We start from the raw sequence: 206,818 nt of genomic DNA, 5'->3' as shown, positions 1-206,818 counted from the left end.
AGCTCTTCTTCCGCGACAACACCATGATGCTGTTCGCTGACGCCAAGAAGATGGTCGAGGGGATCGTGAAGGGGCTGTAGGGACCATGGCCAGCACGCCCAAGACCCGCCCGACCGACGCGTCGGTCGAGGACTTTATCGCCGCCGTCGAGGATCCACGACGACGGGCCGACGCGGAGTCTGTGTGCGCCCTGATGGTCGAGGTGACGGGCCAGCCGGCGGTCATGTGGGGATCGTCCATCGTCGGCTTTGGAAATACCGTCGGACCGATGGGCGACTGGCCGCTGATCGGCTTTTCGCCGCGCAAGGCGAAACTGGTGCTCTATATCGCCGGCGACTTCCCGGAGCGGGAGGGGCTGGTGGCGACCTTGGGCAAGGTGAAGACCGGCGTTGGCTGCATCTATGTCAACCGGCTGGATCAATTGGACCGCGGGGTTCTGCGCGACCTGTGCGACCGATGCGTGCGGGCGTTACGAGACATACCCGCTTAAGTCTGAGCGCTGATCCGCTGACCGACCGCCTAAACCCCTATCGCGCAACCTTGACCGGCGCTATCACGCGTCCGTGAACACCCTGTCCAAACCCGCCCCCGTCGCCCACCGCCGTTTCGAGGCCCTGGATTCTCTGCGTGGGGTGTGCGCCATCCTTGTGGTGATGTTCCATATGCCGGTGGCAAGCCACTGGCGCGACTGGGGTTTCATTCAGCACTCCTATCTGTTCGTCGACTATTTCTTCGTGCTGTCGGGCTTCGTCATCGCCCACGCCTATGCGAACCGGCTGACGTCGGGGCAGGACGCCGGGCGGTTCATGGTGCGGCGGTTCGGGCGGATCTGGCCGTTGCATCTGCTGATGCTGGCGGCCTTCGTCGGGCTGGAGCTGGCGCGGCTGATGTTTCATTTCGACAGCGCGCCGCCATTCACGCGGGACCGGTCGATCGAGGCGATCTTCACCAACCTGGCGCTGATCCAGGCCTGGCATGTGCATCCCTATCTGACGTGGAACGGCCCGGCCTGGACGCTCAGCGCGGAATGGGCTTGCTATCTGATCTTTGCCGGCCTGGTGCTGGTCGCGCCGAAGCGTTTCCGCTGGATCGGCCTGGTCCTGGCCATCATCGGGGGCGTGCTGGTGGTCAGCTACGCCCGGCGCTGGATGAACACGACCTATGACTTCGCCGTGCCGCGCGCGGTCTATGGCTTCTTCCTGGGCTGCCTGTTGCAGGGCCTGTGGACGCGCATTCCTCGCCTCAAGGGCGGCGCCGCGACGGCGCTGGAGGTCGTGGCGATCGTCGCGGCCTGCATCTTCATCGGCTATGCCCAGGGACCGATCACCGTGGCCGTCACCCTGGTCTTCGTGATTCTGATCTGGGTCTTCGCGGGCGAGGACGGCGCCCTGTCACGCGTGCTGGATCATCCGGCGCTGGTCACCCTGGGGCGGTGGTCGTTCGCCATCTACATGGTCCATATGTTCATCCTAACCGTGATGATGATCGTGGCCAGGAAGCTGGACTGGGTGCCGGTGCGACGGATCGATTTCGGCTCGGTCTGGCTGAACGACCTGTTCGCCGTCGCCATGTTCGGCTTCATCGTGGCGGTCGCGGTCGTCGCGCACCGACTGGTCGAACAGCCGGCGCAGCGGATGATCGATCGCTGGACGAAGCCGAAAGCGGCCTGAGCCTTTAGGCCGCCATCCGCCATTCCGACGCCATATCGGTCGCGCGGCCCTCGTCCCACAGCATGTCCTCGTCCGAGTAGCGGCTGCTGGCGGCGGCCGAGATGACGTCGACCACCTGTTCCTCCAGGCGATCCCAGATCACGGCGAGGTCGGACGATCCGTCGGCCTCGCAGGGCACGATGATGTAGCGGCTGGCGTTGATCGTCTGGGTGGGTTGGAAACGAGCCATGATGTGATCTCCTGAAGCGACGGCCTCTTGTCGATGATTGGGTTATGAAGCACTGTTGCGTCAGAAACGGACGTATGGATCGGCGGCGACGGTGAGACACGACAAGGCGGCGATGGTGATCGAACTGGCGCGGCGCATGGCCGCCAGCGCCGAAGGCCTGTCCATCGACGAAATGGCCCGCGACATGCGGGTGGGGCGCCGCACCGCCGAGCGGATGCGCGACGCGGTGATGATGCTGTTCCCCCAGGTGGACGAGGTGTCGGACCCGCCGTCGAAACGCTGGCGTATCCGGGGCGGTCTGTCGGCGTTCGAACAGGCGCCGACGGCGACCGAGATGCTGGAACTGTCCAAGGCGGCGTCCGCCCTGCGGGCCGCAGGCGAACCAGCGCGGGCGACGGCGCTGGAGGGGCTGGAACGCAAGCTGAAGGCGGCGATGCGGTCCACCACCCTGAACCGGATGGCGCCGGATCTGGAGGCCCTGGTCCGGGCCGAGACCATCGCGGTCCAGGCCGGGCCGCGTCCTTCGGCGGATGAGGCGATGCTGACCGCCATTCGCGGGGCGGTGCTGGCGCAGCAGCCGCTGGGCTTTACTTATTCCCGGCCGGGCGCCGAACCGCGTCGGCGCAGCGTCGCGCCGTGCGGCGTGATGTTCGGGCGCGCCAACTATCTGGTCGCCGCCGACCGCGAAACCGGCCGCATTCAGACCTTCCGCCTGGACCGGATGAGCCATGTCGCCCCGCAGGAGGGGCTGGCCGTCCCGCCCGCCGATTTCGACCTGGGCGTCTTCGCCAGCCAGTCCTTCGGCATCTATCAGGACGAGATCGAGGACGTCGTGCTGCGGATCACGCCCCAGGGCGCAGCCGAGGCGAAGAGCTGGCGCTGGCATCCGACCCAGAGTTTTGAGGATCAGGCGGACGGCGCGGTCGTCGTGCGGTTCCGCGCCTCGGGCATGCGCGAACTGGCCTGGCATTTATTCACCTGGGGCGAGCAGGCTCAGATCCTGGCGCCCGAACGGCTGAAGGCCGTCATGGCCGGGGAACTGGCGGCGGCGGGGCGCGCCCTGGAACGGGCTTCAGCCTGACGAAACCGTAAGCTGACGCGGCGCGTTCAGCACCGCTAGGCTTCGCGCCGACCATCCTTGAGGAGATCGCCCTTGCGCGTCCACGCCTTCGCTTCGTCCGCCATCGCCGCTGTCGTTCTAATGGGCGGCGCCTGTGCGGCCGGCCCGATGGTTTCGCGGCAAGCCGTTCTGGATGAAAGCGCACCCCAGGTGACCGTGACCCGTGACGGCGACCATCTGAACATCGACTATCAATTCGGTCGCGACGTTCCGGTCTGGGCCTTCATGGATTCGGCGCTGGAAACGGACTCGCGCCAGCCCTGGCGGCCTCGCCAATGGACGGTGCAGACGCCGGGCGTGGTGATGGAGCGGCGCGGGCATTACGACATCATCCGCAGCACGGACGGCGGCCCGGTGCCGCGCGACGTGCGGTTCCGGGTCAGACCCCAGGCGGTGGATCTGGAGGCGGAATATCCGACCCTGCTGTTCTCCAACGGCGCGGTCGCCCTGCCGACGCGCCAACTGGATGTCTTCGCCCTGCCGTCGGCCCAGGCGGCGGAGGCGGTGCCGGACGACCTGAACCGGGTGACGCTGGATGGCGGATCGTCTCGGGTGACCTGGCGCGACGACAATGGGCCGGTGCTGTTCAATGGGCGTCGGCATGACCAACTGACCACGATGGACGAGCGCAGCTACGTCCTGTTGGGCGAGGCGACGGTCACGCCGGGCGAGGGGCTGTCGACCGTGATCGACCCCAACCTGCCGCCCTGGATCGGCGAGGAGATTCGAGGGTTCGCCCCGCGCGTCGGCCAATATTATCGCGACCGGCTGGGCGCGCCCGGCTCCGGCGGCGACACCCCGATTGTCATGGTGGCCTGGAACGGTCCGACCGAACAGATGACCAGCATGGGCGGCAGCGTCCTGCCCGGTCTGATCGTCATGTCGTTCGAGGGGCGGGGCGTGACCACGGCCCAGCCCGACATCATGGAACGATCGCGCTGGTTCATCGGCCATGAGGCGGCGCATTTCTGGCTGGGCCAGACCGTCCGCTATCAGTTCGCCGACGAGGCCTGGATCACCGAGGGCGGGGCCGACCTGATGGCGGTGCGGGCGCTGAAGCGTCTGGACCCCGCTTATGACGACCGCGGCGAGCTTCAGTCCGAGGTGGACGACTGCGTAAACCTGGCCAGGAAGCCTGTGGCCCAGGCGGGCGCGCGGGGCGAACACCGCGCCTATTATGCATGCGGCGCCGTCTTCGCCATGGCGGCCGAGGGCGCGCAGAAACAGCGGACGGGCGGCGACTGGCTCGACTTCCTGAAACCCCTGCTGCGCCAGCCGGACGGGGTGCTGAGCCGTGAGGAATGGCTGACGGCCCTGACGCGGACATCGCGCGATCCATCGCTGCGCGGGGACGTGGAACGGCTGCTGGATCAGGGCGCGGCTGATCCGTCGGCTGTGATCGCGCGCCTGTTCCAACGCACCGGCGTGGCCTTCCGCTTAGACAATGGCCGCATCGTCCTGAGCTGAAACGAAAACGGCGACCGGACAGGCCGGCCGCCGTCTCACGATCAGCGCTGGAGGATAGTCAGCGCGGCGTCGTGGCCTCGGTGATCAGGACGCGCGCCTTGGCGACGGCCTCGGCCTCGGTCGTTTCGCCGTCCGCGATCTGTTGGGCCAGATCCATCAGCGGCGTGCCGGTGACGGAGCCGGTTTCGCCGATCTCCTGCAGATGGATGCCGTTGTGGGCGGCGATGGCGGCGTCCCAGGCGTCGCGCACGGCGGACCAGAAGCCCTGCGTCTTGGTCCAGTAGGCGTCACCGGCCTGGGGCGAATAACTGGTGGACCGGTCATAGGTGTTGATGACGTCTTCCTGGACGATGGCGACGGGTTCGCCGCCGGCCCTGCCCCACATCTTCATATTGTCCTGGATATGGACCCAGCCGTCCGGCGTCAGGATGTGGCGGTTGGTCCCCAGATAGCGGTCATAGACCGGGTTGCGCACCGCATCGCGACGCGCCAGCGGCCGCCACGTGGCGTTCGAGGTCCAGGCCGACAGGCCGTTATCATAGGTCCATCGGCCGACGCCGCCGTAGCGGGGCGAATCGTCGGTCTGCCACACCGTCTGGGACCAGGCGCCGGTGCGCTCGGCTTCCGGCACCGCCGTCAACGTCCACTGGTTCGGCCCGGCATAGGTCAGGACCGTCTGGGGCTGATAAACCCAGTCGTGACGCCAGTGTTTGATGACCATCACTTGGCCCTCATGCTCCATCACCAGGATGTGCTGCAGGCTGATGCGGTCGCCCTTGTCATAGACCACGCGGACGATCTCGCTGCCGCCAGACAGCTTTTCCTCCAACGGGTCGTAGTCGGCGCGGAAGCTGACGTTCTCGCGCATGTCGAAGTGGACGCGGTACTGGCCGGCCTGGGCCAGGATCGACTGGCGATCCCGTTCGAAAGCGCTGGCGGGCGCAGAGGCCGGAGTGGTCTGGGCGGCGTCGTCTGACGCCTGTGCGGTCGGGGCGACGGCCGTCAGCAGGGCGGCGGCGATCAATATGGCGCGCATCGGGCGGCTCCTTGAGATGTGGGAAGATTGCATGGTCGCTTACAGACGCAGGGTCAGTGAGACGCCGAAGTTGCGGCCCGGCTGGGTGTAGGCGTCCTTGACGGTCGAGGCGGCGGACAGGCCGCGCACGTCGCTCCACCAGCCATAGGTCTCGTCCAGGACGTTGAAGGCGCCGGCCCGCAGCGTCGCCCGCTCCGTCACGTTCCAATAGGCCGTCAGGTCCAGCAGGGTGAAGCTGTCGCCCAGATAGCAGGCCGATCCACACGACAGGCCGCCATAGGTCGCGTCGTCCTTCTTGCCCGACCACGTCACCGTCGCCGAACCGCCCCAGACGCCGGATTGAGCGGCATAGTTCAGGCCGGCGACCACCTTGGCCGGATCGATGCTGCCCAGCTCGGTGCGACGCCCGTCGGTCGTCTGTTCGCCCTCGGCGTATGCGGCCGAGCCGATCAGGCTGAAGCCGTTGTCCCAAGAGATGTCGGCGCGCGCTTCCAAACCCCTGATGTCCACCTCGGTCAGGTTGACGTACTGATAGACCAGCGGATCGACGCCGGGGACGCCCGTGCCGCTGACCACCACTTGATCAATGAAGTCGTTATAGTGGGTGGCGAAGGCGGTGGTGTTCAGCCGCATCTTGCCGCCCGCCACATTGATGTCGCGCAGACGGAAGCCGGCCTCGAAGCTCTCGCTGGTCTCGGGCGACAGGTTGGGGTTCGGGATCGAGCGATAGCCGAAGACGGGGTTCTCGAAGAAGTTGTTCACCTGCATCGGCGACGGCGCGCGGAAGCCCAGGCTGTAGTTGGCGAAGACGCCCAGGTGCGCCCCGGTCCAATAGACCACGCCCAGCTTTGGCGAGATGTGATCGTCGCTCTGGCCCGAAGCCGCCGCCGGAAACTGGGCGTCGACCTGGGGCGACAGGTCATACCAGTCATAGCGCACGGCCGGGATGATGCCGAGCGCGCCGTCCAGCAGTTCGATCTCGTCCTGCACGAACAGGCCGGCCAGCTGGAACTCGGTCTTGGGGAAGGCGCGTATGGGGAAGGTCTCGCCTACCGGCGGGGTCACGCCGTCGCGGATGCCTTCCTGCGTGGTCATCGACCAGTCGCCGCCGACGGTGACGCGGTGCTGAATGGCGCTGCCCTCGCCGAAGACGCGGGCGCCCTGGGCGGCGAAGCCATAAACCGTGTTGTCGAAGGTGGTGTCGCGGACGCGATCCACCGCAGGGGTGCGGTCCTCAAACGTATACTGACGCGTGGTGGCGTCCTGCCAATAGAACGACACCGAGCCGTCGCTGAGGCCGGCGAAGTCCTGGAAGCGCCAGTCCACGCTGACGCGGTCGCGCTGGGTTTCGTCCTTGGCCGTGACGGCCAGAACGGTCGCCGATCGGCTGCTCAGCGCATCGCCGTCCATTTCCGAATCGAGATGGTCATAGGTCAGGCGCAGCGTGTGGTTCGGGTTCACCTCCCACGCCAGCTTGCCCAGGATGGCGTTGGAGCTGAAGTCTTGGGGGTTCGGTTCGGTGCGGGCGGCGCCGACGCCGCCGACCGAGCCCTTGTTCTCGGTCTCTTGCGCATCGCGGCGCGTATAGGCCAACAGGCCCGACAGCGATCCCGACCGACCGGCGAAGGCCACGCCCTCGGTCCAGCCTTCATCGGCGGAGTTGTAGGCCACGCGACCGCGTGCGCCGAAGGTCTGGTCGCCGATCAGGAAGTCGGACGGATCCTTGGTCGTGAAGGCCACAGCGCCGGCGACGCCGTCAGACCCGTAAAGCGCCGAGGCCGGGCCGCGCAGGATCTCGACCGACTTCACCAGATCCAGGTCGTTGTAACCGCCGCGACCGACCGCCTGGGCGCCGAAGGAGAAGCCGGCGGGCAGGCGCACGCCGTCATTGATGATCAACACCCGGTCGCCGCCCATGCCGCGAATGGTGAAGCCGGAGTTGGCGTCGCGGCCCGCGCCGGACAAAGCCAGGCTGAAACGCGCAGGGGAGGTGGGAACGCTGACGCCCGGCTCGAACCGGATCAGATCCTTGATGTCGGTCGCCAGCATCGTTTCGATCTGGGCGGCGTCGATGACGCTGACCGTCGCCGGCGTATTGGAGGCCAGCCGTTGCGAGCGGGTTCCGATGACCACGACGGGATCGACTTCGGCCGCCGGCGTTGCGGCAGGCGCTTCGGCGTGCGCGGGCTTGACGATCAGGGCCGAACCGACGGCCGCTGCGGCGGTGGTGAGGAGGAGAAGGTTACGCATGAATGGCCCCGCTTGATGACAGGCAGGCGTATTAGTGCGAACGATTATCAGAATCAACCGCAATGGCAGTGAGGATTTGAACCCAACCTTGGCAGTGACGTTGTGGCGTGATGAAAACAGCCCTGTTCCCGATGGCGGCCGCCATCGCCGCCTTGGCCGCCTGCGGCGATCAGCAGGTCAATCCACCCAACGAGCCGGCCGCGCCGCTGCGCACGCCGGACGCCATGCAGCAGGTCGAGCCGCCGGGTCCGTCTTCGTTGGCTATGCGTGGGCCGCGCAGTTTCGTGGGGGTGTGGGCGGCCAATCCGCAATGGTGCGCCCGGCCTCAAGGCGAGCGCAGCCCGATCACCCTGACGCCGCTGCGGTTCGACGCCTATGGGCACAACTGCGACATCGCCAGCATCGACGAGACGGGCTCGGGCTATGTCGCGGCCTTGCGGTGCGCGACCCAGGACCAGACCAAGACCGAGCGCGTGCATATGAGCACGACCGGCGACGTGATGAACCTGACCTACATCGACCGGGACATGACGACGGTGAAACTGGCGCGCTGCCCCGGCTCGCCGCGTGCGCCCGATCCCGCCAATCCGCTGGAAAAGATGATGAAGAAGGACGGGGCCGAGACCCCGCCCGCCGCGCCGCCTAGTTGAACAGGAAGTTCATCACGTCGCCGTCCTTGACGACATAGGTCTTGCCTTCGGCGCGCAGCTTGCCGGCCTCGCGGGCCTTGGCCTCGCCGCGCAGGGCGACGAAATCGTCATAGGCGATGGTTTCAGCGCGGATGAAGCCCTTCTCGAAGTCGGTGTGGATCACGCCGGCCGCCTGGGGGCCGGTGGCGCCGACGGGGATGGTCCAGGCGCGGGCTTCCTTGGGGCCGACCGTGAAATAGGTCTGCAGGCCCAGCAGCTTGTAGGCCTCGCGGATCAGGCGGTTCAGGCCGGGTTCTTCGAGGCCCAGGGTTTCCAGGAACTCCTTCTGCTCCTCGTCGTCCAGCACGGCGATCTCGGATTCGATCTGGGCCGAGATGACGACCGAATTGGCGTTGTCCTGGGCGGCGCGCGCCGCGACCTTGTCGGACAGGTCGTTGCCCTTGTCGGCCGAACCTTCCTCGACGTTGGAGACATAGAGGGCGGGCAGAGCGGTCAGCAGCTGCAGCATGTGCCAGGCCTTGGCGTCCTCCTTGGACACCTCGGCGGTGCGGGCAGGCTTGCCGGCGTTCAACTGGGCCAGGGCCAGGTCGACCAGTTTCAGGGTCAGGCCGGATTCCTTGTCGCCGCCCTTGGCGCGTTTTTCTAGCTGAGGCCGACGGCGTTCCAGGCTCTCCATGTCGGCCAGCATCAGTTCGGTCTCGATGATCTCCAGATCGGCGATCGGATCGATGCGGTCCTCGACGTGGGTGATGTCGTCATCGACGAAGCAACGGGCCACGAAGGCCACGGCGTCGCAGTCGCGGATATTGGCCAGGAACTGGTTGCCCAGGCCCTCGCCCTTGGACGCGCCGCGCACCAGGCCGGCGATGTCCACGAAAGTAATGCGCGAAGGGATGATCTCTTTGGACCCGGCGATCTCGGCCAGGGCTTCCAGACGCGGCTCCGGCACCGCCACGTCGCCGGTGTTCGGCTCGATGGTGCAGAACGGGTAGTTGGCCGCCTGGGCCGCCGCCGTCTTGGTCAGGGCGTTGAACAGGGTGGACTTGCCGACGTTGGGCAGGCCGACGATCGCGACTTTAAGAGCCATGGTATTCCTCGTGAGGCGCGAGCCTTTAGCGGGTTCCGACCCGTTTGTCAGGCTCGCGCTTCAACTGAGGTCAATGTGCGCCGTGATCCATGCCCGCCATGGCCGGCTGACGCACTTGCGCCTGCACCGTGATCGACGGAGCCGAGGCGAACTGGAAGGTCAGAGGCACGGTTTCGCCTGCGACCAGCGGGGCGGTCAATTCGATCAGCATCAGGTGGTTTCCGCCGGGCGCCAAGGCTACGGCCTGACCGGCTGGCAAAGGCAGACCCGCCGTCAGTTTGGCCATCTTCATCATGCCGTTCTCGGTCTTCATCTCATGCACTTGAAGCGACCCGGCGCGGGTCGTCGAGCCGCCGGTCAGCCGATCGTCCGTCGCTGCGGTCAGGGTGACATAGCAGCCCCCGGCCTTGGCCCCGTTCGGCGAGGGGCGGCACCAGGCGTCGGTCGCGGTCACGGCGGCGGCCGTCGTCGGGCCGGATGTCTCGGCCGCCGGAGCCTTGGTCGGCTCGGATGGATTGCAGGCCGCCAGCGATAGGGCGACGGCGGCGAGAGCGATTTTGATTTTCATGACGTCGGGTCTTTCACGAGGCGGCGGAACGGAGTCGGATCATCGGTCGTACGGCTCGATCGAGCAACACGGCCGCGACCAGGCTCAGTCCCGTCAGAGGATAGAGGATGGCGAGGGGAAGGACGATGCCCAGGACAGCGGCGCGAACGCGCGGTCCTGGCGGGGCAGGCGGCGCACCCAGGCGGCGGCGCGACAGGTTCGGCGGACGGCGCTTCCACCACATGACCAGGCCGCTGATCGCCAGCAGCCAGACGCCGATACAGCCCAGCAGCATGACGATCCGGTTGGCCTGTCCGAACTGCGTGCCCTGGTGGGTGTAGATGCCCAGTTCGATGGCTTTCGCGCCCGCGCCGAACTGATCGTAGCCGATGTCGCCGAGCAGCCGCCCGGACGCGGCGTCGATATAGAGCGAGCGGCTGTCCTGCACGCGGCGGGCCTGGGTCGTGACCGTATAGGCCGTGCCCTCAACCGCAGGGATGTTGACGGCATAGGGGCGCGCCAGACCGGCCTGATCCGCCATGTGCAGCACCTGCGCCAGACCGCCATGGCCGGCGTGGTCGTGCGTCATCACCATGCCCTCCATGGTCCAGCCGGCGCCGATCGGTGCGTCATGGTGCTGGGCGCGTTGCCAGGCGCCGGCGACGGGGGCGGGCGGTCGTCCCAGCCCCGTCTCCTTGATCAGGCCCATGACCCGGTCGCCCCAGACCGCCGACCAGGGCATGCCCGTGACCGCCAGGAACAGGACGACACCCCCCACATAGACTCCGGTCAGCGCATGCAGATCGCGCCAGAACGGCCGACGACGGCTGTCGGCCGTCTTGGGCGTGAAGGTCGCGACGGCTCGCCCGCGCGGCCACCACAGATAAAGACCCGTGGCGAACAGGATGATGGTCCAGCCGGCGACGATTTCGACCAGAATGTTGAACGGCCGACCCAACAGCGTCAGGCTGTGGGTCTTCTTGACCAGTTCCATGACGCCCCCGGCGGGTATGACGCCCGTCGCGCGCCCGGTGTAGGGATCGACGAAAACGGTCTTCTGCACCCCATCTGGGCGATCCACGCGAAGCCTGACGGCCTGATCGGCGCCGACAGGCAGGACCAGATTGGCGACCCGTCCGCCGCCGGCGGCTGCGGACGCATTGGCCAGCCAGCTTTCGGGCGCGGCCTGAGATTGGGTCGCCGGCACACGGATCATGTCGCGATACAGAAACCCATCGATTTCGTCCTTGAACAGATACAGCCCGCCGGTCAGCGCCAGCAGCATCAGCACCGGCATGACGAACACGCCTGCGTAGAAGTGCCAGCGCCAGACGGCGCGGTAGGGACCGGACAGGTCGCCCGTTGGCTCAGAACGCATAGCGAACTCCCACATAGGCCGAGCGTCCCTCGCCGGGCACGAACACAGCCGTCGGGGCGACCCGCGCATCCGTCACGGCGTTGACGGAGGAGATGTAGTTTTCGCCTGTCAGATTTCGTGCATCCAGGAACAGGGACACGCCATTGTCGAACCCCCAGCCCGCATTCAACGACACGATGGCGTAGTCCGGGGCCGTCAGGGTGTTGGCATAGTCCACCAGGCCATCCGACGGCGACCACTCCACGCTGGGCGCGACGAACCATCCGGCAGGATGGGCGTATTTCAGTTCGGCCCGGTACAGATGTTCGGGCACGACCGGCAGGCGATTGTCGCCGTAAGTCCGATCACCGTCGAAGACGAAGTCGGACCAGGCGTAGGTCTGTCGCAGCGTCAACCGGCCGTGCGGGCCGGCCATGATCCGCCAGTCCAATCCGGCTTCGATTCCCTGGTGAACCGTGTCGCCCGCATTGAATGTGGAGGCGGGAATGTCCGGGCTGACGATGAAGTTCAACAGTTCGCCGGTGATCTCGGCGCGATAGGCTGACAGATCGAAGGTGAAGGGACCGCGACGTCCTCGGGCGCCGATTTCGGCGGTCCAGGCATCCTGAATATCGACATCGACGAAGCGCGGTATCGCGCCTTGAACCAGCGCGTTATAGCCGGGCGCCTCCACCGAACGCGTCAGGTTGGCATAGACCTGCGTTCCCGTCTCGTCTTCCCAAAGCAGACCGATGCGCGGCGAGAACCAGTCGAAGGTCACGTCCGCATTGTTGCTCGGGGCCAGATTGTTGGTGAAATCCCGCTCTGCACGGCCATAGCTGCCGCCCGCGACCAGGGCCAGTCGGTCGGTCACGAACAGGCGGCCCTCCGCGAAGACATCCAGGCCGACGGCGTCCTGAACCGAATCGCCGATCCTGGCGCCGGGTCGTGCTCCGCCCGCCGCCACGAAGGTGAAGGCGTCCGTCGCGCCGCCGCGATAGCTGACGCCGGCATAGGCGTCGGCGCGCAGCCCCATCACCTGTCCGTTCCAGTCCACGCGGCCATAGCCGCCCCATTGCAGGCTGTTCTGGTCGATGACGATGGAGATCGGGTGGTACAGATCCTTGTCCACGACATAGGCCGCGCCCTCGAACATCAGACTGTCGTCGATCCTCCAGCGGCCCAAAACGGTGGTGCGCAGGGACTTCACGTCTCTGGCAAAGGCCAGGGTGCGATTGTTGGCGGGCACGTCTCGCGGGTTGGTCAGGGCCTGTTGCCGCGTCACGGCGGATGACACCGACTGGTCCAGATCATTGCCCTGGACGATCAGGCGCAGCTCGCGGTCCGTGCCGAACGTACGACCCAGGTTCAGGGTCAGGCGTTTGGAGTCCGAGTTTTGATTGTCTCGGAAGCCATCGGAACGGGCGACCGTGGCGGCGGCGTAGACGTCCCACTCGCCCAGATCGCGGGCGATGGCGACGTGGCCGCGTTGCGTGTCGAACGATCCGCCTTCGATGCGGATCAAGTTGCGACTGGCGGCTGTCCGACCGGTGGGGGTCACCACATTGATCGCGCCGCCCAAGGCTGCGCCGCCAAAACGAAGGGCGTTCCCGCCCTTGTACACATCGATATGGCGCGCGATCAGGGGATCGATCTCCTGAAACTCGCCGAACCCGTCGGGCGCGTTGAAGGGCACGCCGTCCTGGGCCAGCAGGACGCCGCGCAGATGGGCGCCGTTGCCGATGCCGGAACCCCGAATCGAAAGCCGGACCTCCTCGCCCCAACGGCGCTTGGCGAAGACGCCGGGCACGCCGCGCAGCGTATCGGCGAAGCTGAGCGCATATCGGTCCTGATAGGTTTCCGACGCCACCACGGCCACGGCGCCGGGGGTGCGCGACAGCAGGGCGCGGGCGTCTGCGACGACGGCGGGGTCTTCGGCGTTGCGACGGCCGGTGACGATGACACTGTCGAGCACGGTGGGCTCAGGGGTTTGCTGGGCGAAGGCGGGACTGGCCCATCCAGCGCTCGTCAGGGCGGCGAGCAGCAGCGCGCACGGCGCTGCGGTGGTCTTGAAAGACATGATGATCCTGAAATCAGAACAAGAAAGACGCGCGGGCGTGAAGGCCGGCGCGGGCTTGAGGTCTGGTTCAGGCCTGGGGTGGTGCGGTGGATGGCGGGCGCGGCGGGGCACGCGCTGGGGGCGGCGGGCTGACGCTGGCGACGACATAGACGACGCGTTCGGCGATACGAACGACCGGGGCCGGTTGCGGCGCGGGTGGACAGGGCAGGGCGGCGGCCAGAGGCATGACGCATGCCGCGCACTTGGCCCCGACGTGTTTGTTGACCGGGCCGTCCATCCCGCCGGACTGGATCGTCTGCGGCCCTTCAGCCGAACAGATGATCAGGGGCTGACCCGGCTTGACTGCCGCGAGGGCCGCGAAGGGCAGCAGGCTTCCAAGCACGAGCGCGAAGACCGCCGCCAAGAAGGCGAGCGATTTCGAGCTCGACCAATTATCGGCCTGGGAACGTATCACGCCTCGCCTCTACGGCGTTTCGCGACGACGGGATAGGCGGCGGTTTGTTCTAAAGCTCGCCGCGCGCCGCCTGACGCGGGCTGAATTTGGGCGCTGGGGCCAGGCGCATGACCTCGCCCTGATAACGCTCGTCGTCGCCGGCCGCCGCGAACGGCAGGGCGTCCGCGCAGGCCTGGAGCATGGCGTCCAGCCACGGCTGTTCGGCCTTGTGGAAGTCGCCCAGGACGTGGGGCATGACCAATTCCTTCTCGCCTGGATGGCCGATGCCCATACGTGCGCGGCGGAAGTCGGCGCCCAGGTGGCTGATCAGCGAACGGACGCCATTCTGGCCCGCTGCGCCGCCGCCAGTCTTCATGCGGAAACGGCCGGGCGCCAGGTCGATCTCGTCGTGGAAGACGATGATCTCGCTGGGTTTGATCTTGTAGAAGCGCGCCGCCTCGCCGACAGCACGGCCGCTTTCGTTCATATAGGTCTGAGGCTTCATCAGCAGCACCTTGACCGGGCCGTCGGCCGTCTCGACCTGGCCTTCGCTGACGATCGACTGGAACTTGGCCCGCTCGGGACCGAACCGCCATCGGCGCGCGATCTCGTCGGCGGCCATGAAGCCGATGTTGTGGCGGTTCTTCTCGTATTTGCCGCCCGGATTGCCGAGCCCAGCGATGATGATCATAGCGTCCTCATGCCGTGTGCGTCGGGCAAAGAAAAGCCCCGCCGCGGCGAACCGGGCGGGGCGCAATCTTCTCGAAGAGCCGAAAGATCAGTCTTCGGTCTTCTCGACCGGAGCGGTTTCGGCAACGGCTGCGTCGGCGGCTTCGTCAGCGGCTTCAGACAGGGCGGCGGACGAGATCTTGATCGTGGCGATCACGAAGTCACGGTCGGTGATGGTGGCTTCCGCGCCCTTGGGCAGCTTGATGTCCGAGATGCGGATGGTGTCACCGATTTCGGCCTTGGTCAGATCGACCACCAGCTCTTCCGGGATCTGGTCGGCGCGGACCAGGATTTCGACGGCGTGACGCACGACTTCCAGCGAACCGCCCTGACGCGAGAAGGGCGCTTCGTCAGCGTTCAGGAAGTGAACCGGCACTTCGATCTTGAGCGGGGCCTTCGCATCGACGCGCATCAAGTCGAAGTGCAGGGGACGGTCCGACACGGGGTCGAACTGGATGTCCTTGGCGATGACCGGCTGGGTCTCTTCACCGTACTTCAGGGTCACCAGGTGGCCCAGCAGCTTGCCGGTGTAGAGGGACTTGCGGAAGTCCTTCTCGTTCACGGAGATGGCGACGGGGGCTTGTTCGCCGCCGTACAGGACGCCCGGCACGAAACCGGCGCGACGCGCGGCGCGAGCGCCGCCGGTGCCGACGCCATCGCGGACGTCCACGTTCAGAATGATCTCGGCCATGTGGCTCGCCTCAACAACAACGGAAACGCCGCGCCAACCCTGGGCTCTCGCGGCGGGGGTGATGAACCCTCGAATTCAAGAGCGCGGGCTATTACACGCATCACGCCCAGGGCGCAACCGTCAAAGGTTCCGCTTAAGCCGCCTGCGCCCGGTCCTTCAGCAGCGAAGCGGGCGTTGCGACGATGCCCAGCAGTTCGGCGGCGTTGAACGGCTTGGCCAGGTGGTGGTCGGCCCCGGCCGCGCGTCCGGCCGCCACATGTTCGGGCATGGCGTTGGCGGTCAGCATGACGATGGGCGTGCGATCCATCCCCATCGTGGCCTCGTGCAGGCGAATCTCTTGCGTGGCCGTCAGCCCGTCCATGACCGGCATCTGCATGTCCATCAGAACAAGGTCGAACGTGTCGGCCCGGAAGGCCTCCAGCGCCTGGACGCCGTTCTCGGCGATCACGATCTGGGCGGAGGTCTGGGCGAGAATCAGTTCGATGACGCGGCGATTGGTCGGATGATCGTCCGCCACCAGCACCCGCACCACGCGCTGATCCTCGTCGGCATAGGTCTCTGCGGCCAGAGGCTCCCGGCTCTTGGGAGCTTCGCATTGCCTCAACGGCAAGGTCAGGATGAAGGCGGCGCCCCCACCCGGCTCGCTTTCGCATCCCAGGTCGCCGCCCATCATTTCCGCCAACTGACGGCAGATGGACAGACCCAGGCCGGAGCCCCCGAACTTGCGCGTGATGCCGCCGTCAGCCTGTTCGAATCGGCTGAACAACCGGCTGCGGGTCGCGGCGTCGAAACCGATGCCGCTGTCCTCGACCGTGAAGCGCAGCACCGGGCGTCTGTCCTGATCCAGGCCGCGCTGGACGATCAGCCCCACGAAGCCCTGGCTGGTGAACTTCACCGCATTGGAAATCAGATTGGTCAGCACCTGTTTCAGGCGCACCGCGTCGCCCAAAACCCAAACGCCGTCTTCCAGATCGATGTCGACGTGGAAGTCCAGGTGCTTCTCGCGGGCGTTCTCGGCATACAGCTGAGCCGCCTCGCGCACCACGGTCGCCAGTTCGAAGGCGTCTTCGGTCAACTCCAGCTTGCCCGATTCGACGCGCGCCAGATCCAGGATGTCGCTGAGCAGGGTCTGCAGCGTCTTGCCCGAGGCCTGCATCAGATCCAGCATCTCGCGCTGCTCCGGCGTCAGTTCGGTCTTGGACAGGGCCTGCGACAGGCCGATCACGCCGTTTAATGGCGTACGAATCTCGTGGCTCATATTGGCCAGGAACTGGCTCTTGGCGACGTTGGCGGCCTCTGCGGCGTCACGGGCCTCGGCCAAGGCCTGGGCGTCGCGTTTCAGGTCGGTGATGTCATTGCAGACGGTCACCGTGCCGCCTTCCGAGGTGCGCCGATCCTGGATGCGTAGCCAGCGACCGCCGGCGATCTGCTGTTCGCCGTTGGACGACAGCTGACGTCGCGCCGCGATACGCTCGTTCAGCCATTCTTCTTCGCGCCCCAGCGCCTCGGCGTAGCGGCCTTCGTCGATCCCGATCCGCAAGGCCTCACGGAAGGGCAGGCCGACGACCAAATGGGGTTCAAGCTCGGGGTTCACCTCGGCATAGCGGGCGTTCCACAGGACCAGCCGATCCTTCGAATCATAGAAGCCCAACCCGTCGGGCATCGCATCGACGGCCTCTCTAATGCGGCGCAGCGCCGTTGCGCGCGACATATAGGCCATGACGCCCAGGGCGGAGGCGACGCCGCAGATCAGCAGCAGGATGGCGCCCAGCAGCACGCGCATGGCTTCAGTGGAAATGCCCTGATCCGTCGAAACGCTGGGGCTAGGCGTGACGGTGATCGCCGCCATGCCGACGAAATGAAGCACGATCACCGTCATCGCGAGGCCGAAAGCAGTAACGACCAGCCTGACAATCCCGCCGCGACGATAGAAGAAGGCGGTCGTGCATCCGACAGCCATGGCGCCGATGATGGAGGCCGCCACCATGCCGGGATCCCAGCCGATATGCGCCGGCGCCCTGATCGCAGCCATGCCGAGATAGTGCATGGCGCCGACGCCCGCGACGGCGATCACGGCGGCCAGGACGCGCCAGATCCGACCCTTGCCCATCATCGTGGAGCCGATCGTCAGGCCGATCATGGCGAGGGCGACGCCCAGCGAAGCCAGTGTCAGAAACAGGTCGTAGCGCACCGGCACGCCGGCGACGAACCCCTGCATGGCCACGAAATGGGTAGCCCATATCGACAGGGCGCCGATCAGCGTCGCCATGAGGACCGCACGTCGGCGTCGAAGAGGGTCGCGCACGCTCATCCGCTGCATGACACGGGTCGAAACGCCCATACCGACCAGGCAAATCAGGGCGGCGAACAGAGTGATCCGCCAGTCGTGATCGCGCGTGATGCAAAAGATGATGCGGTCCACGAGGCTTCTCCTTGAGGATACGCTCGCAGAAAATCCTAAAGAAACCGTGCGGCGAAGCTTGCTCAATCAGCAGGCTGTCGGCGCGCCGTCACAGAATCCGTGCAAGGATCGCAAAACGCGTTCCAGAACGAGGTCGCTCCCACTCCATGCCTTACGAAGTCTCGCCATCGCCCGTCGCGCCGGTTTCCACCTCGCGCCTGTGGACGGTGGGCGCCAGCATCGGCATCGCCATCGTGATCCTGCTGGTCCTGGCGATCCTGCATCCCGAGCTGGCGAACTGGCTGGTCGGCGGGGCCGTGGTCGTGGCGGCTTCGGCCTGGCTTTTGAACGTGTCGGAAACGGCGGCGACGGCTCCGACCGCGAATGACGCCGCCGCGGTGGAGTCTTCCACGGATGTGGTGACGGGCGACCTGCTGGATCGGGTGTTCGAGGCGCTGGACGACCCGGTGCTGGTCGTCAGCGGGGGCGAGCCGGACGATATCGCCGGCCGGCGCATCGTCATGGCCAATGGCGCGGCGCGCGACCTGTTGCGGATTCAGCGTCAGGGCGCCTTGCTGGTTCAGGTCATTCGTGAGCCCGGCGTGCTGGAGGCGGTCGATGAGGCCCTGTTCGGCGGCACGGCCCGCACCACCGACTATGCGACGGGCGGTCAGAGAGATCGGCGCTGGCGGGCCTGGACCCGGCCTCTGTCGGTCGAGACAAGCACGGCGCCGGGGGCGGAACTGGCCCTGCTGATCCTGCGTGACGAGACCGACGCGCGGCGCACCGAGATGATGCGCGTCGATTTCCTGGCCAACGCCAGCCACGAACTGCGCACGCCGCTGGCCTCGCTGAGCGGCTTCATCGAGACGCTGAAGGGTCATGCCCGCGACGACGTCGCCGCGCGCGACCGATTCCTCGACATCATGTCGGCCCAGGCGGATCGGATGGGGCGTCTGGTCGCCGACCTGCTGTCGCTCAGCCGCATCGAACTGAACGAGCATATCCCGCCCTCGGGCCGGGTCGATCTGGACCGCGCCGCCTCCGACGTGGTGGACGCCATCAGCGTGCTGACGCGCGAAAAGGAGATCGTCATCGTCCTGGATCAGGGGGAGGCGAGGGCGTCGATCAGCGGGGATCGCGACGAGATTCTGCAGGTCGTGCAGAACCTGCTCGATAACGCTGTCAAATATTCGTCACGGAGCGGGACGGTCGAGATTTCGGTCCGTTCGGACCTGTCCTTCGACGAGGCCTGGGCCTCGCGCATGCCCGGCGCGACCCGACTGCCGCTGGTCACGCCGGATCGTGCCTCCGGCATCTCCTATGCCGCCGTGACGGTGCGGGATCATGGACCCGGCATGGCGCGAGAACACCTGCCACGCCTGACCGAGCGGTTTTATCGGGTGGAAGGCCAGAAGAGCGGCGAGCGGCAGGGGACCGGCCTGGGGCTCGCGATCGTCAAGCACATCATCAATCGGCACCAGGGCGGCCTGGTCGTCGAAAGCGCGCCGGGCATGGGCGCGGCCTTCACCGCCTGGTTCCCCCAGCCGGTCGAGCGGCGCTAGAGCCGCAGGGACCGTCGCTGTCACCCAACTGTCATCGACCCGTCGTAATCCGCTGAACATTCGCAGGCAGTAGTCGCGCCGCGTTGGTCCCGATGTTCAGGACCCTCGCCGATTCGCGCACGGCGCCTCGGACTTCTGAATGATCTGGATTTATCTGCTGATCCTCATCGCGCTGAGCGCGGCCGCCTTCGTCGGCGGACGCGAGCTTGCGCGTCGTCGCGCGATCGGCGCCAAACCCCATTCCCGCCCCGGCCAGCACGGCGCCTACGCCCTGATCTGGGTCGCTGCGCCCGCCCTGCTGGTTCTGATCCTGGCCTCGGTCTTCTCTGCGCCGTTGCAGCGCCAGCTGACCGCCGTCGGCACGCCTGATGCCGTCGCCGCTCTGGAACACTTCCGCCGCGACGCCTTCTTCGCCGATGCCCACCGCGTCGGTCGTGGCGAGCCTGCCCTGCAGATCTGGGAGCGCCCGCTGGCCGAACATCTGCCGGTCGAGGCGCGCCGAATGGTCCGCATCGAGCGCACCCTGTCCTGGGGCGGCGGGATCGCCGCCATCCTGGCCGCCATCCTGGGCGGCCTGTTCGCCCTGACCCAGATCAAGCCCCAGACCCGCGCCCGCAACCGGGTCGAGGGCTGGATCTACGGCGCCCTGTTCGTTTGCTCGGCCATCGCCGTCCTGACGACCCTGGGCATCATTGCCTCCCTGGCCTTCGACAGCTTCCGCTTCTTCCAGACGGTGCCGATCCTCGACTTCCTGTTCGGCACGCAATGGAGCCCCCAGATCGCCATCCGCGCCGACCAGGTCGGTTCGACCGGCGCCTTCGGGGCCGTGCCCCTGTTCGCGGGCACCCTGCTGATCATGCTGATCGCCATGTGCGTCGCCGCGCCCATCGGCCTGTTTTCGGCCATCTATCTGTCCGAATACGCCAACCGCACGACCCGCGCGGTGATCAAGCCGCTGCTTGAGATTCTCGCCGGCGTGCCGACCGTCGTCTACGGCTTCTTCGCCGCCCTGACCGTGGGGCCGCTGCTGAGGGTCTTCTTCAACGAGATCGGCCTGTTCCTGATCGGCGGACCGCTGGACGGACTGGGCCAGTATCTCGCGCTGGTTCAGAATCAGATGGCCCTGACGGCCGGCGCGGTGATGGGCATCATGCTTATCCCGTTCGTGTCGTCGCTGTCCGACGACATCTTGAACGCCGTGCCTCAGTCTCTGCGCGACGGCTCGTTCGCCATGGGCGCCACCAAGTCCGAGACGGTGAAGCGGGTTCTGCTGCCCGCCGCCTTGCCGGGCATCGCCGGCGCCCTGCTGCTGGCCGTGTCGCGGGCCATTGGCGAGACCATGATCGTGACCATGGCCGCAGGCCTGGCCGCCAACCTGACCTTCAATCCTCTCGACACCGTGACGACCGTCACCGTGCAGATCGTGACACTTCTGACCGGCGACCAGGAGTTCAACAGCGCCAAGACCCTGTCGGCCTTCGGCTTGGGCCTGACCCTGTTCCTGGTGACCCTGGTGCTGAACATCATCGCTCACCGGATCGTCCAGACCTATCGGGAACAATATGACTGACGCGACCCCCGATCGGATCGACGGCGTGGCCGCCAAGGGGCGGCTGGATCGTCTGCGTGCGGGCCTGAAGCGTCGCCACGCCAAGGAAACCCGCTTCAAATGGTATGGCCGTCTGGCCATCGCCGCCGCCATGCTGTTCCTGGCGGTCCTCCTGGTCCGCATCGTCGAACAGGGCCACACCGCCTTCTATACCCATACCGTGACGGTGCCGGTCTATATGGACCCGGCGCGCGTCGATCGCGCCTATCCCCAGGGCTCCAACTTCGAACAGTTGGCCGCCGAGCAGCAACTGGTCCGCATGGGCATCCAGGACGATGCGGCTGGCACCAGGGCTGCACAGATGAAGCGGCTGTTTTCGTCGGAACTGAAGTTCGTGGCCGCCGATCTGGTCTCCAAGCGCAGCGAGGTCATCGGCGAGACCGTGCCCCTGGCCGTGCCCCTGTCCGACGACGCCGACCTGTATCTGAAGGGCGAAATCTCCAGAGATACGCCCGAGGATCAACGCCGCCTGACTGACCAGCAGATCGCCTGGCTGGACCGGATGCAGACCGAGGGTGTCATCGGCTCGCACTTCAATACCGCCCTGTTCACAAACGGAGACTCGACCCAGCCGGAGCTGGCGGGCGTGCTGGGCGCCGTGGTTGGCTCGGCGCTGATGCTGATGGTCACGGCCTTGATCGCCATTCCGCTGGGCGTCGGCGCCGCCATCTGGCTGGAAGAGTTCGCGCCCAAGAACAAGTTGACCGACATCATCGAGGTCAACATCAACAACCTCGCGGCCGTGCCGTCGATCGTCTACGGCCTCTTGGGTCTGGCCCTGTTCATCAACTGGATGCACCTGCCGCGCGCCAGTCCGATCGTCGGCGGTCTGGTCCTGGCCCTGATGGCGCTGCCGACCCTGGTCATCGCCACACGCTCGGCCCTGAAGGCGGTGCCGCCGTCGATCCGCGAGGCCGCCCTGGCCATGGGCGCGTCCAAGACGCAGACGGTGTTCAGCCATGTCCTGCCGCTGGCCATGCCCGGCGTCATGACCGGCGCCATCATCTCCATGGCCCACGCCCTGGGTGAGACCGCACCGCTGCTGCTGATCGGCATGGTCAGCTTCGTGCCCGGCGTGCCGGCGGCCATAGACCAGCCGGTCGGGGCGCTGCCTTCGCTGATCTACATCTGGGAGAACGCCTCGGAGCGGGCGTTCCACGAACGCACCGCCGCGGCGATCATCGTCCTGCTGGTCTTCATGATCATCATGAACGCGGCGGCCATCATCCTGAGGCGGCGCTTCGAGCGCCGGTGGTAAGAGAATGAAATTCCGTATTTTCCGCTCCGCCGAAGACCAGTCCGGCGCCGGCCCGGTCGATCCGACCGAGACCCCGCGCATGGGCGGCCAAGTCCTGCCCGAAGTCACGCCGTCCAAAGCCCGCGCTGCCGCCGAGCCGCGTCTCGAAGACGCAACGCCCGTGTCGAACGCCACCGTCGTGGACAGCCCGCCGGTCGGCCCGATCAAGATCGCCGCGCGCGACGTGTCTGTCTTCTATGAAGGCAAGCAGGCGCTGTACGACGTTTCGCTGGATATCCCGGACAAGACCGTCACGGCCTTGATCGGGCCGTCGGGTTGCGGCAAGTCGACCTTCCTGCGGACGATGAACCGCATGAACGACACCATCGCCGGAGCCAAGGTCACCGGTCGGATCGCGATGGACGACGAGGACATCAACGACCGCTCCATCGACCCTGTGCTGCTGCGCGCCCGCGTCGGCATGGTGTTCCAGCGTCCAAACCCTTTCCCCAAGTCGATCTACGAGAACGTCGCCTACGGACCCAAGATCCACGGCCTGGTCTCGTCCAAGGCCGAGATGGACGACGTGGTCGAAAAGGCCCTGAAGCGCGCCGGTCTGTGGGAAGAGGTCGCCGACCGCCTGCAGTCGTCGGCTATGGGTCTGTCAGGCGGTCAGCAACAGCGTCTGGTCATCGCCCGCGCCATCGCCGTGAACCCCGAAGTGATCCTGATGGACGAGCCTTGCTCGGCCCTGGATCCCATCGCCACGGCGCGGATCGAGGAACTGATCGACGAACTGCGCGAGCGGTTCTGCATCGTCATCGTCACTCACTCGATGGCTCAGGCCGCGCGGGTGTCGCAACGCACCGCCTTCTTCCACATGGGCCGTCTGGTCGAGACCGGGGATACGGAAGACATCTTCCAGAATCCCCGCGAACGGCGCACGCTCGACTACATCACGGGACGCTTCGGCTAATCCGATGAACCAGCACACGGTCAAGGCCTACGGCGACGAGTTGAACCAGATCACGGCGGAGGTCGCCCGCATGGGCGGGCTCGCCGAGGCCCAGGTGGCTGACGCCATCGATTCCGTCGCCCGGCGCGACATCGCCCTGGCGCGCGCTGTCGTGGAACGCGACCTGAAGCTCGACGCCCTGCATCGCGACATCGAGAAGAAGGCCATTCGCCTGATCGCCCTGCGCCAGCCGGTGGCCAGCGACCTTCGTCGCACCTTGGGCGCCATGAAGATCGCCACCGATCTGGAGCGCACCGGCGACCTGGCCAAGAACATCGCCAAGCGCGCGCTGATCCTGGCCGAGGGCGAACCGATGCAGCCCCTGACCCGCTCGATCGAGCGGATGGGCCGGTTGGTCTCGACCCGTTTGCGCGACGTGCTGGACGCCTACACCGCGTCGGAACTGGATCGCGCTGTCGCCGTCTGGCAGACCGACGACGAGGTGGACGAGCACTACAACGCCCTTTTCCGCGAACTGCTGACCTACATGATGGGCGATCCGCGCACGATCGGCGCCTGCACCCATCTGCTGTTCATGGCCAAGAACCTGGAACGGATCGGCGACCACGCGACAAATATCGCCGAGACCGTCCACTACGAGATCACGGGCGAAGACATCGTTGGCGAACGCCCGCGCGCTCAGCCCACGGCCGAGGACTCCGATCCGACGCCGAACCTTTCGACGCACTGAGCCGAGACCGGAGACACGACGTGCAGCCTTATATCCTTGTGATGGAAGACGAGGACGCGCTGGCGACCCTTCTTCAGTACAACCTCGAAAAGGAAGGCTACGACGTCGCCGTCGCCGCCGACGGCGAGGAAGGCATGCTCCAGATCGACGAGCGCCTGCCCGACCTGGTCCTGCTGGACTGGATGCTGCCCAAACTGTCGGGCATCGAGGTCTGCCGCCGCATCCGCGGCAAGGCCGAGACCCGCAACCTGCCGATCATCATGCTGACGGCGCGCGGCGAGGAGAGCGACCGGGTTCGGGGCCTGGACACCGGCGCCGACGACTATCTGACCAAGCCCTTCTCGATGGTCGAGTTGATCGCTCGCATCCGCGCCGTCCTGCGTCGCATCCGTCCCGGTCTGGCCGACGACCGTCTGAACCACGGCGACATCATCATCGACCGCGTCTCGCACCGGGTGAAGCGTTCGGGCCAGGAAGTGCACCTCGGCCCGACCGAGTTCCGGCTGCTTGACCACTTCATGCAGCATCCCGGCCGGGTGTTCAGTCGCGAACAGCTTCTGGACGCCGTCTGGGGCTCGGACGTCTATGTCGAAGCCCGCACCGTCGACGTCCACGTCGGCCGCCTGAGGAAGGCCTTGGCCATCGCGGACGAAAGCGCCAACCCGATCCGCACGGTCCGCTCGGCGGGCTATTCGCTGGATCTGGAAGGCTGAGACAAAAAGGGCGGCTCTCGGAGCCGCCCTTTCCAATTCAAATCTGCTCGGCGACTACTTCGTCGGGGTCCAGCGCATAGACCGTGGCGCAGTATTCGCAGGTGACGTGAATCTTGCCGTCATCCTCCAGCATGTCCGTGCGCTCGGCCGGGTCGAAGGAGGCCAAGACCGAGGCGATGCGGCCGCGAGAACAACGACAAACGGCCGTCAGTTCGCGCGCGCCTTCCAGCCGCACGCCGTCCTCGTGGAACAGGCGGAACAGCAGGGTCTCGGGCGAGATGGTCGGGTCGACCAGTTCATCATCGCCCAGGGTGCCGAACAGAGCGCGGGTGCGATCCCAGACTTCTTCCGTGGAGCCGCGTGCGTCGTCGCCGGCGATGATCTGGATCATCGCCCCGCCGGCCCGCCATTGCGAGCCCGTCTCGCTCTGCACCTGACCGACGGCCAGCCGCACCTTGGTCGGCACCTGTTCTGACTGCTGGAAGTAATGCTCGGCCGCCAGCGACAGGCTCTCGCCCTCGATCGGCGTGATCCCCTGGGTGCGTTCGAAGTCGGGGCCGCGGTCCAGCGTCATGATGAAGACGCCCTGGCCCAGCAGCGATCGGGCGCCGGGACGCGCGAACCCGCTGGATGCCTCGGCGACCTCGGCCTCGTCGTAGCGGCAATAGCCGCGCAAGCTGCCGTCGGTGCCATAGTCGGCGACGACATAGCGCACCGGCCCGTCGCCCTGGGCCTGAACCAGCAGCCGACCTTCGAACTTCAGGCTGGAGCCGATCAGGGCCGCCAAGGCGCAGGCTTCGCCCAGCAGGGCGGCGACCGGCTCGGGATAGGCGTGGGCGGCCAGGATTTTGTCGATGGTCGCGCCCAGACGGACCAGACGTCCGCGCACGGGCCAGCCCTCGATCTGGAACGCGGCGGCCAGATCGTCGGAAACGGAGGTGTGAGGCGCGTGATCGGTCACGGCGAGGTCCTTTGGCGACGTCATTTCGGGATCGCGGCTATTTAGGCGCCCGAAGGCCCGATGATAAGGGCCCGATGATAAGGGGTTGTCTGTTCCGGCGCGGGGAGGCGTTCTGCGCGATGATTTGTTCTGCCTAGCCAACACGACGGAACCGTTTCCAGTGCGGTTCGCTCTTTGGGCTCAAGCGGAGCCGTCGCTCTGCCCATCACCACGCCAATCACTGAAGAGGTTCCGCCGATGATCCGCGATATCGATCCGATCGAAGAGATTCGCAAACATCCCGGCATCACCGCCGGCAGCCTTGCCGCCGTCGTTCTGGGCGCGGTCGCGGTCGTCTATCTGACGCAACGTAGCGGGCCGACCCGCTATCAGCGCATCAAGACCCGCATCGACCCGCGCGGATGGGTGGATACGTCGGAACTGCGCGATCGCTTCCATGACGCCGTCGACGCCTTCCGCCACCGGGCCGAAGATGCGGGCGAACGCGCCAGCGAACTGTCGCGCGACGCACGCCATCGCGCCGCCGACGTCGCCTACGATGCGCGCGACCGCGCTGATGAATGGTTCCGTTCCGCCCGCAAGGGCTCGAAGAAGGTATTGAAGAAGCAGGGCAAGACCGCCCGTCGTTATGCCGACGACGCCGGCGCCTATGCTCGCGATCATGCGCGTGAAGGCGGGGCGATTCTGGCCGTCGCCACCATAGCCGCCGCCATCGGCGCAGCCGTGTTGGAAAGCCGTCGTCCTGACAGCCGCGTGCGCCGTATCGTCCGCTTCTGATATTTTCTTGCCGCCCGCCGTGTGAAAATCGCGACGGGCGGCAAGGTTTAAGCGCAACTGAGCCCAATCATCAGCACGGCTTGGCTTTGCCGCAAGCGCGAAGGCCGCTAAGACGCCGCCCATGAGCGCGCGCCCCACACTGATCTTCGACTTCGATTCGACCCTGGTCGATTTCGAGACCCTTGAGGCCTTGGCCGACATCGCCTTGGCCGATGCGCCGGGCGCGGACGAAACACGGGCGCAGATCGCGGCCCTGACCGATCAGGCCATGGCCGGAGAGCTGGAGTTCGGCGAGGCATTGCGCCGCCGCCTGGCTTTGCTTCCTTTGACGCGCGCCCATGTCGCGGCTCTGGCGCAGACGGCATCGGATCATCTGACGGCGTCCGTTCGCCGCAACCTGAATTTCTTCCAGCAGAACAAGGGCAAGGTCGTCATCCTATCTGGCGGCTTCCGCGAGGTGATCGCGCCGGTCGCCGAGGAACTGGGCGTCTCGCCCGACCGCATCCTGTGCAACGATCTGCTCTATGACGCGGACGACCGCGTGATCGGCGTGGACGACACCAATCCCCTGTCGCACGCCAACGGCAAGCCGGCCGCCATTCACGCCCTGAACCTGTCGGGCCGGGTCGTCATGATCGGCGACGGGTGGAATGACGCCGAGGTCAAGATCGCCGGCGCCGCCGACGCCTTCTACGCCTTCACCGAGGTGGTCCGCCGCGCGCCGGTGGTTCAGGTCGCCGACGCCGAGGCCGCATCCCTGGACGAGGTGCTACACGCCGAGGGTCTGGTCGGCCGCTGGTCCTTCCCGCGCAGCCGCATGAAGATGTTGCTGCTGGAAAACATCCACCCCGCCGCCGTCGAACGACTGGAGGAGGCGGGCTATTCGGTAGAGACGCAAAAGGGCGCGCTGGACGAGGATGACCTGATCGCTGCGATCAAGGGCGTCCACGTGCTGGGCATCCGCTCCAAGACCACGGTCAGCCGCCGCGTGTTGGAAGAGGCCGATCGACTGATGGCCGTCGCCGCCTTCTGCATCGGCACCAACCAGATCGATCTGGACGCGGCGTCCGACCACGGGGTGGCGGTGTTCAATGCCCCCTATTCGAACACCCGCTCGGTCGTCGAACTGGCCATCGGTTTGATGATCGTGCTGATGCGCGACGTGGCGGACAAGTCGGCGGCCATGCATGTCGGCAAATGGAACAAGTCCGCGACCGGCTCCAAGGAGCTGCGCGGCAAGACATTAGGCATCGTCGGTTACGGCGCCATCGGCAGCCAGTTGTCGGTGCTGGCCGAGAACCTGGGCATGCGGGTGCTTTTCTATGACCTGTCGGAACGGCTGGCCCTGGGCAATGCGCGCCGGATGCGTTCGCTGGACGCCCTGCTAGGCGAAAGCGACGTGGTCACCCTGCATGTCGATGGTCGCAAGGAGAACGCCAACATCTTCGGCGCGGCTCAGTTCGCCAGGATGAAGGAAGGCGCGCTGTTCCTGAACCTGTCGCGCGGCCATGTGGTCGATGTCGGCGCCCTGTCCCAGGCCATGGGCTCGGGCCGTGTCGCCGGGGCCGCCGTGGACGTCTTCCCGGAAGAACCCCGCACCAACGCCGATCCGTTCGAAAGCCCGTTGCAGGGCCTGCCCAACATGATCCTGACGCCCCACATCGGCGGCTCGACCGAAGAGGCGCAGGAAGCCATCGCCGAGTTCGCGGCCGAGCGGCTGCTGGGCTATCTCAATCGCGGCGACACCACCTTCAGCGTGAACCTGCCGAACGTGCAGTTGGCCGAGGTGTCCGGCACGCACCGCATCCTGCACATCCACAGGAACCAGCCGGGCGTCCTGGCCGAGCTGAACCGCGCGTTGGCGTCGGCGGGTCTGAATATTCTGGGACAACACCTGAAGACGGACGAGCGCACCGGCTATGTCATCACCGACGTGGATCGCGACTACGATCCCGAAGCCTTGCGCGAACTCAAGACCGTGCCGGGCACGTTGAAGTTCCGCACTTTGCAGTAGGCGTTCGATTTTCCTCCGAAGGCTGACGTTGCGGCATCTTGCGCTCTGCGCCAACTGGCGCATCCTGTCCTCCAACGGCCGCGAACCATGACGGCTGCGGGAGGATTCATATGTCACGCTATCTCACCGGCGGCGCCGTCGCCGCCCCATGCGCTGCGATTTTGGCGCTCGCCGCCTGCGCCTTTGCAGGCTCGGCCTCGGCCCAGACCTACAACCGTCTCGTCGTCTTCGGCGACAGCCTCAGCGACAACGGCAACCTGTTCCTGATCTCAGGCGGGACCCAGCCGCCGTCGCCGCCTTATGCCCGTCGGTTCTCGAATGGACCGACGTTTGTGGAGCTGCTGGGCTTCAACGCCGCAAACTTCAACGGCTCGGTGACGGGCAGCATCAACTACGCCTTCGGCGGGTCTCGCACGGACGCCACGGCCGGCGTGCCGTTCGGCATGCTGAACCAGCTGTCGCGTTACACCGCAGCGGGGGGCCTGTTCAGCTCGACGGACCTGGTCAGCGTCCTGGGCGGCGCAAACGACATCTTCCAGGGGCTGCCGGCCGCCGGCGCCTCGGCCAGCCCAGTCGCCGCCATCACGCCTGTGGCGACCACGGCCGCCGCCAACATCAACAGCCTTGTGAACACCGTGGCGGGCGCGGGCGCGGGGACGGTCCTGGTCACCAACCTGCCCAAGCTCAGCCTGACGCCTCAGTTCCGCGGCACGACCGCGGCGCCTTTGGCCGACTATGCGGTGACCACTTTCAATACGGCGCTTCAGACCAACCTGACGGCCACGGCCGCCGCGCGCCCGGGCAGCAACATCATCATGATGGACCTGTTCAAGGTTAGCGATACCCTGGCCGCCAATCCGGGCCAGTTCGGCATCACCAACATCACCCAGCCCTGCTTCAACGGGGTCACGGTGTGCTCGAATCCGGACAGCTATTTCTACTTCGACGGCGTCCACCCGACCGCGGCGGGGCATAGGATCATCGCCCAACTGGCGACCGACTATCTCTACTACGGCGATATCGGCGCCCAATCGACCTTGCAGGGCGAGACGACCTATCGTCACCGCGAGGATGCGCTGGACGCCGCCAGCGAAGCTCTGTCGGGCCGCGAGGCTTGGGAGGCTGGGGTGTCGATCACCACGGCGGCCCTAATCGACAGCGTCGATACCGATGCGCGCGGCTCTGTCACCGAATCGTCCAGCGATGGCTGGGGCGGGCGGATAGCGCTGGAGGCCGGACCTTCGGCCAACTGGCGTTTCGGCCTGGCCGGCACGGCTCGCAATACCGACGTCGAGAGCCAGGCGCTGAACTTCAACGTCGAAAGCTTTGGTCTGGACGTTTATGGCGGGTGGCGCTCGGGCGATGTCTTCGTCAACGCCGCCGTTGGCGTGGCGCGCGACAATATCGACCACATCGAACGCCTGACCAGCCTGGCGCCCATCGTCCATACGGCCGAGACACGAGCGCTCAGCACCGGCGCGCGCTTGCAGGGCGGCATGTGGTTCGACATGGGCGGCATCGCCCTGTCGCCCCGTGCGGCCCTGGCCTACGTCGCCAGCGACGTGGACGGCTATTACGAGCAGGGCGTCGCGGCCCAGTATCAGTATGGCGACCGCACGGTGAAGGCCCTGACCGGCGAGGTCGCCCTGCGCGCCGAAGGCGAAATGGGCCGGTTCGGCGTGTTCGCCGAGGGCGGCTATCGTGACGCCGTGGACGACAGTTCCGATCCGGTCCGCGTCGGCATCTTCAACAACCCGGCCCAGGTGTTGTCGCGCGAGATCGACGATCCGTTCGGCGGTCAGTTCCTGGCGTCTGCGGGCGTCGAGGGCGCGATCGGGCCGGTCAAGGTGACGGTGGCCTATCGCGGCCGCTTCGGCGACCATGCCGACAGTCACATGGGCGGCATTCAACTGAGGTTGCCACTTTAAGCGGCGGGGGCGGGGAGGGGCCTCAGCGCCCCTTCTTGCGCACCCACATGGCGGCGTCGGCCTCGGTCAGCCAGGCCTCGGCGTCGGTATGGCCGTCCCAGGCGCGCACGCCGAACGAACCGCCCAGTTCGGTCTTTTGCCCGTCCCAGATGAAGCCCTCGGTCTTCAAGGCCTCGGACAGCTGCCGCGCCTTGGCCCGGCCCTCTTCGTAGCCCGCGTGCAGCATCAGCAGCGCGAACTCGTCGCCGCCCAACCGGCCCACGGCGTCGGACTCGCGCAGATTGGCCAGAAACAGCTCCGCCACCGCCACCAGGGCCGCATCGCCGGCGGCATGGCCCAGGCGATCGTTGACGCTCTTGAACCCGTCCATGTCCAGATACAGCAGCACCGCTGGCACCCCGTGCCGCTGGCAATAGGCCATTGTCCGTTGAAGCGCCGTGACGAAACCGCGCCGGTTCAGGGCAGGGGTCAATACATCATGGTCGGCGGCGGCCTCTGCGGCGGCGGCGCGCGTTTTCCACGCTTCCAGCTCGACGCGCAAGCGCTCGATCTCGGCGGTCAGGTCGTGTTCGGCCACGTCGGTCACGGCGCAGGGATGGCTCCGATGGCGCGACTCAGTCTGCGTCGCGCGGTCGAACGATGGTAGAGCGTGATCCGCCCACATTGAAGGCCGACAATAAGGGGCTGTGAGGCGTGAAACCGCCCGCGTGCGGTTGCGGGCGTCACCCGCGTGCTGTAACGGGCGCCTTTCCGCGAGGGGCCTTACAGACATGGCGACTTCCGCACCGCCGGTGGCGATCATCATGGGCAGCCGGTCCGACTGGCCGACCATGAAGCTGGCCGCCGACCGCCTGGACCAGCTGGGCGTCGCCTGGCAGGCCAAGGTCGTCAGCGCGCACCGCACGCCCCAACGCCTGGTCGAGTTCGCCACGGGCGCCAAGGCCGCAGGATACAAGATCATCATCGCCGGGGCCGGGGGCGCCGCCCACCTGCCGGGCATGGCCGCCTCCATGACCGAACTGCCGGTGCTGGGCGTGCCGGTCCAGTCAAAGGCGCTGAAGGGGATGGATAGCCTGTTGTCCATCGTCCAGATGCCGGCCGGCGTGCCCGTAGCGACCTTGGCCATCGGCGAGGCGGGCGCCGCCAACGCCGGCATCCTGGCCGCCCAGATCCTGGCCTTGTCGGACGAAGGGCTGGCGCAACGCCTTGTCGCCTTCCGCGCCGCCCAGACCGAATCCGTCGCAGAAACCGTCGAGGACTGAGTGCCTGATCTTCCGCTTCCCCCCGGTTCGACCCTCGGCATCATCGGCGGAGGCCAGCTGGGCCGGATGCTGAGCCAGGCCGCCTCGCGCCTAGGCTTCGACGTCGTCATTCTGGACCCCGAGGCCGACAGCCCGGCGGGCCGCGTCTCGGCGCATCAGATCGTCGCCGCCTATGACGATCCCGACGCACTGACCGCCCTGGGCCGCGCCGCTGACGTCGTCACCTTCGAGTTCGAGAACGTCCCCGCCGATTCCATCGAACGCCTGGCCGAGGCCGGCGCCCTGGTTGCGCCGGGGCCGACCGCCTTGCGCGTGTCGCAGGACCGCGTGGACGAGAAGACCTTTCTCAACGCCGTCGGCGCCCCGACGGTCGCCTTCGCCGTCGTCGATACGCTGGACGATCTGGTCGTCGGCCTGACGACCCTGGGTGTGCCGGCTCTGCTGAAGACCCGCCGTGAAGGCTATGACGGCAAGGGCCAGGTCTGGATCCACGCCATCGAGGACGCGCCCGCCGCCCTGGAAAGCCTGGGCGGCCGCCCGGCCATTCTGGAAGCCAAGGCGACCTTCGTGCGCGAGCTGTCGGTCATCGCCGCCCGCGACTGGGACGGCCATATGGCGGTCTATCCGCTGGGCGAGAACCGGCACGAGGGCGGCGTCCTGCGCACCACCCTGGCCCCCGCCGCCGTGGACGAAAAGACTCAGGTCCGCGCGCGCGCCATTGCCGAGGCGATCTTGGACGGGCTGGACTATGTCGGCGTGGTGGGCGTCGAACTGTTCGATCTCGGCGAGGACGTGCTGCTGGTCAACGAGATCGCCCCGCGTGTCCACAACACCGGCCACTGGACCCAGGACGGCTGCGTCTGCGACCAGTTCGAACAGCACATCCGCGCCGTCGCCGGCTGGCCGCTAGGCCCGACGACCGCCTACGCCCGCATCGAAATGACCAACCTGCTGGGCGACGAGGTCGAGGACTGGCGCAAGCTGTCGGCTAAGTCCGACGAACGCCTGCACCTCTACGGCAAGGCCGAAGCGCGGCCGGGCCGCAAGATGGCTCACGTGAATAGGGTGTTGGGCGCGGTCTAGCCTCCCCACTTTCGTCATCCTCCGGCAAGCCGCGTCTTCGCGGCGCAGACCGGGGGACCCAGCGGCGCCGCAGGCGATGCGTCCGCCTCTTCCTGTTTGCCCACCCTGTCCGCGACAGGTTCGCGCTCACGCGCGCCGCTGGGTCCCCCGATCTCGCTACGCTCGTCGGAGGATGACGAAAGAAGAGAGAACTAAATCCGCGCCCCGTATCGCATCCGGCTCAGCGCATCGCTCACCTTGCGGAACGGCGCGTCGAAGTCCTTGCCGGCCTTCCACTTCTCGAACGCCATGACGTTTTCGATCCGCCGCGCGACGAAGGCTTCGGCTGCCTCGCGGCCGTCGAACCAGCGCATGGTCAGGGCGGGGATCAGGATGCCCGACAGAATCGTCCGCTTCGAATAGTGGTTCCAGTCGGTCGCCTCGTCCCCGGCCCAGCGCCACAGGTGGTCTGCACTCTCCCAGGCCAGTTTCAGCCCCAGGTCGGCGTTGGTCGGCAGCGCCAGGAAGGCGGCGCAGCGGCGCGTGGCCTCCAGATCGGCGGCGCCGGCCTCCATTCGTTCGGACACGGCGCGAGCGATTCGCTCGCGAATCTTCAGGGACTTGGCGTCGATCTGGCCCAGGGCCGCCAGAGCTCGCGCGTCGTGGCGGCGTGACAGCAGGGCGGCGAGATCGCGCGCACCGTTGGGCAGCAGCAGTTCCTCGTCGCCGCGCGACAGGCCGCACGCCTCGCAGGCCTCGCGCACCAGACGCGCGTTCCAACCCAGCGCCGGCGCGCGGGCGATGGCGGCGTCCAGCACGCTCTGTTCGGTCCGGTCGGCCCAGTCTGTCGTGTCGATCATGGCCTGATCATACGCCTGTCGCGCCGGGGTTTCGAGCCTTGAAGAATGGTCGCGACGATCTGGACAGGTGCGGGCGGCTGGTGTATCAGCGCGCCTTCATCCGAGGGCCCGACTTTCGGAAGACGATTTTATTTTGTTCGCCCGTCTCCCTTACAGGACGCGGCGGGCGGCCAAAGGAGAGTTTAACCTGGTACAGATTTTCGTTCGCGATAATAACGTCGATCAAGCGCTCAAAGCCCTAAAGAAGAAGATGCAACGCGAAGGCAGCTTCCGTGAAATGAAGCGCCACGTGCATTACGAAAAGCCGTCGGAAAAGCGCGCCCGTCAAAAGGCCGAGGCGATCCGTCGCGCTCGCAAGCTGGCCCGCAAGCGCATGCAGCGCGAGGGCCTGCTGCCCGCGCCGAAGCCGCGCGTTCCCGGTGCTGGCGCCGGTGGCGGCAGCCGGTAATATCCTGGCGTAAGCCAAAAGATTTGAGGCCGCCTCCTTCGGGAAGCGGCCTTTTTCTTTGTCTCCTCCCCGCAAGCGGGAAGGAGACAAGCTTCTAGGTCCGCCCGGTGATCGCCCGGCCGAAGCTCTTCCAGCTCAGCTTCACGTCCGACAACGCCCCTGCGCGGAAAGCCCGTCCCGCGATCCAGACCATCAGGGCGGCGGTGGCGAACATGCCCACCAGCGTCAGAATCACCTCCACCAGCGGCGGATCGCTGGGCGCTCGGGCGCTCATCAGGAAGGGGGTGAAGAAGGGGATCCACGACAGCACCTTCACCACCGGCGCGTCCGGGCTGGTCAGGGCCATCTGCATGACCAGGATCGGCACGACCAGGATCATCATGATCGGCCCCATCAGCGTCTGGGCGTCGCGCGGCGTCTCGCAGAAGGCCCCTATGGCCGCGAACAGCACCGCATACATCAGGTATCCGCCGACCATATAGGCGATGAAATAGAAGATCAGGCCGTCGTGCATCAGCACCTGGCCGATCGTCGCCGCCGTCTCGGGCGAGGCCGACAGCAGGCTGAACGTCCCGATTCCACCCCACACGCCCATGACCGTCAGGGTCAGCAGCGCCACGCCCAACACCTTGCCCGTCAGGATCTCGGTCGCCGAGGCCGAGGACAGCAGCACCTCAAGGATCTTGTTCGACTTCTCCTCCATCACGCTGTTCAGCAGGATCGAGGCGCCGGTGATGACCAGCGACCACAGCAGGAAGCCCACACCCAGGCCGATGAACGACGGGATTCGGTCGCGCATCGACACCTCGCCCCCGCTGGCTGCGTTAGGCGAAAAGGCCTTCACCTCGGGCCGGAAGGTCTGGACCTCCTGCGCCACGGCCGGCGCGACGCCGGCAGCGGTCAGCAGTTCGGTGCGTCGCGCGTCGCGCAAGGCGGTGCGAACGAAGCTGGACACGTCGTTATCGGTGGCCCGGGCGGTCCAGACCTGGGCCGCGGGCTTGCCGTCCACGCGGTTCAGGAAGACCACGGCGTCCAGGCGGCGGTCCTTGGGCGCCGCCTTGTCCAACGCCGCCTTGATGGCGGCGTCGCGCGCCGGCCCCGTCGCATCGGCGATGGCGGGCGGGGCGGCGACCAGGCGGATCTTGGGGCCGCTGATGGAGGCCACGGCGCGCCCGGCGCCGGCCTGACCCTTTTCGGCGGCCTCGCGCAGGCGTTCGTTCTGGCGATCCAGATCGGATTGCAGCGACGCGCGGACGGCGGCGGCCAGGCCCGTCGCGGCCGGACCTTCCTCGATCACCGCCACCGCCTTGATCGGCTCGGCCGAGCGGATCAGCAGGGGAATGCCCCCGCCCAGAACGGCGAACAGGGGAAACGCCAGCAGCGACAGCCAGAAGCCGACGGTCTTGGCATAGGCGACATATTCGCGTCGCGCGATCAGCAGGGTGCGGTTCATCGGGCGGCCTCCGCAGGTGCAGCGGGTTGATCGGGATGGTCGCCGGTCAGGCCGATGAAGGCGTCGTGCAGCGTCGTTTCCTTCAGCGCGAAGCCGCGCACGTCCAGACCGTTCAGGAAGGCCGTCTTCAAAGTCTCCTGACCGCCCGCGCCCGGCGACAGGGCGATCTTCAACCGCCGCACGCCGTCCACATCCGACAGGGTCTCGACGCCGGCCACGCCGGGCAGGGCGGCGGCGGCCTGCGCGCTGATCGCGCCTTCCAGATCGAGAAAGCGGGGCGAGGTGGCCCGGGCCTGATCCACCGTGCCCTCGAACGCCTTGCGACCGCGCGCCAGCAGCACAACCTTATCGCACAGCCGTTCGGCGTGCTGCATCACATGGGTCGAGAACAGGACCGTGGCGCCGTTGGCGGCCAGATCGCGGATCATGGCCTCCAGACCCTGCTGGTTCATCGGGTCCAAACCCGAGAAAGGCTCGTCCAGGATCACGAACTCGGGTTGATGCACGACCGAGGCGATCAACTGCACCTTCTGCGCCATCCCCTTGGACAGCTCCTTCATCTTCTTTTTCTGCGCTGCGCCCAGACCCTGCTGCTCCAGCATGGCCTTCGCGCGCTTCTTGCCCTCGGCGACCGGCAGGCCCTTCAGGGCGCCGAAGAAGCTGATGGCCTCGACGGGGGTCATCTTCTTGTAGAGGCCGCGCTCCTCGGGAAGGAAACCGATCCGGTCACGCACCTTGCGCCCGTCGTCGGCGCCCAGGATCTCGATCCGCCCCGACGTCGCCGGCTGCAGGCCCAGGATCATCCGCAGGGTCGAGGTCTTGCCCGCCCCGTTCGGCCCCAGAAAGCCGCAGATCGAACCCTTCTCGACCTGAAAGCTAAGATCCCGCACGGCGTCGAAATCGCCATACCGCTTGCTTACCCCGTCCAGCGTCAACGCCGCCATGCCGCCCCCCGTAACTTGAATGGCGAGCCTAGCAAGGGTTCGGGAAGTGACGCCAGCGGGAAGCTGAATCAATCCCCGGAGGTAAGGCGTTGAGCGTCTTTCACGGTAAAGGCGATCGTCTGGCCGTGTGAAAGCTCAAGGGTGTTGCCGTCAGGATCGGCGATATAGGTCCAGTAGCCGACCGGCGGGCCGCTGTCGGTCGGCGCCTTGCGAAGAATGCCTTCCTGTTGCGCCTGCTTGGCGAGGCGATCGACCTCGCTTCGGCTGGCACAGGCGACGCCGAGATGGCCAAAGGGACCAAGCGGGGTGTCTTCCAAAACAGCGGACTCGACCAGCACCAGGGCGAAGTCACGGGTGAAATCGCTCAGCCAGGCGACCGCGCGAACGGGACCGCCTGCCTCGCGACGATGGATCACCGTCATTGCAGCATAGCATCGATAGAAACTGACGCTTGCGTCGAGGTCTTTGACCACGAGGGCGATGTGCGAAAAACCGTTGTCCGACATGGGCTTGTCCTTGGTCTGATGTCCAGGGACGGTTTGCGCCATAATCAATGTCATTGATAATCGCAATCCAGAACGACATATATTCGTTTGATGAATAATCTGTCCGCGCTCGATCTGAACCTGTTGGTGGTGATGGAGGCGTTGTTCGCCGAACGCCACGTCTCGCGCGCAGCACTAAGATTAAACAAGAGTCAGCCCGCCGTCAGTCAGGCGCTAGGGCGATTGCGCCTTGCGTTCGATGACCCCTTGCTGGTCCGTGGAAGGCAAGGATTGGAACTGACTGCGCGCGCTAGGGCGATGCAGCCCGCGTTGGATCAGGCCTTGGCCGCTGTACGTGGACTAGTGATCGCCGAGCTCTTCGATCCGGCGCAGGCGTCGCGCACCTTTCGCCTGTCCATGTCGGACTATGCGTCTGGCGCCCTGCTTCCGCATCTCATGCCAGACCTGCGTGAATCGGCGCCCGGCGTTCGCTTGTCTATTCAGACGCGCAGTCGGGAAGCGGCGATGGCGGCCTTGGTCGATGGAGATATCGACCTGGCGCTGGGAGTGTTTCCCGATCGTCCCGCCGCCGTGTCCGAAAGCCTGCTCTTTGAGGAAAACTTCGTCTGCGTCGTGGACCGCGACACGCTTGGCCCAAGTTTCAATCTGACTGACTATCTGGCGCGTTCGCATGTCTCGGTCGGGGTCATGGAGGGGCATGCGGATGAAGTGGATGTTGCGGTATCCTTGCTCGGTCATACGCGCGACGTGGTCTTGACCTTACCGCACTGGAGCGTGGCGCCGGATTTGATCGGGGGGACCGATCTGGTGCTGACGATCGCCAGCCGAAGCCTGACCGACATGCGGGACGATCGGCTGGCTGTCCTGCCTGCGCCCTTCACCTTGCCGGCTTTTCGCTTCGTTCAGGCCTGGCACAGCCGGCGAGACGGAGACGCCGGACTGCGCTGGCTGAGGGATCGCTTGTCCCTCAACCTGTAGGCGGACGGCAGGGGAGGTCGGCGGCGTTCCTACTTCAGGACCGGCAAGTCGATGTAGGAGGCGTCGTCTCCGGCGTGGTGGATGGCGTTGTCGGCGATCACACCCTGGCTTTCCGTCTCGTTCGGTCCGCCCGTGTTCAGGTTGCGAACGAACTTGGGGAAGTTCGAACTGGTGACTTCGATCCGAATGCGGTGCCCCGGCTGGAAGGTGTTGCTGATCGTCATCGGCGTCGGTTGGACCGTCGCCACCTGGCCGGGCGTCAGCGGCGTGGGGCGGTCGTATCCATCCCGGTACCGGGCGCGCATGATGGTGTCGCCGAGGATATAGGCTGTGCCGTCCGGTGCCACGTCCACCAGCTTGACCGCGAAATCAGTATCGGCCGCCGAGGACGACACTTTCAGCACCGTGTCGATAAAGCCCGTGACCTGCATCGGTTCAGTCAGCGGTTCGGACGTATAGACCAGCACGTCGTTTCGCGCCTCGATCTGACGTTGGTCGAACGCTCCGGCGGTGACGAGGCCGCCGTTGCAGCAGTCGCCCCCTCCGATGGTCTGGACCGGGTTCATCGGATCATAGCGATAGCGGTCGGCCTGTTCGCCTGCCGGCGGTGCCTCCAGGCTGAGCATGCCGTCACCGTTGAGGCTGTTGGCCGCTCCGCCAGAGCGCAGATACATCCGCACGGTCTTGACCTCGGCGGGCGGCCATTGCGCGGCGGTGCGCCATTCGTTTTCGCCCATGTTGAAGTATTGGACGTGGGGCGTGCTCTCGGGGAAGGCGCGGCGTTCGCCCTTCAGCCAGCGGTCGAACCAGGCGTGGACCAGGGCGTCGCTGTCGAAGCTGGCGTCGCCCAATGGCCGCTCGCCCGACTTGTAGTTTGGGCCCAGGCCACCGAAGGCGCAGTGGTTGTTCGGCCCCACCACCACATACTGGTTCTCGGCCGCCTCGCGATCCTGCGTCGTCGAACGGGCATGGTTGAACAGTTCCATGTTCGGGCCGATCGACACGTCGTACCAGCTGTTGAACCACAGCGACGGCACGCCCCAGCCCATGTCGTCGTGATAGAGGCCGCCTTGACGCCAGGCTGGGTCGGCCGGTGTGCGGGCGATCAGTTCCTCGAACGTGCCGGCCGGCTCTCCGAGGTCTTTCAACATTTCATTGACGGGCAGGTGGCGGATCTGGCTGGGCCAGTTCACGTCAGGCTTCTTGGCGTCCAGGTCGTTGTAGCGCACGAGCCTGGCGCGCGTTTCCTGGTCCATGTCGCCGGGGATCTGCGCGCGCTGCGGATTGTCGACGCCGTACAGCCAGACGAAGAACAGGTTGCGGGGAACGCCGCCGGTGTACCAGTTGCCCTGTTCCTGGAACCGACCGACCTTGCCGATCCCGGCCCCCGATGCCTGGGGCACCATAGCGGCGTGGGCGGGGTGATTCTGCGCCGCCAGCGCCAGCTGCCATTCCGCTGAGGAGGAGCATCCCAGCGTGCCGACCTTGCCGTTCGACCACGGCTGAGCCGCGATCCAGGTCAGGGCGTCATAGCCGTCAGTCTGGGGATAGCCGAGGATCTGATAATCGCCGCCCGAGAAATACCGCCCCCGCTCGTTCTGGACGACGAAGGCGTAGCCCTTGCTGACCCAGCTTAGGGCGGATCGCGTCGTGCGGGCGTTATAGGCCAACTCGTTGTAGGGCGTTCTGACGAAGACGGTTGGAAGAGGCCCCGAAACGTTCTTGGGTCGATAGACATTGGTCGCCAGACCCACGCCGTCCCGCATGGGCGCCATGACCGCCATCTGCACATCGGCGATGCGCGACAGCTCGGTCTGGGCGGCGGCGTCGCTGTAGCGGCCGTAATCCTGGGCCGTTACGGCGATCGGCGTGGCGGCCAGCATACCGGCAACGACAGCGGCGACGATCTTGTGCATTTCCATCCCTCCCAGAACGTGGGGGAGACTAGGACGGTTGGGACGATCCCCGCAACATCGTTAGGCCTTGGGCTTCACCGTCACTTCGAAATGGCGATCGACGACCTTGGTCGGATTGACCTGTGCGCCGTTGCGGCGGACTTCGAAATGCAGGTGGGGGCCGGTGGAATAGCCGGTCGAGCCGACCAGGCCGATGCGCTGGCCCGAGGCCACGGCGTCGCCGTTCGCGACGTCGATGCGGCTGAGGTGGCCATACAGGGTGCTCATGCCGTTGGGGTGGCGCACCTCGATGAAGTTACCGTAGCCCTCGGCGTCATAGCCCGTGCGGACGACCTCGCCCTCGGCGGCGGTGAAGACGGTCGTGCCTTTCGGAGCGGCGATATCGACGCCCTTGTGGGCGCGGGCCTTGGCCTCGATGGCCAGTTTGCGCAGTCCAAATGCGGAGTTGATCGCATAGCCGCGCACGGGGGCGGTGAAGGCGATCTGGCGTGTGATCGGACCGGCTTTCTCGACCTCGGCCTTGACCGGCGGGGCGACGGGGATGGCGATCTGGGCGGGCGGCGGCGTCGCGGCTTCACGTGCCGCGTTGGGCGCGGCGGCGGCGGCGAAGACGGCCACGACGGCGAAGGCGGCCGTCTGACCAGAGTGGATCAAGAGGGTCTTGCACCGCGCCAATGGCGCGTTGGTAAGCAGGCGTCGCATTCGGCGGCGTCTCCAGCGTTTTACGCTCTGGAATGAAGGCCCGCGGCGTCCGACGACGCACGGCGTTCCGTGGAAGCGCCGGCTTATGCCCTCGGGCTGGGGCGACTTTGGGGCTGAGGCGGGGCGGCGGATGGTCGCACGGGGGAACCGGCCGCTCGCCGTCGTCCGATCAGGCGATGATGTCGGGTAGTATCTCGTCTTCGATCTTCACGATCTCGTCCTTCAGCGCCAGCTTCTTGCGCTTCAGCCGGGCCAGCATCAGTTGGTCGGGAATGACAGCCAGGCTCAACGCGTCGATGGAGGCGGCCAGGTCGGAGTGTTCCTGACGCAGCAGCTTCACCCGTGCATGGAGCTCGGCCATCTCTGCGGTGGTTTCAGGTGTGTCATCGTTCATCGTGTCGTCCCCAAGCCGCTTATAGCCACGCCGGCCTCAGGTCGGAAGGGCGTCTGCGAGCCGGATCAGCGCCGGTCGCGGTGTGATGTTGGCCCACACACGCGCCGTCGCGACGAGAGCGTCGATGGCAGGACGCGGCGGGCCGGCTGGCGCGGGCGCCAAGGCCTCCAACGCCTCCAGCAAATGTCTTTCCGCCTCAAGTTCTAACGCCTTGATGCGGTTGCGCACCGCCTCGCGCGGGCCGTCGTCGATGTCGGGAACGGGAGCCTTTAAGGTGCGGCGGATCGAGCGCAGCGGCGCGACCACGACGCTGTCCCAGGCGCGAGCGGTGTCGCAGGCCGCTTCGACCGTCTCTTCGTCCGGCTTGCGGCCAGTCGCGGCGACCCAGGCAGACCAGAGCAACACAGGCACGTTCTGCTCATGGCTGTCCTGCAGCGCCAGACACGCCTCGCCGACCCCCGGCGCGGCATAGGCGACGACCGCCCAGTCCCACAGCCGCATTATTTCAGGCCTTCCCAGCGGCGCACTGCGCCCCAGTCCAGGCCGAACAGATCTAGCGTCCGTCCGACCGACTGATCCACCATCTCCAAAATCGACGCGGGCTTGGCGTAGAAGGCGGGCAGGGGCGGGGCGATGATCGCGCCCATCTCGGTCAGGGCCGTCATGGTGCGCAGGTGGCCCAGGTGGAACGGCGTCTCGCGCACCATCAGCACCAGCGGTCGCCGCTCCTTCAGCGTCACGTCCGCGGCGCGCGTCAACAGGGTCGAGGTCACGCCCGTCGCGATTTCGCTCATCGTCTTGACCGAGCACGGCGCCACAATCATGCCCAGTGTGCGGAACGAGCCGGAGGCGATGGTCGCGCCCACATCGGCCAGTTTGTGAATGACGGACGCCTTGGTCGTCAGGTCGTCGGGCGACAGATCGGTTTCCTGTGACAAGGTGAGCAGGGCGGCCTTGGTCACGACCAGATGGCTCTCGACCCCCAGGTCGTTCAGCGCATCCAGCATGCGCGCGCCGTAGATCGCTCCGGACGCCCCTGAAATTCCGACCACGATCCTGGCGGGCGGGTTCCGTATGGCTCCGTTCACATCATCGACCATTTTTGGGGTCAGCCTCCGTGGGGTCCGGCGAGACGGGCTGTCACTGGAAAGTGATTACACAGCTCGCCAAACCGGGCGCTCACTCTACTGGTCCCTAACCTAAGGAGGCGCAAGCCATGACCATCGAGGCTCGTATTCGCGAACTGGGTAATCGTCACCGTAGTCTGGATGAGACCATTCAGAAGGAACTTACCCGGCCGTCCACGGATCCGTTGCAGGTCAGGGCGCTGAAGCAGAAGAAGCTTCGGCTGAAGGAAGAAATCACCAGTCTGGAGGCGCGCGCCAACTAGCGGCGTCCGCCATCCCCTGAAAACGACGACGGCCCCGGAGATCGCTCTCCGGGGCCGTTTTCGTTTCGTGAAGCGAAGATCAGTCCTTGGTGCCGAACACCGAGGCTGCGGTCGGCTCTGCCGTCGGACGCTGACGGGCTTCCGGCACGAACTCTGGCTCGGCCTCGACTTGCTCGACCGGCTGGATGGTGCCGCCGCCCTTCTTGAGGTCGTCCTTGGTCTTCTTGTCGGCGGCCTTCTTGACGATCTCGTCCAGAGCCAGTTGGCCGACCAGGCCCAGGGTCACGGGATCGACCGGCTTGATGTTCGCGCTGTTCCAGTGGGTGCGGTTGCGCACGCTTTCGATGGTGGACTTGGTCGTGCCCAGCATCTTGGCGATCTGGGCGTCGGTCACTTCCGGGTGATTGCGCACGAACCAGGCGATGGCGTCCGGGCGGTCCTGACGACGCGAGACCGGCGTATATTTCGGCGCCGGCTTGGCCGACTTCATCAGTTCGGCGTGACGGCTGACGATGGCCTTCATCCGGTAGTTCTCGTCGCCCTGGGCCTTGTCCAGCTCTTCGCGCGTCAGTTGGCCGCCCGTGACGGGATCGACGCCGCGGATGTCGCGCGCCACGTCGCCGTCGGCGATGCCGCGGACTTCCAGCGGGTGCAGGCCGCAGAAGTCGGCGATCTGCTCGAAGCTGAGGGAGGTGTTGTCGACCAGCCAGACCGCAGTGGCCTTCGGCATCAGAATGTCGCTCATGGGGCGTTCGTCCCGGTGTTGTTAAGCCGCCGAATGAGGCTTCGGCTGGCGTTGGATACGACGGCGCCCGGCCTTTCGACCGGGCGCGTAGTGTTTCGATATAGGCCTATTCGCCCGAAAAGAAAACGCCGACCGACAATCCTATACAGCAACGGTTCATCCGCTCCGGCGCAACCTTCGCGGTAGTGAAGACTTACAGCCTTGGGAGAGGAGAACCATCATGTCACTGCTATTCGCTGCGGCCCTTGCGGCCGCCATGTCGTCCCCGGTCGAGCCGCAACAGCAACGCGTCGCGCCGCGAGGCGGCTACGCTCAAAGTTGCACCGAAGCCTATGTGAACAGAGGCCGGCTTTATGCCGATTGCCGAGACACGCGCGGCCAGATGCGCGGCACCTCGATCGAGCTGGCGCGCTGCGGCAACGAAGAGATCAACAACGACAACGGCCTGCTGGTCTGCGGTCGCTTCCGTGGCGATTACGAGGGCGCCCAGCCCGGTCGTCCCGGCCCCGGCAACGGCGGTCCGGGTTGGGGCGGCGGAAACGGCGGCGGCTGGGGCCGTTCGTCCATCACCGTCTATGAAAATTCCAACTTCCGCGGCGCCTCGCGCGAGTTCACCAGCGAGGATCGCAATCTGGGTCGCACCCCCTTCAACGACCGCATCAGTTCGGTTCGTGTTCAGGGCCGTTGGGAAGTCTGCACCGACGCCGAGTTCCGGGGCCGTTGCCGCGTCGTCGAAGGCGACGTCCGCAATCTGAGCAGCGGCTTCAATGACAGCATCTCGTCCATGCGCCCCGTGCGCGGCGGCGGGCGCTACTAGGCCTCAGACGGCCAAGACGATCTTGCCGATGTGCCCGCCCGCCTCCAGTTCGGCGTGCGCATCGGCAGCCTGCGCCAACGGGAAGACCGCCTGAACCGGCGGTCTGACCGCGCCGGACGCCACCCAAGGCCAGACCGTCGTCTCGACGGCGGCGGTTAGTCGGGCCTTTTCGTCTGCGGGACGGCTACGTAGCGTCGATCCCGTCAGCGTCAATCGCTTCAGCATGATCCGCTGCAGATCCATTTCGACCTTGGCGCCGGTCAGGGACGCGATGACGACCCACCGCCCGCCGGCGTTCAAGCTGTTCAGGTTCAGGGCGGCGTAATCGCGCCCCACCATGTCCAGAACCACATCGGCCCCGCCCGCCGCCTTGATCTGCGCTTCCAGATCGTCGGCCGAGGCGTCCAGGCTGATATCGGCGCTCAACGCTTTCGCCGCCTTGGCCTTGTCCGCCCCGCGCGACGTGGCGATCACCTTTGCGGCCGCCGCCTTGGCCATCTGAATCGCCGTCACCCCGATGCCGCTGGTCGCGCCGTGGATCAGCAAGGTCTCGCCGGCCTTCAGCCCGCCGCCCTCGAACACATTGGCGAAGACGGTGAAGACGGTCTCGGGCAGCACGGCCGCCTGGACGAAATCGAGACCCTCGGGGATCGGCAAGACATGACGCGCATCCACCACCGCCTGCTCGGCATAGCCGCCGCCGCCCAGCAGGGCGCAGACCCGGTCGCCGACCTGCCAGCGGGTCACACCCTCGCCGACGCCCGCAATCTCGCCCGCGACCTCAAGGCCCAGGATGTCGGATGCGCCAGGGGGAGGGGGATATCCACCGCTTCGCTGCAGCAAGTCCGGCCGGTTGACGCCCGCCGCCCGCACCCGGATCAGCACCTGTCCTGGGCCCGCAACGGGGTCGGGGCGTTCGGCGATCTTCAGCGCCTCGGCCGGGCCTGAACCGCCTTCGATCTCGACTGCGCGCATCGCACTTCCCTTGCATTCGTCCGTATCCGGGCGTTCAGATAAGGGTCCTGGGCCGCCTTGGCCATGACAGCGCGGAAGGCGACGACGATGTTCGAAGATATTGAACCCCGCCCGCAACGCGGCGAACCCCTTCGCGCCCTGTCGCGCGAAGACCTGGATGTCTATTCCATCGAGGATTTGCAGGAGCGGATCGCCGCTCTGGAGGACGAGATCAAAAGGTCGGGCAACGCCATCGAGGCCAAACGCTCCAAGAAAAACGCCGCCGACGCCCTTTTCAACTTCGGTTCCTGATCGCGAATGGCACGTCTGCATGGCATGAGCGTTGCATCTTTCCTGCAAACGGTTCCGTCAGGCGCCGATTGCAGGACGGACTCGAATTTTCCTCATGATCAAAGCTCAAATGACCTCCGCTCCGTCCTTCGCTGACCGCAGCCGCACCGTGCGCGATTTCGCCCGTTCGGAACTGTTCGACCGCACCTTCCGCGAAGGTATGGAACTGGTCGAGGAGACCGCCGCCTATCTGGACGGCGAGGGGCGTCGCGATTCCAAGATGCTGTCGCGCGCCGCCGCCCTGGCCTATGCGGCCGAGAGCATGAAGCTGACGACGCGCCTGATGCAGATCGCCTCGTGGCTGTTGGTCCAACGGGCTGTGCGCGAGGACGACATGACGCCGGAAACGGCCTGCGAGCCGCGCTATCGCCTGAACGAGCGCCGCATTGATGCCGAGCCCAGCCACGCCGAACTGCCCATCGCCCTGATCGAATATCTGGTGCGGTCGGAAAAGCTGTTCGACCGCACCCTGTATCTGGATCGCCGCATGTATATGGACGATCAGGACCAGGCCCCCGAGAACCCGGTCCTGAGCCAGATGGGTCTGCTGGAAGCCGCCTTCAGGGGCTAAACGCCCCTGTTACGGCCCGACGTCGTTGGCGTCGGTACGGCCGTCATCGACCGGCTTGGGCAGGTTGACGCCGATGCCCAGCGCCTCAGCCAGCTTGTCGTCGCGGCCATAGACGTCCTCGCGGAACGCCACCCTACCCTGACCGTCCACGAAGGCGGTCCAGTACAGCAGTCGCACCGAGATTTCGCGCCCGGTGGTGACGCGCGTCGTCTCGCGCGTGTCCTGGGCCGTGTCGAACTGGGCCAGCTTGGTCGGGTCGGGCGCCAGCAGCAGGCGTGCGAACTCCACCGCATTCTGCACCCGCACGCAGCCGTGGCTGCGCTGGCGCGTGGACAGGTTGAAAGCGGCCTTCGACGGGGTATCGTGCAGGAAGATGGCGTAGCTGTCGCGCAGTTCGAACTTCACATAGCCCAGGGCCGAACGCGGACCGGCGCGCTGGATGACCGTGCCGTCCTTCACATACATGTCGTTGGCGGCCAGATAGCCAGGGCCCTTGGGCAGGATTTCGCGACGCGCGATGCCGGCCGGCACATACCAGGGCGGATTGGCGACGACCGAGGCGAAGGGCTTCTCCAGGCTGGGTGTCTGGTTCTCGGCCGAACCGACGACGACGCGGTTGGAGTGGACCGGCTTGCCGTCCTTCCAATAGACCATTATGGCGGCGGCGGTATTGACCTCGATCCGCTCGGGCGCGACGTCGCGCTTCAGCCAGCGACGACGTTCCAGGTTCAGGGCGATCTGACGGGCGCGGTCCTCGGCCGACGCGCCCAGCGAGCGCTGGGTGCCCGTGCCGATGCGTCCGTCGGCGCCCAGGCCGTGGCGGTTCTGGAAGCCCTGCACCGCGCGCTGCAATTCGGCGTTGTAGGTCAGGCCCTGGGCCTTCAGCCGCGCGCCGTCGGCGGCCGACAGGTCGCCCTCGGCCGTCAGCCGGTCGATCAGGGCGGGGATGCGGCGATCACTGTTGCCCGGCTCGATGGTGCCGCCCGGCGCGAATGCGGGCCAGCCGCCCTGCGCCGCCAGCCGGCGATAGCGCACATAGCCGGCCGACAGGTTCTGATAGCCGATGTCGGTGGGCGCCAGACCGTCGTACCAATTGGCCAGCACATTGCGGCTCAGGGCGTCGCTGAGGCCGCGTGGAAGGTCGACGCGGTTCTTCTGCATCTCCCACAGGTCTTCGACCGTCTCGGGCCGCACCTTGCCCTCGGCCAGGACGCGCGCATAGGCCAGGGCGGCCGTGGTGGTGCGCAGGTCGGCGCTGGCCGGATCGGCCGCCAGTCCCACGAAGTCGAAATAGTCCGCAGCCGACAAGCCGTGGCGGTCGGCGCGGGCGGCGGCGGCGTTCAGGGCGCGCATCCGATCTGCATTCCAGACCGGCCGCCAGCCGTTCAGCTCATAGAAGGCGCGCACGTCCGCCTGCTGGGTGGCGGGCAGGCGCGAAATCTGGTCGTTGAAGCTGTTGTAGAAGGCGGTCGCCTCCGGGCCACGCTGCACGAAGACCTGCTGCGCGCGCGCCGTGGAGCCGAGGGCCATGGCCGCCGTCGCGACGCCCAGACCCAGTTGCCGTCTATTCATATCCAGTCCGCTTCTTCGAATGCTTCGGCCAGCGTGGCCAACGCCCCTGGTACCCGAACGCCGCCACATTATCGGTGTTCCGGCCAAACAAAAAGCGCCGGCCTTGCGACCGACGCCCTTGTTAGGCTGTTTGCTGCGACATGTCGCAGCCAAGACGCGCTTACTTCTTGATGAAGCCGGCGAACTTGTTGTTGAAGCGCGAGACGCGGCCGCCACGGTCCAGCAGGTGGGCGTTGCCGCCGGTCCAGGCCGGGTGGGTGGACGGATCGATGTCCAGGTTCAGCGTGTCGCCTTCCTTACCGTAGGTCGAACGGGTCTGGTAGGAAGTGCCGTCGGTCATCACAACATTGATGAAGTGATAGTCGGGGTGCGTGTCCGCTTTCATGGTCGTCGTCCGGTCTCTGCGCGATGACGATGCCGACCGTCTGTGCGCGTGAAATGAGAAACCCGTCAGAAATCCGGCGGGAATGAGGGGCGGCGTTTACACCGGGGGGCGTTCCGGGGCAAGAGGCGGGCGCAATGACCGACCAATCCAACGCCGCCGCCCCTTCCGCAAACCGCGCTTCAGGCGTGGCCTCGATGGAGGGCCGGCCCAGCGCCGGGGCCCTGCTGGCCGATCAGATGTCCGAGGCGGGCGCCAAGCGCGCCAAGCGCCGCGACATCCGCCCGTTGGCGCGGCTGATTCCCTTTGCGATGCGGCACAAGGGCCATGCCCTGATGGCGGTCTTCTGGCTGTTGCTGTCCACCGCCGCCTCCCTGGGTCTGACGGCCCTGGCGCGCGGGGCCATCGACCATGGGTTCGAGGCCGGCGGCGCCAATCTGAACATCTGGTTCCTGCTACTGGGCGCCAACGCTCTGTTCCTGGGTCTGGCGACGGCCGCCCGCTACTATTTCGTCACCCGCACAGGCGAGCGCGTCATCGCCGATGTGAGGAAAGGCCTGTTCGGCCGCATCCTGACGCTGGACCCATCCTTCTACGCCCATATGCGCACGGGCGAGGTCCTGTCGCGCCTGACCACGGACATCGCCCTGGTCGAGACGCTGATGACGACGTCCATTTCCTATGCGCTGCGCAACTTCCTGACCCTGATCGGCGGCGTGGCCTTGCTGTTCTTCGTCAGTCCCAAGCTGACCGGCTTCGTCCTGCTGATCGTGCCCTTCCTGCTGGGGCCGATCTTCATCTTCGGTCGCAAGGTCAGGAAGCTGACCGTTACGTCCCAGGATCGGTTCGCCAACGCCGTCGGCTTCGCCGGCGAGAGCGTGGACGCCATCGAGACGGTTCAGGCCTTCGGGCGTGAAAAGAGCGCCATCGCCCGCTTCGGCGCGGCGGTCGAGGACGCCTTCTCCGCTTCGCTCACCCGGATGCGAGCGCGCGCCTGGATGACCGCCCTGATCATCGTCGTCATGTTCGGCGGCGTGACCCTGGTGCTGTGGCTGGGCGCCCAGGACGTGGTCGCCGGCGTCATGTCGCCCGGCGCCCTGCTTCAGTTCGTGCTGCTGTCGGTCTTCGCGGCCGGGGCCGTGGGCGCCTTGGGCGAAAGCTGGGGCGACGTTCAAAAGGCCGCCGGCGCCATGGAGCGGATCGAGGAGCTGATGCGGGCCGTGCCCGACATCGCTCCGCCCGCCCATGCCACGGCCCTGCCGTCGCCCCCGCGCGGCGAGGTGTCGATGTCGGCCGTCGGCTTCTCCTACCCCGGCCGACCGGATCTACCGGCCCTGAAGGGCTTCAGCCTGACCGTGCGTCCGGGCGAGACCGTGGCCCTGGTCGGCCCATCCGGCGCGGGCAAGTCCACCGTCTTCCGGCTGCTGCTGCGCTTCTATGATCCGCAAACCGGCATGGTGTCGGTCGACGGCATCGACGTGCGTCAGGCCGATCCCGTCGATGTGCGCGAACGCTTCGCCTGGGTGTCGCAGGAAACGCCGCTGTTCTCGGGCTCGGCGCTGGAGAACATCCGCTTCGGCCGCGAGACCGCCACCCTGGAAGAGGCGCGCGCCGTCGCCGAAAAGGCCCAGGCCCTGGGCTTCATCGACGCCCTGCCTGAAGGCTTCGACACCCCGCTGGGCGAGCGCGGCAAGAGCCTTTCGGGCGGCCAGCGCCAACGCCTGGCCATCGCCCGCGCCCTGGTTCGCGACGCCCCCATTCTGCTGCTGGATGAGGCCACCAGCGCCCTGGACGCCGAAAGCGAACGCCTGGTCCAGGTCGCCCTCGATCAGGCCATGGAAGAACGCACCACCATCGTCATCGCCCACCGCCTGGCGACCGTGCTCCGTGCGGACCGCATCGTCGTCATGGACGACGGCCGTGTGGTGGAGGAGGGGACGCACGACCAACTGGTGGCCAAGGGCGGCCTCTATGCGCGTCTGGCCGAACTGCAGTTCCGGGCGAGCTAAGCCTGCGCTTGGATCTAAAGGCCTGCGCGCGCCAGCGCCGGGAAGTCGCTGAAGATCGCGTCCACTTCCGCCTCGGCGAAGGCGGCGGCATAGCCTGCCATGTCGCCGTGCTCGGCCAGGCCTTCGCCGCGCCGCCGTTCGGCCGGCAGGAAGGCGTTCTCGGCTCGCAGCGTCCAGACCACCACTTTAAGCCCCGCCGTATGGGCGTCCGTGACCAGCGCGCTGGGCGCAGTCGTGCGGCCCTCGGCGTCCCGTGGCAGGACCAGGGTCATCTCCGGCGCGACCCAGGCGGCATAGGCGGCCATGGCCTGCAAGCCTGCGGGCGTAATCATCTGGGCATAGGTCATGTCCGGTCGGTCCGCCGGCCCACCCGCGCCGGCGACCAGTTGGGCCAGAGGCGCGTCGATGCGCGCCGCCAGCCGCTCCAGCGGCCCGACCTCGAAACACTGGATGATTACGGGTGCATCCGCGCCCGTCAGGCCCAGCCGTTCTAGCTCGGCGACGAAGGCGTCCTCCATCGGCAGGCCGATTCCGGCGAAATAGGTCGGGTGCTTCAGCTCCGGCGCCACGGCGATGGTCCGTCCCGTGCGGGTTGAAGCGGCGCGGGCGATAGCGACCACCTCGTCGAAGGTCAGGATCGGCTCTCGCCTGTCATAGGCGGCGCTGCCCGGTCTAAATGCCGGCAAACGCTCCCTGGCCCGCAGCGTCTTCAGCTCGACCAGGGTGAAATCTTCTGTGAACCAGCCGGTAGTCGGGACGCCGTCGATGGTCTTGGTCATCTTGCGGTCTGTGAACTCGGGCCGGTCGCCGACGTCGGTCGTGCCGCTGATCTCGTTCTCGTGCCGATCCACGAAGACGCCGTCCTTGGTCAGCACTAGATCGGGCTCGATCACGTCCGCGCCCTGTTCGACCGCCAGCTCATAGGCCGCGCGCGTATGCTCCGGCCGCTCGCCGGACGCGCCGCGGTGGGCGATAATCAGGGGCTGGGCCAAGGCGGGGGTTCCGACAAGGAGGGCGAAGGCGATGACGATGGCGTGGATCATGCCCTCTGGATAGGGTCGCCGCGCGACAAGCGAATGACGACGGCGTTTCTTCCTCCCCCTGCGGGGGAGGGGGGCGAAGCGCAGCGGAGCCGGGTGGGCCGGGCCGGGCGACGTCCCACAGACTTGATCGCCTCAGTCCGTGCGCCCTGGCCTTGCCGCCCCCGCCCCGTCGCTTCGTGACGCCCCTCCCCGGTCGGGGAGGGAGAGGCGGCTATGCTGTTTCAGGACGCCTGCAGCACCTTGCGCAGCTGCGGATGCAGTTCGCTGTTGCTGGCCAGGACGGACACGCCCGTCTTGGGATCGCCGTCGTTCTCGATGGTCGTCACCTTGCCGCCAGCCTCGGTGACGAACAGGATGCCCGCCGCCACGTCCCAGGGCTTCAAGTTGCGCTCATAGAAGGCGTCATAGCGACCCGCCGCGACCCAGGCGAAGTCCAGCGCAGCCGAGCCCAGACGGCGCATGCCGGCCACGCGCTGGCCCACGGCGTGGATGTCCTTGATGGCCTGGGCGTGGCCCGACTTGCCGATGAAGGGCAGGCCGGTGGCGACCAGGCTTTCCGACAGGTCACGACGACCGGCTACGCGAATGCGGTGGTCGTTCAGATAGCAGCCCTTGCCTTTTTCGGCCCAGAACAGCTCGTTCATGACGGGGTTGTAGGTCACGCCGGCGACGATCTCGGACGAGCCGTCCGGCGCGCGGCGCTCCAGGCCCACCGTGATGGCGAAGTGGGGCATGGCGTGCATGAAGTTGGTGGTGCCGTCGATCGGATCGACGATCCAGGTGTGGGACTTGTCCGTCCCCTCCATCATACCGCGCTCCTCGCCCAGGAAGCCGTATCCGGGGCGGGCCTTCATCAGCAGTTCGTAGAGGGTGTCCTCGGCCTTCAGGTCGGCGGCCGTGACGAAGTCGCCGGGACCCTTGCGCGAGACCTGCAACTGCGAGACCTCGCCGAAGTCGCGGAGCATGGGGCGCGCGGTCTTGCGCACCGCATCGAGCATGACTTGGAGCAGGGCGGAAGCGAGGGCCATCGGCGGATCTCCTGGTCCGCATGTCCTGAAAAGGCGCTGGTTGGCCCGGAGATGCGGAGAAGTTCAAGAAAGGGGCGGCCCCGAATGAGGCCGGTCGTCGGTATCAGTCCGCGCGGCGGACGTATTCGCCGGTCGCGGTGTCCACGACGATGCGCTCTCCGGCCGACATATAGGGCGGGATCATGATGCGCACGCCGTTCGACGCCATGGCGGGCTTGTAGGAGGAGGAAGCGGTCTGGCCCTTCACGGTCGGCTCAGTCTCGGCGACTTCCAGCACGACCTGATCGGGCAACGACAGGCCGATCGGACGCTCTTCGTGCATTTCGATGACGACCTTCATGCCCTCTTGCAGATAGGGAATGCGGTCCTCGCCGACCCAGTCCTTTTGCAGTTCGATCTGCTCGTAGGTGCCGTCATCCATGAAGACCAGGCTGTCGCCGTTGTCGAACAGATAGGAGAAGTCCTTCTGCTCCAGGGTCACGCGCTCGACCTTGTCTTCCGACCGGAAGCGCTCGTTCAGCTTGTTGCCGGTCTCGAGGTTCTTGGCCTCGACGTTGGCGAAGGCGCCGCCCTTGCCGGGTTTGACGTGGCTGGCCTTGGTGACGACCCACAGGCCGCCATTGTGCTGCAGGACCATGCCGGGCTTGATGGTGTTGCCGTTGATCTTCATGGGGTCACATCGGAAATGGAGTTGCGCTCACGCGCCCGGATGGGGCGTGGCGAATAGGGCGCGATCCCTAGAGTAAGCCCTTACAAAGGGCAAGGCGGGCCTAATGCAGGGTGCGCTCTCGCGAAGCCTCGTCCGCCTTGCGATGCAGGAAGTTGCCGAGCCGCACCCCTGATCCAGTCGGAGAGGCCATCTTGCCTGCGCCCTCGTTCAGCTTACGGGCCTCGTGCGCGAAGGCGGCAGCCAGACCGGTGGACGACATGGCCGCGATCACCTGACGCCACATCGAAGACGGGCGAAGGCCCAGCCAGACGGCGTTGACCGTCTGAGCGGCTAGCCACAGGCCCATGGCGCGCGTCCGCTCGGGCCGCGACGGCGCGTTCCAGACTCGAACGGCCGACAGGGTCGTCGCCGAGAACATTGCGGGCAGGATCAGGCTGAAGGCGCCCCGAGGCTTTTCGGTGATCGGCAGATCCCTGTTGCTCACCTGTTTCAGATTGCGCTTGGGTCGAAACGCGCCGGACGCGATACCGTGCGCCAACAGGGCGAAACCGACGGTTAGGGCGATGCCGGCGACCACATGGCCGGCGCTGCGGCCTTCGCTGTTCAACAAATCCATCGCGGCGTCGCGCACGTCGTCGATCGCTTCGTCGATATCGGTCATGGTCCGCTCCAGCTTGGCCTTTTAGGCTAATGGCCAGAGCGGACCGGAGTTCCGTCAGAGGTCTGAGCTTAGTTGCCGGTCGCCGCGCTATCGGTGACGATCTCTTTCATGGCCGACTGCAGATAGTTCTGCGCGCCCATCAGTTCGATCAGCTTGTGCTGGTTTTCCAGGAAGTCGATGTGCTCTTCGGTATCGGCCAGGATTTTCATCAGCAGGTCACGGCTGACGTAGTCGCGGGTCTCCTCGCACTGGGTCACGGCGGCGGCGGTCGTGGCGCGGCTGTCCAGCTCCAGCTGCAGGTCTGCGCCCAGGCATTCAATGGGATCTTCGCCGACCTTCAGCTTGTGCAGGTCCTGCAGATTCGGCAGCCCGTCGAGGAAAAGGATGCGTTTGATCAGCATGTCGGCGTGCTTCATCTCGCCGATCGATTCTTCGTAGATCACGTTCCCGAGGTGCGACAGGCCCCAGCTTTCGAACATGCGCGCATGCAGGAAATACTGGTTCACGGCCGTCAGTTCGTTGGTGAGCACTGCGTTCAGCGTGCGCAGGATTGCGGGGTCGCCCTTCATGGCCATGGTCCTTGGTCTCGCTACGGCGCGTTCGCCGTCTGTCGAGCGAGGCAATACCACAGTAAAGCGCGCCTTGTTTATTTGCGAGTTTTTATCACTACATTGATAGTGCGAGTGATTTTCGGCCGCGATGCGCGGTGAGGACTATTCGGCTGCGAGTGCGAACGCTTCGCGGCTGTCCTGAATCATCTGGCGCATTTCGCAGACGCATTTGGCGCACTGGGCCTGGCACTGGTTGCGCGCGAAAATGTCGCGTGGACGGCAGGCCCCGGCCTCGATGGCCTGGGCGACATCACGCTGGCGAAGACCGTTACAGTTGCAGACGTACACGAGGCGCTACACGTTCCATCGACTGAGAATGGTTCGCTATAGCACGCGTTAAGGCGATTGCAAGTCGTTCTCATAGCTCGAACATTGACGGATCGTCTCGGGGGAGGGAAGGACGAGCATGGCCCGAACACCCACCGTCCCCTCCCGCCCGCCTTGCCGGCTGTATCTGATCACGCCGCCCGCGATTGAGGACCTTAGCGCCTTCGCCGAGACGCTGGACCAGGCCTTGGCTGCCGGTGATGTCGCCGCCCTGCAGATCCGGCTGAAGCCTGCGGACGACGCCACGATCCGCGCGGCGGTCGCGGCGCTGGCCCCCGTCGCTCGTCGTCATGACGTGGCCGTGCTGCTGAACGACCGGCCCGACTTGGCAAGGGAGACAGGGTGTGACGGCGTCCATATCGGTCAGGAGGACGGCACGCTGGCCGAGGCGCGCCGCATTCTGGGGCCGGACGCCATGATCGGCGTCACCTGCCACGACGACCGCGACCTGGCCTGGGACGCGGCCGAGGGTGGGGCGGACTATGTCGCCTTCGGCGCCTTCTATCCCACGGACACGAAAGAGACCGTTCATCGTCCGGGGCTGGAGATTTTGACGGTCTGGCAGGAAACGGTCGAGACCCCCTGCGTCGCCATCGGCGGAGTCACCATCGACAATGCCGCCGACCTGGCCCGTGCGGGTGCAGACTTCGTCGCCGTCAGCAACGGCGTCTGGGGTTACAGCGAAGGTGCAGCTGAGGCGGTCAAGATGTTCAACCAAAGGTTGAAGTTCTGACTTCAGGGGATATTAGGAACCACGTGGTTTTTTAGCCGGCCTGTAGTTGGTCGGAATATTTCCATGATCCTGAGCCGCGCGCTCAACATCGACGACCAGCCCGCCTCGCCTTCGACGAGAGGAATTGAGGCTGGCCATCGCCCTGGCCCCCGTCCCAGCCAGGGCGGCGACGGCATGGAAACCTCGCACCCGCTGACGCCCGTGCTGACCGGCGTCGCGGTCGCGGTTCTGGTTGCAATGGCAATCACCTACGGACGCTCGTCAGGGCTGGTCGCAGGCCTTTGGGGTGCAAGCGGCGTCGCCGTCGCCGTCTGGCTGCGCACCAGTCGAGGCCGCAACAGCGACATGACATTCGCAGGCGTCATGGCCATCAGCATTCTGATCGGCGAAATCATAGCGGGCAACAAACCGCCGCTGGCGCTGGCCTTTACCTTCGTCAGCATGATTGAAATCGTGGGTGCGGTCCTTCTGGCGCGCCGGTTTTCGCCCACGCTGAACCTGTCCAGCCTGAACGGCGCCATCAGCTTCCTGTTCTTCGCTGCCGTGCTTGCGCCGATCCCGGCGGCGCTGGCCAGCCTGATTGTCCTGATGCAGATGGGACAGACGGATCTCTGGCAGGGGTTTCAGACCTGGTGGTTTGGACATGCACTGGGCATCGCCGTCCTCGGCTCCATGGGGCTGTCGCTGACGCGCACCACGCTCGCGCGATTGCTCAAGCCCAGAAAAATGGTCGAGGCCGTTATCCTGTTGGGGCTCGTTCCCGTCTTTTACTACGTCTCCTTCGCCGGAGAGGTTCCGATGCGATTTGTGCTGCTGCCCTTGCTGCTGGCCATTGCGGTGCGGCTGGGCGTGGCGGGCATAGCCTTCACGCTTGTGATCGTCACCTTCCTGTTGGTCGGCGGCGCGATGATCGGCCATGGCCCCTATAATCAGGGAACGCTCGCCGAACAGGTGTTGATGGCCCAGATGCTGGTGTTGATCGGCTATATGCCGGTCCTACTTGTGGCCTCTCTTCTGGAAGAACGTGATCTTTTGGCCGAACGTGCGCGACTGGGTCGAGAGCGCGCGGAAAAGGCGTCCGAAGCCAAGTCTCGCTTGCTCGCGAATGTCGCACATGAAATCAAGAGCCCCGTCGCCGGCATCATCGGCATCGGCGATCTGTGGCGTCAGGGTCATCTGGGACCGATCACGGCTCAGCAGACCGAAATGTCGGAGATGCTGGTCACCACGGCCCGTCAGGTCGAGACACTGGCTCACGACCTGCTGGACGTCGCCCGCGCCGAGTCCGGGGCGGTCAGGGTCGATCTGCGCCCGACTGACATTCCTGGTCTGTTGGAGGATGTGCGTCGCATCTGCTTGTTACGACCGGACGCTGAAAAGATCGCCATGGAGGTCGTGTGTGAAGGCGATGGTTTGATTGCTGTCGCGGATTCCCAGCGCTTTGCGCAGGTGGTGACCAATCTGACGGTCAACGCCCTGAAATACGGCGGCTCTGGCGGTCGGGTCATTCTGCGGGCCCTGCGAGAAGACGACTGCGTGCGTGTCGAGGTCAGCGACTTCGGGCCCGGCCTGTCCGTCCAGAAACAGGCGCAGTTGTTCGAGCCCTTCAACCGCCTTGGTCTGGAACGTTCGACGGTCGAGGGGCACGGCGTCGGCCTGGCCCTGGCCAAGCGGCTGGTCGAGTTGCAGGGGGGATCGATCGGCGTGATTTCTGCGCCAGGCGAGGGCGCCACCTTCTGGATCTTGTTGCCCAAGGCATAGGTCGCGCTTGCGGTCGAAGCCTCGCCGCGCGATTGTCCGATCATGTCCATGATCGCCCTCGCCGCCGCCCTCGTGATTTCAGGACAGGCGACGACGCCGCCTGCACAACGGCCTGCATCCGATCTGACGCGCGACCTGAACAGCGCTCCGCCATCGGCTGCGCCGCCTGCATCATCCACAACCCGTCCGACATCGACGCAGGCCCCCGCTCGCACCACCACGCAAACCCTGCCGCCGATTGGTCAAAGTCCAGCCGCGACGCCTCGCCCGGCGCCGACGACATCCCCCGCGCAAACGCCAGGCCAGACGCCCAGCAGGGCGACCACGCAAGCTCTGCCTCCCATTGGTCAAAGCCCGGCTGCGACGCCTCGTTCGTCCCCGACGACATCGTCCCAACGACCGGATCAGACACCCGACCGAGCGACTACGCCTCCCGCTACGGCGCCGCGTCCAGCGCCGACCACCAGTGCGCCTCAGGCCGCGACGCCTGCTCCCGCCACGACGACCCCGCCGCCCGCAGCGCCCGCGCCGACCGCGCTTAACGCCGCGGCCATCGCGGCCCTGCCTTTCAGGATCGAGCTGGCTACGGGTCTGACCATCACACCCGCGCGGGCGGGAGCAGACGCCAACATCTACCGTGTCCAGCGCGGCGATCAGACCTTGCTGATGATCTACGCCGGGCCGTCGTCGCAGTTTCCGATCTATGACGGCGAGATGGTGCGCGCCGGCGGCCGCGCCTCGGTGGTGGTGACGGAAGGCGGACGGCGCCTGGCGATGGAGCATCTGTTCCAGCGACCGACCGCCCCCAAGGAAATCCACGTCTGGATCACCAGCGTCACCGGCGCCGACCGTGATCTGGCCGAACGGATCGGCCAATCCATCGACGTCCGCTGAGCCTTCAGCCCTCGGACCAGACCGCCATTTCGGTCCCGGCGGGATCGGCGAAGTGGAACCGGCGACCGCCGGGGAAGGCGTAGATCGGCTTCAGGATACGACCGCCGGCAGCCTCGACCTTGGCCAGCATGGCCTCCAGGTCATGAGCGTATAGAACGGGCAGGGGCGTATTAGTCCGTTCGGCCTGATCGGCGTCGAACCCACCGTCCAGACCCTGATCGAAGGCCGCATAGGTCGGGCCGTAGTCCACGAAGGTCCAGCCGAACGCTTGGCTGTAGAATTCCTTGGTCGCGGGCAGGTCTGCGGCGGGCAGTTCGAGATAGTCCAGCTTTCCGTCTTCACGCACGGTTGATCTCCTCAGTTCGACGCCACCGACCGATCCCTCTTGCACGACGCCCGAACATGCGCAAACCTGCAAACGGTTCGCAGTTGCAGGAGTCGGCGATGATCGTGATGACGACGGGATTGTCGGGCCTCGTCGCCCTGATGCGGCAGGAGGAGCGCGCGGTCGAACCGCCGCCCAGACCGCAAGCCGGTCACCCGCAAAGCCATCAATCCATCCTTTCGGCGCGCAGACCGAGGCGATAAGCCGTCAGCCGATCTGGGCGCGGTGTCTCAGGAAGGCGTCGGCCAGGACGCAGGCGGCCATGGCTTCCACCACCGGCACGGCCCGCAGCGCGACGCAGGGGTCATGGCGACCCTTGGTGCGCAGGTCCGTTTCCTCGCCGTCGCGCGTAACCGTCTGGCGCAGGGTCAGGATCGAGGATGTCGGCTTGAACGCCACCCGCGCCGTCAACGGTTGCCCCGTTGAAATCCCGCCCAGCACGCCGCCAGCCTTGTTCGACAGGAAGACCGGCTGTTTGTTCAGGTCCAGCCGCATCTCGTCGGCGTTCTCTTCGCCCGTCAGTTCGGCGGCCTCGAAGCCGGCGCCGATCTCGACCCCCTTGGCGGCATTGATCGACATCAGGGCCGCCGCCAGTTCGGAATCCAGCTTGCCATAGATCGGCGCGCCCCACCCGGCCGGAACGCGCGTGACCTCCAGAGCGACCACGGCGCCGACCGACGACCCGGCCTTGCGGATGCCGTCCAGATAGGCCTCCCACGCAGGCACGACCTCGGCCGAGGCGGCGAACAGCGGATTTCCGGATACGGCGTCGAAATCGACCTGATCGGGTGCGATCCGGTGGGCCCCGATCTGCACCACGCCTGCACGAATCCTGACGCCGTCGCCCAGCACCTTGCGGGCCACGGCGCCGGCTGCGACGCGACTGGCGGTCTCGCGCGCCGAGGATCGGCCGCCGCCCCGGTGGTCACGCACGCCGTATTTGGCCTGATAGGCGTAGTCGGCGTGCCCCGGCCGATAGGCGCGAGCGATCTCGCCATAGTCCTTGGATCGCTGGTCCTCGTTCTCGATCATGATCGAGATCGGCGTGCCGGTGGTCACCGGGCCCTCGCCATCGTCGAAGACGCCCGACAGGATGCGCGCCGTGTCGCTTTCCTTGCGTTGGGTCACGAAGCGGCTGCCGCCGGGCTTGCGCTGATCCAGCCACGGCTGGATGTCCGCCTCGGTCAGCGGGATCATCGGCGGGCATCCGTCCACGACGCAGCCGATGGCCGGCCCGTGGCTCTCGCCCCAGGTGGTCACGCGAAACAGATGGCCGAAGGTATTGTGCGACATGCGGTGACTTATGCCGCCAGACGCTCCTGCGTCCAGACCCGCGTGAACCGCAAAAGCAGGTCTTCCGCCGCAGAGGGCACATCCGACGACGGCGTCAGCGTCACGAACAGATGCCCGGCCTCGCGCGATCCGCGCGCCGGCAGGCCCAGACCTTTCAGGCGAACCCGCACCGGCGCAGCCATGTCCGCCGTGATCCAGGCCGAGCGCGTGCCCGCATGGGTCTCGATCTCGACCCGGCCGCCGTCCGCCATCAGGCGCTGTTCCGTGGGCCATGTCATGAAGATGTCGTCACCGAGCACTGACAGCCCGTCCTCGGGTCGGATCAGAACCGATAGATAGAGGTCGCCGCCGTCCGCCGCGCCGCACCGTAGCCGCAGATGATCGCCGCTCCGCAGGCCAGCCGGCGCCGTGACCCGCACCACCCGCGCGCCCAGCCGCAGTTCGACACGCGCGCCGGCGATGGCCTGCATCGGGCTGAGCACCAGCACGGGCGCCGGCGCGGGACGCTGCTTGGGCGGGGACAGGGCAGGGCGTGCGGGCTGATGCGCCTGGATCAGGCGATAGGCGGCGATCACGCGGCGGAACCGCTCGGCGTCGCCTCCGGTCTGATCGGGACGCGCCGCCTTGACCGCCGCGCGGAAGGCGGTCTTCAGCGCGGCGGTATCGACATCGCCGCTGAGACCCAGCGTCGACAGGGCCTCGCGGACGCCGGAAACATCGTAGGGGTGACCATGCGCGCTCATGCCGTCACCGTTCGCCCATCAGGGTCAATGGGCGGTTAACCGTGCTGAGCAAACGACCGTTTTGACCTCGATCATTTCCAGAACGGCTCACAGGGATTAGATCACCCACATGACCGCATCCGTGATCCCCCCCAGCCCGTCGCGTGAGGAATATGCCCGCGACTATGCCGCCGCCCTTGCCGCCAATGGCGACGAGACCATCTTCGCGCGCGCCGAACCCATCGGGCTTTTTGTCGAGTGGTTGGCCGACGCACGGGCGCATGAGCCGAACGATCCCAACGCCATGACCCTGTCCACCGTCGATGCGGATGGCCTGCCGGATGCGCGGATCGTGCTGTTGAAAGACGTCGATGCGCGCGGCTTCACCTTCTATTCCAACAGCGAGAGCGCCAAGGGCGTTGAACTGGCGGCCTGCGCCGCCGCCGCCCTGACTTTCCACTGGAAATCGCTGCGGCGTCAGGTGCGGGTGCGCGGCGCGGTCGAGCCGGTGTCGGCGGCAGAGGCCGACGCCTATTTCGCCAGCCGCGCCCGCGAAAGCCGGATCGGCGCCTGGGCCTCGGACCAGTCCCGCCCGCTGTCGGACCGCACGGCGCTGGAAGAGGCCGTCGGTCGCGAAACCACGCGGTTCGATGGCCAGGACGTGCCCCGTCCCGCGCATTGGACCGGCTGGCGGGTCGTGCCGCAATCGGTAGAGTTCTGGCGCGATCGCCCCTTCCGCCTGCACGACCGGCTTCGGTTCGAGCGCGACGGCGAGGCCTGGCGGTCGGGCCGACTGTGGCCCTGACGCTAGTGCAGTTCAGAACAAGGTTCGTCACAAAGGTCACGACGAGGTCACAGCGAACACGACGGAGCTGTGCCCGGTTCGGAACGTCTTGATGGCCTGCGGCGGCGAAGCCGCAGATCGATCTACGGCCTGGACATGGAGTTGAGACGGGCCGACGCGCGCGTTCGGTCTCGTCGTGTTCACTGTGACCTCGTTGTGCCCGTTGTGATGAACGCCTTGCAGGCCCGCATCAACTCAAGCGTCGATGGCTCTAGGCGCGGAACAGCAGCGATCCGTCGCCGTAGGAATAGAACCGATAGCCATCGGCGATCGCGTGGGCATAGGCCGCCTTCATCGTCGCGCTGCCCGCAAAGGCGCTGACCAGCATGAACAGCGTCGATTTCGGCAGGTGGAAGTTGGTCATCAGCACATCGACCGCCCGGAACCGATAGCCGGGCGTGATGAAGATGGCCGTGTCGCCGTGGAAGGGCTTGATCTCGCCGTCCTCGGCCGTGGCGCTTTCCAGCAGACGCAAGCTGGTGGTGCCGACGCAGACGATGCGGCCGCCGTTCGCGTGGAGGGCGTTCAGGGCGGCGGCGGTCTCAGGTGAAACCTCGCCCCATTCGCTGTGCATCTTGTGGTCCGCCAGATCGTCGGCCTTGACCGGCAGGAAGGTGCCGGCGCCGACGTGCAGGGTCACGGCATGGGTCGAGACGCCCTTGGCGCGGATGGCGTCGAGCAGGGCAGGGGTGAAATGCAGGCCGGCGGTCGGAGCGGCGACAGACCCGTCATGCTCGGCGAAGACCGTCTGATAGTCCGAACGGTCGCGGTCGTCCTCGGGCCTTTTGGCGGCGATATAGGGCGGCAGGGGCATGACGCCCACGTCGCGGATGGCGTCGTCCAGCGCCGGGCCGGACAGATCGAACGTCAGGGTGATCAGGCCGTCGTCGCCCTTGGCCGTCACCGTCGCATCGAGGCGGCCCAGATCGCAGGCGGCATCTGAGGCGAGGCCGAACCTTATCCGGTCCCCCGGCTTGATGCGCTTGCCCGGCTTCATAAAGGCGGTCCAGACGTCGGGCGCGTCGCGGTGATGCAGCGTCGCCTCCACCTCGACCGTCAGGGTCTCGCCGTCGGGCCCAACCCGCTGCCGCACGCCCGACAGACGCGCCGGGATCACCCGGGTGTCGTTGAACACCAGGGCGTCGCCGGGTCGCAGGAATTCCGGCAGGTCGCGGATGACCCGATCCTCCAGCGCGCCGCCCTTCACGACCAGCAGTCGCGCAGAGTCTCGCGGATCGGCCGGACGCAGCGCAATCCGGTCTTCAGGCAGGTCGAAATCGAAATCGGCGGTTTTCATCGCGCGCTCTATAGGGCTGTCGGGCGACCCACGCCACGCCGGGACGCGCTGCCAGCGCATTTCGGTCGCACGGGTTCTTGATTGCGAAAGGGATTTGTCGCCCGAACGGCTTTTACCCTAACGCGCCCTATCCGCGTGTTAGGATGGCTGCCGATCTTTGACAGCGTGAGTTCAGACGATTCAGACACTTCAGACGGTGAATTCTCGCTCGCGTCTCAGGTTGCTGACATCGGTAGTTCAGACGAATTAGACACTTTAGACGGTAAAAATCGCCGGTCAGCGTCTGATGTCAGTTGTAGGCGGGCGCAAACGCCCCCGCCCAGGCGCCGTAGCGGTTCAGAGACAGGTCGCGCGTCTCGATCTCGGGCGACCGGCCGTCGATCATGTCGGCCAGCACGCGGGCCGAGCCGCACGACATGGTCCAACCCAAGGTGCCGTGGCCGGTGTTCAGATAGAGGCCTGGGATCTTCGTCGCGCCGATGACGGGCGTGCCGTCCGGCGTCATCGGGCGCAGGCCGGACCAGTAGCTGGCGCCCGCCAGGTCGCCGCCGCCGGGGAACAGGCTGCCGACCGAATGGGCCAGGGTTTCGCGGCGCAGGGCCGGCAGGGTGTTGTTGTAGCCTGACAGTTCCGCCATGCCGCCGACGCGAATGCGGTCGCCCAGGCGAGTGATCGCCACCTTGTAGCTTTCGTCCATGACTGTGGAGACCGGCGCGCGGTCTTCGTCCAGGATCCGGGCCGTGATCGAATAGCCCTTCACCGGATAGACCGGCAAATCCAGGCCCAGGGGCTTGGCCATCATCGGCGAATAGGAGCCCAGCGCCAGGACGACCAGATCGGCAGACATCGCCCCCTTGCTGGTCAGGGCGCCGGTCGCGCGGCCGTCCGTGGTCGTGATGGCGTGGATTTCGGTCTCGTGATGGAAGACCACGCCCCGCTCCGCCGCCAGCTTCGCCAGGGCGTTGGTGAACAGGAAACAGTCGCCGGTCTCGTCATGCGGCAGTCGCAGCCCCCCGACGAAATCGACATCGGAGGCGGCCAGACCCGGTTCGGCGGCGATGCATCCGGCGCGGTCCAGCACCTCGCACGGGACGCCTGCGGCCTTCAGCACGTCCACGTCCTTGTGAACGTCGGCCAGCTGCTTTTCGGTGCGGAACAGCTGCAGCGTGCCCTGCTGGCGGCCGTCATAGGCGATGCCGGTGTCCCGCCGCAGCAGGTCCAGCTGGTCGCGGCTGTATTCCGCCAGACGCACCATGCGGCTCTTGTTCAGCGCATAACGGTCGTGGGTGCAGTTGCGCAGCATGGCCAGCGTCCAGCGCACCATGGCCATGTCCAGACGGGGGCGCACGATCAACGGGGCGTGGCGCATCAGCAGCCACTTCATCGCCTTGACCGGGATCGATGGCGCGGCCCAGGGCGCGGAATATCCGGGGGAAATCTGGGCCGCGTTGGCGAAGCTGGTTTCCAGCGCCGGACCCGCCTGGCGATCCACCACCGTCACCTCATGCCCCGCCTGGCTGAGATACCAGGCGGTGGTGACGCCGATGACGCCGGAACCCAGAACCAGAACCTGCATGTGACGCTTCCGAACCGTGTTGATTGTGGGCGAAGTTACCCTCGCATCGTTCGATGATCCTGCCTGTTTGCGCAATGATCTGCGGCTGGTAGATATGAAACGCAATAATCTGCGGCTGAATGGCGGAAACTTGTGACCCTGCTTGATCCCATCGACCAGCGCATTCTTCAGCGGCTTCGCGCTGATGGCCGCGTGAGCAATGCAGACCTGGCCTCTGGGGTCGGTCTGTCGCCGTCGGCGTGCCTGCGCCGGGTGCGACGGCTTGAGGAACGCGGCGTGATCCGGGGGTATGCGGCCGTCCTCGCCAATGACGCCGACGACGGCGTGGTGGCCTACGTCGAGATCACGCTGGAGAAACAGACCGACGACCATATGCGCCGGTTCGAGGCGGCGGTGCGCAACCATCCCGAAATCCGCGACTGCTATCTGATGGCGGGTGAGGCGGACTATATCGTGCGGGCCGTGGCGCCCGACATCGCGGCCTATGAGGTGATCCACAAGGACGTGCTGTCGCGCCTGCCGGGCGTGTCGCGCATCCACTCCAGCCTGGCGATCCGAAACGTTCTGGCGGCGCGCGGCTGAACCCTCGCCGTCGTGCGGTGTTCAGACGGGATGAAGATTACCGAACTCTTGCCCTCCGCTCTCATCGGCGCTGTCGCCAGCGCCCGATCCATGACCCCGATGGCGGCCATTGCGGCGGCCGAGTTGGCGCACAGGCCGACGCCGGGCCGGGTCTTCCTGTTGAACCAGCCGCTGTTCAAGTTCGGCGCCCTGGCCATGGGTGTAGGCGAGCTGCTGGGCGACAAGATGAAGTCGGCGCCCGACCGCACGGTCTTTCTGGGCCTGTTGGCGCGGGTGATGAGCGCGGGGATCGCGGGATCGGCCCTGGCGCCGCGCGGCAAGGAAAAGCTGGGCGCCGGCGTCGCCGTCGCGACCGCCGTGCCGCTGGCCTATCTGACCCTGGCCAGTCGCAAGAAGGCCATGGCCCGCATCGGCCAGACGCGCAGCGGTCTGATCGAGGACGCCCTGATCGTCGGGGCGGGCGCTTTGGTCGTCGGCCTGACGGTCGCCCGTTTCAGCCGCCGCTAAGCGCTCGACAGGCGAGGGGCGGGCGGCGATAGGTGCGACAGCATCTCCAAAGGAACCCGTCATGATCACCCGCATCCAGCCCGGCGCCCGCATGAGCGAAGCCGTCATCCACGGCGACACCATCTATCTGGCCGGCCAGGTTGGAGAGCCCGGTGACGACGTCATCGCCCAGACGAAGACGGCTTTGGCCGAGGTCGAAGCGTTGCTGGCAGAGGCCGGCAGCGACAAGTCGAAGATCTTGATGGCCCAGATCTGGCTGGCTGATATCGGCGATTTCGACGCGATGAACAGCGTCTGGGACGCCTGGGTCGATACCGCCAATCCGCCTGCTCGTGCGACGGGTGAAAGCCGGCTGGCGTCGCCGGAGTATCTGGTCGAGGTCATCGTCATCGCTGCAACTGGGGCCGCCAAGGGCTGATCCCTGCGGCTAAGCGGTTGACCGGGCGGTATGCAGACTGCAAACCGCCGACATGTTGCAGAACCTCGAAACCCTCGCCCGCGAGGCCAAGTCCTGGCCGTTCGAACAAGCCCGCAATCTGCTGGCCCATGTGCTGAAGAAGCGTCTGACCGACGCCGAGCGGGACACGGCCAAACTGCTGATCGACGCGGGCAAGGCGGACGAGGCGCTGGCGACCTTCCCGGCGCTGCAACGGCCGGTGATCCTTGAGACCGGTTATGGCCCCTCGGGCCTGCCCCACATGGGCACCTTCGGCGAGGTGGCGCGCACGACCATGGTGCGCAACGCCTTCCGCGCCCTGACCGGGGACCACTGGCCGACGCGCCTGATCGCCTTCAGCGACGATATGGACGGGCTGCGCAAGGTGCCCGAGGGCATCCCGAACCCGGAAATGCTGCGCGAAGACCTGCACCTGTCGCTGACGCGCGTGCGCGACCCGTTCGGCACGCACGACAGTTTTGGCGCGCACAACAATGCGCGGCTGCAGGCCTTCCTGGATTCGTTCGGCTTCGACTACGAGTTCATGAGCTCGACCGAGACCTATAAGTCCGGCCGGTTCGACGCGACGCTGCTGACCCTGCTTGAGCGGTTCGACGCCGTCATGGCCATTATGCTGCCGACCCTGGGCGAGGAACGGCGCGCCACCTATTCGCCCTTCCTGCCGGTCAGCCCGATCACCGGCCATGTGCTGCAGGTGCCGACCCTGGCGCGTAACGTCGAGAAGGGAACCATCACCTTCGAGGATCCGGCCGGCGAACCGGGCAACCGCACCGAGGTTCCGGTCACCGGCGGTCATGTGAAGCTGCAATGGAAGCCTGACTGGGCCATGCGCTGGGTCGCGCTGGACGTCGATTACGAAATGTCAGGCAAGGACCTGATCGAGAGCGTGCGCGAGTCGTCGAAACTGTGTCGCGCCCTGGGCGGCACCCCGCCGGAAGGCTTCAACTACGAACTCTTCCTCGACATCGAAGGCAAGAAGATCTCCAAGTCCAAGGGCAACGGCCTCACGATGGACGAATGGCTGCGCTACGGCACGCCGGAGAGCCTGAGCTGGTACATGTTCCAGTCGCCGAAGTCGGCCAAGAGCCTGCACTTCAACGTCATTCCGCGCGCGATCGACGACTATCTGGCCTTCATCGAAAGCTACAAAACCCAGGAGCCGGCCAAGCGGATCGACAACGCCGTCTGGTCGATCCATGCCGGCGATCCGCCGACCCATACGTCGCCGGTGTCCTTCGCCCTGCTGCTGAACCTGGTCGGCGTGGCCAACGCCTCGACCAAGGAGCAGCTGTGGGCCTATTTCGCCAAATATCTGCCGGAGGCGACGCCGCAGAACGAGCCGCTGCTGGACCAGCTGATGGACCGGGCGCTGAATTATTACGAGGGCTTCGTGAAGCCCTCGAAGGCGTATCGCCTGCCCGACGACAAGGAGAAGGCGGCCCTGCTGGACCTGGCGGAAAGGCTGAAGGCCCTGCCGGCGGACACGACCGACGGCGAACTGATCCAGAGCGAAGTCTATGCGGTCGGCAAGGCGCACGCGTTTGAGCCGCTGCGGGCCTGGTTCGGCGCGTTGTATGAGGTGCTGCTGGGCGCCAGCCAGGGCCCGCGCTTCGGCTCGTTCGCGGCCATCTACGGGCTGCCTCAGACCATCGAACTGATCGAGGCGGGGGCGAACGGGAAACTTGCGTAACCCTGATTTTGGTCAGGATTGTTAACCCGGACGTTTTTGGATGGGCGCGTAGCCGGGGAGGCGACGTTGCGTTACGAAATCGACGAGGCCGCGCGGATATTGTGGCTGGACCTGGTCTCTGCCGGGTCAGCGGACAAGGTGTTGACGGCGACGGTCAATCTGGTCACCGGTCGGCCCGAGCTTTGTAGCTGGGATTGGATCGTTGAATGCGAGCCGATGCCAGATGATGCAACAATCCAGCATCTGGGCAAGCTCGCAGAGGCGTGGGGGCCGCCGCCAAGCGACGAGGCTGTGACGGTCTTCGTCACTCATGACAGTCTGCTTTATCTGTGGGCGCGTGTGCTGGATTTTCAGTTCGTGCGTCGCAAGCATTTGATTGAGCGGGACGTCGAGGCGGCGCGACGGCTGGTCGAGCGTCGGCGAACGGCGCGGGCAACCAAGATGAACGGAAAATAACGGCGAAGCTCCGGGAGCCTTCAGGTTTGTCCAGGCATTCTCCCCTCATCGGCAAACGCGCTGACAGGAGAAGAGTTATGTCGAACAAGATTTTCAAGACCGGTCTGGCCACGGCTGCCGCTCTCGCCGCCATGGTGACGGCCGCCCCGATGGCCGCCCAGGCTCAAGCCAATGGCGTGACCAACTGCGACGCCCCCGGCGGTCGCCAGCGTGCAGGCGCCCTGATCGGCGCCGTCGTCGGCGGCGTGGTGGGTTCCAACTTGGCGCGTAACGAGCGCACAGCCGGCACCATCGTCGGCGCCGGCGCTGGCGCAGCGGCGGGTTCGTACATCGGCTGCAACCAGCAGCGCGCGCGTGCGGCCTCGGTGTCTAACGGCTCGCAATATCGCGCCTCGTCCAACCTGCGTATCCGCAGCGGTCCGGGCACCAACTATCGCCAGGCCGGCACCTTGTCGGCCGGCCAGCCCTTCACCGCAGTCGGTTCGCAGGGTGAGTGGGTCCAAATCGCCGGCGGCGGATGGGTGAACGCCCACTACGTCACGGCCAACTAGGTCTGAACGGACCACCATCGAAAGCCCCGTCCGGTTCGCCGGGCGGGGCTTTTGCCTTGGTCAACTACTGACTGACCCAAAGAATACGGGCCATCCACTCGATTTCGCGGCGCGGGACGACGCGGGGTGGATAGTCGGGATTGATGGAGGACAGGGTGACCGTGCGGCTGGTCAGGCTGGTCACCTCCTTGGCCACGGTCTCGCCGGTCGTCAGGCGGGCGACCACCCGGTCCCCACGCCGTACGCGCGTCGCTTCCTGATCGACAATGACCCGGTCGCCCTCGCGATAGAGCGGAGACATGGAATCGCCGGTGATCTTCAGGCTGAACAAGGTGTCGTTGGCGCGGGGCAGGTCAGTCTGGTCCCAGCCCTCTCCGGTCGGCAGGCCCGCATCGTCGAAAAACCCGTCCTGTCCCGCCTTCGCCAAACCGAGAAGCGGCACGGTCGTCGCTCTATCCGGGGCATCGTCGGCCAACACCGCGAAGTCGGAAAGCGACACGCCGGTCGCCTGAAGCACCAAGGTCATGCTCTCGGTCGATGGCCAGCGCGGACGTGGCGGATCGCCGGGACCAAAGCGTTTGGACGGATTGAAGCTGGTGGCGTCCAACCCCGCACGCCGCGCCAGACCAGACGGCGTCAGCCCCTCACGCCGCGCCAAGGCATCGACGGCTTTCCAAAGTTTGGCATGCGATAGCGGCATGGCATCTCAACGAACGATTCGTCCGCATGCTAAGCCCGCAGCGTAGGAATTTCTACCTATTCAACTCAGCAGCGCGACGTTCCTGCCACGCGTAGAACGTGCCTGCTATGATGCAGGCGATGATGAGATAACCGGTGAAATTCATGATCGTGTAAAGCGATGAGATGGACACGGGCTGTCCGCTCAAAGCCATGATGTGAGCCATCACCACGATCAGTTGAAGGCCGCTGACCCACACAGGCCAAGATTGACGATATCGCCAAGCGATCGCGACAAAGACGCCCAATAACAATAGGTCGATCAGAAACATTCCCAGCGGAACGCCGCGGAAGCCGCTGTTTTCCTGCATCACAATGGTGCCAAACCAAGCGAACAGATAGGCGCCTGCGCCTAACCGCTCTGGGCGGCCGCCCTTAAGAAAAGCGAACAGGGCCATGCCGACCATGAAGACTGCGCCGATGATCGCGTAGACGATATTCAGCATGACAAATCGCCCCCGCGCCAAAGTGCGCGGGGGCGATAATGACCCAAGTCCGTTCTAACTGAAATCGCGATAAGCCAAGCTTACCAAGAATTCACGCTACGCGAAGATGTCCTTGGGTGGTCGATTCTTGAACGCCCCACCAATCATCCGGCTTCGCCACCGGACCGGCGGCATAGGTGCCATAACCGAGGCGGCGGTGATCTTTTTGCAGTTCGGCGTGGCAGGCCACGATGGACTCGCGCGCTGCCGACAGGGCGGCGATGGTTTCCATGGCCTTGGCTTGCGAAACCGTGCCGCTGACCGGCGACAGCGAAAGGGCGGCACGGGCGCCGATGAAGGATTGAACCAGCGTCGTCGCCTGGGTGATCGCCGCGTCAATCGCGAGTTCGGTAGCATGCAGATCGCCAGCAACGCTGGTGACGACTTCAGTGCGGTCCATGAAAGCCCCTCAGATAAGGTTACGAGAAGCTTATGGTTATCACGTCTTAACCATGCTTGGTAGGGGTATCTTCATAAGTGCAGCAATCGCGCGTTGAAGCGCCGCCATAAGGATGGCGTTGAAGTTCAGCGTCCGTGGGGATCCAGGCCGAATCGGCGCCAAGGCCAGCGGTGACTAGCCCTGGTTGTCCAAGAGGAAGTGTGCGGTCAGAGACGCGATTGGCTGTGCACGCTCTTCCTGCCAGGCCTCGGCCTGAACATGGGCGACGCGGCGGCCGGCGCGGCTGATGCGGGCGCGGGCGAAGACGTCGATGGGCCGTCCCGTGCGCAGATAGGCCACCGTCACATTGATCGGGCGCGGCAGGCGCGAGCTGGGAAAGGTGATCGCAACCTGGGCCATGGCGGTCATTTCCAGCAGGGCGGCCGTCGATCCGCCGTGCAGAGCGGGCAGCATGGGATTGCCGATCAGCCTGTCGGCGAACGGCATGATCACTGTAATCTCGTCGCCGCTGACCAGGGTTTGGAGGCCCAGGAAACGGGCATAGGGCATCCGATTCAGGATATCGGTCATGCGGCGGCTCGCGTCGGACGCTCACGGGTCTGGTTGAGGATGTAGGCGGACTGGGCGGCCGCCACGGGATCGGAGGGATCGTCCTCGAACGCCCAGGCGCGCACGAAGGCGATGGTCGGCGTCAAGCGGTAGCAGAGCCCTTGGGCCAGCAAATCCTCACGCGGCCGCGCCGCGCGCATGTAATCGACGCGCAAGTCCAGGGTGGCGATGGGCTGGAAGGTATCGAGCGCCGTCCAGACCGCCAGACCGCCGATGTGATCGAGCAGGGTGGTGACCAGGCCGCCGGCGAAGACGCCGCTGTCGGGATCGCCCACCAGATCTTCACGCCACGGCACGCGAATGCGCGGCTCACCGTCGTGCAGTCCATCGAAAGCGAAGCCCAGCGCGCCGGTATGGGCCGCGCCGGCCGCCAGTTGCGGCAGGATGGTGGTGAGGAAGCTCTCTTGCATCGTGCGGGCTGAACCTTTTGAGCCGATTTTCCGATCATCTTGTATGAGGCGGCGACCTGACGGCGTCGAGAGCGTTACCGCAACATGATCCGCCCCGAAGACCTGCTGCATCCGACGCCTGCCGGCCTCTATTGTCCGCCGGGAGACTTCTACGTGGATCCGGTTCGGCCGGTGGATCGGGCCGTCATCACCCACGGCCACGCGGACCATGCCCGCGCCGGACACGGTGCGGTTCTCGCCACTCGCCAGACCCTCGCGATCATGGCCGAGCGTTACGGCGCCGATTTCACAGGTCAGCCGCAGTCGGTGGAATATGGCGAGGCCACCGCGATCAACGGCGTGGACTTGCGGCTGGTCCCGGCCGGCCATGTCCTGGGGTCTGCCCAGGTTGAGGTGCGGTGGAAGGGGCTGACCATGGTGGTCTCGGGCGACTACAAGCGCCGCCGCGACCCGACCTGTGCGCCTTTCGAGCCCGTGCCGTGTCACGTCTTCATCTCCGAGGCGACGTTCGGCCTGCCCGTCTTCAGCCATCCGCCGGCCGAGGAGGAGGTCGGGCGGTTGGTGCGGTCTCTGGGTCAGTTTCCCGAGCGGGCGCATCTGGTCGGGGCCTATGCGCTGGGCAAGGCCCAACGGATCATCCGTCTGCTGCGTGAGGCAGGCTGGGATCGCACCATCTATGTTCACGGCGCGATGAAACGGTTGAACACCTTGTATCAGCGCGAAGGCGTCGATCTGGGGCCGCTGGCGCCGACGCGCGACCTGCCCAAGAATGCGCTGGGTGGAGAGGTCGCCATCGCTCCGCCGTCCGCCATCCAGGATCGCTGGGCGCGGCGGTTCGCCGACCCGGTCACGGCCTTCGCCTCGGGCTGGATGGGAGTGAAGGCGCGCGCGCGTCAGAGGGGCGTGGAACTGCCGCTGGTTGTGTCGGATCACGCCGACTGGAACGAGCTGACGGCGACCTTCACCGAGCTGAAGCCAGAGGAAATCTGGATCACCCACGGTCGGGAGGAGGGTCTGCTTCGATGGGCCGAGATCAATGGCCAGAAGGCGAGGGCGCTGCGTCTGATCGGTTACGACGAAGAGGACGAGGAGGCGCTGGACGTCCGCCCGGACTGAAGATCAGGCGGCTGACCGGTCGCCTTCTTCTTCAGAGAGCCGGTCGGCGTGGCCGGCCTCTTCCTGGGCCGCTGAGAGGGCGGCGTTCATCGCCATGCGCAAACGTTCAGGCTTGATCGGCTTTTCCACCACGGCGGCCATCCCGATGGAGAGATAGTGTTTGGCGTCCTCGGGATCGGCGTTGGCGGTCAGGGCCACGATCGGCACGCGGCCGACGGCGCCGGGCAGGGCGCGGATGGCCTGTGTGGCCTGAACGCCGTCCATGCGCGGCATCTTTATGTCCATCAGGACCAGATCGTAGCGGCTTTCCTGAACGGCCTGAAGCGCCTCCAGGCCGTCCTCCGCCAGTTCGGAACTGCAGCCGAACATCTCGCACAGGGCCTGGGCCACGACGCGGTTGGTGGCGTTGTCGTCGACGATCAGGATGTGGGGGGCCGACTTCAGGTCCAGTCCGGACAGGTCTGACACATTCGATTGGACTTCGACCTCCACGGCCGCACGCGGAGCGGTCAGGTCGAAGGCGAAGGTGGCGCCACGACCCTTGTTGTTCTCGGCCCAAATCCGGCCGCCCATGCGGTCGATCACCTGGCGGCAGATCGACAGGCCCAGGCCCGCGCCATCGGGACCGGAGCCGTGAACGAAGGGTTCGAAGATCGAGTCGACGCGGTCGGCCTCGACACCGGGCCCGTCGTCGCGGATGCGGGCCTCCATATGAATCTGGTCGCCCTCGACCCAGGCTTTCAGCCCCGCCTCGACCACGCCGTTGCGGGCGAACTTCAGCGCGTTGCCGATCAGATTGTTGAACACCTGCTTCAGTCGCGTGCCATCGATGACTGCGGCCAGCTCGGTGTCGCCTTCATAACCGACCAACAGCGTGACGCCGTCCTGAGACGCGCGCGGTTCCCACATCGACTGGATGTCGTCCATCACGGCGCGGAGGGCGGTAGGGGTATTGTTCAGCTCCAGTTCGCCCGCCTCGGCCTTGGACAGATCGACCGCGTCCTGAAGAATGCGCAGCAGGGTTTCGGACGAGTCCATGATCGTCTGGACGTGCGCCTGGGCCGCTGCGTTCAGCGGCTGGCGACGCAGCAGTTCGGCGACGGCCAGCACACCGTTCATCGGCGTGCGCAGTTCGTGGCTCATGATCGCCAGGAACTGGCTCTTGGCGCGAGCGGCGGCGATGGCTTGGGCGCGCGTGTCGCTGAGGATCGCGGCCTGTTCGGCCAGCTCTTCGTTTTGTTGGCGCTGACGCGTGTTTACAGCCTGCAACAGGGTCGCAGCCGTGCCGACGCCGAGATAGGCGCCGTTATGGGTGACGATGAAGCCGCGCAGCAGGGCGGCCGGGCCGCCCTTCAGCATAATGTCGCAGAAGGCGTCGATGCGAACGCCGGCCTCGACCACCGCCGGCTCAGAGTCCATGGCGTAGGTGATGGGGCGCAGGTCGTAGAGGGCGTGGCCGAAACGGGCGGCGATTTTTTGCAGGAAGGCGGTGCGTTCGACCAGTCCGACCGGACGATTTCCATCGACCACGGGGATGACGAGCGTGTCCGGCTCGCGTTCGAAACGCGCCAGCACCTCGCACCCGAGCGTCGTCGGAGCCACCGGCTTGGGACGCTCGGAAAGGGTCTCGATGGTCGGCATACTGCCCGGAACTCCTACTCGTTGGGACTAATGCCCAAAATCGCTTGCGGATTGGTTAAGCTGGCACAGCTTGATGCAAATCGATGCAAACGGTGATTTTGCACCGCATCCGGGTCTGGTGTATGACGCCCGCCTGACCCATCTGGGTTCCCATCCCTTTGTGCATGCGCGCGGCCGACTGGCCGACCGCAGATTCGTCATGAGCGTCATCCTGGAAAAGACCTCCACATCGGCTCTGGTTCTGTTCTCCGGCGGGCAGGACAGCGCGACCTGTCTGGCCTGGGCGCTGGAGCGGTTCGAGCGGGTGGAGACGGTCGGCTTCGACTATGGCCAGCGCCATCGGGTCGAGATGGAGGCGCGCCAAGCCGTGCGGGCCGGAATGGGCGCGGCCTTACCACAGTACGCCGACCGTCTGGGTGACGACCATGTGGTGGACCTGACCGGCTATGGCCGCATCGCCGAGAGCGCCCTGACCGCCGATCGAAAAATCGAGATGGATGCGCGCGGCCTGCCGACGACCTTCGTGCCGGGGCGGAACCTGATCTTTCTGGTCGCAGCGGCGGCCCTGGCGGATCGGCGCGGGCTGGAGGTGCTGGTCGGCGGCATGTGCGAGACGGATTTCTCGGGCTACCCGGATTGCCGTCACGAGACGATGGAGGCCATGGCGCGGGCCTTGTCGCTGGGGCTGGACAAGCCGGTGGTGATCGACACGCCGCTGATGTGGCTGACCAAGGGGCAGACCTGGGAACTGGCCGACCGGATCGGGGGCGAGGCGCTGGTCGAACTGATCATCGAAGACAGCCACACCTGCTATCAGGGCGACCGGACGCATCGGCACGCCTGGGGCTATGGCTGCGGCGAATGCCCGGCCTGCGAACTGCGCGCGGCGGGGTATGAAGACTGGGTCGTGTCCCAGGGCGCCAAGACGTGACCTATTCGGCCAAGGAAGTCTTTCTGACGGTGCAAGGCGAGGGCGGACAGGCGGGCCGGCCGGCGGTCTTTCTGCGTTTCGCCGGCTGCAATCTGTGGAGCGGGCGCGAGCAGGATCGGGCGACCGCCGTCTGCAGCTTCTGCGACACGGACTTCGTCGGCGTGGACGGGGACGGCGGGGGCAAGTTCGCCACGGCGGACCTGTTGGCCGATCATGTCGCGGCGATGTGGCGGGGGCGGGCGGGGGATCCGAAACTGGTGGTCTGCACCGGCGGCGAGCCCCTGTTGCAGTTGGATGACCCGCTGATTGCGGCGCTGCACGCGCGGGGTTTCGAGATCGCCATAGAGAGCAACGGCACCCTGGCGGCGCCCGACGGGATCGACTGGATCTGCATCAGTCCCAAGGCGGACGCCGACTTGATCCAGGTCAAAGGCCAGGAGCTGAAGCTGGTCTATCCGCAGGCCAAGGCCCTGCCGGACCGGTTCGAGCACCTGGATTTCGAGCGGTTCTGGTTGCAGCCCATGGACGGCCCCGACCAGGCGGAGAACACCGCCGCCGCCATCGAATACTGCCTGACCCATCCCCAGTGGCGCCTGAGCGTCCAGACACACAAGTATATCGGCGTCCGCTAATGCCCGTTTTCGAAATCACCAAACAGGCGACGTTCGACGCCGCCCACCATTTCCCCAACGAACCCGAGGGCAGCATCTATCGCCGCGTCCACGGCCATTCCTTCACGGTCGAGGCGACGGTGCGGTCCGAGGTGCTGGATGCCGAGCACGGCTGGGTCGCCGATCTGGGCGCGCTGGACCGGGCGCTGAAGGCGGCGGCGGAGACGCTGGATCACGGCATGCTGAACGAACACGAAGGGCTGGAATTGCCCAGCCTGGAGAACCTGTGCCTGTGGTTCTTCAAGACGTTGCAGCCCGAATGGCCCGGCCTGTGCCGGGTTCAGGTGGCGCGGCCGACGATCAACGAACGGTGCGTGCTGACCCTCTAATCAGCAGCGCTTGCCCTGGCGTTGCCGCTGTTCGCACCGCCTTTGCTCGCGCTCGTAGTCGCGCTGTTCGCGCTCGCGGCGCAGTTTGGTCTCCTCGTCCGAGGTGGTGACGGCGTCGAAGCCGGCGCCGACCACCGCGCCGGTGGCCTTGGCCGTCCCGCCGACGACGGCCGCAGTGCCTCCGACGACAGCGCCGACCAGGCAGCCCTGGAGCATCAGACAGCCCCCCAGGACGACGACGACTTGAGATACGGAAACGAGGCGATTTCGACGACGCATGGGGGACGACTCCAGAGATTTGGAATAGTCGCTGATAATCATGAATGAGGGCTGACTTCAGGCCGTGCGTTGCGGCAGCAGTTTGCGGCGCTGGCGCGAGAGGGCCAGCGGGGTTCCGTCGGCGCCCCAGGCGGAGGCTTCGTCCACTGTCCAGCCCAGCCCCAGGTCCAGCATCCTGAACTCGAAGAAGGCCCAGCCGTCGGGCGCTGTCTGCGGTGCCGGATCGGTCAGGATGTCGATGCGCAGGTCCACGGTCGTCATCGCCGCCGGTGTCTTCGAAAGCGTCCAGGCCGGCGGATAGAGGGCGTCCAGCAGGTAGCACAGCCCGACTTCGTCCAGCGGCCGGCCGTCCGCCATCCGCATCCAGGTGCGCTCGACCGCGGGCCGGCCCTCGTTGCCGCCCAGGATGTTGGGGCCGCCGTCGAACCGATATTCGACATGCTGCGAGAAGTGCGGGGCCATCGGGCCGTGGATGGTCGCCCTGGGGTTCAGGCTGTCCAGCGGCGGGGGCGGCAGGTGCAGGGGCGTGACCGGCGGCGTGGCGCCGTCCAGCCCATAGGTGCCCGTGGCGTGGTGAGTCAGGCGGCCGTCCTGTTCAGCCTCGACCGCCGCATAGACGACGTTGCGGCCGCCGCGCAGCAGGCGCGGGCGGAAGGCCACCTGCTCACCGAACTCGGCCGCCGACAGGTATTGCACCGACAGGGTGCGCAGGGGCGCGGTCAGAGCCAGACCCTGCCGCATCGACTGGGCGCACAGGGCCGCCAGCAGGCCGCCGAACGGAAAGCCCTTTTCCGGCGCCATGCCCGAGGGGCCATTGGAGAAATGGCCAGGCACCGGAGCGGACAGACCGCCGTCGTCGAGGGTCTGAAAGGCCAGGGCGGCGTCGAGAGAGATCGGCAGCGTCATTGCGCAATCCTGCGTCAGGCGAAGAGGCTGCGGAAGACCTGATGAAGATCTCCCGCCGAAGTCGAAGTAACAAGGCGGCGAACCGTGAGGTCAGCATGTCCGTTGCCAAACAAGACTGACCTGGAGCGTTCTGATTTGCAACCCTTGCCAAACGGCTGACGCGGGGTCACTTTCGCCGCATGGGACGCACCGCCGACTACAGCCGCCAAAGCTGCTCCATCGCCGCCACTCTTGAGGTGATCGGCGACCCCTGGACCCTGCTGGTTATCCGCGACGCCTTCAACGGGGTCAGCCGGTTCGAACAGTGGCAGGACAATCTGGGCGTGGCGCGCAACGTCCTGGCCGCCCGTCTGAAGAGCCTGGTCCAGCATGGGGTGCTGGAGCCGCAGCTTTATTCCGAACGCCCGCCGCGCAACGAATATATCCTGACCGCCAAGGGCAAGGATCTCTACGGCGTTCTGGTGACCCTGCACGGCTGGGGGGCCAAGCACGTCTATGGCGACGCCGACAGCGGCATCGACATGATACACAAGACCTGCGGCTCGACCCTGACGCCGCGCATCGCCTGCGGCTGCTGCAACGAGATCGTCAAACCCCGGGACATCCTGCTGACCCGCGCAGAAAATCGACCGACGGTGGGCGATGTGATGCCGAAGGAAGCAGCTTAGAAAAGGCGGTGCCTGGTCGTGAACCGCCTGTTCGTCAAATCGCTGATCGGAACCGCCGTCGTTGTGACGGCCATCGCAGGGGCGTGGGCTTATAAGAGGGAAGGCGATTGCCAGCGTCTGCTGTCTTCGACCGCAGCCTTAGGTGATGTCGAGGTGCGCAGGAGTAGCGCGGGCGTCTGTTATCCATGCCGTCTGGACGGCCGGCTATACGACATCATGTATCGTTATTGCGGGACCGATGATCGCACCTATGCCGAGACCTGAACGACGAAAGCCGGCCTCACCCTGCGGTGAAACCGGCTCCCGTCATCCCTTGACGCACACCACCTGACGCAGGGTATGCACGACCTCGATAAGGTCGGTCTGGGCCGCGATGACCGCGTCGATGTCCTTATAAGCCATCGGGGTTTCGTCGATCACCTCGGCGTCCTTGCGGCATTCCACGCCCTCGGTGGCGCGGACGTGGTCCTCAAGCGTGAAGCGGCGCTTGGCCTCGGTCCGGCTCATGGCCCGACCGGCGCCATGGGAGCAGGTGCAGAACGAATCCGCATTGCCCTTGCCGCGCACGATGAAGGACTTTGCCCCCATAGAGCCGGGGATGATGCCCAGTTCGCCGTCCTTGGCCGACACCGCCCCCTTGCGGGTCAGGAAGACGTCCTTGCCGAAATGCTTCTCCTTCGAGACGTAGTTGTGGTGGCAGTTCACCGCCTCCTGCGTCGTCTCCAGATCCGGCCAGAAGGCCTTCAGCACTCCGAGCACGCTGTCCATCATCACCTCGCGGTTGGCGCGCGCGTACTTCTGCGCCCATGACACCGCCCGCACATAGTCGACGAAGCCGTCGGTCCCTTCCGGGAAATAGGCCAGGTCCTGGTCGGGCAGGTTGATGTGCCAGCGGCGCATCTCGTGCTTGGCCCGTTCGATGAAATAGGTCCCGAACCGGTTGCCCACGCCGCGCGAGCCCGAGTGCAGCATCACCCACACGTCGCCCGCCTCGTCGAGGCACAGCTCGATGAAGTGGTTGCCCGTGCCCAGGGTGCCCAGGTGGCCGAAGCCGCGCGGGTGCGCCGCCTTGGGGTGTTTCTCCACCACGACGTCATAGCCCGCCTTCAGATCGGCCCAGCGGGTGACGGCCGAGGCCGGCGGTTCGGCGGCCCAGGCGCCCTTGTCGTTGCGCCCGCCGTTGTCGGTGCGGCCGTGCGGAACGGCCGCCTCGATGGCGGAGCGGATGGCCAACAGGTCGTCGGGCAGGTGTTCGGCGTGGATCGAGGTCCGCACCGCCATCATGCCGCAGCCGATGTCCACACCCACGGCAGCCGGGATGATGGCCCCCACGGTCGGGATAACCGACCCGACCGTCGCGCCCATGCCCCAGTGCACGTCGGGCATGACCGCGACGTGTTTGTGGATGAACGGTAGCGACGCCACGTTCTTCAGCTGTTTCAGCGCCGCATCCTCGATGGGCACCCCTCGGGTCCACGCCTTGATCAGCGCGCCCGAGCCTTCGATCACGTCATAGCCTGACATGGCCGACGTCTCCTTCTCTGTCTGTGATCCTCCCGGACCGGACGGAGAGACGTCGCTTGTGGATACAAGAAACCCCTCCGGCCGGTGGCGGGAGGGGTTGCTGGAAAACCGAAGTCGATGACCGATCTTTCCCTACCTACCCCTCACGCATGCGCATTCGCCCTGGACCGGCAGTCGGTCCAAGCCCTTGGGCGCAGTCATGGTGACGTAGTGGGTGAACATGGGTCTCTCGTCTTCGGAGGGGGCGTTTACACTCCGAAGTCCGTCTGCACAACCCGCCGGGCGCGAGGAGGGGTCACAAGACACCTGCTCCCCCTCACTCCCCAGGCGTGATGAACACCGGGTTGGCGTAGAACCACAGGTCGCTCCAGGGGTCTTCGCCGGCGGGGTCGGGGGTGGGCTCAAGTTCGGGGCCGTTGGTGCCGCGTACGCGGATGTAGCGGGGCGTGGTCGAGGCGGGGAGGGTGTGGCGGATGGTGATGATCTCGCCGTCGCGGATCCAGTCGGCGGCGGTGAAGCGGCGCTCGACCCGGGTGGAAGGGTTGTGGTCGGCGTCGCGGTCGGGGCGGGGGCCGGTGACGTCGCCGACGATCAGGTCCAGGCGGGCGACGGCGCTGTCCTTGCCCGAGGCGTTGGGGCCGGCGGGGTCGCGAAGACGCACTGTGATCACGACGGGCTGGTTCGCCGGGGCCTTCAGTTCGCCGCCGATGTCCGCTGAACGGCCGCCGGATTGGGCCGTCACGTCCAATTCGGAGATCAGGTCGCCGGTGGTGACGAAGATGCGGCCCTCGCGCAGGCCGTCCAGCACATCGGCGTGGTCGCGGCGGGCCAGGACATAGGTCTTGGAATATTCGCCGGGCCAGAAGTCGACGCCGCCTTCGCTGTAGTGGCGGTGCGAATCCGAGGTCGAGGTGATCCACCAGCGGCGGCCCTCGCCCAGCATGGAGTCCCAGAAGCCGCCCAGGCGCGCCGTCATCTGGTCGAAGCCGCCCATGGTGGGGGCGCGGCCATAGATGCCGCGCATGCCGTCGGGCTTGATCGAGCCGTCGGGGTTCAGGGTCGCGGCCTGGTGACCCGGCGCGCCCTCCATGCCGACCGCCACGCGCGGGGCGGTGTCGTTCCAGTCGCGCAGCTCGGCCGGGTCATACTGGGCGTATTCGCCCAGGCCCGTCGCCGAGCGCGACGGGTGGTTGGCGATCACTACGGGCCGGTCGTCCAGTCCGTCCATGACACGCAGGGCTTCGACCATGCGCGGCTCCTGATCGCGGGCGGGGTCGGTCGGCCAGGCTTCGCGCTTGGCGAAGCGGCTTTCGAGATCGCGCAGGGTGTCGCGCTCGGCCTCGGTGCGCGGCAGGATCAGGCTGGAGTGATCGCCGCCGGGGGTGTCGAACTCCATGCCGTAGAAGAGCAGCAGGTCGGGGATTTCCCGTCGGGCCATCAGCAGTTCGGGATAGGCCTGTTCGGCGTTCAGCTTGGAATGGTTCGGGCCGCCGTGGTCGGTCGAGACCATCCAGGCCAGGCCGAAACGATGGGCCATGCGGGCGTTCTGGGGGATCGGATAGACGGCGTCGCCGGCGATGACGGCCGTGGGCGGGGCGTCCGGATTGGCCGGATCGGGCGTATAGCCGACGCTGTAACGGCTGTGGACGTGGTGATCGCCGGCCAGCCAGGCGCGGGCCTGACTCGTCGGAGCCGTCGGATAGGGCGCGACCGGCTGGAGCTGGGCGGGATGGCGATGGTCGTGGCCGTCGTGGGCGAAGGCTGCGGTTGAACCCATCAGGGCGATCAGGGCCGCAGAGACGGCGAGGCGAAGAGGCATGGCGGGCGTCCGAGCAGGTTTCGCTCCGCCTAGGCGATTTGCATGACAGCCCCGCGACCGCTCCCTGCGGCAGATGGCTGCGGCCTAGAATTTTCAGGCTGCTGCCGCTTTCTGGCAGGGTGTCTGCTAGGCTGACGCCGTGTCCCGGTCCGAACGCCTGCTTGATCTGCTGAACGTCCTGCGGCGGCATCGTCGGCCGGTGAGCGGGCAGGTGTTGGCGGATGAGATGGGCGTCAGCCTGCGCACCCTTTATCGCGACATCGCCAGCCTGCAGGCGCAGGGCGCGACGATCGAGGGGGAGGCGGGGGTCGGCTATGTGCTGAAGCCCGGCTTCATGCTGCCGCCGCTGATGTTCACGCCGGAAGAGATCGAGGCTCTCGTGCTGGGCTCGCGCTGGGTGGCGGACCGGGCCGACCCGCGCATGCGGCATGCGGCGCTGGCGGCTCTCGGGCGGATTTCGGCGGTGTTGCCGCCCGATCTGCGCGACGAGATGGAGACCTCGGCGCTGTTGGTCGTGCCGGGCGCGCCGTTTCCGGCGGACCAAGTCGATCCGGGGCTGTTGAGGAAGGCGATCCGCACCGAGCGGCGGCTGAGATTGTGCTATCGCGACGAGGCGGGCGCGGCGTCCGAACGGGTGGTCTGGCCCTTCGCCCTGGCCTTCTTCGACCGGGTGCGGCTGCTGATCGCCTGGTGCGAACTGCGCGGCGACTTCCGCAGTTTCCGTACCGACCGCATCGTCGAGGCCGAGGTGATGGAGGCGCGCTATCCTGCGCGTCGGCAGGCCCTGATGAAGACCTGGCGCGAGGCGCACGAAAGGTCGAGATCGTCCGAAGGCTGCTGACGGAAACTGGCAGCAGGACCGGCTAGGCTCCGTCGTGTTGGAGCAAGGGACGGGCTGATGATCGAGATCGAAGACATTCTTCTGGCTGTCGCGGATCCAGAGACCAGCGCGCGCTTCTATGCGGGCCTGCTCGGTTGTCGGCCGGTGATGGCGGGGCCGGATCGAGCGCTGTTCGTGCTCAGTTCAGGCCGTGCGCTGGGCCTGTTGCGGTGCGCGGGCGATCGGCGCGAGGTGTGCGAGGTCGATTTCCCCCTAGACGGCGCAGCCGCCGTCGATCAGGCCCACATCGACTGGTGGGACCGGGGCGCGCGCATCCTAACGCCGCCGGTGGATACGCAGCCGGGCCGCAGCTTCGTGGCCGGCGACCCGGACGGGCATCGGTTGAGGGTCTATGCCGTCGCGACTTGAGGGGACCAATGAGCGGGCCCCCTCGGCTCGTCGGTCCTATTTTCGCACGTACTTGTCCAGGAAGGTCAGATAGGCGTCCTGGGCGGTAATGCGGTTGTCGCGGCGGGTGAAGCCGTGACCCTCGTTGGGGAAGAGGACGTATTCGACCGGCACGCCGTTGGCGCGGACGGCGGCGACCAGTTCGTCGCTTTCGACCTGAAGCACGCGGGGGTCGTTGGCGCCCTGGACGACCAGCAGGGGCTTGGTGATCCCCTCGGTATGGAACAGGGGCGAGATGCGACGGTGGCGTTCGGCGTCGGTCGCGGGGTCGCCCATCTCGTCATACAGGGCGATGCGGTTGGCGCCCCACCAGGCGGGGATGGACTCCAGGGTCCGCACCCAGTTGGTCACGCCAAAGATGTTGACGCCTGCGGCGAAGGCGTCCGGATGGAAGGCCAGAGCGGCGGCGGTCATGTAGCCGCCGTACGACCCGCCCATCACCGCCACCTGGTCGTCGGCGACCCAGTCCTGTTGTCTCAGCCATTCGCCGCCGGCGACGATGTCGCGCAGATCGGCCTCGCCGTGCTTCTTGTCGTCCATGTGGAAGAAGGTCTTGCCGTAGCCTGAACTGCCCCGGTTGTTGGCGCCCAGAACCGCATAGCCGTGGTTCACCAGATGCTGGACCATGGCCGAATAGCCGCGTCGGGTCTGGCCGCCCGGGCCGCCGTGGACCAGGACGATGGCCGGGGCCGGATGGGCGGCTGAGGCCCCCTTGGGCTTGTAGAGAACGGCTGGGATCATCACGCCGCCTTCGCCGGGGTAGCGGACGATGGTCGCCTCGACCAGGGCGTTCTCGTCGATGGCGGGGTTCAGGGCGTGGGTCAGGCGGCGCGCCTGACCGGTCGTCAGGTCGGCGACGAAGATGTCAGCCGGCGAGGTGTCGGACGAGACGGTGAAGGCGATGGTCTTTTCGTCTTCGCTGAAGCGCACATTGCCGATGTCGCCGTCGGGCAGGCCGGTCAGGGCGACGGGCCGGCTCGTGGTGGTGTCCAGCAGGGTCAGTTCGGTCTTGGCGTCGGCGTTCAGGCCCGAGACGCGATAGCGGCCGCTGGGCGAATAGAAGACGAAGCTGACGTCCCAGTCGGCCTGGATCAGGGGAGTGACGGCGCCGGTCGCGAGATCGTGGCGGAAGGCCTGCTGGAACTCGCCGTTCTGATCCGTGCCGATCAGGACGGCTTTTGAATCCGGCGTGAAGTCGTAGGCGGCGTAGGCGATATTGCCTTCATGCGGCGTCAGCAGCTTCGGCTCGCCCGGCTGTGTCAGGTCCGCCAGATAGAGGTCGTTGTTCGCGCTGGTCAGGGCCTTGTCCAGAACCAGCCACCGGCCATCCGGCGACAGGGCGGCGGGCGAGAAGCCGCCGGTGTTCTCGAACACCATCCGGTGCGCATAGGTGGTCGCATCGTAGGCGATGATGTCGAAGGCCGAGGCGTCGCGTGCGTTTGAGGTGACGAAGAAGGTCTTGCCGTCCTGGCTCCAGCTCAGGAAGTCCGCCTTGACCTTGTCGCCGGGTGTCAGGTCGGTGACGGCTCCATCAGGCGTCCGGACGAACAGATGGCTCAGTTCGTCGCCGCCGCCGTCCTGGGTGAACAGGATGCGCGCATCGGCCGGGAAGTAGCTGACTGGCGTAATGGCGCTGGTGGTCGAGTTGGTCAGCTGGACGGGCTCGCCGCCGGCGATGGGCAGGGCGTAGGCGTTAAACACACCCGTCTTGTCCGACCGGATCAGCACCGACTTTCCGTCCGGCGAAAAGGCCTTGGCGCCGCTGTAGGCCAGGCCATAGCTGATCGTGTCGAAGAACTGGGCCGCCGTATAGGTCGGCGCCGCCGGGCTGGCGGATGCGGGCGGTGCGGCCTGAGCGATCGCTGCGGTGGGAAGGGCGGCCATCAGGGCCAGTACGGAAACCAGGCAGGCGGTGGTGCGCATCGGAACCTCTCGTCGGTGTGATGACCGTAAGAGGCGGCATAAGAACACGGCGGATGCGGCCTGTCTTCGACTTAATGAATCGCCGCTATGCGACGACTGCGGTCGTGTCGCGGATGAAGCCGCCGCCGAGGACCCGCTCATTGTCGGTTGCATGATAGAGCGCGCAGGCCTGACCGGGAGCCACGCCTTCCTCACCTGCGTCGAAAACGACGCGAATGTCGCCGTCGATCATCGCCAGTCGGGCAGGGGACGGCTGACGCGTCGAGCGGACGCGGGCCAGCACCTGGATCCCGGCCTGAGCGGCCTCGACGATGGTCGCCTCATCGCCTAGCCAGTTGGTTTCTTCCAAGGTCAGGCTGGCGGTCAGCAGGGCTTCGCGCGGGCCGACGATGACGCGGCGCGTCTCGGGCTCCAGTTTCGTGACGAACAGGGGCTCGCCCACGGCGACGTTCAGGCCCCGGCGCTGGCCGATGGTATAGTCGGTGATGCCGGCGTGGGTTCCCAGCACGCGCCCGTCCATGTGCACGATCTCGCCGGCCTCGCGCCCCTGCGGACGCAGCCGGTCGATCAGGGTGCGATAGTCGCCGGACGGCACGAAACAGATGTCCTGGCTGTCCGGCTTGGCGGCGATCTTCAGGCCCAGTTCGGCGGCGACGCCGCGCACCTGGGGCTTTTCCAGATCGGCCAGGGGGAAGCGCAGATAGTCGAGTTGGTCCTGGGTGGTGGCGAACAGGAAGTAGGACTGGTCGCGCGAATGGTCGATCGCCTTGCGCATCTGCGAGCGGTTGCCGACGGCGGCGCGGCGGACGTAGTGGCCCGTCGCCATGGCTTCGGCGCCCAGGTCGCGGGCGACGTCCAGCAGGTCGCGGAACTTGACCGTTTGATTACAACGGATGCAGGGGACCGGGGTCTGGCCCTTCAGATAAGAATCCGCGAACTGGTCGATGACCGCGTCCTTGAACCGGCTTTCATAGTCCAGGACATAGTGGGGGATGCCGATCATCTCGGCGGCCAGACGCGCGTCGTGAATATCCTGGCCCGCGCAGCAGGCGCCCTTCTTCTTCAGGGCCGCGCCGTGGTCGTAGAGTTGAAGGGTCACGCCGACGACGTCATAGCCCGCCTTGTGCAGCAGGGCGGCGACGACGGTGGAGTCCACCCCGCCCGACATGGCCGCGACGACGCGCGCCCCGACCGGCAGGCCGACCGCCGCCCGCGCGCTCTCGACCGCCGCATCCATGTCGGTGCGGACGATGTTCGGAATAGCGCAGATGTCTTCGACCAGGGTCATTGCGGCCATTTAGTGCGGAACCTGCGCGATTTCGAGGCCCGCAAACGAAAAGAGCCGCACCCGTCGCCGGATGCGGCCCTTCTTCGTCTTCGGGGGGAACTCTTAGGAGCGGTAGCTCTGGATCCGCGTCGTGCGCAGACCCTGCATGCCCCACTTATCGATGGCCTTCTGCCATGCGAGGAATTCTTCGGCCGTCAGGCGATACTTCGCCAGGGCGTCGTCAAGGCTGAGCAGGCCGCCGCGAACGGCGGCGACGACCTCCGCCTTGCGGCGGATCACCCACCGGTCCGTATTGGACGGCGGCAGATCGTTCAGGGTCAGGGGCGTGCCAGTCGGTCCGACCACGTATTGTTCGCCTTTGCTATTCAGGCGTCGCTCTTGCAACATGGGCTTATGCCTCTTTCACCAACACCGTAGTGTCATGAAAATAGGCGGTCCCGACTAAGGTCCGTTTAAGCGTCGTGGTGAAGGAACGGATAAAATCCGTCCCTCCCCGAACGACTCTGTAAACCTTGATTGCGCGACGATTCATCGAGACTAACGCTTACTTACTCGCCGATCAGCGTTTGATGTTGATCAGCTCGGCCAGCATTTCATCGGCCGTGGTGATGATTTTGGACGAGGCGGAATAGGCCCGCTGGGTGGTGATCAGACCGGTGAACTCGGCGGACAAATCGACCGTCGAAGACTCCAACTGTTGGGCCGCGATGGTGCCCGCGCCCCCCGTGCCTGCGGCTTTGAGGTTAAAGGTGCCGGACTGCAGGCTGACGGCGTAGGCATTGCCCGAGACCTCTTTCAGGCTGTCGGGGCTGGGGAAGGTGGCGATTGCGACCTGGGCGATGCGGCGCATGACGCCGTTGTCGAACACGGCGGTGACGAAGCCGCTATCGTCGATGGTGATGTCGCTCAGATTGCCGAAGGCCGTGCCGTTGGTGACGGTCGACTGCACGACCGATGCGGTGTTCAGCTGGCTGAGGCCGCCGGCCGAGGTGTTGAGGTCCAGGGTCACGGTCTGGGCGGCGATGCCCAGGCCGTCGGCCCATTTGATCTTGCCATTATCCGCCGGATCGTTCGGATCGATGGTGTTGTCCGGGTTGGATTCCAGGAAGGACAGGGTTGCATTCTCGGGGTCGTCGAACAGACCGGTCCCGGCAGGCCAGGTCTTCATAGTGTCGATGTCGAGGCGACCTGACGGGGTGAAGGCGATCAGGCCGGTCTTGATCTGGCCGTTCGAGTAGGGCGCGCCGGTGACGACATCCTCTGCGGGGACCGAAACCACTTCAGCGTACCACTGGTTCGGCTGGTCGCTCTTCAGGAAGCGGATTTCCAGGTTGCGCTGGCCGCCCTTGGAGTCCGACACGGGGATGTTCATCTTGAAGTCGGGTTTCACGCCCAACGGGTTGTCCTCGTCGGCGTCGTACATCGCCATCGAGTTGACCGTCGGGTCATATTTGGTCTTGGCGATGTTGTTGGTGGTCAGGCCGACGTCGGCCAGGTCCAGAGTGTAAGGCGTTCCAGGAACGCCCGCGCTGGTCGGGGTGATGGTCATCTGGGTCGCGGTGCTGGTCGCCGACCCATTGGTGCTCGTCGCATTATTGGGAACAAAGCCCGTCAGCGCGCCGGCGGCGTCATAGGTCGCCACGCCCGTGATCTTGGTAATGCCGGTCTTCAAGGTGACGGCGTAGTTGTTGGCGTCGATCCGCTCATAGGCCACCGACACGTCGTGCACGCCGGGGGTCGGCGCCGTTGTGTCTTCGATGGCTTTATAGCTCTGGGGAGCGGCAGGGCTGGACACGGCCTGGGTCGAGCGCAGGTTGGCGTTGATCTGTACGCGGGTGGTCGGTTCTGCGGTGCCGCCGACCGACCCGATGTTGATCGAGCGCAGGCGGGACAGATCCGACGGATCGGTGGAGATGTCGCCGTTGGAATCGACGGGCCAGCCCTGGAGATACAGACCGGCGCTGTTCTTCAGATAGCCCAGCTTGTCGACGCGGAAGGCGCCGGCGCGGGTAAACAGGCGGGTGTCGGTCGCTGCGACGCCTTCAGGCTGAGTGGTGGTGACGAAGAAGCCCTGTCCGGCGACGGCGAGATCGGTGCTCTCGCTCGTGCGCTGCAGTTGGCCTTCCTGGCCGATGAACGACCGGGTGTTGGTGGTGACGCCGCCGGCCGAATAGCTGCCGCCGGAGGCCGACTGGCTGTTGACCAGGGTCTGGAACTCGCTGGCCGTGCGCTTGTAACCCACGGTGTTGACGTTGGCGATGTTCTGGGAAATGGCCGCCAGGGCGGCGGAGTTGGCGGCGAGACCGGAAACGCCGGCCAGCATTGCACTGTTGAGGCTCATCGTAGAACGCTCCTTAAATGAAGGTCATCGGGAAGGCGGCGGATCGCATCATGCGGCCGCCTCCTCGGTGGGGACGTTCGGATTCTCCGTATCGTCGGTGTCGTTGTCGGCCTGCGCCTTGATCTCGTTCAGCGAGATCACAGTCGAAAGCGGAAGGATGGAGTCGCCGATCACCAGGTACGGCGCGCCGTTGTACATTTCGACGCCGGTCACCCGGCCCTGGATCAGGGCCTGAGCATCGATCTTGCCGCCGGTGGCGTTTGTGGCGGCGACCTTCAGGGTATAGACGCCGCCGTCCTCGGCCTTGCCGCCGTCCTTCAGCGTGCCGTCCCAGTTGAAGGTGTGCAGGCCGGACGTCTTGTCAGGCGCGGCGCCCTCCCAAACCACGGCGCCCTTGCTGTCGACGACCTGCAACGTGGCCTTGTCGGCGTCGGCGCCCAGTTCGTAGGCCCATGCAGCCTTGCCGTCGTTGAACTCGGTCGCCGTCCAGGCGGCGGTCACGCTCTTGCCGATATAGTTGGAGGCGTTATCGAGTCCGCCGGCGGATTGAGCCGACAGCAGACTGGTCAGCAGATCGTTGGTCAGCAGTTGTTGCTCGACGCCGGCCATCTGGGTCAGCTGTCCGGTAAACTCGTTGGAATCCAGCGGCGACAGCGGATCCTGGTTCTTCATCTGCGTGGTCAGCAGCGTCAGGAAGGTCTCAAAGTTCGAGGCCAGCATGGTGGTGCTGCTGTTCAGACGACCAGAGGCGTCGGCGGTGGAGATGGCGTCGACCATGGGGTCAGACCTTCACATCGACGCGGTCAGGCGTCTGGGAATGGTTGATCCAGGCGCCGGGCGCCGGAATGATGGGGGTGTCGGCCTGAGCCGCCAGGCGAGAGCCGCCGGCGAACAGAGCATTGCGTTGCTGCTGACGTTCGAAGGCGCCGCCGCCGGAGGACGGATCGCGTTGCGAGAAGTCGAGCGCATCGCCTGCGACCTGGAAGCCGGCGTCCTGAAGCTGGCGACGCAGTTCGTCGGCGCGGCCTTTGAGATCGGCGGCGGCGGCGGGATTGTCGAAGGCCAGGCGGGCGGACAGCTGGCCGTCCTTGCCGATCTCCAGGCTCACATCCACGCGGCCCAGATCTTCGGGCGTCAGCACCATGTCGAACCGTGTCGAGCGCCCGTCCAGTTTGCGCGCGATCTGGGCGGCGAGTTGGGCGGTGGTTTCGACCGTGGCGCGCGACAGGGTCGAGAGGCCCAGATCACGGTCCGGGGCGACGGCCTGTTGAACCGACTGCGTATCGGCGGGAACAGTGCTGGAGGCTTGAGCTTCGGGTGCGGCTGGCGCGGGCGAAGACAGGGATGCGGCGATCATCTCAGCCGTCTTCACAGGCTGGGCTGTCGTTTGCGTTGGGGTTGCATCGGCCTTGGCCAACGGCGTCGCCGTACCGTTTGTGGTGTCGGGTTGAGCAGGCGTCGTCGCCGCGTTGCTGGTCTGCTGCGCCAACTCATGGCGTGCGGCCCGGATGGACGGTGCGGCTTGAGGCATTACTGACGGCACCGGAGCCGGCTTGTCGGCTGGCGCGGCTGCGGGCTGCTGATCAGATGCAGGTTGAGCGGGTTCAGCGGACAGCTCCGCTGCAATCACGGCTGCGGCGACATCGGCGGTGGCAAGCGGGACGGGCTTGGAGATCTGCGCCATGACCGAGACCTGGACGTCAGCCGTCGGGATCTGGGCGGCCGTCATAGCCTGCACGATGGACGCGGCGGCGGACTTGTCGTTGTCGGACGGCGCGGCCTGAACAGCGACCTTGGCTGCATCAGGCGCGGCGACGCGGGTCTGATTCACAGGGGACCACACGGCCTTTGTCATCGACTGGTCGAGAGGAGCCGATGCGACTTCCGGCTGGGATTTTTTCGGTGCGGCAGTGGAATACGATTGAGCCGGTGTTGCATCAACCGGGGCGTCTTCCGACGTTTTCGACGCGGTGTCAGAGACGGCGGGCGCAGCGTTCATGATCGGCAGAGCGGCTTTCGCCGCTGCCATGATGTTCAGGTCGGCCCGAGCGGTTTCCGCCTCGGCAGCGATGGTGAAGCCTTCGGGCAGAGTGATCTCAGCCGCGTCCTTTGCACCGAGATTGGTCGAAGTGTCGGGCGCGCTGACGTCAATCGATGCGGCGTCGTCTGGCGTCTTCGATGTCGATAGCGTCGGTGTTGCGGCGATGAATGAGGCGCGGCTTTGCTCGACCGGCGTCTCGGCCTTTGGCGCGACGGGGACAGTTGAGGTTGCGCCGATGCCTGCCTGAACGGCAGAATTTTCGGCGACCAGCGGAGGTGGTGTGGAGGAATTCGCAGCTATCGCCAAGCCGATGTCGGTCTGAACGGCGGAGTTTTTGGCGACCAGCGGCTGCGGTGTCGAGGAACTCGCAGCTATCGCCAACGGCGTCGATTGGGGCACCGGGACCACGGAGAAAACCGCAGCAGGTTCGGCTGTGTTGTCCGTCTCAACGGCATCCTCGACAACGGCAGGTTCGTCACTGACAGCAGGTTGCACCTTGGTATCGACAGCCCCGGGCGCCGCCGGGAACGCCGTTTCAATCGCGGGGCTTGAGATGGCTTCGCCTTCGGCAACGGCTTGGTTCAGCACAAGGCCGAGTGGGCGAGGCGCGGTCAGACGGCCAATGGGCGCAGACTTCACAGTCTGTGCTTCGCTCAGACCCGCATCCAGGACGCTGGCGACCTTGCTGGAGAACAGACCGACATCGTTCGCTTCGATGCCCGAGGCAGCAGCCGTCGTTCCGGTCGAAACCGGAGCGGCAGGCGCAAACAGGGCGGAGGCGATCGACATGGAAGCGCGGCGGCTTTTCGAATGAGGACGACGGCGCCTGCTGCGCCCAAGGGTTCGCCGTCCTCAACGCAAGGGTCGGGCCAGTAAAATAAATCAGCAAAAACAACATCGAGTGTAGGCGTGTTCATTAGCCGGGGATGGGGCGGCGGTCGTTATTGCCGCGCTCCCGCCACTTTTTGCCCGGCTGCGGCGCTCAATGAGAACGAGCGGGATATGCCTGCCTGACGCGATTGGCCCGACCTTTGCGCGTCTTTCTGGTCATGAACGCCGTCCGATCAACGATCTTGTTGAAAAACAACGCTCTGTGCGAGCGATGGCAGCGCGTGGCTGGGCAAGAACTGCGCGCGACGATGCAGCGGTTGCCGGGTAGGGCGGGGGAGATGCGTCAATGTCGCTGAACTCGATCATGAACATCGCGACGTCTGGGCTGAAGACAGCCCAGACCCAGTTGCGCGTCACCGCCGACAATATCGCCAACGTCGATACGCCCGGCTACATCCGCAAGGCCGCCGACCAGTCGGCCGCCGTCACCAACGGCTATGGCTCGGGCGTCGATATCACACGGGTCCGCCTGGCGACCGATCGGTTTCTGCAAGCCGCAAGCCTGAGCGCGGGCGCGGACGCGGCGCGCCAGACCGTGCGTTACGAGCTGTACGACCAGATCCAGAACCAGTTCGGCGACCCCAGCAGCGACAGCAACTTCTTCGCCCAGGTCGACAAGCTGTTCGCCAGCTACGCCACATTGGCCGAGAGCCCGACCTCGTCTGCGGGACGTCAGGACACGATCTACAAGACCCAGGCGATCTTCAATCAGGCCTCGGGCATCGCCTCGCAGATCCAGTCGGCACGCCAGGAGGCGGACGGGCGACTGCAGAGCGCGATCGAGACGGTCAATCCGCTGCTTGAGCAGATCGCCAAGCTGAACAAGACGATCGCCGCCGGCACGGTGACCAATGAGGATGTGACCGGCGCCCAGAACGCCCAGCTTGGACTGATCAACGAACTGTCCAAATATATGGATGTGAAGGTCGAGGCCCGCTCCAATGGCGGCGTGACCCTGCGCACCAATGCCGGCACGACCCTGGTGGGCGAAGGGGCGGCGACGCTGTCGTATCAGTCCGCCGGCACGGTAGACGCCACGACGGCCTTCTCCGACATCATGATCACCGAGCCCAGCGGCACGCGCTGGCCGCTGCTGGACGGCGTTTCGTCGGGTCAGATCCGGGGCCTGGTCGAAATCCGCGATGTCGATGCCCCAGCCGCCGCCGCGCGCCTGGGCGAACTGACGGCCAAGCTGGCCGATGAACTGAACCGCGCACACAACGCCAACAGCAGCGTGCCGGCGCCGACGACCCTCACAGGGCGCTATACCGGACAGTCGCTTGAGAATGCTCTGACCGGCTTCACCGGCACGACCACGATCACGGCGGTCGATGCGGCCGGCGTGGTGCAGGCATCGGCTCGCATCGTTTTCTCCGGCGGCACGATGACGATCAATGGCGCAGCCGCCGACCCGACCACCTTCCTCAGCGTCCTGAACGCCCAGATGGGTGGGGCGGCGACGGCCAGCTTCTCGGACGGCAAGCTGCAACTGGACGGTGCTGGCGGCAACGGCGTCGCCATCGCCGACGATGCGACATCGCCCAGCGCCAAGGGCGGTCGCGGGTTCTCGCACTGGTTCGGTCTGAACGACCTGGTTTCGACCACCACGCCCACCTTCTACGAGACCGGCCTGACCCTGGCATCGCAGCACGGGTTTGATCCGGGCGAAAGCCTGACCCTGCGCGTCTCTGGACAGTCCGGTTCGCGTCAGCGCGACATCACGGTCTCGGTACCGGCCGGTACAGGGACGATGGGCGAGATGCTGGGCGCGTTGAACGACCCGATCACGGGCGTCGGACGCTATGGCTCCTTCAGCCTGGACGCGGCCGGCAAGCTGGCGTTCAAGGCCTATGATCCGGCCGCCACGACCCTGAGCGTGGTCAATGACAACACGACCCAGGACCCGTCGGGCGTTTCGATGTCGCAGTTGTTCGGCCTGGGAGAGATCGGGGCGACGCGGGCCGGCGCCTATACGGTTCGCAGCGACATTCAGCGGGACCCCGGCAAGCTTGCGCTGGCGCAACTGAACCTGTCGGCGGCGGCGGGCACGCCGGCGCTGAGCAAGAGCGACGGACGCGGCGGCCTAGTGCTGGGCGACGTGGGCAAGAAAAACGTCGCCTTCGGCGCGGCCGGTGGAAACTCGGGCGGGACCAAGACCCTGTCTTCCTATGCCGCAGACTTCGCCGGCGAGATCGGCGGCAAGGCCTCGGCCGCCAAGACCCGCAGCGAAACGGCGAACGCCCTGGCCAAGGAGGCGGACAGTCGCCGCACCTCGGCCGAAGGGGTGAACATGGACGAGGAACTGGTCAATATGACCACCTTCCAGCAAGCCTATAACGCCTCCGCCCGCCTGATCCAGGCGAGCAAGGACATGTACGACGTTCTGATCGGAATCCTGCAATGAACCGCGTTGCGACCAACGGGAACTACCAGTCGGCCCTTCTCAGCCTGATGAACGCGCAGAGCCGCGCCCAGCAGGCGCAGGAGCGGATCGACAGCGAAAAGATCGCCACCGACATGTCTGGCTATGGCCGGGGCGCCGAACAGCTGACCAGCCTGACCTCGACCCAGGCGCGGCTGGACGGTTTCATCGCCACCGGAGAAGCGGTCGCGGCGCGGTTGAGCGCGCAGGACTTGGCCATGAGCCGCATCTACGAGGGCGGAACGGGTGCGCGCGAAGCCATCGCCACCAGCCTGGCCGCCGGTCGGATCGACAATCTGATGGTCGAACTGGGCTTGAATTATCAAAGCGTGCAGGGCGGTTTGAACGCCGAGCATCAAGGGTCTTATCTGTTCGCGGGCGGTCAGAGCGATGTCGCGCCCGCCACCGCCGGAACCATGGCCGCCTTGGCTACGGCGCCGTCGACAGCCTCGACCTTCGCCAACGACACATTGAAACAGAAGTCACGCATCGACGAGAAGACGACCGTCGAGACCGGCTTTTTGGCCAGCGAGATCGGCGGGCCGCTGACCGAGGTGTTCCGCAACATCCAGGCCTTCCAGAACGGCACGCCGGTGACGGTGGGCGGCGTGACCTATACGCCGACCGGGCCGGGCACGCTGACGGGCCAACCCAATGCCGACATCACCGCCTTCCTGAACGCGCAGATGGGCGAACTGGACAAGGCCAATGCGGGTCTGACCAATCAGACCGCCAAGAACGGCCTGATGCAGAACCACGTCGAGTCGGCGCTGGAGTCTCAGGAAGGGCAGAAGACGGCCCTGCAAAAGATGATGCAGGACAAGTCGGGCTATGATCCTGCGCGCGCGATCACCGACCTGCAGATGGCGCAGGTGGCGATTGAGGCCTCGGCCCAGATCATCAACTCGCTGAAGAACACGTCGCTATTGAACCTGCTGCGTTAAGCCGCCGCTTTAAAAAAGAAAACGGCTACGCTGGACCGATTGGTGGTCGAGAACGTATCATGAACAATGGCTCGTCTCGATCTGCGTCGAAAACTGTCCGTCCTCGCTGATGCGGCGAAATACGACGCCTCGTGTTCATCGTCGGGGACGTCGAAACGAAACTCGGTCGGGGGCAAGGGGATCGGCTCGACCGAGGGCATGGGTATATGCCACGCCTACACGCCGGACGGGCGCTGCATCAGCCTGCTGAAGATCCTGCTGACGAACTTCTGCATCTACGACTGCGCCTATTGCATTAATCGGGTGTCGTCGAACGTGGAGCGGGCCCGGTTCGACGTGGACGAGGTCGTCGACCTGACGCTGAACTTCTACAAGCGGAACTATATCGAGGGGTTGTTCCTGTCGTCGGGTATCATCCGGTCCGGCGACTATACGATGGAGCAGCTGGTTTTGGTCGCCAAGACCCTGCGCGAGGTTCACGACTTTCGCGGCTACATCCACCTGAAGCTGATCCCCGAGGCCGACCCGAAGCTGGTGGAGATGGCGGGCCTGTATGCCGACCGTCTATCGGCCAACATCGAACTGCCGCGCGACGAGGCCCTGGCCCGACTGGCGCCGCAAAAGGATGTCGGCGTCATCAAGAAGGCGATGAGCCAGGTGCGGCTGGGCGTCGAGGCGGCCAAGCCCGGCAAACGCGACAAGATCAAGCCGCCGAAGTTCGCGCCGGGCGGCCAGAGCACTCAACTGATCATCGGCGCCGACGGCGCGCCGGACACCGAAATCCTGGACCGCAGCGCGTCGCTGTACGGCGGCTATGGGTTGCGACGGGTCTATTATTCGGCGTTCAGCCCGATCCCGGATTCCAGCGCCATCCTGCCGCTGTCCAAGCCGCCGCTGATGCGCGAGCACCGACTATACCAGGCCGACTGGCTGATGCGGTTTTACGGCTTTTCCGCGCCAGAAATCGGGGAGGGAGCGTCGGACGGCATGTTGGACCTGGCCGTCGATCCCAAGCTGGCCTGGGCGCTGAACAAGCGCGAGCAGTTTCCGGTCGATGTGAACCGGGCGCCGCGCGAGATGCTGCTGCGGGTGCCGGGGCTTGGCGTAAAGGCGGTGGACCGGATCGTGTCGGTTCGGCGCTATCGGACCTTGCGGCTTGAGGATGTCGGGCGGCTGACGCGGTCGGTGGCCAAGATTCGGCCGTTCATCACGGCGCTGGACTGGACGCCGGGCGGGCTGACGGATGCGGCGGATCTGAGGGCGCGCGTGACCAGCCGTACGCCCGAGCAGTTGAGCCTATTCTGATGGCGACGGCGATGCTGGAAGGCGAAACGGACTTCGACGGCTGGCGCAAGGCGGCGCGGGCCTTCCGGCTGACGGGGGTGGAGCCGGCGGCGGCGCGGTTCGTGGTGCGCGGCGGGCAGGAGCAGGAGGGATTGTTCGATGAGCCGACCGCCGCTCACCCCAGTCTACGAGCAGACGAGCGGCAGGAATTCAGCGTCCCCAAGGATTTTGTGGATCTGGCCCAGAACCTGATCCTGCACCGGTCCGCCGACCGGTTCGACCTAATGTATCGGCTGCTGTGGCGGCTGCGGGACGAACCGGATCTGATCAAGGTAATCTCCGACCGCGACGTGGCGGACGCGATGGAGCGGGTGAAAAACGTCAGTCGTGCGTCGCACAAGATGAAAGCGTTCGTGCGCTTTCGCCAAGTGCATGACGACCGTGGCGAGGCCTGGGTGGCGTGGTTCGAGCCGCCGCACCGGGTGCTTGAAAAGACTGCGCCCTTCTTCCAGCGGCGGTTCACGACGATGCGGTGGTCGATCCTGACGCCGGACGGCTCGGCCTTCTGGGACGGCGAGACCCTGCGGTTCGGCCCGCCTGCGACACGCGACATGGCGCCGGCCGAGGACGAGATCGAGGACTTCTGGAAAACCTACTACGCCTCGACCTTCAATCCCGCGCGCCTGAAGGTGAAGACCATGCAGGGCGAGATGGCCAAGTCGTATTGGAAGAACCTCCCCGAGGCCGCGCTGATTCCGGAGCTGATCGCCGCCTCGTCGGTTCGGACCGAAACTATGGTCGCCGCGCCCGCTCCCGAACCCAATCCGCGTTTCGCACGCCTGACGGCGCCCGATCTTCATGCCGCGCGGCCGGACGCTGAGGCCGTGCCCGAAAGTCTGGCGGATGTGGCGGACGGGGTTCAGGCCTGCCGCCGTTGCCCCCTTTATCGTGATGCGACCCAGGGCGTGTGCGGCGAGGGACCGGCGACGGCGCGGCTGATGATCGTCGGCGAACAGCCGGGCGATCAGGAGGATCTGGCGGGCCGCGCCTTCATCGGGCCGGCGGGGCAGGTGCTGAATGCGGCGCTGTCCGAGGCGGGCATCGACCGATCCGACGTCTATGTCACCAACGCCGTCAAACACTTCAAGCACGAGCCGCGTGGCAAACGCCGTCTGCACAAGACGCCGAATGCGGGCGAGGTCCAGGCCTGTCGCTGGTGGCTGGACGCGGAGCGGCGGCTGATCAAGCCCAAAGTCGTGCTGGCCCTGGGCGCGACAGCCGGTTTGGCGCTATTGGGGCGCAGGCCCGCCGTGATGCAGGAACGCGGCGCGCCGATCCCGCTGGAGGATGGATCGAGCGCCGTCCTGACCGTACACCCCTCCTATTTGCTGCGACTGCCTGATGCGGAGGCCAAAGCTCAGGCGCGTCGGCTGTTCATCGACGATCTGGTGGCCGTTCGCCGTCGTATGGATTGATCCGAGAACGAATCCCGTTCGGCCGCGTTTGACATCAGCGTGAGCGTGACAGTTGGGGAAAATCGAATGGGGGAGGCGGTCTCGACACGGTCGAACGACAAACATCCGCGCGAATGTCATCGTGCGTTGACATCGTCTGCCGGCTTGACCATTAGCGCGGTAGGGATTTCGGCTGCCTGGAGAGGCGGCTCGGGGAAGATCGCGATGTCAGACCGGTCGTTCGAGGCCCGATGAGCCAGCCTCAGTATGAAATCGTCGATGCGGACGGCGCGGCCAATCTGCGCCTGTCCGGAGACTGGACGACGACGGCGCTTGGCCGTCTGCCGACCGAGCTGAGCCGCGACCTGGAGGGCCGCGAGATCGCCAGCATAGACACCGCCGATCTGGGCCGGTTCGACACCGCCGGCGCCTTGGCCTTGGTGCAGGCGTCCAGCGGGCGTCTGTCGAAAAGCCAATGGAAAGACCGGCCCGAGGCCGGTCGCATCTACCACATGATCGAACTGCTGGAGCGCGAGAGCGCCCCGGCCCCGAAACGCCCTAGCGCCTTCATCCGCACCTTCGCCAAGATCGGCCGGGGCGTCTATGATTTCGGTGGCGAGGCCATGCTGTCGCTGGCCTTCCTGGGTCGACTGATGGCGGCTGTGGTCGAGGCGGCCAAACATCCCGGCGGCATTCGCTGGCCCGCCTGGGTCAGTCAGGCCGAGCGGGCCGGGCTGGACGCCATCCCGATCGTCATGATCACCAACTTCTTCATCGGCGCCGTGATCGCCTTCATCGGCGTGGACCTGCTGACCGATTTCGGCGCCCAGGTGTTCGCTGTTCAGCTGATCGGCGTGGCCATGTTCCGCGAGTTCGCGGTCGTGATCGCCTCTGTCCTGCTGGCCGGACGCTCGGCCTCGGCGTTCGCGGCCGAGATCGGCTCGATGCGGATGAACCAGGAGGTCGACGCCATGCAGGTCATGGGCGTCAATCCGTTCCAGGCGCTGGTGATCCCGCGTGTCGCGTCTCTGGTGCTGATGCTGCCGTTGCTGACCTTCATGGGCATGATCGGCGGCCTGCTGGGTGGTCTGGTGGTGTGCTGGAGCTCATTGAATCTTGGCCCATCCTTCTTCTTCCAGCGTCTGGTCGAGGACGGCACCATGGCGCAGCACCTTATGGTGGGCCTGGTGAAGGCGCCGGTGTTCGCCTTGGTCATCGCCGCCATCGGTTGCCGTCAGGGCATGTCGGTCGCCGGCGATGTTGAAAGTCTAGGACGCCGGGTGACCGCCGCCGTGGTGCAGGCCATCTTCGCCATCATCTTCCTGGACGCCGTGTTCGCCCTGATCTTCCTGGAGCTGAACATATGACCGATGCACCGGAAAACATGATCGAGGTGCGCGGCCTGCTGAGCCAGTTCGGCGATCGAACCATTCACGAGAACCTGGACCTAGATCTGGTGCGCGGCGAGGTCATGGGCGTGGTCGGCGGGTCCGGCGCGGGCAAGACCGTGCTGCTGAACACCATCATCGGCCTGAAGGAGCCCGAGGGCGGCTCGGTCAATGTCCTGGGCTACGACCGCGCGACCCTGACCGACGATCAGTCGGCGGACATCGAGCGCCGCACCGGCATCCTGTTCCAGCAGGGCGCGCTGTTCTCGTCGCTGAGCGTGCTGGAGAACGTCGCCTCGCCCCTGGTGGAGCACACCAAACTGCCCAAGCCGATCATCTATGAGTTGGCTGAGCTGAAGATCGCCATGGTGGGCCTCAAGCCCGAGCACCATCACCTCAAGCCCGCCGAGCTGTCGGGCGGGATGAAGAAGCGCGCCGGCCTGGCGCGGGCGCTGGCGCTGGACCCGGAACTGGTCTTCCTGGACGAACCGACGGCGGGTCTGGATCCCATCGGGGCGGCGGCGTTTGACGAGCTGATCCGGCAACTGGCGGACGACCTGGGTCTGTCCGTCTTCATGATCACCCACGACCTCGATACGCTGTACGCCATCTGTGACAAGGTGGCGGTGCTGGCGGACAAGCGAGTGGTGGAAAAGGCCACGGTGCAGGAGCTGGAACGCTCCGACCATCCGTGGATCAAAGAATACTTCCTGGGGCCGCGCGGTCGCGCAGCCACCAAGACGGCGGCCTGAGGAGAGCCGACTATGGAAAGAGACGCACATTACGCCGCAGTCGGGATAGCCACCGTTTGCCTACTGGCGGCGCTGGCCGTGTTCACCATCTGGCTGGCCAGGCTGCAGTTCAACAGCGATTACGACATGTACGACATCGTCTTCTACGGGCCGGTGAACGGCCTGTCGGAAGGCGGCGAAGTGCATTTCAACGGCATCCGCGTGGGCGAGGTCACCGACCTGAACATCGACACCAAGCGCGGCGACCAAGTCATCGCCCGGGTGCGGGTGGACGGCACGACGCCGGTGCGCGTGACCTCGCGCGCCCAGCTGGAACCGCAGGGCATCACGGGCCTGAACTACATCCAGATCACCGCCGGCTCGCCCAACAGCGCCCTGCTGAAGGAGCAGTATCCCGACAACGTCGTGCCGGTGCTGCAGAGCCAGCCGTCGCCGATCGCCGAACTGCTGAGCGGCTCTGGCACGGTGCTGGCCCAGACGGTGGATGCGCTGAACCGGATCAACCGCGTCATGTCCGACGACAATATCCGCAGCTTCTCGACCAGCGTGAAGAATGTGGAATCCCTGACGACCGAGCTTGAAGCCCGCAAGGCCATCTTCCAGCAGTTGGAAGAGGCAGTGACCAACGCCAACGCTGCGGTGAAGGAATACCAGGGACTGGCCGTCGATACGCGCCAGATCATCAACACCGACGGCCGCGAAGCCATCGCCAACATCAACTCGGCGACGGCGGAGGCCCGCACGGCCATCGCATCGGCCAACCGGTCGATCAGCGGGTTGGAGCGTCCGCTGGGCGACTTCACCACCAACAGCTTGCCGCAACTGAGCGGCACGATCGAAGAGCTGCAGGACGCCACCCGTTCGCTGCAGTCCCTGATCGACGACGTCCGCGCCAGCCCGCGCGACTTCATCGGTCGTCCCCAATCCAAAGAGCTGGAGGTGCAGCCGTGATCCTTCGTCCTGTCCTTCGAATGGCCGTCGCCACGGCCGCTATGGCCGCTCTGAGCGGGTGCGCGCTGCTGTCGAGCCCGGACCCGGTGCAGAACTATCGGTTCGGCCTGTCGGTCGAGGCGCCGTCGGCCGTGGGCGACACGCCTGCGCCGCTGACGGTCTCGATCCGCCGCATCGAGTTTCCGCAGGCGACCGGCGACGACCGCATCCTGGGCGTCACGGGTCTGGAAACGGCCTATATCGGCGGGGCGCGGTGGGTTTCGCCGGCCTCGACCCTGTTCGACGACAGCCTGAAGGCCGCCTTCGCCAACCGGGCCGACCGGATCCGCGTGCTGGGCCGTCGCGAAGCCGGCACGCCGCCATTGGTGTTGCAGGTGACGGTCACGGCGTTCGAGGCGCGTTACGCCGCGCCGGGCGCCGTGCCGGACGTGGTGGTGACGGCGCGGGCGCAGCTGCGCTCCACGCCTGAACGGCGAGCCGCGTCCAGCGGGACCATTCGCCCAGAAGAGGGACGTTCGGTCGAACGCGTCTTCACCGTGACCCAGCCAGCGAGCGACAATCGCGTGTCGGCCATCGTCGCGGCGTTCGATACGGCTACGCGCGACATCAATACCCAGATCGCCGACTGGACCATCAGTTCCGCCAACTGACGCCCGGTCGGCCTTCATTCACGGCTGCAGGACGCAGGTCTGCGGATGCGCTAGGCTGTCTCCGAATCTGACCCGGAGTTGTCATGAGTTTTTCCGCCACCGACGCCGCCTTCGAAGGCTTTCGGGTCGTTCGCCGTCATCCGGTCGTCGCCCTGGCCTGGGGCCTGGTCTACCTGCTGATGTATGTCGTCATGTTCGGCCTGGGCGCCGACAAATGGGCGGCCTTGATGGCGGCGGGCGAGGCGTTGGAACAGTCGGCCAATCCGTCGATGGCGGACTTCCAGGCCTTGGGTCAGGTCTATGCCGGCGCGCTGGCCTGGGCGGCCCCGGCCGGCCTGTTGATCGGGACGGTGCTCAGCGCCGCCGTCGCCCGGTCGGTCCTGCGTCCTGAAGAGTCGCGTTGGGGTTATGTCCGCGTGGGCATGGACGAGGTGCGCGTGCTGGTCGTCAGCCTGCTGGTCAGCATCATCGTAGGTCTCGCCTCCGGCGTGGGCATGGCGTTGGTGGGCGCCGCCATCGGCTTCGGCTCCGCGTCGGGCCAGCCTCTGCTGATCCTGGCGGGCGTATTGCTGATCTTCGCCGTCTTCGCCCTGATCGTCTGGCTGGCGATCAAGTTCAGTCTAGCGGTGGCGATGACCGTCGATCGCCGCAAGATCACGCTGTTCGAGTCGTTCGCCGCCACCAAGGGGCATTTCTGGGCGCTGCTGGGCATGGCCGTGATCGCGGTCATCATGTCCCTGATCGTCAGCATTTTGGGCATGATCATCGGGGCGGCGACCGACCTGATGACTGGCGGGATCCAGACCCTGGCCCGCTTCGACGGCGTCGGCACGATGCAGATCCTGGCCCAGGCCTGGCCGGCCATTCTGGTATCGTCGGTCGTCAACGCCCTGATGTCGGCCCTGCAACTGGCCGTGCTGTATGCCCCGTTCTCGGCGGCCTGGGCGGCGCTGAAGCCGCGCTGAATCTCATCTCTCCCTCGCCGCGGGTTTCCGGCGGCGAGGGAGACGAAGGGCGTCAGGCTGACGCCTTGGCCCGCTTCTTCTTCGCCGGTTCGCCGACCGATCCCCCCAAGGCCGCGACCCGCGCCTTGCGTCGGGTCTCGTGCCGATCCAACACCTCCTTGAGGTATTTGCCGGTCCAGCTGGCGCTGTTGTCCGCCACCTGTTCGGGCGTGCCGACCGCGACGATCTCGCCGCCGCCGTCGCCGCCTTCGGGGCCGAAGTCCAGCAGATAGTCGGCGACCTTGATGACATCCAGATTGTGCTCGATCACCACGATGGTGTTGCCGGCCTCGACCAGTTCCTGAAGCACTTCCAGCAATTTGCGGGTGTCCTCGAAATGCAGGCCGGTGGTCGGTTCGTCGAGGATGTACAGGGTCCGGCCGGTGGCGCGCTTAGACAGCTCCTTGGACAGCTTGACCCGCTGGGCCTCGCCGCCCGACAGGGTGGTGGCCGGCTGGCCCACCTTGACGTAGCCCAGGCCCACCCGCTCCAGCGTCAGCATCTTGTCGCGGATCGGCGGCACGGCCTTGAAGAAGGTCGCGGCCTCCTCGACCGTCATGTCCAGCACGTCCGAGATGGACTTGCCCTTGAACACGATCTCCAGCGTCTCGCGGTTGTAGCGTTTGCCCTTGCAGACGTCGCAGGTGACATAGACGTCGGGCAGGAAGTGCATCTCGATCTTGATGACGCCGTCGCCCTGGCAGGCCTCGCAGCGGCCGCCCTTGACGTTGAAGCTGAACCGGCCGGGGCCGTAACCGCGCGCCTTGGATTCCGGCAGGCCGGCGTACCAGTCACGGATAGGGCCGAAGGCGCCGGTATAGGTCGCCGGGTTCGAGCGCGGGGTGCGGCCGATCGGCGACTGGTCGATGTCGATGACCTTGTCGAAATGCTCCAGCCCCTCGATCCGGTCGAAGGGGGCGGGGGCTTCCGACGCATTGTTCAGGCGGCGGGCGGCGGCCTTGTAAAGCGTTTCGATGGTGAAGGTGGACTTGCCGCCGCCGGAGACGCCGGTGATGCAGGTGAAGACGCCGACGGGGATTTCGCCGGTCACGCTCTTGAGGTTGTTGCCGCTGGCGCCGCTGATCTTCAGCATCCGCTTGCGGTCGATGGGGCGGCGGCCATCGACGGGGATTTCGATCTCACGCTCGCCGGTCAGATATTTGCCGGTGAGGGACTTGGGATTGGCCATGACCTGGGCCGGCGTGCCCTCGGCGCAGACTTCACCGCCGTGGACGCCGGCGGCGGGTCCCATGTCGATGACATAGTCGGCGGTCAGGATGGCTTCCTCGTCATGCTCGACGACGAGCACGGAGTTGCCGAGATCGCGTAGTCCCTTGAGGCTTTCCAGCAGGCGGGTGTTGTCTCGCTGGTGCAGGCCGATAGAGGGCTCGTCCAGCACATAGAGCACCCCGGTCAGGCCCGACCCGATCTGAGACGCCAGGCGGATGCGCTGGCTCTCGCCGCCCGACAGGGTGCCGGAGGCGCGCGACAGCGACAGATAGTCGAGGCCGACGTTGTTGAGGAACCGCAGCCGGTCGCCGATCTCCTTCAGGATGCGCCGGCCGATCTCCATCTGCTTGTCGCTGAGCGCCTCGGGCAGGGCCTGGACCCAGTCGTAGGCCTTCTTGATCGACAGGGTGGAGACGTCGGCGATGTCCTGGCCGCCCACCTTGACCGCCAGGGCCTCGGGCTTCAGCCGTTTGCCGTGGCAGGCGTCGCACGGGGTCTCGGACTGATAGCGGGCCAGCTCCTCGCGCACCCAGGCGCTGTCTGTCTCGCGCCAGCGACGCTCCAGGTTCGGCAGCACGCCCTCGAACGGCTTGGAGACCTCGTATTTGCGGGCGTTGTCGTCGTAGGTGAATTTGATCTTCTCGGCGCCGGTTCCATACAGGATCGCCTTGTGCGCCTGGGCGGGAAGCTCGCGCCAGGCCACGTCCATAGAGAAGCCGTAGTGGCGGCTGAGCGACTGAAGCGTCTGGGTGTAGAGGGGCGAGGGGCCGCGCGCCCATGGGGCGACGGCGCCCTTGTGCAGAGTCTTGTCGCGGTCCGGGATCACCAGATCGGCGTCGAAGGCCAGCTTGACCCCCAGGCCGTCGCAGACCGGGCAGGCGCCGAAGGGATTGTTGAAGGAAAACAGCCTTGGCTCGATCTCGGAGATGGTGAAACCGGACACCGGACAGGCGAACCGTTCGGAGAACAACAGACTGCGCGGGCCGGTCTCGCCCTCTGCGACGCTGGCCCATTCGGCGTTGGCGATGCCGTCGGCCAGACCGAGCGCGGTCTGAAGACTGTCGGCGTAGCGGGCTTCCTGGTCAGGCTTGGTGACGATCCGGTCCACGACAATGTCGATGTCGTGCTTGAACTTCTTGTCCAGGGTCGGAGCTTCGTCGATGGCGTAGAACTGGCCGTCGATCTTCAGGCGCTGGAAGCCCTGGCGCTGCCACTCGGCGATTTCCTTCTTGTACTCGCCCTTGCGGCCCCGGACGACGGGGGCCAGCAGCAGGATGCGCTCGCCGTCGGGCAGGGCGACCAGCTTGTCGACCATCTGGCTGATGGTCTGGCTTTCGATCGGCAGGCCGGTGGCCGGCGAATAGGGCACCCCGACCCGCGCCCACAGCAGGCGCATATAGTCGTGGATTTCGGTGACGGTGCCGACAGTCGAGCGCGGGTTCTTGGACGTCGTCTTCTGCTCGATGGAGATGGCCGGCGACAGGCCTTCGATCAGATCCACGTCCGGCTTGCCCATCAGCTCCAGGAACTGGCGCGCATAGGCCGACAGGCTCTCGACATAGCGACGCTGGCCCTCGGCGTAGATGGTGTCGAACGCCAGGGACGACTTGCCCGAGCCCGACAGGCCGGTCATCACCACCAGCTGTTCGCGCGGGATGTCGAGGTCCACGCCCTTGAGGTTATGCTCGCGGGCGCCGCGAACGCGGATGAAGTTGTGCTTTTCGGTCATGCTGTCCGGAGAACGCGGAGGAGGGCCGGTCGGGTCCGGCGCGACATCGCTATATGGGGATGAATCGCTGGATTGAAGCAAGAACAATGTGTGAACATTGCGGCGATCCGCCGGCTGGGTTATCGTCGCGGCATGGCCGATGGTTTCGACATCCATCTGAACGAAGATCAGGCTCGGCGGCTGAAGGCTGCGGCCGAGGCGGCGGGCGTTGAGCCGACGGCCTATGCCTTGAAAGCGCTGGAAGGCGTGATTGGCGATATCAGCATCACAGGCGTCAGCGAATATCCGGCGGCTTGGGTTGCGGAGGACGCCGAACGCTGGGCGGAATATGAGCGAACAGGCGTAACAATCCCGGTGGAGGACGCCTTGCAGGACTTCCACGCCAATCTGGCTCGACGGCTGGCGGAGAAGTCGTGAAGTATCGGGTCCGGTTGCTGCCACCCGCGCGCAGCGATCTGATCCGCGTCTCGAACTTTCTGGCCGACGTAGCGCCGAGCGCCGCTCTACGCGCTGCTGATGTGCTGGATGATGCGCTCAGGACACTCGAAACCTTTCCCGAGCGTGCGCCGAAGAACCAGTTTGGCAGTCGAGACATGATCGTCCGATTTGGGCAGGCTGGTTATGTCATCCGCTATCATGTCGAGCGGGCGAGTGTCGTCATAACCCGTATCTTCCATACGCTGGGGGATCGTTCGTCCTGACCTAATCTGGCGTCCACGCCTGCGTCGGCCGCACGAACCGCTCACCCTTGGCCAGTATCACCCCGTTGGCGGTGGCGACGCCCAGTTCCAGGCTTTCGGCGATGCGGCGGGCGCGTTCGATGAAGTGATTGGCGGCGACAGTCGGGCACAGGTCGCGGGCGGTCTCGACGAACAACTCCAGCCAGCGGTCGAAGTGGCGCGCGTCGATGGGTAGGGGCAAGTGTTTCGGCATGGGCCGCCCCTGATAGACGCCGGTGGACAGCGCGATTGACGACCAGAACAACTTCATCTGCGCCAGGTGCGGCGCCCAGTCGGTGATACGGGCCGCGAAGATCGGGCCGATCAGAACGTCATCGCGGACGCGGGCGTAGAAGCCTTCGACCAGGGCGTCGATCATGGCCTCGTCTATGCCGGTCTCGTCGCGCAGGCGCTGGACGGCGGCCTCGCGGCGGGCGGCGGCCCCGGCAGGATCTTCGATGCGAAAACGGCTTTTCATGGCGGCCCGTCTAGCCGGAGCGAGCCTATTGGTCGAGGAAATCGCCGGCGTTGAAGGACAGGATGCAGACGGGATCGCCGCCCGCTGCATCAGTGGAGCAGGCATCCACGCCGAACAGATCGGCCTGGACCTTGGCGGTGGAGCGGAAGGTGCGGCCGTCGCGCTGGAACACCGAGCCGATCCTGTCGCTCCAGGGGATCAGGGCAGTCGCGAAGGCGGCGGCTGGCGCGCCGGTGCAGGTGAACAGCAGGAACTCGGCGCCGCGCCCGTCATCGGTGCGGCGATAGGTGCCAGCGGCGGCGGCCTGTTCGAGGCAGGCGGCGTAGAGGCGGGCGTTCGGCGTCGGATCCTGGGTTGGAACAGCGGCGTAGTTTGGAGCCATGGACGGGGCCTCGGGCGTGGTAGCGCAGGCGCCGGAGGTGAGAGTAAAGATGAGGGCGAGAGCGGCGACGGGCTTCATGAAAGTCTCCTGAAGGTCAAGCTTCTCACGCGGCCGTGTTCGACGCCAGACTTGCGCATTGCAGGATTACGACCCATCCTCCTTGTTCTGACGCGTTTTGCAGAAGGTTTGACGATCATGATCATCGCATTGGCCACCGGTTCCGCCCTGTCCGCCATGCTGCTCGTGATCCTCAATGCCAACCAGCCCAAGCCGAGACGCGTCCCCGTCCGCACGCGCGACACTCGACAAGGTCGCCGCTAGGACGCCTGAGGGCGTAACCCTATTTGATAATCTGAGCCTGACGTTCGGGCCCGAGCGCACCGGCGTCGTCGGTCGCAATGGCGCGGGCAAGAGCACGCTGCTGCGCCTGATTTCGGGTGCTGCTGCGCCGGCCGAGGGCGTGGTGGCGCGGACCGGCTCTGTCGGTGTGCTGGATCAGCGGTACGACCCTGCGCAGAGCGAGACGGCGGCGCAGACCCTGGGCGTCGCAGAAGACCTGGTCATCATCGCGCGGGTGTTGGCCGGCGACGGGACGGCCGACGATCTGGCCGAGGCCGACTGGACGCTGGAGGCGCGGCTGGGCGAGGCGCTGGCTGCCGTGGGCCTGTCGGAGGTGGCGCTGGATCGGCTAACCGTCAGCCTGAGCGGGGGCGAGCAGACGCGACTGAGGCTGGCCGGCCTGATGCTGGCGCAGCCGGACCTGATCCTGCTGGACGAGCCGACCAATCATCTGGACGTAGAGGCGCGAGCGCTGGTCGCCGAAGTGATCGGGCGCTGGGACGGCGGGGCCGTGGTGGTCAGCCATGACCGCAACCTGCTGCGTCGGATGGACCGGATCGTGGAGGTGTCGGGCCTGGGCGTGACGATCTACGGCGGCGGCTATGATCTCTATGTCGCGCGCAAGGCGGCCGAGCGGGAGGCGGCGGAGCGGGGTATGGTCGAGGCCCAGCGCAATGTCGCGCGATCGAGCGCCGAGGCGCAGAGGCGAACGGAAGCCAAGGCGAGGCGCGACGCGGCGGGGCGGCGCAAGGCGGCCAAGGGCGACATGCCCAAAATCCTCCTGGGCGCACGGGCCGAGCGGGCCGAGAACAGCGGTGGGCGCGACCGCCTGCTGGCTACGCGACAGGCCGAGGCGGCGCAAGGCGCGCTGGCGGCGGCGCAGGAGCGGGTGGAGCGCACTAGGGCGCTGGCCGTCCCGATGCCGACGACGGGACTGGCGGCCGGGCGAACGGTGCTGACGCTGGATCAGGCGTCTTGGGCGACGCCCGAGGGGCGAACCATCGTCGGACCGATCGATCTGAGGCTGGTCGGGCCGGAGCGGGTGGCGGTGACCGGGACAAACGGGGCCGGCAAGACGACCTTGTTGCGGCTGATCACCGGTGATCTGGAGCCCACGGCGGGGACCGTCGAGCGGCCGGTGCGGGCGGTTTTGCTGGATCAGGAGGCGGCGATCCTGAAGCCGGACGAGACGCTGGTCGAGGCGTGGCGGCGGCTGAACCCCCAAGGGACCGTCAATGACGCCCAGGCGGCGCTGGCGCGGTTCTTGTTTCGCAATACCGCGGCTCAGCGCCGGGTCGGCGACCTGTCAGGCGGGGAGCGGCTGAGGGCGGCCCTGGCCTGCGTCATGACCGGCGCGACGCCGCCGCAAATGCTGGTGCTGGATGAGCCGACGAACCATCTGGATCTGGACGCCATCGCGGCCGTGGAGGCGGCGCTGGCCGCCTACGACGGGGCGCTGGTCGTGGTCAGCCACGATGCGGATTTCCTGGCTGCGCTGGATGTCACACGCACCTTGATCCTGTGACGGGCTTAGGCTGTCAGCCCCAGGCCTCGACGGCGCCCTTGCGGCGAACCATAGATGGGCTGCTGAGCTGGGTGCGGGGTTCGGCCTCGGCGCGGCCGAACAGCCAGCCCTGACCGTATTCGACGCCTGCGGCCTTCAACTCGGCGGCGACGCCGTCGGTCTCGATCATCTCCGCGATAGTCTCCAGCTTCATCGAGCGGCACAGCTCCACGATGCTGTGCAGCATGGCCTTTGACCGTTCGTCCGTCTGGATGTCGCGCACGATGGCGCCGTCTATCTTGACCGCGTCGACCGAGAGCTTTCGCAGATAGTCGAAGGCTGCGGCGCCCGCGCCGAAGTCGTCGATACAGACCTTTATGCCGGCTTCGCGCAGGGTGGCCAGGCGACGGTCGGCGGCCTCGATGTCCGCGAGGGCCGAGGTCTCGGTGACTTCGACCATCAGGCGTCGGCGTTCCTCGGGCGCGCCGGCGGTCATACGCAGAAGCTGTTCGACATAGGTGTCGTCGCCCAGCGAGGCGCCGGAGACGTTGATCGCCATCTTCAGGAGACCGGCGCCGGACTGGCGCATCCGCTTCAGCACCTTTTCTGCGACGGCCAGATCGAAGGATTCGATCAGGTCCAGTTCCTCGGCCATGCGAATGGCGTCGGCGGGGCCGCTGTTGGCGTTGAAGCGGGTCAGGGCCTCGAAGTGATGAACGGCGCGGGAATCGAGGTGGACGATGGGCTGATAGTGAACCTGGAATTCACGCGACTTGACCAGGCTGCGGAAGGTCTCGGCGTCGCGGAAGGTGCGTTTCAGCGAGTCCGCGAAGGCGATCTGCGGGTTGGCGAGACCGTCGCCCTTGAGGCAGCCCTCGATGGCGAACCGCATGGCGCGCAGGACGCACAGCGAATCCGATCCGGGCGGCACGGGCGAGCTGAAGGCTTCGGCGCCGAGGGACAGGCCTTCGGCACGTCCGGCCTCGATGATTTCGGCGGCGATGTCGCGGCGGTCGTTGGCGGGACGCAGAAGGGCGAAGCGCACGCCGGTCACCTGGGCGGCGCTCGATCCCTCGACGGCGGCGGATTGGAGGGTCGCCTCGATGCGGCGGTTCAGACGGTCGGCGGCGTCTCCGCTGACGTTCTCCAGACCGCGAATGTCCAGGAAGGACAACGCCAAGTCCGTATTGGCGTCGAGGACCCGCCCGGCGTCTGTCAGGAATTCTTCCGCTTCCAGCAGAGGGCGGGTTTCAAGATCTTCGAGCGCGAAGGCCGGGCCTTCATAGGAGATGGCGCAGGACACTGCTGGCGCCATCTGGGGCAGCACAAAAGCCCTGAAGGAGGCGCGCCTCACGCGGTCGGGACCTGCCGCCACCAGGATGGAGGTCGAGGGAATGCGCACGCCGGACTTCATGTTGCGCAGGGCCGTCAAGGTCGATGCGCCATCGTGCAACAGATCGAGCAGCGGTCGGCCGGTCCAGGTCGCCCCTGCGTCCTCGCCCGCGGATGCGCCAGCGCCGATCGCGAAGGAGACAACGCCCTTGGAATCCACCTCCACCAATGTGTCGGCGGATGCGAAGGCCAAGCCTAGGAGGCGGGTGGTCAGCGTCATGAAGACATGCTGACACGCAGTCGCTTAAAAAATAGGCAATTATCCTGAGGGCGCGAACCGTGATTTGCGGCGTCGATGCCGTCGCCCCTCAGGCCATCCGGTTCAGCGCGACGGCGCGCCCGTCGCCCAGAGCTGCGCGGCCATCGGCGGCATAGGCGGAGGCCGGCGTGCGGGCGGCGGTGACCTCGGCGGCGATGGCGCGGACCAGGCCCTCGGAAATCTGACGCGCGGCGTCGACGGCGCGGCCGTGACGGGTCAGAACGGCGTCGAACTCGCGAGTGGCGTCGATCAGGGTGTTGCGGTCTTCGAGCGGCGCGCCGCTCAGCAGGGCGGGGTTCGCCTTCACGTGGGCGGAATCGCGACGATAGAGATTGGCCATCTCCTGGGTTTCGGCCAGGCCTGACGCCACGTCCTGGGGGCGGCCGTCGGCGAAGGCGAGGGTCTCGGCTTCCAGGCGCTCGGTCAGGCGCAGCGTCAGCGCGGTCAGTTGACGCACGCGCGCCTGGGCCAGTTCGGTATCGTTCATTGCCGCCCCTCCTGCATCTTCAGCATTTCGGCCATGACGGTGTTGCTCAGGCCGATGCCGCCGGCCTTGACTGTGCTCTTGGCCATTTCGTCCAGCATGAAGCTGCGCCATGTCGCCTCGCCCTGACCGCCGCCGAACAGGCCGTCGGTCGACAGCCCCTCGAACATCGGCTTCAGCATCTGAGAGATGAAGGTGGCCTCGAAGGCCTTGGCGGTTTCCTCGATCTTGTCGCGGTTCGGCGCCGTCGGCGCGGCCGCAGCGGGACGCAACAGATCGGGTGAGACGGTCAGGTCGCTCATGCTCACATCACCTCGATGTCGGCCTGGAGGGCGCCGGCGGCCTTGATGGCCTGAAGAATGCTGATCATGTCGCGCGGACTGACGCCCAAGGCGTTCAAACCATTGACCAGGGTGGACAGGTTCGCCCCGCCCCCGACCATCCTCATCTGGGTGCCCAGGTCCTCTTCGACGCTGACCTGGGTGGACGGCACGACAGCGGTCTGGCCCTGGCTGAATGGCGCGGGTTGGCTGACGAACGGCTGTTCGTCCACTGAGATGGTGAGGTTGCCCTGGGCGATGGCGACACGCGAGATGCGGACGGCGTCGCCCATGACGATGACGCCGTTGACCTCGTCGATGATGACCTTGGCGGGGGTGTCCACGCTGACCGCCAGGTTTTCGATCCGGCTGATGAAGCCGGCCATGCCCAACTGTCCCGGCGCACGCAGGGCGACCACGGTCCCGTTCTCGGCCAGGGCCGAACCAGGGTAGGCAGCGTTGACCACGGCGGCGACACGCTGGGCGGTGGTGAAGTCGGGGTTGCGCAGGTTCAGGCGCACCTCGTTCATATTGGCCATCTGGAAGCCGGTCTCGCGTTCGACCACCGCGCCGGAGGCGATCCGGCCGGCGGTAGGCACGCCGCGCGTGACCGAAGAACCCGATCCACCGGAGGCCGAGACGGCTCCGGTCTGAACCGACCCCTGGGCCACCGCATAGACCTGGCCGTCGGCGCCCTGAAGGCTGGTCACGACCAGCGAACCGCCAAGCAGGCTCTTGGCGTCGCACATGGAGGCGACCGACACATCGACGCGCGAGCCGGGCGTGGCGAAGGCGGGCAGGTCGGCCGTGACCATGACGGCGGCCATGTTCTTGGTATTGGCGTTGGCGCCGCGAATGTTGACGCCCAGCCGTTCGGTCATGCCTTCCAGCGACTGACGGGTGAAGGGGCAGTTGCGCAAGCTGTCGCCCGTGCCGTTCAATCCCATGACCATGCCGTAGCCGACCAGCTGGTTGCCGCGCACGCCCTCGACGGCGACGATGTCCTTGATGCGGGACTGCGATTGGGCCAGCGCCGAGGTCGCACCGCCGGCGACGACGATCGTCGCAGCGACGGAGGCGATGAGGCGGGCAAGCAGATTTTGCATCGGTCAGGCGTCCACGCAAGGTTACGCCTCTTTCCCTGCGAGGATCATGCCGGATAATTAACGACGTGAATTCAACGTCGGCTGGCTTTGTAGCGGTATTGAAGCGGCAGGATTTGCCGGGGCGTTAACCAAACAGTCACCGCCGCCCGTCATGCATGGGCTCATGACGCGGAGCACCTACGCATGAAGGTTGTCGGCCCAAACGGCGTCAGCACGCCCGCAAACACACGCACGACGCGATCCGCCAGCGGCTTTTCGCTGGGCCAGGCGCCGGCTGCGGCGTCGCCTTCAGCCGCGACGGCCAGCTCTGCAACCGGCGGCGTTTCGGACGTCTCGGCCCTTATGGCTCTGCAAGGAATCGAGGGGCCGCTTGAGAAGCGCCGCCGGGCGATCCGACGCGGCGGCGGTCTTCTGGACCGACTGGACGAACTCAAGCTGGCGCTTCTGACGGGCGATGCGGACGAAGGCTCGCTGGATCAGCTGGCGCGAACCCTGCGCGAGGAACGCACAGACGACGGTGATGCGGATTTGAGCGCACTGCTGGATCAGATTGACCTGCGGGCCTCTGTGGAACTGGCGAAGGCCGAAATGCGCGGGAAACGGGGCTGAGGCGGAATAATCTCCTAATCTCAGTCAGCTAAGCTTCCCAGGTGAGTGACATTTGTCACTGTAAGCCCTCGGATCGCCGTAATCGGATCACGGAATCGAGAACCGCGTTGCCGCGACTCGACAGGCTGACTATACGGCCATCTACGCCACAGGGGGGCGTGTTAGAGAGCGTGAGATCGATGAACGCTTTGGCGTCCGTTGTGTCCGACGAAACCGGCCCGTATCGGCCGTCTGACAGCGAGCCGTTCATGAATGAACGGCAGCAAGCCTATTTCAAGAAGAAGCTTCTGGCCTGGAAGGACGACATCCTTCGCGAGTCTAAGGGCACGGTGGTCAATCTGAAGGCAGAGACCGAAAACCACCCCGATCTGGTGGATCGCGCCTCTTCTGAATCCGACCGGGCCTTGGAACTGCGCACCCGTGACCGCCAGCGCAAGTTGATCTCCAAGATCGACGACGCCCTGCGCCGGATCGAGGACGGCTCCTACGGTTATTGCGAGGATACGGGCGAGCCCATCAGCCTGGGTCGTCTGGAAGCCCGTCCGACGGCGACCCTGTCGGTCGAAGCCCAGGAACGCCACGAACGCCGCGAACGCGTCCACCGCGACGACTGATATTCAGCCCGTTCAGGCGGAAAGAGCCGGGATCAGATCGGTCTGGCTGAAGTCGTCGCCCTTGAACAACAAGGGGGCGTCGCTTTCCTTGGCCAAGGCGTAGGCGAAGCAGTCGCCCAGATTGAGCTTGGCGGACGTGCGCTTTCCGAAGTCTCGTTCAGCGCCTGCGGCCAGAGACGCCGTGCGTGATGTGGCGGGGGCAATCCGTATTCCCAAACTTGCGATCACGAGATCCAGATCCGCGACGCCGGCCTCACCGCGCAGTGCTCTCAGACGCGTGGCCGCTTCCCAATAACCGACAGGCGACATGAACAGGTCTGTTTCACGCGCCATGAATCGGCGGAACGCCATATCTTCCGGTTCCCGAAGAAGCACCGCCACCACGGCGGAGGCATCGACCACGATCATTTGGGCAGACCGTCTTCGTCATAAATGTCATCGTCGGTCAGCAGGGGGCCAATGATCGGCAGGCTGTTGAAGTGAGCGACGATTTCTTCGACTGCGGCGAGTTTGGCCTCGATTTCAGCCTCGCGTCTGGCGACCAGCCGTTCGTCCCGCTCTCGGACCATCTCCTCGACCAGGTCGGTGATGGACTTGCCTTCAAGACGCGCAAGTTCACGCAGCCGTTCGGCGACTTCGGGCTTTCTGATCTGGACAGGCGCATTCATGACAGATGGAAATCTATCATGACAAGCCGTTCAATCCAACCCGCGCCTTGACTTCGCCGGGTTGCGGGGCGACCTAGCCGCCTCGCTTTCGAGGTCGTCTATCCATGTCCGTCAAGGTCCGTTTCGCCCCGTCTCCCACGGGTAAGCTGCACGTCGGCAATGTCCGCACCGCCCTGGTGAACTGGATGTTCGCCAAGGGGCAGGGCGGGTCGTTCGTGCTGCGGATCGACGACACCGACCTGGCGCGCTCCACGCCCGAGTTCGAACAGGGGATCGAGGATGATCTGACCTGGCTGGGGATGCCTTGGGACGAGCGTTACAACCAGTCCAAGCGGTTCGACCGCTATGAGGAGGCCGCCGCCAAGCTGAAGGCTTCGGGCCGGCTGTACCCCGCCTATGAGACCGCCGACGAACTGGACCGCCGTCGCAAGGTGCAGCTGTCGCGCGGCCTGCCGCCGATCTACGACCGCGCCGCGCTGGAACTGACCGAAGACCAGAAGGCCGCCTATGAGGCCGAGGGTCGTCGCCCGCATTGGCGGTTCAAGCTGGAAGGCAAGCGGGTCGCCTGGGAAGACCTGGCGCGCGGTCATGCCGAGGTGGACACGGCCTCGATGTCGGACCCCGTCCTGATCCGCGAGGACGGCCTGTTCCTCTACACCCTGCCGTCGGTGGTGGACGACATCGACATGGCCATCACCCACATCATCCGGGGCGAAGATCACGTCACCAACACCGGCGCCCAGATCGAGATATTCGAGGCGCTCGGGGCCTCGGTCCCCGGCTTCGCGCACATGCCGCTGCTCGTCGGCGCCGACGGCGCGGCCCTGTCGAAACGTCTGGGCTCGCTGTCGATCAGCGACATGCGCGACCAGGGCTACGAGCCCATCGCCATCACCAGCCACCTGGGCCGGATCGGAACGTCCGATCCGCTGGAAGTCGGCGCCTCGGTCGAGGCCTTGGGCCAGAGCTTCGCCTTCTCCAAGATGGGCCGGTCGCCGGCCCGTTACGACACAGCGGATCTTGATCGGCTGAACGCCCAGGCTCTGCATGTCATGGACTATGCGACGGCCCAGCCGCGGCTGCAGGCGATGGACGCCGACCTGGGCGAGGCCTTCTGGTCTGTGGTGCGCGGTAACCTGACTAAGTTCGCCAATGTCGCTGAAATGGCGAAGATCGTTCAGGGGCCGGTCCAGCCGGTGATTGAGGATGCCGCCTTTATCGAGACGGCCTTGCGCCTGCTGCCGGATGTGATCGACGAAAACGCCTGGTCGGCATGGACCTCGGCCGTCAAGGCCGAGACGGGCGCCAAGGGCAAGGCCCTGTTCATGCCGCTGCGTCTGGCGCTGACGGGGCAACAGCATGGGCCGGATATGGCGGCCATGGCGCCGCTGATCGGTCGCGAAACCATCCAGCGGCGTCTGAAAGGCGAGGCGGCCTAAGCCGCCTCGACCAGGATCAGGCGTTGCAGACGGCCAGTTCGTCGGCGCTGAGTTCCACGCCCTTGTAGGAGAAGGCGGTCACCGGACCGAACTTCTGAACCACGCGACGGCAGGCGCGCGTTGCAGGTTGCGGCGTGCCGCCCGACGCGGTGCAGGTCGCGCCTTCGCAAGACCAGCGCGCGCCGTCGATGATGGTGGCGCGAGCGGGCGCCGAGGCGGCGTCGACCAGGGTCAGGCTTGTGGCGGCGGGGGCCTGGGCGACAGCCGGAGCGGCGACGAACAGGGCGGCGGCGATGAGCAGGGCGCGCATGGAAAACACTCCAAAATGAAGAACGGCGTCGTGCCGCTGAGCCCCAATGTCAGTTTTCCATAAAAACTGTCAATACGTAGTCGCGCGAATATTAGCGATGATCACTTACCGCTGATCATGTTTCAACTGCGGCATGTCGCCGCCAGCCTGAACCTGGGCCATCGCCTCTTCGACGGTGTCGGCGACGGTCCAGGCGTCGAGGAACGAAGGCGGCGTCATGCCTTCCTCGACGCTGTGCTTCATCAGGGCGAAGAAGCCGTTCCAGAAGCCGTTCAGGTTTAAAAAGACGACCGGCTTGTGGTGCAGATCCAGCCGCTTCCACGACAGCAGCTCGACGACCTCTTCCAGGGTGCCGATCCCGCCGGGAGCGACCACGAAGGCGTCCGACTGATCGTACATCAGCTGTTTGCGCTCGTGCATCGAGGTGACGACGACGGTCTCGACCTCGTCGAACAGGCGTTCGCGGCTGCGGAGGAAGGCCGGCATGATGCCGACGACCCGGCCGCCCGCGTCATGTGCGCCGCGCGCCGATGCGCCCATCAGGCCCACGCCGCCGCCGCCATAGACCAGCCGCCAGCCGGCCTCGGCCGTCGCCTTGCCGAAGGCGTAGGCGGCCTCGGTGTAGGAAGGATCGGCGGTTTCGGAGGCGCCGCAGAACAGGCAGACGGAGGAGCCGTCGAACGGCAGGAACGAAACGGGGGGCAGGGACATGGAGCCTCGAAGAAAACGAATACCCGATCTGGCCATGGCCAAACCGACGGCGCTCAAGCTAACACAGGCTCAAGCCGCTGGGTCGCCAGTCCTATATCGTAGAGGCGAAGGATGAAACGTCGGATGATCGTCGCGTGTGTCGCGGTCCTGGCTGCGGCGGCCTGTTCCGACCCGCAAGGCGGCGTGGCGGGGCCGACAGGGGCGGACGAAGCTTCGCCCTGGGTCCGGCCGCCGCTGATCGACGGCGTGACCCGTGATGGCGGGGTGCTGGTCGTGCGCGGGGCGGCGGGTCCGAATGCGCGCGTCGTGCTGCGTGCGCCGGGTGCGGCTGCGGTGGCCGCCAGCGCGGATGGGGCGGGCCGATTCGAGCTTCGGCTGCCGCCCCTGCACGGCGATGTGCGGTTCACGCCCGAGGTGCAGGTGGGCGAGGACGCCGCAGTCTCGCCAGAGACATTGGTGGTCATCCAGGGCGGGGCGGGGCCTGTGGCGCTGATCGCCGCAGGCCAGCCGACCGTTCGTCTGGATGGCGCGGGCGGGCTGGACGCCGTGGACTCGGACGGCGCTACGCTGATGGCGTCGGGTCAGGCGGCAAGCACGGCGCCCGTCGTGACCATCAACAGCGTCGGCGTGACGGCGACGGCGATCGGGCGCGGGCGGTGGCGCGCCGTCACCGGGCAGTCAGGCGCAGCGACGATCACGGTGAACGGCAAGAGCGTCGACTATCCGGGCGCGGGCGGTGCGACGGGTTTCGTCATCGAGCGAGCGGGGCAGGGCTGGCGGATCACCTGGCCCGTGGCGCCGAACGGTCGCCAGTCGGCGTGGCTGCCGGATCGGGGCGGTTAACGTCCTGGAAACCAATTCGGTTAACTAAGAGGATCGTCCTCAGGGACACCATCACCGAACCTTATTTCAGCCCGGCGCCCCCCGCCGGGCTTCTTTTTGATCGAAGATCAGCCCTTGTCGGGCGTGCCCTTCGCCTTTTCCGTGCGGTCGCGGAACAGGGCGGCGCGGGCCAGAAGGATCAGGGTGACCGGCGTGGTGACGGTCAGGAACAGGCCGATCAGGATTTCGCGCGGCATGAAGCGCCCCTCGACTGTCGTGAACCACACCACCGATGCGCCCAGAATCAGCGCCATGCCCAGGGTAGCCCCCAAGGTCGGGGCGTGGACACGCTCGTAGAATGTCTTCAATCGCATCAGGCCGACCGCGCCCAGCAGTGACAGGGCCGAGCCGGCGACAGCCAGACCCACGACGACGAAGGCGGCCCATGCGGGAATCTGAGCCTCGGTCATTCAATCACCTCGCCGCGCATCAGGAACTTGGCCAGGGCCACGGTGGCGGCGAAGCCCAGCATGCCGATCACCAGGGCGGCCTCGAAATAGAGCTGGCTGTTGGTGCGAATGCCGAACACCACCACCAGAAGCATGCCGTTCAGATAGAGGGTGTCCATGCCCAGGACGCGGTCCTGGGCGCGCGGGCCGTGGATGATCCGCCACGCCGCCAGGGCCATGGCGCAGATCAGCATCAGCTGGGCCAGACCCAGGCCCCAGGTCAGCACCGCCGCCGTCATTCGAAAATCTCCATCAGCCGGCGTTCGTATCGGTCCTTGATCAGGCGCACCCAGGTCTCTTCGTCGACCAGGTCGAGCACGTGCAGCAGCAGCCGGCCGGTCGCGGACTCGTATTCGACCCACAGGGTGCCGGGCGTCGAGGTGAGGATGATGGCCAGGACCGCCAGTCCATATCGGTCGCGCAGGTCCAGCGGGATATGGATGAAGCCGGACGTCCGCTCGTGGCGACGACGACCCAGGATGATCTGCGACACCGCCCAGTTGGAGCGCACGATGTCGCCGGCGACGTCGAGGGCGAGGCGCGCCATGGCCTTGGGCGCCTTCAGCCGCACGCGATCCACGCCCAGCGCCAGCATGATGATCGGCGCCAGCAAGGCCAGCAGCAGGGCGAGCACCAGAGACGGCGGTGCGACCGAGGCGCTGAGCAGGATCGAGGCGACGACCAGGCCCAGCGACAGGACGGGGTAGGGCAGGATGCGTCTCATCGGCCGCCTCCGCCCAGGACGGCGTGGATGTAGCCCTGCGGCTCGGCCAGCCAGGCCGCCGTATGGTCGGTGTAGATCAGGGCGGACCCGGCGAAGATGGCCAGGAAGACGCAGGCGCCGAGCAGGGCGGCGACCGCTGTCAGTTCGGCCGCGCCCACGACGAACGCCGGCGCATCCTCGTCGCGGGTCCAGATGGCGCCGACGCCCAGGCGGGTCAGGCCGATCAGGGCCCCGAGGCTGGACACCGAAAGCACGGCCACCAGCGTCCAGGCCGCCGCTCCGCCGACGCCGACCAACGCGCTGATCATCGACAGCTTGCCAACGAAGCCCGCCAGGGGCGGCATCCCGGCCACCATCAGGGTGCAGATCAGGAAGGCCCCGCCCAGGGCCGCCACGGCCGCAGGAATGACCAGGCCGGGCTCATTGCGTTCCTCATCGTCGAACGGATCGCGATATTCGTCGTCGAAGACGGCGCGCGCCTCGCCGACATCGGCCTCGCGTCCGCGCTGCAGGATCTCGGCCAGCAGGAACAGGGCGGCGCAGGCCAGGGTCGAGCCGATCAGATAGAAGAGCGCGCCGCTGAGGGCCGCCGCGTCGCCGACGCCAAGGATCGCCAGCACGGTGCCCGACGAGACCATCACTCCGAATCCTGCGGCGCGGGACAGATCGCGCGAGGCGATCAGCCCGAAGGTGCCGAATGCGATGGTCGCCAGACCGCCGAACATCAGCCAGGTGAGCCCGAACCCGGCCGACGCCCCTGCGTCGGCGCCGAACAGCAGCAGGCTGAGGCGGATGATCACATAGACCCCGACCTTGGACAGGATGGCGAAGACCGCCGCCGCCGGGGCGCTGGCGGCCGAATAGGTCGAGGTCAGCCAGAAGCCGACCGGCCACATGGCGCACTTGACCAGGAAGGCCGTGCCCAACACCGCCGCCCCGATGTGGAACAGGCCCAGGTCATCCGCCGCGATGGCCGGAACCCGCGTCGCCAGATCGGCCATGTTCAGGGTGCCCGTCACCCCATAGATCAGGCTGACCCCGATCAGGAACAGCAGGGAGGCGGTCAGGTTGACGGCGATATAGATAACGCCCGCCCGCACCCTGGCCTCGCCCGAGCCGTGCAGGGCCAGGCCGTAGGAGGCGGCCAGCATCACTTCGAAGAAGACGAACAGGTTGAACAGGTCGCCGGTCAACAAGGCGCCGTTGACGCCCATGATCAGCAGCAGGAACAGGGCATGGAAACGCGGCCCGGCGCGGTCCCAGCGCGCCAGAGCGAAGATCAGGGCGCAGCCGCCCAGGACGCTGGTCAGCGCCACCATCATCGTCGACAGACGGTCGGCGACGAGGACGACGCCGTAGGGCGCGGCCCATGATCCCAGGCGATAGACGCGTGCGGTGTCGCCGCCGCCCACCGCGCCATTGGCGCTTTCGTGCAGCAGGATCAGGGCCATGACCAGAATGGCCGCCATGGCCGCCAGGCTGAGCGAGGCCTTCAGGATGCGGCGTCGCTCGTTCGCCATCAGCATGGCCGAGGCGATGATCATCGGCAGGACGATGGGGCCGATGATCAGGTGGGAATGCCAGTCGGTCATGCGTCGGGCTCCTTGCCGTCGACATGGTCGCTGCCGGTGATGCCGCGCGCGGTCAGGATGACCACAAGGAAAAGCGCCGTCAGGGCGAAACTGATGACGATGGCCGTCAGCACCAGGGCCTGGGGCGTGGGGTCGGTGTAGCGGGCGGGATCGAACACATCGCCCTTCAGAACCGGCGGGGCGCCCGATTTCAGCCGCCCCATGGCGAAGATGAAGATGTTGACCGCATAGGACAGCAGCGACAGCCCCATGATCACCTGGAAGGTGCGAGGCCGCAGCAACAGCCACACGCCCGAGGCCGACAGCACACCGATGGCGAGGGCGAGAACCAGTTCCATCATGACTGCTCTCCTTCCCCGGCGTCTCTTTGCTTGGGCTTGCGCAGCGACTGGTGCGCCAGGGCGACCAGGGTCAGGACCGTCGCACCGACGACCAGGACCACCACGCCTAGGTCGAACAACACGGCGCTGGCCAGGGGCACGCGGCCCAGGATCGGCAGGTCCGCATACTGGAACCAGGATGTCAGGAAGGGATAGCCGAACAGCCACGACCCGATCCCACTGAGCGCGGCCATCACCAGGCCGGCGCCGATCCAGAAGATGGGCCGGATGGCCAGCCGCTCCTCGACCCAGCGGGCACCCGAGGCCATGTATTGCAGGATGAAGGCGATCGACAGGGTTACGCCGGCTGCAAATCCGCCGCCCGGCAGGTCATGCCCGCGCAGGAACAGGTGCACGGCCAGCAGGATGATGAAGGGGAAGATCCAGCGCATGACCACGCGCGGGATCAGCATGGTCTCCTTCAGGGTGTCGCCTTCCGAGCGGGTGTCGTGATCGCGGTCGGAGGCGTTCTGGGCCTTCTGCTGACTGGGATCCGGCAGGGTGTCGTCCGCTGGGCGGAACCGGCGCAGCAGGGCGAAGATCGTCAGGCCGACGATTCCCAGGACTGTGATCTCGCCGAAGGTGTCGAAGGCGCGGAAGTCGACCAGGATGACGTTGACGATGTTGCGACCGCCCGCGTCCTTGTAGGCGTGCTCAACGAAGAAGCGCGAAATCCCCTCGACCGACGGCCGCGTCATCACCGCGTAGGAGATGGCGGCTAAGGCCGTGCCGACGGCTGCGGCGATGATTACGTCGATGCGGCGGCGACGACGCGAACGCCGCTCCATGGCCTGGGGCAGCCGGATGGTCTCCAGCCGTTTCGGCAACCAGCGCAGGCCCAGCAGCAGAAGGACGGTGGTCACCACCTCGACCAGCAACTGGGTCACGGCCAGGTCCGGCGCCGACAGCCAGACGAAGGACAGGCAACTGGCCAGCCCCGCCCCGCCCATCAGCACCACGGCCGCCAGCCGGTGATACTTCGCCTGCCAGGCCGCCGCGACCGCGCAACTGGCGCCGACCAGCCACAGGCCCGCAAAGGCCCAGTTCGCCAGGGTCGGCGTCGGCATGATCGGCCTGATGACCAGGCCCGCGCCGACTGCGGCCAGACCGCCCGCCAGCAGTGCGACCAGGACGATGGCGCGCAACTGCGGCTGTTGTCGCGTCGCGCCGAACAGGCGGACCAGGGCTTCTGAACCCTTGAACAGGCCGGTCATCGCCCGTTCGAACAACCAGCCGCCGTTCAGCCGCTTCCAGCCCCAGGGGCCGCCGCGCGGATTGGCGTTGATGCGTTTGCCGAAAACGACATACAGGCCCACGCCCCCGGCCAGGGCGATGAGGCTTAGCACCAGCGGCAGGTTGAACCCGTGCCACAGGGCCAGGCTGTAATAGGGCAGGTCGAAGCCCAGCACCGAGACAGCGGCGCTCTTCAGGAACGGACCCACCGTCACGGCCGGGAAGATGCCGACGACCAGACACAGGGCCACCAGCACCTCAACCGGACGCCGCATCCAGGCGACCGGCTCGTGCGGCACGCGGTCCAGCTTGGTCGGCGGCGGGCCGAAGAAGGTCGTATGGATAAAGCGCAGCGAATAGAGGACGCTGAAGGCGCTGGCCAAGGTCGCCAGGGCGGGCAGGAGCAGGTTCAGTCCGTGGGTGTGCACGCTGGCCACCGCCTCGGCCAGGAACATTTCCTTGGACAGGAAACCGTTCAGCAACGGCACGCCCGCCATGGCCGCCGCCGCCACCATGGCCAGGGTCGCGGTGAAGGGCATGAAGCGGAACAGGCCGCTGAGTTTGCGCATGTCGCGGGTACCAGCCTCATGGTCGATGATGCCGGCGGCCATGAACAGCGAGGCCTTGAAGGTGGCGTGGTTCACCGTGTGGAAGATGGCGGCGATACAGCCCAGCGGGCTTCCCAGCCCCAGAAGCAGGACGATCAGGCCCAGGTGGCTGATGGTCGAATAGGCCAGCAGGCCCTTCAGATCATGCTGGAAGATGGCGCACCAAGCGCCCAGCAACAGGGTCGCCAGACCCATGCCGCCGACGATCAGATACCAGCTCTCCGTCCCTGCAAAGACCGGCCAGAACCGGATCAGCAGGAAGATGCCCGCCTTCACCATGGTCGCGGAATGCAGATAGGCGCTGACCGGCGTCGGCGCGGCCATGGCGCGCGGCAGCCAGAAGTGGAACGGGAACTGGGCGCTCTTGGTCATGGCGCCCAGAAGCAGCAGGATCAGGGCCGGCAGATAGAGAGGGCTCTCCTGGATCGCCTCTCGCGAGGCCAGGACGACGTCCAGATCGTAGCTGCCGACGATCCGCCCGATCAGGATCATGCTGACCAAAAGGGCGATCCCGCCTGTCGCCGTGACCGTCAGAGCCATGCGCGAACCCTCTCGCGCGGCCGAATTCTGATGCCAATAGCCGATCAGCAGGAAGGAGAAGAGGCTGGTCAGTTCCCAGAAAACCACCAGCTGGATCAGGTTGCCCGACAGCACCACCCCCTGCATCGCGCCCATGAAGGCCAGCAGGAAGGAGAAGAAGCGCGGCACCGGATCCTTCGGCGACATGTAATAGCGGGCGTAAAGCACCACCAAGGCGCCGATCCCCAGGATCAGGGCGCTGAACAGCCACGACAGCCCGTCCAGCCGCAGCACCAGATTGACGCCCAGCGACGGCAGCCAGGGAATCTCGTAGCGCAGCGTCTCCCCGTCCTGGAACATCGGCCACAGCGCCGCCAGACACCCCAGGCTGACCAAGGCCACGACCCAGGACAGTATGGCCGCAGACGTCCGTGCATGACGCGGCAGGCCGGACGCGACGATGGCGCCGAGGAAGGGCAGGACGAGAATGACGACGAGGAGGAAGCTGATGGACATTACGGCGGCGCGTCTCTCCGAAGTCTCGTGAGGGGCCTGGCCGAACGCTCAAGGTTCGGCAAGGTTCTGATCGCCTTTCACCTACGAACTGGAAAGCGGCGCGTCAAAGCGTCCCCACGGCGCGCCGACGTTCGAAGGCGGCTGTGCGATCGGGCGACGGCAAGCAGCCCGGAGGGCTATGCCTGGCGAATATTGCTTTGTCGGGGAGTGGGTTAGGTCAAAGGCCTGTAAGAACAGCAGCCTTTACTCCCGAGTGGCTCCGCGGGTAGGATTCGAACCTACGACCAGCCGATTAACAGTCGGCTGCTCTACCACTGAGCTACCGCGGAACATGCTCGGGAGGCGGGCCTATAGCAGCGCCTGTTCTGATCTTGCAATGGGAAATTGAGCAAATCGACCCGATAATTATCGACGATCCCGAAGACCCGCGTGTTGCGGCCTATCGAGACATCCGCGAACGCGATCTGACGGGCCGCCAGGGCCTGTTCATCGCCGAGGGGGAGGTGGTGGTGCGTGGGCTGGCGTCGGCGGCGTCGCGCTGTCGGCCCCTGTCGCTGCTGCTGGCCGAGAAGAGGGTGGCGGCCCTGACGGATGTGATCCAGGCCCTGCCGCCTGCGACGCCCGTCTATGTGGCGCGACAGCCTGTGCTGGACCGAATCGCCGGATTCGAGCTGCACCGGGGCATATTGGCCCTGGGCGAAAAACCTGCGCCTCCGTCGCTGGCTGAACTGCTGGCGGGTGTGAGGCCTCAGGATGTGTTCGTCGTCGCCAGCGGCATCGGCAATCACGACAATATGGGCGGTCTGTTCAGGAACGCCGCCGCCTTCGGGGCCAAGGCCGTGTTGCTGGATGCGACCTGCTGCGATCCCTTCTATCGCAAGGCCATTCGCGTCTCGGTCGGGGCTGTGCTGCGCACGCCGTTCGCTGTCGCCGAAGCCGAGGTCATCGTGGACGCGCTGCAACAGGCAGGCGTCGAGGTGCTGGCCCTGACGCCGTCGGCGAACGATCGCCTATCGGATTATCGGCGGTCGGGGCCCGTCGCCCTGGTTCTGGGGTCGGAGGGGCCGGGTCTGCCGCGAGAGCTGATCCAGCGCTGCCGGCCCATCGGCATCGCCATGGCGGGCGGATTCGATTCGCTGAACGTCGCCGCCACCAGCGCGGTGGCCCTGCATCATCTGACGACGACGGCGCTGGCGCGGGGCTGAAAACGCGAAGGCCGCCCCGGGGGGCGGCCTTCGTCCGTGTCATCGCGATGGAGGCCTGACCGGGAATCGAACCCGGGTGCAAGGATTTGCAGTCCTCTGCGTCACCACTCCGCCATCAGGCCGCTTTTGGTCCCCAATTTCTCGGGGGCGGTCATCGCGAGGGGCGTTCGCTATCAGATCGGATTGTCCGCTGCAACGCACGGACCTATAAGCGCGCGAGTTTTCCTCCCGGATTATCGTTGAAGGCTGCCCTACAGATGGATTTCACCGCAGAGCGCAAGGCTATGGTCGACTCGCAGGTGCGGGTGAACGACGTGACCGATCGCGCCATTCACCTGGCCATGATGGCCGTGCCGCGTGAAAAGTTCTGCGCGCCAGACCGCGCCTTCGCCGCCTATTCCGAAGAATCGGTCGTCATCGCCGGCGAGCGTCGCCTGATGCCCGCCCGCGATGTCGCCAAACTGCTGCAGGCCGCCGATGCGCGGGCAGGCGAGAAGGCGCTGGCCATCGCCGCCCCCTACGCCGCCGCTGTGCTGGCGCGCATGGGCGTGACGGTCACCGCTCAGGAATCGGACGACGCCGTATTCGCCGTTGTCGGCGAGACCCTGGCGGCCGAGGGCGTGACGACGGTGGTCGCGCCGCTGGCCCAACCGGCCGGTGAAGGCTGGGACCTGATCATTTCCGAAGGCGGCGTGCAAAGCCTGCCCGAATCGTGGGGCGCGGCCCTGCGTCCCGGCGGTCGTATCGTGGTGGTCGAGCGTCGCGGGGCCATCGGCAAGGCCGCTCTGTATGTGCAGACGCGCGAAGGGCTGTCGCGCCGCGAACTGTTCGATTCGTCGCCGTCGGTTCTTGCCGAGCTGACGCCGGCCCCCACTTTCGCGCTGTAAGAAACAAGAAACGCGCGGTTGCGACGGAAATGCCGTTCGCAACCGTGAAGAAAACTTAACTGGCGTGTGGTTCAGTCAGGCCGCAGTTACGCTTGAGAAAACATTCGGGCGTTCCTCGGGGCGTCAGGCAAGGACGGACAATGTTGAAACGCTCGCGTGTGCTGGCTTCCGCCGCAGTGGTCGCCGTGATGACCGGATTGGGTGCGCCTGCCTGGGCGGAGACCCTGCAGGACGCGATCGCCTTGGCCTATCGGACCAATCCCAACCTGCTGGCCCAGCGCGCCACCCAGCGCGCGCTGGATGAGACGGTGGTCCAGGCCCGCTCCGGCCTGCGCCCGACCCTCAGCGCCTCGGCGGGCGTGGACTATACCCGCAGCGACTTCCCCACCGTGACTCAGTTCGTGGACACGAACGACGACGGCGTGCCGGACACCCAGGTCTCGTCGTCCTCGTCGGAAACCGACGGCGCGAATGTGGGCGTCAGCCTTAGCCAGAACATCTGGACCGCCGGCCGCACCTCGCGCGCCATCGACCAGGCCCGCGCCAGCGTCTTGGCCGGTCGCGAGAACCTGCGCGAGATCGAACAGTCGGTCATGCTGTCGGTCATCCAGGCCTATGTGAACGTGACCCGCGACATGGAAATCCTGCGCATCCGCCAGGAAAACCTGACTGTCCTGCAGCGCCAGCTAGAAGAGACCAGCGCCCGTTTCGAGGTCGGCGAGATCACCCGCACCGACGTCGCCCAGGCCGAGGCGTCGCAGGCGCAGTCGGAAGCAGATCTGGCCAACGCCCAGGCCCAGCTGTCCACCTCGCGCGCCGCCTATGCCGCCGTCGTGGGCCAGTCGCCTAGCGATCTGGAAGCCGCGCCGGCCCTGCCGGCCGTGCCCAGCGACTTCGACGTCGCCATCGAGACTGCCCTTCAGCGGAATCCCGGCGTGCTGGCCGCCACCTATACGCTGCAAGGCGCAGAGGCGGCCGTCGCCGCCGCCCGCTCGGAATATCTGCCGTCGGTTCGCGCCACCGCTTCGTATGGCGGTTCGACCAACGATCTGGGCGATCTGGGTGAACTGGCCGACCGTCGCAGCTTCACAGCCGGCGCTACCCTGTCGGTGCCGCTGTTCACGGGCGGTCTGAACCGTTCGCGCGTCGCCCAGGCGCTGGAGCGCGCCAATGCGGCTCAGATTTCCATCGAAGGCGAGCGCCGCACCGTCTTGCAGGACGTCAGCTCGGCCTATGCCCAGGTCCTGTCCACCCGCGCCACGGTGTCGGCAGGCAGCGAAGCGGTTCGCGCCGCCTCGGTCGCCGCCGAGGGCGTGCGTCAGGAGGCCCAGGTCGGTCTGCGCACCACGCTGGACGTGCTGAACCAGGAACTGGCCCTGCGGAACTCGCAGACCCTGGTGGCCAGCGCGCGCGCCGCCGAATATGTGGCCCGCGCCTCGCTGCTGGCCGCCATGGGTCAGCTGGAAGGCCCTGCGCTGAACCCCTCCATCGACGCCTATGATCCCGCGACCAACTACGATCAGGTCAAGGGACGCGGCGGTCTGCCGTGGGATGGCGTGATCGAGACGCTGGACCGCGTGGCCTCGCCGCCGATCGTCGCCGCCGCTGACGCCGCCGATGCGCCGATCGACACGCAGTTGAAAGGCGAGGTCGTCCGCACCGCGCCGCAGAACTGACGGTCGCCGAATACGGACCGAAACCGCCCGTTGATTCCAACGGGCGAAGATGCGACGACAAGGCATAGGCGCCGAACGATCCGTCGTGCGGCGCCTGACCCTTTCGCGGCGTGCGGCTTAGTCCGTAAGCCAACTTCTTCCCAGGCCTCGCCCAAGGTTGCGCCATGACCGATCAGTCCGCCCAGGAACCGACCATGGAAGAGATTCTGGCGTCGATTCGCCGGATCATCTCCGAAGATGACGCTCCGGCCGAGACGCCTGCAGCAGCTGCGCCTGAAGCCACGCCTGAGCCTGTGCCCGAGCCGCTTGCGGCCGAGACCATCTTCGCCGCACCGGTCGAGCCGACGCCGGAACCCGCCGCCGTCGAGGACGACGTGCTGGAACTGACCGACCGTTATGAGGCTCCCACCGAAACCATCGGCGACCTGGACGTTGTCGAACACACGCCCGAGCCCTATCAGCCCGAGCCGGAACCCGCCCCGGTCTATGCCGAATCGGCGCCCGAGCCTGCGCCCTCCTATGACACCCTGGTCGGCGACAGCGCCGCCGCCAGCGCCGCCTCGGCCTTCGCCGGCCTGGCCGCCTCTTTCAAGAAGCCTGAGCCGACGCAATCGTCCTCGGGCGACATGCCTTTCGTCAGCGGGAACACCGTCGAGGCCATGGTCGCCGAGATGCTGCGCCCCATGCTGAAGGACTGGCTGGACAACAATTTGCCCGGCATCGTCCAGGCGGCCGTACAAAAGGAAGTCGAACGCATCGCGCGCAGCGCCTAGCCCTTCGCTTCACCGCAGACTAATCGAAGGGCGGCTCCTGCTGGGGCCGCCCTTTGTCATTCGAGGCCCCGTGCGGCCGCGCCGCTTGCGCCGCACGACAACGATCAAAGAAGTCCCATGTTTGAGAAGACCTTCGAACCCCAGGCCGCCGAGCCCCGTCTGTACGCCCAATGGGAAGAAAGCGGTCTCTTCGCGCCGCGCGCCGCCGCCGCGACCGACGGCGCGGCAGACGCCTATTCGATCGTCATTCCGCCGCCGAACGTGACCGGCAGCCTGCACGTGGGCCATGCGCTGAACAACACGCTGCAGGACATCCTGGCCCGCTATCACCGGATGAAGGGCAAGGCGGTGCTGTGGCTGCCGGGCACGGATCACGCCGGCATCGCCACCCAGATGGTGGTCGAGCGTCAGCTGGCCGCCGCCGGCAACGTCGGCCGCCGCGACATGGGCCGCGACGCCTTCATCGACAAGGTCTGGGAATGGAAGGCCGAGAGCGGCGGCGCCATCGTCCAGCAACTGCGTCGCCTGGGGGCCTCGTGCGACTGGTCGCGCGAGCGCTTCACCCTGGACGAGGGGCTGAACGCGGCCGTGCGCAAGGTCTTCGTGCAACTGCACAACGAAGGCCTGATCTATCGCGACAAGCGGCTGGTGAACTGGGACCCGCATTTCCAGACCGCCATCTCGGACCTGGAGGTCGAACAGCGCGAGGTGGACGGCGCCTATTGGCATTTCGCCTATCCGCTGGCTGACGGCGTCACCTACGAACACCCCGTCGCCTTCGACGAGAACGGCAAGGCGACGGAATGGGAGACGCGCGACTTCATCGTTGTCGCCACGACACGGCCCGAGACGATGCTGGGCGACACCGGGGTGGCGGTGCATCCGGAAGATGAGCGTTACCAGGGGCTGGTCGGCAAATTCGTGACCCTGCCCATCGTGGGGCGTCGCATCCCCATCGTCGCCGACGACTATGCCGATCCGACCAAGGGTTCGGGCGCGGTGAAGATCACGCCGGCGCACGACTTCAACGACTTCGGCGTCGGGAAGCGCGCCGGCCTGCCGTCGTTGAACATCCTCGACGCCTTCGGCCGCATTACTGATGTCGATACGCCGGACCTGCCGTCCGACTACGTCGGGCTCGACCGCTTCGCTGCGCGCAAGGCTATCGTGGCTCGCGCCGAGGAAGAGGGATGGCTGCGCGAAATCGAGAAGACCAAGCACGTCGTGCCGCACGGCGACCGTTCCGGCGTCGTCATCGAACCGTGGCTGACGGACCAGTGGTACGTTGACGCCAAGGTCCTGGCCCAGCCCGCGCTGAAGGCGGTGGAACAGGGCGACACGGTGTTCGAACCAAAGTCGTACGAGAAGATCTATTTCGAATGGCTGAGGAACATCGAGCCCTGGTGCATCAGCCGCCAGCTGTGGTGGGGGCACCGCATCCCGGCCTGGTACGGGCCGAGCGGCGAAATCTATGTCGCCGAGACGGAAGAAGACGCTCGCGAACTGGCGATGGCGGACTATAATTCCGAGGTCGCCCTGACCCAGGACGAGGACGTGCTGGACACCTGGTTCAGCTCGGCTCTGTGGCCGTTCTCGACCATGGGCTGGCCCGAGAAGACCGAGGATCTGGAGCGGTTCTATCCGACCAGCGACCTGGTCACGGCGGCGGACATCATCTTCTTCTGGGTGGCCCGGATGATGATGATGGGCCAGCATTTCATGGGCGAGGTCCCGTTCAAGCGGGTCATCATCAATGGCCTGGTCCGCGACGAGAAGGGCCAGAAGATGAGCAAGTCCAAGGGGAACGTCATCGATCCCCTGGGCATCATCGACGAACTGGGCGCCGATCCGCTGCGCTTCACCATGGCCATCCTGTCGGGCACGCGCGACATCAAGCTGTCGAAACAGCGGATCGAGGGATACCGCAACTTCGGCACCAAGCTGTGGAACGCCGCTCGCTTCAGCCAGATGAACGAGGCGCGCCGCGTCGAGGGCTTCGATCCCGCCACTGTCGAGCAGACGATCAACCGCTGGATCCGCGGCGAACTGACCAAGGCCGAGCGCGCCGTGTCCGAGGCCATCGAGGGCGGCCGGTTCGATGATGCGGCGGGGGCGCTGTACCGGTTCGTCTGGAACGTCTTCTGCGACTGGTATCTGGAGCTGGCCAAGCCGGTGTTCAACGGAGCCGATGAAGCGGCCAAGGCCGAGACGCGGGCCATGACGGCCTGGACCCTGGACCAGACGCTGAAGCTGCTGCACCCCGTCATGCCCTTCATCACCGAGGAGCTGTGGGCCGAGCTGGGCAAGGAAGGACCGGCGCGCGAGGGGCTGCTGATCGGCGCGGAATGGCCGGTGCTGCCGGACAACTTCATCGACGCCTCGGCCGAGGCCGAGATCGGCTGGCTGGTCGATCTGGTCGGCGAAATCCGGGGGCTGCGGGCCGAGATGAACGTGCCGCCGGCGGCCAAGCCGCCGCTCGCCTTCGTCGCGCCGGACGCCGTGACAGCCGAACGGATCGCGCGCCATCGCGACCTGATCCTGACCCTGGGCCGAGTGTCCGAGGTCGGATCGGCGGACGCCGCGCCGACGGGGGCCGTGACCTTCGTTTCGGGCGGATCGACGGTCGCGCTTTCGCTGGCGGGCATCATCGATTTGACCGCCGAACGGGCGCGGTTGGAGAAGGAAATCGCTGTCTTCGACAGCGACATCGGCCATGTGAACAAGAAGCTGGGCAATCCCAATTTCGTGTCGCGGGCTGCGCCGGAAGTCGTGGATGAACAGCGGGCCAAACTGGCCGAGGCCGAGGCGGGCAAGGTCAAGCTGCAGGCGGCGCTGACGCGGTTGGCGTCACTGTGAGCCCTTCTCCCCTCGGGGGAGAAGGTGGCCTGCAGGGCCGGATGAGGGGGTTGGTTCAGCCTGATCCCCTCGTTGATGTTCGGTCGGAGTGTGGCAGCCCCCTCATCCGTCTCGCTACGCGAGCCACCTTCTCCCCCGAGGGGAGAAGGGCGTGAGGACGCGGATCGATCAGCTTTTGGTCGCGCGTGGCCTGTTCGAAAGTCGTTCGCAGGCGCGCGCGGCGATCGAGGCGGGGCTGGTGGCCGCCAACGGCGTAGCCGTGCGAAAGCCTTCGGAGCAGTTCACTGACGATGCCACACTTCAGGCTCAGCCCGCCCACCGTTGGGTCGGACGGGGGGCGTTGAAGCTGGATCACGCCCTGACCGTGTGGCCTGTCGCGGTCGAGGGCAGGGTGGTGCTGGACGTCGGCGCCTCGACCGGCGGCTTCACCGAGGTCTGTCTGGATCGGGGCGCGGCCAAGGTGTTCGCGGTCGATGTCGGCTTTGGCCAGATGCATGAGCGGGTGGCGGCCGATCCGCGTGTGGTCAGCCTGGAGCGGACTGACGCGCGCGACCTGACGCCCGATCTGATCCCGGAGCGGCCGTCGCTGATCGTGTGCGACGCCAGCTTCATCAGCCTGATCAAGGTTCTGCCCGCCGCTCTGGATTTGGCTGCGCCGGGGGCGGATCTGGTGACGCTGGTCAAGCCGCAGTTCGAGGCCAACGGTCCCGGCAGCGGCAAGAAGGGGGTGGTCAAGGATCCCGCCGCTCACGCCGCCGCCGTCGAACGTGTGCGGGACTGGCTGGAGGCGATGGGCTGGGCCGTGCAGGCGACGACCGAGAGCCCCATCACCGGCGGCGACGGCAATGTCGAGTTCCTGTTGTGGGCCAAGAAGCCGGGCTAGACGTCAAGTCGCGCGAAGGCCGACAACCCCTCAACAGCCGGCAAGTAGCGCGAAGCGCGATAGCCCAACAATAAAGAGAAACCGCCGGAGGACTGGTCCTCCGGCGGCTCCCGTCACGTCGTCGATCGACAGGGGGGCTGAAAATTAATCGACGACGCGATAGCGGCCGTACTGGTCGGGGCAGGTACGGACATAGCGGGTGTCCGTGCGACCATCGGGCAGACGGACCTGGCTTTCGGCCAGACGGCATCCGTCTGAATTCTGATAGGATTCGACCGGACGCGAGCGGTCGTCGTAATAGCCGCCACGGTCGTAGGCGTAGTCGTCGCGACGATCTTCGTAACGATAGCCCTGATCGCCGGTGTAGCGATCGTCGTAGTAGCTGGGCTGGCTGTAGCCCTGGGCGTAGTAGCCATTCGACCCATAGCTGCTCTGGCCATAGCTGCTCTGGTAGCTGCGGCAGGCGTCCGAACTGGATCGGCCGACCTGCGACCCGACCACGGCGCCGAGCACACCGCCCAGGATGCTGCCTTCGGTGCGGCGACCACGCGCGGCCAGTTGCGAGCCGATGACCGCGCCCGCACCGCCGCCGATCACTGCGCCGGCGCCGGTACGACCCTGGCGTTCACGCGAGCAGGGGTCGTAGGATTGCTGATAGCCGCGCCCGTAGTTGTAGGACGGCGCATAGGAGCCGGTGCCGTAGTTCTGGCTGTAGCCGTTGCCGTAATAGACTTGCGCCGACGCCGTGAGCGGGGCGGCGGTGACGCCGAGCGCCAAGGCGGCGACGGCGGCGAGCGATGTTCTGGTGAGACGCATTTTCCAAACCTCTGAGGACGAACGGTTTCCGTCAATCGTTAACGGCAAAGCCTCGTGTCTCGTTGCAGGGAGATTTACGACCGCGAAGCTGAACGGCAATTGATCGGTTCGTTCATATTCGTTCATGTTCGCCGCGCCCGCGATGACGGTCCGCAAACCGCCGCGTGGGTTGAGCGGCGGGGTACGCACGGCTAGAAGCCCGCCGATGGACATCTTCACGATCGACCGCGTCGGCGGCCAAGGCGACGGCGTCGCCCAAACGCCGTCGGGGCCGGTCTTCGCCGGCCTGACCCTGCCCGGCGAAACGGTGCGCGGCGTGGTCGTGGACGGCCGGCTGGAGCAGGTCGAGATCGTCACCCCTAGCCCCGACCGGATCGCACCGGTGTCGCCGCAATATGGCGACTGCGGCGGGTGTTCGCTTCAGCACTGGGCCGATGGGCCCTATCTAGACTGGAAACGCGAGCAGGTGCGACTGACGCTGGCGCGCGAGAGTATCGAAACCGAGATCGAGGCGACGGTGGCGACGCCGCCTGGAAGCCGTCGCCGCGTCGCCCTGCATGCCCGGCGAACCCAGGATGGGCGCGTGGTGCTGGGGTTCAAGGCGCGGCGCTCGTGGCGGCTGGTCGAGGTGCGGGCCTGTCCCGTCGCCGATCCCCGGATCGTGGCGGCCATTCCGGCGCTGGCCGAGTTGGCTGCGGCCTTTTTCGAACATCCCAAATCCGCGCCGACCCTGCATGTCACCTGGACCCTGTCGGGGCTGGACGTCGATGTGACGGGGGTCGAGCGGCGCTCGGGCGGCGGGCTGTCGGCCGACGCTCAGTGGAAGGCTATCCAAGCGGCGCATCGGGCCGATCTGGCGCGGCTCAGCCTGGCGGGCGACACTCTGGTCATGGCGCGCCAGCCAAAGGTGGCGTTCGGCCCGACGACGGTCTCCCTGCCGGCCGGCGGTTTTCTGCAGGCCGTCCCCCAGGCGGAAGACGCAATGACCTCGCGCGCGGTAGCGGCGGTGAAGGGGGCCAAGAAGATCGCCGACCTGTTCTGCGGTGCGGGCGCCTTCACCTTCCCTTTGGCGACCGTGGCGCCCGTGATCGCGGCGGACGCCTCCAAGCCAGGCATCGACGCGCTGAAGGCCGCCGTCGGTTCGGCCAAGGGCTTGAAGGCCATCACCGCCGAGGCGCGCGACCTGTTCCGCCGACCGCTCAATCCGTATGATCTCAAAGGGTGCGACGCCATTGTGTTCGACCCGCCGCGCGCCGGGGCCATCGACCAGACGGCCCAGATCGCGGATACGAAGGCCTCCGTCGTGGTCGGGGTGTCGTGCAACCCTCAGACCTTCGCGCGCGACGCCCGCGTCCTGATCGACGCCGGCTTCCGGCTGGAGACTGTCACGCCGATCGACCAGTTCCTGTGGTCGTCGCATGTCGAACTGGTGGGGGTGTTCAGGCGATGACCATGGACGATCAGAACGACGAAGACGGCGGCGGTTTCGACGCCGAGGACTGGACGCGGCTGAAGCCGTTCGTCGGCGCGGTCGCCACACTGGACGACGTCCAGGCGCGCCGGGCCGTTTTCGCCCTGGCCGAGACGGACGATCCCCGACCGATCGTCATGGACCTGCCCCAACCCGTGATCTGGTGGGAGGAGGACGGCGAGCAGGCGGCGGTGGCCGTCCAGGCCGAAAGCCATCTCGGCCCTGACGGCGAGGAGATGGAGATCCTGGGCCTGATCCTGCCGGACGGCGAGGGGGCGGTGGCCCTGATGGAGGATGTCGATCTGGTCGACGATACCGACCCGACCTGGCGCGACCTGGTCACCCGCGCCATCGATCCGTCTGCGGCGGACGACTAACTCAGCGCTACGGCGACGCGGGCGACGAAGTCCGGCTGCGCCGGGATGTCGCCATGGTCCGCGCGAGGAAAAACCAGACGCTCGACATCGACGCCGCGCGTCTCAAGATTCTGAGCCAGTTTTCGGCTGAGCGCTGGCGGCAGGGTCTCGTCGCGACCGGCTTCCAGCACCACGACCGTGCCCAGATAGCCGTCCAACGTCGCCGGCACGTCCACGGTCGCCAAGGCATCGGCCAACTGGACACGGACCAGAGGCCGCCACAGGCCGATCATCTCGTTCACGGCGTCGCGGGCGGTGGGCGTCGTCGCCTCAAGCACAAGGGAGTCGGCGCGTATGACGCGCGCGGCTTCAGCGCAGATCGGGCCGCCCAGAGAATGCCCCCAGGCGATCAGTTTACGGCCCTCGGCGTCGGCTTGGGCACGGGCGGTCGCCGCCATGACCTCGCCTGCCGACCTGTAGGTCGCGAAGCTCGCCTTTCCGGGCGTGTCGCCCGAGCCGGGATAGTCGAACATCAACACATCGCCGAACGACGCGAGTTCAGTCGCCACCTGCGCGCCGTTGACGTCGCGCCGGAAGAGATTGCCGCCGCAGTAAAGGATCAGCGGCGCGTCGGACCTTCCCGTCCGCACCCGCGTGGCGGCGACAGCGCCCCCGGAATAGGGCAGGGAAAGGACCTCGGCACCGGGAATGGCGGGACCGGGCGTGAGTACAATCTTCTCGGCCGTCACGCGGGCGTCGGGATAGAAGAACTGTCCCTCCGGCACGCTGACGGTCATGCCGCCGGCCAAGACGCTGGACAGGCACAGGGCGGCGACGGCCGCCGACAGACGCTTGATCATGAAATCCCCCAAGGATGCGCGACGCTAACCTGAAGGTGTAGGTTCAGGCAATCTTGTCGAGGGGCAGGTCGAAAAGATCCATCTGCGGTCGGGCGTCGGCGGGGACGCGGAACTGGGTTTCGTCCAGCAGGCGGTGCGGCGTGTCGAGGCCGTAGCGTTTGACGGCGGCCTTGAACCGCGCCGCGATCAGTTCGGCCACCGGGCCGGTGCCCTTCATGCGCTGCGACCAGTCGGCGTCGTAGTCCTTGCCGCCGCGCGTCTGGCGGATCAGAGACATGACACGCGCCGCGCGGTCCGGTCGGGCGTCGGCCAGCCACTCGCGAAACAGGTCCTTGATCTCCAGCGGAAGACGCAGGGTGACATACATGACCCGCGTCGCCCCGGCCTTGGCGGCGGCTTCGAGGATGGATTCTAGTTCGTGATCGTTCAGGCCGGGGATGACGGGCGCGAAGCCGACGCCGACGGGACAGCCCGCGTCTACCAGGCGGCTGATGGCCTCCAGCCGTTTGGCCGGGGTCGAGGCGCGGGGCTCCATCGCGCGGGCCAGACCCCGATCCAGCGTCGTGATGGAGACAAAGGCCGAGGCCAGCCCCGCCTTGCCCATCGGCCCCAGGATGTCAGCGTCGCGCCCGATCAGCACCGACTTGGTGATGATGCTGAACGGGTGGCTGAATCGTTGCATGACCTCCAGGATCGAGCGTGTGGATTTCAGATCCCGCTCCACCGGCTGATAGGGGTCGGTGTTGCCGCCTATGTGGATGCGCTTGCACCGGTATCGGGGGGCGAGGAACGCCTGTTCCAGCAGACTTGCGGCCTGGGGCTTGAAGAAGATCCGGCTCTCGAAATCCAGGCCCGGGGATAGGCCCATCCAGGCATGGGACGGACGGGCGTAACAGTAGATGCAGCCATGTTCGCAACCTTTGTACGGGTTGATGGAGCGGTCGAATCCGATGTCCGGGCTGTCGTTCCGGGCGATGACGGTGCGGGCATGCTCCGGGGTGAGGGTGGTGCGCAGCGGCGCGGCCTCGGCGTCGTCGCGCGTCCAGCCGTCGTCGAACGACTGATGCTGTTCAGGCTCGTAGCGGCCGGTCGCATTCGAACGCGCCCCTCTTCCCTTGGCGGTTTCCATGGGAAGGACGATGCGACATCATCTGGAACAAAGCAAGAACATTTATTCTCGCAATGGAGGTGCTCAGTTCGGGGCGATGACCATGCAGGTGACGCGACGTTCGGCCAGGGCCTCGCACGCAGTCTTGGCCCCTGTCTCCGTCAGGCCGACGAAGCGCGAACGATACCAATCGCCGGCGGTCTGGACGTTGCGTTCGGCGCTGGCGAACTGGGTGCGGAAACGGCGGTTCAATTCGGTCAGCCAGTCGCTGGCCACCTTCTCGTCGCGGAAGGCGCCGACCTGAACGGCCCAGCGTCCGGCGGGAGTGCGGGCGGCGGCGCGGGCTGGCTCTCGCGCTGGGGGCGGGGTCGCACGGCGCGGCGTGGTCGAGGGCGCCACGGCCGCGCTCGATGGTGCGCCGTTCAGCGAGGCGGTGACATTATGGGGCGTACGGGCGTTTGGAGAAGAGGCTGCGGCCTGGCCGATGGCCTGTGCGGTTGCGGCGGCGCGCTGGCTGGCCGCGCGTTCCGAGGGGGCAGGGGCGACGCGGGTCGGCAGGGCGGCGGGCGGAGGGGCCGCCGTATAGGCGACGGCGGTGGATTCGGCGCCGATGCCGTCTTCGTCGTCATTGACCGAGGCGTAGGCGATCGGGGCGTCGGCCGACACGCTGCCGACGCCGAAGCCACGCTGTTCGAAGAAGGTCTGGGCGATCTGTATCCTCTCGCCCTGGGCGCGACGGCGCTCGACCTCGAAGCCGGTGTCCATCAGTTCGGCGACGTGGGCGTTGCGGCTGGCGGTCGAACGGCCGCCCAACACGATGGTGATCAGTCGGCGTCCGTCGCGCACGGCCGAGGCGGCGAGGTTGTAGCCCGAGGCGTTTGTGTAGCCGGTCTTCATGCCGTCATAGCCGCGCCCGGTAGGCAGCAGGCCGTTGGTGTTGCGATAGTTGCGGCCGTTGTAGGCCCAGTCGTGCAGACCGAAGTAGCTGTAATACTGCGGGAAATCACGCATGAGGGCGCGCGCCAGGATGGCCTGGTCGCGCGCGGAAGTGATCTGGCGCGCGTCGGGCAGGCCGTTGGCGGTGAAATAGCGGGTCTGGGTCATGCCCAGCTGTTCCGCCTTCAGGGTCATCATATTGGTGAAACGGGCTTCCGACCCGCCGATGTGTTCGCCGATGGCCAGGGCCATGTCGTTGGCGGACCGCACGGCCGTGGCGCGCATGGCGTTGTCCAGGGTGATGGTCTGGCCGGCGGCGAGGCCCAGTTTCGACGGCGGCTGCGAGGCGGCGCGCGGCGAGATCGTCAGGACGTCGTTCACGTTCGCCTTGCCCTGAGAAAGGGCCTCGAACGCCAGATACAGGGTCATCATCTTGGTCAGGGACGCGGGGTAGCGGCGGCTGTCGGCGTTGCGCGCGAACAGAACCTCGCCAGTGGCGGCGTCGATGACGATGGCGGCGTAGCGGCTGTTCTCCTGCGACTGGGCCTCAATCGGCCTGACGTTCGCGCCCAAGACCAGCGAAAGCGCGAGAACGGCGAACAGGCCACGGCGGAGAAAAGCGATCATGGGCGGGACAACCCCTCGGTGAACAGGGTGCGACAGGCCCCCCGGCCGTCACGAAGAAAGAGCTAGCATAGGAAGCGCGGGTTTCGTGGTGGTTAACCGCTCGTCAACGGGAATTTGACCCGACGACCAAGGTTATCGCCGATAATATGCTGCATTGCACAATAAGCTTGAAAAACCTTCGCACTTGCAGCATAAGGAGGGCCTGCGAGGACCATCCTCGCCTGAAATTTCCGCCCAGCGCCCGTCCCCTCGGGCCACATCACCGGAGAGACGACCATGGCCGACGCCACCGAAACCGTGAAGAAGACCGCCGATCAAGTCACCGCTGCCGCAGCTTCGGCCGGTGCCAAGGTCAAGGCTCAGGCCGAGACCATGCAGGCTGCAGGCACCCAGGCCTTCCGTGAAGGCATCGAGAAATCGACGGCCTCGCTGGCCGAACTGAACGCTCACAGCAAGAAGAACCTGGACGCCATGGTCGAGTCGGCCACCGTCGCCCAGAAGGGCGCCGAGGCCCTGTCGCAACAGGCGCTCGGCTTCGCCAAGTCGTCCTGGGAAGAAGGCGTCGCCGCCTCCAAGGAACTGTCGACCGCCCGCTCGGTGCAGGAGTTCTTCGAGCTGCAAACCGCATGGGCCAAGAAGTCGATGGAGCGTTATGTCGCCGAACTGACCAAGACGAACGAGATCGTCACCGCTACGGTCAAGGACAGCATCAAGCCGATCAACGAGCGCGTCACCGCCTCGGTCGAAACCTTCCAGGCCGCCCGCTAACCACGGCGTCCTCTACGTATCAAGAAGGCCCCGGAGTTCGCTCCGGGGCTTTTTTACGTTTTGGATCCGTCGTTTGCTCTTCACGCAATCCGTGACTGGACGCCGCTTCAATTCAGGCCATCATTCCCTATCTGTTGGAGACAAGACGACTCCCCGATTACGGAATACGAATGCCCATACAAAGGCCCGGTGATACCGGGGGCGGTCAAGGTACCGCCACCGTCACCGAAACAAAGCCGAAGCTTCAGAAGCCCTCGCTCTATCGGGTGCTGATCCTGAACGACGATTATTCGCCGATGGAATTCGTCGTCTATGTGCTGGAGCGGTTCTTCCAGAAGAGCCGCGAAGAGGCCACCCGCATCATGCTGCATGTGCATCAGCATGGCGTGGGCGTCTGCGGCGTCTTCACCTACGAGGTCGCCGAGACCAAGGTCGCGCAGGTCATCGAGACCGCGCGCCGACACCAGCACCCTCTGCAATGCACGATGGAAAAGGACTGAGAGGAACCTCCCGATGCCTTCATTTTCCCGTCCTCTCGAAGAAACCCTGCACCGCGCGGTGGGGTACGCCAATGCGCGCAGGCACGAATATGCGACGCTTGAGCACTTGCTGCTCGCGCTGATCGACGATCCCGATGCGACCGGCGTGATGCAGGCCTGCAACGTCGATCTGACTGCGTTGAAAGCGGCGCTGACCCTGTATGTCGATAACGATCTCGCCGCCTTGGCCACGGCCGACGGCGAGGACGCCAAGCCGACCGCAGGCTTCCAGCGCGTGATTCAGCGCGCCGTGATCCACGTCCAGTCGTCCGGCCGCGAGGAAGTGTCCGGCGCCAACGTGCTGGTCGCCATCTTCTCCGAGCGCGAGAGCCACGCCGCCTACTTCCTGCAAGAGCAGGACATGACGCGTTACGACGCGGTCAATTTCATCGCCCACGGCATCGCCAAGAAGGCCGGCGCCACCGAGGCCCGTCCCGCCAAGGGTTCTTCGCCCGAGGAGGCCGAGGACGCCTCGGCCGTCAAGTCGGGCGGCGAGGCGCTGGAGGCCTATTGCGTCGACCTCAACGAGAAGTCTCGCCAGGGCAAGGTCGATCCGCTGATCGGTCGCCAGGCCGAGGTTGATCGTTCGATCCAGATCCTGTGCCGCCGCACCAAGAACAACCCGCTGTTGGTCGGCGACCCCGGCGTCGGCAAGACCGCCATCGCCGAAGGTCTGGCCCGCAAGATCGTCAACGGCGAAGTGCCCGACGTCCTCAAGGACGCCACCATCTATTCGCTCGACATGGGCGCCCTGCTGGCCGGCACCCGCTATCGCGGCGACTTCGAGGAACGTCTGAAGCAGGTGGTCAAGGAGTTGGAGAACCACGAGAATGCGGTCCTCTTCATCGACGAGATCCACACGGTGATCGGCGCTGGCGCGACCTCCGGTGGGGCAATGGACGCCTCCAACCTGCTGAAGCCGGCCCTGGCGTCGGGTTCGCTGCGCTGCATGGGATCGACGACCTACAAGGAATATCGCCAGCACTTCGAGAAGGACCGCGCCCTGGTGCGTCGCTTCCAGAAGATCGACGTCAACGAGCCGACGGTCGAGGATACGGTGAAGATCCTGAAGGGTCTGAAGACCTACTATGAGCAGCACCATAAGGTCCGCTACACCGACAGCGCCATCCGCACGGCGGTCGAGCTGTCGGCCCGCTACATGACCGACCGCAAACTGCCGGACAAGGCGATCGACGTGATCGACGAGGCGGGCGCCGGCCAGATGCTGCTGGTCGAATCCAAGCGCAAGAAGGTCATCGGCCAGAAGGAGGTCGAGGCCGTCATCGCCAAGATGGCGCGCATCCCTGCCAAGTCGGTGTCCAAGTCCGACACCGAGAGCCTGCGCGAACTGGAAATCGATCTGAAACGCGCGGTGTTTGGCCAGGAGCAGGCCATCGAACAGGTCTCGGCGGCGATGAAGCTGGCGCGGGCGGGTCTGCGCGATCCGAACAAGCCCATCGGCAGCTTCCTGTTCAGCGGTCCGACCGGTGTGGGCAAGACCGAAGTCGCCAAGCAACTCGCCGCCACCCTGGGCATTGAGATGCAGCGGTTCGACATGTCGGAATATATGGAGCGCCACACCGTCAGCCGCCTGATCGGGGCCCCTCCCGGATATGTCGGCCATGACCAGGGCGGGCTTCTGACCGACGCCGTCGATCAGCATCCCCATTCGGTGGTGCTGCTGGACGAGATCGAGAAAGCGCACCCGGATGTCTACAACATCCTGCTGCAGGTGATGGACAACGGCATGCTGACGGATGCGGTCGGCAAGAAGGTCGATTTCAGGAACGTCATCCTGATCATGACCACCAACGCCGGGGCCGCCGACAACGCCCGCGCCTCCATCGGCTTCGGCCGGGGCAAGGTCGAGGGCGAGGACGACAAGGCCATCCAGCGCCTGTTCGCGCCGGAGTTCAGGAACCGCCTGGACGCCATCGTGGCCTTCAAGCCGCTGCAAGCCGACACGATCCGCTCGGTGGTGACCAAGTTCATCCTTCAGCTGGAAGCCCAGCTGGCGGATCGCAACATCACCATCGAACTGACCGACGAAGCCGCCGACTGGCTGGCCAAGAACGGCTTCGACGAACTGTATGGCGCGCGTCCGCTGGCGCGGGTCATCCAGGACTCGATCAAGAAGCCGCTGGCCGACGACATCCTGTTCGGGCGTCTGACGCGCGGCGGACACGTCAAGGTCCAGCTGAAGGACGGCAAGATCGACTTCGACATCACGAGCGCCAACGCACCCGCGAAGGCCGAGGAAGAAGAGACCGCCTGATCGGGTCAGATCGACTTAAGGAGGCCCGAGCGGCGACGCTCGGGCCTTTTTGTTAGAAGGTGAACGAGGTCAGGATCAGAAATCCCCATTGGGATTCTTCCTTGTACCGAATTGTGGTTTCTCCGGCCGGAAGCGGCTCATTGGCGACGACGCCGTCGCCGAAGACTTGGGCGGACGGATCCACGATGGCGCCGATTCCGATATTGAAACTGCTCTCTTTGTCCTTGGAAAGACGCCGTCCGATCATCACCCCGAGACCAACAGATTCGATAATCTCGTCTGATCCTGGCTGAACAGCGACGAAGGGGCCAATGCCCCATTCTGAATCCTTGCCGAATGGAATGAAGTTATGGAGTTCCAGCAGGAGGCGAGCGTCGGCATCGTCTTCATCGGTTACTCGCACAAGACCGTTCACCACCTCTGCCTGTGCAATGCGTTCCTTGCCGGGGAAGTCCATCGCGAGCGATATGGCGCCGCCCCACTGCCAGCCCCCGAAACAGCCGAACTTGAGCGGGGACTCGCACTTGTCCTCTGTTGGCTTTCCGTCTGGCTTGGCTTCCGCTGTTTCAACTGCCGGAACGGGTCCGGTGGTCTGCGCAAACCCGTTTGGCGACCAAGCCAAAGTCACTACGGCGAGCGCGATTGATATCGATCTGTGCATTGAATATCTCCCCCGTTCTGCAAACTGAGGTAACGTTGATATTCAACTCAGAGTCAATATGGTGATCATCTAGGTTGTTAGGTCTGGCCGCAATTTAATGCGTTTGGTCAGTTGGCTTTGTAGGGCGACAATTCCTCGGTCATCGCCGCCATCTCGGCCTGCATCGCCGGGCGTTCGCCGTCCAGATAGCGGGCCACGGGATCGCGCAGCGCCGGGTCGGCGATGAAGTGGGCGGAATAGACGGGGGAGGGCAGGTAGCCGCGCGCGATCTTGTGGTCGCCCTGGGCGCCGGCCTCGACGCGGGACAGGCCCCGCGAGATCGCGAACTCGATGGCCTGATAGTAGCAAAGCTCGAAATGCAGGAAGGGCACGTCTTCCAGCGTACCCCACTGGCGACCGTACAAGGCGTCGCGGCCGATGAAGTTCAGGGCGCCGGCGATGGGCGTCTGGTCGCGGAAGGCCATGACCAGGGCGATGCGATCCGCCATCGTCTGGCCGATCCTCTCGAAGAAGTCGCGCGTCAGATAGGGCTGGCCCCATTTGCGCGAGCCGGTGTCCATATAGAAGGCGAAGAAGGCGTCCCAGTGCGCCTCGGTGATGTCGGCGCCGGTCAGGACGCGGATATCCAGATCGGCCTGGGCGTCGCGGCGTTCGCGCTTGATGGTCTTGCGGCGATTGGCGGACAGGGCGGCGAGGAAGTCGTCGAAGGTCCGATAGCCGTTGTTGCGCCAGATGAACTGGATGTCCTGACGCGGCAGCAGGCCAGCCTCGGCCATGGACGACCATTCCGGCTCGGTTGGAAAGTTGACGTGCAGGGACGAGACGCCCAGCCGCTCGACCAGCGTCACCGCGCCCTGGATCAGGGCCTGACGCACCGTGGCGGCGTCGGTCTCGGGGTGGTTCAGGAAGCGCGGGCCGGTCGCGGGCGTAAAGGGCACGGCCCCGAGCAGCTTGGGGTAATAGCGCCCGCCGGCCCGTTCATAGGCGTCGGCCCAGCTGTGGTCGAAGACGTATTCGCCCTGGCTGTTGCCCTTCAGATAGAGGGGCATGACGCCCAGGACGGCGTTGTCGTCACCCCGCAGGGCCAGATGACGCGGGGCCCAGCCTTGCCGCGGCGCGGCGCTGCCCGAGGCCTCGCAGGCGTGCAGGAAGTCATAGGAGACGAAGGGATCGCCGGTGGACCGTGCGCACGCGTCCCAGGCCTCGCGGCCGATGTCGGCGATCCCTTCGTGAACCGAGATCTGAAAGATCAGCGGATCTCCACGATCGCATCGATCTCGACGGCGAAGCCGAGCGGCAGCTTGTAGACGCCGACGGCCGAACGGGCATGCTTGCCCGCATCGCCGAAGACTTCGACCATCAGGTCCGAGCAGCCGTTGATCACGGCGGGAATGGCGATGAAGTCGGCACCGGCCTGGACGAAGCCGCCCAGTTTGACGATGCGGACCACCCGGTCCAGGTCGCCGTCGCAGGCCGCCTTGATCTGGGCGATCAGGTTCAGACCGCACAGGCGCGCCGCCTCCGTGGCCTGTTCCGGCGTCACGTCCACGCCGACCGTGCCCTTGATCCCGCCCGAGGCGTCGTTCGACAGCTGGCCCGAGATGGTGACCTGATTGCCCGAGCGGACATAGGAGACATAGCTGGCCACCGGCTTGGCGGGTTCCGGCAGGGTGAGGCCGAGTTCGGCGATGCGGGCTTCGATGCTCATGGGGGCTCCTTTTATCTGGGCGCGGTTTAGCGCGCGGCAAGGGCGGCGTCACGTCCATCGCGCGGCTTTAAAGGTTCGCCAACCGCGCCGTGTCATTGTGCCGATCATGGATATGCACCTGAGCCCTGACGTCGCCGTCTTCCATGCCGTGCTGGCGCGGCTGTCCCCCGACGACCGGGCGCGCGTGGACGCCGTCGCCGGACCGGCCGCGCTGAAGGCCGCCGAGGCCGCGCCGCACTGGGATTTCGAAATGCCGGCCAAGGCGGTGGACGCCCTGCTGGGCGCGGCCGCATCGGACGACGTGCGTCGGGGCCTGGTCGCCGCCTGGGCGCTGCAACTGCCCGACCGCGCGGCGGCGATGCGTCTGCCGGCCGAGGTGATGGCGCTGTATCCCTACTGGATCGAACAACTGGCGGCGTTTCTGGACAAGGCCGAGGGCGAATACGTCTTCGACCACTGGTCCAAGGACGTGCGCTTCACCCTGGCGCTCAGCGTGCCGGGGGCCAAGAGCCAGGTGATCGACCTGAGTTCGCCGGTCGGACCGGGCCAGATCGTCAAACACGTCCGCGACGGCTGGGGCTTCAAGCCTCTGTTCCGCTATCTGGCGGCGGGCGCCAAGCGCGAGCCGTGGCTGGAGGTGCACACCGAAAGCCGTTGGCTGCGGGGCTTCAACGAGGACGGCTGGAACGAGGCCTGGGCGACGGCGGCGGAGCTGTGCCGCGCGCGGCCGGAACTGGCGGGCATGATCGGCTCCAGCTGGTTCTACGACCCGCCCCTGACCGAGATCAGCCCGCGCCTGGCCCATCTGCGGCTCAACCCCCTGAACGGCGGCGCCTTCATGGTCCACCAGGGGCCGGCGCCGATCCATACCGAACGCGCCGCGACCGCCTCGGCGTCGAGGAAGGCGCTGATCGACAGCGGCGAATACACCGCCCGATCCTGGCTGATGATCTGGCCCCGCAAGGAACTGATCGCCTGGGCGGATCGGCGCAAGGCGGCCAGATAGCAAGAGTCTAAAAACACTCTCAAAGATACAGATTCCCGCGAACAACCGGGGCTGTTCGCGGGAAAAGTATTAGATGTATATGGCCACGCCGTTTCGGCAGACACCAACTTGAGTGACTATGACGTATTGCGACGCGGTTCCCTGTAAGGGTCCGGTTCCGACGTAGTTAGAATAGCAGACGCCCCACGCGTTGCCGACAACGGTCGTGTAAGTCGCGTCGCTATAGTAGTCATAGCTGTAGAGCGGAGCGTCTATAAAAGCCTGCGCGGGGGCGGCTGCGGTCCCTAGGCTCAAGGCCAATATTGCAGCTGCGCCTGACAGTCGAAATTGCTTCAACATCGTCGTTCTCCAAAGTGACACCCATAAGGCGATCAATCGAAGGTCTATTTTGCTATTTAGTCAAGGTTGCATCGACACTGACGCCACTCGCCACGCCGCCGCGACCGGCTGGATGTCCAGCCCGGCCGCCTTGGCCAGTCGGATCAGCCGGTCGATGTCTTCGGGGCGACAGCCGTAGGGCGTCGGGGCGTCGCTGACGTCGTGGCCATAGGCGATCAGCCAGCCCTTGGACGCCGCCGTCTCCGCCACCAGCGCCTCCAAGTCGTAGCCGGGCAGACGACGGCTCTCCAGGCCGATGGCCTGCAGCAGGTTGCGGTCGGCGCGACCGGCGTTGATGCCGTCGCGCACCCCGCGCCCGCACAGGAAGCGTTTGTCGATGATCGCCTTGGACCCCAGGGCGCAGTCGCCGAACGGATAGGCGAAGGTCTGCATCTGATACCCATCCAGCCGCTCGGCCACCCAGGCGGCGTTGCGGGCCAGGCTGGCGTCCAGCTCTGCCGGCGACAGGGTCAGGGTCGAGACGTGTTCATAGGTGTGGCAGCCGACCTCGTGACCCGCCTCATGCAGCGCCTGCAGATGCTCCACCTCGAACTGCGGCAGGTCCAGATTGCGACCGCCCGCCAGGCCGCCGCAGACATAGTAGGTCGCCTTGACCCCGTGCTGGGCCAGGATCGGCCCCGCCTCTGTCCAGGCCGATGCCGGGATGTCGTCGAACGACAGGCTGAGGACGCCGCGCACGGGCTGGACCGTGGCGGGACGGACATCGAAATATCGGCCGGCGCGGCGACGCATCTTGTCGAGAAAGGCGTTCATCCCGTCCTTATGGCCGAACGGGCTTAAGGGCGGGTTTCAGACCGTGACGGGTTGAGCGGTCAGGCCGCGCACGCCGAAGACGCGGCGATAGCGTTCGATCTCGGCCGGGTCGCCGACCGCCTTTTCCGGGTTGTCCGACAGTTTGACGGCGGGCCGGCCGCCGGCCTCGACCACCTTGCAGACCAGGGATATCGGCTCCAACTCTGGCGCGAAGGCGGGCGAGCAGTCGCGGAAATCGTTGGTCAGATTGGTGCCCCAGCCGAAGCTGAGGCGGGCGCGGCCGTGGAAATGGGCGTGGGCGGCTTCGATGCCGTCGATGTCCATGCCGTCCGAGAAGATCAGCAGCTTCTCCTTCGGGTCGCGGCCGTGGGCGCGCCACCAGTCGATCAGGCGGTCTCCGGCTGCAATGGGCGGGGCGGAGTCTGGCCGGAAGCCGGTCCAGTCCGCCACCCAATCGGGGGCCTGCTCCAGGAAGGCCTCTGTGCCGAAGGCGTCGGGCAGGACGATCAGCAGATTGCCCGCATAATGCCTGCGCCACTCGTCCAGCACGGCATAGGGAACCTGGGCCAGCGCCGCATCGTCGGACGCCAGCGCCGCCATGACCATAGGCAGTTCGTGCCCATTGGTGCCGATGGCCTCCAGGTCGTTCTCCATCGCATGCAGCACATTGGACGTGCCGATGAAGGACGACCCCAGCCCTTCCTTCAGCGCCTGAATGCACCAACGTTGCCACAGGAAGCCGTGCCGCCGCCGCGTGCCGAAGTCGGACAGGGCCAGGTCTCGCAAGGTGCGCAGCCGCTCGACCTTGGACCATAGACGGGTCTTGGCGCGCGAATACAGGATGTCCAGCTCGAACCGTCCCAGCCGCCGCATGCCGACACGGCAGCGCAACTCATTCAGGATCGCCAGCGCCGGGATCTCCCACAGCGTCACCTCGGCCCAGGCGCCTGAGAAACTCAGCACATATTGACCCTCCTGAACCGACAGGTCGTAGTCGGGCAGTCGATAGTCGGTCAGCCAGGCGATGAAGTCGGGCGAGAAGATCTGCTTCACCCCATAGAAGCTGTTGCCCGCCAGCCAGATCAGTTCCTTGTTGGTGAAACGCAGGGTGAGGGCGTGATCCAGCTGTTCGCGCAGGGCGCCGATGTCGATCTCGTCCGCCAGGCGGACGCAGCTCGTGCGGTTGATGACCTGGAAGACGACCGGCACGTTGCGATGCTCGCGCCAGATCATCTGCAGCATCAGCAGCTTGTAGAAGTCGGTATCCAGCAGGCTGCGGACGATGGGGTCCAGGCGAAAGCCGTGGTCATAGGCGCGTTTGGCGAGGTCCATGGCGCTTCCTACGGCTTCAGCGCGCGCCCCGCCACCACGGCGTCCTTGCCGAACTTCTCGCGTAGCTTGTCGATGGCGCGTTCGGTCTTCAGGGCGCGGGTCTCGGAGGTCTGGAACAGGCCGGCGGGCGCGTCCTCGGCGTCCTGGACGTCGGCCATGCCGATGCCGATCAGGCGATAGGACGGGCCCAGTTCCGGTTTCAGCAGGTCTCGCCCGGCGGCGAACAGGGCGCGCGCCGTCTGGACCGGGTCGGGCAGGGTGATGCGGCGGGTGATGATCTTGAAGTCCGAACGACGCAGTTTCAGCACCAGAACCCGGCTGGCGACGCCGTCGCGGCGCGCCTTTGACGCCAGCTTCTCGCACAGGGGCCACAACTCGGCCTCCAGCGCCTCGGCCGAGGTCAGGTCTTCGTTGAAGGTGGTCTCGGCGCTCATCCCCTTGCGGTCGCGTTCGGGGTTCACGGCGCGGGCGTCGCGGGCGTGGGCCAGCTCGTACAGGCGGAGGCCCGACTCGCCGTAGCGTTTGACCAGGTCGCGCACGTCCGCCCGGGCCAGGTCGCCGATCAGGGCGTAGCCGTCGCTGCGCAGCGCCTTGCCGAACACCGGCCCGACGCCGGGCAGGGTGGTGACGAGGCGCGGCGCCAGCAGGGCCTGGGCGTTGGCGGCGCCCACGACCGAAAAGCCCCGCGGCTTGTCCATCTCGGACGCCATCTTGGCCAGGAAGCGGTTGGGCGCCAGGCCGATGGAGACGGTCAGGCCGGTCTCGTCCTCGATCTGTTTCTGGAAGCGAATCAGCTGAAACGCCGGCGGCCCGCCGTTCAACCGCTCGGTGCCCGACAGATCCACCCAGGCCTCGTCCAGCGACAACGGCTGTATCAGCGGCGTCAGCCGGCCGAGCGCGCCGAGGATACGTTGCGATTCGAAGACGTATTTGGTGAAGTCGGGCTTGATGACCACCGCCTCGGGACAGGCCTTCAGCGCCTTGAACATCGGCATGGCGCTGCCGACGCCGTACTGGCGTGCGATATAGCAGGCGGTGGAGACGACCCCGCGCTTGCCGCCGCCGACGATCACCGGCTTGTCGCGCAGCTCCGGCCGGTCGCGCTTCTCTACCGAGGCGTAGAAGGCGTCGCAGTCCATGTGGGCGATGGACAGCTGGTCCAGCTCGGGGTCGGCGACGATGCGCCGCGACCCGCACGCCGGACAGCGGCGCTCGGGCGGCCCGGCGGGGCCGGCGCCGGTCCACAGGCAGTCGCGACAGATGGCCTTGATGGCCACGCTTAAGGTCTCCGTAAGGTTGGCTTCACCCCAACTTAAGACTGGGCGCCTACGAATGCGACCAACGAGGCGTCCCGCGTTCAGGGTCGCGCAGGTCAGGTGATGATGTCCAAGAAAGTCCTCATCGTCGAGGATAACGAGCTGAACATGAAGCTTTTTCATGATCTGCTCGATTCCCAGGGCTACGAGACGCTGCAAACCCGTGAAGGGTTGCAGGCGTTGGCCCTGGCGCGCGCCCATCATCCCGATCTGATCCTGATGGATATCCAGCTGCCGGAAATCTCGGGCCTGGAAGTCACCAAGTGGCTCAAGGACGACGAAGAGCTGAGCCACATCCCCGTCATCGCCGTGACCGCCTTTGCGATGAAGGGCGACGAGGAGCGAATCCGCCAAGGCGGGTGCGAGGCCTATATCTCCAAGCCCATCTCGGTGATGCATTTCCTCGAAACCATCCGGCAGCACCTCGGATGAGCGCCCGGATCCTCGTCGTCGACGACGTGGACGTGAACGTCCGCCTGCTCGAAGCCAAGCTGACCATCGAATATTATGACGTGCTGAGCTGCAACGACGGCGCGACGGCCCTGGCCATCGCCGCCGAGCACCAGCCGGACCTGATCCTGCTGGACGTCATGATGCCGGGCATGGACGGGTTCGAGACCTGTCGCCGGCTGAAGGCCCAGGCCGAGACGCGTCATATCCCCGTCGTGCTGGTCACCGCGCTGGACGGCCGCCAGGACCGCATTCGGGGGCTGGAAGCCGGCGCCGACGACTTCCTGACCAAGCCCATCGACGACGTGATCCTGTTCGCGCGGGTCAAGTCGCTGACCCGGCTGAAGCACGTCATGGACGAACTGCGCGAGCGCGAGGAAAGCGGTCGGCGCCTGGGCGTCGATTCGGACAAAGCCGCGCGGCTTCGCAGCGAGGGCGGCCGCGTTCTGATCGTCGACGACGATCTTCGCCAGGCCGAGAAGATGGCGGCCGAGCTGAGCGGCGAACACCGCGTCACCATCGAATCCGATCCCGAGGCGGCGCTGGTCGCGGCCAAGGGCGCCCTGGATCTGATCATCGTCAATGTCGCCGCCGCCGGCTTCGACGGCCTGCGGATCGTGGCCCAGGCCAAGTCGGGCGACGCACGCCGCGCACCGATCCTGGCGGTGGTGGAGCCGGCCGAGCGGCCCCGCATGGTCAAGGCGCTGGAACTGGGCGCCGCCGACATCCTGCCGCGTCCCATCGACACCGAGGAACTATCGGCGCGCGTGCGCACCCAGATCAGACGTAAACGCTATACCGACTTCCTGCGCCAGAAGCTGGACAGCAGCATGGAGATGGCCGTCACCGACGCCCTGACCGGCCTGCACAATCGTCGCTACATGACCAGCCAGCTGCAGGCGCTGGTCGGACGCGCAGCCCAGGGCGGAGCCCAGGTCGCGGCGCTGGTGCTGGACATCGACCACTTCAAGTCCGTCAACGACAGCTTCGGCCATGACGCCGGGGACGAGGTTCTGGTCGAGTTCGCCGTGCGCCTGGCCACCAACGTCCGCGCCGTCGATCTGCCGTGCCGGATGGGCGGCGAGGAGTTCGTGGTCGTTATGCCGGGCGCCAGCCTGGAAGACGCCGGCCGCGTCGCTGAACGGATTCGCCGTGATGTCGCCTCCGCCCCGTTCCGGGTCATGGGTGGCAAGGAACAGATCACCATCACCATCTCGATCGGCGTATCCGCCACAACCGGCGACGGCGACACGCCCGAGGGCCTGCTGAAACGCGCCGACGAAGGCGTCTATGAGGCCAAGGCCGCCGGCCGCAACAAGGTCATCGCCAAGGCGGCCTGACCCACCCGCCACACAACAAAAAACGCCCGGCTGGAGACCAACCGGGCGTTTTCAATTTCTCAGCCGATCAAGTGGTTACTTGATCTTGCCTTCTTTGAACTCGACGTGCTTGCGCACGACGGGGTCGTACTTCTTGACGACCATTTTTTCGGTCATGGTGCGAGCGTTCTTCTTGGTGACATAGAAGAAGCCGGTGTCGGCCGTGGAGTTCAGGCGGATCTTGATGGAAGCCGGTTTGGCCATCGGAATTACCTCTGCGACGGCGAAAGCCGCTTAAAATAAGAGGCGCGGAACATACTCAGGATCGCCCCAAAGTCAACGGGCGCGATGCCACGTTGATGCGGTCGGATGCACATATAGTGTGACCGCATGAAAATCGCATCCTTGCTGGCCGCTGCGGCCCTGGTTTCCCTGTCGTCCGCCGGCGTTGCGGCTGCGGCCCCTGATCCTGCGCAGGACTTGTTCCTGGCCAGGCTGAACGCCCTGTGCGGCCAGCGATTCGAAGGCCGGGTCGTCACGACCGACGCCGCCGACGCCACGTTCGCCAGCGAGCGGCTGATCATGCACGTCCGCGACTGTTCGGCGGACGAGGTGCGCATTCCGTTCGCGGTGGGCGAGGATCGGTCGCGCACCTGGGTCGTGACTAAGACCCAAACGGGCCTGCGCCTGAAGCACGATCACCGGCATGAGGACGGCACGACCGACGTCCTGCACTGGTATGGCGGCGACACGGCCGGCGCGGGCACGGCCGAGCGGCAGGAGTTTCCAGTCGACGCCGAATCGATCGCCCTGTTCAACGCCAACGACGCGGCGGTCTCGACCACCAATGTCTGGGCAATGGAGGTTCATCCCGACCGGATGTTCGCCTATGAACTGCGCCGCCCCAGCCGCCATTTCCGCGTCGAGTTCGACCTGACGAAGCCGATCGCCGACTAGTTCAGACGGCGCGCCAGGCCTGAAGCGGCCGCACGGTGGCGCAGGCCGGACCGCCATCCTTCGCGCGGCCGGGCAGGACGACCTCCAGCAGGCGCCCCTCGCGCGCCTGAACCAGCAGATCGGCAGGAATGTCGTGGATGTCGATCTTGGCGCGTCGGCTCCATTCGCTGGCGTGCTGGCCCGCCGACGTCCCGATGGCGATATAGACGAACCGCCGCGCCGGCCCCTCGCGCCGCACGAAGGGACCGGTCAGCCGCCTGTCGTCGGACAGGGTGACGGGGACATCGAAGCTGATCGGGGAGTCGCCGGCGACGCGTGGCTCGACCGGCATGTTCGCCTTGTCCTGCAAGCTATAGGCGACGCCCGCGACGGGATCGGCGATGGTCAGGCGCAGGGTGATCGTCGATCCGGCCATGTCAGTCCCTGTGTTCGACCGTGTGGCGGCCCCGCACCATCCGCACGAAGGGCAGGGGGCGGTTCGGGTGTTCCAGCCGCTCCGCCAACTCCCCCAGCACGAAACGGGTGATGGCGGGCAAGTCCAGGCTGCGCGCGTCATCCAGCGGCAGCCAAGCGATCTCGTCCAGTTCGCCTGACCCAGCGGTCGGCTCCGGGCTCAGCAGAGCCTCGGCCGGAGCCATGAAAAATCGGGCGTCGAAGCGCCGCGTGCGGCCCGGCGGCGTGATGGCGCGGGCGATGTAGGACAGGACCGACAGATCGGGCAGGGCGCTCGCCTGACGATACTCGCGCCACGGTCCGGCGACTGAGGCGCTCGGCGCGGGCCGCCCCAGGATCAGCCCGGTCTCCTCGAACGTCTCGCGCACCGCCGTCAGGGCCAGGGCGCGGGCGCGGCGGGCCGGCAGTTCGCCTTCCAGCCGCCGCGCGACGTCGGAGGGCAGGTCGCCCGTCGCGGCGGCGGTGAAGTCGCTGCGGTCGATCCGCCCGCCTGGAAACACCCATTTCGACGCCATGAAGACATGACCCGGCGCCCGTCTTCCCATCAGCACCTCGGGCCGCGAGCCGCCCCGCGTCAGGATCAGCGTCGCCGCATCCTTGGGCCGCTGCGCGCCGCCGATGCGCGGAGCATCGGTCAGGTCCTGTGCGGCGTCGAAGGGGGCAGTCATGACAATCCTCCCCCATCGGGGGAGGGGGACCGCGCGCAGCGTGGTGGAGGGGGGCAACCCCAGACACGGTGCGTGGTTAGCCCCCACCACCGCTTCGCGGTCCCCCGCCCCCGATGGGGGAGGATTAGGGGGCCTTGCGTCACTTCCGCTTGCCCTTGCGCACGCCCTTCAGGCCGCCGGAGGGACGACCGCCCTTTGCGGGCTTGGGACCGCCCGGGCGGTTCTTGCCGCGCATCGGCGGGCCGTCGCCGCCGCGTCCACGCACGCCATAGCGCGGGGCCGGGGCGTTGGGGTCGCGGGGTTCGGGGTCGCTGAGCATTTCGAACACAAGGCCGCCGGTGACGGGCGTGGCCTCCATCAGCTTGACCTCGACCTTGCGGCCCAGGGTGAAACGCTTGCCGGTGCGTTCGCCGATCAGGGCGTGGGCGCGGTCGTCGTGGGCGAAATATTCGCTGCCCAGGGTCGAGACGGGGACCAGGCCGTCGGCGCCCGTCTCGTCCAGCCGGATGAACAGGCCGAACCGGGTCACGCCGGTGATGCGCCCCGTGAAGGTGGCCCCGACCCGGTCCTCCAGGAAGGCGGCGATGTAGCGGTCCATGGCGTCGCGCTCGGCGGCCATCGACCGGCGCTCGGTCATGGTCACGCCCTCGGCGATGGCCGGCAGTTCGGCGATCTCGCGGTCCGTCAGCCCGTCCTTGCCCAACCCCAGCGCCCGGATCAGGCCGCGGTGGACGATCAGGTCGGAATAGCGCCGGATCGGCGAGGTGAAGTGGGCGTAGCGGTCCAGGTTCAGGCCGAAGTGGCCGATGTTCTCGGGGCTGTAGATCGCCTGCATCTGGCTGCGAAGAACCACCTCGTTGACCACATCGGCGTGTTCGGTGTCGCGCGTCTCGTCCAGCAGCTTGTTGAACCGTTTGGTCGTGCCCGGCTCGCCCTTGTTCCAAGGCTTGCCGATGGTCGAGAGGAAGTCGGCCAGGTTGAAGATCTTCTCCTGACTGGGCGTGTCGTGGATGCGGTAAATGAGTGGAGTTTGCTTCTGCTCCAGTGTCTCGGCGGCGCAGACGTTGGCCTGGATCATCATCTCTTCGATCAGCCGGTGGGCCTCCAGCGAGGCGCGCTTCTCGATGGAGGCGATTCCGCCATCCGGAGCCATGCGGATGCGGCGCTCGGCCGATTCGATCTGCAGCGGGCTGCGCTTCAGACGGCCTTTCAGCATGGTGTGATAGGCGTTCCACAGCGGATAGAGGATCGCCTCCATGATCGGGCCGGTGGCGTCGTCTGGTTGCCCGTCGATGGCGGCCTGGGCCTGTTCATAGCTGAGCTTGGCGTGGGACCGCATCAGGCCGCGTACGAACTTGTGGCCGGTCTTTCGGCCGTCCTTGTCGAAGACCATCCGCACAGCCAAGCAGGCGCGGTTCTCGCCCTCCTTCAGGCTGCACAGTCCGTTCGACAGAACCTCCGGCAGCATCGGTTCGACGCGGTCGGGGAAGTATGTCGAGTTGCCCTTGTCGCGCGCCTCGCGGTCCAGATGGGTTCCGGGGCGGACATAGGCGGCGACGTCGGCGATGGCGACCCAGACGATCCAGCCGCCTTCGTTCTTCGGATCTTCGTCGCGGGCCGCATAGACGGCGTCGTCGTGGTCGCGCGCATCGGCGGGGTCGATGGTGATGAAGGGAACCTCGCGCAGGTCCTCTCGCCCCTTCAGCGTCGGCAGAGCCTGATCCTCGGCCTCGCGTTCGACGGCCTCGGAGAAGCCGGTCGGGACGCCGTGGGCGTGGATGGCGATCAGGGAGGCGGCGCGGGGATCGTCCTCCTTGCCGATATGTTCCAGGATTTTGCCGCGCTTGGGACCGAACCGCTGCTCGCCCTTTTCGATGGCGGCCAGGACTAGGTCGCCGTCACGCAGGTCGCCGGACTGGGCCTGGGGCACCAGCAGCACGTCCTTGGAACGACGATCGACGGGCTCGACGCGGGTCTCGCGCGCCGACTTGCGGATCACGCCCAGGACGCGGTTGGTTCCGACGTCCAGCTTCTTGATCAGTCGGGCCTCCCAGCCCTCAGCGCCGCGCTGGAACTTGACCAGAACCCGGTCACCCAGGCCGGGGGCCGGGCCGGGCTTGGACTTGTCGGGCATCAGGATGGCGCGCGGCGCGTCGGCGCTGGCCTCGACCAGGCGGACATATAGTTCGCCGTCGGCGTCGCGCTCGATCACATCGGCGACGCCGACGGGAGGCAGGGCGCCGGCTTCGGAGAAGCCCTTGCGACCGCGCTTGCCCAGCCGGCCTTCTTCTTCAAGTTCGCGGATCATTTCGCGCAGGGCCCGGCGATCGCCGCCCTTCAGTCCGAAATGGCGTGCGATATCGGTCTTCTCGGCCGATCCGGCCTCGCGCAGGAAGGCGAGGAGGGTGTCTTTGTCGGGCAGGCCGGCGGGCGGCCTCTTGGATGAATTGGTCATTATGTCTGTCGTAGCGCGGAACCGCGCCTTTGGGTAAATCTTGGGGGGTCAAATCTTGCGTGAGTTGACCGAGTGAATGCGGGGCTTCAGCTTCCGCCGTCCCCGAATGGAGTCTTCGATGTCCCTGCATGCCCCCGCCCTGAGCGCGACCGTGAAGTCGCCGCTGGATCTGATCGGCAAGACGCCGATGGTGGAGGTGACGAAGATCGACACCGGCAAGTGCCGTCTGCTGCTCAAGCTGGAGTCCCAGAACCCCGGCGGCTCCATCAAGGATCGGATCGCGGTCGAAATGCTGGATGCGGCTGAGAAGGAAGGCTGGCTGAAGGAAGGCGGCACCATCGTCGAGGCGACGGCGGGCAATACGGGCCTGGCGCTGACCCTGGTCGGCCGGGCCCGGGGCTATAAGGTGCTGCTGGTCATCCCGGACAAGATGTCGAAGGAAAAGATACAGCATCTCAGGGCCATGGGCGCCGATGTTCGCCTGACGCGTTCGGACGTGCCGCACGGGCATCCTGAATATTACACCGACATGGCCGAGCGCCTGTCCCAGGCCATTCCCGGCGCCTACTACGTCAACCAGTTCGCCAACCAGTCGAACGCCGACGCCCACGTGAAGACGACGGGGCCGGAGATCTGGGAGCAGACGGACGGGGATATCGACGCCTTCGTCGCCGGCATCGGCTCGGGCGGCACGATCACCGGCGTAGCGCGCTATCTGAAGAGCGTCGGCTCCAAGGCCCAAATCATCCTGGCCGACCCGGTGGGTTCGACCCTGGCCGGCATCGTCAACGACGGCGTGCCGGGCCCGGACGGCAGCTATACCGTCGAGGGCATCGGCCAGAATTTCGTGCCCGACACGGCGGACATGAGCCTGATCGACAAGGCCTATTCGATCCCGGATGCGGAGGCCATCGCCACGGCGCGCGAACTGCTGCTGAAGGAAGGCATTCTGGCCGGTTCGTCGTCGGGCACCCTGATCGCCTCGGCCCTGCGCTGGTGCCGCGAACAGACCGAAGCCAAGACCTGTGTCACCTTCGTCTGCGACACCGGGGCCAAGTATCTGTCCAAGGTCTACAACGACGCCTGGCTGGCCGATCAGGGTTTGGGCGAGCGTGAGCTGCACGGCGACCTGTCGGACCTGATCAACCGCAAATACGAGAAGGGCGACGTGGTCGTGGCCGGACCGGGCGACACCCTGGACACCGCCTTCAAGCGGATGAAGGGCGCCGACGTGTCCCAGTTGCCGATCATCGAGGACGGCCGTCTGGTCGGCATCCTGGACGAAAGCGACCTGATCCAGGTGATGAACACCGACGAGATCACCCGCAAGGAACGGTTCGCCAAGCCGGTGGCCTCGGCCATGACGCGCGATCTGGACACGCTTCAGGTCAAGGAGCCGCTGGACGCCCTGATCCCCGTCTTCGACCGAGACCGGGTGGCCATCGTGTTGGACGGCGAAACCTTCGTCGGCCTGATCACCCGCACCGACCTGATCAACCACCTCAGCCTGAACCGGTAAGAACCATGGCCGACAACAAGAACAGCCAAGGGTTTTCCACCCGCGCCATCCATGCTGGTCAGCGTCCCGACCCGACCACGGGTGCGGTGATGACGCCGATCTACGCGACCTCGACCTATGCCCAGGAAAGCCCGGGTGTGAACAAGGGCTATGAGTATGCGCGGGGCAAGAACCCGACGCGCGAGGCGTTCGAGGCCTGTATCGCCGACCTGGAGGGCGGGACGCACGGGTTCGGCTTCGGCTCGGGCATGGCGGCGACCTCGACGGCGCTGGAGCTGCTGGATGCGGGCGATCACATCGTGACGGGCGATGACCTGTACGGCGGCTCGTGGCGGCTGTTCGAGCGGGTGCGCCGGCGGACCATGGGGCTGGACTTCGCCTATGTGGACCTGAGCGATATCGCTGCGGTCGAGGCGGCGATCACGCCCAAGACCAAGATGCTATGGGTCGAGACGCCGACCAATCCGTTGATGAAACTGGCTGACATCGCCGCCCTGTCCAAGGTAGCCAAGGCGCACGGCCTGCTGCTGATCGTGGACAATACCTTCGCCACGCCGTTCTGCCAGCAGCCGCTGAGCCTGGGGGCGGATGTGGTGATGCACTCGGCGACAAAATATCTGAACGGCCATTCGGACATCATCGGCGGGGTTCTGGTGACGGCCGATCCCGACTTGGCGACGCGGATCAAGTTCCTGCAGAACTCGGTCGGCGGCATCATGGGGCCGTTCGACGCCTTCCTGGCCAACCGGGGCCTGAAGACCCTGGCGCTGCGGATGAAGGCGCACTGCGAGAACGCCCTGACGGTGGCGCGGTGGCTGGAGACTCGGGCGGGGATCGAGAAGGTGATCTATCCCGGCCTGATCGCCCACCCGCAGCACGAGCTGGCCGCGCGTCAGATGAGCGGCGGCTACGGCGGCATGGTGACGGTGATTCTGGAAGGCGACCTGGAGCGCACGAAGCGCGTGCTAGAGCGGGTCGAGGTCTTCACCCTGGCGGAGTCGCTGGGCGGGGTCGAGAGCTTGGTGAACCACCCGGCGATCATGACCCACGCGAGCGTGCCCAAGGACGTCCGCGAGGCAGGCGGCGTGACCGACAACCTGATCCGGCTATCGGTCGGGGTCGAGAACGTCGAGGACCTGATCGCGGATCTGGATCAGGCCCTGCGCTGAACTCAGCTGGAGGGAAGGGCGGTCTGGTGGCCGGTGACGGGCGGCAGCTTCTTCTTGGGAGCGGCGCGTTTCACCGGCGCCTTGGCGGCCTTGGGCAGGGCGGCGCGGCGGGCGATCTCGGTGTCGATCACAGGCAGGATATCAGCGGCGGCCATCACCTGAGTGGAGGCGCCGGTTTCGGCCAAGCGCGTGGCGTTGGCGCGCAGGCTGTTGAGGTCGGCGTCGGTCATCGTCGGGATTTTTTCGGCGAGGGTCGTCATGGGTCACGTCCTGATGGAACGGGCTTCAGGGCCGGCGCGCGAGGCGCCAGCCCTTCAGCTGATTGAAGGCGATCTCGACCACGACGCGGTCGCCCAGCACGGATAGGCCTTTAGGCGAACCGAGCGAGGGCAGGACCGAGACGACGTGGCCGTTGTCCAGGCGAACCTTGCGGCCGCCCAGAGGCAGGTGCTTCGTCACGACACCATCAAAAGCGATGGCGTGCGTGTTGAGAAGCGTGTCCTACTCTGCCGCCGTAAGGCGACCAGCAGATTCCTTGCCGGAGCGCGAGTCGCGTTCGATTTCGTAGGAAATCTTCTGGCCTTCGTTCAGCGAACCAACGCTCGACGTTTCGACGGCCGAGGCGTGGACGAAGACATCCTTGCCGCCGTCATCGGGAGCGATGAAGCCGTAGCCTTTGGTGGGGTTGTACCATTTTACAGTGCCGGTAGCCATTTGGAGACCTCCGTCTGGCGTTGACCGCAGGGAGGAATCCCTGGGCGGCCTGTCGGGTCTGAATGGGATCGGCTTTTGGACCTCGGTGCGTGATGCAAAGGGAGCAGCGGCGTTACGCAGAGAGATCGACAGCCCCTATATGGGCCTCCAGCGCCCTTTGTGCAAGGCGCGGGGCTCAGAAGGCGTAGGCGACCTTGGCGACCAAGGCGTCTTCGTACTGTTCGCCGAAGGTGTGGGCGTTGGTGTCGTAGTAGCGCAGGTCCAGCTCAATCGCGTCCGTCAGGGCGTAGGTCGCACCGGCGTTCCAGCCCGTGTAGTCGGGCGCATTGTCCTGCTCGCGCCGGCCCAGCGCGACCGTGCCGTTCAAACGATTGGTGAAGTCCCAGCCCACCCGGCCCTCGATCCAGGTGAAGGCCTCGGTCGAGCCTGCGGCGTCGGGCGAATACTGGATCTGAAGGCGGGCGCTGGCCGGGCCGATGGAGCGGCTGGCGTTGCCGGTGAACTCCCACGCGTCTTCGTCATACCCGGCCTCGGCATCGAGGCGGTTCTTGTAGGCGACGTTGAAGTCGAAGGCGTAGCCGAAGGCCTCGGGCTGATAGCCGGCGACGAATTCCGCCTCCACGTTGGAGCCGCCGGACTGGATCGTCTGGAAACCGGGGCCGACATAGAGCAGGCCGTCTGCGCTTTCCCAGGTCGCAGAGCCGAAGGCGTAGCCGTCGTTGCCGGACTTGGACGCGTTTTTGGAACGGTTATCCGTCCCGGCGCCCAGTTCGAACGACCATGCGTCGCGCGACGCGGACGCGCCGGGGGCGGACTGGGCCGCCGCAGGGGCGGCAATGGCGGCGGCGGAAAGGGCGGCGAGGACGGTCGTGCGGATCATGGCGGCTCCAACGCGCGAGATGCGGATTGGCGCCGCCTTTAGCGCGCTCCGGCCTTGATGGCGAATTCATCCGTGGCCTGAGCGAACTCTTGTCGCAGGCGTGCCACCAGTTCGGCGGTCGGCAGGACGTCGTGGATGGCGCCCGCGCCCTGGCCGGCGGACCAGACGGTCTTCCAGGCCTTGGCCTCGTCGCCCATGTCCAGCTTGTGCTCGGGCAGGTGTTTGGGGTCGATCCCGTTCTCGATCAACGACTTGCTCATGAAGTTGGCCGGGATGCCCGACACCGCCGGGGTGTGGACGATGTCGGTCGCGCCGCTGTCGATGACCATCTGCTTATAGGCGTCGGCGGCCATGGCCTCGGTCGTGTTGATGAAGCGGGTGCCCATATAGGCGAAGTCGGCGCCCAGCATCAGCGCCGCCGCGACATCTTGTCCGGTCGAAAGGGCGCCCGACAGGATGATGGTCCCCTTGAAGAAGCTGCGGACCTCGTTGACCAGGGCGAAGGGGTTGATGATCCCCGCATGGCCGCCCGCGCCGTTGGCGACCAGGATCAGACCATCGACGCCCGCTTCGGCCGCCTTGCGCGCATGACGGATGTTGGCGATGTCGTGGAAGACCTGACCGCCATAGCCATGAACGGCATCGACGACGTCGCGCACGGCGCCGAGCGAGGTGATGATCAGCGGCACCTTCTCCTCGACCGACACCATCATGTCGGCCATCAGGCGCGGGTTGGTCGGGTGGACGATATGGTTGACGCCAAAGGCGGCGGCCTCGGGCTTCAGCCGTCCCTTGATCTCGTGAATCCAGTCGCGATAGCCCTCGGTCGTGCGCTGGTTCAGTGACGGGAAGGTGCCGATGACGCCCGCGTTGCAGGCCTCGACCACCAGGTCCGGCCCCGAGACCAGGAACATGGGCGCCGAAATGATCGGCAGGATCAGACCTTTTTGCAGCGAAGCGGGAATGGCCACGGACGTCTCCTGGAGTTTTCTTTCGCTACGCTTAGCGGGCTGTCGCGGGGGAAGGCAATCGGGAGGATTTCAGACGGCGGGGTGAAAAACAGAGTCTCAATCGTCTGAAATCGGGGCGGGGTGGAATTGCATTTGCACGCGGGAATGGAGTGCAAAGTGCAAGGAAGTGCAATTTGGCGGGCGGGGTTGGGCTTTCCGGGTCCGACGTTTCGCTCCTCTGAGCTGAAACCTCGCATTGTAGGGGAGTTTGCGGGGGCGGTTGGTCGATTGCCGCTGATGGATGTCAGGGCATTGAAACGGCGAATGAAGTTTTCAGGAAGAAGGATGGGTGGCGCGTCTTATTCCTCCCCCATCGGGGGAGGGGGACCACGTAGCGGTGGAGGGGGCCGATCGCGCACCTGTCGGTGAATATGATCCACCACCGCCGCCATCTCGCCCAGCACATCCCGCGCCGCGATCCGAACGACGGTGATCCCGCGCGCATTCAGCCATTCGGTCCGGCGCCTGTCGTGTTCGACGGCGTTGGGCTGTGCATGGCTGTCGCCGTCCACCTCGACCGCCAGACGGGCGTCCTCGCAATAGAAGTCCAGGATGTAGGGGCCGATGGGATGCTGGCGGCGAAAGAGAATTCCGTCGAGGCAGCGGCCCCGGATTTGGCCCCACAGCAGCACCTCAGGCAGGGTCATTTCACGGCGCAACTCGCGGGCGCGGGCGACGGTCGACTTAGGTGCGTAGGTCATTTGCGTCCTCGACCGCGTGCGCGGCCGGCCCCCTCCACCGCTCCGCGGTCCCCCTCCCCCGATGGGGGAGGATTTTCAAGAAGGCCGCAAGCGCCTAAATGCCCCGCATGACCCACTACACCGACAACCTCAGCCAGCTCGGCGCCCAGACCGCCGCCCCGACCAGTCCCGAGACGGCCGTGCTGGAGCGGGTGCCGAACCCGCATGCGGATACGCTTTATCTGGCCAGGTTTACGGCGCCCGAGTTCACCAGCCTGTGCCCGGTGACGGGCCAGCCGGACTTCGCCCATATCGTCATCGACTATGCGCCGGGCGAATGGCTGGTCGAGTCCAAGAGCCTGAAACTGTACCTGACAGCTTTTCGCAACCACGGCGCCTTCCACGAGGACTGCACCGTCGCCATCGGCCGGCGGCTGGCGGACCTGCTGGCGCCCAAATGGCTGAGAATCGGGGGGTATTGGTATCCGCGCGGCGGCATCCCGATCGACGTCTTCTGGCAGACCGGCGCGCCGCCGGAGGGGCTGTGGCTGCCGGATCAGGGCGTGCCGACGTATCGCGGCCGGGGATAAGACGCACTTATCCTAGTTGGGAAAGACGGCGCCCTCGCGTCGTCCATGTTCGGTTCTTCTGTCGTATTCGACGCTAGCGGCGGAAACGGCTGCGGCGACTTCAGCGCCGGCCGTCCGTCCTGTTTCGCAATTGGGCGCTGAGCGCATGGCGCTCTGATATTGCTGGGCGCCAAGCTGCGCGATCCGGGCGTGGTTGACCTCATGGCTTTGCAGCGCTGCGAAATATCGATCCCAGGCTTGCTTGTCCTGACGACGCAGACGATCGCGGTTTTGAAGATCCGGCAATATGATAGAAATTGTGTGATCAACCTCGGCGGTTGCGGGGTCGCACCGGCCGTTCGATGAGGTCAGGCGAAATGAATATCGCCAGGTCGTCGTCGCATCGTGACTGCGCCCGTTGGCGCTCGGTCTCATGCGGTTCATCTCGGCCCGGATTGCGCGAGGCGATGTCGCCTGGACCACGTAACCCCGCAGGGTCGTGTTCGGGAAGCTGGCGGCCTCGGGCGCCGCAAGCCTCAAACGCTCTGATGCAGTCTCCGATGTCGTGGGTTCTGCCGCCTGAAACACCAAGATCGCCATTGCGCTCAAGATCATTGATCGTCCCCCAATCAGTCGATTGCCAACTAGCAGAATGAAACAGTAGCGCCAGTGTATGCTTGGCTAGGTTGCGTGCGACCCAGCCGTTTCTAGCGGCGCCTCATGTGAGCCGAAAGGTGTCTGAGCAGGCATCTGATTGCAGTTTGGCGCCTTGGTGACCGGCGTTTTTATGCAAGGGGAACAAGACATGACCCACCGCCTTCCCCTCGAAGCCTGGGGCCGTCGCCTTCTCACGCGGGCCGAGACCTGGGCCGACCAATCCCGCCCGCGTCGTTACGCCTACGAATTCCTGTGGTTCGGGCTGAAACAGGGGTGGGCGTGTCTGTTCGGGGGGCTGATGCTGGGCTTGATCCTGGCGACCTTCCTGTTCTGGCCGGAAGGGGCGCCGGTGTCGCGCTACGATTTTCTGGCGGTCGGGGCGGTGCTGATCCAGGCGGCCATGCTGGCCTTCAAGCTGGAGAGCTGGGAGGAGGCGCGGGTGATCTTCCTGTTCCATGTGGCGGGGACGATCATGGAGCTGTTCAAGACCGCGCACGGGTCGTGGATCTATCCCGAGGACAGTCTGCTGCGGATCGGGGCGGTGCCGCTGTTCTCGGGCTTCATGTATGCGGCGGTGGGCAGCTATATCGCGCGGGTGCAGCGCATCTTCCATATCCGGGTGCGGGGGTATCCGCCGATGTGGACGACCTGGGCGCTGGCGGCGGCGATCTATGTGAATTTCTTCGCCCATCACTGGCTGCCGGACGTGCGGATCGCGCTGTTCGCGGCGACCGTGCTGCTGTTCGGGCGAGGGTGGTTCTATTTCACGGCGGATAGGCGCAGGCGGTCGATGCCGCTGCTGCTGGGATACGGGCTGGTGGCCCTGTTCATCTGGTTCGCCGAGAACCTAGGCACGCTGGGGCGGGCCTGGGTCTATCCGGGGCAGGAAGCGGGGTGGGAGATGGTGTCCCTGGCCAAGCTGGGCAGCTGGTTCCTGCTGATGATCATATCCGTGGTGCTGGTGTCCCTGGTTCACCGGCCGGAGACGGAGGGGGCATAAGCGCTTCCATACGTTCGTCATCCTCCGGGCCGCGTAGCGGAACCGGGGGACCCAGCGGCGCGCGCGAGCGCGAACCTGTCGCGGACTCAGCTTCAGACATCATGCGGCTTAGAGATTTCGCCTTCGGCGCCGCTGGGTCCCCCGGTCTCGCTACGCTCGCCGGAGGATGACGAAAGAGATCAGGCGGTGCGGGCCAGGGAGGCGGCTTCGCGCGGCCATGAGACGGGCGACAGGGCCTCGACCGCCGGCTTGGCCAGCAGATAGCCCTGCATCAGGGTGACGCCCAGGTCGCGCAGGACGTCGTGCTCCGCCAGGGTCTCGACCCCTTCGCAGACCGGTTCGACGCCCAGGTCGCGCAGCATGTTCAGGGTGTTGCGCACGATGGTGCGTTTGACCGGGTCGGTGTCGATGTCGCGGATCAGGGCCATGTCCAGCTTGACGATGTCCGGCTGGAACAGGGCCAGCAGGCCCAGGCCCGCATAGCCGGCGCCGAAGTCGTCGATGGCCGTCTTGAACCCCATGGCGCGATAGGCGCGCAGGATGTTCAGGATGTGGGCGGCGTCCATCGCCTCGCTCTCGGTGAACTCGAAGATGATCCGGTTCAGCGGGAAGTTGGTGCGCATCGCCGCCGCCAGGGTGGCGCGGATGCAGGCGCGCGGCTCATAGACCGCATTGGGCAGGAAGTTGATCGACAGGCTGGCGCCGTCGGCCGTCATGTCCAGACCGGCCGCCAGGTCGATGGCGGTGGTCCGGCACACCTGATCGAAGGCGTAGCGATTGTCGGGCGAGACCTGCGACAGCACCTGGTCGGCGCCTTGGCCGTCCTTGCCGCGCACCAGGGCCTCGTAGGCGAAGACGGTCTGGTTCGCGACATCGACGATGGGCTGAAACGCCATGGTGATCGGCAGGTCGAACCCGGCCCCATCTTTACAACCCACACAGGACATCGGCCCAAACGTCTCCAGTTAAGGCCCTGATGTTAGGGAGGAAAGATTAATATCCGCCACTGCTCCGCTTAGGGCAGACGCGTGACCTTGGCCTTCATGTCTGGGCGGGGGCGTTCCAGCGGCGGCTCGGTCAGGGTTCCGATATGGATGAAGCCGGCGACGGTTTCGCCCTCGGTCAGGCCGAACAGGGCCGTGGCCTGGGGGTCGTAGCTGTACCAGTCGGTGATCCAGCTGGACGCGTAGCCGAAGCCGGCCGCCGCGTGTTCCAGGTTCATGCACACCGCCCCGGCCGACAGCTGCTGCTCCCAGATCGGCTTGGCGGCGGGAACGGGGGTCGAGACGACCAGGATGGTGAGCGGCGCGGCCGTCAGCTTGGCCAGGACCGCCTGATCCTTGGCCGGTCGGTTGTGCAGTTCGGCTAGGACCGCCAGACGCTCGGCGATCTCGGCGCGCGATTGCGGCCCCATGACCACGAACCGCCAGGGGAACAGCTTGCCATGATCCGGCGTGCGGGCGCCCAGGGTCAGGATCTGTTTCAGCTCCGCCTCGGACGGACCGGGCGCGACAAGGGCCTGGGCCGGGGCCGAGCGGCGCGTCGCCAGACGGTCGAGAAAGGCCTGTGACGGAACGGGCAGGGGCAGGGGTTCGTTGAGGGCGACCATGCCGTCTAGCTAGGCTTTCATCCGCGTCTTCGCCATAGGTGGGCCATGCGCAATTCCGACGAACCGAAATGGGCTGAGGGCCTGTCCAAGCCGCCGGCGTGGCGCAGTGACGGGACCGAGACCGTGTTCGACAGCCCGTGGATGACCCTGACCCGACATCCGGCGACGGCGCCGACGGGGCATGAGGCCGACTATGCCGTGGTGCGGTTCAAGAATGTCGGGACCGGCGTCCTGCCGGTGCATGACGACGGCACGGTGACCCTGGTGGGCCAGCAGCGGTTCGCCCTGGCCAACTATTCGTGGGAAATGCCCGAGGGTGGCGCGCCGCTGGACGAGGATCCGTTCGACGGAATCCGGCGCGAGCTGGCCGAGGAGGCGGGGCTGAAGGCCGAGCACTGGCTGCCCGCCCTGAAGGTCGAGATGTCGAACTCCATCACCGACGAGATCGGCATGAGCTGGATCGCCTGGGGCCTGGCGCCTGCGAGCGTTGCGCCGGACCCGACCGAGATCATCTCCGTGGTGCGCGTGCCCTTTCTGGATCTGCTGGACGAGATCGGGCGCGGGACGGTGCGCGACACTCTGACGGTGGCGACGGCCTACAAGGCCTATCATATGGCCCTGAACGGCGAACTGCCCCAGCCGCTGGCGCAGGCCATGCTGGGGCGCGTATGATGAGTGCGAAGGAGCCGGTCATGGCCAAGCTTGAAGTCGTCGCGGAGACCGAAACCGACAGCGTGTGGCGCCAGCTGCGCGCCTCGGCCGAGGCCGCCTCGCGCGAGGAACCGCAATTGGGGTCGCAGATGAATGCGGTGATCCTGTCGCACGACGATCTGGCCGGCGCGCTCAGCTTCCAGATCGCACGCAAACTAGCGGACGGCGAGATGAGCGCCATGTCGGTGCGCGAGGTCTGCCTGTCGGCGTTCAAGGCGGATGCGGCCATCGTCGAGGCGGCCGAGGCCGACCTGCAGGCAGTGGCCGAGCGCGACCCGGCCATCCGCAACCTGTTGCAGCCGTTCCTGTATTTCAAAGGCTTCCAGGCGTTGCAGGGCTGGCGCGTGGCGCACTGGCTGTGGGGACAGGGGCGCGAAACGCTGGCCTTCCACTTCCAGAGCCGGATTTCGGAACTGTTCCAACTGGACATCCATCCGGCCGCGCAACTGGGCAAGGGGCTGTTCCTCGACCACGGCACGGGCATCGTCATCGGCGAGACGGCGGTGGTCGGCGACGACGTGTCGATGCTACACAACGTGACCCTGGGCGGGACGGGCGCCGAGCGCGGCGACCGCCACCCCAAGATCGGCAAGGGCGTGCTGCTGGGCGCCGGGGCCAAGGTGCTGGGCAATATCCACGTCGGCGACTACGCCAAGGTCGCCTCGGGCTCGGTGGTGCTGAAGGACGTGCCGTCGGGCTGCACCGTGGCGGGGGTTCCTGCGCGGCTGGTCAACTGCCCGACCAACGCCGAACCGGCCAGGACGATGGATCACACCCTGGCCGAGGTCGTCTACGACTTCGTCATCTGAGCCGTCGCCTCACAACGCGATCCTGAGTGACGCGCGCACGCTGCGCGGGGCGCCGGGGAAGATCCAGAGCGCGCTGTAGGAGCTGGCGGCGTATCGCTCGTCGAACAGGTTGTCGACCTCGATGCGGGCCGTGACCTGGGGCGTCAGGCCGTATTCCAGAGCCGCCTTGGCCTTCCAATAGGCGGGCAGACGCACAGGATTCAGCGTCAGGGCGCCGGCCCGATCTCCGACATAGGCGGCGCCGGCCATCACCGACCAGGTCGTGCCGTGCGCCGTGGCGAACCGGCCGATGGCGAACAGCGAGCCGGAATGTTCGGGCACGTTCAGCACGGCGTCTGTGGCGAAGGCGCTGTCGTCGGCCGTGGCGTCGGTCCAGCCGTAGTTGGCCACCACCTGCCAGGCGTCGTCGATGCGCAGGGACCCGTCCAGTTCGATCCCGCGCGTCGTCAGCTTGCCGACCGGGGCCAGGAAGTTGGAGTCCACGGGATCGGTGGTCAGGATGTTCGACTTCTCGATGTCGAAGACGGTGGCCGCCAGATCCAGCCCGTCCCAGGCGCCGGCCAGGCCGATCTCGTAACCCTTGCCGTCTTCAGGGGCGAAGCCCAAACCATCGCGACCTGTCCCGGAGTTCAGCACGAAGGACTGGCCATAGCTGGCGTGGGCGGTCAGGTTGTCGGTCAGTCGATAGCGGGCGGCGAAGCGGTATTTCAGCGGGGTATCGCTGGCCTCGCCGACGGCGCCGGTGCGGTTGTTGCGGATGGTCTGGTCGTAGTCGTCGAACCGCAGGCCGGCTAGCAGGCTGAGACGGTCGTTCACCTCCCACAAATCCTGGGCGTAGAGGGTGACGACCTCGCGGGTTTCCAGATTGTCGGTGAAGGGCAGGGGCGTCGGCGGCGTCACCGCGCCATAGACGGGGTTGAAGACGTCGATCGGATAGGGATTGGCGGCGGTCGGATTGATGCGCAGCCACTTCTCGCCATAGGTCAGCTGATAGGCCTTCACCCCGAAGCCGAGGTTGTGGACGCCGAGCCCCGTCTCAACCACGCCGTTCAGCTCCAGACGGGCCGACAGATCCTCCACCGTGAAGTCGCGGCCCCGGCGTTGGCGCCACAGCTGGTCGCCGACCAGGCGGGACTGGTCGCTGGACAGACCCTTCAGCGAGCCGCCGCGCCAGGCGATGCCGCCGTTCAGGCTCCAGCCGTCGTTGATGCGGTATTCGCCGGTGATCTGGTGCCGTTCGTTGCGGAACCGGGTCACGCCGTCGCCCGGCTCGCCATAGTAGTTCGATTCCGGCAGGGCCAGGGCGTCGCCGTCGATCGCCGGCATGCCCCGGTCGAACAGGGTGGTGAAGGTCGTGAACTCGCCCACATAGATCAGGCGAAGGTCGTCATTGGGTCGCCAGGTCAGGGAAGGGGCGATCACCATGCGGTCCAGGCCGACATGGTCGCGCCAGCCGGTGCTGGTCTCGCCCGCGACCACCAGCCGCCCGGCCAGGGTGTCGGTGATGGGGGCCGTCAGGTCCAGTTCGCCGCGCCTCAAACCGAACGAACCGACCGTGGCGGTGAAGGCGGCGCCGGTCGCGAAGCGCGGGGTCTTGGACACAATGTTGACGCGTCCCGCCGGGTCGATGTCGCCGAACAGGGCGCCGGACGGCCCCTTCAGCACCTCGATCCGCTCGGCCGTGGCCGGGTCGCGCGGCGGGGCCATGCCCCGGTTGGCCAGGAAGCCGTCGACGTAATATTCCGCCCCGCCGTCAGGTGTGCCGAGGAAGCCGCGGATGGCGAAGTTGTCCATCACCCCGCCGCGATTGTTCTGCTGGCTGACGCCGCTGACCAGTTCCAGGGCGTCGGCCAGGCGGGTCGCGCCCACAGCCTTGATCAGGTCGTTCTCGATGGAGCGGCTGGACGGCGACATCGCCTCCGTCACCGGCCCGGCGCCCAGGGTCAGGTCGCGCGGCGCCTGACGCCGGCCCAGGACCACGATCTCGCCCACCGTCTGGGGCTCGACCGCCTCGACGGGGGCAGGGGCGGGGGCGTTGGCGGCGACCAGCAGGCACGCGCCGGCGCAGCTCATGAGGAGGGACAAGGCAGACTCCGTTTGAAACGTTATAATGTATCGGCTATCCGCTCCGGCATGACGATGTCAACCACTGCAACGCCTGTTCCCGCCTTCGCCTCTTCGACCGCCGCCCCGATCCGGGCGGGCGGGAGGATCCGATCCGTCGACGCCCTGCGCGGGCTGGTGATCCTGCTGATGCTGGTCGATCACGCCCGCGAGTCGTTCTTCATCCACGCTCAGGTCTCGGACCCGATGAACGTGGAGACGACCTCGCCCGCCCTGTTCTTCACGCGGCTGTCGGCCCATCTGTGTGCGCCCATCTTCCTGGCGCTGACGGGGGTGGGAGCGTGGCTGTATGGTAACAAGCAGGCCCAGGGCGCAAACGGGGCCAGGTCGGCGTCCGACTTCCTTTGGAAGCGCGGCTTGTTTCTGGTGGTTCTGGAACTGACGGTCGTCGGTTTCGGTTGGAGCTTCTCGTTCACGCCGCAGATCATCTATCTGCAGGTCATCTGGGCCATCGGCCTGTCGATGATCGCGCTTGCGGCCCTCGTGCATCTGCCGCGTCCGGCGCTGATCGTCGTGGGACTGGTGATCGTGCTGGGGCACAATCTGCTGGATCCGATCACGATCGCGGCCGGTCAGCCAGGCCATGTGCTCTGGGCTGTGCTTCATGATCGCAGTCTGCTCGACCTGCCCTGGGGCGGACAGGTGCGAACCTCCTATCCTCTGCTGCCCTGGATCGGGGTAGCGGCGCTGGGTTACGCCATCGGGCCGTGGTTCGTGGGCGAGCAGAGGACACGACTGCGGCGACTGGTGCTGACGAGCCTGTGCGCGCTGGCGCTGTTTGTCGTGCTGAGGGCGATCAACCTTTATGGCGATCCGACGCCCTGGGCCGTGCAGGCGACGCCGATCCAGACGGTGATGAGCGTGCTGAACCTGACCAAATATCCGCCTTCGGCCGACTTCCTGCTGCTGACGCTGGGTGTCGGGGCTCTGATCCTGGCGGGGTTGGAGAAGGCGCCGGATCGGCTGGTCGGTCTGTTGGCCGTGTTCGGCGCGGCGCCGCTGTTCTTCTACATCCTGCACATCTATGCGCTGCACCTGTTGAATCTGGCGGCCCTGACCGCCTTCGGTCCCAATCAGGGCGATGGGTTCGCCGTGCCGGGCGTGGCCTGGCTATGGGGGCTGGCGGCCATTCTCGCCGTGCCGTGCTGGTTCGCCTGCCGATGGTTCGCCGGCGTTAAGCGGCGCAGTTCGCAATGGTGGATGCGTTACCTCTGAAAAGGGGAAAATGCGCATCGCCGGTTTCCCTGAACCGCCGATGTCTCTAGGGTCCGCCGCCAACATTCAGACCATGAGGCCCCCCGTGAAAGACACCGACCTGAAGCGCATCGAGGCCCACCTCAAGCGCACCTTCAACACTGGCGGCATCATCCTGAAGGCCCGCCCCAAGCAGAATGACTCGGCCGAAGTCTATGTCGGCGACGAGTTCATCGGCATCGTCTTCGAGGACGAGGACGAGGAAGGCTCGTTCATGTTCGAAATGGCGATTCTGGCCGAAGACCTGCCGGAATAGGCTTTCGTTCTATGTCGTGATCGTCCGGCCCAGACCGGGCGATCACGCACGACCGGCGGGCGGCGCCTCTAGAGCCAACCCGCTTGTTTCAGCACAGGACCATGGGTCCGGCTGACCGGCGCCGTCAGGCCGCCGATGAGGCGTATTTCGCCCGTCCCGCGCCGCCAGCGCACCTCTTGCACCGCATCGGCCGCCACCCACCACGAGCGATGGACCCGCCATCCGTGGGCGCGCGCCAGTTCGTCAAGCGCATCGGCGAACCGCAGGGTGATCAGTTCCGAGCCCGCATCGGTATGGACCCTCAGATAATGGTCGTGCGCCTCGATGGCGATCAGCCGGGCGCCGCGTCGTTTAGCCGACAGCCGCTGCCGGAACGCCGCCTCGGCCTCGGGCAGGGGCGGCACGACGAGGGTGCGGGTCTCGACCCGCGTGGGTGGGCGTCGCCAGACCAAGGCCCTGACCGCCATGGCCGCCAGCATGATGGGCCCGACCTGCCACAGCAGCGGCAGATAGATCGACCAGCGCTGCTCTGCGAACATCAGGTGCTGGGTCACGACAACGAACAGCGTCACCAGCGGCGTGGCGAGCGCCGAGGTCACGGCCACGCGTCTCCACAGGATGGGCAGGCACCGGCCCAGGCTCTCGTCTACGGCGACGGCGATCAGCCCGCCGCCCAGCATGCAGACCATCCAATAGGCATAGCGGCTCGCGAGGGGCGCATTGTCCGAATCGAACGGGCCGAGAAACCCGAGCAGCAGTCCCATGGCGGCGAGCATGACGGCGTCGACGGCCCAGCGTCGTGCGGACTTCGCTCCGATGATGGTCTTCGCTCTGTGGCCCATGCCGTCCCGTTCGCGCACCCACGGCGCCGTTCGCGAAGTTGGGCCTAGCGAGCCGGCGGCGGTGCGGCAATGGCGTTGGGCGAGAACCCAAACCTGATCGGAACATCCATGTCGCAATCCTGGCTCGCCGCCGCCCTGACCCTCATCGTTTCCGCCGTCGCCGTCCCCGCTCTGGCCCAGGCGCCGGGAGCCGATGTCGATGAGCGCCCCGATCCGGCCGTGGTCTGTCATGTCGGCGTCTATCGGCTGGATGACGGCAGTTGGGTGGATGTCGCGCCCTTGGCGGGCAAGGGCCTGAGGTGGCGTCGGCTGGACGGGTCCACATCAAGGATGATGCTGGACGCCCAAGGGCACTGGGTCAGCACCCTGGGATCGACCACCCGCGTCGAAGGCCCGCAGCCTCAACTCGGACCCTGCGACGAGGGCCGGATCGTTTTCGAAGAACAGGCCGGTCGCCGCCTGATCCATGACGAGCGCGAGACCACCTTCGTCGGCCAGGGCGGGACGCATCTGAAGGGGCGGCTGATCCTGCCGCCGGGCGACGGCCGGGTCCCCATCATGGTCGAGGTGCATGGCTCGGAAGGCGCCAATGCGCTGGACTTCAACGCCTTCCAGCGGTTCGCCCCGGCTGAGGGCGTGGGCGTCTTCGTCTACGCCAAGCGCGGCTCGGGCGAGTCCGAGGGGCGCTATACCCAGGACTTCCACGTCCTGGCCGAGGACGCCGCCGCCGCCGTGGTCGAAGCCCGTCGGCTGGCCGGAGATCGGGCGGGCCGGGTCGGCCTTCACGGCGCCAGCCAGGGCGGCTGGATCGCGCCGCTGGCCGCCAGCCTGACGCCGGTGGACTTCGTCACGGTAGGCTTCGGCCTGGCCTATGGGGCGCTGGCGGAGGACAGCGACCAGGTGATGCTGGACCTCAAGGCCAAGGGGCGGGGCGCAGACGTTCTGGCCCAAGCGCGTGAGATCACCGACGTGACCGGCGCCTTCATCGCCTCTCACGGCCAGGTCGGTTTTGCGGGTCTGGAGGCGGTGCGGGCCAAGTATCGCGCCCAGCCATGGTTCGCCGACATCAGGGGCGAGTTCACCGGCTTTTTGCTGAACACGCCGAACGAACAGATCGTCGCCATGGCCCCGGTGCTCGATGTCGGAACCTCGTGGGACTACGACCCGCTGCCGGTGCTGAGCCGCCTGGACGCGCCCATGCTCTGGATCCAGGCGGAGCACGACACCGGCGCGCCGCCTGAAGCCACGCGCCAGCGGCTGATCGCCCTGGCGGCGCAGGGGCGGCCGGTCACCCTGCTGGAATATCCCGACACCGATCACGGCATCGTCCGGTTCGAGACGGCCGTGGACGGCAAGCGCACCGCGATCGGCTATGCGCCCGGCTATTATCAGGCGGTGCTGGACTGGGCGCAGACCGGACGGCTGGACGGCGCCTATGGTGACGGGCGGCTGTTGGCCACGCCTAATCTGCGTGGGCGATGAAGGTCAGGGTGTGGGTATAGCTGCGGTAGGGCGTCGCGGCGCCGGCGGGCGAGGCGACGCGGTGGCGGACCTGGGTCATGTAGGCGCCCGGTTCGGCGACCTTCAGCGTCACCAGGCCCGAAGCGTCGGTGGTCAGTTCGGCCTCGATCTTCTGACCGTCGTACTGGCCGGCTTCGCGAAAGACCGTGACAGCGGCGTTGGCGACCGGCTGGCCGTCGAATAGCAGGCGCAGGGGCGCGTCCTCGCCCGCGACGATATCGTTGGGCTGGATCAGGGGCTGAAGCTCAAGCCCCTGGCCCGAGGGTTTCAAGGCCGCATCGTCGGGGGCGCCGCGCACCACATAGACGTCGGCCGTGGTGATGCTCTGGACGTCGACCAGTTCGGCGCCGGGCGGCGGGGTTTCGTCCTCCTCGCCGACCATCTTCCAGCCGGACGGTGTTTCGTACATCTTGGCTGCACGACCCTCGCGCGCACCGGATGACAGACGATAAAGGCCGTCCACCGGCGTCGGGGCCTCGAACACCGCCAAATCGCGCAGATAGGTCACGGCGGTGATCGGCGTGTCGCCATTGGGTCCGACGATGTGGAAGTGGTCGGAGCGCATGACCACCTCGGCGTTGAAGACGTCCTCTGTGAAGGCGGCCTCGACCGTCACATGATCGCGGTTGGTGGCGTCGAAGACGTTGGGCCGCAGATAGGGCGAATGCGCCTGGGCGGCGCCCGCGCTCCAGACCGCGAGCAGGCTGGCCAGCAGGCCGGCGTGGATGGTGGTTCTGCTCATGATCACACTCCCGTTCGCGCGCATAATATAAGATTGCGAGTCGTTTGCAATATTACGGCTTGCGCGATTGAGAGTTGTTCGCTCAGGCTAAGCTTCTCCAAAACCCTGTTTGAGGTTCCCATGCCCGTGAAAACCGTCGCCGAGTTCGTCGCCGCCTACAAGGAGAAGGACGTCAGCACCGAAGCCTTCGAGCTGGAGAACCAGTATCTGCTGGAGGTGCGGCTGAACGGGTCGGTCTGGGCCAAGTCCGGGGCCATGGTGGCGCGGACAGGACAGGTGAAGTTCACCCGCCAGGGCCTGATGGAGCAGGGTCTCGGCAACCTGCTGAAGAAGGCCGTCAGCGGCGAGGGCATGGTGCTGATGAAGGTGGAGGGGCAGGGGCGCGTCTATCTGGCGGACACGGGCAAGAAGATCACCCTGCTGAGGCTCGACAACGAGACCATCTTCGTCAACGGCAACGACGTGCTGGCGTTGGAAAACGGCGTCAGCAACCAGATCACCATGATGAAGCGCGTCGCGGGCATGATGTCCGGCGGCCTGTTCAACGTGAAGTTGAGCGGCAGCGGCATCGTCGCCATCACCTCCCACTATGACCCGCTGATCCTCAAGGTCAGCGCGGCGACCGGCCCTGTGTTCACCGACCCGAACGCCACCGTGGCCTGGTCGGGAAGCCTGTCGCCGGAGATCGCCACCGACATTTCATTCAAGACGCTGGTGGGCCGCGGCTCGGGCGAGAGCATCCAGATGAAGTTCGCCGGCGAGGGTTGGGTCGTGGTCCAGCCCTATGAGGAAACCTACATGCAGGTCGCCAGCAACTGACGGCGGCGCGAGCGGGGCGCGTGTCGCCCCGCTCGCAGCTTCGCACTGCCGACGGCAGCGATCGTTACCCGAGGCGCTCCAGCCGGTAGAGCGCCTCGACGATGTCTTCAACTTTTTGCTGGACCAGTTGCTGGGCGTCGCGGACCCCGCGATTGTAGAAGGCGCCACCGATCTCCTTGCCGATGAAGTCCAGCAGCATCTCGGCGGGAAGCTGGCCCAGCTCCTGATCCAGCTCGCGGGCGAAATAGTCACGCAGCTTGCCGGTCGCAGCGGCACGTTCGTCCTTCGAGAACTCGATGGGTTTCACCCGGCGACCTCGGCGAGCGCCTCTTCCGCCGCGACCCAGGCGGCCTCGGCCGTCGCGAGGTCGGCTTCGGTCTTGGCGCGCGCGCGGGTCAGGCCCTCCAGGGCTTTCGGATTGTTGACCGAGGCGGTCGCCATGTCGTCGTCGATGCGGGCGATTTCGGCGGTCAGGCGGGTCATGGTCTCCTCCGCCTTCTTGACCGCGTGACGCAGGGTCGAGGGCGAGGGGCCTGATTTCTTGTCGTTCTTGCGATTCTTGTTGTTCTGAGCGGGGGCGGCGGCCGCAGCCTCTTCCTTCTTGATCTGGCTGGGCTTGGATATGGCGGCCTTGGCGCGGTCGAGGACGAATTTGGCGTAATCCTCCATGTCGCCCTCATAGGGTTTTACCGTGCCGTCGGCGGCCAGCCACAGGCGGTCTGCGACCATCTCCATCAGCGACCGGTCGTGGGTGATCAGGATGACGGCGCCGGTGTAGTCGTTCAGCGCATCCAGCAACGCGCGGCGGCTGTCGATGTCCAGGTGGTTGGTCGGTTCGTCGAGGATCAGGACGTGGGGCGCGTCCATCGCCACCATGTTCAGCAGCAGGCGGGCGCGCTCGCCGCCCGACAGGCTGTCGACCGTGGTCTCCTGCTTTTCATAGCCCAGGCCGAACTGGGCCAGTTTGGATCGGCGCGCGCTTTCGGGCGCATCCGGCATGGCGCGGCGAATGATCTCCAGCGGCGTGTCCGTCGGGTCCATCGCCTCGATCTGGTGCTGGTGGAACCAGCCCACGCGCATTTTCCTGTCGCGGTGAAGTTCGCCTTCGGACACATTGAGGGCGCCGGCGATCATCTTGGCGAAGGTGGACTTGCCGGCGCCGTTGACGCCCAGCAGACCGATGCGGTCGTCCAGGTCCATCCGCAGATTCAGGTTACGCAGGATCGGCTTGCCGGTGTCGTAACCGACATTGGCCCGCTCCAACCGGATTAGCGGCGGCGCCAGCGGGCGCGGCGGCGAGGGCAGGGTGAAGGGGGCGACGCGTTCCTCGATGGTGGTGGCCACGGGCTGCATCTTCTCCAGCCGCTTCATGCGTGACTGGGCCTGGGCGGCCTTGGAGGCCTTGGCCTTGAACCGGTCCACGAAGGATTGAAGGTGGGCGCGTTCGGCGTCCTGCTTGGCCTTGGCCGAAAGTTGCAGCCGGGCCTTTTCGGCGCGCGCCTTTTCGAAGGCGTCGTAGTTGCCGGTATAGAGGGTCAGGGTGTGGTTCGCGAGGTGCAGGATATGGGTGCAGACCTCGTTCAGCATCTCGCGGTCGTGGGAGATGATCAGGGCGGTGTGCGGGTATTTCTTCAGCCGCGCCTCAAGCCACAGGGCGCCTTCCAGGTCGAGATAGTTGGTCGGTTCGTCGAGCAGCAGCATGTCCGGCTCGGCGAACAGGGCGGCGGCCAGGGCGACGCGCATGCGCCAGCCGCCCGAAAACTCTGACATCGGTCGGGCCTGGTTCTCCTGGTCGAAGCCCAGGCCGACCAGGATTTCGGCGGCGCGCGCAGGCGCGGCATCGGCGTCGATCTCGATCAGGCGGGCCCAGATCTCGCCCATCTCTTCGGGCGGCGCAGTCTCCAGCCGGCCCAGCAGGGTGTGGCGTTCGACGTCGGCTTCCAGAATGGTGTCGATGACGCTGACGGGGGTGGCCGGGTGTTCCTGATCGACCGAGCCGATACGGGCGGTCTTGGGCAGGCTGATCTCGTCGCCGGCGGCGTGAAGCTCGCCCAGGATCAGCTTGAACAGGGTGGACTTGCCGATGCCGTTGCGGCCGACCAGTCCGACCTTGGCGCCGGGCGGCAGGCTGACGGAGGCGTCCACGAGGAATTTGCGGCCCCAGGCGTTGAAGGTCAGGTCGGTGATCTGGAGCATTGCGACGAAGGTTCTTCGATTGTGCGACATCCCTCAATCGGCAAGTCTGCGTGCGACGTGCGTCAGGGATGCAAAAGGGACAGTTGGAAACTCGGGAGGTCGTCGCTATAAGCCCGCGACACTCAATCTCCCAACAAGAAGTCACTTTCCATGACCGAACGCACCTTCTCGATCATCAAGCCCGACGCCACGCGCCGCAACCTGACCGGCGCGATCAACGCCGTCATCGAGGGCGCAGGCCTGCGCATCGTCGCCCAACGCCGCGTCAAGCTGACGACCGAGCAAGCCCAGAAGTTCTACGAAGTCCACGCCGAGCGTCCGTTCTACGGCGAGCTGGTCGAGCAGATGACCGCCGAGCCGGTCGTCGTTCAGGTGCTGGAAGGCGACAACGCCGTCGCCGCCTATCGTGAAGTCATGGGCGCCACCAACCCGAAGGACGCTGCCGACGGCACGATCCGCAAGCAATTCGCCCTGTCGATCGGCGAGAACTCGGTCCACGGCTCTGACAGCCAGGACAACGCCAAGATCGAGATCGCCCAGTTCTTCACCGACGACCAGATCGTCGGCTAAGGCGCATCATCGCGCTCAAGTCGCGAGGGACCGCGTCCCTAGCGTAGCGCAAAGAGGATCCGTCCTCTTCAGATAGCGTGACTATATAGGCCCGCGTCCGGAACCGGACGCGGGCCTTGTCGTTTGAGCTTCATCGATTCATCCCCCTCCCGGAGAAGACCCATGAAGACCATGATCAAACTGGCCCCCGTCATCGGCGTTGTGGCCCTGCTGGCTGCCTGCGGTCAGACGATGGAACAACGCGCCGCCACGGGCGCCCTGGGCGGCGCCGTCGCCGGTCAAGTGGTCGGCGGCAACACGGGTTCGACCGTGGCCGGCGCTGCTATCGGCGCTGTCGCCGGTGCGGCGACCACGCCCCGCTAAATCCACGGCGAAAGCTCAGGATGACAAAAAGGCCCGGAGCTTTCGCTCCGGGCCTTTTCTGCGTCTGAGGTCCGGCGCTTACCAGATGCGAGCGCGGGCCTCGGGGGCGATATACTCCTTCTGATCCGGCGACACGCCGAAGGCCGCATACCAGGCGTCGATGTTGCGCGGCGAGGTGGCGGCGCGCACCGAACCCGGCGAGTGCGGATCGGTAGTCAGCTGTTCCTTCAGCGCCGCCTCGCGCGACTTCTCGCGCCAGACCTGGGCCCAGCCCAGGAAGACGCGCTGGTCGCCGGACAGGCCATCGATAACAGGCGCCGGCTGGCCGTTCAGCGACTTGTGATAGGCGTCCAGCGCCAGCAGCAGCCCGCCCAGGTCGGCGATGTTCTCGCCCATGGTCAGGTCGCCGTTGACGTGCACGCCGGGCAGGGGCTCCAACGAGTTGTAGATGTCGCCCAGCACCTTGGCGCGCGCCTCGAAGCGGGCGGCGTCTTCCGGCGTCCACCAGTCGCGCAGCACGCCGTCGCCGTCGGACTTGCGGCCCTGGTCGTCGAAACCGTGGGTGATCTCGTGGCCGATGACCGCGCCGATGCCGCCGTAGTTGACGGCCGGGTCCGCGTTCGGATCGAAGAAGGGCGCCTGCAGGATGGCGGCCGGGAAGACGATCTCGTTGCGCGGCGGGTTGTAATAGGCGTTCACCGTCTGGGGCGTCATGCCCCATTCCAGCGGATCGACCGGCTGGCCGATCTTGCCGCGTTTGTAGGCCCACTCGAAGGCCGAGGAGCGTTCGACGTTTCCGTAGAGGTCGTCGGCGGTCAGCTCCAGTCCGTCATAGGACCGCCACTTGTCGGGATAGCCGATCTTCACTCCGAACTTGGACATCTTGTAGAGGGCCTGCTCGCGCGTGGGCTCGCTCATCCAGTCCAGGGTCTTCAGACGTTCGGTCATGGCGGCGCGGATATTGCCGACCAGGGTCTCCATCTGGGCCTTGGACGAGGCGGGGAAGTGCAGGCGAACGTATTCCTGGGCCAGGACCTCGCCCAGTTGGCCATCGACCAGGGCCACGCCCCGGTTCCAGCGCGGACGGTTCTCGGGCTGGCCGCGCAGGGTCTTGCCGCGGAAGTCGAAGCGGGCGTCAACGAAGGCCTTGGACAGATAGGGGCTGGCCTGATCGACGACGTTGAACGCCTGCCAGGCCTTCAGCGTCTCGATGGGGGTGTCGGCGAACACCTGGGCGATGCCGGGAATGGCGGTGTTTTCCATCAGCACCAGGGTGTCGACGTCCGACACCTGGGCGCCGGCCAGGAAGCCGGACCAGTCGAAACCGGGGGCCAGGGTCGCCAGGTCCGCGACCTTGGTGGGGTTGTAGAGCTTGTCGATCTGACGACGCTCGACCGTGGTCCACTGCTTGTCCGCGACCTTGGTCTCGAAGGCCAGGATGTCGGCGGCGGCCTTGGCCGGGTCGGTCCAGCCGATGGCGGTCAGGGTGGTGGTCAGATAGGCGAGGTAGGCCTCGCGCTGGGCGGCGAAGTCGGGCTTCAGATAGTAGTCGCGGTCCGGAAGGCCCAGCGATCCCTGGCCCAGATAGACCGAGTTCAGGTCGGGCTTCTGCAGGTCCTCGAACACGTCGATGCCGAACAGAGAGGCGCCGAAGCCGGAGTGGCTTTCGCCCATCAGACGCGCCATTCCGGCGTGGTCGCTCACGGCCTTGACGGCGGCGAGGTCGGCGGCCAGCGGCGCGGCGCCCAACTGCTCGATCTTCGCCACGTCCATGAAGCTGGCGTACAGGGCGCCGACCTTCTGGGCGTTGGCGTTGGTCGGGTTAGCGGCGCTGGTCTCGATGATCGATTTCAGCTGGGACTGGGCGGTTTCATACAGGACGTCGAACGGGCCGAAGCGGGCCTTGTCGGCCGGGATCTCGGTCGTGCGCAGGTATGTGCCGTTGGCGTATTCGTTGAAGTCGTCGCCCGGCTTGACCGCCGTGTCGCGGCCCGCGAGGTCGAAGCCCCAGGGCGTAATGCCTGGCGCGCCGTGTGAATGGCCTTGGGGCGAATGGTCCTGGGCCGAGGCCGCGCCCCCGGTCAGGGCGACGACGATACAGGCCGAGCAGGCGGCCATCAGACGAATGCGATTCATGGAAGACTGGGTCCCGATTTTGATCGGGGGCACCATCGCGCCGGTGCGGCGGTCTGTCGCATGACGTTTTTGTAATCTTCGGGCCGTCAGCCCCGTTCCAAATCCCGGCAAAAGGCGCCCAGCACCTGCTGATAGAGCGTGTGCTCCGCCGTCTTTACCCGTTCGGCCAGGGCTTCCGCCGTATCGCCCGGAACGATCGGCACGCGGGCCTGGCCCAGGATCGGGCCTTCATCCACGCCCTCGGTCACCAGATGCACGGTGCATCCGGCCTCGGTGTCGCCGGCGGCGATGGCGCGGGCGTGGGTGTCGAGGCCGGGATAGAGGGGCAGCAGGCTGGGGTGGATGTTCAGCATCCGGCCGCGCCAGCCGCCAACCAGCCAGGGCGTCAACACGCGCATGTATCCGGCCAGGGCCACGACCTCGACCCCGGCGGCGCGCAGGGCCTCGTCCACCATGCGCTCGTGCGCCTCGCGATCCTTGCCAAAGGGCTTGTGCGGGATGGCGACGGTCGCAACCCCCTTTGCCGCCGCAACGGCCAAACCGCCCGCGCCCTCGACGTTCGACAGGACCAGAACGACCTCATAGCCGCTGTCGGGCGCCTGGCCTGCATCGATCAGGGCCGCCATGTTCGAGCCGGCCCCGGAGATTAGGACGGCGACGCGCGTCTTCACGAGATCAGGCCGCTTCCAGCTGTCCGCAGACGAATGCGACCTCGCCCGCGTTGAGCAGGGCGGCCAGAACCGGTTCGGCGTTCTCGGGCGAGACGATCAGCATGAAGCCGACGCCGCAGTTGAAGGTGCGGCGCATCTCGTGGTCGCTGATGCCACCGGTCTCGGCCAGCCACTGGAAGACGGCGGGCATGGGCCAGGCGTCCCAGTCGAACGACGCCTGCAGTCCCTCGGCGATACAGCGGGGCGGGTTCTCGATCAGGCCGCCGCCGGTGATGTGGGCCGCGCCCTTGATCAGGCCCGCCTTCATCAGCGGCAGAACCGGCTTCACATAGATGCGGGTCGGCTCCATCAGGGCCTGGGCCAGCGAGCGGTCCTTGGCGAAGGGGGCGTCGTCGCCCCAGGCCAGGCCGGACTTCTCGACCACCCTGCGCACCAGCGAATAGCCGTTCGAGTGCGGACCGGTGGAGGCCAGGCCGATGATGATGTCGCCGGCCGCCTGGCGATCCAGATAGGGCAGGGCGTGGCCGCGCTCGACCGCGCCCAGGCTGAACCCGGCCAGGTCATAGTCGCCGTCGGTGTACATGCCCGGCATTTCGGCGGTCTCGCCGCCGACCAGGGCGCAGCCGGCCTGGCGGCAGCCCTCGGCGATGCCGGCGACGACGCGGCGGGCGGCGTCGATCTCCAGACGGCCGGTGGCGTAATAGTCCAGGAACAGCAGAGGCTCGGCGCCTTGCGCCAGCAGGTCGTTCACGCACATGGCGACCAGGTCGATCCCGACGCCGTCATGACGGCCGGTCTCGATGGCGATCTTCAGCTTGGTGCCGACGCCGTCGGTGGTGGTGACGATCAGCGGATCCTCGAACCCGGCGGCCTTGAGGTCGAACAGGGCGCCGAATCCGCCCAGCGAGGGCTCCGAACCGGGGCGCGCCGTCGATTTCGCCAGCGGCTTGATATGTTCGACCAGCAGTTCGCCTGCATCGATGTCCACGCCCGCATCGGCGTAGGTCAGGCCGTTTTCGAGAGGCTTTTGGGTGTCGCTCATGAGATCTCGGGCCTGAATCGGGGCGGAAATGCAGCGCGGCTCTTGCCACAGGTAGGATGCGGGGGGCTATAGCATCGGAATGACGCCGATCACCACCACCGAGGCGCTGGCCGAATTCTGCGCCCGCGTAGCCACAGCCCCCTTCATCACGGTCGATACCGAATTCATGCGGGAAACGACCTACTGGCCCAGGCTGTGCCTGATCCAGGCGGCCACGGCCGAACACGCCGCGATCATCGATCCGATGGCGGAAGGGCTGGATCTTGAGCCCTTCCTGGCGCTGCTGCGCGACGAGAAGATCATCAAGGTCTTCCACGCCTGTCGCCAGGACGTCGAAATCTTCGTGCGCCTGGGGGCCATGCCCAAGCCGATGTTCGACACCCAGGTCGCCGCCATGGCCGCCGGGTTCGGCGAACAGGTGGCCTATGATTCGCTGGTGCGGCAGATGCTGCGCATCGAGGTGGACAAGGGCAGCCGCTTCACCGACTGGGGCCGTCGTCCCTTGTCGGACAGCCAGCTGGTCTATGCGCTGGGCGACGTGACCCACCTTGCGGCCCTGTATCCCAAGCTGCGCGATCGGCTCAGCAAGGAAGGGCGGCTGGACTGGGTGATGTCGGAGATGGAGAGTCTGGTCGATCCGGCGCTCTACGACACCAATCCCGAAAACGCCTGGAAGCGGCTGAAACCCAAGAAGTTCTCGGCCAAATATATGGCGGCCTTCAAGGCGGTCGCCGTGTGGCGCGAGCGTGCGGCGCAGGAGCGGGATCAGCCGCGCGGCCGTATTCTGAAAGACGAGGGCATCGATGAGATCGCCCAGCAGACGCCGACGGATGTCGAGGCCTTCAACCGCCTGCGCTCGGTGCCCAAGGGGTTCGGCGGGTCGCGCCTGGGTCTGGAACTGGCCGAGGAGTTGAAGCGGGTTCTGGCCGATCCCGAATCGCACGCGCCTGACATGGAGCGTCCGGCCCACCGCCAGCCGGCCCCGCCATCGGTGGTCGAACTGCTGAAGGTGCTGCTGAAGGCCAAGAGCGACAACGCCGGCGTGGCGTCCAAGCTGATCGCCACCGTGTCCGACCTGGAAAAAATCGCCATCAGCGACGACGCCGATGTGGACGCGATGAAGGGCTGGCGCCGTCAGTTGTTCGGCGAAGACGCGCTGAAGCTGAAACGCGGCGAGATCGCCTTGGTGCTGAACGGCGCGCGCGTCGAGATCGTCGAGATCGAGTAGCGACCGGAGTCTCCTCCCCATGCAATGGGGAGGGGACCGCGAAGCGGTGGAGGGGCTCTTGAAGTCCCACAGGCGCCTGTGATGCGGTGAAGAACCCCTCCGTCACGGCGCAAAGGCGCCGCGCCACCTCCCCGCTTCGCAGGGAGGAGACGGCAGTTTTAGATTTTCAATCCAAGATCCATCGCTTCGGCCAGGGCCTTGGCGCGCTTCTTGGTCTGTTCGCCCAGCAGAACGTCGGCATAGCCCTCGGTCGCCGTCAGGCGCAGGTCGCCGCCCTTCACCTTGGCCGTCGCATTGGCCAGCAGTTGTGGCGAACGCCCCGACAGGTCGCAGGCCAGGCGGATGGCCAGGCCGATGGCGCGGGCGCGTTTGGCGGCGTCGTCGCTCAGCAGCCGCTCGATGATCTCGGGCTGGGGCGTGGCTGGACCCCCGCCATAGCGGGCGTTCAGGGCGCTGGCCAGGAAGGCGCGCTCGACGTGGCTGATGCCGGCGACCGGCGCGCGCAGCACCTGGTCGAACACCAGTTCCAGCCGGTGATCCGGATGCAGCCGCGCGCCCAGGTCCGCCAAGCGGCAGGCGGCGGCGACCAGGACCGCGTCGCGTTCCTCGCCGAACACAGCGGGCAGGGCCGCGACGATCTCGGAAATCCAGCCGTTCAGCGCGCCGGGCAGGGCCGGGGCTACGCCCTGTCGTCCGCCCAAGGCCCTGCAGCCGGCCAGCAGCGGATCGGCCGTGCGCGTCGCCTCGTCCAGCGTCTCGAACAACAGGCCCTCGCGCACGCCCCAGGCCGACATCTCGATCGACTTCAGGCCCAGGTGCTGGGTCAGCCCCTCCAGCACCAGTCCGGCGTAGGGCAGGGTCTCGGCCCGTTTCTTGGACACGCCGGGCAGTTTCGCCAGGCTCGCGACCGACTGCTGGGCCACCAACCGCGCGGTCTCCAGCGCGTCGTCGGCCGACATCTGATACTGATGCACCACCCTCAGCGGATAGGCTTTCAGCGTCATCTGCACCTGGGCCAGGGTGCGCCAGGCGCCGCCGACGGCATAGAGGCGATCGCTCTGGAACTGGGCCGCGACGGGTTTCAGCGCCTGGTCGATGCGGGCCTTGACGCGCTCCGCGTCGAATCCCTTGCCGTCGGCCAGGGCGAACGGGCCCAACGGCAGGGTCAGGCCGTGCTCGACCCCGTTTCCATTCAGTCGGGTCAGCTCCAGGCTGGCCCCGCCCATGTCGGCCGAGACGCCGTGCGCCAGGGGGGCGCCGGCCAGAACGCCCATGGCCGCATATTTCGCTTCTTCCTCGCCGGTGAGGACGCGGATGTTCAAACCGGTCTCGGCCGCCACCCGCTGGCAGAACTCCGGCCCGTCGATGGCTTCGCGCACGGCGGCGGTGGCGGCGATCAGGGTCGCATCAGGCCGCACGCCTTCCAGCACGGCGGCGAAGCGGCGCAGGGCCGTCATCGCCATGACCACGCCCTCGGGCGACAGCTTGCGTGTCGTCGGCAGGTCGCGGCCCAGGCCGGCCAGCACCTTCTCGTTGAAGACGGTCCAGATCGCCCGGCCCTCCAGCCGGTACAGAACCAGCCGCACCGAGTTGGAACCGATGTCGATCGCGGCGATGTCGCGGTCGGTAAGCGTGATGTCGGGCATCAGCGGCCGGGACGCTCGTAACGCAGGACGGCAGGCAGGCTCTTGGCCTTGCGGCCTCGGCCCGACAGGCTGGGATTGGTCATGAAATATTTGTGGGCCGAGAAGGGCCGCTCCGGGTCCGCTGGGGTGACGCGTGTATAGCGCCCTTCCGCGTCCAGAACCCAGCTTTGCGCATCATCCTTAAGATTGGCGACCATGATCTGGTCCAGCACCTGGTCGTGGACGGTGGCGTTGCGGATCGGCGTCATCAGCTCGACCCGGCGATCCAGGTTGCGCGTCATCCAGTCGGCCGAGGAGATGAAGACCTTGGCCTTGTCGTGCGGCAGGTCCTTGCCGTTGGCGAAACAGACGATGCGGCTGTGCTCCAGGAAGCGGCCGACGATGGACTTGACCCGGATGTTCTCCGACAGGCCTGTCACACCGGGCCGCAGGCAGCAGATGCCGCGCACGACCAGATCGATCCGCACGCCCCATTGGCTGGCGCGATACAGGGCGTCGATGATCTCGACATCCACCAGCGAGTTCAGCTTGACCCAGATGGCGGCGGGCTTGCCCATGGCGGCGGCCGACATCTCCTTGCCGATCAGGTCGATCAGCGTGGACTTCATGTTCAGCGGCGAGACCACCACGGTCTCCAGATGGTCCGGCGTGGCGTAGCCGGTGATGTAGTTGAACACCTTGGTCGCATCGCGCCCCAGCACGGGGTCGCAGCTGAACAGCGACAGGTCGGTGTAAACCTTGGCCGTGACCGGGTGATAGTTGCCGGTGCCGAAGTGGCAATAGGTTTTCAGCGCCTCGCCCTCGCGCCGCACGACGACGCTGAGCTTGGCGTGGGTCTTGTACTCGACGAAGCCGAAGACGACGTGGACGCCGGCCCGTTCCATCGCCCGCGCCCAGCGCAGATTGGCCTCCTCGTCGAAACGGGCCTTCAGCTCGACCAAGGCGGTCACGTTCTTGCCGTTCTCGGCCGCCTCGATCAGGGCGGCGACGATGGGGCTGTCCTTGGAGGTGCGGTATAGGGTCTGTTTGATGGCGATGACGTTGGGATCCCGGGCCGCCTGACGCAGGAACTGCACCACCACATCGAAGCTCTCGAACGGGTGGTGGATCAGCAGATCCTTTTCGCGAATGGCGGCAAACACGTCGCCGCCGTTGTCGCGCACACGCTCGGGATAGCGCGGCTCATAGCCCTTGAACTTCAGGTCCGGGTGGCCGCCGCCGATCAGGTCAGACAGCTGGGCCAGGCCCAGCATGCCGTCCACCAGAACCACGTCCTGGGGCGCCGCTTCCAGCTCGCCGACGATGAAGTCGCGCAGGTCCGCGGGCATGGACGCCTCGATCTTGACCCGCACGACCGAGCCCAGGCGACGCTGTTTCAGCGCCTCCTCGAACTCCAGAACCAGGTCCTCGGCCTCTTCCTCGATCTCGATGTCCGAATCGCGGATCAGGCGTAGCACGCCCTTTTCCTGAACCTCGCACCCGGGGAACAGGTGGTCGATGAACAGCAGAAGCATGTTCTCCAGGGTGATGAACCGCTTGTGCCCCGGCGTGGACCGGCCGTCGGTGGGCAGTTGCCAGAACCGCTGCACCTGGGTCGGCACCGGCACCAGGGCGTAGAAGGTCTTGGTCTCGCCCTTGCGCTTCAGCTTCAGCGCCAGCGAGAAACCCAGGTTGGGCAGGAAGGGGAACGGGTGCGCCGGGTCGATGGCCAGCGGGGTCAGGACCGCGAACAGCTGGTTCAGGAACTCGGGCTCCAGCCGATCACGCTCTGTCTTGGTGATCTTCTGGCGATCGACCACCTCGATCCCGGCCGTGGTCAGTTCCTTCTTCAGCTGACGCCAGCGCAATTGTTGCTCGGCCATCAGCTCGCCGGCGGCGATATTGATCTGCTCCAGCTGTTCGGCGGGCGTCAGGCCGTCGGCGGACAGGACGCGCACGCGCTCGCGCAACTGGCCCTTCAGGCCGGCGACGCGGGTCATGAAGAACTCGTCCAGGTTATTGGCCGAGATCGACAGGAACCGCAGCCGCTCCAGCAGCGGGTGGTTGGGGTTCGCCGCCTCTTCCAGCACGCGTTCGTTGAACGCCAACCACGAGATCTCCCGATTGAAGAACCGGGTCGGCGAGGCCATCAGCTCTTCGCTCAGCGCCAGTTGAGGGGCGCGAGAGGCGGGAACTTCCTCGCCTCGGGTGTCGTCGTGGATGGCGGCGTCGGTCATGACCCGGTTCTCGCGCGCGTCTGTGACGGCCGCAAGCGGGCGCGGATAAAATCGTGAAGGGATCGGGGCGACACTTGGCCGCCCCGATCCCTGTTTGCTTACTGAACGACCGTGTTCGGCGCGACGCCGGCGGGGCAATCGCCCAGACGTTTGGCGTCGACGGTTATCTTCATTTCAGCCATGGTGGGCGGGACGTTGGGGCCGCTGGTCTTGGTGGTGATGTCCACCTTATAGGCGGTGCGCATATCGCCCGTGACCTTGCCGTCCGAGGTGACGGTCATGCCCTGGGCGTTGCAGACGGCGTGGAACTCGGCGCCGCCGGGCGTGGACTTGACCGTGTTTTCGCTACAGGTGACGCGCGCTTGCGGGGCGTTGAAAGGGTTTGATCCCGGCGCGGTTTCGCCGACACAGATCTTCACCGTCATCGGCTGGGGCATCTGGGCGCCCGATACCGTCTGTTGCCACAGGCCGGGCTCAGGCGCGGTCAAGGCGGCAGGCGCGGCGGCCGCGGGCTCACCGTTGGCGGCGGTCTTGGTCTCTTCGGAGTTGGAACAGGCCGCAAGCAGGGCGACGGCGGAAATCAAAACAAGCTGAGCACGCATTCGGTCGTTTCCTGTTTCATGGAGCGCAACGCCGCTCCGCAGGCTCAACGACAAGGCCAAGCTTTGCGTTCAACATCCTGGCGCGGTTTCACGGCAAAGCTGTGCATATCCCGATATGTGGGCTTTTAGGGCTCAGATGTCGGTGTCTAACGCAGCGTCCATCGCATCCAGCACCTGACGGGCCAGGACGCGGGTGACCGGGCGATGCAGGGCGTCCAGTTGCGCCACAACGATGGCGGCGGTCTCGGCCGACCGGTCCAGGCGGCGCACCAGATAGTCGATCACGTCGTCGGCCGGGGTGATGCTGCGCTCGGCGAAGCGGGCGCGAAGGATGGCCGACAGGACGGCGTCATCGGGCGCCGCGATGGAGACGGCGCGCACGGCGTCCAGGCGCGAACGCAGGTCGGGCAGGTCCACCGACCACTGACGCGGCGCCGAACGCGACACCAGCAAAAGCGCGCCTCCGCCCGAATTGGCCAGGTTGATCAGGTGAAACAGGCTTTCGTCGTCCGCATCGGCCGCCCGGTCCAGCAGCACGGGCCGGCCTTCCAGCTCCAGCGGATCCATCACGGCGGCCTCGGCGCCGTTCAGCGGCACGGCCCCGACCCGTTCGGCCCAGTCGGCGGCGAGGCGGCTCTTGCCCGATCCCGCCGGCCCATGCAGGGCCAGCACCGCCCCCGCCCCATCGGGCCACCGCGCCAGCACGCGCACCGCCTCGGCGTTGCTGTCGGAGGTCACGAAGGCCTCGCCCACGACATGGCGCTCCAGCGGCAGACGCAGCTGTTCGGCGGTCGGACGGGGCAGGGCGCTCAGCGCGGTCATGACCCCGTCTTAGCAGAGCCCAGGGTTAATCGCGTCAGGCACGCTCTGTTGGTTCCGGGGAGCGAACCTCGCCCCTGTGGATGGAATCAGGCGAATTCGGCCAGGGCGGGGTTCAACTTGCCCGCCTTGAACTCGGTGACCTGATAGTTGGCCAGGCCGTGGATCTGGAACGGATCGGCCTTCAGCAGGGCCTCCAGCTCCTCTTTCGTCTCCCCGCTGCGCACCACCAGGATGCCGCCGGTGCGCGGAACCATCGGTCCGGCGGCGATGATCAGGCCGCTGGCCACATGCTGATCCAACCACTCGCGATGCTCGACCGTCCGCGCCTCGATGGCTTCGATCGGCTGGGTGTAGGTGATGGTGACGATGAACATATGAGGCATCCTACTGCGAAGCGGCCGGCGGGCAGTCGCGTCTTTGTTGGGCGTAGAACTGGCGTTGTTCCTGCTGCCCGGCAAGAGGCGGTACGGCGAGAGCCTCACGCGCGCTGTCGGGAATCAAAGCCTGGTCGAAATCGCCTTGGGTCACGGGCGCGCAGTCATTTGGGATCTGAAACTGCGTGCCGTAGATTTGCGGCTTGCCGATGGATTGAAGGTACCGGTCAAGGGTCTGGGCCGCCATTCCGGCGGCGTTGCGGCTTCCCTTTGCGACAGCGGTCGTCGCCAATGCGTGGGCGAGAAGAAAGTCATTGGGCTTGTCGCCATGCTGAAAAATGAAGGCAGCATGCAGATAGTCGTCTCCGCTTTGCACCAATCCTTCGTCCAGCATCTGACGCACGCGGACGCGGCGTTGGCGGTCGTCGCGTTCGACGTCATCGGCGAGAGACACGGCCTGCTGACGCGGCGCCTGATCGGCCTCGAAAAGGGCAAGCAGTTCGGGATTCGAGACGCTTCGGTCTAGAACCACGAGCCGTTCATAGGCGCGATCTCCACCCCAGTCCGTCATCACAATGTTCGGATCATAAATGCGGTGAAAGGCCATCGGCGGAATGGGCGCATTTGGATAGCTCAGCAACGCCGATCCCGAAGAAACCAGACGCAAGACATAGGTGCGGCCTCGCGACGGCTCGACCAGTTCAAGTGCGTTCGCACCTATAGGTCTGACATCGAGTGAATGAGTTTGAACAGGACCAGCCACCTGCAGGACGGAGCCATCGAGCGTTTGAGTGATCTGCTCGGGTGTGGTCAGGCTGGATGGTCGGTCGTCAGTGCCGATCTCCAACACCACGACCGGGCGACCCTCAACCGACCACATCCACCGACCGGCAAGCGCTTCTTCTTCTTCAGCGTGAGCGGACAGGGGCGCGAGCGCGAGACAGGCGGCCGAGGCAAGCAAAGTCCTGAACCAACGAACGAGGAGACGAGGCGGCATCATTCAACTCCAGCGCAGATGTCGTCAGCATGAGTTGGCCATATGCATTGGTCTGGCAAGCCTGAAACCTTGACTTTCCGGGGCGATGATGCGCCCTACGCCGCTTCGATTTCGGGCGCCGATGGCGTCAGATTCCACCGCCAAAGTCTCCAGACGGTCTGTTCCATGCACGCCTATCGTTCCCATACCTGCGGCGCCCTGCGCGCCTCCGACGCTGGTTCCACCGTCCGCCTGTCCGGCTGGGTGCACAGGAAGCGCGACCACGGCGGCCTGCTGTTCATCGACCTGCGCGACCACTACGGCCTGACGCAGCTGGTGCTGCACCCCGAAACACCGGGCTTCGCCGCCGTCGAGCGTCTGCGCGCCGAGAGCGTGATCAAGATCGACGGCGAGGTCGTGGCCCGTGACGCCGGCGTCGTGAACCCCAACCTGCCGACGGGCGAGATCGAAGTCCGCGTCCAGGGCGTCGAAGTTCTGTCGGAAGCCGCCGAACTGCCGATGCCGGTCTTCGGCGATCAGGAGTATCCGGAGGACATCCGCCTCGCCAACCGCTTCCTCGATCTGCGTCGCGAGCGTCTGCACAAGAACATCGTGCTGCGCTCAAGGGTCATCTCCTCGATCCGCCAGCGCATGGTCGCCCAGGGCTTCCTGGAGTACCAGACGCCGATCCTGACCGCCTCGTCGCCGGAAGGCGCGCGCGACTTCCTGGTGCCGTCGCGTCTGCACCCCGGCAAGTTCTACGCGCTGCCGCAGGCGCCTCAGCAGTTCAAGCAGCTGCTTATGGTCTCGGGCTTCGACCGCTATTTCCAGATCGCCCCGTGCTTCCGCGACGAAGACCTGCGCGCCGACCGTTCGCTGGAATTCTACCAGCTCGACGTCGAGATGAGCTTCGTGACCCAGGAAGACGTCTTCGCCGCCATCGAACCGCTGATGCACGGCGTGTTCGAGGAGTTCGGCGAGGGCAAGCCGGTCTCGCCGATCGACGGCGTCCACACCTTCACCAACGACTTCGGCGAGACGTTCGAGCACAAGGGCTTCGAGCGCCTGACCTACGCCCAGTCGATGGCCTGGTACGGGTCGGACAAGCCGGACCTGCGCAACCCGATCAAGATGCAGGACGTCTCGGACCAGTTCCGCGACGGCGGTTTCGGCCTGTTCGCCAAGATCCTGAGCGCTGACGCCAAGAACGCCGTCTGGGCCATCCCGGCCCCGACGGGCGGTTCGCGCGCCTTCTGCGACCGCATGAACTCGTGGGCGCAGGGCGAGGGCCAGCCGGGCTTGGGCTACATCTTCTGGTCGGACGATCAGCAGGCCTGGGGCGGCCCCATCGCCAAGAACCTGGGTCAGGAGCCGACCGAGGCCCTGATGGCTTCGCTGGGCCTGGGCAAGGGCGACGCCGCCTTCTTCACCGCTGGTGATCCGGCCGCCTTCGCCAAGTTCGCCGGCCTGGCCCGCACCCGCGTGGGCACGGAGCTGAAGCTGATCGACGAGAACCAGTTCAAGTTCTGCTGGATCGTCGACTTCCCCATGTTCGAGTGGTCGGAAGAAGAGAAGAAGGTCGATTTCAGCCACAACCCCTTCTCGATGCCGCAGGGCGGGCTGGAGGCGCTGGAGACCCAGGATCCGCTGACCATCCGCGCCTATCAGTACGACATCGTCTGCAACGGCTATGAGCTGTGCTCGGGCGCGATCCGGAACCACAAGGCCGAGATCATGCTGAAGGCCTTTTCCATCGCCGGCTACGACGCCTCGGTGGTCGAGGAACAGTTCGGCGGCATGCTGAACGCCTTCCGCTATGGCGCGCCGCCGCACGGCGGCCTGGCCCCCGGCATCGACCGGATCGTCATGCTGCTGGCCGGCGAGACCGCCATTCGCGAGGTCATCGCCTTCCCGCTGAACCAGCAGGGCGAAGACCTGCTGATGAACGCCCCGACCGAGGCGGAAGAACGCCAGCTGAAGGACGTCCACATCCGCACGGCCCTGCCGATCAAGGTCTGATCGGGCGGGCTTCGCCAGATACGACAAAGGGGACGCCGCGAGGCGTCCCCTTTTTGATTCACGCGCCGTTCGCGTCCAAGGCGAGCGGGGTTGTCTGCAACCGCAAACCGAAGTCTACGTTCGAGACGGACGTTAACTTTTCGGTAACCAAATGCGACGCGCCATTCGCCTGGGTCTTTTCATCGGCACTGTTCTGGGCATGAGCGCCTGCGCGACCCAGTATGACGCCGACGGTCGGCCGGTTTCGGGGGCCTATGGTTCGGTCGATGCGGGACGGGCGGGCTGAGGCTCAAAGGAAAACGTAGCGCTGGACGCGATCCTGCCCTAATGTAGCGATGCGGACGCCGGATGTTGCGCCGCGTCGGTCCCCACACCCCCCTAGATGTTACTCATCGCTATTGTCGTCGTTCTGCTCCTCGTGGTGCTTAACGGCTTGTTCGCCATGACTGAATTGGCGGTCGTCTCCTCGCGGAAATCCAAACTCCAGGCGAGAGCGGAACGGGGAGACCGGGGGGCCCGGGCGGCGCTGAAGCTGTCGGAAGAACCGACTCAGTTCCTGTCCGCCGTTCAGGTCGGCATCACCCTTATCGGCATTCTGGCCGGCGCCTATGGTCAGGCGACCATCGCGGGTGAGCTGGATCGTATTCTGGAAGTCAGTTTCCCGGCGCTGGCGCGATACACCGAAGTCTTCGCCACGGCCCTGGTGGTCGTGTGCATCACCTATGTCTCGCTGATCGTCGGCGAACTGGTGCCCAAACGGATCGCCCTGATCTTCCCGGAAGCCGTGGCGTCCAAGATGGCGGGGCCGATCTCGAAGATGGCGATCGTGCTGAAGCCGTTCGTGCTGCTGCTGACCGCCTCGACCTCGGGCATTCTGAAGCTGCTGGGCGTCAAGGACCGCGACGGTTCGGACGTGACCCAGGAAGAGGTGGCGACCATCCTGGCGGAAGGCACCTCGGCCGGCCTGATCGAGCCCGAAGAACAGGTGATGATCGAGGAAATCCTGCGCCTGGGCGACCGCGCTGTGCGGGTGGCCATGACGCCGCGCCACGACGTCTTCTGGATCGCGCTGGACGATCCCGAGGAAATCCTGCGCGAAGAGATTCGCACCTGCCCCTATTCGCGGATCGTGGTGGCGCGTGAGAGCGATGTCGATAATCCGCTGGGTGTGGTCCACAAGAAGGATCTGCTGGACAGCCTGCTGACACACGGCAAGTTCGACATCGAGCCCCTGGTCGCGGAACCGGCCTTCATCCCGCAATCGACCTCGGTGCTGAAGGCGCTAGAGATCCTGAAGGGATCCAAGGTCCACATGGCCTTCATCGTCGACGAATACGGCGCCTTTGAAGGCGTGGTGACGGCGACCGACATCCTGGAAATGATCGCCGGCGACTTCAATGAGGGTCACGACGAGGAACAGGCCTGGATCCATCAGCGCGCCGACGGCAGCTGGCTGGTCGATGGTCAGACGCACCTGGACGAACTGGCTGACAAGCTGGGGGAGGATTTCGGCGATCACGAGGGCTACCACACCGTCGCCGGCCTGATTCTGCACCAGCTGTCGCGCGTGCCGGACGAGGGTGAAGTGGTCCAGGTCGGCCGATTCGAGGTCGAGGTCGTCGACATGGACGACCGTCGCATCGACAAGCTGATCTTCAAGGAACTGATCCAGGCTCAGGAAGAGCGGGACGCCATCGCCGCGCATCAGGAAGACTAGGTGGAAGTGTCATATCGCCCTTGAAATGCAGGGCGGTGTGGGGCATACGCCCCCCTCTGGCGAACGCACGGACCTGAGGGTTCGAGCGGTTGTCTAGGAGTTTAGCTCAGCTGGTAGAGCACCGGTCTCCAAAACCGGGGGTCGTGGGTTCGAGTCCCCCAACTCCTGCCAATCCCCCCTGTCGCTTCCGGATGGGACTTCCCATCTGGGGCGACAGGAACAATTGTGTGAAGAGCAACTGATGGCCAAGGCCAAAACTCCCGGCAAGCGGCCTCAGGGCAGCGCAAAGCCCCAGATGGGCGCCAAGCCCCAGGCGGCCGGCGCCGCCGCCATCACGGTCGATTCGCCCGAGCCCAAGAAGCCCCGCACCAGCCCCGGCCAGTTCTTCAGCCAGGTTCGCGCCGAGGGCCGCAAGATCGTCTGGCCCAGCCGCAAGGAGACCTGGATCACCTCGGTGATGGTCTTCATCATGGTGATCATCGCCGCGATCTTCTTCTGGATCGTGGACACCGGCCTGGGCTTCGCCTTCCGCTACATCATCGCTCTCGGATCCTGAGAAAGACGCGCCCATGACCGATGCAGCGCCCGCAAAGCCCGCCAATCCGCGCCACAAGTGGTATATCGTCAACGCCTACTCGAACTTCGAGAAGAAGGTCGCCGAGCAGATTCGTGACCAGGCCAAGCAGCAGGGTCTGGAAGACGCCTTCTCCGAAATCCTGGTTCCGACCGAGGACGTCGTCGAGATCCGTCGCGGCCGCAAGGTGAACTCGGAACGCAAATTCTTCCCCGGCTATGTGCTGGTGAAGATGGAAATGACGGACCAGGCCTATCACCTGGTCAAGAACACCCCGAAGGTCACCGGCTTCCTGGGCGCCGCGGGCGGCACCAAGCCCCTGCCGGTCTCGGAACGTGAAGTTCAGAACATCATCGGCCAGGTGGAAGAGGGCGTCGAACGTCCCAAGCCCACCATCCGCTTCGACATCGGCGAGAAGGTCAAGGTCATCGACGGCCCGTTCGCCAGCTTCGACGGTTCGGTCGAGAGCGTGGACGAAGAACACGCCCGCCTGCGCGTCGCCGTCTCCATCTTCGGCCGCGCCACGCCGGTCGAGCTGGAATACGCCCAGGTGGAGAAGGTTTCGGGCTGAGGCCTACGCACCTCACAGATTTGAAGCCGCGTCCGAAAGGGCGCGGCTTTTTTCGTTTTACCTCCCCATGCGCGGAGGCGCATGGGGAGGACAGACCGCGTAGCGGTCAGGCGGGGGCGACTCGGGCAGCCGTGAGACAGCGCGTCTGGGCAAAGACCAAGTCGCCCCCTCCTGGCGTCGCTCCGCGCCGCCTGTCCTCCCCATCGGCCTTCGCCGACGGGGAGATGACGTTCGTCCCCCGTTTGCCTTTCCAGCCCCCCTCTGTTACACGCGCGCCTTCGCTCGGCGGGCCTCGGTTCGTGGAGCGTCAAATCCGTGGGAGGCAGCCATGCCGCACCACGGCTCACCGGCCCTGCGTTCAGTCGTCGGGTCATTCATAGGAGAGACCAATGGCCAAGAAGATTCTCGGCTATATCAAGCTGCAAGTGCCGGCCGGTTCGGCCACGCCTTCGCCCCCGATCGGCCCGGCTCTGGGTCAACGCGGCGTGAACATCATGGGCTTCTGCAAGGAGTTCAACGCGCGCACCGAGAAGGAAGCCAAGGGCACCCCGCTTCCGACCGTCATCACCGTCTATCAGGACAAGTCGTTCACCTTCCTGACCAAGACGCCGCCGGCGACCTGGTACCTGAAGCAGGCCACGGGCCTGAAGTCGGGCTCCAAGCTGGTCGGTCGCGAGACGGCCGGTACGGTCAAGGTTTCGCAGCTGCGCGAGATCGCTGAAAAGAAGATGAAAGATCTGAACGCGAACGACCTCGACGCCGCGACCAAGATCATCGAAGGCTCCGCCCGCGCGATGGGCCTCGAAGTGGTGGAGGGCTAAACCATGGCCAAGCAAACCAAGGCTCAAAAAGCCCGCACCGGCGTCAGCCAAGACCTGCTGCCGTTCTCCGACGCCATCAAGCTGGCAAAGGAAAACGCCAAGTCGAAGTTCGACGAATCCCTTGAGATCGCCGTCAACCTGGGCGTCGATCCCCGTCACGCCGACCAACAGGTCCGTGGCGTGGTGAACCTGCCGTCGGGTACGGGCCGTGACGTTCGCGTCGCCGTCTTCGCCAAGGACGCCAAGGCCGCCGAAGCCACCGCAGCCGGCGCCGAACATGTCGGCGCCGAAGATTTGTACGAAAAGATCGCCGGCGGTTTCATGGAGTTCGACCGCGTGATCGCGTCGCCGGACATGATGGCCCTGGTCGGCCGTCTGGGTAAGGTGCTGGGCCCGCGCGGCCTGATGCCGAACCCCAAGGTCGGCACCGTGACCCCGAACGTGGCCCAGGCCGTCAAGGACGCCAAGGGCGGCGCCGTCGAGTTCCGCGTCGAGAAGGCGGGCATCGTCCACGCCGGCATCGGCAAGGTCTCGTTCACCCAGGACGCCCTGGAAGCCAACGTGAAGGCCATCGTGGACGCCTTGGTGCGTTCCAAGCCGTCGGGCGCCAAGGGCACCTATGTGAAGCGCATCAGCCTGTCTTCGACGATGGGCCCGGGCATCAAGGTCGACCCGTCCTCGCTGGGCGCCTGATAAGCTCTCGCGAACGGCCGCATGCGCGTAGGCTAAAACGAATGACGGCCCCGGAGATCGCTCTCCGGGGCCGTTTTCGTTTGGGCGAGAGGCAGTCAGTCCGCCTGGTCGCCCGGGAACATGGTGTTGCCGTTCGCCGTAGGAACCTCATGGATCACGTCGAAATGCGTCTGATTCGGCGAGGGGCTGGGCAGGGTGATCGGCCGAATCGAATCGGCGCCTTCGTTGGCGGACGGGCTCTGCAGAAGAAAATCTATCGCAACGCAAAACGGGGCGCTCCGAAGAGCGCCCGGTTCCTTGGATGTGTCGGTCGGCTTAGAAGCTGTAGCTGAGGCGACCATAGAAGAACCGGCCGTTGAAGCCGTAGGGCGAGTAGCTGGGATAGCCCACGGACCCGGTCGCGCCATTGATGTTGATCGGCGTGGCGGTCGGATATTCGTCGGTCAGGTTGTTGACCCCCACCGCCAGCGCGACGCCGAAGGGCAGGGTGTAGCGTCCCTCCAGATCCAGCAGCAGGGCGTCGCCCGTCTCGTAATCCAGCGTGGCGTTGTTGTTGGCGACCAGCACGCTGTCGTAGCTGGTGCCGCGCAGGGTCGCGCCGAAGTCGCCCAAGGACCAATCGACGCTGGCGACGATCTTCTGCTCCGGCGTGCCTTGTTCGAACGACAGTCTGGACGAACGGTCGAACAGGAAGTCGCCGGACGGGGCGATGGCAAGGTTGCTGGGCACGGCCGGCGTCTTTGTCACCTCCGTCGAGTTGAAGTTGCCGGCCAGCGTGAAGTCGAAGCGGCCGAAGTCCTGTTGCGTGCGGTAACGCGCCACCACATCGACGCCGCTGGTGGACGTATCGACTCCGTTCAGGAAGAACCGAGCGCCGGTCACGCCGAACGGCGCCAGCAAAGTCTGGATCGCCGCAGTGGATGCTGCAGTCTGACTGGGGCGGGAGACGCCAAGAGTTTCGGAGTAGATGATCCGATCCGTTACATCGATGCGATAGGTATCGACGGTCAGCTCGAAGCCTCCGTTCCGGAAGACGGCGCCAAGGGAGTAGTTGGTCGAGGTCTCGGGCTCCAGCGGCTTGGATCCCAGGGCGATGGCGATGGGATCATCCACCCGGTACGATCCGTTCTGCTGCAACACGACGCCGGCGCCCGTCGCGACCAGGTTGGTGGCGACATAGCTGAAGAACTGCTGCTGCAGAGCCGGCGACTTGAAGCCGGTCGAGATGGCGCCGCGCAGGGCGAAGGCGTCGGTGAAGTCGTACCGTGCGGAGATCTTGCCCGTGAACTGATCGCCGAAGTCGGAATAGTCTTCGTAACGGCCGGCGAGGCCGACGGTGAATTGCTCCGAGAACTTGCCCTCCAGATCGATGTAGGCGCTGATGTTGTTGCGATCGACGTCGACGGCGTTGGACGGCGCGAAACCGGGGAAGCCTTGCGAGCCGGCGCCGCCTGCTGTGACCGGGCCCTTGTTGTAGGAGGTCGGTTCGCCCTCGGAGACGCTGAAGTCCTCGCGGCGATACTCGACGCCAAACGCGACGTTCAACGGCTCATATAGATTGACCTCGACCTGTCTCACCGCGTCGATGCCGATGGTCAGTTGGCCATAGCTGAGCGAGCCGGCGTCAAACTCGGTCTGCGACGCCGCGCCGTAGGAGGCGTTCAGTGAGTTGAGGACGCTGTAATCCAGTTCGTTGCGGCCATAACCGACCGACAGATCCCAGTCGAAGCCCCAGGCCGGTCCCTTGGCGCCGCCGTAGATGTTGTAGTCGGTGATGTCGGCGGCGATGATCGGCAGGAAGCCGTTCGGATAGATGGCCGCGACATTGTTGGAGTTGTTGAAGGCGCGAGCGGTCGCTGCGGCCTCGGACTTGCGTTTCTGATAACCGCCGAAGGCATAGGCCTCCCATTCGCCGCTTAGCGGCTTGCCGGCGTTGAAATAGCCCGTGTAGGCCTCGGTATAGGGGTCGCCGAAACGGCCGATGACGGTGGTCGCGTTGCCGCCGTTGACGGCGCTGGTCGCGGCATAGTCGGAGCGGTTGGTGGGCTGGCGCTTCTGCACCTCGCCCGACAGGGTCAGGAAGCCATCGCCAAACAGCGGCAGGCCGACCCAGCCGGCGAGCGAGGTCTGTTCGCCGTCACGGCGGCTGTGGTCGCCGCGCGCGGTGGTGAAGTCGGTGTCGTAGATGCCGTAGTTGGCGGTGATGCCGCCGCCGCTCGACGCCTCGCGCAGACGCAGGTTGATGACGCCGGCGATGGCGTCGGCGCCGTACTGGGCCGAGGCGCCGTCGCGCAGGACTTCCACCGAGCCCAGGCTGATCGACGGGATGGTGTTCAGGTCGAACGCGGTCGAGCCGCGTCCCAGTGCGCCGTTGACGTTGACCAGGGCGCCGACGTGGCCGCGCTGACCGTTGATCAACACCAGGGTCTGGTCGGGCGCCAGGCCGCGAAGGGTCGCCGGGCGGACGTGATCGGATCCGTCAGAAATGGCCGGGCGCGGGAAGTTGATTGAGGGGGCGGTGGCGGCCAGGGCGGCGGCCAGCTCCGTGCCCGTGCCCTGTTTCGCCAGGGTCTCGCCGGTGATCACGTCCACGGGCGCGACGCTGTCCAGGCGGCTGCGGCCCACGGTGCGCGTGCCGGTGACGATGATCTCGCCCACTTCGGTCGTGTCGTCAGTCGGCGGCGGCGTGACTTGAGCGAAGGCGGATGACGCCATGAAAAGCGCGCTGGTGGAAGCGAAGGCCAGCAGGGCCCGACGGCCGTGTCCGATTTGCATTGATGATCCCCGACGAAAGCACGACGGCCATGTGCGCGGACGTTCGACAGGCCGCCATGCCGTCGCCCCTCGGCCGGTTCGTTGTCAGGCGCAATAATCTTTCGCCGTTCGGGTCGAAATCGGTCGTGATTGGAGGCTGTGACCGCAAAGCGGCGGCGTCAAGCAAGCTCTTTGTCTAAGCCGCATTCCAGACGAACAACGATCGCTGCTTGTTGTAAACTTGTCATAGACAGGGCGGCGGGCATCGCGCAGCAAAAAGGGCGCGTCCCTTGCGGAACGCGCCCTCGATGTCTTGGCGATCCGGCTCGAAGGCCGGGGTCAATCAGGCTTCGTCGCCGAAGCCTTCTTGTTGACCGGCGCCGCCTTCGATGAGTTCCTGGGCCGATTGCTCGGCGGCCTGGCGCTCATCGTCGAACTGGCTGCGGATCACGTCCTCGCCCTTGGCCTGACGCTCGGCTTCGTCCATCGAACGGGCGATGTTGATCTTGACCGTGGCGCGGACCTCGGCGTGCAGGCGGACCGGCACTTCGTGGACGCCCAGGTTCTTGATCGCCGTGTTCAGGACGACTTGCGAACGCTCGACCTTGCCGCCTTCGGCCTGGATGGCCTCGGCGACGTCGCGGCCTGCGACCGAACCGTACAGGTGACCGGTTTCACCGGCCTGACGGATCATGATGTAGGTCTGGCCGTCGATCTTGTCGGCGACCTTCTGTGCATCGGCCTTGTTTTTGTCGTTGCGTTGCTCAATGGCGACGCGGTCGAGTTCGAACGCCTTCAGGTTCGCGGCGGTGGCCCGACGGGCCTTGTCGCGCGGCAGAAGGAAGTTACGGGCGAAGCCGTCCTTGACGGACACGACGTCGCCGATGGCGCCGAGATTCTCGACGCGTTCAAGCAGAACGACCTTCATCTCACTTCACCACGTAAGGCAGGAGGGCCAGATAGCGAGCACGCTTGATGGCCTTGGCCAGTTCGCGTTGCTTCTTCTGGGAAACGGCAGTGATGCGCGAAGGCACGATCTTGCCGCGTTCGGAAACGTAACGCTGCAGCAGCTTCACGTCCTTGTAGTCGATCTTCGGCGCATTGGCGCCCGAGAACGGGCAGACCTTGCGGCGACGATAGAAGGGGCGGCGGCCGGCGGCGCCGGAGCCCGCCGGTGCGCCCGGGGTGGGGGCGGTTGTATCGGTCATGTTCCGGGTTCCTTATTCGGCGTCGGCGGCGGCGTCTTCGCGCGGGGTGCGCTCGCGCTCACGCTCGCGTTCACGCTCGCGGCGGGCCAGCAGCGGCGACAGTTCCAAGTCGAGTTCCTCGACGCGGACGGTCAGCCAACGCAGCACGTCTTCGTTGATCGACAACTGACGCTCGACCTCGGCCATGGCGGCCGGGGGGCAATCGACGGCGAGCAGCGAATAGTGAGCCTTGCGGTTCTTCTTCACGCGGTACGTCAGGTTGCGCAGACCCCAGTACTCGATCTTGGCGACGGAACCGCCGCCTTGTTCGATCAAGCCCTTGATGGTGTCGTTCAGCGCTTCGGCCTGTTGCGCCGAGATATCCTGGCGCGACATGACCGTGTGCTCGTAAAGAGCCATGCGGTATTCTCCCTTGTGGGCGTCGGCGTGGAAACGACCGGGTAAGTCGATCCCCACGATGGCTCCTGGCGCGGCGGCCGGACCGAACGTCCAACCCTTTGGTGTTCCGCGACAGGACCGAAGCCCTGGAAAGGCGGGGCCTATAGGGGAAAAGGGGCGGGGAGGCAAGGATGACGGCAGGCGCTTGTGACGCCTCGCGACCCCGCCTAAACCAACACCATGCCGAAGCTGACGTCAGCGGTCGATCCGCAAAGCCCCAGATACAAGTCCCTGCATGCGCACAACAGCGCCCTGGTCGCCGAACTGCGCGACCATGTGGCCAAGGCCGCGCGTGGCGGGTCCGACAAGTCGCGCGAGCGCCATGTGGCCCGCGGCAAGCTGTTGCCGCGTGATCGGGTCGAACGGCTGCTGGACCCCGGATCGCCCTTCCTGGAGGTCGGTCAGCTGGCCGCCCACGGCATGTATGACGGCGAGGCCCCGGCCGCCGGCGTCATCGCCGGCATCGGCCGGGTCTCGGGCCGCGAGGTGATGATCGTCTGCAACGACCCCACGGTGAAGGGCGGCGCCTACTTCCCCATGACGGTGAAGAAGCACCTGCGCGCCCAGGAGATCGCAGAGCAGAACCGCCTGCCGTGCGTCTATCTGGTCGATTCCGGCGGGGCCAACCTGCCGCACCAGGCCGAGGTCTTTCCCGATCGCGACCATTTCGGCCGCATCTTCTTCAACCAGGCCCGGATGAGCGCCAAGGGCATCGCCCAGATCGCCTGCGTCATGGGCCTGTCCACCGCCGGCGGCGCCTATGTGCCGGCCATGTCGGACGAGACGATCATCGTCAGGAACCAGGGCGCCATCTTCCTGGCCGGTCCGCCCCTGGTGAAGGCCGCCACCGGCGAGGTCATCTCCGCCGAGGAACTGGGTGGAGCCGAAACGCACGGCCGTCGCTCGGGCGTGGTCGATCATGTGGCCGAGAACGACGAGCATGCGCTGGAGATCGTGCGGTCCATCGTCGCCAATCTGAACACCAGCAAGGCCGTGGACATGGATGTGCGCGAGCCCCGCGCCCCCGCCTTCGATCCGGCTGAGCTTTACGGCCTGATCCCCGACGACGTCCGCGCCCCCTATGATGTGCGCGAGGTCATCGCCCGCCTGGTGGACGGCTCCGAATTCGACGAGTTCAAGACCCTGTACGGCTCGACCCTGGTGTGCGGTTTCGCCCGCATCTGGGGCTATCCGGTCGCCATCCTGGCCAACAACGGCGTCATCTTCTCGGAAAGCGCCCAGAAGGGCGCCCACTTCATCGAGCTGGCCTGCAAGCGCAAGATCCCGCTGCTGTTCCTGCAGAACATCTCGGGCTTCATGGTCGGCGGCAAATACGAGGCGGGCGGCATCGCCAAGGACGGCGCCAAGCTGGTCACCGCCGTCGCCAGCGCCGAGGTGCCCAAGTTCACCGTCCTGATCGGCGGCAGTTTCGGGGCCGGAAACTACGGCATGTGCGGCCGGGCCTATTCCCCGCGCTTCCTCTTCACCTGGCCCAACAGCCGGATCGGCGTCATGGGCGGCGAACAGGCCGCCAGCGTCCTGGCCACGGTCCACCGCGACGCCGAGACCTGGAGCGCGGACGACGCCGAAGCCTTCAAGGCCCCGATCCGTCAGAAGTACGAGGACGAGGGCAATCCCTATTACGCCACCGCCCGCCTCTGGGACGACGGCGTCATCGACCCGGTCCAGACGCGCGACGTCCTGGGCTTGGCCATCAGCGCCAGCCTGAACGCCCCGATCCCCGAGACGACGTTCGGCCTGTTCCGGATGTGACCGGAATGGATTTCATTCACTTGGCCCTTTCCGTCGCTCTGATGCAGGCGGCCCAGGTCGCAGCCTCCGCCGGGGACGCCGCGCCGCAAAAAGAGATTCCAGCCGCCTTCCATGGCCGTTGGGAGGACGACATCGCCGGCTGCGCCAATGTGGAGAGCAACAGGCGTATCGTGATCGATGCAACGACCATTTCCTACTACGAGGATGGGGATGCGGTGGTCTCGGTCACCGCTCGCGGCCCCGACCGCATCGACCTGGTGGTCGATTATGAGAACTATGACGGGAGCGAACGGCTGAACCGCACGCTTAGTCTGTCCGACGCCGGTGAAACGCTGACCTTCAGCTACGCCGACGGCGCGCAATATGTGAATTATCGCTGCCCGCAAGGAAATCCCCATGGCGAATGAACCCATCGACACCGACCTGAACGCCCTGGACGTCACCGACGCCGAGGCGGCCGAGATCAATTCCATCGCCCAGCCGCTGGTCCCAGATGCCGCGCCTGACGCGAACGACGACCTGGTCCAGATCGATTCGACCACCGACGGCATCGTCTTCATCACCATCAATCGGCCCGAGAAGAAGAACGCCTTCGACGCCGCGACCATCGCCGCGCTGCACGAGACGTTCGAGACCCTGCACGGCGCCGACCGCGTGCGCGCCGTCTTCATTCGCGGGGCGGGCGGCACCTTCAGCGCCGGCGCCGACCTGAACTGGATGCGCGACGCCGCCGGCTGGTCCGAGAGCGACAACCGCGACGACGCCATGGGCCTGGCGAAAATGCTGAAGGCGCTGCACGACATTCCGGCCCTGACGGTGGCCGTGGTCGAGGGCAACGCCATGGGCGGCGGGGCCGGCATCGTCGCCGCCTGCGACATGGCCGTGGCGGTCGAGGGTGCGCGCTTCGCCTTCTCCGAAGTCAAGCTGGGCCTGATCCCCGCGACCATCGCCCCCTATGTCGTCGAAGCCATCGGCGCCCGCCGCGCCCGCCAGCTGTTCCTGACCGGAAACAGCTTCGACGCCGATTATGCCGCCCACACCGGCCTGATCGACCTGGTCCTGCCCGAGGGTTCGGTGGACGAGTTCATCTCGATGCTGACCGACAGCCTGACCGGCAATGCGCCGGGCGCGATGGGCGAGGCCAAGCGCCTGGTCAACGACATCGCCCACCACAAGATCGACTCGGGCCTGCTGGACGAGACCGCCAAACGCATCGCCCGCGCCCGCGTGTCGGACGAAGGCCGCGAGGGCGTGCTGGCCTTCCTGGAAAAGCGCAAGGCCAGCTGGACGATCTGATTGCCTAAATCTGAACGGTCGTCGTTAGCGGCGGCTGTTCAGGCGTAGTTGAAGCTGATCGAAATCCGGTCGGCCTTGGCCAGGTTGGTCGGCACCTCGTGCCGCAGCCAGCTTTCCCACATCAGCACCGTGCCCGCCTGTGGCTTCAAATAGACGAACGGCCGTTCGGCCTCCGACGCCTCTTCGGTCACCGAGGGACGAGCCATCATGAAGGGCAGGCGGGGGTCCTCCAGCTTCAGCGACGAGGCCCCGTCGGGGATGTCGATATAGACGGTGCCCGACAAGAAGGCGTGCGGGTGGATATGGCCGGTATGGCCGCCGCCGGGCTTGAGGATATTGACCCACAGATTGTCCAGGCGCGGCTTTCTCGCCAAGTCGAAGTTCAGCGCCTTGGCGTAGGCGACGGCGTGGCGATCCAGGTGGCGTTTCAGCTCGGCGAACTCGGGGAATCGCTGCGGCAGGTCGTTCAGCGAGCCGTAGGAGGTGTAGCCCCGATAGGCGTTGGCCTTGCACCATTGGCGACCCGCCGCATCCTCCTCGGCCATCATGCGGATGACGTCGATCAGCTGTTCGTTGAACTCGGGCCAGCCCCGGCCGTCGGCGAGGCTGGCTTCATAGACCTGGGTGACGAAGAGGGGGCGCAGAGACATGGGAGGGAGATAGCGGAAGGCAAGGGAAACTTCACCTCCCTGTTCGCGAAGGCGAACGGGGAGGACCGGCGGCCGTAGGTCGCCAGGAGGGGGCGAGGCGGTGGTGAAGGCGCAGGTCTGTCGCAGACCGAGTCGCCCCCTCCTGATCGCTGCGCGATCTGTCCTCCCCGTCGGCCTTCGCCGACGGGGAGGTGAAGACACAGCCGCCGCGCCTCGCTAAGAACGCGTCATGTTCAAGTCCGTCCTTGTCGCCAATCGCGGCGAAATCGCCTGCCGAGTCTTCCGTACCGCCAAGCGGATGGGATTACGCACCATCGCCGTCTATTCCGAAGCCGACGCCGACGCCCTGCATGTGCGCGAGGCCGACGAGGCGGTGCTGATCGGACCGGCAGCGGCGCGCGAGAGCTATCTGGACGGCGCCAAGGTGCTGGCGGCGGCCAGGGCGACGGGGGCGGAGGCGATCCACCCCGGCTATGGCTTCCTGAGCGAGAACGCCGACTTCGCCGAGGCTGTGGCGGCGGCGGGCCTGATCTGGATCGGGCCGGACCCGGCCTCAATTCGCGCCATGGGGCTGAAGGATGCGGCCAAGGAATTGATGATCCAGGCCGGGGTGCCGGTGACGCCGGGCTATCAGGGCGCGGACCAGTCGGAAGAGACCTTGACCGCCGAGGCAGCGCGCATCGGCTATCCGGTGCTGATCAAGGCGGTCGCGGGCGGCGGGGGCAAGGGGATGAAACGGGTCGATGACCCGGCCGACTTCGCCGCCGGTCTGGCCAGCGCCAAGCGCGAAGGGGCGGCGGCCTTCGGCGACGACCGTGTTCTGATCGAACGCTATATCACCCGTCCGCGCCACATTGAGGTTCAGGTGTTTGGCGACAAGCACGGCGATGTCGTCCACCTGTATGAGCGCGACTGTTCGCTGCAACGCCGCCACCAGAAGGTGATCGAAGAGGCGCCGGCGCCGGGCATGAGCGAGGCCGTGCGCGCCGCCGTGACGGGCGCGGCGATCAAGGCGGCCAAGGCGGTCAGCTATGTCGGGGCCGGCACCATCGAATTCATCGCCGACGCCTCTGACGGGCTGAAGGCCGACGGCATCTGGTTCATGGAGATGAACACCCGGCTGCAGGTCGAACACCCGGTGACCGAGAGCGTGACCGGCGTCGATCTGGTCGAATGGCAGTTCCGCGTCGCAGCGGGCGAGCCGATCCCGCTGAAGCAGGATCAGATCCAGCTGAAAGGCTGGGCCATGGAGGCGCGCCTCTATGCCGAGGATCCGGCGAACGGTTTCCTGCCCTCGATCGGTCGGCTGGAGCATTTCGTCATGCCGGACGGGATTCGGGTCGATACTGGCGTGGAGCAGGGCGGCGAGGTCAGCCAGTTCTACGATCCGATGATCGCCAAGCTGATCGTGCACGAGGACACGCGCGAGGAAGCTGCGGCGCGGCTGGCCGAGGCGGCCGGCGAGGTCGAGGTCTGGCCGGTCAAGGCCAACGCGGGCTTTCTGAAACGCTGCCTGGACCATCCCCGTTTCGTGGCGGGCGACGTGGACACGGGCTTCATCGCGGCGGAGGAGGCGGCGTTGCAGCCGCAACCGTCCGACGAAGCGACGCTGGCGGCCCTGACCCTGATCGCGGAAGCGGCGGCGGATGCAGTCGAGGTGCGTTCGGATCGGTTCAGCCCCTGGGGCGGGCAACCGGGCTTGTCCTATGGCGTGCGCCTCAATGCGTCGTCGCAGACGACGGTCTGGGCCCAGGTCGATGGACAGGGCGTGTCTGCGGCGGTGACGCCGGTCGAGACGGGCTGGCGCGGTCCGCTGGGCGAACTGGCCCATGTCGGCTTCGACCAGGTCCAGGCCGGAGATCGCCTATTCGGCTATCAGGCCGTCGATGACGGCTTCGTCCTGTTCGTAGACGGCGAGGCGCGTCGCGTGACGCCCTATCGCGCGGCCGTGGGGTCAGGCGCCGGCACCGTGTCCGACGGTTCCCTTCGGGCGCCCATGCCGGGCAAGATCGTCGCCACGCCGGTCAAGGCCGGAGACGCAGTGACCAAGGGCCAGCCGGTCGTGGTGCTGGAGGCCATGAAGATGGAGCACGCCCTGACGGCGCCCTTCGACGGGATCGTCGAGAGCGTCGGCGCCGTCGGAGATCAGGTCGCAGACGGCGCTGAACTGGCGCGCATCAAGGCTGAGGCATGACAGTGGTTTTGGCTGGGCTGGCGGCAATCGCTCTGACTGCAAGTCTGATGGGCGAACCAGGCAAACAGACCGTGCTTGTCGGACCTGACGATCTCGCAGATATGCAATGCGTCGTTATGTTGATGGAAGGAATCGGCGACGACGAGGCGCAGAACCAGTCCATCCTTTCCACGATGTCCTATTTCATGGGCAAGGTCGCCGGGCGGGGACAGATCGAACGGTGGGATAAGGTGCTGGTCGCCTATCGGTCGGGTCTCGACCAGGCGACGCGGACACAGATGACCGAAGACCACGGCGCCCGCTGCATGATCGAAGGCTTGGCGCCGACAGCGACATTCGCTCAAGCAACAATGGCTGAAGTGGCGGCCGCCTTGGCGACGCCGTCCGACTAAAGCCCGATGCCGCCCAGAGGCCGGGTCAGGATCGAATCGTCCATCTTGGCCATCAGGCCGTGGATGGGCCGCCATAGGCCGCTGTCACGCAGGTCCTTGCTCCACGACTGATGGGTCGGTTGATTGACCCAGACCTCAGTGACCCAGAGAACATCGGCGTCGCTCAGATCGTGTGCGACGATGTAGGAATGACATCCCGGCTTTCTGACAGCCGGGTCCATGAGCAGAAGCGCAAGTTCGTCGCGGCGGCCAGGATAGGCCGTCAGGCGGGTAATCAATCCGTACATACTGGTCCTAGGTCGCACCTGACGCGGGCAGGCGGCGCGCGATCATCCTTAGCGCCGTGTAGATTAAGAATCTGGCCAATGCGCCTAAGGGCGACTACGTGGGCGCCATGCCGCTTCATATGATCAAACTGGGCGTCGGGGTCCCCGACGTCGAATGGCTGGAGGCCCGCGCGGGCAGGGGCGGGCCGTTGGTGGTCCACACCCGAATGACGCCGAAACGCGCGCCCGAGGTCGAGGACGGCGGGTCGCTGTATTGGGTGGTGAAGGGGACGATCGTCTGCCGCCAGCCCGTGCTGGACATCGCCACCCTAGGCGAAGGAAAGCAGAGCCGCTGCGAGATCACTCTGGCGCCCAAGGTCATTCGCACGGCGCCGATGGCGCGGCGGCCGTTTCAGGGGTGGCGCTATTTCGAGCCCAAGGATGCGCCGGTCGATCTGACCGAGCTGGATGCGGGCGAGGCGCCGGAGGAACTGGTGCGGCAACTGCGCGAACTGGGCGCCTGGTAGGCTGAACCCACAGAGTTTTTGGGTGTTGACCGCGACGGGTCCGCGTGGCCTGTGCCGCCTCCGATGATCGCGCTCAGCCCCCAGACCCGTACCGCCTTCCGAGACCTGCTCAACCTGGCTTGGCCGGTGATCCTGTCGCGCCTGGGAATCATGACCATGGGCCTGACCGACGCCATCGTGGTCGGGCGGTTTTCGAGCCAGGAATTGGCCTTCCACTCCCTGGCCTGGGCGCCGACCTCGATCGTGGTGACGACGGCGGTCGGGCTGATGCTGGGCGTGCAAGTGATGACGGCGCGGATGCTGGGCGAGGGGCGTCGGCACGCCGTCGGCTCGGTGCTGCGTCGGGGCATGACCTATTCGCTTCAGATCGGCGTGGTCTCGATGATCGCCCTCATCGCCGTCGGCCCCTGGGGGCTGGGTCAGATGGGGCTGGACGACGGTCTGGCCGAGGGGGCGGGACCGGCCCTGGTCGTCTTCGCCCTGTCCATGCCCTTCTATCTGATCTCGGTGACCGGGCAGTTCTTCCTGGAGGCCCTGGGGCGGCCCAAGCCCGGCATGGTCGCCATGTGGGTGGCCAACGGGGTCAATCTGGCGCTCAATATCGTGCTGGTGCCGGACCTGTTGGGCATCGGCTTCGACGGCGCCTTCGCCTCGGCCTGGGCGACGTTCGGGGCGCGGGCGGCGCTGGCGATCTTCCTGGTGGTCTATATCCTGCGCCTGCCCGAGGCGCGGTCGCTGGGCATCTTCGACAAGCCCGAGCGAGATCCCAAGGCGGCGCGCGAACAGGTCAAGGTCGGCCTGGGCGCGGGCGCATCCTATTTCATCGAGGTCGGGGCCTTTTCCGGCTTCACCTTCTTCGCCGGCCAGATCGGAACGGCGGAGACGGCGGCCTGGGCCGTGGTGCTGAATGTCTCGGCCATCGTCTTCATGTTGCCCATGGGCCTCTCGTCGGCGACGGCGGTGCTGGTGGGCCGCAGCTATGGGGCCGGCGACGGGCGAGGGGTGTTGAGGGCCGGTCTGGTGGGCTTGAGCGTCGTGACGGCGATGACCTTCATCGTCGCCCTGCTGGTCTGGCCCAGCGCGCATCTGATCGTAGGCGCCTACAATCGCGATCCGGTCCTGCTGGCCATCGCCGCGCCGGCTCTGGTGCTGGCGACCCTGTTCTTCGTCGCGGACGGAATCCAGGTGGTGGCGGCCCAGGCGAACCGGGCGGCGGGCGACGTCTGGTGGCCCACGATCATGCATTTCGTGGCTTATGGCGCGGTGATGATGCCGCTGGGCTGGGTGCTGGCGCACCGGATGGGCGTCGACGGTCTGGTCTGGGCGATCGTGATCGCCAGCCTGGCGTCTTCTGTCCTGCTGACCGGGCGGTTCGTCCGGGTGGCGCGGCGGCTGCCTTAGAATTCTCCCTCCCCTTCATGGGGAGGGGCGGCGAAGCGTAGCGCAGCCGGGGTGGGGAAGTTAGAACCTCGCCCAGGCCCCTTCGGGCCCCACCCTGATCGCTACGCGATCGTCCCTCCCCATGAAGGGGAGGGAGAGGTGACGTCGCCGCTTCCGCTCTCTATATCCCTGCGCTTCCCCGAACTCCTGGACGATCATGGCCCGCATCCTCATCACCTCGGCGCTGCCCTACATCAACGGCATCAAGCACCTGGGGAATCTGGCGGGCTCGATGTTGCCG

Annotated in this window: 215 protein-coding genes, 3 tRNA genes and 1 pseudogene; 104 read left to right on the top strand and 115 right to left on the bottom strand. The window is 66.2% G+C overall.

Translation table 11 applies throughout. The features are described from left to right. The 3 genes from ACK4MH_RS05665 to ACK4MH_RS05655 form a co-directional block, all read left to right on the top strand. Positions 1-80, top strand: an 80-nt coding sequence (locus ACK4MH_RS05665) for a hypothetical protein (RefSeq protein ID WP_409715941.1), incomplete at its 5' end; no start/stop codon positions are given. Between the two features lie 5 nt (positions 81-85). Then, positions 86-490 (top strand): DUF1801 domain-containing protein, encoded by a 405-nt coding sequence (locus tag ACK4MH_RS05660; protein ID WP_409715917.1) that lies wholly within the window; start codon positions 86-88, stop codon positions 488-490. Positions 491-563: 73 nt separating this feature from the next. Further along, the gene (locus ACK4MH_RS05655; RefSeq protein WP_409715914.1) at positions 564-1,670 is read left to right on the top strand and encodes an acyltransferase family protein; all 1,107 of its coding nucleotides are present in this window, start codon (positions 564-566) and stop codon (positions 1,668-1,670) included. Between the two features lie 4 nt (positions 1,671-1,674). On the opposite strand, the gene ACK4MH_RS05650 is transcribed toward ACK4MH_RS05655, so the two are convergent. Then, positions 1,675-1,899 (bottom strand): hypothetical protein, encoded by a 225-nt coding sequence (locus ACK4MH_RS05650; protein ID WP_409715911.1) that lies wholly within the window; start codon positions 1,897-1,899, stop codon positions 1,675-1,677. A gap of 91 nt (positions 1,900-1,990) precedes the next feature. On the opposite strand from ACK4MH_RS05650, the gene ACK4MH_RS05645 reads away from it, so the two are divergent. Together ACK4MH_RS05645 and ACK4MH_RS05640 are read left to right on the top strand one after the other, a co-directional pair. Then, on the top strand, positions 1,991-2,980 hold the full coding sequence (locus tag ACK4MH_RS05645; RefSeq protein WP_201304418.1) for a helix-turn-helix transcriptional regulator: 990 nt from the start codon (positions 1,991-1,993) through the stop codon (positions 2,978-2,980). A 72-nt stretch (positions 2,981-3,052) separates the two neighbouring features. Next, positions 3,053-4,486, top strand: a complete 1,434-nt coding sequence (locus ACK4MH_RS05640) for a hypothetical protein (protein ID WP_409715908.1) — start codon at positions 3,053-3,055, stop codon at positions 4,484-4,486. Positions 4,487-4,544: 58 nt separating this feature from the next. On the opposite strand, the gene ACK4MH_RS05635 is transcribed toward ACK4MH_RS05640, so the two are convergent. Both ACK4MH_RS05635 and ACK4MH_RS05630 read right to left on the bottom strand, forming a co-directional pair. After that, positions 4,545-5,522, bottom strand: coding sequence for a DUF6607 family protein (locus ACK4MH_RS05635; protein ID WP_409715905.1), 978 nt, complete (start codon positions 5,520-5,522; stop codon positions 4,545-4,547). A gap of 39 nt (positions 5,523-5,561) precedes the next feature. Beyond that, positions 5,562-7,772 carry a TonB-dependent hemoglobin/transferrin/lactoferrin family receptor gene (locus ACK4MH_RS05630; RefSeq protein ID WP_409715902.1) on the bottom strand — a complete coding sequence of 737 codons (2,211 nt, stop codon included), beginning with the start codon at positions 7,770-7,772 and terminating at the stop codon, positions 5,562-5,564. A 107-nt stretch (positions 7,773-7,879) separates the two neighbouring features. Between ACK4MH_RS05630 and ACK4MH_RS05625 the strand changes: the two genes are divergently transcribed. Beyond that, positions 7,880-8,422 carry a hypothetical protein gene (locus ACK4MH_RS05625; protein ID WP_409715898.1) on the top strand — a complete coding sequence of 181 codons (543 nt, stop codon included), beginning with the start codon at positions 7,880-7,882 and terminating at the stop codon, positions 8,420-8,422. Here the strand turns inward: ACK4MH_RS05625 and ychF are convergent. The 8 genes from ychF to ACK4MH_RS05585 form a co-directional block, all read right to left on the bottom strand. Further along, positions 8,415-9,509 (bottom strand): redox-regulated ATPase YchF, encoded by a 1,095-nt coding sequence (ychF, locus tag ACK4MH_RS05620; RefSeq protein ID WP_135195140.1) that lies wholly within the window; start codon positions 9,507-9,509, stop codon positions 8,415-8,417. The genes ACK4MH_RS05625 and ychF overlap by 8 nt on opposite strands. A 70-nt stretch (positions 9,510-9,579) precedes the next feature. After that, positions 9,580-10,077: a copper chaperone PCu(A)C gene (locus tag ACK4MH_RS05615; RefSeq protein ID WP_409715895.1), complete on the bottom strand. Its 498-nt coding sequence runs from the start codon at positions 10,075-10,077 to the stop codon at positions 9,580-9,582. A 13-nt stretch (positions 10,078-10,090) separates the two neighbouring features. Beyond that, complete coding sequence (locus ACK4MH_RS05610; protein WP_409715892.1) at positions 10,091-11,434, bottom strand: PepSY-associated TM helix domain-containing protein; 1,344 nt, start codon at positions 11,432-11,434, stop codon at positions 10,091-10,093. Next, positions 11,424-13,493, bottom strand: coding sequence for a TonB-dependent receptor family protein (locus tag ACK4MH_RS05605; RefSeq protein ID WP_409715889.1), 2,070 nt, complete (start codon positions 13,491-13,493; stop codon positions 11,424-11,426). The genes ACK4MH_RS05610 and ACK4MH_RS05605 overlap by 11 nt, the downstream gene beginning before the upstream one ends. Before the next feature lie 67 nt (positions 13,494-13,560). Beyond that, a complete protein-coding gene (locus ACK4MH_RS05600; RefSeq protein WP_409715886.1) occupies positions 13,561-13,947 on the bottom strand; it encodes a hypothetical protein in 387 nt (128 codons plus the stop codon). 49 nt (positions 13,948-13,996) lie between these two features. Continuing rightward, positions 13,997-14,617, bottom strand: a complete 621-nt coding sequence (gene pth / locus ACK4MH_RS05595) for an aminoacyl-tRNA hydrolase (RefSeq protein ID WP_409715883.1) — start codon at positions 14,615-14,617, stop codon at positions 13,997-13,999. A gap of 87 nt (positions 14,618-14,704) precedes the next feature. Beyond that, the gene (locus ACK4MH_RS05590) at positions 14,705-15,346 is read right to left on the bottom strand and encodes a 50S ribosomal protein L25/general stress protein Ctc (protein ID WP_409715880.1); all 642 of its coding nucleotides are present in this window, start codon (positions 15,344-15,346) and stop codon (positions 14,705-14,707) included. A gap of 133 nt (positions 15,347-15,479) precedes the next feature. Next, on the bottom strand, positions 15,480-17,768 hold the full coding sequence (locus tag ACK4MH_RS05585) for an ATP-binding protein (RefSeq protein WP_409715877.1): 2,289 nt from the start codon (positions 17,766-17,768) through the stop codon (positions 15,480-15,482). A 146-nt stretch (positions 17,769-17,914) separates the two neighbouring features. On the opposite strand from ACK4MH_RS05585, the gene ACK4MH_RS05580 reads away from it, so the two are divergent. The 6 genes from ACK4MH_RS05580 to phoB all read left to right on the top strand — a co-directional run bounded on the left by ACK4MH_RS05580 (position 17,915) and on the right by phoB (position 24,577). Continuing rightward, positions 17,915-19,312 carry an ATP-binding protein gene (locus ACK4MH_RS05580; RefSeq protein ID WP_409715874.1) on the top strand — a complete coding sequence of 466 codons (1,398 nt, stop codon included), beginning with the start codon at positions 17,915-17,917 and terminating at the stop codon, positions 19,310-19,312. Between the two features lie 139 nt (positions 19,313-19,451). After that, positions 19,452-20,882 carry a phosphate ABC transporter permease subunit PstC gene (gene pstC, locus ACK4MH_RS05575; RefSeq protein WP_409715872.1) on the top strand — a complete coding sequence of 477 codons (1,431 nt, stop codon included), beginning with the start codon at positions 19,452-19,454 and terminating at the stop codon, positions 20,880-20,882. Next, positions 20,875-22,179, top strand: a complete 1,305-nt coding sequence (gene pstA, locus ACK4MH_RS05570) for a phosphate ABC transporter permease PstA (RefSeq protein ID WP_409715869.1) — start codon at positions 20,875-20,877, stop codon at positions 22,177-22,179. The genes pstC and pstA overlap by 8 nt, the downstream gene beginning before the upstream one ends. A gap of 4 nt (positions 22,180-22,183) precedes the next feature. Then, positions 22,184-23,134 (top strand): phosphate ABC transporter ATP-binding protein PstB, encoded by a 951-nt coding sequence (gene pstB / locus ACK4MH_RS05565; RefSeq protein ID WP_409715866.1) that lies wholly within the window; start codon positions 22,184-22,186, stop codon positions 23,132-23,134. Positions 23,135-23,138: 4 nt separating this feature from the next. Beyond that, on the top strand, positions 23,139-23,864 hold the full coding sequence (gene phoU / locus ACK4MH_RS05560; protein WP_346496427.1) for a phosphate signaling complex protein PhoU: 726 nt from the start codon (positions 23,139-23,141) through the stop codon (positions 23,862-23,864). Between the two features lie 20 nt (positions 23,865-23,884). Further along, positions 23,885-24,577: a phosphate regulon transcriptional regulator PhoB gene (gene phoB / locus ACK4MH_RS05555; protein ID WP_135195153.1), complete on the top strand. Its 693-nt coding sequence runs from the start codon at positions 23,885-23,887 to the stop codon at positions 24,575-24,577. 37 nt (positions 24,578-24,614) lie between these two features. Here the strand turns inward: phoB and ACK4MH_RS05550 are convergent, their stop codons facing one another. Beyond that, positions 24,615-25,538, bottom strand: a complete 924-nt coding sequence (locus tag ACK4MH_RS05550; protein ID WP_409715862.1) for an Hsp33 family molecular chaperone — start codon at positions 25,536-25,538, stop codon at positions 24,615-24,617. 237 nt (positions 25,539-25,775) lie between these two features. Between ACK4MH_RS05550 and ACK4MH_RS05545 the strand changes: the two genes are divergently transcribed. The 4 genes and pseudogenes from ACK4MH_RS05545 to ACK4MH_RS05530 all read left to right on the top strand — a co-directional run bounded on the left by ACK4MH_RS05545 (position 25,776) and on the right by ACK4MH_RS05530 (position 30,257). Next, entirely contained in the window at positions 25,776-26,315 is a 540-nt protein-coding gene (locus ACK4MH_RS05545) for a hypothetical protein (RefSeq protein WP_409715859.1), read from the top strand. Between the two features lie 121 nt (positions 26,316-26,436). Beyond that, positions 26,437-26,964, top strand: a pseudogene (locus ACK4MH_RS05540) (HAD-IB family phosphatase); the annotation flags it as partial. A 135-nt stretch (positions 26,965-27,099) separates the two neighbouring features. Further along, entirely contained in the window at positions 27,100-28,329 is a 1,230-nt protein-coding gene (gene serA, locus ACK4MH_RS05535) for a phosphoglycerate dehydrogenase (protein WP_409715938.1), read from the top strand. A 110-nt stretch (positions 28,330-28,439) separates the two neighbouring features. Continuing rightward, on the top strand, positions 28,440-30,257 hold the full coding sequence (locus ACK4MH_RS05530; protein ID WP_409715856.1) for an autotransporter domain-containing protein: 1,818 nt from the start codon (positions 28,440-28,442) through the stop codon (positions 30,255-30,257). Between the two features lie 22 nt (positions 30,258-30,279). Here the strand turns inward: ACK4MH_RS05530 and ACK4MH_RS05525 are convergent, their stop codons facing one another. Continuing rightward, positions 30,280-30,843, bottom strand: coding sequence for a GGDEF domain-containing protein (locus ACK4MH_RS05525; RefSeq protein WP_409715853.1), 564 nt, complete (start codon positions 30,841-30,843; stop codon positions 30,280-30,282). A gap of 184 nt (positions 30,844-31,027) precedes the next feature. Here ACK4MH_RS05525 and purE point away from each other — a divergent pair, with 184 nt between their 5' ends. Both purE and ACK4MH_RS05515 read left to right on the top strand, forming a co-directional pair. Further along, the gene (gene purE / locus ACK4MH_RS05520) at positions 31,028-31,519 is read left to right on the top strand and encodes a 5-(carboxyamino)imidazole ribonucleotide mutase (RefSeq protein ID WP_409715850.1); all 492 of its coding nucleotides are present in this window, start codon (positions 31,028-31,030) and stop codon (positions 31,517-31,519) included. Continuing rightward, complete coding sequence (locus ACK4MH_RS05515; protein WP_409715847.1) at positions 31,520-32,602, top strand: 5-(carboxyamino)imidazole ribonucleotide synthase; 1,083 nt, start codon at positions 31,520-31,522, stop codon at positions 32,600-32,602. Between the two features lie 191 nt (positions 32,603-32,793). Here the strand turns inward: ACK4MH_RS05515 and ACK4MH_RS05510 are convergent, their stop codons facing one another. Next, positions 32,794-33,441, bottom strand: a complete 648-nt coding sequence (locus tag ACK4MH_RS05510) for a COQ9 family protein (RefSeq protein WP_409715844.1) — start codon at positions 33,439-33,441, stop codon at positions 32,794-32,796. A gap of 187 nt (positions 33,442-33,628) precedes the next feature. On the opposite strand from ACK4MH_RS05510, the gene rpsU reads away from it, so the two are divergent. Next, positions 33,629-33,889, top strand: coding sequence for a 30S ribosomal protein S21 (gene rpsU, locus ACK4MH_RS05505; protein ID WP_135195633.1), 261 nt, complete (start codon positions 33,629-33,631; stop codon positions 33,887-33,889). A gap of 94 nt (positions 33,890-33,983) precedes the next feature. Here rpsU and ACK4MH_RS05500 read toward each other — a convergent pair whose 3' ends face one another. The 3 genes from ACK4MH_RS05500 to ACK4MH_RS05490 form a co-directional block, all read right to left on the bottom strand. Next, positions 33,984-35,342: an ABC transporter permease gene (locus tag ACK4MH_RS05500; RefSeq protein ID WP_409715841.1), complete on the bottom strand. Its 1,359-nt coding sequence runs from the start codon at positions 35,340-35,342 to the stop codon at positions 33,984-33,986. Continuing rightward, positions 35,339-36,286: an ABC transporter ATP-binding protein gene (locus tag ACK4MH_RS05495; RefSeq protein WP_409715838.1), complete on the bottom strand. Its 948-nt coding sequence runs from the start codon at positions 36,284-36,286 to the stop codon at positions 35,339-35,341. Before ACK4MH_RS05495 ends, ACK4MH_RS05500 begins: the two co-directional genes overlap by 4 nt. A gap of 68 nt (positions 36,287-36,354) precedes the next feature. Continuing rightward, positions 36,355-36,792 (bottom strand): VOC family protein, encoded by a 438-nt coding sequence (locus ACK4MH_RS05490; RefSeq protein ID WP_409715835.1) that lies wholly within the window; start codon positions 36,790-36,792, stop codon positions 36,355-36,357. Positions 36,793-36,882: 90 nt separating this feature from the next. Between ACK4MH_RS05490 and ACK4MH_RS05485 the strand changes: the two genes are divergently transcribed. After that, the gene (locus ACK4MH_RS05485; protein ID WP_409715832.1) at positions 36,883-37,770 is read left to right on the top strand and encodes a LysR family transcriptional regulator; all 888 of its coding nucleotides are present in this window, start codon (positions 36,883-36,885) and stop codon (positions 37,768-37,770) included. Between the two features lie 29 nt (positions 37,771-37,799). Here ACK4MH_RS05485 and ACK4MH_RS05480 read toward each other — a convergent pair whose 3' ends face one another. The 5 genes from ACK4MH_RS05480 to ACK4MH_RS05460 all read right to left on the bottom strand — a co-directional run bounded on the left by ACK4MH_RS05480 (position 37,800) and on the right by ACK4MH_RS05460 (position 41,882). Next, positions 37,800-39,686 carry a CocE/NonD family hydrolase gene (locus ACK4MH_RS05480; RefSeq protein ID WP_409715829.1) on the bottom strand — a complete coding sequence of 629 codons (1,887 nt, stop codon included), beginning with the start codon at positions 39,684-39,686 and terminating at the stop codon, positions 37,800-37,802. Positions 39,687-39,746: 60 nt separating this feature from the next. Then, positions 39,747-40,388, bottom strand: coding sequence for a M23 family metallopeptidase (locus tag ACK4MH_RS05475; RefSeq protein WP_409715826.1), 642 nt, complete (start codon positions 40,386-40,388; stop codon positions 39,747-39,749). Between the two features lie 169 nt (positions 40,389-40,557). Beyond that, positions 40,558-40,782, bottom strand: a complete 225-nt coding sequence (locus ACK4MH_RS05470) for a YdcH family protein (RefSeq protein WP_409715823.1) — start codon at positions 40,780-40,782, stop codon at positions 40,558-40,560. A 36-nt stretch (positions 40,783-40,818) separates the two neighbouring features. After that, on the bottom strand, positions 40,819-41,283 hold the full coding sequence (locus tag ACK4MH_RS05465; protein WP_409715820.1) for a TIGR02444 family protein: 465 nt from the start codon (positions 41,281-41,283) through the stop codon (positions 40,819-40,821). Beyond that, the gene (locus ACK4MH_RS05460) at positions 41,283-41,882 is read right to left on the bottom strand and encodes a UbiX family flavin prenyltransferase (RefSeq protein WP_409715818.1); all 600 of its coding nucleotides are present in this window, start codon (positions 41,880-41,882) and stop codon (positions 41,283-41,285) included. The genes ACK4MH_RS05465 and ACK4MH_RS05460 overlap by 1 nt, the downstream gene beginning before the upstream one ends. A 116-nt stretch (positions 41,883-41,998) precedes the next feature. Between ACK4MH_RS05460 and ACK4MH_RS05455 the strand changes: the two genes are divergently transcribed. Further along, complete coding sequence (locus ACK4MH_RS05455) at positions 41,999-42,172, top strand: YdcH family protein (protein WP_135195169.1); 174 nt, start codon at positions 41,999-42,001, stop codon at positions 42,170-42,172. 79 nt (positions 42,173-42,251) lie between these two features. On the opposite strand, the gene ACK4MH_RS05450 is transcribed toward ACK4MH_RS05455, so the two are convergent. Beyond that, positions 42,252-42,917 (bottom strand): DUF1013 domain-containing protein, encoded by a 666-nt coding sequence (locus ACK4MH_RS05450; protein WP_135195170.1) that lies wholly within the window; start codon positions 42,915-42,917, stop codon positions 42,252-42,254. 220 nt (positions 42,918-43,137) lie between these two features. Between ACK4MH_RS05450 and ACK4MH_RS05445 the strand changes: the two genes are divergently transcribed. Then, the gene (locus ACK4MH_RS05445; RefSeq protein WP_409715814.1) at positions 43,138-43,734 is read left to right on the top strand and encodes a beta/gamma crystallin-related protein; all 597 of its coding nucleotides are present in this window, start codon (positions 43,138-43,140) and stop codon (positions 43,732-43,734) included. Positions 43,735-43,737: 3 nt separating this feature from the next. Here ACK4MH_RS05445 and ACK4MH_RS05440 read toward each other — a convergent pair whose 3' ends face one another. Then, positions 43,738-44,709: an NAD(P)H-quinone oxidoreductase gene (locus tag ACK4MH_RS05440; protein ID WP_409715811.1), complete on the bottom strand. Its 972-nt coding sequence runs from the start codon at positions 44,707-44,709 to the stop codon at positions 43,738-43,740. A gap of 87 nt (positions 44,710-44,796) precedes the next feature. On the opposite strand from ACK4MH_RS05440, the gene ACK4MH_RS05435 reads away from it, so the two are divergent. Both ACK4MH_RS05435 and ACK4MH_RS05430 read left to right on the top strand, forming a co-directional pair. Further along, positions 44,797-45,000, top strand: coding sequence for a DUF1192 domain-containing protein (locus tag ACK4MH_RS05435; protein ID WP_135195173.1), 204 nt, complete (start codon positions 44,797-44,799; stop codon positions 44,998-45,000). A 109-nt stretch (positions 45,001-45,109) separates the two neighbouring features. Beyond that, positions 45,110-45,610 (top strand): DUF1465 family protein, encoded by a 501-nt coding sequence (locus ACK4MH_RS05430; RefSeq protein ID WP_409715934.1) that lies wholly within the window; start codon positions 45,110-45,112, stop codon positions 45,608-45,610. Positions 45,611-45,619: 9 nt separating this feature from the next. Here the strand turns inward: ACK4MH_RS05430 and ACK4MH_RS05425 are convergent, their stop codons facing one another. Together ACK4MH_RS05425 and rpmE are read right to left on the bottom strand one after the other, a co-directional pair. Beyond that, on the bottom strand, positions 45,620-47,182 hold the full coding sequence (locus tag ACK4MH_RS05425) for a murein L,D-transpeptidase (protein WP_409715808.1): 1,563 nt from the start codon (positions 47,180-47,182) through the stop codon (positions 45,620-45,622). A gap of 160 nt (positions 47,183-47,342) precedes the next feature. Continuing rightward, positions 47,343-47,567, bottom strand: a complete 225-nt coding sequence (rpmE, locus tag ACK4MH_RS05420) for a 50S ribosomal protein L31 (protein ID WP_267516044.1) — start codon at positions 47,565-47,567, stop codon at positions 47,343-47,345. A 134-nt stretch (positions 47,568-47,701) separates the two neighbouring features. Here rpmE and ACK4MH_RS05415 point away from each other — a divergent pair, with 134 nt between their 5' ends. After that, on the top strand, positions 47,702-49,573 hold the full coding sequence (locus ACK4MH_RS05415) for an ABC transporter transmembrane domain-containing protein (RefSeq protein ID WP_409715805.1): 1,872 nt from the start codon (positions 47,702-47,704) through the stop codon (positions 49,571-49,573). Positions 49,574-49,587: 14 nt separating this feature from the next. Here ACK4MH_RS05415 and ACK4MH_RS05410 read toward each other — a convergent pair whose 3' ends face one another. The 6 genes from ACK4MH_RS05410 to ACK4MH_RS05385 all read right to left on the bottom strand — a co-directional run bounded on the left by ACK4MH_RS05410 (position 49,588) and on the right by ACK4MH_RS05385 (position 53,874). After that, a complete protein-coding gene (locus tag ACK4MH_RS05410) occupies positions 49,588-50,616 on the bottom strand; it encodes a glycerophosphodiester phosphodiesterase family protein (protein ID WP_409715802.1) in 1,029 nt (342 codons plus the stop codon). Between the two features lie 221 nt (positions 50,617-50,837). After that, positions 50,838-51,644: an inositol monophosphatase family protein gene (locus ACK4MH_RS05405; RefSeq protein WP_409715799.1), complete on the bottom strand. Its 807-nt coding sequence runs from the start codon at positions 51,642-51,644 to the stop codon at positions 50,838-50,840. Between the two features lie 103 nt (positions 51,645-51,747). Beyond that, positions 51,748-52,314 carry an elongation factor P gene (efp, locus tag ACK4MH_RS05400; protein WP_409715796.1) on the bottom strand — a complete coding sequence of 189 codons (567 nt, stop codon included), beginning with the start codon at positions 52,312-52,314 and terminating at the stop codon, positions 51,748-51,750. Between the two features lie 100 nt (positions 52,315-52,414). Next, the gene (locus ACK4MH_RS05395; RefSeq protein ID WP_409715793.1) at positions 52,415-52,975 is read right to left on the bottom strand and encodes a tryptophan-rich sensory protein; all 561 of its coding nucleotides are present in this window, start codon (positions 52,973-52,975) and stop codon (positions 52,415-52,417) included. Between the two features lie 68 nt (positions 52,976-53,043). Continuing rightward, positions 53,044-53,544 (bottom strand): bacterioferritin, encoded by a 501-nt coding sequence (gene bfr, locus ACK4MH_RS05390; RefSeq protein ID WP_135195181.1) that lies wholly within the window; start codon positions 53,542-53,544, stop codon positions 53,044-53,046. Positions 53,545-53,688: 144 nt separating this feature from the next. Further along, complete coding sequence (locus ACK4MH_RS05385) at positions 53,689-53,874, bottom strand: bacterioferritin-associated ferredoxin (protein ID WP_135195182.1); 186 nt, start codon at positions 53,872-53,874, stop codon at positions 53,689-53,691. Between the two features lie 118 nt (positions 53,875-53,992). Here ACK4MH_RS05385 and thiE point away from each other — a divergent pair, with 118 nt between their 5' ends. From thiE to ACK4MH_RS05365, 4 genes are all read left to right on the top strand, one after another. After that, entirely contained in the window at positions 53,993-54,646 is a 654-nt protein-coding gene (thiE, locus tag ACK4MH_RS05380) for a thiamine phosphate synthase (protein WP_409715788.1), read from the top strand. 63 nt (positions 54,647-54,709) lie between these two features. Then, complete coding sequence (locus ACK4MH_RS05375) at positions 54,710-56,407, top strand: ATP-binding protein (protein WP_409715785.1); 1,698 nt, start codon at positions 54,710-54,712, stop codon at positions 56,405-56,407. A 32-nt stretch (positions 56,408-56,439) separates the two neighbouring features. Beyond that, positions 56,440-56,949: a hypothetical protein gene (locus ACK4MH_RS05370; protein WP_409715782.1), complete on the top strand. Its 510-nt coding sequence runs from the start codon at positions 56,440-56,442 to the stop codon at positions 56,947-56,949. Positions 56,950-57,073: 124 nt separating this feature from the next. Further along, the gene (locus ACK4MH_RS05365; protein ID WP_409715779.1) at positions 57,074-57,301 is read left to right on the top strand and encodes a hypothetical protein; all 228 of its coding nucleotides are present in this window, start codon (positions 57,074-57,076) and stop codon (positions 57,299-57,301) included. 4 nt (positions 57,302-57,305) lie between these two features. Here ACK4MH_RS05365 and ACK4MH_RS05360 read toward each other — a convergent pair whose 3' ends face one another. The 3 genes from ACK4MH_RS05360 to ACK4MH_RS05350 form a co-directional block, all read right to left on the bottom strand. Beyond that, positions 57,306-57,647: a VOC family protein gene (locus tag ACK4MH_RS05360; RefSeq protein ID WP_409715776.1), complete on the bottom strand. Its 342-nt coding sequence runs from the start codon at positions 57,645-57,647 to the stop codon at positions 57,306-57,308. Positions 57,648-57,893: 246 nt separating this feature from the next. After that, entirely contained in the window at positions 57,894-58,979 is a 1,086-nt protein-coding gene (gene aroC / locus ACK4MH_RS05355; RefSeq protein ID WP_409715773.1) for a chorismate synthase, read from the bottom strand. Positions 58,980-58,987: 8 nt separating this feature from the next. Beyond that, positions 58,988-59,722 carry a DnaJ C-terminal domain-containing protein gene (locus tag ACK4MH_RS05350; RefSeq protein ID WP_409715770.1) on the bottom strand — a complete coding sequence of 245 codons (735 nt, stop codon included), beginning with the start codon at positions 59,720-59,722 and terminating at the stop codon, positions 58,988-58,990. Positions 59,723-59,831: 109 nt separating this feature from the next. On the opposite strand from ACK4MH_RS05350, the gene pdxH reads away from it, so the two are divergent. Then, a complete protein-coding gene (gene pdxH, locus ACK4MH_RS05345; protein ID WP_409715767.1) occupies positions 59,832-60,506 on the top strand; it encodes a pyridoxamine 5'-phosphate oxidase in 675 nt (224 codons plus the stop codon). A gap of 250 nt (positions 60,507-60,756) precedes the next feature. On the opposite strand, the gene queA is transcribed toward pdxH, so the two are convergent. Both queA and ACK4MH_RS05335 read right to left on the bottom strand, forming a co-directional pair. Continuing rightward, a complete protein-coding gene (gene queA, locus ACK4MH_RS05340) occupies positions 60,757-61,842 on the bottom strand; it encodes a tRNA preQ1(34) S-adenosylmethionine ribosyltransferase-isomerase QueA (protein WP_409715763.1) in 1,086 nt (361 codons plus the stop codon). Positions 61,843-62,131: 289 nt separating this feature from the next. Continuing rightward, positions 62,132-63,418, bottom strand: a complete 1,287-nt coding sequence (locus ACK4MH_RS05335; RefSeq protein ID WP_409715760.1) for a D-amino acid dehydrogenase — start codon at positions 63,416-63,418, stop codon at positions 62,132-62,134. Between the two features lie 132 nt (positions 63,419-63,550). Between ACK4MH_RS05335 and ACK4MH_RS05330 the strand changes: the two genes are divergently transcribed. The 6 genes from ACK4MH_RS05330 to ACK4MH_RS05305 all read left to right on the top strand — a co-directional run bounded on the left by ACK4MH_RS05330 (position 63,551) and on the right by ACK4MH_RS05305 (position 67,661). Next, the gene (locus ACK4MH_RS05330; protein ID WP_409715757.1) at positions 63,551-64,000 is read left to right on the top strand and encodes an Lrp/AsnC family transcriptional regulator; all 450 of its coding nucleotides are present in this window, start codon (positions 63,551-63,553) and stop codon (positions 63,998-64,000) included. Positions 64,001-64,048: 48 nt separating this feature from the next. Next, positions 64,049-64,507, top strand: coding sequence for a hypothetical protein (locus ACK4MH_RS05325; protein ID WP_409715754.1), 459 nt, complete (start codon positions 64,049-64,051; stop codon positions 64,505-64,507). A 61-nt stretch (positions 64,508-64,568) separates the two neighbouring features. Beyond that, the gene (locus ACK4MH_RS05320) at positions 64,569-64,925 is read left to right on the top strand and encodes a RidA family protein (RefSeq protein ID WP_409715751.1); all 357 of its coding nucleotides are present in this window, start codon (positions 64,569-64,571) and stop codon (positions 64,923-64,925) included. A 52-nt stretch (positions 64,926-64,977) separates the two neighbouring features. Next, complete coding sequence (locus ACK4MH_RS05315; protein ID WP_409715748.1) at positions 64,978-66,654, top strand: lysine--tRNA ligase; 1,677 nt, start codon at positions 64,978-64,980, stop codon at positions 66,652-66,654. Positions 66,655-66,720: 66 nt separating this feature from the next. Further along, entirely contained in the window at positions 66,721-67,110 is a 390-nt protein-coding gene (locus ACK4MH_RS05310) for a hypothetical protein (RefSeq protein ID WP_409715745.1), read from the top strand. Positions 67,111-67,187: 77 nt separating this feature from the next. Continuing rightward, positions 67,188-67,661, top strand: coding sequence for an SH3 domain-containing protein (locus ACK4MH_RS05305; protein ID WP_346496507.1), 474 nt, complete (start codon positions 67,188-67,190; stop codon positions 67,659-67,661). 64 nt (positions 67,662-67,725) lie between these two features. Here ACK4MH_RS05305 and ACK4MH_RS05300 read toward each other — a convergent pair whose 3' ends face one another. The 5 genes from ACK4MH_RS05300 to ACK4MH_RS05280 form a co-directional block, all read right to left on the bottom strand. Beyond that, positions 67,726-68,361, bottom strand: coding sequence for a helix-turn-helix transcriptional regulator (locus tag ACK4MH_RS05300; RefSeq protein WP_409715741.1), 636 nt, complete (start codon positions 68,359-68,361; stop codon positions 67,726-67,728). Between the two features lie 52 nt (positions 68,362-68,413). Further along, entirely contained in the window at positions 68,414-68,845 is a 432-nt protein-coding gene (locus ACK4MH_RS05295; RefSeq protein ID WP_409715738.1) for a hypothetical protein, read from the bottom strand. 91 nt (positions 68,846-68,936) lie between these two features. Then, positions 68,937-69,284: a hypothetical protein gene (locus tag ACK4MH_RS05290; protein ID WP_409715736.1), complete on the bottom strand. Its 348-nt coding sequence runs from the start codon at positions 69,282-69,284 to the stop codon at positions 68,937-68,939. A 174-nt stretch (positions 69,285-69,458) separates the two neighbouring features. Beyond that, a complete protein-coding gene (locus tag ACK4MH_RS05285; RefSeq protein ID WP_409715733.1) occupies positions 69,459-69,854 on the bottom strand; it encodes a PaaI family thioesterase in 396 nt (131 codons plus the stop codon). After that, positions 69,851-70,303, bottom strand: a complete 453-nt coding sequence (locus ACK4MH_RS05280) for a PaaI family thioesterase (RefSeq protein ID WP_409715730.1) — start codon at positions 70,301-70,303, stop codon at positions 69,851-69,853. Before ACK4MH_RS05280 ends, ACK4MH_RS05285 begins: the two co-directional genes overlap by 4 nt. An 84-nt stretch (positions 70,304-70,387) precedes the next feature. Here ACK4MH_RS05280 and ACK4MH_RS05275 point away from each other — a divergent pair, with 84 nt between their 5' ends. Then, positions 70,388-71,419 (top strand): ligase-associated DNA damage response exonuclease, encoded by a 1,032-nt coding sequence (locus ACK4MH_RS05275; RefSeq protein WP_409715727.1) that lies wholly within the window; start codon positions 70,388-70,390, stop codon positions 71,417-71,419. A 3-nt stretch (positions 71,420-71,422) separates the two neighbouring features. On the opposite strand, the gene ACK4MH_RS05270 is transcribed toward ACK4MH_RS05275, so the two are convergent. Then, positions 71,423-73,060 (bottom strand): response regulator, encoded by a 1,638-nt coding sequence (locus tag ACK4MH_RS05270; RefSeq protein ID WP_409715724.1) that lies wholly within the window; start codon positions 73,058-73,060, stop codon positions 71,423-71,425. A gap of 199 nt (positions 73,061-73,259) precedes the next feature. Between ACK4MH_RS05270 and queC the strand changes: the two genes are divergently transcribed. Genes queC through ACK4MH_RS05255 form a run of 3 tightly spaced genes read left to right on the top strand, consistent with a single transcriptional unit; the run spans position 73,260 to position 74,991 of the window. Continuing rightward, a complete protein-coding gene (gene queC / locus ACK4MH_RS05265) occupies positions 73,260-73,991 on the top strand; it encodes a 7-cyano-7-deazaguanine synthase QueC (protein ID WP_409715931.1) in 732 nt (243 codons plus the stop codon). Then, positions 73,988-74,623: a 7-carboxy-7-deazaguanine synthase gene (gene queE, locus ACK4MH_RS05260; RefSeq protein WP_409715721.1), complete on the top strand. Its 636-nt coding sequence runs from the start codon at positions 73,988-73,990 to the stop codon at positions 74,621-74,623. The genes queC and queE overlap by 4 nt, the downstream gene beginning before the upstream one ends. After that, positions 74,623-74,991 carry a 6-pyruvoyl trahydropterin synthase family protein gene (locus ACK4MH_RS05255; protein WP_409715718.1) on the top strand — a complete coding sequence of 123 codons (369 nt, stop codon included), beginning with the start codon at positions 74,623-74,625 and terminating at the stop codon, positions 74,989-74,991. Before queE ends, ACK4MH_RS05255 begins: the two co-directional genes overlap by 1 nt. Here ACK4MH_RS05255 and ACK4MH_RS05250 read toward each other — a convergent pair whose 3' ends face one another. Both ACK4MH_RS05250 and ACK4MH_RS05245 read right to left on the bottom strand, forming a co-directional pair. Then, on the bottom strand, positions 74,992-75,270 hold the full coding sequence (locus ACK4MH_RS05250; RefSeq protein WP_017504585.1) for a hypothetical protein: 279 nt from the start codon (positions 75,268-75,270) through the stop codon (positions 74,992-74,994). 57 nt (positions 75,271-75,327) lie between these two features. Next, the gene (locus tag ACK4MH_RS05245) at positions 75,328-76,176 is read right to left on the bottom strand and encodes a thioesterase family protein (protein WP_409715714.1); all 849 of its coding nucleotides are present in this window, start codon (positions 76,174-76,176) and stop codon (positions 75,328-75,330) included. Between the two features lie 179 nt (positions 76,177-76,355). Here ACK4MH_RS05245 and ACK4MH_RS05240 point away from each other — a divergent pair, with 179 nt between their 5' ends. Together ACK4MH_RS05240 and ACK4MH_RS05235 are read left to right on the top strand one after the other, a co-directional pair. Then, positions 76,356-76,844: a winged helix-turn-helix transcriptional regulator gene (locus ACK4MH_RS05240; RefSeq protein ID WP_409715711.1), complete on the top strand. Its 489-nt coding sequence runs from the start codon at positions 76,356-76,358 to the stop codon at positions 76,842-76,844. Positions 76,845-76,862: 18 nt separating this feature from the next. Next, complete coding sequence (locus tag ACK4MH_RS05235; protein WP_409715708.1) at positions 76,863-77,108, top strand: hypothetical protein; 246 nt, start codon at positions 76,863-76,865, stop codon at positions 77,106-77,108. 42 nt (positions 77,109-77,150) lie between these two features. Here the strand turns inward: ACK4MH_RS05235 and ACK4MH_RS05230 are convergent, their stop codons facing one another. Then, a complete protein-coding gene (locus ACK4MH_RS05230; RefSeq protein WP_409715704.1) occupies positions 77,151-78,368 on the bottom strand; it encodes an RtcB family protein in 1,218 nt (405 codons plus the stop codon). A 316-nt stretch (positions 78,369-78,684) separates the two neighbouring features. After that, entirely contained in the window at positions 78,685-80,187 is a 1,503-nt protein-coding gene (locus tag ACK4MH_RS05225) for a phosphoesterase (RefSeq protein ID WP_409715701.1), read from the bottom strand. Between the two features lie 139 nt (positions 80,188-80,326). Between ACK4MH_RS05225 and ACK4MH_RS05220 the strand changes: the two genes are divergently transcribed. Further along, entirely contained in the window at positions 80,327-81,028 is a 702-nt protein-coding gene (locus ACK4MH_RS05220; protein ID WP_409715698.1) for a helix-turn-helix transcriptional regulator, read from the top strand. 57 nt (positions 81,029-81,085) lie between these two features. Beyond that, positions 81,086-81,436, top strand: coding sequence for a VOC family protein (locus ACK4MH_RS05215; RefSeq protein ID WP_409715695.1), 351 nt, complete (start codon positions 81,086-81,088; stop codon positions 81,434-81,436). 36 nt (positions 81,437-81,472) lie between these two features. On the opposite strand, the gene ACK4MH_RS05210 is transcribed toward ACK4MH_RS05215, so the two are convergent. The 6 genes from ACK4MH_RS05210 to ACK4MH_RS05185 form a co-directional block, all read right to left on the bottom strand. Continuing rightward, the gene (locus ACK4MH_RS05210) at positions 81,473-83,398 is read right to left on the bottom strand and encodes an alpha/beta fold hydrolase (protein ID WP_409715692.1); all 1,926 of its coding nucleotides are present in this window, start codon (positions 83,396-83,398) and stop codon (positions 81,473-81,475) included. A gap of 85 nt (positions 83,399-83,483) precedes the next feature. Then, positions 83,484-84,695 (bottom strand): tRNA 2-thiouridine(34) synthase MnmA, encoded by a 1,212-nt coding sequence (gene mnmA, locus ACK4MH_RS05205; protein WP_409715689.1) that lies wholly within the window; start codon positions 84,693-84,695, stop codon positions 83,484-83,486. 93 nt (positions 84,696-84,788) lie between these two features. Next, on the bottom strand, positions 84,789-85,073 hold the full coding sequence (locus ACK4MH_RS05200) for a DUF1153 domain-containing protein (RefSeq protein WP_026108337.1): 285 nt from the start codon (positions 85,071-85,073) through the stop codon (positions 84,789-84,791). Between the two features lie 172 nt (positions 85,074-85,245). Continuing rightward, entirely contained in the window at positions 85,246-87,027 is a 1,782-nt protein-coding gene (flgE, locus tag ACK4MH_RS05195) for a flagellar hook protein FlgE (protein ID WP_409715686.1), read from the bottom strand. A gap of 48 nt (positions 87,028-87,075) precedes the next feature. Beyond that, positions 87,076-87,804: a flagellar hook assembly protein FlgD gene (locus tag ACK4MH_RS05190; protein WP_409715683.1), complete on the bottom strand. Its 729-nt coding sequence runs from the start codon at positions 87,802-87,804 to the stop codon at positions 87,076-87,078. Positions 87,805-87,808: 4 nt separating this feature from the next. Further along, positions 87,809-89,857, bottom strand: coding sequence for a flagellar hook-length control protein FliK (locus ACK4MH_RS05185; protein WP_409715680.1), 2,049 nt, complete (start codon positions 89,855-89,857; stop codon positions 87,809-87,811). Between the two features lie 388 nt (positions 89,858-90,245). On the opposite strand from ACK4MH_RS05185, the gene flgK reads away from it, so the two are divergent. From flgK to ACK4MH_RS05140, 9 genes are all read left to right on the top strand, one after another. Further along, a complete protein-coding gene (gene flgK / locus ACK4MH_RS05180; RefSeq protein WP_409715677.1) occupies positions 90,246-92,363 on the top strand; it encodes a flagellar hook-associated protein FlgK in 2,118 nt (705 codons plus the stop codon). After that, positions 92,360-93,325: a flagellin gene (locus ACK4MH_RS05175; RefSeq protein WP_409715674.1), complete on the top strand. Its 966-nt coding sequence runs from the start codon at positions 92,360-92,362 to the stop codon at positions 93,323-93,325. The genes flgK and ACK4MH_RS05175 overlap by 4 nt, the downstream gene beginning before the upstream one ends. A 66-nt stretch (positions 93,326-93,391) precedes the next feature. Continuing rightward, positions 93,392-94,630, top strand: coding sequence for a putative DNA modification/repair radical SAM protein (locus ACK4MH_RS05170; RefSeq protein ID WP_409715671.1), 1,239 nt, complete (start codon positions 93,392-93,394; stop codon positions 94,628-94,630). Further along, the gene (locus ACK4MH_RS05165) at positions 94,630-96,084 is read left to right on the top strand and encodes a UdgX family uracil-DNA binding protein (RefSeq protein WP_409715668.1); all 1,455 of its coding nucleotides are present in this window, start codon (positions 94,630-94,632) and stop codon (positions 96,082-96,084) included. Before ACK4MH_RS05170 ends, ACK4MH_RS05165 begins: the two co-directional genes overlap by 1 nt. 230 nt (positions 96,085-96,314) lie before the next feature. After that, positions 96,315-97,430, top strand: coding sequence for an MlaE family ABC transporter permease (locus tag ACK4MH_RS05160; protein ID WP_409715665.1), 1,116 nt, complete (start codon positions 96,315-96,317; stop codon positions 97,428-97,430). Further along, positions 97,427-98,203, top strand: coding sequence for an ABC transporter ATP-binding protein (locus ACK4MH_RS05155; RefSeq protein WP_409715662.1), 777 nt, complete (start codon positions 97,427-97,429; stop codon positions 98,201-98,203). Before ACK4MH_RS05160 ends, ACK4MH_RS05155 begins: the two co-directional genes overlap by 4 nt. A gap of 12 nt (positions 98,204-98,215) precedes the next feature. After that, a complete protein-coding gene (locus ACK4MH_RS05150) occupies positions 98,216-99,154 on the top strand; it encodes an MlaD family protein (RefSeq protein WP_409715659.1) in 939 nt (312 codons plus the stop codon). Next, positions 99,151-99,804, top strand: a complete 654-nt coding sequence (locus tag ACK4MH_RS05145; protein ID WP_409715656.1) for an ABC-type transport auxiliary lipoprotein family protein — start codon at positions 99,151-99,153, stop codon at positions 99,802-99,804. The genes ACK4MH_RS05150 and ACK4MH_RS05145 overlap by 4 nt, the downstream gene beginning before the upstream one ends. An 83-nt stretch (positions 99,805-99,887) precedes the next feature. Continuing rightward, a complete protein-coding gene (locus tag ACK4MH_RS05140) occupies positions 99,888-100,769 on the top strand; it encodes a hypothetical protein (RefSeq protein WP_409715653.1) in 882 nt (293 codons plus the stop codon). Between the two features lie 52 nt (positions 100,770-100,821). On the opposite strand, the gene uvrA is transcribed toward ACK4MH_RS05140, so the two are convergent. Further along, positions 100,822-103,767 (bottom strand): excinuclease ABC subunit UvrA, encoded by a 2,946-nt coding sequence (gene uvrA / locus ACK4MH_RS05135; protein WP_409715650.1) that lies wholly within the window; start codon positions 103,765-103,767, stop codon positions 100,822-100,824. Positions 103,768-103,839: 72 nt separating this feature from the next. Here uvrA and ACK4MH_RS05130 point away from each other — a divergent pair, with 72 nt between their 5' ends. Both ACK4MH_RS05130 and ACK4MH_RS05125 read left to right on the top strand, forming a co-directional pair. After that, positions 103,840-104,184, top strand: coding sequence for a hypothetical protein (locus ACK4MH_RS05130; RefSeq protein WP_409715647.1), 345 nt, complete (start codon positions 103,840-103,842; stop codon positions 104,182-104,184). Beyond that, positions 104,181-104,468, top strand: a complete 288-nt coding sequence (locus ACK4MH_RS05125) for a type II toxin-antitoxin system RelE/ParE family toxin (RefSeq protein ID WP_409715644.1) — start codon at positions 104,181-104,183, stop codon at positions 104,466-104,468. The genes ACK4MH_RS05130 and ACK4MH_RS05125 overlap by 4 nt, the downstream gene beginning before the upstream one ends. Position 104,469: 1 nt before the next feature. On the opposite strand, the gene ACK4MH_RS05120 is transcribed toward ACK4MH_RS05125, so the two are convergent. Both ACK4MH_RS05120 and ACK4MH_RS05115 read right to left on the bottom strand, forming a co-directional pair. Then, the gene (locus ACK4MH_RS05120; RefSeq protein WP_409715641.1) at positions 104,470-104,964 is read right to left on the bottom strand and encodes a group III truncated hemoglobin; all 495 of its coding nucleotides are present in this window, start codon (positions 104,962-104,964) and stop codon (positions 104,470-104,472) included. A gap of 25 nt (positions 104,965-104,989) precedes the next feature. Continuing rightward, positions 104,990-105,424 (bottom strand): hypothetical protein, encoded by a 435-nt coding sequence (locus tag ACK4MH_RS05115; RefSeq protein WP_409715638.1) that lies wholly within the window; start codon positions 105,422-105,424, stop codon positions 104,990-104,992. A gap of 175 nt (positions 105,425-105,599) precedes the next feature. On the opposite strand from ACK4MH_RS05115, the gene ACK4MH_RS05110 reads away from it, so the two are divergent. Then, positions 105,600-107,210 carry an ABC-F family ATP-binding cassette domain-containing protein gene (locus tag ACK4MH_RS05110; RefSeq protein ID WP_409715635.1) on the top strand — a complete coding sequence of 537 codons (1,611 nt, stop codon included), beginning with the start codon at positions 105,600-105,602 and terminating at the stop codon, positions 107,208-107,210. Positions 107,211-107,223: 13 nt separating this feature from the next. On the opposite strand, the gene ACK4MH_RS05105 is transcribed toward ACK4MH_RS05110, so the two are convergent. The 4 genes from ACK4MH_RS05105 to ACK4MH_RS05090 all read right to left on the bottom strand — a co-directional run bounded on the left by ACK4MH_RS05105 (position 107,224) and on the right by ACK4MH_RS05090 (position 110,750). Next, on the bottom strand, positions 107,224-108,801 hold the full coding sequence (locus ACK4MH_RS05105; RefSeq protein ID WP_409715632.1) for an EAL domain-containing protein: 1,578 nt from the start codon (positions 108,799-108,801) through the stop codon (positions 107,224-107,226). Between the two features lie 88 nt (positions 108,802-108,889). Continuing rightward, complete coding sequence (locus ACK4MH_RS05100) at positions 108,890-109,327, bottom strand: flagellar basal-body protein FlbY (RefSeq protein WP_409715628.1); 438 nt, start codon at positions 109,325-109,327, stop codon at positions 108,890-108,892. Continuing rightward, the gene (locus ACK4MH_RS05095) at positions 109,324-109,626 is read right to left on the bottom strand and encodes a rod-binding protein (RefSeq protein WP_135195238.1); all 303 of its coding nucleotides are present in this window, start codon (positions 109,624-109,626) and stop codon (positions 109,324-109,326) included. The genes ACK4MH_RS05100 and ACK4MH_RS05095 overlap by 4 nt, the downstream gene beginning before the upstream one ends. Positions 109,627-109,628: 2 nt before the next feature. Then, positions 109,629-110,750: a flagellar basal body P-ring protein FlgI gene (locus ACK4MH_RS05090; RefSeq protein ID WP_409715623.1), complete on the bottom strand. Its 1,122-nt coding sequence runs from the start codon at positions 110,748-110,750 to the stop codon at positions 109,629-109,631. 183 nt (positions 110,751-110,933) lie between these two features. On the opposite strand from ACK4MH_RS05090, the gene ACK4MH_RS05085 reads away from it, so the two are divergent. Both ACK4MH_RS05085 and dksA read left to right on the top strand, forming a co-directional pair. Then, on the top strand, positions 110,934-111,359 hold the full coding sequence (locus ACK4MH_RS05085) for a flagellar assembly protein FliX (RefSeq protein ID WP_409715620.1): 426 nt from the start codon (positions 110,934-110,936) through the stop codon (positions 111,357-111,359). Between the two features lie 179 nt (positions 111,360-111,538). Continuing rightward, the gene (dksA, locus tag ACK4MH_RS05080) at positions 111,539-111,973 is read left to right on the top strand and encodes an RNA polymerase-binding protein DksA (protein ID WP_346495876.1); all 435 of its coding nucleotides are present in this window, start codon (positions 111,539-111,541) and stop codon (positions 111,971-111,973) included. 12 nt (positions 111,974-111,985) lie between these two features. On the opposite strand, the gene ACK4MH_RS05075 is transcribed toward dksA, so the two are convergent. Beyond that, positions 111,986-112,381 (bottom strand): type II toxin-antitoxin system VapC family toxin, encoded by a 396-nt coding sequence (locus ACK4MH_RS05075; RefSeq protein ID WP_409715616.1) that lies wholly within the window; start codon positions 112,379-112,381, stop codon positions 111,986-111,988. Further along, positions 112,378-112,641 (bottom strand): type II toxin-antitoxin system VapB family antitoxin, encoded by a 264-nt coding sequence (locus ACK4MH_RS05070; RefSeq protein WP_409715613.1) that lies wholly within the window; start codon positions 112,639-112,641, stop codon positions 112,378-112,380. Before ACK4MH_RS05070 ends, ACK4MH_RS05075 begins: the two co-directional genes overlap by 4 nt. Before the next feature lie 104 nt (positions 112,642-112,745). Here ACK4MH_RS05070 and gltX point away from each other — a divergent pair, with 104 nt between their 5' ends. Further along, the gene (gene gltX / locus ACK4MH_RS05065) at positions 112,746-114,080 is read left to right on the top strand and encodes a glutamate--tRNA ligase (protein WP_409715610.1); all 1,335 of its coding nucleotides are present in this window, start codon (positions 112,746-112,748) and stop codon (positions 114,078-114,080) included. 16 nt (positions 114,081-114,096) lie between these two features. Here the strand turns inward: gltX and ACK4MH_RS05060 are convergent, their stop codons facing one another. Together ACK4MH_RS05060 and ACK4MH_RS05055 are read right to left on the bottom strand one after the other, a co-directional pair. Further along, the gene (locus ACK4MH_RS05060; RefSeq protein ID WP_409715607.1) at positions 114,097-114,390 is read right to left on the bottom strand and encodes a CC_3452 family protein; all 294 of its coding nucleotides are present in this window, start codon (positions 114,388-114,390) and stop codon (positions 114,097-114,099) included. Between the two features lie 105 nt (positions 114,391-114,495). Then, entirely contained in the window at positions 114,496-115,101 is a 606-nt protein-coding gene (locus ACK4MH_RS05055; RefSeq protein ID WP_409715604.1) for a TIGR00730 family Rossman fold protein, read from the bottom strand. Between the two features lie 111 nt (positions 115,102-115,212). On the opposite strand from ACK4MH_RS05055, the gene ACK4MH_RS05050 reads away from it, so the two are divergent. Further along, the gene (locus ACK4MH_RS05050) at positions 115,213-115,944 is read left to right on the top strand and encodes a hypothetical protein (RefSeq protein ID WP_409715601.1); all 732 of its coding nucleotides are present in this window, start codon (positions 115,213-115,215) and stop codon (positions 115,942-115,944) included. 107 nt (positions 115,945-116,051) lie between these two features. Here ACK4MH_RS05050 and mnhG read toward each other — a convergent pair whose 3' ends face one another. The 7 genes from mnhG to ACK4MH_RS05015 form a co-directional block, all read right to left on the bottom strand. Further along, complete coding sequence (mnhG, locus tag ACK4MH_RS05045) at positions 116,052-116,393, bottom strand: monovalent cation/H(+) antiporter subunit G (RefSeq protein WP_409715598.1); 342 nt, start codon at positions 116,391-116,393, stop codon at positions 116,052-116,054. Beyond that, the gene (locus tag ACK4MH_RS05040) at positions 116,390-116,671 is read right to left on the bottom strand and encodes a K+/H+ antiporter subunit F (RefSeq protein WP_066551952.1); all 282 of its coding nucleotides are present in this window, start codon (positions 116,669-116,671) and stop codon (positions 116,390-116,392) included. The genes mnhG and ACK4MH_RS05040 overlap by 4 nt, the downstream gene beginning before the upstream one ends. Then, positions 116,668-117,156: a Na+/H+ antiporter subunit E gene (locus tag ACK4MH_RS05035; protein WP_409715593.1), complete on the bottom strand. Its 489-nt coding sequence runs from the start codon at positions 117,154-117,156 to the stop codon at positions 116,668-116,670. The genes ACK4MH_RS05040 and ACK4MH_RS05035 overlap by 4 nt, the downstream gene beginning before the upstream one ends. Further along, a complete protein-coding gene (locus ACK4MH_RS05030; RefSeq protein ID WP_409715590.1) occupies positions 117,153-118,748 on the bottom strand; it encodes a monovalent cation/H+ antiporter subunit D in 1,596 nt (531 codons plus the stop codon). The genes ACK4MH_RS05035 and ACK4MH_RS05030 overlap by 4 nt, the downstream gene beginning before the upstream one ends. Beyond that, positions 118,745-119,086 carry a Na+/H+ antiporter subunit C gene (locus tag ACK4MH_RS05025; protein ID WP_135195638.1) on the bottom strand — a complete coding sequence of 114 codons (342 nt, stop codon included), beginning with the start codon at positions 119,084-119,086 and terminating at the stop codon, positions 118,745-118,747. The genes ACK4MH_RS05030 and ACK4MH_RS05025 overlap by 4 nt, the downstream gene beginning before the upstream one ends. Then, on the bottom strand, positions 119,086-122,004 hold the full coding sequence (locus ACK4MH_RS05020) for a monovalent cation/H+ antiporter subunit A (protein WP_409715587.1): 2,919 nt from the start codon (positions 122,002-122,004) through the stop codon (positions 119,086-119,088). The genes ACK4MH_RS05025 and ACK4MH_RS05020 overlap by 1 nt, the downstream gene beginning before the upstream one ends. Before the next feature lie 254 nt (positions 122,005-122,258). Beyond that, a tRNA-Asn gene (locus ACK4MH_RS05015) sits at positions 122,259-122,333 on the bottom strand. 42 nt (positions 122,334-122,375) lie between these two features. On the opposite strand from ACK4MH_RS05015, the gene ACK4MH_RS05010 reads away from it, so the two are divergent. Beyond that, a complete protein-coding gene (locus tag ACK4MH_RS05010) occupies positions 122,376-123,209 on the top strand; it encodes a TrmH family RNA methyltransferase (protein ID WP_409715584.1) in 834 nt (277 codons plus the stop codon). Between the two features lie 48 nt (positions 123,210-123,257). Here ACK4MH_RS05010 and ACK4MH_RS05005 read toward each other — a convergent pair. Next, positions 123,258-123,331, bottom strand: a tRNA-Cys gene (locus ACK4MH_RS05005). A gap of 135 nt (positions 123,332-123,466) precedes the next feature. On the opposite strand from ACK4MH_RS05005, the gene ACK4MH_RS05000 reads away from it, so the two are divergent. From ACK4MH_RS05000 to ACK4MH_RS04980, 5 genes are all read left to right on the top strand, one after another. Then, the gene (locus ACK4MH_RS05000; protein WP_409715581.1) at positions 123,467-124,096 is read left to right on the top strand and encodes a protein-L-isoaspartate O-methyltransferase family protein; all 630 of its coding nucleotides are present in this window, start codon (positions 123,467-123,469) and stop codon (positions 124,094-124,096) included. A gap of 140 nt (positions 124,097-124,236) precedes the next feature. Further along, on the top strand, positions 124,237-125,772 hold the full coding sequence (locus ACK4MH_RS04995) for a TolC family outer membrane protein (RefSeq protein ID WP_409715578.1): 1,536 nt from the start codon (positions 124,237-124,239) through the stop codon (positions 125,770-125,772). Positions 125,773-125,936: 164 nt separating this feature from the next. After that, on the top strand, positions 125,937-126,545 hold the full coding sequence (locus ACK4MH_RS04990; protein WP_409715575.1) for a DUF2497 domain-containing protein: 609 nt from the start codon (positions 125,937-125,939) through the stop codon (positions 126,543-126,545). Between the two features lie 117 nt (positions 126,546-126,662). After that, positions 126,663-129,401, top strand: coding sequence for a valine--tRNA ligase (locus ACK4MH_RS04985; RefSeq protein ID WP_409715572.1), 2,739 nt, complete (start codon positions 126,663-126,665; stop codon positions 129,399-129,401). A gap of 151 nt (positions 129,402-129,552) precedes the next feature. After that, entirely contained in the window at positions 129,553-130,284 is a 732-nt protein-coding gene (locus ACK4MH_RS04980) for a TlyA family RNA methyltransferase (protein ID WP_409715569.1), read from the top strand. A 144-nt stretch (positions 130,285-130,428) separates the two neighbouring features. On the opposite strand, the gene ACK4MH_RS04975 is transcribed toward ACK4MH_RS04980, so the two are convergent. Beyond that, positions 130,429-131,100, bottom strand: a complete 672-nt coding sequence (locus tag ACK4MH_RS04975; protein ID WP_409715566.1) for a glycine zipper 2TM domain-containing protein — start codon at positions 131,098-131,100, stop codon at positions 130,429-130,431. 205 nt (positions 131,101-131,305) lie between these two features. Between ACK4MH_RS04975 and ACK4MH_RS04970 the strand changes: the two genes are divergently transcribed. Together ACK4MH_RS04970 and ACK4MH_RS04965 are read left to right on the top strand one after the other, a co-directional pair. Continuing rightward, positions 131,306-132,550 carry a class I SAM-dependent RNA methyltransferase gene (locus ACK4MH_RS04970; protein ID WP_409715563.1) on the top strand — a complete coding sequence of 415 codons (1,245 nt, stop codon included), beginning with the start codon at positions 131,306-131,308 and terminating at the stop codon, positions 132,548-132,550. A 2-nt stretch (positions 132,551-132,552) separates the two neighbouring features. Continuing rightward, positions 132,553-132,948 carry a hypothetical protein gene (locus ACK4MH_RS04965; RefSeq protein WP_409715561.1) on the top strand — a complete coding sequence of 132 codons (396 nt, stop codon included), beginning with the start codon at positions 132,553-132,555 and terminating at the stop codon, positions 132,946-132,948. On the opposite strand, the gene ACK4MH_RS04960 is transcribed toward ACK4MH_RS04965, so the two are convergent. The 3 genes from ACK4MH_RS04960 to ACK4MH_RS04950 form a co-directional block, all read right to left on the bottom strand. Continuing rightward, entirely contained in the window at positions 132,945-133,787 is an 843-nt protein-coding gene (locus ACK4MH_RS04960; RefSeq protein WP_409715558.1) for an alpha/beta hydrolase, read from the bottom strand. The genes ACK4MH_RS04965 and ACK4MH_RS04960 overlap by 4 nt on opposite strands. A 43-nt stretch (positions 133,788-133,830) precedes the next feature. After that, entirely contained in the window at positions 133,831-134,916 is a 1,086-nt protein-coding gene (locus tag ACK4MH_RS04955; protein WP_409715555.1) for a PA0069 family radical SAM protein, read from the bottom strand. A 63-nt stretch (positions 134,917-134,979) separates the two neighbouring features. Then, positions 134,980-136,458, bottom strand: coding sequence for a serine hydrolase (locus ACK4MH_RS04950; protein ID WP_409715552.1), 1,479 nt, complete (start codon positions 136,456-136,458; stop codon positions 134,980-134,982). Between the two features lie 276 nt (positions 136,459-136,734). Here ACK4MH_RS04950 and ACK4MH_RS04945 point away from each other — a divergent pair, with 276 nt between their 5' ends. The 3 genes from ACK4MH_RS04945 to clpA all read left to right on the top strand — a co-directional run bounded on the left by ACK4MH_RS04945 (position 136,735) and on the right by clpA (position 140,040). Beyond that, positions 136,735-137,226: a phasin family protein gene (locus ACK4MH_RS04945; RefSeq protein WP_409715549.1), complete on the top strand. Its 492-nt coding sequence runs from the start codon at positions 136,735-136,737 to the stop codon at positions 137,224-137,226. A gap of 170 nt (positions 137,227-137,396) precedes the next feature. Next, positions 137,397-137,726 (top strand): ATP-dependent Clp protease adapter ClpS, encoded by a 330-nt coding sequence (gene clpS, locus ACK4MH_RS04940; protein WP_346495895.1) that lies wholly within the window; start codon positions 137,397-137,399, stop codon positions 137,724-137,726. 13 nt (positions 137,727-137,739) lie between these two features. Then, complete coding sequence (gene clpA / locus ACK4MH_RS04935; RefSeq protein WP_409715546.1) at positions 137,740-140,040, top strand: ATP-dependent Clp protease ATP-binding subunit ClpA; 2,301 nt, start codon at positions 137,740-137,742, stop codon at positions 140,038-140,040. Positions 140,041-140,092: 52 nt separating this feature from the next. Here clpA and ACK4MH_RS04930 read toward each other — a convergent pair whose 3' ends face one another. The 3 genes from ACK4MH_RS04930 to ACK4MH_RS04920 all read right to left on the bottom strand — a co-directional run bounded on the left by ACK4MH_RS04930 (position 140,093) and on the right by ACK4MH_RS04920 (position 142,409). Continuing rightward, positions 140,093-140,701, bottom strand: a complete 609-nt coding sequence (locus tag ACK4MH_RS04930) for a hypothetical protein (protein WP_409715544.1) — start codon at positions 140,699-140,701, stop codon at positions 140,093-140,095. A gap of 107 nt (positions 140,702-140,808) precedes the next feature. Then, on the bottom strand, positions 140,809-141,954 hold the full coding sequence (locus ACK4MH_RS04925) for a GNAT family N-acetyltransferase (RefSeq protein ID WP_409715927.1): 1,146 nt from the start codon (positions 141,952-141,954) through the stop codon (positions 140,809-140,811). After that, positions 141,951-142,409, bottom strand: coding sequence for a RidA family protein (locus ACK4MH_RS04920; protein WP_409715541.1), 459 nt, complete (start codon positions 142,407-142,409; stop codon positions 141,951-141,953). The genes ACK4MH_RS04925 and ACK4MH_RS04920 overlap by 4 nt, the downstream gene beginning before the upstream one ends. Before the next feature lie 106 nt (positions 142,410-142,515). Between ACK4MH_RS04920 and ACK4MH_RS04915 the strand changes: the two genes are divergently transcribed. Next, entirely contained in the window at positions 142,516-143,415 is a 900-nt protein-coding gene (locus ACK4MH_RS04915) for a hypothetical protein (protein ID WP_409715538.1), read from the top strand. A 399-nt stretch (positions 143,416-143,814) separates the two neighbouring features. Here the strand turns inward: ACK4MH_RS04915 and ACK4MH_RS04910 are convergent, their stop codons facing one another. From ACK4MH_RS04910 to ACK4MH_RS04900, 3 genes are read right to left on the bottom strand one after another with little or no spacing between them, the layout of a single operon-like run. Then, positions 143,815-144,567: a polysaccharide deacetylase family protein gene (locus ACK4MH_RS04910; protein ID WP_409715535.1), complete on the bottom strand. Its 753-nt coding sequence runs from the start codon at positions 144,565-144,567 to the stop codon at positions 143,815-143,817. A gap of 36 nt (positions 144,568-144,603) precedes the next feature. Further along, the gene (gene pncB / locus ACK4MH_RS04905; RefSeq protein WP_409715532.1) at positions 144,604-145,899 is read right to left on the bottom strand and encodes a nicotinate phosphoribosyltransferase; all 1,296 of its coding nucleotides are present in this window, start codon (positions 145,897-145,899) and stop codon (positions 144,604-144,606) included. A gap of 8 nt (positions 145,900-145,907) precedes the next feature. Then, entirely contained in the window at positions 145,908-147,176 is a 1,269-nt protein-coding gene (locus ACK4MH_RS04900; protein WP_409715529.1) for a DNA polymerase IV, read from the bottom strand. A 105-nt stretch (positions 147,177-147,281) separates the two neighbouring features. On the opposite strand from ACK4MH_RS04900, the gene ACK4MH_RS04895 reads away from it, so the two are divergent. Both ACK4MH_RS04895 and ACK4MH_RS04890 read left to right on the top strand, forming a co-directional pair. Then, positions 147,282-147,647, top strand: coding sequence for a response regulator (locus ACK4MH_RS04895; protein ID WP_167762544.1), 366 nt, complete (start codon positions 147,282-147,284; stop codon positions 147,645-147,647). Further along, positions 147,644-149,005: a PleD family two-component system response regulator gene (locus ACK4MH_RS04890; protein WP_409715526.1), complete on the top strand. Its 1,362-nt coding sequence runs from the start codon at positions 147,644-147,646 to the stop codon at positions 149,003-149,005. The genes ACK4MH_RS04895 and ACK4MH_RS04890 overlap by 4 nt, the downstream gene beginning before the upstream one ends. Positions 149,006-149,080: 75 nt before the next feature. Here ACK4MH_RS04890 and rpmG read toward each other — a convergent pair whose 3' ends face one another. Further along, complete coding sequence (rpmG, locus tag ACK4MH_RS04885) at positions 149,081-149,248, bottom strand: 50S ribosomal protein L33 (RefSeq protein WP_003164451.1); 168 nt, start codon at positions 149,246-149,248, stop codon at positions 149,081-149,083. 126 nt (positions 149,249-149,374) lie between these two features. On the opposite strand from rpmG, the gene ACK4MH_RS04880 reads away from it, so the two are divergent. Next, a complete protein-coding gene (locus ACK4MH_RS04880; RefSeq protein WP_409715523.1) occupies positions 149,375-149,941 on the top strand; it encodes a hypothetical protein in 567 nt (188 codons plus the stop codon). Between the two features lies 1 nt (position 149,942). Here ACK4MH_RS04880 and ACK4MH_RS04875 read toward each other — a convergent pair whose 3' ends face one another. The 3 genes from ACK4MH_RS04875 to rnr all read right to left on the bottom strand — a co-directional run bounded on the left by ACK4MH_RS04875 (position 149,943) and on the right by rnr (position 153,517). After that, positions 149,943-150,356, bottom strand: coding sequence for a DUF5990 family protein (locus tag ACK4MH_RS04875; RefSeq protein WP_409715520.1), 414 nt, complete (start codon positions 150,354-150,356; stop codon positions 149,943-149,945). Between the two features lies 1 nt (position 150,357). Then, positions 150,358-151,062, bottom strand: a complete 705-nt coding sequence (locus ACK4MH_RS04870) for an NUDIX hydrolase (RefSeq protein ID WP_409715517.1) — start codon at positions 151,060-151,062, stop codon at positions 150,358-150,360. A gap of 139 nt (positions 151,063-151,201) precedes the next feature. Next, positions 151,202-153,517 carry a ribonuclease R gene (gene rnr / locus ACK4MH_RS04865; RefSeq protein ID WP_409715514.1) on the bottom strand — a complete coding sequence of 772 codons (2,316 nt, stop codon included), beginning with the start codon at positions 153,515-153,517 and terminating at the stop codon, positions 151,202-151,204. A gap of 118 nt (positions 153,518-153,635) precedes the next feature. On the opposite strand from rnr, the gene ACK4MH_RS04860 reads away from it, so the two are divergent. After that, on the top strand, positions 153,636-155,036 hold the full coding sequence (locus ACK4MH_RS04860; protein WP_409715511.1) for a pyridoxal-phosphate dependent enzyme: 1,401 nt from the start codon (positions 153,636-153,638) through the stop codon (positions 155,034-155,036). 5 nt (positions 155,037-155,041) lie between these two features. Further along, positions 155,042-156,205 (top strand): cystathionine gamma-synthase, encoded by a 1,164-nt coding sequence (locus ACK4MH_RS04855; protein WP_409715508.1) that lies wholly within the window; start codon positions 155,042-155,044, stop codon positions 156,203-156,205. Between the two features lie 2 nt (positions 156,206-156,207). On the opposite strand, the gene ACK4MH_RS04850 is transcribed toward ACK4MH_RS04855, so the two are convergent. From ACK4MH_RS04850 to ACK4MH_RS04825, 6 genes are all read right to left on the bottom strand, one after another. Next, positions 156,208-156,465, bottom strand: a complete 258-nt coding sequence (locus tag ACK4MH_RS04850) for a hypothetical protein (RefSeq protein ID WP_135195276.1) — start codon at positions 156,463-156,465, stop codon at positions 156,208-156,210. Between the two features lie 25 nt (positions 156,466-156,490). Continuing rightward, positions 156,491-156,664, bottom strand: a complete 174-nt coding sequence (locus ACK4MH_RS04845; RefSeq protein WP_409715506.1) for a hypothetical protein — start codon at positions 156,662-156,664, stop codon at positions 156,491-156,493. 42 nt (positions 156,665-156,706) lie between these two features. Next, a complete protein-coding gene (locus ACK4MH_RS04840) occupies positions 156,707-156,919 on the bottom strand; it encodes a cold-shock protein (protein ID WP_008260450.1) in 213 nt (70 codons plus the stop codon). A 175-nt stretch (positions 156,920-157,094) separates the two neighbouring features. Then, positions 157,095-157,799, bottom strand: coding sequence for a TorF family putative porin (locus ACK4MH_RS04835; RefSeq protein ID WP_409715504.1), 705 nt, complete (start codon positions 157,797-157,799; stop codon positions 157,095-157,097). Between the two features lie 38 nt (positions 157,800-157,837). Continuing rightward, the gene (locus ACK4MH_RS04830) at positions 157,838-158,770 is read right to left on the bottom strand and encodes an NAD(P)H-dependent flavin oxidoreductase (RefSeq protein ID WP_409715502.1); all 933 of its coding nucleotides are present in this window, start codon (positions 158,768-158,770) and stop codon (positions 157,838-157,840) included. A gap of 338 nt (positions 158,771-159,108) precedes the next feature. Continuing rightward, a complete protein-coding gene (locus ACK4MH_RS04825; RefSeq protein WP_409715499.1) occupies positions 159,109-159,510 on the bottom strand; it encodes an endonuclease domain-containing protein in 402 nt (133 codons plus the stop codon). Between the two features lie 107 nt (positions 159,511-159,617). On the opposite strand from ACK4MH_RS04825, the gene queF reads away from it, so the two are divergent. Continuing rightward, positions 159,618-160,079 carry a preQ(1) synthase gene (gene queF / locus ACK4MH_RS04820; protein ID WP_409715924.1) on the top strand — a complete coding sequence of 154 codons (462 nt, stop codon included), beginning with the start codon at positions 159,618-159,620 and terminating at the stop codon, positions 160,077-160,079. Positions 160,080-160,091: 12 nt separating this feature from the next. Here queF and ACK4MH_RS04815 read toward each other — a convergent pair whose 3' ends face one another. Then, positions 160,092-160,673: a DUF922 domain-containing protein gene (locus ACK4MH_RS04815; protein WP_409715497.1), complete on the bottom strand. Its 582-nt coding sequence runs from the start codon at positions 160,671-160,673 to the stop codon at positions 160,092-160,094. 190 nt (positions 160,674-160,863) lie between these two features. Here ACK4MH_RS04815 and ACK4MH_RS04810 point away from each other — a divergent pair, with 190 nt between their 5' ends. Further along, positions 160,864-161,715, top strand: coding sequence for a DUF817 domain-containing protein (locus ACK4MH_RS04810; protein ID WP_409715494.1), 852 nt, complete (start codon positions 160,864-160,866; stop codon positions 161,713-161,715). A gap of 179 nt (positions 161,716-161,894) precedes the next feature. Here the strand turns inward: ACK4MH_RS04810 and ACK4MH_RS04805 are convergent, their stop codons facing one another. Beyond that, the gene (locus ACK4MH_RS04805) at positions 161,895-162,662 is read right to left on the bottom strand and encodes an EAL domain-containing protein (protein ID WP_409715491.1); all 768 of its coding nucleotides are present in this window, start codon (positions 162,660-162,662) and stop codon (positions 161,895-161,897) included. Positions 162,663-162,730: 68 nt separating this feature from the next. Then, positions 162,731-163,324, bottom strand: coding sequence for a nitroreductase (locus tag ACK4MH_RS04800; protein ID WP_409715488.1), 594 nt, complete (start codon positions 163,322-163,324; stop codon positions 162,731-162,733). 45 nt (positions 163,325-163,369) lie between these two features. On the opposite strand from ACK4MH_RS04800, the gene ACK4MH_RS04795 reads away from it, so the two are divergent. Further along, positions 163,370-163,996: an NUDIX domain-containing protein gene (locus tag ACK4MH_RS04795; protein ID WP_409715485.1), complete on the top strand. Its 627-nt coding sequence runs from the start codon at positions 163,370-163,372 to the stop codon at positions 163,994-163,996. Positions 163,997-164,016: 20 nt separating this feature from the next. Continuing rightward, the gene (gene cysE, locus ACK4MH_RS04790) at positions 164,017-164,844 is read left to right on the top strand and encodes a serine O-acetyltransferase (protein ID WP_409715482.1); all 828 of its coding nucleotides are present in this window, start codon (positions 164,017-164,019) and stop codon (positions 164,842-164,844) included. A gap of 9 nt (positions 164,845-164,853) precedes the next feature. Here the strand turns inward: cysE and ACK4MH_RS04785 are convergent, their stop codons facing one another. Then, on the bottom strand, positions 164,854-166,929 hold the full coding sequence (locus ACK4MH_RS04785; protein ID WP_409715479.1) for a TonB-dependent receptor: 2,076 nt from the start codon (positions 166,927-166,929) through the stop codon (positions 164,854-164,856). Positions 166,930-166,983: 54 nt separating this feature from the next. Between ACK4MH_RS04785 and ACK4MH_RS04780 the strand changes: the two genes are divergently transcribed. Both ACK4MH_RS04780 and ACK4MH_RS04775 read left to right on the top strand, forming a co-directional pair. Continuing rightward, positions 166,984-168,183, top strand: coding sequence for a DUF1624 domain-containing protein (locus tag ACK4MH_RS04780; RefSeq protein WP_409715476.1), 1,200 nt, complete (start codon positions 166,984-166,986; stop codon positions 168,181-168,183). An 85-nt stretch (positions 168,184-168,268) separates the two neighbouring features. Continuing rightward, positions 168,269-168,478 (top strand): DUF3126 family protein, encoded by a 210-nt coding sequence (locus ACK4MH_RS04775; RefSeq protein ID WP_135195287.1) that lies wholly within the window; start codon positions 168,269-168,271, stop codon positions 168,476-168,478. Between the two features lie 68 nt (positions 168,479-168,546). On the opposite strand, the gene ACK4MH_RS04770 is transcribed toward ACK4MH_RS04775, so the two are convergent. After that, positions 168,547-169,338 (bottom strand): LytTR family DNA-binding domain-containing protein, encoded by a 792-nt coding sequence (locus ACK4MH_RS04770; protein ID WP_409715473.1) that lies wholly within the window; start codon positions 169,336-169,338, stop codon positions 168,547-168,549. A 90-nt stretch (positions 169,339-169,428) separates the two neighbouring features. On the opposite strand from ACK4MH_RS04770, the gene ACK4MH_RS04765 reads away from it, so the two are divergent. Beyond that, positions 169,429-170,802, top strand: coding sequence for an alpha/beta hydrolase family protein (locus ACK4MH_RS04765; RefSeq protein ID WP_409715470.1), 1,374 nt, complete (start codon positions 169,429-169,431; stop codon positions 170,800-170,802). On the opposite strand, the gene ACK4MH_RS04760 is transcribed toward ACK4MH_RS04765, so the two are convergent. After that, positions 170,783-171,583, bottom strand: a complete 801-nt coding sequence (locus ACK4MH_RS04760; protein ID WP_409715467.1) for a DUF4198 domain-containing protein — start codon at positions 171,581-171,583, stop codon at positions 170,783-170,785. The two genes, ACK4MH_RS04765 and ACK4MH_RS04760, sit on opposite strands and share 20 nt — an antisense overlap. Before the next feature lie 120 nt (positions 171,584-171,703). On the opposite strand from ACK4MH_RS04760, the gene ACK4MH_RS04755 reads away from it, so the two are divergent. Beyond that, complete coding sequence (locus ACK4MH_RS04755) at positions 171,704-172,402, top strand: AIM24 family protein (protein ID WP_409715464.1); 699 nt, start codon at positions 171,704-171,706, stop codon at positions 172,400-172,402. Between the two features lie 64 nt (positions 172,403-172,466). Here ACK4MH_RS04755 and ACK4MH_RS04750 read toward each other — a convergent pair whose 3' ends face one another. Together ACK4MH_RS04750 and ACK4MH_RS04745 are read right to left on the bottom strand one after the other, a co-directional pair. Further along, the gene (locus tag ACK4MH_RS04750; RefSeq protein WP_409715461.1) at positions 172,467-172,709 is read right to left on the bottom strand and encodes a DUF2164 domain-containing protein; all 243 of its coding nucleotides are present in this window, start codon (positions 172,707-172,709) and stop codon (positions 172,467-172,469) included. Then, the gene (locus ACK4MH_RS04745; protein ID WP_409715458.1) at positions 172,706-174,598 is read right to left on the bottom strand and encodes an ABC-F family ATP-binding cassette domain-containing protein; all 1,893 of its coding nucleotides are present in this window, start codon (positions 174,596-174,598) and stop codon (positions 172,706-172,708) included. The genes ACK4MH_RS04750 and ACK4MH_RS04745 overlap by 4 nt, the downstream gene beginning before the upstream one ends. Before the next feature lie 150 nt (positions 174,599-174,748). Here ACK4MH_RS04745 and ndk point away from each other — a divergent pair, with 150 nt between their 5' ends. Next, the gene (gene ndk, locus ACK4MH_RS04740) at positions 174,749-175,168 is read left to right on the top strand and encodes a nucleoside-diphosphate kinase (RefSeq protein WP_159844937.1); all 420 of its coding nucleotides are present in this window, start codon (positions 174,749-174,751) and stop codon (positions 175,166-175,168) included. Between the two features lie 162 nt (positions 175,169-175,330). Beyond that, positions 175,331-175,531, top strand: a complete 201-nt coding sequence (locus ACK4MH_RS04735; RefSeq protein ID WP_135195296.1) for a hypothetical protein — start codon at positions 175,331-175,333, stop codon at positions 175,529-175,531. 78 nt (positions 175,532-175,609) lie between these two features. Here the strand turns inward: ACK4MH_RS04735 and ACK4MH_RS04730 are convergent, their stop codons facing one another. The 3 genes from ACK4MH_RS04730 to purM form a co-directional block, all read right to left on the bottom strand. Continuing rightward, a complete protein-coding gene (locus ACK4MH_RS04730) occupies positions 175,610-177,667 on the bottom strand; it encodes a M13 family metallopeptidase (RefSeq protein ID WP_409715454.1) in 2,058 nt (685 codons plus the stop codon). Positions 177,668-177,753: 86 nt separating this feature from the next. Further along, positions 177,754-178,338 (bottom strand): phosphoribosylglycinamide formyltransferase, encoded by a 585-nt coding sequence (gene purN, locus ACK4MH_RS04725; RefSeq protein ID WP_409715451.1) that lies wholly within the window; start codon positions 178,336-178,338, stop codon positions 177,754-177,756. 4 nt (positions 178,339-178,342) lie between these two features. Then, positions 178,343-179,380, bottom strand: a complete 1,038-nt coding sequence (gene purM / locus ACK4MH_RS04720) for a phosphoribosylformylglycinamidine cyclo-ligase (RefSeq protein WP_409715448.1) — start codon at positions 179,378-179,380, stop codon at positions 178,343-178,345. Positions 179,381-179,459: 79 nt separating this feature from the next. On the opposite strand from purM, the gene rnd reads away from it, so the two are divergent. After that, the gene (gene rnd, locus ACK4MH_RS04715) at positions 179,460-180,608 is read left to right on the top strand and encodes a ribonuclease D (protein WP_135195300.1); all 1,149 of its coding nucleotides are present in this window, start codon (positions 179,460-179,462) and stop codon (positions 180,606-180,608) included. A gap of 158 nt (positions 180,609-180,766) precedes the next feature. Here the strand turns inward: rnd and ACK4MH_RS04710 are convergent, their stop codons facing one another. The 6 genes from ACK4MH_RS04710 to ACK4MH_RS04685 form a co-directional block, all read right to left on the bottom strand. Then, entirely contained in the window at positions 180,767-182,254 is a 1,488-nt protein-coding gene (locus tag ACK4MH_RS04710) for a Ppx/GppA family phosphatase (protein ID WP_409715444.1), read from the bottom strand. Beyond that, positions 182,254-184,470 carry an RNA degradosome polyphosphate kinase gene (locus ACK4MH_RS04705; RefSeq protein ID WP_409715442.1) on the bottom strand — a complete coding sequence of 739 codons (2,217 nt, stop codon included), beginning with the start codon at positions 184,468-184,470 and terminating at the stop codon, positions 182,254-182,256. Before ACK4MH_RS04705 ends, ACK4MH_RS04710 begins: the two co-directional genes overlap by 1 nt. Positions 184,471-184,568: 98 nt before the next feature. Then, a complete protein-coding gene (locus ACK4MH_RS04700) occupies positions 184,569-185,072 on the bottom strand; it encodes a DUF3617 domain-containing protein (protein WP_409715440.1) in 504 nt (167 codons plus the stop codon). Positions 185,073-185,204: 132 nt separating this feature from the next. Beyond that, the gene (locus ACK4MH_RS04695; RefSeq protein ID WP_409715437.1) at positions 185,205-185,894 is read right to left on the bottom strand and encodes a chromosomal replication initiator DnaA; all 690 of its coding nucleotides are present in this window, start codon (positions 185,892-185,894) and stop codon (positions 185,205-185,207) included. 86 nt (positions 185,895-185,980) lie between these two features. Beyond that, complete coding sequence (locus ACK4MH_RS04690; RefSeq protein ID WP_409715434.1) at positions 185,981-186,268, bottom strand: YciI family protein; 288 nt, start codon at positions 186,266-186,268, stop codon at positions 185,981-185,983. 10 nt (positions 186,269-186,278) lie between these two features. Then, the gene (locus ACK4MH_RS04685; protein ID WP_409715431.1) at positions 186,279-187,268 is read right to left on the bottom strand and encodes a hypothetical protein; all 990 of its coding nucleotides are present in this window, start codon (positions 187,266-187,268) and stop codon (positions 186,279-186,281) included. A gap of 162 nt (positions 187,269-187,430) precedes the next feature. Between ACK4MH_RS04685 and aspS the strand changes: the two genes are divergently transcribed. From aspS to rplA, 8 genes are all read left to right on the top strand, one after another. Continuing rightward, a complete protein-coding gene (gene aspS, locus ACK4MH_RS04680; RefSeq protein ID WP_409715428.1) occupies positions 187,431-189,263 on the top strand; it encodes an aspartate--tRNA ligase in 1,833 nt (610 codons plus the stop codon). Between the two features lie 151 nt (positions 189,264-189,414). Beyond that, a complete protein-coding gene (locus ACK4MH_RS04675) occupies positions 189,415-189,549 on the top strand; it encodes a hypothetical protein (protein WP_280643891.1) in 135 nt (44 codons plus the stop codon). 96 nt (positions 189,550-189,645) lie between these two features. Beyond that, positions 189,646-190,980 (top strand): hemolysin family protein, encoded by a 1,335-nt coding sequence (locus tag ACK4MH_RS04670; RefSeq protein ID WP_409715424.1) that lies wholly within the window; start codon positions 189,646-189,648, stop codon positions 190,978-190,980. Between the two features lie 95 nt (positions 190,981-191,075). Further along, positions 191,076-191,151 (top strand) — tRNA-Trp (locus ACK4MH_RS04665). A gap of 70 nt (positions 191,152-191,221) precedes the next feature. Continuing rightward, positions 191,222-191,536, top strand: a complete 315-nt coding sequence (gene secE / locus ACK4MH_RS04660; RefSeq protein WP_135193055.1) for a preprotein translocase subunit SecE — start codon at positions 191,222-191,224, stop codon at positions 191,534-191,536. Between the two features lie 13 nt (positions 191,537-191,549). Continuing rightward, positions 191,550-192,125, top strand: a complete 576-nt coding sequence (gene nusG / locus ACK4MH_RS04655; protein WP_159844899.1) for a transcription termination/antitermination protein NusG — start codon at positions 191,550-191,552, stop codon at positions 192,123-192,125. Between the two features lie 389 nt (positions 192,126-192,514). Then, entirely contained in the window at positions 192,515-192,946 is a 432-nt protein-coding gene (gene rplK / locus ACK4MH_RS04650; protein ID WP_135193053.1) for a 50S ribosomal protein L11, read from the top strand. Positions 192,947-192,949: 3 nt separating this feature from the next. Beyond that, on the top strand, positions 192,950-193,639 hold the full coding sequence (gene rplA, locus ACK4MH_RS04645) for a 50S ribosomal protein L1 (RefSeq protein WP_135193052.1): 690 nt from the start codon (positions 192,950-192,952) through the stop codon (positions 193,637-193,639). Positions 193,640-193,954: 315 nt separating this feature from the next. Here rplA and ACK4MH_RS04640 read toward each other — a convergent pair whose 3' ends face one another. The 4 genes from ACK4MH_RS04640 to rpsF form a co-directional block, all read right to left on the bottom strand. After that, the gene (locus ACK4MH_RS04640) at positions 193,955-196,414 is read right to left on the bottom strand and encodes a TonB-dependent receptor plug domain-containing protein (protein ID WP_409715419.1); all 2,460 of its coding nucleotides are present in this window, start codon (positions 196,412-196,414) and stop codon (positions 193,955-193,957) included. A gap of 322 nt (positions 196,415-196,736) precedes the next feature. Beyond that, on the bottom strand, positions 196,737-197,321 hold the full coding sequence (gene rplI / locus ACK4MH_RS04635) for a 50S ribosomal protein L9 (protein WP_135193070.1): 585 nt from the start codon (positions 197,319-197,321) through the stop codon (positions 196,737-196,739). A gap of 1 nt (position 197,322) precedes the next feature. Continuing rightward, positions 197,323-197,601 carry a 30S ribosomal protein S18 gene (gene rpsR / locus ACK4MH_RS04630; protein ID WP_008259463.1) on the bottom strand — a complete coding sequence of 93 codons (279 nt, stop codon included), beginning with the start codon at positions 197,599-197,601 and terminating at the stop codon, positions 197,323-197,325. 12 nt (positions 197,602-197,613) lie between these two features. Beyond that, on the bottom strand, positions 197,614-198,000 hold the full coding sequence (gene rpsF, locus ACK4MH_RS04625; RefSeq protein ID WP_135193337.1) for a 30S ribosomal protein S6: 387 nt from the start codon (positions 197,998-198,000) through the stop codon (positions 197,614-197,616). A 219-nt stretch (positions 198,001-198,219) separates the two neighbouring features. Here rpsF and ACK4MH_RS04620 point away from each other — a divergent pair, with 219 nt between their 5' ends. From ACK4MH_RS04620 to ACK4MH_RS04610, 3 genes are read left to right on the top strand one after another with little or no spacing between them, the layout of a single operon-like run. Next, positions 198,220-199,812, top strand: coding sequence for a carboxyl transferase domain-containing protein (locus ACK4MH_RS04620; protein ID WP_409715414.1), 1,593 nt, complete (start codon positions 198,220-198,222; stop codon positions 199,810-199,812). A 20-nt stretch (positions 199,813-199,832) separates the two neighbouring features. Then, complete coding sequence (locus ACK4MH_RS04615; protein WP_409715411.1) at positions 199,833-200,219, top strand: hypothetical protein; 387 nt, start codon at positions 199,833-199,835, stop codon at positions 200,217-200,219. After that, positions 200,209-201,108, top strand: coding sequence for an enoyl-CoA hydratase-related protein (locus tag ACK4MH_RS04610; protein WP_409715408.1), 900 nt, complete (start codon positions 200,209-200,211; stop codon positions 201,106-201,108). Before ACK4MH_RS04615 ends, ACK4MH_RS04610 begins: the two co-directional genes overlap by 11 nt. Before the next feature lie 38 nt (positions 201,109-201,146). On the opposite strand, the gene ACK4MH_RS04605 is transcribed toward ACK4MH_RS04610, so the two are convergent. Continuing rightward, positions 201,147-201,758 (bottom strand): TIGR02466 family protein, encoded by a 612-nt coding sequence (locus tag ACK4MH_RS04605; RefSeq protein ID WP_409715405.1) that lies wholly within the window; start codon positions 201,756-201,758, stop codon positions 201,147-201,149. A 229-nt stretch (positions 201,759-201,987) separates the two neighbouring features. On the opposite strand from ACK4MH_RS04605, the gene ACK4MH_RS04600 reads away from it, so the two are divergent. Beyond that, positions 201,988-203,952, top strand: coding sequence for an acetyl/propionyl/methylcrotonyl-CoA carboxylase subunit alpha (locus ACK4MH_RS04600; RefSeq protein WP_409715402.1), 1,965 nt, complete (start codon positions 201,988-201,990; stop codon positions 203,950-203,952). Beyond that, positions 203,949-204,344, top strand: coding sequence for a hypothetical protein (locus tag ACK4MH_RS04595; RefSeq protein ID WP_409715399.1), 396 nt, complete (start codon positions 203,949-203,951; stop codon positions 204,342-204,344). Before ACK4MH_RS04600 ends, ACK4MH_RS04595 begins: the two co-directional genes overlap by 4 nt. On the opposite strand, the gene ACK4MH_RS04590 is transcribed toward ACK4MH_RS04595, so the two are convergent. Beyond that, positions 204,341-204,631, bottom strand: coding sequence for a putative quinol monooxygenase (locus ACK4MH_RS04590; protein WP_409715396.1), 291 nt, complete (start codon positions 204,629-204,631; stop codon positions 204,341-204,343). The two genes, ACK4MH_RS04595 and ACK4MH_RS04590, sit on opposite strands and share 4 nt — an antisense overlap. A gap of 107 nt (positions 204,632-204,738) precedes the next feature. Between ACK4MH_RS04590 and ACK4MH_RS04585 the strand changes: the two genes are divergently transcribed. From ACK4MH_RS04585 to ACK4MH_RS04575, 3 genes are all read left to right on the top strand, one after another. Then, positions 204,739-205,137: a DUF1489 family protein gene (locus ACK4MH_RS04585; protein ID WP_409715393.1), complete on the top strand. Its 399-nt coding sequence runs from the start codon at positions 204,739-204,741 to the stop codon at positions 205,135-205,137. Between the two features lie 63 nt (positions 205,138-205,200). Next, the gene (locus tag ACK4MH_RS04580; protein ID WP_409715390.1) at positions 205,201-206,538 is read left to right on the top strand and encodes an MATE family efflux transporter; all 1,338 of its coding nucleotides are present in this window, start codon (positions 205,201-205,203) and stop codon (positions 206,536-206,538) included. A 196-nt stretch (positions 206,539-206,734) separates the two neighbouring features. Continuing rightward, positions 206,735-206,818 (top strand): class I tRNA ligase family protein (locus tag ACK4MH_RS04575; protein WP_409715921.1); only part of this gene is annotated, 84 nt, incomplete at its 3' end.

It is taken from the genome of Brevundimonas sp. (assembly GCF_046295075.1).
Taxonomy (GTDB): domain Bacteria; phylum Pseudomonadota; class Alphaproteobacteria; order Caulobacterales; family Caulobacteraceae; genus Brevundimonas.
Note: the sequence above shows the minus strand (reverse complement) of the source record. Positions and strands in the feature narration are given on the sequence as shown.

What these genes read in the sequence shown, in the direction of transcription:
- ACK4MH_RS05320 (WP_409715751.1), top strand. Translation starts at nt 64,569, where the DNA reads ATGATCACCCGCATCCAGCCCGGCGCCCGCATGAGCGAAGCCGTCATC.
- phoU (WP_346496427.1), top strand. Translation starts at nt 23,139, where the DNA reads ATGAACCAGCACACGGTCAAGGCCTACGGCGACGAGTTGAACCAGATC.
- ACK4MH_RS04825 (WP_409715499.1), bottom strand. Translation starts at nt 159,510, where the DNA reads ATGACCTACGCACCTAAGTCGACCGTCGCCCGCGCCCGCGAGTTGCGC.
- ACK4MH_RS05615 (WP_409715895.1), bottom strand. Translation starts at nt 10,077, where the DNA reads ATGAAAATCAAAATCGCTCTCGCCGCCGTCGCCCTATCGCTGGCGGCC.
- ACK4MH_RS05255 (WP_409715718.1), top strand. Translation starts at nt 74,623, where the DNA reads ATGCCCGTTTTCGAAATCACCAAACAGGCGACGTTCGACGCCGCCCAC.
- ACK4MH_RS05070 (WP_409715613.1), bottom strand. Translation starts at nt 112,641, where the DNA reads ATGAATGCGCCTGTCCAGATCAGAAAGCCCGAAGTCGCCGAACGGCTG.
- ACK4MH_RS05530 (WP_409715856.1), top strand. Translation starts at nt 28,440, where the DNA reads ATGTCACGCTATCTCACCGGCGGCGCCGTCGCCGCCCCATGCGCTGCG.
- ACK4MH_RS04735 (WP_135195296.1), top strand. Translation starts at nt 175,331, where the DNA reads ATGAAGACCATGATCAAACTGGCCCCCGTCATCGGCGTTGTGGCCCTG.
- ACK4MH_RS04640 (WP_409715419.1), bottom strand. Translation starts at nt 196,414, where the DNA reads ATGCAAATCGGACACGGCCGTCGGGCCCTGCTGGCCTTCGCTTCCACC.
- pdxH (WP_409715767.1), top strand. Translation starts at nt 59,832, where the DNA reads ATGACCGCATCCGTGATCCCCCCCAGCCCGTCGCGTGAGGAATATGCC.
- ACK4MH_RS05105 (WP_409715632.1), bottom strand. Translation starts at nt 108,801, where the DNA reads ATGACGCTGACCACCCGCCTCCTAGGCTTGGCCTTCGCATCCGCCGAC.
- ACK4MH_RS05200 (WP_026108337.1), bottom strand. Translation starts at nt 85,073, where the DNA reads ATGTTGCAAGAGCGACGCCTGAATAGCAAAGGCGAACAATACGTGGTC.
- ACK4MH_RS04685 (WP_409715431.1), bottom strand. Translation starts at nt 187,268, where the DNA reads ATGATGCCGCCTCGTCTCCTCGTTCGTTGGTTCAGGACTTTGCTTGCC.
- ACK4MH_RS04850 (WP_135195276.1), bottom strand. Translation starts at nt 156,465, where the DNA reads ATGACGACCCTCGCCGAAAAAATCCCGACGATGACCGACGCCGACCTC.
- mnhG (WP_409715598.1), bottom strand. Translation starts at nt 116,393, where the DNA reads ATGACCGAGGCTCAGATTCCCGCATGGGCCGCCTTCGTCGTCGTGGGT.
- ACK4MH_RS04675 (WP_280643891.1), top strand. Translation starts at nt 189,415, where the DNA reads ATGCGACGCGCCATTCGCCTGGGTCTTTTCATCGGCACTGTTCTGGGC.
- ACK4MH_RS04915 (WP_409715538.1), top strand. Translation starts at nt 142,516, where the DNA reads ATGGATATGCACCTGAGCCCTGACGTCGCCGTCTTCCATGCCGTGCTG.
- rnr (WP_409715514.1), bottom strand. Translation starts at nt 153,517, where the DNA reads ATGACCAATTCATCCAAGAGGCCGCCCGCCGGCCTGCCCGACAAAGAC.
- ACK4MH_RS04760 (WP_409715467.1), bottom strand. Translation starts at nt 171,583, where the DNA reads ATGAGCAGAACCACCATCCACGCCGGCCTGCTGGCCAGCCTGCTCGCG.
- ACK4MH_RS05090 (WP_409715623.1), bottom strand. Translation starts at nt 110,750, where the DNA reads ATGCAAAATCTGCTTGCCCGCCTCATCGCCTCCGTCGCTGCGACGATC.
- ACK4MH_RS04730 (WP_409715454.1), bottom strand. Translation starts at nt 177,667, where the DNA reads ATGAATCGCATTCGTCTGATGGCCGCCTGCTCGGCCTGTATCGTCGTC.
- ACK4MH_RS05430 (WP_409715934.1), top strand. Translation starts at nt 45,110, where the DNA reads ATGACCTCCGCTCCGTCCTTCGCTGACCGCAGCCGCACCGTGCGCGAT.
- ACK4MH_RS05365 (WP_409715779.1), top strand. Translation starts at nt 57,074, where the DNA reads ATGATCTACGCCGGGCCGTCGTCGCAGTTTCCGATCTATGACGGCGAG.
- ychF (WP_135195140.1), bottom strand. Translation starts at nt 9,509, where the DNA reads ATGGCTCTTAAAGTCGCGATCGTCGGCCTGCCCAACGTCGGCAAGTCC.
- ACK4MH_RS05405 (WP_409715799.1), bottom strand. Translation starts at nt 51,644, where the DNA reads ATGGCCCTCGCTTCCGCCCTGCTCCAAGTCATGCTCGATGCGGTGCGC.
- mnmA (WP_409715689.1), bottom strand. Translation starts at nt 84,695, where the DNA reads ATGGCCGCAATGACCCTGGTCGAAGACATCTGCGCTATTCCGAACATC.
- ACK4MH_RS05455 (WP_135195169.1), top strand. Translation starts at nt 41,999, where the DNA reads ATGACCATCGAGGCTCGTATTCGCGAACTGGGTAATCGTCACCGTAGT.
- ACK4MH_RS04755 (WP_409715464.1), top strand. Translation starts at nt 171,704, where the DNA reads ATGCCCGTGAAAACCGTCGCCGAGTTCGTCGCCGCCTACAAGGAGAAG.
- ACK4MH_RS05050 (WP_409715601.1), top strand. Translation starts at nt 115,213, where the DNA reads ATGAAACGTCGGATGATCGTCGCGTGTGTCGCGGTCCTGGCTGCGGCG.
- ACK4MH_RS05375 (WP_409715785.1), top strand. Translation starts at nt 54,710, where the DNA reads ATGATCCTGAGCCGCGCGCTCAACATCGACGACCAGCCCGCCTCGCCT.
- ACK4MH_RS05465 (WP_409715820.1), bottom strand. Translation starts at nt 41,283, where the DNA reads ATGCGGCTGTGGGACTGGGCGGTCGTCGCCTATGCCGCGCCGGGGGTC.
- ACK4MH_RS04960 (WP_409715558.1), bottom strand. Translation starts at nt 133,787, where the DNA reads ATGATCAAGCGTCTGTCGGCGGCCGTCGCCGCCCTGTGCCTGTCCAGC.
- efp (WP_409715796.1), bottom strand. Translation starts at nt 52,314, where the DNA reads ATGAAGATCAACGGCAACACCATCAAGCCCGGCATGGTCCTGCAGCAC.
- cysE (WP_409715482.1), top strand. Translation starts at nt 164,017, where the DNA reads ATGGCCAAGCTTGAAGTCGTCGCGGAGACCGAAACCGACAGCGTGTGG.
- gltX (WP_409715610.1), top strand. Translation starts at nt 112,746, where the DNA reads ATGTCCGTCAAGGTCCGTTTCGCCCCGTCTCCCACGGGTAAGCTGCAC.
- ACK4MH_RS05415 (WP_409715805.1), top strand. Translation starts at nt 47,702, where the DNA reads ATGACCGACCAATCCAACGCCGCCGCCCCTTCCGCAAACCGCGCTTCA.
- ACK4MH_RS04745 (WP_409715458.1), bottom strand. Translation starts at nt 174,598, where the DNA reads ATGCTCCAGATCACCGACCTGACCTTCAACGCCTGGGGCCGCAAATTC.
- ACK4MH_RS04920 (WP_409715541.1), bottom strand. Translation starts at nt 142,409, where the DNA reads ATGAGCATCGAAGCCCGCATCGCCGAACTCGGCCTCACCCTGCCGGAA.
- ACK4MH_RS04585 (WP_409715393.1), top strand. Translation starts at nt 204,739, where the DNA reads ATGCCGCTTCATATGATCAAACTGGGCGTCGGGGTCCCCGACGTCGAA.
- ACK4MH_RS05300 (WP_409715741.1), bottom strand. Translation starts at nt 68,361, where the DNA reads ATGCCGCTATCGCATGCCAAACTTTGGAAAGCCGTCGATGCCTTGGCG.
- rplK (WP_135193053.1), top strand. Translation starts at nt 192,515, where the DNA reads ATGGCCAAGAAGATTCTCGGCTATATCAAGCTGCAAGTGCCGGCCGGT.
- ACK4MH_RS05020 (WP_409715587.1), bottom strand. Translation starts at nt 122,004, where the DNA reads ATGTCCATCAGCTTCCTCCTCGTCGTCATTCTCGTCCTGCCCTTCCTC.
- ACK4MH_RS05445 (WP_409715814.1), top strand. Translation starts at nt 43,138, where the DNA reads ATGTCACTGCTATTCGCTGCGGCCCTTGCGGCCGCCATGTCGTCCCCG.
- ACK4MH_RS04780 (WP_409715476.1), top strand. Translation starts at nt 166,984, where the DNA reads ATGTCAACCACTGCAACGCCTGTTCCCGCCTTCGCCTCTTCGACCGCC.
- rpmE (WP_267516044.1), bottom strand. Translation starts at nt 47,567, where the DNA reads ATGAAAGCGGACACGCACCCCGACTATCACTTCATCAATGTTGTGATG.
- ACK4MH_RS05140 (WP_409715653.1), top strand. Translation starts at nt 99,888, where the DNA reads ATGAGTTTTTCCGCCACCGACGCCGCCTTCGAAGGCTTTCGGGTCGTT.
- ACK4MH_RS04595 (WP_409715399.1), top strand. Translation starts at nt 203,949, where the DNA reads ATGACAGTGGTTTTGGCTGGGCTGGCGGCAATCGCTCTGACTGCAAGT.
- ACK4MH_RS05305 (WP_346496507.1), top strand. Translation starts at nt 67,188, where the DNA reads ATGTCGAACAAGATTTTCAAGACCGGTCTGGCCACGGCTGCCGCTCTC.
- ACK4MH_RS05280 (WP_409715730.1), bottom strand. Translation starts at nt 70,303, where the DNA reads ATGCAAGAGAGCTTCCTCACCACCATCCTGCCGCAACTGGCGGCCGGC.
- ACK4MH_RS04930 (WP_409715544.1), bottom strand. Translation starts at nt 140,701, where the DNA reads ATGCACAGATCGATATCAATCGCGCTCGCCGTAGTGACTTTGGCTTGG.
- ACK4MH_RS05435 (WP_135195173.1), top strand. Translation starts at nt 44,797, where the DNA reads ATGTTCGAAGATATTGAACCCCGCCCGCAACGCGGCGAACCCCTTCGC.
- ACK4MH_RS05230 (WP_409715704.1), bottom strand. Translation starts at nt 78,368, where the DNA reads ATGTCAGGCTATGACGTGATCGAAGGCTCGGGCGCGCTGATCAAGGCG.
- ACK4MH_RS05470 (WP_409715823.1), bottom strand. Translation starts at nt 40,782, where the DNA reads ATGAACGATGACACACCTGAAACCACCGCAGAGATGGCCGAGCTCCAT.
- bfr (WP_135195181.1), bottom strand. Translation starts at nt 53,544, where the DNA reads ATGAAGGGCGACCCCGCAATCCTGCGCACGCTGAACGCAGTGCTCACC.
- ACK4MH_RS05170 (WP_409715671.1), top strand. Translation starts at nt 93,392, where the DNA reads ATGGCTCGTCTCGATCTGCGTCGAAAACTGTCCGTCCTCGCTGATGCG.
- ACK4MH_RS04975 (WP_409715566.1), bottom strand. Translation starts at nt 131,100, where the DNA reads ATGCGTCTCACCAGAACATCGCTCGCCGCCGTCGCCGCCTTGGCGCTC.
- ACK4MH_RS05215 (WP_409715695.1), top strand. Translation starts at nt 81,086, where the DNA reads ATGATCGAGATCGAAGACATTCTTCTGGCTGTCGCGGATCCAGAGACC.
- ACK4MH_RS05115 (WP_409715638.1), bottom strand. Translation starts at nt 105,424, where the DNA reads ATGAAGCCCGTCGCCGCTCTCGCCCTCATCTTTACTCTCACCTCCGGC.
- ACK4MH_RS05155 (WP_409715662.1), top strand. Translation starts at nt 97,427, where the DNA reads ATGACCGATGCACCGGAAAACATGATCGAGGTGCGCGGCCTGCTGAGC.
- ACK4MH_RS05000 (WP_409715581.1), top strand. Translation starts at nt 123,467, where the DNA reads ATGGATTTCACCGCAGAGCGCAAGGCTATGGTCGACTCGCAGGTGCGG.
- ACK4MH_RS05085 (WP_409715620.1), top strand. Translation starts at nt 110,934, where the DNA reads ATGAAGGTTGTCGGCCCAAACGGCGTCAGCACGCCCGCAAACACACGC.
- ACK4MH_RS05440 (WP_409715811.1), bottom strand. Translation starts at nt 44,709, where the DNA reads ATGCGCGCAGTCGAGATCGAAGGCGGTTCAGGCCCGGCCGAGGCGCTG.
- ACK4MH_RS05395 (WP_409715793.1), bottom strand. Translation starts at nt 52,975, where the DNA reads ATGACCGATATCGACGAAGCGATCGACGACGTGCGCGACGCCGCGATG.
- uvrA (WP_409715650.1), bottom strand. Translation starts at nt 103,767, where the DNA reads ATGACCGAAAAGCACAACTTCATCCGCGTTCGCGGCGCCCGCGAGCAT.
- ACK4MH_RS04965 (WP_409715561.1), top strand. Translation starts at nt 132,553, where the DNA reads ATGGACGATCAGAACGACGAAGACGGCGGCGGTTTCGACGCCGAGGAC.
- ACK4MH_RS04860 (WP_409715511.1), top strand. Translation starts at nt 153,636, where the DNA reads ATGTCCCTGCATGCCCCCGCCCTGAGCGCGACCGTGAAGTCGCCGCTG.
- ACK4MH_RS05650 (WP_409715911.1), bottom strand. Translation starts at nt 1,899, where the DNA reads ATGGCTCGTTTCCAACCCACCCAGACGATCAACGCCAGCCGCTACATC.
- ACK4MH_RS05040 (WP_066551952.1), bottom strand. Translation starts at nt 116,671, where the DNA reads ATGACGGCGGCGGTGCTGACCTGGGGCCTGGGTCTGGCCCAGCTGATG.
- ACK4MH_RS05060 (WP_409715607.1), bottom strand. Translation starts at nt 114,390, where the DNA reads ATGCGCGCCCTGCTCATCGCCGCCGCCCTGTTCGTCGCCGCTCCGGCT.
- ACK4MH_RS05190 (WP_409715683.1), bottom strand. Translation starts at nt 87,804, where the DNA reads ATGGTCGACGCCATCTCCACCGCCGACGCCTCTGGTCGTCTGAACAGC.
- ACK4MH_RS05460 (WP_409715818.1), bottom strand. Translation starts at nt 41,882, where the DNA reads ATGGTCGATGATGTGAACGGAGCCATACGGAACCCGCCCGCCAGGATC.
- rpsF (WP_135193337.1), bottom strand. Translation starts at nt 198,000, where the DNA reads ATGGCTCTTTACGAGCACACGGTCATGTCGCGCCAGGATATCTCGGCG.
- flgK (WP_409715677.1), top strand. Translation starts at nt 90,246, where the DNA reads ATGTCGCTGAACTCGATCATGAACATCGCGACGTCTGGGCTGAAGACA.
- ACK4MH_RS04880 (WP_409715523.1), top strand. Translation starts at nt 149,375, where the DNA reads ATGAAAATCGCATCCTTGCTGGCCGCTGCGGCCCTGGTTTCCCTGTCG.
- ACK4MH_RS05580 (WP_409715874.1), top strand. Translation starts at nt 17,915, where the DNA reads ATGCCTTACGAAGTCTCGCCATCGCCCGTCGCGCCGGTTTCCACCTCG.
- ACK4MH_RS04890 (WP_409715526.1), top strand. Translation starts at nt 147,644, where the DNA reads ATGAGCGCCCGGATCCTCGTCGTCGACGACGTGGACGTGAACGTCCGC.
- purE (WP_409715850.1), top strand. Translation starts at nt 31,028, where the DNA reads ATGGCGACTTCCGCACCGCCGGTGGCGATCATCATGGGCAGCCGGTCC.
- ACK4MH_RS04710 (WP_409715444.1), bottom strand. Translation starts at nt 182,254, where the DNA reads ATGCCCGACATCACGCTTACCGACCGCGACATCGCCGCGATCGACATC.
- clpS (WP_346495895.1), top strand. Translation starts at nt 137,397, where the DNA reads ATGCCCATACAAAGGCCCGGTGATACCGGGGGCGGTCAAGGTACCGCC.
- rplA (WP_135193052.1), top strand. Translation starts at nt 192,950, where the DNA reads ATGGCCAAGCAAACCAAGGCTCAAAAAGCCCGCACCGGCGTCAGCCAA.
- ACK4MH_RS05480 (WP_409715829.1), bottom strand. Translation starts at nt 39,686, where the DNA reads ATGCACAAGATCGTCGCCGCTGTCGTTGCCGGTATGCTGGCCGCCACG.
- ACK4MH_RS04955 (WP_409715555.1), bottom strand. Translation starts at nt 134,916, where the DNA reads ATGGAAACCGCCAAGGGAAGAGGGGCGCGTTCGAATGCGACCGGCCGC.
- ACK4MH_RS05055 (WP_409715604.1), bottom strand. Translation starts at nt 115,101, where the DNA reads ATGTCCCTGCCCCCCGTTTCGTTCCTGCCGTTCGACGGCTCCTCCGTC.
- ACK4MH_RS05250 (WP_017504585.1), bottom strand. Translation starts at nt 75,270, where the DNA reads ATGCGTCGTCGAAATCGCCTCGTTTCCGTATCTCAAGTCGTCGTCGTC.
- ACK4MH_RS05490 (WP_409715835.1), bottom strand. Translation starts at nt 36,792, where the DNA reads ATGTCGGACAACGGTTTTTCGCACATCGCCCTCGTGGTCAAAGACCTC.
- ACK4MH_RS04695 (WP_409715437.1), bottom strand. Translation starts at nt 185,894, where the DNA reads ATGACCGCGCTGAGCGCCCTGCCCCGTCCGACCGCCGAACAGCTGCGT.
- ACK4MH_RS05095 (WP_135195238.1), bottom strand. Translation starts at nt 109,626, where the DNA reads ATGAGCGACCTGACCGTCTCACCCGATCTGTTGCGTCCCGCTGCGGCC.
- rnd (WP_135195300.1), top strand. Translation starts at nt 179,460, where the DNA reads ATGACGCCGATCACCACCACCGAGGCGCTGGCCGAATTCTGCGCCCGC.
- ACK4MH_RS04795 (WP_409715485.1), top strand. Translation starts at nt 163,370, where the DNA reads ATGCGCAATTCCGACGAACCGAAATGGGCTGAGGGCCTGTCCAAGCCG.
- ACK4MH_RS05165 (WP_409715668.1), top strand. Translation starts at nt 94,630, where the DNA reads ATGGCGACGGCGATGCTGGAAGGCGAAACGGACTTCGACGGCTGGCGC.
- ACK4MH_RS05120 (WP_409715641.1), bottom strand. Translation starts at nt 104,964, where the DNA reads ATGAAAAGCCGTTTTCGCATCGAAGATCCTGCCGGGGCCGCCGCCCGC.
- rplI (WP_135193070.1), bottom strand. Translation starts at nt 197,321, where the DNA reads ATGAAGGTCGTTCTGCTTGAACGCGTCGAGAATCTCGGCGCCATCGGC.
- pncB (WP_409715532.1), bottom strand. Translation starts at nt 145,899, where the DNA reads ATGGACCTCGCCAAACGCGCCTATGACCACGGCTTTCGCCTGGACCCC.
- ACK4MH_RS05660 (WP_409715917.1), top strand. Translation starts at nt 86, where the DNA reads ATGGCCAGCACGCCCAAGACCCGCCCGACCGACGCGTCGGTCGAGGAC.
- ACK4MH_RS05210 (WP_409715692.1), bottom strand. Translation starts at nt 83,398, where the DNA reads ATGCGCACCACCGCCTGCCTGGTTTCCGTACTGGCCCTGATGGCCGCC.
- aroC (WP_409715773.1), bottom strand. Translation starts at nt 58,979, where the DNA reads ATGTCGCACAATACCTTCGGCCATCTGTTTCGCGTGACCACCTGGGGC.
- ACK4MH_RS05500 (WP_409715841.1), bottom strand. Translation starts at nt 35,342, where the DNA reads ATGAACCGCACCCTGCTGATCGCGCGACGCGAATATGTCGCCTATGCC.
- ACK4MH_RS05160 (WP_409715665.1), top strand. Translation starts at nt 96,315, where the DNA reads ATGAGCCAGCCTCAGTATGAAATCGTCGATGCGGACGGCGCGGCCAAT.
- flgE (WP_409715686.1), bottom strand. Translation starts at nt 87,027, where the DNA reads ATGAGCCTCAACAGTGCAATGCTGGCCGGCGTTTCCGGTCTCGCCGCC.
- ACK4MH_RS04875 (WP_409715520.1), bottom strand. Translation starts at nt 150,356, where the DNA reads ATGGCCGGATCGACGATCACCCTGCGCCTGACCATCGCCGATCCCGTC.
- ACK4MH_RS05510 (WP_409715844.1), bottom strand. Translation starts at nt 33,441, where the DNA reads ATGATCGACACGACAGACTGGGCCGACCGGACCGAACAGAGCGTGCTG.
- ACK4MH_RS05225 (WP_409715701.1), bottom strand. Translation starts at nt 80,187, where the DNA reads ATGCCTCTTCGCCTCGCCGTCTCTGCGGCCCTGATCGCCCTGATGGGT.
- ACK4MH_RS04870 (WP_409715517.1), bottom strand. Translation starts at nt 151,062, where the DNA reads ATGACTGCCCCCTTCGACGCCGCACAGGACCTGACCGATGCTCCGCGC.
- ACK4MH_RS04815 (WP_409715497.1), bottom strand. Translation starts at nt 160,673, where the DNA reads ATGATCTTGAGCGCAATGGCGATCTTGGTGTTTCAGGCGGCAGAACCC.
- ACK4MH_RS05185 (WP_409715680.1), bottom strand. Translation starts at nt 89,857, where the DNA reads ATGTCGATCGCCTCCGCCCTGTTTGCGCCTGCCGCTCCGGTTTCGACC.
- ACK4MH_RS04580 (WP_409715390.1), top strand. Translation starts at nt 205,201, where the DNA reads ATGATCGCGCTCAGCCCCCAGACCCGTACCGCCTTCCGAGACCTGCTC.
- ACK4MH_RS04670 (WP_409715424.1), top strand. Translation starts at nt 189,646, where the DNA reads ATGTTACTCATCGCTATTGTCGTCGTTCTGCTCCTCGTGGTGCTTAAC.
- rpsR (WP_008259463.1), bottom strand. Translation starts at nt 197,601, where the DNA reads ATGACCGATACAACCGCCCCCACCCCGGGCGCACCGGCGGGCTCCGGC.
- ACK4MH_RS04805 (WP_409715491.1), bottom strand. Translation starts at nt 162,662, where the DNA reads ATGTCCTGTGTGGGTTGTAAAGATGGGGCCGGGTTCGACCTGCCGATC.
- dksA (WP_346495876.1), top strand. Translation starts at nt 111,539, where the DNA reads ATGAACGCTTTGGCGTCCGTTGTGTCCGACGAAACCGGCCCGTATCGG.
- ACK4MH_RS05350 (WP_409715770.1), bottom strand. Translation starts at nt 59,722, where the DNA reads ATGAGCGCGCATGGTCACCCCTACGATGTTTCCGGCGTCCGCGAGGCC.
- ACK4MH_RS05425 (WP_409715808.1), bottom strand. Translation starts at nt 47,182, where the DNA reads ATGAATAGACGGCAACTGGGTCTGGGCGTCGCGACGGCGGCCATGGCC.
- ACK4MH_RS04840 (WP_008260450.1), bottom strand. Translation starts at nt 156,919, where the DNA reads ATGGCTACCGGCACTGTAAAATGGTACAACCCCACCAAAGGCTACGGC.
- ACK4MH_RS04705 (WP_409715442.1), bottom strand. Translation starts at nt 184,470, where the DNA reads ATGACCGACGCCGCCATCCACGACGACACCCGAGGCGAGGAAGTTCCC.
- rpmG (WP_003164451.1), bottom strand. Translation starts at nt 149,248, where the DNA reads ATGGCCAAACCGGCTTCCATCAAGATCCGCCTGAACTCCACGGCCGAC.
- ACK4MH_RS05240 (WP_409715711.1), top strand. Translation starts at nt 76,356, where the DNA reads ATGGGACGCACCGCCGACTACAGCCGCCAAAGCTGCTCCATCGCCGCC.
- ACK4MH_RS04605 (WP_409715405.1), bottom strand. Translation starts at nt 201,758, where the DNA reads ATGTCTCTGCGCCCCCTCTTCGTCACCCAGGTCTATGAAGCCAGCCTC.
- ACK4MH_RS04910 (WP_409715535.1), bottom strand. Translation starts at nt 144,567, where the DNA reads ATGAACGCCTTTCTCGACAAGATGCGTCGCCGCGCCGGCCGATATTTC.
- purM (WP_409715448.1), bottom strand. Translation starts at nt 179,380, where the DNA reads ATGAGCGACACCCAAAAGCCTCTCGAAAACGGCCTGACCTACGCCGAT.
- ACK4MH_RS05270 (WP_409715724.1), bottom strand. Translation starts at nt 73,060, where the DNA reads ATGCCGACCATCGAGACCCTTTCCGAGCGTCCCAAGCCGGTGGCTCCG.
- ACK4MH_RS04620 (WP_409715414.1), top strand. Translation starts at nt 198,220, where the DNA reads ATGCCGAAGCTGACGTCAGCGGTCGATCCGCAAAGCCCCAGATACAAG.
- ACK4MH_RS05450 (WP_135195170.1), bottom strand. Translation starts at nt 42,917, where the DNA reads ATGAGCGACATTCTGATGCCGAAGGCCACTGCGGTCTGGCTGGTCGAC.
- ACK4MH_RS05485 (WP_409715832.1), top strand. Translation starts at nt 36,883, where the DNA reads ATGAATAATCTGTCCGCGCTCGATCTGAACCTGTTGGTGGTGATGGAG.
- ACK4MH_RS05495 (WP_409715838.1), bottom strand. Translation starts at nt 36,286, where the DNA reads ATGGCGGCGTTGACGCTGGACGGGGTAAGCAAGCGGTATGGCGATTTC.
- ACK4MH_RS05150 (WP_409715659.1), top strand. Translation starts at nt 98,216, where the DNA reads ATGGAAAGAGACGCACATTACGCCGCAGTCGGGATAGCCACCGTTTGC.
- ACK4MH_RS04765 (WP_409715470.1), top strand. Translation starts at nt 169,429, where the DNA reads ATGTCGCAATCCTGGCTCGCCGCCGCCCTGACCCTCATCGTTTCCGCC.
- pth (WP_409715883.1), bottom strand. Translation starts at nt 14,617, where the DNA reads ATGATCATCATCGCTGGGCTCGGCAATCCGGGCGGCAAATACGAGAAG.
- ACK4MH_RS04835 (WP_409715504.1), bottom strand. Translation starts at nt 157,799, where the DNA reads ATGATCCGCACGACCGTCCTCGCCGCCCTTTCCGCCGCCGCCATTGCC.
- ACK4MH_RS05110 (WP_409715635.1), top strand. Translation starts at nt 105,600, where the DNA reads ATGCCAACCAGCCCAAGCCGAGACGCGTCCCCGTCCGCACGCGCGACA.
- ACK4MH_RS05290 (WP_409715736.1), bottom strand. Translation starts at nt 69,284, where the DNA reads ATGGACCGCACTGAAGTCGTCACCAGCGTTGCTGGCGATCTGCATGCT.
- ACK4MH_RS04810 (WP_409715494.1), top strand. Translation starts at nt 160,864, where the DNA reads ATGACCCACCGCCTTCCCCTCGAAGCCTGGGGCCGTCGCCTTCTCACG.
- queA (WP_409715763.1), bottom strand. Translation starts at nt 61,842, where the DNA reads ATGAAAACCGCCGATTTCGATTTCGACCTGCCTGAAGACCGGATTGCG.
- ACK4MH_RS05100 (WP_409715628.1), bottom strand. Translation starts at nt 109,327, where the DNA reads ATGAACGATACCGAACTGGCCCAGGCGCGCGTGCGTCAACTGACCGCG.
- ACK4MH_RS04985 (WP_409715572.1), top strand. Translation starts at nt 126,663, where the DNA reads ATGTTTGAGAAGACCTTCGAACCCCAGGCCGCCGAGCCCCGTCTGTAC.
- ACK4MH_RS05630 (WP_409715902.1), bottom strand. Translation starts at nt 7,772, where the DNA reads ATGCGTAACCTTCTCCTCCTCACCACCGCCGCAGCGGCCGTCGGTTCG.
- ACK4MH_RS05545 (WP_409715859.1), top strand. Translation starts at nt 25,776, where the DNA reads ATGATCCGCGATATCGATCCGATCGAAGAGATTCGCAAACATCCCGGC.
- ACK4MH_RS05410 (WP_409715802.1), bottom strand. Translation starts at nt 50,616, where the DNA reads ATGATCCACGCCATCGTCATCGCCTTCGCCCTCCTTGTCGGAACCCCC.
- ACK4MH_RS04590 (WP_409715396.1), bottom strand. Translation starts at nt 204,631, where the DNA reads ATGTACGGATTGATTACCCGCCTGACGGCCTATCCTGGCCGCCGCGAC.
- ACK4MH_RS05175 (WP_409715674.1), top strand. Translation starts at nt 92,360, where the DNA reads ATGAACCGCGTTGCGACCAACGGGAACTACCAGTCGGCCCTTCTCAGC.
- aspS (WP_409715428.1), top strand. Translation starts at nt 187,431, where the DNA reads ATGCACGCCTATCGTTCCCATACCTGCGGCGCCCTGCGCGCCTCCGAC.
- ACK4MH_RS04950 (WP_409715552.1), bottom strand. Translation starts at nt 136,458, where the DNA reads ATGATCGCTTTTCTCCGCCGTGGCCTGTTCGCCGTTCTCGCGCTTTCG.
- ACK4MH_RS04990 (WP_409715575.1), top strand. Translation starts at nt 125,937, where the DNA reads ATGACCGATCAGTCCGCCCAGGAACCGACCATGGAAGAGATTCTGGCG.
- ACK4MH_RS05035 (WP_409715593.1), bottom strand. Translation starts at nt 117,156, where the DNA reads ATGAGACGCATCCTGCCCTACCCCGTCCTGTCGCTGGGCCTGGTCGTC.
- ACK4MH_RS05605 (WP_409715889.1), bottom strand. Translation starts at nt 13,493, where the DNA reads ATGTCTTTCAAGACCACCGCAGCGCCGTGCGCGCTGCTGCTCGCCGCC.
- thiE (WP_409715788.1), top strand. Translation starts at nt 53,993, where the DNA reads ATGGCCCGAACACCCACCGTCCCCTCCCGCCCGCCTTGCCGGCTGTAT.
- ACK4MH_RS05075 (WP_409715616.1), bottom strand. Translation starts at nt 112,381, where the DNA reads ATGATCGTGGTCGATGCCTCCGCCGTGGTGGCGGTGCTTCTTCGGGAA.
- ACK4MH_RS05475 (WP_409715826.1), bottom strand. Translation starts at nt 40,388, where the DNA reads ATGCGACGCCTGCTTACCAACGCGCCATTGGCGCGGTGCAAGACCCTC.
- ACK4MH_RS05295 (WP_409715738.1), bottom strand. Translation starts at nt 68,845, where the DNA reads ATGCTGAATATCGTCTACGCGATCATCGGCGCAGTCTTCATGGTCGGC.
- ACK4MH_RS04895 (WP_167762544.1), top strand. Translation starts at nt 147,282, where the DNA reads ATGTCCAAGAAAGTCCTCATCGTCGAGGATAACGAGCTGAACATGAAG.
- ACK4MH_RS04945 (WP_409715549.1), top strand. Translation starts at nt 136,735, where the DNA reads ATGGCCGACGCCACCGAAACCGTGAAGAAGACCGCCGATCAAGTCACC.
- queF (WP_409715924.1), top strand. Translation starts at nt 159,618, where the DNA reads ATGACCCACTACACCGACAACCTCAGCCAGCTCGGCGCCCAGACCGCC.
- ACK4MH_RS04855 (WP_409715508.1), top strand. Translation starts at nt 155,042, where the DNA reads ATGGCCGACAACAAGAACAGCCAAGGGTTTTCCACCCGCGCCATCCAT.
- ACK4MH_RS05635 (WP_409715905.1), bottom strand. Translation starts at nt 5,522, where the DNA reads ATGCGCGCCATATTGATCGCCGCCGCCCTGCTGACGGCCGTCGCCCCG.
- nusG (WP_159844899.1), top strand. Translation starts at nt 191,550, where the DNA reads ATGACCGATGCAGCGCCCGCAAAGCCCGCCAATCCGCGCCACAAGTGG.
- ndk (WP_159844937.1), top strand. Translation starts at nt 174,749, where the DNA reads ATGACCGAACGCACCTTCTCGATCATCAAGCCCGACGCCACGCGCCGC.
- secE (WP_135193055.1), top strand. Translation starts at nt 191,222, where the DNA reads ATGGCCAAGGCCAAAACTCCCGGCAAGCGGCCTCAGGGCAGCGCAAAG.
- pstB (WP_409715866.1), top strand. Translation starts at nt 22,184, where the DNA reads ATGAAATTCCGTATTTTCCGCTCCGCCGAAGACCAGTCCGGCGCCGGC.
- pstC (WP_409715872.1), top strand. Translation starts at nt 19,452, where the DNA reads ATGATCTGGATTTATCTGCTGATCCTCATCGCGCTGAGCGCGGCCGCC.
- ACK4MH_RS05590 (WP_409715880.1), bottom strand. Translation starts at nt 15,346, where the DNA reads ATGGCCGAGATCATTCTGAACGTGGACGTCCGCGATGGCGTCGGCACC.
- ACK4MH_RS05030 (WP_409715590.1), bottom strand. Translation starts at nt 118,748, where the DNA reads ATGACCGACTGGCATTCCCACCTGATCATCGGCCCCATCGTCCTGCCG.
- ACK4MH_RS05245 (WP_409715714.1), bottom strand. Translation starts at nt 76,176, where the DNA reads ATGACGCTGCCGATCTCTCTCGACGCCGCCCTGGCCTTTCAGACCCTC.
- ACK4MH_RS04600 (WP_409715402.1), top strand. Translation starts at nt 201,988, where the DNA reads ATGTTCAAGTCCGTCCTTGTCGCCAATCGCGGCGAAATCGCCTGCCGA.
- queC (WP_409715931.1), top strand. Translation starts at nt 73,260, where the DNA reads ATGAGCGTCATCCTGGAAAAGACCTCCACATCGGCTCTGGTTCTGTTC.
- ACK4MH_RS04995 (WP_409715578.1), top strand. Translation starts at nt 124,237, where the DNA reads ATGTTGAAACGCTCGCGTGTGCTGGCTTCCGCCGCAGTGGTCGCCGTG.
- ACK4MH_RS04700 (WP_409715440.1), bottom strand. Translation starts at nt 185,072, where the DNA reads ATGCGTGCTCAGCTTGTTTTGATTTCCGCCGTCGCCCTGCTTGCGGCC.
- clpA (WP_409715546.1), top strand. Translation starts at nt 137,740, where the DNA reads ATGCCTTCATTTTCCCGTCCTCTCGAAGAAACCCTGCACCGCGCGGTG.
- ACK4MH_RS05025 (WP_135195638.1), bottom strand. Translation starts at nt 119,086, where the DNA reads ATGGAACTGGTTCTCGCCCTCGCCATCGGTGTGCTGTCGGCCTCGGGC.
- pstA (WP_409715869.1), top strand. Translation starts at nt 20,875, where the DNA reads ATGACTGACGCGACCCCCGATCGGATCGACGGCGTGGCCGCCAAGGGG.
- ACK4MH_RS05335 (WP_409715760.1), bottom strand. Translation starts at nt 63,418, where the DNA reads ATGCAGGTTCTGGTTCTGGGTTCCGGCGTCATCGGCGTCACCACCGCC.
- ACK4MH_RS05610 (WP_409715892.1), bottom strand. Translation starts at nt 11,434, where the DNA reads ATGCGTTCTGAGCCAACGGGCGACCTGTCCGGTCCCTACCGCGCCGTC.
- ACK4MH_RS05275 (WP_409715727.1), top strand. Translation starts at nt 70,388, where the DNA reads ATGATCCGCCCCGAAGACCTGCTGCATCCGACGCCTGCCGGCCTCTAT.
- ACK4MH_RS05285 (WP_409715733.1), bottom strand. Translation starts at nt 69,854, where the DNA reads ATGACCGATATCCTGAATCGGATGCCCTATGCCCGTTTCCTGGGCCTC.
- ACK4MH_RS04970 (WP_409715563.1), top strand. Translation starts at nt 131,306, where the DNA reads ATGGACATCTTCACGATCGACCGCGTCGGCGGCCAAGGCGACGGCGTC.
- ACK4MH_RS05315 (WP_409715748.1), top strand. Translation starts at nt 64,978, where the DNA reads ATGTTGCAGAACCTCGAAACCCTCGCCCGCGAGGCCAAGTCCTGGCCG.
- ACK4MH_RS04800 (WP_409715488.1), bottom strand. Translation starts at nt 163,324, where the DNA reads ATGGTCGCCCTCAACGAACCCCTGCCCCTGCCCGTTCCGTCACAGGCC.
- ACK4MH_RS04610 (WP_409715408.1), top strand. Translation starts at nt 200,209, where the DNA reads ATGGCGAATGAACCCATCGACACCGACCTGAACGCCCTGGACGTCACC.
- ACK4MH_RS04690 (WP_409715434.1), bottom strand. Translation starts at nt 186,268, where the DNA reads ATGTTCATCGTCACCATCACCTACACCCAGCCGATCGAAGCCATCGAG.